The 199066-nt window shown below is 48.2% G+C and carries 177 protein-coding genes, 4 tRNA genes, 3 pseudogenes and 1 riboswitch (1 of these 185 only partly in view); of the genes and pseudogenes, 123 read left to right on the top strand and 61 right to left on the bottom strand.

The window, feature by feature from the left end:
* From LHF31_RS06205 to ppk1, 3 genes and pseudogenes are all read left to right on the top strand, one after another.
* A pseudogene (locus LHF31_RS06205) lies at positions 1-476 on the top strand (hypothetical protein); the annotation flags it as partial.
* A gap of 60 nt (positions 477-536) precedes the next feature.
* Positions 537-1241 carry a sortase gene (locus LHF31_RS06200; protein ID WP_298005139.1) on the top strand — a complete coding sequence of 235 codons (705 nt, stop codon included), beginning with the start codon at positions 537-539 and terminating at the stop codon, positions 1239-1241.
* Between the two features lie 90 nt (positions 1242-1331).
* Positions 1332-3464, top strand: coding sequence for a polyphosphate kinase 1 (ppk1, locus tag LHF31_RS06195; protein ID WP_298005142.1), 2133 nt, complete (start codon positions 1332-1334; stop codon positions 3462-3464).
* Between the two features lie 15 nt (positions 3465-3479).
* Here the strand turns inward: ppk1 and LHF31_RS06190 are convergent, their stop codons facing one another.
* Complete coding sequence (locus LHF31_RS06190) at positions 3480-4361, bottom strand: site-specific DNA-methyltransferase (protein ID WP_298005145.1); 882 nt, start codon at positions 4359-4361, stop codon at positions 3480-3482.
* A gap of 278 nt (positions 4362-4639) precedes the next feature.
* On the opposite strand from LHF31_RS06190, the gene LHF31_RS06185 reads away from it, so the two are divergent.
* The 7 genes from LHF31_RS06185 (at position 4640) to LHF31_RS06155 (ending at position 11660) form a co-directional block, all read left to right on the top strand.
* Positions 4640-5623: a cobalamin-dependent protein gene (locus LHF31_RS06185; protein ID WP_298005148.1), complete on the top strand. Its 984-nt coding sequence runs from the start codon at positions 4640-4642 to the stop codon at positions 5621-5623.
* An 86-nt stretch (positions 5624-5709) separates the two neighbouring features.
* Positions 5710-6699, top strand: a complete 990-nt coding sequence (locus LHF31_RS06180) for a MerR family transcriptional regulator (RefSeq protein ID WP_303773880.1) — start codon at positions 5710-5712, stop codon at positions 6697-6699.
* A 10-nt stretch (positions 6700-6709) separates the two neighbouring features.
* A complete protein-coding gene (locus tag LHF31_RS06175) occupies positions 6710-7939 on the top strand; it encodes an MFS transporter (protein ID WP_298007768.1) in 1230 nt (409 codons plus the stop codon).
* A 165-nt stretch (positions 7940-8104) separates the two neighbouring features.
* Positions 8105-8551: a hypothetical protein gene (locus tag LHF31_RS06170; protein WP_303773878.1), complete on the top strand. Its 447-nt coding sequence runs from the start codon at positions 8105-8107 to the stop codon at positions 8549-8551.
* A gap of 95 nt (positions 8552-8646) precedes the next feature.
* Complete coding sequence (locus LHF31_RS06165) at positions 8647-10128, top strand: phytoene desaturase (protein ID WP_298010085.1); 1482 nt, start codon at positions 8647-8649, stop codon at positions 10126-10128.
* Between the two features lie 15 nt (positions 10129-10143).
* Positions 10144-11052 carry a phytoene/squalene synthase family protein gene (locus tag LHF31_RS06160; protein WP_298010083.1) on the top strand — a complete coding sequence of 303 codons (909 nt, stop codon included), beginning with the start codon at positions 10144-10146 and terminating at the stop codon, positions 11050-11052.
* Positions 11049-11660 (top strand): glycerol-3-phosphate acyltransferase, encoded by a 612-nt coding sequence (locus LHF31_RS06155; RefSeq protein WP_298010080.1) that lies wholly within the window; start codon positions 11049-11051, stop codon positions 11658-11660. Before LHF31_RS06160 ends, LHF31_RS06155 begins: the two co-directional genes overlap by 4 nt.
* A gap of 3 nt (positions 11661-11663) precedes the next feature.
* On the opposite strand, the gene LHF31_RS06150 is transcribed toward LHF31_RS06155, so the two are convergent.
* From LHF31_RS06150 to LHF31_RS06130, 5 genes are all read right to left on the bottom strand, one after another.
* On the bottom strand, positions 11664-12650 hold the full coding sequence (locus tag LHF31_RS06150) for an aromatic ring-hydroxylating dioxygenase subunit alpha (RefSeq protein WP_298010077.1): 987 nt from the start codon (positions 12648-12650) through the stop codon (positions 11664-11666).
* A gap of 83 nt (positions 12651-12733) precedes the next feature.
* Complete coding sequence (locus tag LHF31_RS06145) at positions 12734-14134, bottom strand: deoxyribodipyrimidine photo-lyase (protein ID WP_298010074.1); 1401 nt, start codon at positions 14132-14134, stop codon at positions 12734-12736.
* 352 nt (positions 14135-14486) lie between these two features.
* On the bottom strand, positions 14487-14756 hold the full coding sequence (locus LHF31_RS06140) for a TIGR03905 family TSCPD domain-containing protein (protein ID WP_363324799.1): 270 nt from the start codon (positions 14754-14756) through the stop codon (positions 14487-14489).
* On the bottom strand, positions 14737-16020 hold the full coding sequence (locus LHF31_RS06135; protein WP_303773874.1) for an MFS transporter: 1284 nt from the start codon (positions 16018-16020) through the stop codon (positions 14737-14739). The genes LHF31_RS06140 and LHF31_RS06135 overlap by 20 nt, the downstream gene beginning before the upstream one ends.
* 120 nt (positions 16021-16140) lie before the next feature.
* Positions 16141-16494, bottom strand: coding sequence for a cyclic-di-AMP receptor (locus LHF31_RS06130; protein ID WP_298008310.1), 354 nt, complete (start codon positions 16492-16494; stop codon positions 16141-16143).
* Positions 16495-16611: 117 nt separating this feature from the next.
* Between LHF31_RS06130 and LHF31_RS06125 the strand changes: the two genes are divergently transcribed.
* Positions 16612-17250 (top strand): deoxynucleoside kinase, encoded by a 639-nt coding sequence (locus tag LHF31_RS06125; RefSeq protein WP_298008312.1) that lies wholly within the window; start codon positions 16612-16614, stop codon positions 17248-17250.
* On the opposite strand, the gene LHF31_RS06120 is transcribed toward LHF31_RS06125, so the two are convergent.
* A complete protein-coding gene (locus LHF31_RS06120; protein ID WP_298008314.1) occupies positions 17247-18293 on the bottom strand; it encodes a UDP-glucose--hexose-1-phosphate uridylyltransferase in 1047 nt (348 codons plus the stop codon). The genes LHF31_RS06125 and LHF31_RS06120 overlap by 4 nt on opposite strands.
* A gap of 188 nt (positions 18294-18481) precedes the next feature.
* Here LHF31_RS06120 and LHF31_RS06115 point away from each other — a divergent pair, with 188 nt between their 5' ends.
* Genes LHF31_RS06115 through LHF31_RS06100 form a run of 4 tightly spaced genes read left to right on the top strand, consistent with a single transcriptional unit; the run spans position 18482 to position 24340 of the window.
* Positions 18482-19831 carry an AAA family ATPase gene (locus LHF31_RS06115; protein WP_298008317.1) on the top strand — a complete coding sequence of 450 codons (1350 nt, stop codon included), beginning with the start codon at positions 18482-18484 and terminating at the stop codon, positions 19829-19831.
* Positions 19828-20580, top strand: coding sequence for a glycerophosphodiester phosphodiesterase family protein (locus LHF31_RS06110; protein WP_298008320.1), 753 nt, complete (start codon positions 19828-19830; stop codon positions 20578-20580). Before LHF31_RS06115 ends, LHF31_RS06110 begins: the two co-directional genes overlap by 4 nt.
* Complete coding sequence (locus LHF31_RS06105) at positions 20577-21518, top strand: threonine/serine dehydratase (RefSeq protein WP_298008323.1); 942 nt, start codon at positions 20577-20579, stop codon at positions 21516-21518. Before LHF31_RS06110 ends, LHF31_RS06105 begins: the two co-directional genes overlap by 4 nt.
* Before the next feature lie 14 nt (positions 21519-21532).
* Positions 21533-24340 carry a glycoside hydrolase family 3 N-terminal domain-containing protein gene (locus tag LHF31_RS06100; RefSeq protein WP_303773868.1) on the top strand — a complete coding sequence of 936 codons (2808 nt, stop codon included), beginning with the start codon at positions 21533-21535 and terminating at the stop codon, positions 24338-24340.
* On the opposite strand, the gene LHF31_RS06095 is transcribed toward LHF31_RS06100, so the two are convergent.
* Positions 24332-25324, bottom strand: a complete 993-nt coding sequence (locus LHF31_RS06095; RefSeq protein WP_298008329.1) for a serine/threonine-protein kinase — start codon at positions 25322-25324, stop codon at positions 24332-24334. The genes LHF31_RS06100 and LHF31_RS06095 overlap by 9 nt on opposite strands.
* A 135-nt stretch (positions 25325-25459) precedes the next feature.
* Between LHF31_RS06095 and LHF31_RS06090 the strand changes: the two genes are divergently transcribed.
* On the top strand, positions 25460-26125 hold the full coding sequence (locus LHF31_RS06090) for an FHA domain-containing protein (RefSeq protein WP_303773865.1): 666 nt from the start codon (positions 25460-25462) through the stop codon (positions 26123-26125).
* Positions 26126-26184: 59 nt separating this feature from the next.
* Here LHF31_RS06090 and LHF31_RS06085 read toward each other — a convergent pair whose 3' ends face one another.
* The 4 genes from LHF31_RS06085 to LHF31_RS06070 form a co-directional block, all read right to left on the bottom strand.
* Positions 26185-27534, bottom strand: coding sequence for a CpXC domain-containing protein (locus LHF31_RS06085; RefSeq protein WP_298010093.1), 1350 nt, complete (start codon positions 27532-27534; stop codon positions 26185-26187).
* Positions 27535-27596: 62 nt separating this feature from the next.
* On the bottom strand, positions 27597-29162 hold the full coding sequence (locus LHF31_RS06080) for an ATP-binding protein (protein WP_298010096.1): 1566 nt from the start codon (positions 29160-29162) through the stop codon (positions 27597-27599).
* Positions 29156-30478: an acetyl ornithine aminotransferase family protein gene (locus LHF31_RS06075; protein WP_298010098.1), complete on the bottom strand. Its 1323-nt coding sequence runs from the start codon at positions 30476-30478 to the stop codon at positions 29156-29158. Before LHF31_RS06075 ends, LHF31_RS06080 begins: the two co-directional genes overlap by 7 nt.
* Positions 30479-30633: 155 nt before the next feature.
* A complete protein-coding gene (locus LHF31_RS06070; RefSeq protein WP_303773862.1) occupies positions 30634-31566 on the bottom strand; it encodes an ROK family protein in 933 nt (310 codons plus the stop codon).
* 74 nt (positions 31567-31640) lie between these two features.
* Here LHF31_RS06070 and yvcK point away from each other — a divergent pair, with 74 nt between their 5' ends.
* The 8 genes from yvcK (at position 31641) to nadD (ending at position 41080) form a co-directional block, all read left to right on the top strand.
* Entirely contained in the window at positions 31641-32999 is a 1359-nt protein-coding gene (gene yvcK / locus LHF31_RS06065; RefSeq protein ID WP_298010105.1) for a gluconeogenesis factor YvcK family protein, read from the top strand.
* 115 nt (positions 33000-33114) lie between these two features.
* A complete protein-coding gene (gap, locus tag LHF31_RS06060; protein ID WP_303773860.1) occupies positions 33115-34164 on the top strand; it encodes a type I glyceraldehyde-3-phosphate dehydrogenase in 1050 nt (349 codons plus the stop codon).
* Positions 34165-34237: 73 nt separating this feature from the next.
* The gene (pgk, locus tag LHF31_RS06055; RefSeq protein WP_298004531.1) at positions 34238-35413 is read left to right on the top strand and encodes a phosphoglycerate kinase; all 1176 of its coding nucleotides are present in this window, start codon (positions 34238-34240) and stop codon (positions 35411-35413) included.
* A 136-nt stretch (positions 35414-35549) separates the two neighbouring features.
* A complete protein-coding gene (rpsT, locus tag LHF31_RS06050) occupies positions 35550-35816 on the top strand; it encodes a 30S ribosomal protein S20 (RefSeq protein ID WP_298004528.1) in 267 nt (88 codons plus the stop codon).
* Positions 35817-35957: 141 nt separating this feature from the next.
* Entirely contained in the window at positions 35958-37721 is a 1764-nt protein-coding gene (argS, locus tag LHF31_RS06045; protein WP_303773856.1) for an arginine--tRNA ligase, read from the top strand.
* 82 nt (positions 37722-37803) lie between these two features.
* Entirely contained in the window at positions 37804-39129 is a 1326-nt protein-coding gene (locus LHF31_RS06040; protein ID WP_303773854.1) for a cyclic 2,3-diphosphoglycerate synthase, read from the top strand.
* Positions 39130-39206: 77 nt separating this feature from the next.
* On the top strand, positions 39207-40466 hold the full coding sequence (gene obgE, locus LHF31_RS06035; RefSeq protein WP_303773852.1) for a GTPase ObgE: 1260 nt from the start codon (positions 39207-39209) through the stop codon (positions 40464-40466).
* Positions 40454-41080, top strand: a complete 627-nt coding sequence (nadD, locus tag LHF31_RS06030; RefSeq protein ID WP_303773850.1) for a nicotinate-nucleotide adenylyltransferase — start codon at positions 40454-40456, stop codon at positions 41078-41080. The genes obgE and nadD overlap by 13 nt, the downstream gene beginning before the upstream one ends.
* Here nadD and LHF31_RS06025 read toward each other — a convergent pair.
* The 5 genes from LHF31_RS06025 to LHF31_RS06005 all read right to left on the bottom strand — a co-directional run bounded on the left by LHF31_RS06025 (position 41077) and on the right by LHF31_RS06005 (position 45329).
* Positions 41077-42303 (bottom strand): anion transporter, encoded by a 1227-nt coding sequence (locus LHF31_RS06025; protein ID WP_303773848.1) that lies wholly within the window; start codon positions 42301-42303, stop codon positions 41077-41079. The genes nadD and LHF31_RS06025 overlap by 4 nt on opposite strands.
* 68 nt (positions 42304-42371) lie before the next feature.
* Positions 42372-43223 (bottom strand): toast rack family protein, encoded by an 852-nt coding sequence (locus LHF31_RS06020; protein WP_303773846.1) that lies wholly within the window; start codon positions 43221-43223, stop codon positions 42372-42374.
* 63 nt (positions 43224-43286) lie between these two features.
* On the bottom strand, positions 43287-44225 hold the full coding sequence (locus LHF31_RS06015; protein ID WP_303773844.1) for a polymer-forming cytoskeletal protein: 939 nt from the start codon (positions 44223-44225) through the stop codon (positions 43287-43289).
* Positions 44222-44602 carry a hypothetical protein gene (locus LHF31_RS06010; protein WP_303773842.1) on the bottom strand — a complete coding sequence of 127 codons (381 nt, stop codon included), beginning with the start codon at positions 44600-44602 and terminating at the stop codon, positions 44222-44224. Before LHF31_RS06010 ends, LHF31_RS06015 begins: the two co-directional genes overlap by 4 nt.
* Positions 44603-44735: 133 nt before the next feature.
* Positions 44736-45329, bottom strand: coding sequence for an RNA polymerase sigma factor (locus tag LHF31_RS06005; RefSeq protein WP_303773840.1), 594 nt, complete (start codon positions 45327-45329; stop codon positions 44736-44738).
* 132 nt (positions 45330-45461) lie between these two features.
* Here LHF31_RS06005 and LHF31_RS06000 point away from each other — a divergent pair, with 132 nt between their 5' ends.
* Positions 45462-46145: a glycosyltransferase family 2 protein gene (locus LHF31_RS06000; RefSeq protein ID WP_298003007.1), complete on the top strand. Its 684-nt coding sequence runs from the start codon at positions 45462-45464 to the stop codon at positions 46143-46145.
* An 18-nt stretch (positions 46146-46163) separates the two neighbouring features.
* Here the strand turns inward: LHF31_RS06000 and recJ are convergent, their stop codons facing one another.
* Together recJ and alr are read right to left on the bottom strand one after the other, a co-directional pair.
* Positions 46164-47861: a single-stranded-DNA-specific exonuclease RecJ gene (gene recJ, locus LHF31_RS05995; RefSeq protein WP_303773837.1), complete on the bottom strand. Its 1698-nt coding sequence runs from the start codon at positions 47859-47861 to the stop codon at positions 46164-46166.
* A gap of 6 nt (positions 47862-47867) precedes the next feature.
* A complete protein-coding gene (gene alr, locus LHF31_RS05990; protein WP_303773836.1) occupies positions 47868-48980 on the bottom strand; it encodes an alanine racemase in 1113 nt (370 codons plus the stop codon).
* A gap of 60 nt (positions 48981-49040) precedes the next feature.
* On the opposite strand from alr, the gene tgt reads away from it, so the two are divergent.
* The 4 genes from tgt to LHF31_RS05970 are packed head-to-tail and all read left to right on the top strand — an operon-like array spanning position 49041 to position 51977.
* Positions 49041-50180, top strand: a complete 1140-nt coding sequence (gene tgt / locus LHF31_RS05985) for a tRNA guanosine(34) transglycosylase Tgt (RefSeq protein WP_303773834.1) — start codon at positions 49041-49043, stop codon at positions 50178-50180.
* 2 nt (positions 50181-50182) lie between these two features.
* A complete protein-coding gene (gene uppP / locus LHF31_RS05980; protein ID WP_303773833.1) occupies positions 50183-51001 on the top strand; it encodes an undecaprenyl-diphosphatase UppP in 819 nt (272 codons plus the stop codon).
* Positions 51002-51015: 14 nt separating this feature from the next.
* Positions 51016-51747 (top strand): hypothetical protein, encoded by a 732-nt coding sequence (locus LHF31_RS05975; protein ID WP_303773831.1) that lies wholly within the window; start codon positions 51016-51018, stop codon positions 51745-51747.
* Positions 51744-51977, top strand: a complete 234-nt coding sequence (locus tag LHF31_RS05970) for a MoaD/ThiS family protein (protein ID WP_303773830.1) — start codon at positions 51744-51746, stop codon at positions 51975-51977. The genes LHF31_RS05975 and LHF31_RS05970 overlap by 4 nt, the downstream gene beginning before the upstream one ends.
* Here the strand turns inward: LHF31_RS05970 and LHF31_RS05965 are convergent.
* Entirely contained in the window at positions 51945-55619 is a 3675-nt protein-coding gene (locus LHF31_RS05965) for a hypothetical protein (RefSeq protein WP_303773828.1), read from the bottom strand. The two genes, LHF31_RS05970 and LHF31_RS05965, sit on opposite strands and share 33 nt — an antisense overlap.
* Before the next feature lie 104 nt (positions 55620-55723).
* Here LHF31_RS05965 and glnA point away from each other — a divergent pair, with 104 nt between their 5' ends.
* From glnA to LHF31_RS05935, 6 genes are all read left to right on the top strand, one after another.
* On the top strand, positions 55724-57136 hold the full coding sequence (glnA, locus tag LHF31_RS05960; protein WP_298006747.1) for a type I glutamate--ammonia ligase: 1413 nt from the start codon (positions 55724-55726) through the stop codon (positions 57134-57136).
* A gap of 109 nt (positions 57137-57245) precedes the next feature.
* Positions 57246-57917, top strand: a complete 672-nt coding sequence (gene rsmI, locus LHF31_RS05955; protein ID WP_298006750.1) for a 16S rRNA (cytidine(1402)-2'-O)-methyltransferase — start codon at positions 57246-57248, stop codon at positions 57915-57917.
* 72 nt (positions 57918-57989) lie between these two features.
* Complete coding sequence (locus LHF31_RS05950) at positions 57990-59186, top strand: MFS transporter (RefSeq protein ID WP_298006753.1); 1197 nt, start codon at positions 57990-57992, stop codon at positions 59184-59186.
* A gap of 90 nt (positions 59187-59276) precedes the next feature.
* A complete protein-coding gene (locus tag LHF31_RS05945) occupies positions 59277-60290 on the top strand; it encodes an HAD-IA family hydrolase (protein WP_363324769.1) in 1014 nt (337 codons plus the stop codon).
* A 45-nt stretch (positions 60291-60335) separates the two neighbouring features.
* A complete protein-coding gene (locus LHF31_RS05940; protein ID WP_298006759.1) occupies positions 60336-61823 on the top strand; it encodes a serine hydrolase in 1488 nt (495 codons plus the stop codon).
* Between the two features lie 52 nt (positions 61824-61875).
* A complete protein-coding gene (locus tag LHF31_RS05935) occupies positions 61876-65340 on the top strand; it encodes a glycosyltransferase family 39 protein (RefSeq protein WP_298006761.1) in 3465 nt (1154 codons plus the stop codon).
* A 70-nt stretch (positions 65341-65410) separates the two neighbouring features.
* On the opposite strand, the gene mutL is transcribed toward LHF31_RS05935, so the two are convergent.
* On the bottom strand, positions 65411-67174 hold the full coding sequence (gene mutL / locus LHF31_RS05930; protein WP_298006765.1) for a DNA mismatch repair endonuclease MutL: 1764 nt from the start codon (positions 67172-67174) through the stop codon (positions 65411-65413).
* A gap of 64 nt (positions 67175-67238) precedes the next feature.
* Here mutL and LHF31_RS05925 point away from each other — a divergent pair, with 64 nt between their 5' ends.
* The 12 genes from LHF31_RS05925 (at position 67239) to LHF31_RS05870 (ending at position 78564) form a co-directional block, all read left to right on the top strand.
* Positions 67239-67895, top strand: coding sequence for a pyrimidine 5'-nucleotidase (locus LHF31_RS05925; RefSeq protein WP_298006769.1), 657 nt, complete (start codon positions 67239-67241; stop codon positions 67893-67895).
* On the top strand, positions 67892-68128 hold the full coding sequence (locus tag LHF31_RS05920; protein WP_298006771.1) for a hypothetical protein: 237 nt from the start codon (positions 67892-67894) through the stop codon (positions 68126-68128). The genes LHF31_RS05925 and LHF31_RS05920 overlap by 4 nt, the downstream gene beginning before the upstream one ends.
* Before the next feature lie 91 nt (positions 68129-68219).
* Positions 68220-69470, top strand: a complete 1251-nt coding sequence (locus tag LHF31_RS05915) for a S41 family peptidase (protein WP_298006775.1) — start codon at positions 68220-68222, stop codon at positions 69468-69470.
* Between the two features lie 92 nt (positions 69471-69562).
* Complete coding sequence (locus LHF31_RS05910; protein WP_298006778.1) at positions 69563-70558, top strand: lysylphosphatidylglycerol synthase transmembrane domain-containing protein; 996 nt, start codon at positions 69563-69565, stop codon at positions 70556-70558.
* A gap of 183 nt (positions 70559-70741) precedes the next feature.
* The gene (locus LHF31_RS05905; protein WP_298006781.1) at positions 70742-71887 is read left to right on the top strand and encodes a response regulator; all 1146 of its coding nucleotides are present in this window, start codon (positions 70742-70744) and stop codon (positions 71885-71887) included.
* Complete coding sequence (locus tag LHF31_RS05900; RefSeq protein WP_298006783.1) at positions 71874-72638, top strand: Sir2 family NAD-dependent protein deacetylase; 765 nt, start codon at positions 71874-71876, stop codon at positions 72636-72638. The genes LHF31_RS05905 and LHF31_RS05900 overlap by 14 nt, the downstream gene beginning before the upstream one ends.
* Before the next feature lie 289 nt (positions 72639-72927).
* The gene (locus tag LHF31_RS05895) at positions 72928-74058 is read left to right on the top strand and encodes an ABC transporter substrate-binding protein (protein WP_298006786.1); all 1131 of its coding nucleotides are present in this window, start codon (positions 72928-72930) and stop codon (positions 74056-74058) included.
* A 189-nt stretch (positions 74059-74247) separates the two neighbouring features.
* Positions 74248-75375 carry a branched-chain amino acid ABC transporter permease gene (locus LHF31_RS05890; RefSeq protein WP_298006788.1) on the top strand — a complete coding sequence of 376 codons (1128 nt, stop codon included), beginning with the start codon at positions 74248-74250 and terminating at the stop codon, positions 75373-75375.
* 1 nt (position 75376) lies between these two features.
* Entirely contained in the window at positions 75377-76633 is a 1257-nt protein-coding gene (locus tag LHF31_RS05885; RefSeq protein WP_298006791.1) for a branched-chain amino acid ABC transporter permease, read from the top strand.
* Entirely contained in the window at positions 76630-77481 is an 852-nt protein-coding gene (locus tag LHF31_RS05880; RefSeq protein ID WP_298006794.1) for an ABC transporter ATP-binding protein, read from the top strand. Before LHF31_RS05885 ends, LHF31_RS05880 begins: the two co-directional genes overlap by 4 nt.
* Entirely contained in the window at positions 77481-78191 is a 711-nt protein-coding gene (locus LHF31_RS05875; RefSeq protein WP_333656923.1) for an ABC transporter ATP-binding protein, read from the top strand. The genes LHF31_RS05880 and LHF31_RS05875 overlap by 1 nt, the downstream gene beginning before the upstream one ends.
* A gap of 19 nt (positions 78192-78210) precedes the next feature.
* Positions 78211-78564 (top strand): hypothetical protein, encoded by a 354-nt coding sequence (locus LHF31_RS05870; protein WP_298006799.1) that lies wholly within the window; start codon positions 78211-78213, stop codon positions 78562-78564.
* A gap of 49 nt (positions 78565-78613) precedes the next feature.
* On the opposite strand, the gene LHF31_RS05865 is transcribed toward LHF31_RS05870, so the two are convergent.
* From LHF31_RS05865 to LHF31_RS05855, 3 genes are all read right to left on the bottom strand, one after another.
* Positions 78614-80845, bottom strand: coding sequence for a DNA translocase FtsK (locus LHF31_RS05865; protein WP_303773820.1), 2232 nt, complete (start codon positions 80843-80845; stop codon positions 78614-78616).
* 299 nt (positions 80846-81144) lie between these two features.
* Entirely contained in the window at positions 81145-82071 is a 927-nt protein-coding gene (locus LHF31_RS05860; protein ID WP_298006805.1) for a hypothetical protein, read from the bottom strand.
* Between the two features lie 251 nt (positions 82072-82322).
* Positions 82323-83051, bottom strand: a complete 729-nt coding sequence (locus tag LHF31_RS05855; RefSeq protein WP_298006807.1) for a hypothetical protein — start codon at positions 83049-83051, stop codon at positions 82323-82325.
* A gap of 218 nt (positions 83052-83269) precedes the next feature.
* On the opposite strand from LHF31_RS05855, the gene speD (LHF31_RS05850) reads away from it, so the two are divergent.
* The 4 genes and pseudogenes from speD (LHF31_RS05850) to LHF31_RS05835 all read left to right on the top strand — a co-directional run bounded on the left by speD (LHF31_RS05850) (position 83270) and on the right by LHF31_RS05835 (position 85125).
* Positions 83270-83659 carry an adenosylmethionine decarboxylase gene (speD, locus tag LHF31_RS05850; RefSeq protein WP_298006810.1) on the top strand — a complete coding sequence of 130 codons (390 nt, stop codon included), beginning with the start codon at positions 83270-83272 and terminating at the stop codon, positions 83657-83659.
* A 79-nt stretch (positions 83660-83738) separates the two neighbouring features.
* Positions 83739-84065: pseudogene (speD, locus tag LHF31_RS05845) on the top strand (S-adenosylmethionine decarboxylase); the annotation flags it as partial.
* Positions 84058-84900, top strand: coding sequence for a polyamine aminopropyltransferase (gene speE / locus LHF31_RS05840; RefSeq protein WP_298006816.1), 843 nt, complete (start codon positions 84058-84060; stop codon positions 84898-84900). The pseudogene speD (LHF31_RS05845) and the gene speE, both read left to right, overlap by 8 nt.
* Before the next feature lie 152 nt (positions 84901-85052).
* Positions 85053-85125, top strand: a tRNA-Glu gene (locus tag LHF31_RS05835).
* Positions 85126-85161: 36 nt separating this feature from the next.
* Here LHF31_RS05835 and LHF31_RS05830 read toward each other — a convergent pair.
* Both LHF31_RS05830 and LHF31_RS05825 read right to left on the bottom strand, forming a co-directional pair.
* Positions 85162-86349, bottom strand: a complete 1188-nt coding sequence (locus LHF31_RS05830) for a helix-hairpin-helix domain-containing protein (RefSeq protein ID WP_303773817.1) — start codon at positions 86347-86349, stop codon at positions 85162-85164.
* Positions 86350-86477: 128 nt separating this feature from the next.
* On the bottom strand, positions 86478-87785 hold the full coding sequence (locus LHF31_RS05825; RefSeq protein ID WP_298006823.1) for an MFS transporter: 1308 nt from the start codon (positions 87783-87785) through the stop codon (positions 86478-86480).
* 103 nt (positions 87786-87888) lie between these two features.
* Between LHF31_RS05825 and LHF31_RS05820 the strand changes: the two genes are divergently transcribed.
* A tRNA-Arg gene (locus LHF31_RS05820) sits at positions 87889-87962 on the top strand.
* Positions 87963-88310: 348 nt separating this feature from the next.
* Here LHF31_RS05820 and LHF31_RS05815 read toward each other — a convergent pair.
* The 6 genes from LHF31_RS05815 to LHF31_RS05790 form a co-directional block, all read right to left on the bottom strand.
* Positions 88311-89570, bottom strand: a complete 1260-nt coding sequence (locus LHF31_RS05815) for a cysteine desulfurase-like protein (protein WP_298006826.1) — start codon at positions 89568-89570, stop codon at positions 88311-88313.
* Positions 89571-89578: 8 nt separating this feature from the next.
* Positions 89579-89935 (bottom strand): hypothetical protein, encoded by a 357-nt coding sequence (locus tag LHF31_RS05810; RefSeq protein ID WP_298006829.1) that lies wholly within the window; start codon positions 89933-89935, stop codon positions 89579-89581.
* Positions 89936-90033: 98 nt separating this feature from the next.
* Positions 90034-90744: an energy-coupling factor ABC transporter ATP-binding protein gene (locus LHF31_RS05805; RefSeq protein WP_298006833.1), complete on the bottom strand. Its 711-nt coding sequence runs from the start codon at positions 90742-90744 to the stop codon at positions 90034-90036.
* 3 nt (positions 90745-90747) lie between these two features.
* Positions 90748-91545: a cobalt ECF transporter T component CbiQ gene (gene cbiQ, locus LHF31_RS05800; protein WP_298006836.1), complete on the bottom strand. Its 798-nt coding sequence runs from the start codon at positions 91543-91545 to the stop codon at positions 90748-90750.
* Positions 91546-91583: 38 nt separating this feature from the next.
* Positions 91584-92531 (bottom strand): energy-coupling factor ABC transporter permease, encoded by a 948-nt coding sequence (locus tag LHF31_RS05795; RefSeq protein WP_298006839.1) that lies wholly within the window; start codon positions 92529-92531, stop codon positions 91584-91586.
* A 35-nt stretch (positions 92532-92566) separates the two neighbouring features.
* Complete coding sequence (locus tag LHF31_RS05790) at positions 92567-93049, bottom strand: Fur family transcriptional regulator (RefSeq protein WP_298006842.1); 483 nt, start codon at positions 93047-93049, stop codon at positions 92567-92569.
* 155 nt (positions 93050-93204) lie between these two features.
* On the opposite strand from LHF31_RS05790, the gene LHF31_RS05785 reads away from it, so the two are divergent.
* The 13 genes from LHF31_RS05785 to LHF31_RS05725 all read left to right on the top strand — a co-directional run bounded on the left by LHF31_RS05785 (position 93205) and on the right by LHF31_RS05725 (position 104131).
* A complete protein-coding gene (locus tag LHF31_RS05785; protein ID WP_298006846.1) occupies positions 93205-93612 on the top strand; it encodes a cobalamin B12-binding domain-containing protein in 408 nt (135 codons plus the stop codon).
* On the top strand, positions 93612-94550 hold the full coding sequence (gene meaB / locus LHF31_RS05780; RefSeq protein WP_303773811.1) for a methylmalonyl Co-A mutase-associated GTPase MeaB: 939 nt from the start codon (positions 93612-93614) through the stop codon (positions 94548-94550). The genes LHF31_RS05785 and meaB overlap by 1 nt, the downstream gene beginning before the upstream one ends.
* Positions 94551-94649: 99 nt before the next feature.
* Positions 94650-96431 carry an aspartate--tRNA ligase gene (gene aspS, locus LHF31_RS05775; protein WP_298006851.1) on the top strand — a complete coding sequence of 594 codons (1782 nt, stop codon included), beginning with the start codon at positions 94650-94652 and terminating at the stop codon, positions 96429-96431.
* A gap of 157 nt (positions 96432-96588) precedes the next feature.
* The gene (locus LHF31_RS05770) at positions 96589-97140 is read left to right on the top strand and encodes a GNAT family N-acetyltransferase (RefSeq protein ID WP_298006854.1); all 552 of its coding nucleotides are present in this window, start codon (positions 96589-96591) and stop codon (positions 97138-97140) included.
* A 1-nt stretch (position 97141) separates the two neighbouring features.
* Positions 97142-98125 (top strand): ribose-phosphate pyrophosphokinase, encoded by a 984-nt coding sequence (locus LHF31_RS05765; RefSeq protein ID WP_298006857.1) that lies wholly within the window; start codon positions 97142-97144, stop codon positions 98123-98125.
* Between the two features lie 14 nt (positions 98126-98139).
* Positions 98140-98967: a DNA-formamidopyrimidine glycosylase gene (mutM, locus tag LHF31_RS05760; RefSeq protein WP_298006860.1), complete on the top strand. Its 828-nt coding sequence runs from the start codon at positions 98140-98142 to the stop codon at positions 98965-98967.
* Positions 98968-99120: 153 nt separating this feature from the next.
* Positions 99121-99393: a metal-sensitive transcriptional regulator gene (locus LHF31_RS05755; RefSeq protein WP_298006863.1), complete on the top strand. Its 273-nt coding sequence runs from the start codon at positions 99121-99123 to the stop codon at positions 99391-99393.
* Between the two features lie 23 nt (positions 99394-99416).
* Entirely contained in the window at positions 99417-99623 is a 207-nt protein-coding gene (locus LHF31_RS05750) for a heavy-metal-associated domain-containing protein (RefSeq protein ID WP_298006866.1), read from the top strand.
* A gap of 61 nt (positions 99624-99684) precedes the next feature.
* Positions 99685-102111, top strand: a complete 2427-nt coding sequence (locus LHF31_RS05745; protein ID WP_298006869.1) for a heavy metal translocating P-type ATPase — start codon at positions 99685-99687, stop codon at positions 102109-102111.
* Positions 102112-102119: 8 nt separating this feature from the next.
* Positions 102120-102644, top strand: a complete 525-nt coding sequence (locus LHF31_RS05740; protein ID WP_298006872.1) for a hypothetical protein — start codon at positions 102120-102122, stop codon at positions 102642-102644.
* 101 nt (positions 102645-102745) lie between these two features.
* The gene (locus LHF31_RS05735) at positions 102746-103165 is read left to right on the top strand and encodes a universal stress protein (RefSeq protein WP_298006875.1); all 420 of its coding nucleotides are present in this window, start codon (positions 102746-102748) and stop codon (positions 103163-103165) included.
* Between the two features lie 47 nt (positions 103166-103212).
* Positions 103213-103286 (top strand) — tRNA-Arg (locus LHF31_RS05730).
* Positions 103287-103297: 11 nt separating this feature from the next.
* Entirely contained in the window at positions 103298-104131 is an 834-nt protein-coding gene (locus LHF31_RS05725) for a hypothetical protein (RefSeq protein WP_298006878.1), read from the top strand.
* An 85-nt stretch (positions 104132-104216) separates the two neighbouring features.
* Here LHF31_RS05725 and LHF31_RS05720 read toward each other — a convergent pair whose 3' ends face one another.
* From LHF31_RS05720 to LHF31_RS05675, 10 genes are all read right to left on the bottom strand, one after another.
* Positions 104217-105644, bottom strand: a complete 1428-nt coding sequence (locus LHF31_RS05720) for a Ni/Fe hydrogenase subunit alpha (RefSeq protein WP_298006881.1) — start codon at positions 105642-105644, stop codon at positions 104217-104219.
* Between the two features lie 9 nt (positions 105645-105653).
* Positions 105654-106187 (bottom strand): NADP oxidoreductase, encoded by a 534-nt coding sequence (locus tag LHF31_RS05715; protein ID WP_298006884.1) that lies wholly within the window; start codon positions 106185-106187, stop codon positions 105654-105656.
* Between the two features lie 2 nt (positions 106188-106189).
* Entirely contained in the window at positions 106190-106912 is a 723-nt protein-coding gene (gene hoxU, locus LHF31_RS05710; RefSeq protein ID WP_298006887.1) for a bidirectional hydrogenase complex protein HoxU, read from the bottom strand.
* Positions 106909-108528, bottom strand: a complete 1620-nt coding sequence (gene nuoF, locus LHF31_RS05705; protein WP_298006890.1) for an NADH-quinone oxidoreductase subunit NuoF — start codon at positions 108526-108528, stop codon at positions 106909-106911. Before nuoF ends, hoxU begins: the two co-directional genes overlap by 4 nt.
* Positions 108518-109024, bottom strand: coding sequence for an NAD(P)H-dependent oxidoreductase subunit E (locus tag LHF31_RS05700; RefSeq protein WP_298006893.1), 507 nt, complete (start codon positions 109022-109024; stop codon positions 108518-108520). The genes nuoF and LHF31_RS05700 overlap by 11 nt, the downstream gene beginning before the upstream one ends.
* A 14-nt stretch (positions 109025-109038) precedes the next feature.
* Positions 109039-109866, bottom strand: a complete 828-nt coding sequence (locus LHF31_RS05695) for a CBS domain-containing protein (RefSeq protein WP_298006896.1) — start codon at positions 109864-109866, stop codon at positions 109039-109041.
* 187 nt (positions 109867-110053) lie between these two features.
* Positions 110054-110701, bottom strand: a complete 648-nt coding sequence (locus LHF31_RS05690; protein ID WP_298006899.1) for a response regulator transcription factor — start codon at positions 110699-110701, stop codon at positions 110054-110056.
* Entirely contained in the window at positions 110698-112293 is a 1596-nt protein-coding gene (locus tag LHF31_RS05685; protein WP_303773803.1) for a GAF domain-containing sensor histidine kinase, read from the bottom strand. The genes LHF31_RS05690 and LHF31_RS05685 overlap by 4 nt, the downstream gene beginning before the upstream one ends.
* An 81-nt stretch (positions 112294-112374) precedes the next feature.
* Complete coding sequence (locus LHF31_RS05680) at positions 112375-113634, bottom strand: alpha-L-fucosidase (RefSeq protein WP_298010146.1); 1260 nt, start codon at positions 113632-113634, stop codon at positions 112375-112377.
* Between the two features lie 3 nt (positions 113635-113637).
* Positions 113638-114390: a sugar phosphate isomerase/epimerase gene (locus tag LHF31_RS05675; protein ID WP_298010144.1), complete on the bottom strand. Its 753-nt coding sequence runs from the start codon at positions 114388-114390 to the stop codon at positions 113638-113640.
* 324 nt (positions 114391-114714) lie between these two features.
* Between LHF31_RS05675 and LHF31_RS05670 the strand changes: the two genes are divergently transcribed.
* Genes LHF31_RS05670 through LHF31_RS05635 form a run of 8 tightly spaced genes read left to right on the top strand, consistent with a single transcriptional unit; the run spans position 114715 to position 122720 of the window.
* A complete protein-coding gene (locus LHF31_RS05670) occupies positions 114715-115989 on the top strand; it encodes an argininosuccinate synthase (RefSeq protein ID WP_298006069.1) in 1275 nt (424 codons plus the stop codon).
* A gap of 46 nt (positions 115990-116035) precedes the next feature.
* Positions 116036-117463: an argininosuccinate lyase gene (argH, locus tag LHF31_RS05665; protein ID WP_303773800.1), complete on the top strand. Its 1428-nt coding sequence runs from the start codon at positions 116036-116038 to the stop codon at positions 117461-117463.
* Between the two features lie 43 nt (positions 117464-117506).
* Positions 117507-117674, top strand: a complete 168-nt coding sequence (gene lysW, locus LHF31_RS05660) for a lysine biosynthesis protein LysW (RefSeq protein ID WP_298003222.1) — start codon at positions 117507-117509, stop codon at positions 117672-117674.
* A gap of 32 nt (positions 117675-117706) precedes the next feature.
* Positions 117707-118657 (top strand): lysine biosynthesis protein LysX, encoded by a 951-nt coding sequence (gene lysX / locus LHF31_RS05655; protein WP_298003218.1) that lies wholly within the window; start codon positions 117707-117709, stop codon positions 118655-118657.
* Positions 118654-119694, top strand: coding sequence for an N-acetyl-gamma-glutamyl-phosphate reductase (argC, locus tag LHF31_RS05650; protein WP_298003215.1), 1041 nt, complete (start codon positions 118654-118656; stop codon positions 119692-119694). Before lysX ends, argC begins: the two co-directional genes overlap by 4 nt.
* 20 nt (positions 119695-119714) lie before the next feature.
* Complete coding sequence (locus LHF31_RS05645; protein ID WP_298003212.1) at positions 119715-120518, top strand: [LysW]-aminoadipate kinase; 804 nt, start codon at positions 119715-119717, stop codon at positions 120516-120518.
* Positions 120515-121672, top strand: a complete 1158-nt coding sequence (locus LHF31_RS05640) for an aspartate aminotransferase family protein (RefSeq protein WP_298003209.1) — start codon at positions 120515-120517, stop codon at positions 121670-121672. Before LHF31_RS05645 ends, LHF31_RS05640 begins: the two co-directional genes overlap by 4 nt.
* Before the next feature lies 1 nt (position 121673).
* Positions 121674-122720 (top strand): [LysW]-lysine hydrolase, encoded by a 1047-nt coding sequence (locus tag LHF31_RS05635; protein ID WP_298003206.1) that lies wholly within the window; start codon positions 121674-121676, stop codon positions 122718-122720.
* Here LHF31_RS05635 and LHF31_RS05630 read toward each other — a convergent pair.
* From LHF31_RS05630 to LHF31_RS05615, 4 genes are all read right to left on the bottom strand, one after another.
* On the bottom strand, positions 122705-123010 hold the full coding sequence (locus LHF31_RS05630; RefSeq protein ID WP_298003203.1) for a YciI family protein: 306 nt from the start codon (positions 123008-123010) through the stop codon (positions 122705-122707). The genes LHF31_RS05635 and LHF31_RS05630 overlap by 16 nt on opposite strands.
* An 11-nt stretch (positions 123011-123021) precedes the next feature.
* Positions 123022-123825: a hypothetical protein gene (locus tag LHF31_RS05625; RefSeq protein ID WP_298003200.1), complete on the bottom strand. Its 804-nt coding sequence runs from the start codon at positions 123823-123825 to the stop codon at positions 123022-123024.
* 50 nt (positions 123826-123875) lie between these two features.
* Entirely contained in the window at positions 123876-125381 is a 1506-nt protein-coding gene (locus LHF31_RS05620) for a carboxypeptidase M32 (RefSeq protein WP_298003197.1), read from the bottom strand.
* Between the two features lie 86 nt (positions 125382-125467).
* Positions 125468-128083: an alpha-L-rhamnosidase gene (locus tag LHF31_RS05615; RefSeq protein WP_298003193.1), complete on the bottom strand. Its 2616-nt coding sequence runs from the start codon at positions 128081-128083 to the stop codon at positions 125468-125470.
* Between the two features lie 283 nt (positions 128084-128366).
* Between LHF31_RS05615 and LHF31_RS05610 the strand changes: the two genes are divergently transcribed.
* The 7 genes from LHF31_RS05610 (at position 128367) to lhgO (ending at position 135971) form a co-directional block, all read left to right on the top strand.
* A complete protein-coding gene (locus LHF31_RS05610; RefSeq protein WP_298003190.1) occupies positions 128367-129329 on the top strand; it encodes an SDR family oxidoreductase in 963 nt (320 codons plus the stop codon).
* Entirely contained in the window at positions 129326-129913 is a 588-nt protein-coding gene (locus LHF31_RS05605; protein ID WP_303773794.1) for a TIGR00730 family Rossman fold protein, read from the top strand. The genes LHF31_RS05610 and LHF31_RS05605 overlap by 4 nt, the downstream gene beginning before the upstream one ends.
* Before the next feature lie 45 nt (positions 129914-129958).
* Complete coding sequence (locus LHF31_RS05600) at positions 129959-130567, top strand: TetR/AcrR family transcriptional regulator (RefSeq protein WP_298010153.1); 609 nt, start codon at positions 129959-129961, stop codon at positions 130565-130567.
* Positions 130564-131568: an SDR family oxidoreductase gene (locus LHF31_RS05595; protein ID WP_298010156.1), complete on the top strand. Its 1005-nt coding sequence runs from the start codon at positions 130564-130566 to the stop codon at positions 131566-131568. The genes LHF31_RS05600 and LHF31_RS05595 overlap by 4 nt, the downstream gene beginning before the upstream one ends.
* A gap of 384 nt (positions 131569-131952) precedes the next feature.
* Positions 131953-133203 carry an MFS transporter gene (locus LHF31_RS05590; RefSeq protein ID WP_298010159.1) on the top strand — a complete coding sequence of 417 codons (1251 nt, stop codon included), beginning with the start codon at positions 131953-131955 and terminating at the stop codon, positions 133201-133203.
* 93 nt (positions 133204-133296) lie between these two features.
* The gene (locus LHF31_RS05585; RefSeq protein WP_298010162.1) at positions 133297-134682 is read left to right on the top strand and encodes an iron-containing alcohol dehydrogenase; all 1386 of its coding nucleotides are present in this window, start codon (positions 133297-133299) and stop codon (positions 134680-134682) included.
* A gap of 77 nt (positions 134683-134759) precedes the next feature.
* Complete coding sequence (gene lhgO / locus LHF31_RS05580) at positions 134760-135971, top strand: L-2-hydroxyglutarate oxidase (protein WP_298010165.1); 1212 nt, start codon at positions 134760-134762, stop codon at positions 135969-135971.
* A gap of 266 nt (positions 135972-136237) precedes the next feature.
* Here the strand turns inward: lhgO and LHF31_RS05575 are convergent.
* The 5 genes and pseudogenes from LHF31_RS05575 to LHF31_RS05560 all read right to left on the bottom strand — a co-directional run.
* A pseudogene (locus tag LHF31_RS05575) lies at positions 136238-136483 on the bottom strand (transposase); the annotation flags it as partial.
* A gap of 147 nt (positions 136484-136630) precedes the next feature.
* Entirely contained in the window at positions 136631-136891 is a 261-nt protein-coding gene (locus LHF31_RS14625; RefSeq protein WP_369685046.1) for a DUF5320 domain-containing protein, read from the bottom strand.
* A gap of 255 nt (positions 136892-137146) precedes the next feature.
* Complete coding sequence (locus LHF31_RS05570) at positions 137147-137530, bottom strand: PadR family transcriptional regulator (RefSeq protein ID WP_298010169.1); 384 nt, start codon at positions 137528-137530, stop codon at positions 137147-137149.
* 132 nt (positions 137531-137662) lie between these two features.
* Positions 137663-138568: a sulfite exporter TauE/SafE family protein gene (locus LHF31_RS05565; RefSeq protein ID WP_298010171.1), complete on the bottom strand. Its 906-nt coding sequence runs from the start codon at positions 138566-138568 to the stop codon at positions 137663-137665.
* Between the two features lie 131 nt (positions 138569-138699).
* Entirely contained in the window at positions 138700-139032 is a 333-nt protein-coding gene (locus LHF31_RS05560; protein ID WP_303773789.1) for a helix-turn-helix transcriptional regulator, read from the bottom strand.
* Between the two features lie 194 nt (positions 139033-139226).
* On the opposite strand from LHF31_RS05560, the gene LHF31_RS05555 reads away from it, so the two are divergent.
* From LHF31_RS05555 to glmS, 4 genes are all read left to right on the top strand, one after another.
* Positions 139227-139697: an OsmC family protein gene (locus tag LHF31_RS05555; protein ID WP_298010177.1), complete on the top strand. Its 471-nt coding sequence runs from the start codon at positions 139227-139229 to the stop codon at positions 139695-139697.
* Complete coding sequence (locus LHF31_RS05550) at positions 139672-140721, top strand: cupin domain-containing protein (RefSeq protein ID WP_298010179.1); 1050 nt, start codon at positions 139672-139674, stop codon at positions 140719-140721. The genes LHF31_RS05555 and LHF31_RS05550 overlap by 26 nt, the downstream gene beginning before the upstream one ends.
* Before the next feature lie 266 nt (positions 140722-140987).
* Complete coding sequence (locus LHF31_RS05545; RefSeq protein ID WP_298010182.1) at positions 140988-141728, top strand: DUF364 domain-containing protein; 741 nt, start codon at positions 140988-140990, stop codon at positions 141726-141728.
* Positions 141729-142656: 928 nt separating this feature from the next.
* Positions 142657-144498 carry a glutamine--fructose-6-phosphate transaminase (isomerizing) gene (gene glmS / locus LHF31_RS05540; protein ID WP_298010184.1) on the top strand — a complete coding sequence of 614 codons (1842 nt, stop codon included), beginning with the start codon at positions 142657-142659 and terminating at the stop codon, positions 144496-144498.
* Here glmS and LHF31_RS05535 read toward each other — a convergent pair.
* Complete coding sequence (locus LHF31_RS05535) at positions 144485-145717, bottom strand: L-serine ammonia-lyase (protein ID WP_298010186.1); 1233 nt, start codon at positions 145715-145717, stop codon at positions 144485-144487. The two genes, glmS and LHF31_RS05535, sit on opposite strands and share 14 nt — an antisense overlap.
* A 151-nt stretch (positions 145718-145868) precedes the next feature.
* On the opposite strand from LHF31_RS05535, the gene LHF31_RS05530 reads away from it, so the two are divergent.
* Complete coding sequence (locus LHF31_RS05530; RefSeq protein ID WP_298010189.1) at positions 145869-146579, top strand: histidine phosphatase family protein; 711 nt, start codon at positions 145869-145871, stop codon at positions 146577-146579.
* On the opposite strand, the gene LHF31_RS05525 is transcribed toward LHF31_RS05530, so the two are convergent.
* The 7 genes from LHF31_RS05525 to LHF31_RS05495 form a co-directional block, all read right to left on the bottom strand.
* Entirely contained in the window at positions 146576-147040 is a 465-nt protein-coding gene (locus LHF31_RS05525; protein WP_298010192.1) for an aminoacyl-tRNA deacylase, read from the bottom strand. The genes LHF31_RS05530 and LHF31_RS05525 overlap by 4 nt on opposite strands.
* A 3-nt stretch (positions 147041-147043) precedes the next feature.
* Positions 147044-147481, bottom strand: coding sequence for a hypothetical protein (locus LHF31_RS05520; protein ID WP_298010195.1), 438 nt, complete (start codon positions 147479-147481; stop codon positions 147044-147046).
* Positions 147482-147483: 2 nt separating this feature from the next.
* Positions 147484-149070 (bottom strand): hypothetical protein, encoded by a 1587-nt coding sequence (locus tag LHF31_RS05515; protein WP_298010198.1) that lies wholly within the window; start codon positions 149068-149070, stop codon positions 147484-147486.
* A gap of 45 nt (positions 149071-149115) precedes the next feature.
* Positions 149116-150513 carry a peptidoglycan DD-metalloendopeptidase family protein gene (locus LHF31_RS05510; protein ID WP_298010201.1) on the bottom strand — a complete coding sequence of 466 codons (1398 nt, stop codon included), beginning with the start codon at positions 150511-150513 and terminating at the stop codon, positions 149116-149118.
* On the bottom strand, positions 150510-150875 hold the full coding sequence (locus LHF31_RS05505; RefSeq protein WP_298010203.1) for a DUF192 domain-containing protein: 366 nt from the start codon (positions 150873-150875) through the stop codon (positions 150510-150512). Before LHF31_RS05505 ends, LHF31_RS05510 begins: the two co-directional genes overlap by 4 nt.
* On the bottom strand, positions 150876-151271 hold the full coding sequence (locus tag LHF31_RS05500; protein WP_298010206.1) for a response regulator transcription factor: 396 nt from the start codon (positions 151269-151271) through the stop codon (positions 150876-150878).
* A gap of 118 nt (positions 151272-151389) precedes the next feature.
* Positions 151390-153558 carry an aldehyde ferredoxin oxidoreductase family protein gene (locus LHF31_RS05495; protein ID WP_298010209.1) on the bottom strand — a complete coding sequence of 723 codons (2169 nt, stop codon included), beginning with the start codon at positions 153556-153558 and terminating at the stop codon, positions 151390-151392.
* A gap of 123 nt (positions 153559-153681) precedes the next feature.
* Here LHF31_RS05495 and LHF31_RS05490 point away from each other — a divergent pair, with 123 nt between their 5' ends.
* The 13 genes from LHF31_RS05490 (at position 153682) to LHF31_RS05430 (ending at position 170708) form a co-directional block, all read left to right on the top strand.
* The gene (locus tag LHF31_RS05490; protein ID WP_298010212.1) at positions 153682-155169 is read left to right on the top strand and encodes an AAA family ATPase; all 1488 of its coding nucleotides are present in this window, start codon (positions 153682-153684) and stop codon (positions 155167-155169) included.
* Positions 155170-155184: 15 nt separating this feature from the next.
* Positions 155185-157836 (top strand): hypothetical protein, encoded by a 2652-nt coding sequence (locus LHF31_RS05485; protein WP_298010215.1) that lies wholly within the window; start codon positions 155185-155187, stop codon positions 157834-157836.
* Positions 157820-159445, top strand: a complete 1626-nt coding sequence (locus tag LHF31_RS05480; RefSeq protein ID WP_303773781.1) for an Hsp70 family protein — start codon at positions 157820-157822, stop codon at positions 159443-159445. Before LHF31_RS05485 ends, LHF31_RS05480 begins: the two co-directional genes overlap by 17 nt.
* Positions 159446-159457: 12 nt before the next feature.
* Positions 159458-159838, top strand: a complete 381-nt coding sequence (locus tag LHF31_RS05475) for a DUF1257 domain-containing protein (protein ID WP_298010221.1) — start codon at positions 159458-159460, stop codon at positions 159836-159838.
* Positions 159839-159851: 13 nt separating this feature from the next.
* On the top strand, positions 159852-160061 hold the full coding sequence (locus tag LHF31_RS05470) for a DUF2997 domain-containing protein (protein ID WP_298010224.1): 210 nt from the start codon (positions 159852-159854) through the stop codon (positions 160059-160061).
* The gene (locus LHF31_RS05465; RefSeq protein WP_298010227.1) at positions 160058-160627 is read left to right on the top strand and encodes a 4Fe-4S single cluster domain-containing protein; all 570 of its coding nucleotides are present in this window, start codon (positions 160058-160060) and stop codon (positions 160625-160627) included. The genes LHF31_RS05470 and LHF31_RS05465 overlap by 4 nt, the downstream gene beginning before the upstream one ends.
* Complete coding sequence (locus LHF31_RS05460; RefSeq protein WP_303773778.1) at positions 160624-162864, top strand: WD40 repeat domain-containing protein; 2241 nt, start codon at positions 160624-160626, stop codon at positions 162862-162864. Before LHF31_RS05465 ends, LHF31_RS05460 begins: the two co-directional genes overlap by 4 nt.
* 3 nt (positions 162865-162867) lie before the next feature.
* Positions 162868-164130: an MFS transporter gene (locus LHF31_RS05455; protein ID WP_298010233.1), complete on the top strand. Its 1263-nt coding sequence runs from the start codon at positions 162868-162870 to the stop codon at positions 164128-164130.
* 95 nt (positions 164131-164225) lie between these two features.
* Complete coding sequence (locus tag LHF31_RS05450; protein WP_298010235.1) at positions 164226-164588, top strand: rhodanese-like domain-containing protein; 363 nt, start codon at positions 164226-164228, stop codon at positions 164586-164588.
* A 256-nt stretch (positions 164589-164844) separates the two neighbouring features.
* The gene (locus LHF31_RS05445) at positions 164845-165873 is read left to right on the top strand and encodes an NAD-dependent epimerase/dehydratase family protein (protein WP_298010238.1); all 1029 of its coding nucleotides are present in this window, start codon (positions 164845-164847) and stop codon (positions 165871-165873) included.
* A 10-nt stretch (positions 165874-165883) separates the two neighbouring features.
* Positions 165884-166426 (top strand): hypothetical protein, encoded by a 543-nt coding sequence (locus tag LHF31_RS05440; protein WP_298010241.1) that lies wholly within the window; start codon positions 165884-165886, stop codon positions 166424-166426.
* A 134-nt stretch (positions 166427-166560) separates the two neighbouring features.
* The gene (htpG, locus tag LHF31_RS05435; RefSeq protein WP_298010243.1) at positions 166561-168408 is read left to right on the top strand and encodes a molecular chaperone HtpG; all 1848 of its coding nucleotides are present in this window, start codon (positions 166561-166563) and stop codon (positions 168406-168408) included.
* Between the two features lie 188 nt (positions 168409-168596).
* Complete coding sequence (locus tag LHF31_RS05430; RefSeq protein WP_298010246.1) at positions 168597-170708, top strand: acetate--CoA ligase family protein; 2112 nt, start codon at positions 168597-168599, stop codon at positions 170706-170708.
* 54 nt (positions 170709-170762) lie between these two features.
* Here LHF31_RS05430 and LHF31_RS05425 read toward each other — a convergent pair whose 3' ends face one another.
* The gene (locus LHF31_RS05425; protein WP_298010249.1) at positions 170763-171182 is read right to left on the bottom strand and encodes a hypothetical protein; all 420 of its coding nucleotides are present in this window, start codon (positions 171180-171182) and stop codon (positions 170763-170765) included.
* Positions 171183-171282: 100 nt separating this feature from the next.
* Here LHF31_RS05425 and LHF31_RS05420 point away from each other — a divergent pair.
* The 25 genes from LHF31_RS05420 to LHF31_RS05300 all read left to right on the top strand — a co-directional run bounded on the left by LHF31_RS05420 (position 171283) and on the right by LHF31_RS05300 (position 198166).
* Positions 171283-171364, top strand: a tRNA-Leu gene (locus LHF31_RS05420).
* Positions 171365-171550: 186 nt separating this feature from the next.
* Positions 171551-173014: a trigger factor gene (gene tig / locus LHF31_RS05415; protein ID WP_298010252.1), complete on the top strand. Its 1464-nt coding sequence runs from the start codon at positions 171551-171553 to the stop codon at positions 173012-173014.
* Between the two features lie 27 nt (positions 173015-173041).
* On the top strand, positions 173042-173647 hold the full coding sequence (locus LHF31_RS05410) for an ATP-dependent Clp protease proteolytic subunit (RefSeq protein WP_298010255.1): 606 nt from the start codon (positions 173042-173044) through the stop codon (positions 173645-173647).
* A gap of 81 nt (positions 173648-173728) precedes the next feature.
* On the top strand, positions 173729-174520 hold the full coding sequence (locus LHF31_RS05405) for an HAD-IIA family hydrolase (RefSeq protein ID WP_298010258.1): 792 nt from the start codon (positions 173729-173731) through the stop codon (positions 174518-174520).
* 3 nt (positions 174521-174523) lie between these two features.
* Positions 174524-175579: a 23S rRNA (adenine(2503)-C(2))-methyltransferase RlmN gene (gene rlmN, locus LHF31_RS05400; protein WP_298010261.1), complete on the top strand. Its 1056-nt coding sequence runs from the start codon at positions 174524-174526 to the stop codon at positions 175577-175579.
* A gap of 15 nt (positions 175580-175594) precedes the next feature.
* Entirely contained in the window at positions 175595-176515 is a 921-nt protein-coding gene (ftsY, locus tag LHF31_RS05395; protein WP_298010264.1) for a signal recognition particle-docking protein FtsY, read from the top strand.
* 12 nt (positions 176516-176527) lie between these two features.
* Positions 176528-177629, top strand: a protein-coding gene (prfB, locus tag LHF31_RS05390; RefSeq protein ID WP_298010266.1) for a peptide chain release factor 2 whose coding sequence is annotated in 2 segments (ribosomal slippage) — positions 176528-176593 and positions 176595-177629 — 1101 coding nt in all. Because the reading frame shifts where the segments join, the coding sequence is not laid out codon by codon here.
* Positions 177630-177776: 147 nt separating this feature from the next.
* The gene (locus tag LHF31_RS05385; protein ID WP_298010269.1) at positions 177777-179885 is read left to right on the top strand and encodes an FAD-dependent oxidoreductase; all 2109 of its coding nucleotides are present in this window, start codon (positions 177777-177779) and stop codon (positions 179883-179885) included.
* Positions 179878-181041, top strand: a complete 1164-nt coding sequence (locus tag LHF31_RS05380; protein WP_298010272.1) for an FAD-binding oxidoreductase — start codon at positions 179878-179880, stop codon at positions 181039-181041. Before LHF31_RS05385 ends, LHF31_RS05380 begins: the two co-directional genes overlap by 8 nt.
* Positions 181042-181175: 134 nt before the next feature.
* On the top strand, positions 181176-183377 hold the full coding sequence (locus LHF31_RS05375) for a bifunctional (p)ppGpp synthetase/guanosine-3',5'-bis(diphosphate) 3'-pyrophosphohydrolase (protein WP_298010275.1): 2202 nt from the start codon (positions 181176-181178) through the stop codon (positions 183375-183377).
* 13 nt (positions 183378-183390) lie between these two features.
* Complete coding sequence (gene glp, locus LHF31_RS05370; protein WP_303773771.1) at positions 183391-184626, top strand: gephyrin-like molybdotransferase Glp; 1236 nt, start codon at positions 183391-183393, stop codon at positions 184624-184626.
* A gap of 131 nt (positions 184627-184757) precedes the next feature.
* On the top strand, positions 184758-185000 hold the full coding sequence (locus LHF31_RS05365; RefSeq protein WP_298009146.1) for a DUF1540 domain-containing protein: 243 nt from the start codon (positions 184758-184760) through the stop codon (positions 184998-185000).
* Between the two features lie 100 nt (positions 185001-185100).
* Entirely contained in the window at positions 185101-186333 is a 1233-nt protein-coding gene (locus LHF31_RS05360) for an MFS transporter (protein WP_298009143.1), read from the top strand.
* A complete protein-coding gene (locus LHF31_RS05355) occupies positions 186330-187007 on the top strand; it encodes a class I SAM-dependent methyltransferase (RefSeq protein ID WP_303773768.1) in 678 nt (225 codons plus the stop codon). Before LHF31_RS05360 ends, LHF31_RS05355 begins: the two co-directional genes overlap by 4 nt.
* A 20-nt stretch (positions 187008-187027) precedes the next feature.
* Positions 187028-187750, top strand: coding sequence for a PP2C family protein-serine/threonine phosphatase (locus tag LHF31_RS05350; RefSeq protein ID WP_298009137.1), 723 nt, complete (start codon positions 187028-187030; stop codon positions 187748-187750).
* Positions 187751-188026: 276 nt separating this feature from the next.
* Positions 188027-188803, top strand: coding sequence for a TrkA family potassium uptake protein (locus LHF31_RS05345; protein WP_298009134.1), 777 nt, complete (start codon positions 188027-188029; stop codon positions 188801-188803).
* The gene (locus tag LHF31_RS05340; protein ID WP_298009131.1) at positions 188790-189173 is read left to right on the top strand and encodes a hypothetical protein; all 384 of its coding nucleotides are present in this window, start codon (positions 188790-188792) and stop codon (positions 189171-189173) included. Before LHF31_RS05345 ends, LHF31_RS05340 begins: the two co-directional genes overlap by 14 nt.
* Positions 189174-189232: 59 nt before the next feature.
* Positions 189233-190627, top strand: a complete 1395-nt coding sequence (gene secD, locus LHF31_RS05335; protein WP_298009128.1) for a protein translocase subunit SecD — start codon at positions 189233-189235, stop codon at positions 190625-190627.
* Between the two features lie 10 nt (positions 190628-190637).
* On the top strand, positions 190638-191564 hold the full coding sequence (gene secF / locus LHF31_RS05330) for a protein translocase subunit SecF (RefSeq protein WP_298009125.1): 927 nt from the start codon (positions 190638-190640) through the stop codon (positions 191562-191564).
* Between the two features lie 96 nt (positions 191565-191660).
* A riboswitch (glycine riboswitch) is annotated at positions 191661-191753 on the top strand.
* 141 nt (positions 191754-191894) lie between these two features.
* Positions 191895-192287, top strand: a complete 393-nt coding sequence (gene gcvH / locus LHF31_RS05325; protein WP_298009122.1) for a glycine cleavage system protein GcvH — start codon at positions 191895-191897, stop codon at positions 192285-192287.
* Complete coding sequence (gcvPA, locus tag LHF31_RS05320) at positions 192287-193642, top strand: aminomethyl-transferring glycine dehydrogenase subunit GcvPA (protein WP_298009119.1); 1356 nt, start codon at positions 192287-192289, stop codon at positions 193640-193642. The genes gcvH and gcvPA overlap by 1 nt, the downstream gene beginning before the upstream one ends.
* On the top strand, positions 193635-195101 hold the full coding sequence (gcvPB, locus tag LHF31_RS05315; RefSeq protein ID WP_303773765.1) for an aminomethyl-transferring glycine dehydrogenase subunit GcvPB: 1467 nt from the start codon (positions 193635-193637) through the stop codon (positions 195099-195101). The genes gcvPA and gcvPB overlap by 8 nt, the downstream gene beginning before the upstream one ends.
* Before the next feature lie 188 nt (positions 195102-195289).
* Positions 195290-195436, top strand: coding sequence for a pilus assembly protein (locus LHF31_RS05310; RefSeq protein WP_298009113.1), 147 nt, complete (start codon positions 195290-195292; stop codon positions 195434-195436).
* 118 nt (positions 195437-195554) lie between these two features.
* Complete coding sequence (locus tag LHF31_RS05305; protein WP_298009111.1) at positions 195555-196724, top strand: metallophosphoesterase; 1170 nt, start codon at positions 195555-195557, stop codon at positions 196722-196724.
* On the top strand, positions 196724-198166 hold the full coding sequence (locus LHF31_RS05300; protein WP_298009108.1) for a leucyl aminopeptidase: 1443 nt from the start codon (positions 196724-196726) through the stop codon (positions 198164-198166). The genes LHF31_RS05305 and LHF31_RS05300 overlap by 1 nt, the downstream gene beginning before the upstream one ends.
* A gap of 55 nt (positions 198167-198221) precedes the next feature.
* Here LHF31_RS05300 and alaS read toward each other — a convergent pair whose 3' ends face one another.
* Positions 198222-199066 carry the end of an alanine--tRNA ligase gene (gene alaS / locus LHF31_RS05295; RefSeq protein WP_298009106.1) on the bottom strand. It continues 1891 nt past the right edge of the window, so 845 of the gene's 2736 nt are visible here — the last part of the coding sequence; its start codon lies off the right edge, out of view; the stop codon is at positions 198222-198224.

Below are 199066 nucleotides of genomic sequence, written 5' to 3'. Positions count from 1 at the left end.
ATACCCCCACCTTCACTCCAACCTTCACCGCCACCCCGACGGATACCCCCACCTTCACTCCAACTTTCACGACTACACCAACGGAGACACCTACAGAGACTCCGACATCAACACCTACCCCAACCGAAACCCCCACTGAGACAGCGACATTTACCCCAACACCCAGCACCACAGTTGAAATTACAGCCACTCAGGTCACTTTGACGAATACCCCCACCGCGTCACAAACGGTACCTCCACCGCCCCCTGATGATCCAACCAGAACACCTACCCGCACGCTCCCACCTCCCCCGGACAATCGTCCATCTGTAACCCCCTCGGCAACTGCTGAAGGTGGTGTGATCATACCGGTAACTGGCGCTTCACTCCTGGGACCTCAGGGCACAATCACAGCCCTTCTGATTGGATTGGGATTGCTCTTCCTGCTCCTTGGTTTTTACCTGTCTTCGCCTTCCGGCCGTCGAAACCAGTCTTAATCCCACAGAGGATGAAGGAGGACCTTCGAAAGTCCTCCTTCATCCCATCAAGGCTTTTAGATGAAAAAGGCAATCTTACGCTGGACTTTTTTTGGAGTTGGCACAGTACTTTTGGTATTGGGGACATGGAGTTACTTCCGCCCCGCCCCTGTAAATGCAGCAACAGAAGTACTTCAAGCATTAGGAGAAGGTTATGACCCGTATCTGGTTCAGGTACTTGAGCCTTCATCCTCCACCAACACCATCCTCCCCGATACCTATCAGTACTCCACCGATCTTTATCTGGTTGAAGAATCCCTTGAATCCCCGCTCAATCTTCCCGAATCCATTATCATTCCGGCAATTCAATTAGAAGCCCCGGTTCAGGTCACCCGCAGTCGGAAAATTATTGTTCGCGGGGTGGTCTATGAACAATGGCTTGTTCCAGATACGTTCGCAGTTGGATGGAACCCTTCTGCTTCAACGCCAGGATCCGGGGGAAACATCGTTCTTTACGGACATCACAATGTAAAAGGAGCGGTATTTTCCCGTCTGTATCAGGTGCAACGGGGTGATGAAATTACTCTGGTATCCAGAGGACTGCAATATCACTATTCAGTAACAGATATCCAGAAAGTAAAAGAGAAAGACGTCTCCTTTGCGCAAATGCTGAAAAATGCTGAATTGCTCAAGGACACCCCGGAAGAACAATTAACGCTGGTTACATGCTGGCCACCTTACGATAGCACTCATCGCTTGATTGTGATTGCTAAAACCATTCCCTGAAAATAATTTTCAGCACCAAATTTATCAAAATAATTACCCGGAAGTTGATATAATTTTTTTATCTACACAATATTTCAAGGAGACCGGGTTGTGGATAATCCTGTATTTGACCCCCAAAATCTAGATTCCCCAGATCTGTACCTCAATCGCGAATTAAGCCTTTTAGAGTTTCAATACCGCGTCCTGGATGAAGCACGTGACCCCACCAATCCCTTACTGGAAAGGGTCAAGTTTCTTGCCATTGTGGGTTCCAACCTGGAAGAATTCTTCATGGTACGGGTCGGCGGTTTGAAAATGCAAAAAGAAACGGGGGTATTTGAACTTCCTCCCGATGGACTGACACCATCTCAACAATTAGCAGAGATTCGCAAAGTGGCTCTGAAGTTGATGGAAAAAGCCCAAATTGTCTGGCAGGAAGAATTACTTCCCGCTTTAAGAGAAAACGGAATTTATGTGTTAGATTACCATGAACTCACACCTAAACAACGTGAAAGCGTTAATGCTTATTTTCATGAAATCATCTATCCTGTCTTAACCCCTCTGGCTTATGATCCCGGTCATCCATTTCCTCATATCTCGAATTTAAGCCTTAACCTGGCAGTGATGGTGAGGGGGAAAAATAACATTAAGCGGTTTGCTCGCATTAAAGTCCCTCCTTCCCTGCCACAACTGGTACCGATCAAACGATCTTCAGGTAGCACCCGTAAAGACGGCACCTCTCCCAAGAAACATTATTTTGTCTGGATTGATCAGGTAATTCAAGCCAATTTATCCCATCTGTTCCCGGGCATGGAAGTGATGGAGTCCCACGCCTTTCATGTCACCAGAAATTCGGATATGGAAATCCAGGAACTGGAAGCCCTGGATTTGTTGGATCTGATTGAAGAAAGCGTTAGAAAAAGACGATTCGGTGCGGTAACCCGCTTGATGATTCATCCGGATATGTCACCTGAGGTACGTAAAATTTTAGTGGAGAACCTTAAGGTAGAACCCAATGAGATCTATGAACTGAGTGGTCCTCTCGTTCTGAGCAATTTGTTTGAACTAACCCGCATTGACCGATATGATTTGAAAGATAAACCGTTTTACCCGGCCATTCCGGAAGCCCTTAAAAAGGAGCCTCTGGATGAAGGAAATATTTTCCATGCTATTCGGCAAAAAGACATTTTACTGCATCACCCTTATGACTCTTTCAATCCGGTCATTGATTTCTTAAGAGCAGCCTCACGCGATCCACATGTTCTGGCAATTAAGCAAACTCTGTATCGAGTGGGGAAAGACTCCCCGGTGGTACGGGCACTGCTGGAAGCACAACGAGATTACGGCAAACAGGTTGCTGTTCTGGTGGAATTAAAAGCCCGTTTTGATGAAGAGAGCAATATTGGATGGGCAAAAATCCTCGAACAGGAAGGCGTTCATGTCATCTACGGGCTATTAGGGCTTAAAACCCATTCCAAGGTAGCGCTGGTGGTCCGGAAAGAAGGCAATCACATACGCCGGTATATCCACCTGAGCACTGGAAATTACAACCACATCACGGCAAACATCTATGAAGATATTGGCATGTTTACCTGTGATGAAGAAATTGGCGCAGATGCTTCTGACTTATTTAATTACCTGACGGGATACTCTTCCAGAGATACCTACCGGAAATTACTGGTGGCCCCCATCAACCTGCGCCAGCAATTTGAAGCGTTGATTCGCCAGGAAATTGCTCATCAAAAAGCAGGGAAACAGGGATATCTGCTATTTAAGATGAATGCACTGGTGGACAAGCCCATCATTCGATTGCTATACGAAGCATCACAGGCCGGTGTAAAAATCGACCTGATTGTTCGTGGAATGTGTTGTTTGCGTCCCGGCATTCCGGGTATCAGCGAAAATATTACCGTACGGAGTATCGTTGGGCGATTCCTCGAACACAGCCGAATTTATTATTTTCAGAATGCGGGGGAAGAAATTATCTACATGGGAAGCGCCGATTTAATGCCTCGCAATCTTAATCAACGTGTTGAAGTGTTATTCCCGGTCGAAGACCCTCAAATGATCCGGACTATTCGGGATGAAATTCTGGAAACCTACCTGAAGGACAATGTAAAAGCACGCATCATGCAGCCTGATGGTTCATACAAACGAATCAAACCTCAACCCGGAGAACCCATCATCAATGCACAGGAGACATTCATTGCCCGCCGCCGGGAAGCGCAGGGAGAACATGGATAAATATTTTCGAGGCTCTTAAGAATATTCTTTTCCGTGAAGATCCTTTAGCCCTTTAGAAGCATCAATCCATTCAATGCCTTCCACTCCGGAGAATCGTTTCCGCATGACCTGTATGGCTTCAGGATGGTTATCTACCAGTATGAACTGGCGGTTAAGTTCCAAACAGCATTCCCCAACAGTACCACTTCCGGCGAAGAAATCCATCACCAGATTCCCTGGGTTTGAAGACGCCTTGATAATTCTATTGATCACGCCAACAGGTTTTTGTGTCGGGTATCCCGTCTTTTCTTTGCTGTTTGTTCCTACAATTGTATGCCACCAGACATCCGTTGGGAGTTTACCGCGGGCGGCTTTTTCGGGTCCAACCAGACCCGGTGCCATGTAAGGTTCACGATCTATGGCATCCACATTAAAGGTGTAATGGTCTGGATCCTTGACGTAAAAAAGGATGTTATCGTGTTTGGCAGGCCAGCGGTTTTTAGGTTTGCCTCCGTAATCGTAAGCCCAAATGATTTCGTTAAGGAAACATTCTCGCCCAAAGATACGATCAAGCCAGATTTTACAGTAATGCACTTCACGGTAATCAATGTGGAAGTATAAACTTCCATCTGGCGTCAAAATCCGATAGGCTTCTTCCAGCCGAGGAACCAGAAAGGCTTCATAATCCTCGAAATTATCGGGATATCCTTTTTCATCCACCTGCACACTTTCATAGGTTTTCCCTCCAAAACCGCGCCGGTTTCCCGAATCAGATTGGGACACTTTCAAACGGGTTCGTGATTGTTCTTTCCCTGTATTGAATGGGGGATCAATATAAATTAAATGAACCGATTCTGAAGGGAGCGAACGTAAAACCGCAAGGTTATCCCCAAAATAAATTCTGCGTATCCAGGACATGAAAGGTATTTTAACCGTATTTTCGATACTTCAATACCAAAAAGTGCAAAAAACCTAAGAGCCAAATCATAAAAATAAAATAATTATTCAGTAAATTGCAGAAGGTATATGTTACCAACAAGACAAATCGGATACCATGAAATGTATACAAACATTTTACAAACATGAGAGTTTAATTAGAAACTGGCTTTCCCTATTGTATTTTAAACCTATAAACACTATACTATCTTTATACAATCCGTACCTAAATGATAGGATTTGTCTAACAGGAGCATTCTATGGCTACAATTGCTGACTTACCCGATATTCCCCAGTACACGATAAAGGCGGTTTCCATACAAACGGGCATTCGCCCTGTTACACTGCGAGCATGGGAAAGGCGTCATGAAGTGCTCAATCCACAACGTGCTGACAATCACTACCGCCTCTATTCTGAACGCGATGTAGCCATCCTGCGGTGGCTGAAAAGCCGTGTGGATGCCGGGGTTTCCATCAGCAATGCGGTTTCAGAATTGCGCGCCATGATGAACCAGGGTATTATGCCAGAGGTGACCCCAACCGCCCCACAAAAAGTCACGCGCCAGCCAATCCACCAGAAGGAAGAACTTGTTAAATTCCTCTATCAAGCCTTTCTCGCCCACAATGAGATACGCGCCAGCGAATTGTTTAAACAGGCTGTTGAAGAATACGATCTCATCCCCTTATTTATGGAGATTCTGGTTCCAACGCTTACTCAGATTGGGGAAGATTGGTATCTGGGAAAAATCACCATAGCCACCGAACATTTTGCCAGCAATTTCCTGAAAGGTAAATTGCTCGGTCTTTTCCAGACTTATCCCATTCGAAAAAATTCCTCTTACATTCTTGTTGGATGCGCCCCCTTTGAGCAACACGAACTGGGAGCATTAATGCTTTCGACCCTACTGCGAGCCCAGGGATATCGGGTGGAATATCTGGGCCCCGATGTGCCTATAGAGGACCTGGTTGATTTTGCTTCTTATGAACATCCGGCAATGATTATTTTGTCCGCCTCTTCCAGTTCGTCAGCTATGGAATTAAAAAATGCTCAACAAAGGCTGGCAATGTTGCGCCGTCCTCCCCTGTTTTGTTATGGAGGGAGAGGTTTTGACAACCACCCTGAGATTCGACAAAAAGTTGCGGGTATTTACCTTGGCAATACTCTGGAGAAAGGGTTGGAAAAGATTAACGAATTGCTTGCAGATTCTGCAGGGAAACCCAATCATCGCAACAGAATCCAGTAGGTACAAACATTATACAAAAAGTTTTTCCCTTACCCTAAACACAGGGTATGATGAGGGTATTATGGGATTAAGGACCACAAATGGCAATGAGCAGTGAAAAAAATCACTCTAACAGTAAAAACGATATACCGGTATATAACATTAAAGCCATCTCTCAACTGGTAGGGTTGCTTCCCGTTACGATTCGAGCATGGGAGAGACGTTACGGATTACCTTCTCCCCGAAGAGGGCATCAGGGATATCGTTTGTATTCGGAATATGATTTACGCACGCTTCGATGGCTCAAAGCACAAATTGATTCCGGCATGCACATCAGCAGAGCCGTAGAATACTTGAATGAACTTCGTAAAAACGGGCAAGATCCGGCTATTACGCCATCAGTTCCACCATTTACCACGCCGCTCAACACCTCTCCGACAGAATTAACTCATCTTTGCAAGGAGTTTCTCGAAAAGATTCTCTCATTTGATGAAATCCAAGCCACAGAAGTGCTGAGAAGGTCTTTTTCTCTGTATTCTGTTGATCAGGTCCTTACAGAAATCATCACTCCTGCACTGGTAGAAATTGGAGAACGCTGGCATCGTGGAGAATTAAGCATCGCAGTGGAACACTTTGCCACTCAGTTTGTCATGCAACACTTGATGAGCATGATGACAGCAACAAGCCAACCTATACGTTCCACAAAAATTTTTGCCGCCTGTGCTCCGGGAGAAATGCATCAAATTGGAATCTTAATGCTGGTTGTGATGCTTCGCTGGAGAGGCTGGGATGTCATTTACTTTGGGCCAGACCTGAAACTGGACCGACTTGAAGAAACTCTTAATGCTCTGCGACCTGAACTGGTCATGTTCACGGCTAATAATTTCCACAATGCTTTACACCTGACAGAACTTCCTCGCATTCTTGAGAAAATCAAAGGGAAAAAGCCTCTGATTGTTTTAGGCGGACAAGCCTTTCATGCCAACCGCTTACCGGACAGCGTGTCTGCCATATATCTTACAGGGATGCGTCCCTCAGAAATTGTCTCCCGGATCGAATCGCTCTTAACATCTACACAAGGAAATTCAGCCTCTTAAAGGTGTAACCATGTTCAAAAACAAAGCATTGTCATCCATTTTTCTCATCGTTTTCATTGACCTGTTAGGGTTCAGTTTAATTCTTCCACTTCTGCCGTATCTGGCAAAGAGTTTTTCAGCCAGCGAGTTCCAGATTGGTTTGCTGGTAGCCTCCTATGCACTGGCGCAGTTCATTGGCGCGCCTTTTTTAGGCAGGCTGTCTGATCGTTATGGAAGGCGCCCCATCCTGCTGATTTCGATTGTGGGTAACGCCCTTGGATTTCTCCTCCTGGGAATTGCCCAAAATCTGACCATGCTCTTTATCTCTCGAATTCTGGCAGGGTTTACCGCAGCCAACATCAGCGTGGCCCAGGCGTATATCAGCGATGTTACCGACAATCAAAGCCGCGCACGCGGATTGGGATTGATTGGGGCCGCTTTTGGCCTGGGCTTTATTCTTGGTCCAGCCATTGGAGGAGCACTCAGCCAGTTTGGCTACGAGTACCCGGCATTCTCGGCAACCGGTCTTTCCATCATCAATTTTCTGCTGGTATTTCTGTGGTTAAAAGAATCGCTGACACCGGAACGCCGTCAAAGCATCAGCCTACAGCAGCGCCCTCCTCTTACTCTCAAAGCCATGCTGGATACTTTACGCCGTCCATACGTTGGACCGCTTCTGCATACCCGATTTTTCTTTGGGTTGGCTTTCTCTCTCTTTCAAACCATCTTTGCAATCTATGCATTGGAACGATTCAACCTCCAGGCCCGTGACACCGGATATATCCTGGCGTATGTCGGGTTGATTTCGGTACTGACGCAGGGCGTTTTTATCGGAAAAATTACTAAACGGTTCAGTGAAATCAATTTGATGTTCGCGGCAATTCTCACCATGGCAGTATCTCTGATGGTATGGGCTCTGGCACCATCAATTCCTGTTCTTCTGATTGCTCTCCTTCCGATTGCTGTATCTGGAGGTATTCTCAATACAGTCATCAACAGTGCACTCTCAAAGTCCGTTGCCTCTGTCGAAACCGGAGGCATTTTAGGCCTGGCGGCTTCACTTGAATCCCTGACCCGTGTGCTTGCTCCTTCCCTGGGATCACTCCTTCTTCAAATCGCCTCTAAAACTTATGGGAATTTCATTGGAACCGCCGTACCAGGATTTTTAGCGTCAATTCTCCTGTTGTGGCTGGGGTCTTATTTCTGGCGCATGGTTTTCCATATGCGGCCACTGGTGCAAAGTTCCAGCAGTATGGACTAGAAAGAAATTTACGATGAAAAAGAAAAACACTTCCAAATCCCCTTTTCAGGGCTTGATTGATCGAGTCGAAAACTGGCTCAAAGAAATCCCGCCTCTTTTTGAAAAGCCTCCTGTTCCACAGCCGATACCTGTTGGCAGTCCTGTCATGAGTAGACGAAAAAAACGATGAAAGAACTGATTGACACCTACACCGTCCGGGCTCCTGCTGAAAAAATAGCCCAAATTCACTTTTCACCCAATGCCTTGAAACAATTAACCCCACCCGGTATTCGGATTGAAATCCTTTCTCAAGATCCGATTAGCGAAAATTCAGTGACTCATTTCAAGTTATGGTTTGGACCTTTGCCTATTGAATGGGAAGCCCAACATCAGCAGGTATCATTCCAAGAGGGATTTCTGGATATTCAACGAAAAGGTCCCTTCCGGCACTGGAAACACTATCACCAGTGGAAATCTCTTTCAGTTAATGAAACGCAAATGACTGAGCGCATTGAATTTGAGCACACCAACAATCTCCAGGGGCTTTTTACCCGTTTATTATTTAATCCTATTGCCATGAAATTCTTTTTCTGGTACCGCAGGAAGAAAATCACTCGCCTTGCTTTGTCTTAAAAATTCCAGACAACTTTATACAAACCCCATACCAAAAGATACAGTTGTCTTTTATTTTATATAATGATTCTAAGTTTCTGAAATGGAGGGAAGAAATGAAAGTCATCATCATTGGCAGTGGATTCGGGGGTTTAGGCGCCGCAGCCCGCCTTGCGGCTCGGGGGGTTGAAGTTGAAATTTTTGAAAAACGCGATAAACCGGGGGGCAGAGCATATGTCTATGAAATCAACGGGTTTAAGTTTGATGGGGGTCCCACAGTTATCACCGCTCCCTGGATGTTCGATGAGATCTTTGCTCTGGCAGGTCGAAACCGGGAAGATTATGTGAAATTTGTGCCGGTGGATCCGTTTTACCGGATTTTCGATCACCAGGGTAACCAGTTTGATTACAACGGCGATCCACAGTTCATCCTAAAAGAGATTGAGAAGTGGAACCCTGAAGACAAATCTGGATATGAACGTTTCATTCAAACCACAAAGCCCATCTTTCAAAAAGGGTTTGTGGAATTAGCCTCTGAGCCTTTCCTGCATATTCAAGATATGTTGCGAATTGCGCCCGACCTAGTAAAACTTCAATCTTATAAAAGTGTTTATCAATATGTCTCACAGTTCGTTAAACATCCATTCCTGCGCATGGTCTTTTCTTTTCATCCCTTGCTGGTAGGCGGAAACCCGTTTGAAGTGACCAGCATTTATACCATGATCCATTATCTGGAGCGGGAATGGGGCGTCTGGTATGCCATGGGAGGAACCGGAGCCATTGTGGATGCCATGACACGTCTGATTGAAGAATTGGGTGGAAAAATCCACCTGAACGCGGAAGTGGAAGAAATTCTGGTTTCCGGGGATCGTCGGGTCAGTGGAATCCGGTTGAGGGATGGTTCTGTTCACAACGCCGATGCTGTTATCAGCAACGCAGACGTAGCCTGGACATATCGCAATCTCATCCCGGCAAGATATCGAAAGGTGAACACGAACACCCGCTATGAACGAATGCGCTACAGCATGTCTCTGTTTGTCATCTACTTTGGGACAAAGAGACGATACCTGGAAAGCCGGTTAGCCCATCATAATATCATCCTCAGCAGTCGGTATAAAGGCTTGCTGGATGATATTTTCCGCCGCAAAGTACTTGCAGATGATTTTTCGCTTTACCTGCATATGCCCACCATTACCGACCCATCTATGGCACCAGAAGGATGTGAATCCTTTTATGTTCTTTCGCCTGTTCCCCATCTGAAAGGCGATATTGACTGGGAAACCATGGCACCCATTTACAAGGACCGCATTCTAAAGTTCCTGGAAGAAAATTACTTACCTGACCTGCGCGCAAACATTGTCGCAGAGCACTATATTGATCCTCTCCACTTTGAAAATACACTGAACAGTTTCCGGGGGGCGGCTTTCTCAGTGGAACCCATTTTGACTCAATCTGCATGGTTCCGGCCCCATAACCAATCTGAAGATTTCGAGAACTTGTATTTTGTCGGCGCCGGAACTCATCCTGGAGCAGGATTACCAGGAGTGCTCTCCTCTTCAATTATTGCGGAGAAGTTAATCCTCGGGAGATCTTCCTGAGAACTGGAGGTAGAAATGTCTGTAACCATCCTTGCCCAACAGGATGCCACCGCTACCATGCTTTTAGAGCAAATCATTCGGGAGCATTCCAAGACTTTTTACTTTGCAACGGCTCTGCTCCCTCCCACAAAGCGGTATGCCATCCGGGCCCTCTATGCATTTTGTCGGGCAAGTGATGATCTCGTTGATCGAGAGCAAACTACTCTGAATGATCTGAATGCATGGAGAGCATCTGTCGGTCTATCCTCAGATGAACAAACCAATCCGGTACTGAAAGCCTGGGCACAGGTCCGGGAAGCATATCCCATTAATCGTGAGTACGAAAAAGAACTGCTGGATGGGATTGAAATGGACCTGAATTTTCAGTTCTACCCAACCTTTGAAGCACTCCAGACATATTGCTACCGGGTTGCTTCAACCGTAGGGCTTCTGGCACTTCCCATTATTGGACTGGCAAAGGGGGCAAGTTTCCAGCAGGCTGCCCCCTATGCCATTCAATTGGGAATTGCTCTCCAAATGACCAATATTTTGAGGGATATCGGAGAAGATGCCCAGCGAAATCGCGTATATCTTCCTGTAGAAGACCTTAAAAGGTTTAGCCTGACCCCTCAAGAGATCCTCGAGCGTGTTTATGATGAGCGTTTTATTGAACTCATGAAATTTGAAATTTCCAGAACCCGGGCTCTTTATCTGCAAGCGCTTCCTGGAATCGCATATCTGAGCGAAACAGCCCGTCCAGCAGTTGGTGCAGCCGCACTTCTCTACCGCGCCATTCTTGACGAAATTGAAAAAAACGAGTACCGTGTATACTCGATCCGGGCTCATACCAGTGGATGGAAAAAAATTGCGCTGCTGCCGGGAATTTTATGGAAGGTAAAACAACTTTCAAATTCTAAAAAAATTCTTCAAACACAAGAAAAATGAGTTCTCATCTTCAATATTTCATCTGGGGGTGCATCGGATTTCTCTCCGGAAGTATCCCCTATTCATATTTGCTGGGTAAGTGGCTGTTTCATTCGGACATACGGCAGGTTGGGGATGGAAACCCAGGCGCTACGAACCTGTTTCGGGCGGGGGGAAAATGGAGTGGTGCCCTGGCACTGGTGTTGGATGTTTTTAAAGCCGCAATTCCTGTTGGATGGGTTCATTTCTTTGTTCACCCCCCTTTTGTATGGATGCTCCTGATTTCACTTTCTCCCGTTCTTGGACACATGTTTTCGCCTCTTCTCAAAGGGAGAGGGGGAAAAGCCATTGCATCCACGTTTGGCATGTGGATTGGGCTGACCCTGGGAGAAATTCCAATTATCCTTGGGCTGTTCATGGCAGTGGGAATCTACTTTCTCCAGCCTCATGCGTGGGTGGTTTTGTTTAGCCAGCTGGGTGTTTTCACCTACCTGGTTTTATACCATCCCAATCCACTTCTTCTGAGTGTTTGGGCTCTCAACACTCTGTTTCTCATCGGTAAACACGCCAGCGAATTGAAAACGGCTCCACAAATTCGAACCGTTTTCAAGAAAAGAAAAAATGGATAAGTCCTATGCTTGATTTTCGGGATTTCTGGCTTTTTCAATCAACTCCTCGCGAACCCTTCGATAGGTTAATACCGCATTATCGCACTGAATAGGCTTATCTTCTCCCCGTAAAGAGGACTTTTTAGGTAACTGGGTATTCACTACCCTGCGATCTTGCTCAGCGATATGATGACTTGCCAGAACCCCAAACCAGTTCACAATCTCTCGAAGCACCGGCACACGGACAAATCGCTGGTACTGTCTTAAGTAAAACATTCCATGCTCTTCATCCACCGGAACAAATGCCACTACAATCCGGAAATCCGGACTGATTCGATTTTGCCAGAGGTTAGGGAAGATAAATTCCAGGAAGGGTGGACGATCAGGCATCACCAGGTCGTCCGCTCGGCGCGGTGGATTTCCATCATCTTTTCGATTGAAAACCCACACCTTTAACACACCATCCTCTACTTTTACGAGAGGTCCATCTACCACCACGCGCTTTCCTCTGCCTATGGTATCTGTGTGTACGTGTGGCAGATGCATCACATCCAACTGGTTTTCCACCATTCTGGAATAATGCACATTCCACATCTGCCTGTAACCTGCATAAGAAAAGGTTTCATCAATGTCAAAGAATTTGGGAGGTGTTAGTGAGCCTTGAGGTTCTCCCCAGTAAATCCAAATGAATCCGTGCGCCTCATAAGTGGGATAAGATTTTACCCGCATGGCTTTTGGAGGAACACCGTTTCTTCCAAGGGCGGGGATGTATCTGCATGCGCCGGTAGAATCAAATTCAAACGCATGGAACGGACAAGCCAGATGGTCATCCGCCACTTTTCCACCAGATAAACTTGCTCCAAGATGGGGACAACGATCGGACATGCACACCACTTTACCATCTTTGCGACGCCAGAACACCATTTTCTCCCCCATTCGAATGACACCAACCGGTTGTCCCTTTCGAACTTCTCTGGATTCCAAAACGACATACCACTGATTTGGAATCATATCAGTTCCTCCCATAAAAGAATCTCCTGTGATTATGACATGACTTCAGGAATCAAAGGCAATCAAAAAAGCCAGTAATTTTTTCAGGAAGTATATGTTTTCTGAGACTTACGGTAAGCCTCCAACACCCGAGTCCTGGTCTCATGGTGCATTACAATTGGAACAGGATAATCTTTGCCAATGTGGATACCCAATGAGGATTGGAGAGAAACAGGCATCGTCCAGGGGGAGTGGATGTATTGCTCAGGAACGTTGCGCAACTCCGGCACCCATTTTCTGATATAGAGGCCATGAGGGTCGAACCGGGCACTTTGCAGGACCGGATTAAAAATTCGAAAGTACGGAGCTGCATCGGTGCCTACCCCGGCTGTCCACTGCCATCCTCCGTTATTTGAGGCGGGGTCGCCATCTATCAGCCATTGCATGAACCAGTGTTCCCCTTCCTGCCAATTGATCAGCAAATCCTTGCTCAGGAAAGAAGCAACGATCATCCGCGCTCGATTATGCATCCACCCTGTTGCTCTCAACTGACGCATGGCCGCATCCACAACCGGGTAACCCGTCATCCCTGCTTTCCATGCCTCCAGTTCGTTGGAAGCATTCCTCCATTCAATGGCTCGGAGTGCAGGGTTGAAAGCCATTTTGAGTACATGGGGAAAATGATACAAAATAGATATATAAAATTCGCGCCAGATAAGTTCATTCAACCAGGTTTCGCACCCTTTCTTCTCTTCGGGCAGAAGCGGTTCCTGCAATAGTTTCCAGACTCGAGAGACCGCCATTCGGGGAGAAAGCATGCCAAAACGAAAATAGGGTGAGAGCATGGAGGTGCCTTCCTGGTCTAAGCGATTGCGGGATTCGGCATATTGACCAACCGTTCCTGCGAGAAATCTCTCCATGCGATTTATGGCTTCCGTTTCACCGGGAAGGAATCCTTCTGGTGAGGATGCCTCAGGAAAAGGAAAAGACAAAATCTCGTCAGGGATGGAAGGAAAACGTTCGGGAAGTGATAAACCGGACGGTGAAACGAAAGGAAGCGCTTTCCAAGCCTTGCTGAATGGGGTGAAAACGGTGTAGGGGGTTCCATCTGATTTCACCACCATGTATGGGGGAAAGACCGTCTCTCCAGCAAAAAGGCGTAAGGGGAGAGATTTTGCAATACGTTCATCTCTGATGCGGGCATAAGGGGAATAATCCTCCAGAGCAACAATTTCATCTGCTGAGGTTTCCTGAACTAACCGGTACAGTTCAACCAGAGGCTCTCCCCTGCGAAGGACGAGTTTGCTTCCTTTTTTTCGCAATTCTGCATCTAAATCTCTTAACCCGGAAAAGAGAAAGTTTTTTCGGTAAGGGGCATCGTTCTTTAGCAATGCTTCATCCAGAATAAACACAGGAATTACCCTGCCTCGCTGTAAAGCATAATCAAGGGCTGGATGATCATGAAGGCGTAAATCGCGGCGAATCCACCACAGAATCGTTGGCATGTTGATCAAAAGGCGGATACTCGAGGGTACCTGTAAAATTTGATCGAATATCCGCCCCTTTCGGATTAATAATACCTCACGGGAGGCTTTACCGCTTAATGGTTGTAAAAGGTTTAAACGAAGAAGCCGCCTTCTTCAGACGGCTCCTTCTTTGGGTGGCTGCGGCACACTGGTTAATGAGAAACCAGGAGGGGTGCCGCAGCCGTTTGTTGCTTACTATGATCCATTTTCGACACCACCTCCTTTTCTCTAAAGATAGCACTGGAATAAAAAACAACCTTCAGGGTTGATGAAGTTAGTATGACATATCGAAGTACAAAAGTCAAGACAATTGCCCAACGTTAATCAATTCCTAATCTTTTTCATATTTCCTGACGGCAATTTCCAGAGCCTGCGCTAACTGATCCGGGCAGGAAGTCTCTTTTCGTCCACAATTCAACCCTTTCAATCGTCGAATAACTTCTACCGCCTCCATACCCCGTACCAACTGGCAAATTCCCTGGAGATTTCCATCACATCCCCCCAGAAATTCTACCTCCTTAATCTGTCCATTCTCCAATTCCAGATAAATTTTTCGAGAACAAACGCCCTGAGGTTCAAACTCAAATGTCTTCATGCCCATTCTGGTACGTTTCAGCCTCCTTCACCGAAGTTGTTATTTCCGGTTGATCCAATACAGGTAAAGCGGCATCGGGAGATTCCTGGGCTGATTTTACAAAACGCCAGACAAGAAACACACTCAAAAATCGCCCAATACCCGAACTGATAAAAATTGCCGGATACCCAACGTGTTGAACCAGAAAACCTCCAAAAGCCGACCCAGCCGCCAGGGAAAGCGTCACAGCAATCTGGTACAATGCGGAATATCTGGCACGCGTTTCCTGGGTACTGATAGAAAGTAAAAAATTAAAAGACGCCAGACTATATCCTGCCCACATAAAGCCAGCCCAAATGTTAATGGGGGTGGGATGCCAGGGGGAGCGAACCAGCAGCCAGACAAACGGCATAAAGGGAATTAAGAAACCTGTTAGCAAGAGGACCTTGCGAGGACCCCAACGGTCGTTCAATGTGCCAAAAAGGCGCTGGGCAGGTAAACCTGATACACTGGCTATGATCGACTGAATACCAATAATAGCAGGGGTAGAGTTCAGCACCTCAACCTGATACACGCTAAAAAAAGGACCTGCAATATTGACAGAAAAATTCCAGACCATTTGAGAAATACAAAATGCTACAAAATTAGGATCTCGCTTTAGTCCCTGAAGGAGCACTCTGGGTTTATATACCTCTAAGCCCTTTTGAGAAGCGACATGACTGGATTGCGTCTCTCGAATGCTGGCAAAAAAGACCGTTGAAGAAATGCCCAACACCAGGGCTAACAGATAGACTTTCTGATACCCTTCCAGCGGTGTAGCAGCATGGACAATCATCTGCCCGGCGATAAAAGTCACCAGCATATTGGCAATCCCCATAAACATATTGCGAGTGCCAAAATAGCGTCCACGCCATGCCAGAGGCACAATATCAGCCGTGAGTGAAGTCCAGGCGGGCATGGACAGGTTGGAGAAAGCATCCATGATTACCTTCATGGCTATAGCCGCCATTACTGCCGATTCTCCGGACAGGAAGAAGGGCAGCACTGCAAAACCGAGAAGCATCAGGCGGCTAATTCCCCCTCCCGAAAGCACTACGAGCCATTTTCGACTGGGTGATTTTTCTGCCAGAATTGCTCCAGGGAGTAACAGGAGCATGGCTCCCAGACTACCCAGAGCACTCATGAGACCAATTTGAGCCTTTGTCGCTCCTAATGCCAGGACGTACAAGGTGAGATAAGTCACATGAATAGCGTCTTGACTGGCGGCAAAGATGCCATCAAAAAAGAACATCCTTAGATTGTGTTGTACCTGATGTGGAAACTGAGTTACCCAGGTTCCTCCAGACGTGATCGATTGGAGGCTGTTTCGGATTTTCTTCCACGAAATCTGCGATGAGTGACTTGCCATAATTTAGAACTGTTCGAAATGCTCTACTTCGATACTGAAAATATACGCACTCCCTACTTCGGCTTCGATCATCATGGGAGGAAGTCCTTCAGGTAGAACCATATGCCCCTGTGCTGGAACAAACCGTCGGCGCGTTCCACAAATTTTCTGGACAATTTGCACAAGTTCATCCCCTCTTTGAGAATGGATTCCCATCAACAGACAAGTGGATCCAAAACCCAAAAAACCCTCACGTGGACTGATGACTGTTAAGGCAAACCCAGCCTTAAGCAGTGCCGAGGTCAATTGACCGCTTTGTTCAGCGGCAACAACAATCAGTATCATACGATCCACTCTGGTTTGTGGCTGGTCAGCCATCCTTAAAAACTCCCAGAAAGAGAGAAATTCACGGGGTATTATACTCCCGTCCTCTTTAAGAAGTGGGATAGAATTACCAAAAGGACACCAAAACCATTCCTCATGGAGAAAATTGCTATGCCTAAACGATTGGTGCTTGTAGCGGGAAACATCGGCTCTGGAAAGACTTCACTGACTGAGAGAATCGGCGAGCGTCTGGGATGGATCACTGCTTATGAATCAGTGGCTGACAATCCCTTCCTGGCCGATTTTTATGCAGATATGAAGAAATGGTCCTTTCACCTGCAAATTTACTTTTTAGGACACCGTGCTCAGCAACATCTCGACATGTGGAATGACCCGCGCTCTGCAATTATTGACCGCAGTATTTACGAGGATGCGTACATCTTCGCACGCGCGCTCCACCATTTAGGGAACATGACGGAAGCGGAGTATCTGTCCTACCGTAAAGTGTTCGATCTGGTGGTGGCGCATCTCCCAGCGCCTAGCCTGCTGATCTACCTCAAAGCACCCGTCCCCGTCTTGATGAATCGAATCCGCAAGCGGGCAAGGAATATTGAAACAGGTATCACCGAAGAATACCTTGCCCTGCTTGATACTTTCTATGAAGACTGGCTCCGATCCTTTGACCTGTGCCCGGTGCTGACCATCCGCTCGGACGATCTGGATTTTGTCCATCGTCCACAGCACCTCGATCTGGTCGTCCAGCGGATTCAGGAAAAACTGGCAGGCAAAGAAGAAATGATACTGGATTAGTCAGGCTCCCTGTTCTTGTAATGAATTGCAGGTAAATCCCGAAGACGCTGTGCAGCGGTTTCGGGGGTTAAATCACGTTGCGGCATTCCCAGCATCTCAAAGCCCACCATAAATTTCCGAACGGTAGCGGACCGCAACAGAGGCGGATAATAGTGTGCATGAAAATGATGGAAAGGGTAGGATTTTCCATCGGAAGGAGTCTGGTGAAATCCCATCGAATAGGGGAAAGAAATTCCAAATAAGTTATCGTAACGAATCGTGATTTGCCGGAGGATATCTGCCAGCCCCTGGCGTTGTTCCAGATTCAAGTCCGGCATTGAACCGACATGATCATGGGAAATGAGCAGAATTTCAAAGGGCCAGACAGCCCAAAACGGTACTAATGCCGTAAAGAATTCATTGCTACAGACAATCCGTTCTCCGGATGATTGTTCTGCCTTCAGATAATCGCACAGCAGACAGGAGTGGTGCTTTTGAGCATATGCTTCCTGCTGACGTAATTCCACAGCAGGCTGGTTGGGAATATGACTGGTCGCCCACACCTGGCTATGGGGGTGGGGATTGGATGCTCCCATCATCGCCCCCTTGTTCTCAAATATTTGAACATACTGAATAAATGGCTTCCCACCCAAATCCAGGGTTTGCTCAATCCATATATCAATGACGGCTTCTACCTCCCCCTGACTCATCTCCGGGATGGTCAAATCATGCCGGGGCGAAAAACAAATCACCCGACAAATGCCATTCTCTTCCTCAGCGATAAATAGATCGCTTTCTGTGTGGCTCCCGGGGCGGTCTTCTGGAAGCAGTAAAGCAGCAAAATCATTGTCAAAAACAAACGTCCCTGTGTAGGGGGGATTTTGAACACCAACCGAACGCTTATTTCCCGGACAAAGGTAACATTCCGGGTCATATTGAGGTAATCGCTCCGGGGGCACTTTTTCTACCTGTCCCAGCCATGGGCGTCTGGCTCGGTGAGGAGAAACCAGAACCCATTCTCCGGTGAGTAAATTTAAACGACGATGAGGACGATCAAAATTCATGGTGGCAGGCTCCTCGCGTTACGCAATTTTGGAGAATCGAATTTATTATATCCATTTCAGGGAACTGAAAGGTATTCGTAAAGAGGGAAAATCCCTTTGTGTGAGGGCATCCCGTTTACAGCATGCTATAATCAAAAGAAACTATTCGCTGTTCTACCCAAATTTGGCTTGTTTCAGGGAGGTCATCTATGACAAATGCACCCATGAAATCGGGAGCAAAACCTGCAACACCTACAGGGCCCTCTGCCCCACCCTTTACCCCACCTCCCATTGTCAATCTGGAAGATACTGGTCTTTCCCCTTTATGGCTTCAGGATTTAGTTCTCAAGGTGATGTATTTCCAGGGATACCTGACCGGGTACAAAATTGCTGAGGAAATCGCCCTGCCCTTTTCGGGTGTTGTTGACCAGATCGTGGAAACCCTTAAGCGTGAGAAACTCATTGAGGTGAGATCCTCTCAAATGGGACTTGGGGAGGGTGCCTATCTCTACGCCATCACCGGTGCAGGAATTGCTCGCGCTCGAGAAGCCCTGGAACGCAGTCAATATGCGGGACCTGCTCCTGTTCCTTTAGGGGTATACGTGGAGTCGGTATTACGGCAGGCGCGTTCGCGCGTTCAGGTTACCAGCCGGGTGATGAGGCAGGTCCTTTCGGGACTGGTGCTTAACGAAAATACCTTTCAGGCACTGGGCCCGGCAGTAAACTCCGGAACGTCAATATTCCTGTATGGTCCTCCGGGTAACGGCAAGACCAGCATTGCCCGCGCCATTGGCAACATGCTCCAGGCTCAAAGCATTTACATTCCTTATGCCATCTATGTAGACGGGCAGGTTATCAAGTTATATGATTCCGTCAATCACAAACTGGTGCAAGAGGAAGACACCACCTATCAGGGAACGGGCACGCTGAAAGCCGGTTCTCGCCGCGACCCCCGTTGGGTACGTATCCATCGGCCTTTTATTGTCACAGGTGGTGAATTGACCCTTGCCGGGCTGGATCTGGTCTTTGACGATACGCTAAAGTATTACGAAGCCCCCTTCCAGGTTAAAGCCAATGGCGGCATCTTGTTGATTGATGACTTTGGACGTCAAATGGTGCGCCCACGAGATTTGCTCAACCGCTGGATTGTACCTCTGGAAAACCGCATTGATTATCTAACCCTGCATACCGGTCGGAAGATCGAGATTCCATTCGATGTGCTGGTAGTGTTCTCCACCAACCTGCCACCCAAAGAACTGGTCGATGAGGCCTTCCTACGCAGATTGCGCCATAAAATTGAAATTCAGGATCCTTCCTACGAGGAATACCGGGAAATTTTCCGTCGGGTTGCTGCCGCCAAGGGGGTTACCTATTCCGATCAGGGGTTAGCCTACCTGCTTCAGGAATGGTATGTAAAGCGTAACCGAAAACTGCGCGCCAATCATCCTCGTGATTTATGCGATCAGATCCTGGATATTGCCGGATACCTGAACGTTGAACCGGAAATGAGTCGGGAACTGATCGATCGAGCCGCTAAATCTTACTTTGTAGAACTATGAACGAATTTCGCCTTCGACACGATCCCCTTATCATTGCTCATCGGGGAGCCTGTGCCTATGCTCCCGAAAACACCCTTGCCGCCTTTCGCCTTGCCATTGAGCAGGGTTCAGATGCCGTTGAACTGGATGCCAAACTCAGCGCAGATGGTCATGTGGTGGTGATTCACGACCCCACAGTGGACAGAACAACCAATGGAAAGGGATGGGTTCATCGGTTGACTCTGGCTGAATTGAAACAACTAGACGCCGGCAGGTTCTTCTCTCCAAAATTTAGCAATGAACCTATTCCCACACTGGAAGAGGTTTTCGTTGAAATTGCCCCATCTCTGCTGATAAACGTGGAATTAACGAATTACACCACGCCTACAGATGCACTGGTAGAAAAAGTCTGTCATCTGGTGAAGAAACATCATCTGGAAGAGCGGGTATTATTTTCCTCTTTTCATCCGTTAAATCTCATGCGCGCGCGTCAAATTCTTCCCGAAGTCCCGGTAGCCCTTCTCGCACTGGAAGGTCGAAGCGGATGGTGGGCAAGGTCTTTTATAATGCGTGGTCTTTCACCTGAATTTATCCATCCTTATTATACGGATGCCACACCAGTGTTCATTCAAAAGCAACATCAGAAAGGACGGAGAATCAACGTGTGGACGGTGAACCAGTTCAACGCCATGCAAGAACTGGTTCAACATGGGGTGGACGGACTGATCACCGATGATCCGCTTCTCGCCCGTGAGGTTTTAGGACGATGATGTTTCCGAAGGAGTGGATTGAACAGGCTTATCTACGCTTAAAAAATGAGGTGATTCAAACGCCATTAACATGGGATGAACAAACCGCTCTTTCCTTCAAATGGGAGAATCACCAGATTACGGGTTCCTTCAAAGTAAGAGGAGCGCTGAACAGAGCCTTTTCTCTGGAAGAATGGGAATTAGAAAGAGGATTGGTCTGTGCCAGCGCTGGCAACCACGGGCAGGGTGTGGCTTATGCTGCCAAAAGACTGGGAACTTCTTGCATTGTTTTCACATATGAGAATGCTTCTGCTCTCAAGGTGGAACAGATGCGGGCATGGGGTGCCGACGTGCGGTTCGTCTCCGGGAATTATGCCGACGCTGAACAAGCCGCAATAGAATACGCCCAACGTCATAAGATGACATGGATTTCTCCCTATAATGACCCGCAGGTAATTGCCGGACAGGCTACGATTGGAGTAGAACTGATTGAGCAATGGGCAGAAAATATCCCTGAAAGTGTGGTAGTGCCGGTTGGTGGCGGTGGATTAGCCGCAGGAATTGCTCTGGCGATACAGCATTTACCCAATCCCCCCAAGGTGATTGGTATTCAGTCAGAAGCCTCGCCTTATTTTCACGCACTTTTTCACCAGGGAAACAAAGAGAAAGTGGTAGAATGGAAAAGTCTCGCAGATGGTCTGGCTGGCGATTTAGAAGAGAGCTCTATCACCATTCCCCTGGTGAAATCACATCTTTTTGATATCCGACTGGTATCGGAAATCGAAATTGCTCAAGCCATCCGTTATGCATGGGAAAATTTTCAGGAACGTATCGAAGGCTCTGCAGCGGTAACCCTGGCTGCCGTGATGAGCGGAAAAGTACAAGAATTCCCTGCCACCTTAATTATCAGTGGAGGAAATATCGATTCGAGTCTTTTTGAAAAAATTATCCATTCATAAAACAGATATGCTTTATGAAGAGAAGTCATAACCCTATTTTGATCCTTCTTCTTGTGGCTGTACTTTTAACAGCCATCTTTCCTCTTGCCTCAGCCAATTCACTTCCTCAAGCCGATAACCCAAGGCAAAAAGCACGCAATCTGCTTGAAAAACTTACCCCTGAAGAACGGATTGGTCAACTATTCCTGGTTTCTTTCCAAGGAACAAATATAACACCTGAATCTCCAATTTATACCCTGATCACCCGCTATCACATCGGAGGAGTCGTTTTACTGCGAAAGAATAACAACTTTAACGATCAGGAAAGTTTACTGCTGAGCACTTTCAATCTAATCCGAACGCTACAGGAAATTGAGTGGAATCAATCTCAAAGTGAAGGGCAAACCATTCCACAATATATCCCCCTTTTTATAGGGATTTCCCAAGAAGGCGACCTTGCTCCCCATGACCAGATCCTTTCCAGTCTGACCCCTCTACCCAATCTAATGGCAATTGGAGCGACCTGGGATACCAGCATCGCTCAACAGGTAGGGGCAGTGCTTGGCAGTGAACTCAGCGCTCTGGGATTCAATCTGATTTTTGGACCTTCATTGGATGTACTGGATGTTCCCTATGCGATAGGGAAAGAAGACCTCGGTTCGCGTACATTTGGCGGGGACCCCTACTGGGTCAGCGAAATGGGAAAAGCCTACATTGCCGGCATTCATCAAGGGAGCGGGGAGAAAATGGCAGTCATCGCCAAACATTTCCCGGGCCGGGGAAGTTCAGATCGGCAGCCGGAAGAAGAAATAGCCACCGTTCGGAAAACCTTTGAGCAGTTAAAACAAGTTGAACTGGCACCGTTCATCGCAGTGACCAGTGAACCAATCCCATCAGCCTCTACAACTGACGGCTTGTTGCTTTCTCACATTCGATATCAAGGATTTCAGAAAAATATCCGCGCGACCACAAACCCATTGAGTTTTGATCGCACGGCTTTGAATGAAATTTTGAGTCTGCCTGAATTTGCGCAGTGGCGGGGAAACGGTGGTGTAATCGTCAGCGATAATTTAGGCAGTCCAGCCATTCAGCGTTTTTTTGATCCCAGTGGAACAAACTTCGATGCCCGCCAGATTGCTCGAAATGCTTTTCTTGCGGGTAATGACATTCTTTACATTGACTCGCTGGTTTCCAGTGGAGACCCCGATTCATACACCACCCTGACACGCATTTTAGAATCGTTCATTCAGAAATACAATGAAGATCCCACATTTGCACAGAGGGTAGATGAATCCGTAGAACGGATCCTGACCTTGAAGTTCCGCTTATATCCCGGTTTTGATTTTGAACAAATTGTTCCATCCGAATCCAACCTTGGTGCCATTGGTAAATCCCAAAAAATCACCTTTGATGTAGCCGCCCGTGCAGCAACATTGATCAGTCCAGATTTTAACGAACTCATCAATGTTTTGCCTTCCCCACCCCAGCCAAGAGAGCGCCTGGTCTTCTTTACAGACACGATTCTTGCTCGACAATGCAACACCTGTGCGGAAAAACCCAGCCCTGCCATTAATGCTTTGCAGAACGCAGTTTTGCAACTATATGGGCCTCAAGCCGGAGCGCAAGTTTCTTCTAACCGGGTGAGTTCTTACTCCTTTTTAGAGCTCTGGCAAGCCCTCCGCAACCAGGAGGGAACAGAAACACTGGTACGCGATGTGCAACTGGCAGACTGGTTGATTTTCTCCACCCTGAACGAATCTTCCAGCCGGCCAGAATCAGGCGCATTACGGCAATTGTTATCAGAAAAGCCTGACTGGATTCGGAATAAAAAAATCATTGTGTTTGCCTTCAACGCACCCTACTACCTGGATGCTACCGACATCAGTAAACTCAACGCTTACTATGCCCTATATGGGAAAACCTCACCCTTCATCGAAATTGCCGCCCGTCTGCTTTTCCAGGAGATGATCCCTTCAGGAGCCTCACCGGTCTCCATTCCAGGGATTGGTTATGATCTCATAGAAGCAACTACTCCTGACCCCAATCAGATTATCAGTTTACAACTGGATATACCAGAAGGTATGGTGAAGCCAGGCGGAAATTCCGAAGCAACGCCTGTTCCCACCTTCAAGGTAGGAGATATCATTCCGTTGAAAACAGGGGTTATTTTGGATCACAACCGCCATCCCGTTCCAGACGGTACTCCTGTTCGATTCCATTTCTCTTCGGGAGGGGAAACAGGGATAGCCCAATTGATAGAAACGGTAACTCAAGGCGGAATCGCTCGCGCGTCTTATCGAATTGAACGAGCAGGCTTGCTGGAAATCCGCGTAACCAGTGAACCTGCCATGAATTCCAATATTCTTCGACTGGATGTAAGTAATACCGAAGGGGCTGTGGTTACAGCCATTTTACCTACCCCTGTCCCTACAGAAACCCCCACCCCCACTCTCACTTTGACGCCAGAAATCACCCCAACATCCACTCCTGAGCCACCGAAATCTCAAGGCACCCCAACGATCGGATTGTGGCTACTCTCCACCCTTTTGACCATTGGAGGGGCACTTACTGGTGGTTGGGCTTCTCTGCAATTGATTCATTCTTCACGCTGGGCGGTCAGAATTGGGTTAATGATCCTTCTAGGAGGTACATTTTCGTACCTTTACCTTGCGCTGGGCTTCCCGGGTAGCCATGAAGTACTTGCCCAATCCTGGAAAGGAATTGTTGGGGTAACTGGCATCGGGATATTCGTCGGTATACTGGTTGGCTCAGGATGGTATGGAATCAGCCGTCAATATGTTCGATCAGGAGAATCACCCAGGACTCCCCAAAATTTACCGTAACAGGGTAATCAGCAAACCCAGTGCCATCAGCATTAAAGAGGTTCCCAGCAAAGTTCTCTCCAGGGGAAACCGTAGGAACCCCCAAACAGAACGTTGCGTGGATACCCGGGGAAGAGGGCGCGAAACGGGAGCATAATCCCCCAATAAGGCTGAACGGAACTGGGTCACCGATTCAGGACGTTCATCAGGATGTAAAGACATTGCCCATAAAATTGCTCGCTCGGTTCTCTGAGAGACAGCAGGATTCAGTTGCCTTGGAGGAATGAGTTTTTCAGGGTTCAGAAAACGCTCTCTGGCATCTGCCGGGGGATGATTGGTGAGTAAATGATATAGAGTAGCCCCAAAGGCGTAGATATCAGAACGCACATCAGTATGCCCACTATCACCACCATATTGTTCCAGAGGGGTGTAAAGGGCAGTGCCCTGTCCTTGAAGAATGGTAATAGTCACTTCACCCGGCGCAGCCAGTTTCACCAGACCAAAATCTACCAGTTTTAACAATCCACTGGGGGTTAATTTCAAGTTGCTGGGCTTGATATCGCGATGAAGGATGGGAGGGTTTTGACCATGCAGATATTCAAGCGCATCACACAGTTGACTTGCCCACGCCAGCACATCTTCTTCGGCTAAAAATGTTCCCGCCTGACGAGCCTCTACCATTAAGGTGCGTAAATCTTTTCCAGGGACATAATCCATGACCAGATAGTCACGGTTCCCCACAGAGAAAAAATCGGAAACCTTGGGCAGGTTGGGATGATCCAGACGCGCCAGGATGGTGGCTTCACGTAAAAACTGCTCCCGCGCCTCCCGAAGTAAATCGGGGGGCAGAGAACGATCATGTTCCACTTCCTTCAATGCACAGGTGCGACCTTCCAGGCGTAAATCATCCGCCAGGTAAATACAACCCACTCCCCCCTGACCAATCACCCGGCGAATCTTATAACGCCCTCGCAGCACCTCTCCCGGCTTAATCGGAACTGGCATCTCCTCCTACCTGTTGAACACAGACCTCAGACAATTTTAATTCGGCGTAATTGTCTGGGTTTTATTCGGACGACCCGCTGCAGGGTTATCAAAAGTATGATTCTTTGATATATTATACCGTATCGGAGGGATTACATGACACAGAGCGGCACAGAGGCGCCTTTGCTTGTGGCTTCCACAGGTCCCCTGAATGGACAACGATGGACAATGAAAAAATCCCTGCTTATCGGTCGGGATCCTTCCTGTGACATCGTTATTCCTGACCGCCAGATTTCCCGTTATCACGCACGGGTATCTCCCCTCCCCAATGGAGCCATGCTGGAGGATTTAGGAAGTAAAAACGGCACCTATTACCTGGGTAAGCGCGTTGAAGATCCTGTGTCTCTCCAAGATGGAGATGTGTTTCAGGTTGCCCTGGTGCAGCATTTCACTTTTCTTGTTTCGGATGCTACCCTGCCTTTAGGCAATGCCTTTATCCCTCCACATACGAGAGGATATCGTCTGAGACTGGATGAACGATCTCGTCGTCTCTGGCTTAACGGGAAGGAAGTTCTGCCACCGTTATCTGCACAGCAATTTCGACTGTTACAAACCCTGGAAAAACAGCAGGGAGAAGTGGTTTCTCGCGAAGAATTGATTCAAGCCGTTTGGGGAGAAGAAGCCTTTGGAGTCACCGAACAAGCCTTTGATGCACTGGTAAGAAGGTTACGGGAACGGCTTGCAGAAATTGATCCACACCATCACTATATCCTGACTGTGCGAGGTCATGGATTGCGTCTGGATAACCCGCCTGCTGAATGAATAAAACAGGGGCTGTCTTCAAAGACAGCCCCATAAAACAAGAGGAAGATATTTAGGGGTTACCCCTTTTTCATATTCATTTCCATACTGAAGCGCAAGGCTTGCCGGTAAACACCTTCCAGTTGATGAGCCAGTTCTTCCTGTCCCTGTTCCTGCATCTGAGAAACGAGTCCAGACAGGATCTGAAGAAATTCAGGCGAAATATTTTCTTCGTTCTTTTCGAGCAATTCGCGACGGGCTACATCATCCCGAGCGCTGAGCAAGTCTTCAATCAGTTCGTACTCAGCAGGCGGTTTCGCGGCTTCCTGCAGTATGTTTACGATTTTCTGAATCCTGGCACTGCGCTCAAGGTCGCCATCCTGACGAGCCTTATCCAGCGCCTCGCGCAAGGCTTCGGCGAAAAACTCATCCAGCGAGCCAAGATTTTCTTCCAGAGCCGCTTCCAGATTGGGCGCATTAAGGAGATTTTCGACCAGTTTTCGAGCAGACTGCATCTGCTCCTGAATTTGCCGGTTGACTTCCTGGGTCATTGCCAATAACTTGTCCCGAAGTTCCTGTAAGCGTTTTTTCTCATCATCGGGAGCATTTTCCATACGGCTGCTGAGGATGTTGAAAAATTCATAATCCAGACCAGAAACAGTAACACGCGCCAGTGCTTCAACCGCGGCAGGGCTTGTCTGTTTCAGCATTAATTCCAGCAAGCCTTCCCGGGTAAGACCGCGTTTGCCCGCTTCCTGGAGTTCTTGCAAGGCTGTTTGAATAGCCGCAGAATCAGATAAGATTTGTTGTCCCAGAGCAGTCAATGGAAGAATTTCCTTCTGCAAATTCACCAAAGCCTGAGCGGTAGCCCGATCTCCTCCCGCCAGTGATGCTTCGATAAATTGTCCAATCATCTGGAAAAATTCCTGATCCATAGTTTCTTCTTCCTGCCGGACAATTTCCGGGCGAGAAGCAGGCGTGGCATTCAGTAAACGTTGAATCAGGTTAAGACGTTTCTGAGATTTCTCAATCATTTCCCTGGTAATGCCATCCGCTTCCAGTACCCGATCAATCATGGTTTGCATGGTGAACATGGACTGCGGGCGGAAAAGGTAGGCTTTGCGTTCTTCTGGCTTGAGGCGTTCGGTAACCTGTTTAATATAAGGGCCTAAAATCCGTTCCTGTTCCTTCAAAGGAAGTCCCAGTTCGGGAGGGAAATAGGTTAATAACAACTCTTTTTCAGGATCGTGATAGACCAGAGGCATGGGAATGGGCCCATCATATCCACAGTTCTGGCACACCGCACGGTTGTAAGTACCCGAAAGAAGGCGCTGTTTGGCTTTTGGATCAACATTCATATCCAGCAACTGCTCTACTTCAGCAAGAACAGGCTGGCGGCATCGTGGGCAAGAAGTTTGAATTTTTGCCATAGGGAATCCTTAAATAGAAAGATGATGGGATTATACCACTCTGCGAAGTGCGAAACAGGCGATTAATCTCTGGGCAATGTAAAACAAATACGAGCCCCCTTTTGACCGGGATGACTATCCACCCAGATTCTTCCTCCGTGGGCTTCGATGATGGCACGGGAGAGGTACAAACCTAACCCTGCCCCCTTCGTTACTTTTGCGGCTTCAGGGTTACGATAAAAACGATCAAATACATGAGGGACATCTTCCGGGTTAATACCGGGACCTTCATCGCTGACGCAAACAATGACCTGATTGCCGCGCACCTCTCCATGAATACGCACCTCACCGCCTGGAGCATATTTGATGGAGTTTCCAATCAAGTTCGTGAGCACCTGTTGAATCCTGCCTTCATCAGCAAGTACAATGGGAAAATCATCGGGAAAATCTACCACAATGCGATGAGAAGATGTTTGCGTTTGCATTCTTTGAGCCACCCTCTGAGCCAGGTCTGGGAGAGACAAATCGCTTCTTTTTAACGTAAGGCCCCCAGCCTGTAAGCGGGAAGCATCCAGCAAGTTTTCAATCATCACTGCCAACCGGTCGGCTTCTTCTTCAATTACCTTCAGGCTATCCTGGATAATTTCCGGATCCCAGGAAGCATCCTCTCGTCTCAGAGTGCTTACATACCCCTTGATTAATGCCACCGGCGTTTTGAGTTCGTGACTGACAATGGAGATGAAAGTAGATTTGAGCTCCTCTGCCTGCCGAAAGCGGGTGATATCTCTCACCGTCGCGATGATATTGACCAGACGGTTTTCAGAGGAAATCAGAGGAACATAAGTAATTCCTACCGGTAAAGGGGCTAATCCTGGACGGGCAAGATCACCTTCCACATAGAGGTACGCATGCGGAGTCAGGGGCCAGCCATCCGATTCAGCCTGTTCAAGTGTAATGCCCTGAGGTGGCTTGCTCCAGCGGATTATTTCTTCATGGCGTTTTCCGCGAATTTTTTCCAGCGGCATATTAAGCATCCGAGAAATTGCCGGGTTACATCGCTCGATGCGATTATCCGGGTGGAGAATCAAAATCCCATCGGCAAGAGAATCTAACAATGCATTAAGGCGCTCTTTTTCCAGTGTAGTTTGGGTGTATAACTGGGCATTTTGTACTGCGATTGCCGCCTGATCGGCAAAACTACTTAATAAGGCTATATCATTTGCCGTAAAACTGCCGGCATAAGAACGAAAGATAACAATCAGCCCGACCACACGCTGGAGCGTAACCAAAGGCAAGACAATCCCGTGGAGTAACCCCATGCTGGCGGCCTGTGCCAGTTCGTTTACCTGGCGATTGATTTCAGGTAGTTCATACTGTTCAGGGTCTTCATCAGCGGGAACATTAGCCAGTACATTTTCAATGGCACGCAAGAAAGGCATAGGAATGCCCTGAGTCACCACCACCCGCCAGCCGCCTTCTTCTTCGCGTAAGGCAATCAACCCTGCCTGCCCTGCCAGCATCTCAATGGCTATGCGAAGTATTCGCCCGAGTAATTTTTTTAAATCCAGTTCCTGCGTTAACGCTCGAGCAATTTCCAGCAAGTAATCACGCTGTCGGACGCGAAAATCAGGCAATAGCGGTTCTAACATGCTTCCTCTGCCAGTTGAATAGCCCTTTCGATGATCCCTAATCCTTCATCGATTTCCTGACGGGTAATACAAAGCGGCGGAGAAATGCGAATCACACTCTTTCCACAACCCAGTAAGAGCAATCCATGCTCAAAAGCCAGATCCACTACCCGGTCTCTAAACTGTTCATCAGGCTTTCGGGTTTCCCGATCCTTAACAAATTCTATCCCGATCATTAAACCGATCCCCCGTACATCCCCGATTACTGGATGACGAAGTGCCATTTCCCGCAATTTTTCCAGAGTATATGCGCCTACTTCAGCAGCATTTTGCATGTATTCATTCCCAATTAATTCAATCGTTGCCAATGCCGCCGCACATGAGAGTGGATTTCCCCCAAAGGTATTACCGTGCGCGCCTTTTTGCCACTTCATCAAGCGCTTCCGGGCAATCATGGCGCCCAGCGGCAAGCCAGAGGCAATCCCTTTTGCCGCACAGACAATATCAGGTTCCACCCCAAAATGCTCAATTGCCCACCACTTTCCCGTACGTCCCATGCCAGACTGTACTTCATCAACGATCAGAAGAATTCCATATCGATCGCATAATTGGCGCAAAGCCGGGAAGAAACCATCTGCCGGGACAATATAACCACCCTCTCCCTGAATCGGTTCAACGAGGATAGCCGCAACATCCTCAGGGGGTATCACTTTTGCCAGTACCTGTTCTTCGATATAACGGACAACAGTTTCTCCATACCTTTCCCCCGGAAGGCTTTGTAACACCGGGTGGTATGGATCAGGATATGGCACATGGGTAACCCCATTCATCAACGGGAAAAAGCCCCGATGATAATGATTCTTGCTGGCAGTGAACGTTACGGCTCCCATAGTACGTCCATGAAAACCTCCCAGAAAACCGATAAATTGCGTCCTTCCTGTGACATATCGTGCCAGTTTGATGGCTGCTTCCACGCTTTCTGTGCCTGAATTGGTCATAAAGGAAACCGCAGGTTCATTGAATGGAGCAATCTCATTTAACGCCTCACCCAGCCTGATCCAGTTCTCATGATAGAAATCGGATGAGATGTGTAAAAACTTTTCGGCTTGTTCTTGAATCGCTTTCACTACCCTGGGATGGCTGTGTCCGGTTGAATTTACCGCAATCCCCGCTGCAAAATCCAGAAAACGATTTCCGTCTACATCCCATACCTCACAACCTTTTCCATGGTCCATCACAAAAGGATATCCTCGAGGATATGAAGGGGAAATGACACGATGATCGCGTTCTATCATGGATCGAGCCACCACACCGGGAAGTTTAAGCCTTGTCACCATACCAGATTGCCTCCTGAACGTTTCTGAGATGAATTGGGATTTCCTCCACTAGTGTAGCAAATCCACCCAAATTTTGCCAATGAACAAGGGGCTCGGGTAGTTAATAAAATAATAAAAACGGAGGGCGGGATCCCTCCGTTTCCTTCGTTCTTATCTTATTCTACAGTTTGAGCAAGTGCCAGAGCACCTAAAAGCCCTGCATCATCTCCAAGAGAAGCGGTCGTGACCACCAGGCCATGGAGATACTCTGGCGAAATGACGTAGGCGGCAATAGCCTCCCTCAGAGGGTCGAGCAGGTACTTACCACTCCGTGAAACTCCTCCACCGATAATTACAATCTGTGGATTGAATAAGTGCAAGAAATCCGCAATTGCCCGCCCAAGATATCCTCCTGCCCGGGCAAGGGCTTCACGAGCCAGTGGATCACCCTGTTCTGCTGCCAGACTGACATCCCGCGCAGATACAGTGGACAATTCCGCCATAGAAGAAGGCACCCCACGAGCCAGTTGTTCAGTAACATAACGGGCAATTGCTGTCCCGGATGCCAGCGCCTCCAGATGCCCCCGTTGTCCACAACCGCACAGGGGCCCACTGGGATCTACAGTGATATGCCCAATTTCTGCGGCCAGTCCTTTATATCCCAGCAACAGTTTTCCGTCCTCGATCACTCCGCCACCAATTCCTGTACTGACCGTCATATACAGCAAATGCTGGTATCCACGACCTGCGCCAAACTTCCATTCTCCCATGGCTGCAAGGTTAGCATCGTTTCCCAACAATGTTGGAATCTTGAAGCGATCCTGAACAATCTGCGCCAATGGAAGATTGACCCATCCGGGAATATTTGGAGCGGCGTATAAAATACCTGTTTTAGGGTTGAGGGGACCCGGTGCCGCCATACCAATCGCTTTGACTTTCCCATGTGCAGGTAGAACGGTCTTGATAAGTTCCAGAAGACGATCAACCGCAGATTGATCTCTGGCTTGTGTGGGGATGCGCTTCTGAGAAACGGCTTTTTGCTCTCCTTCGGGATACAACGCAGCCCGCAACTGGGTTCCCCCAATATCTACCGCGATGTAATAGTCCATAATGATTATCCTGCCTCATCCTTCAGGTTCACATTGTTGACTCAAACTCAAATCACTGCTATATTCTACCGCGTATGCCAAACTCGCGCAAATCTTTCTATCGAACTGTTCTTAAAACGGTTCAACGGGAACTCCGCTGGCTTTCCCCCGGCGTAGGGCTGAAACGCTGGCTTTTGTTGATCATGTTAGGCAACACCTTCATTGGTGTGGGGATTGCCATGCTTTTACTCGATTTCTACCGCAACGCCCCTGACACCTGGTGGCTACCGGCTGTGTCTTTTCTGGCGCTTCGATTCCTGACCCGTCCGCTTCGCGTGCTTATCTTCGGGGGTATTGGACTGGGATTGTTGCTTTTCGGATTGTGGGGATTCAACAAAACCCTGCTTTCCCCTTTCTTACAACCGGGAAAACGGGTACTGGATTCCCTCTCTGAATTCCGCAAACGAGAGCGCGGTCCCCGAATTGTTGCCATTGGCGGTGGAACTGGCCTGTACAGCCTGTTAAGAGGCATTAAAACGTTCACCCACAACATCACCGCCATTGTGACCGTTGCCGATGATGGGGGATCGTCCGGAGAGTTAAGACGCACTCTGGGAGTACTTCCTCCGGGGGATATTCGCAACTGTCTGGCGGCACTGGCAAACGACGAAACCCTGATGACGCATTTGTTTCAGTACCGATTCTCTGGAAGCAACGGGCTTACCGGGCATTCCATGGGGAATCTGTTCATCACCGCGATGACGGAAATCACCGGAAGTTTTGAACAAGCCATAGCCGAATCAGGAAAAGTCCTGGCAGTCCGTGGCAGGGTTTATCCTTCAACCCTGCATGACGTCCGTCTGGCTGCGGATATTCAACTTCCGGACCGCGGCAGAGAAGTTCACATTCTGGGAGAAAGTCGGATTCCAGAGGTCAATGGCAAAATCCGGCGGGTATGGCTTGAACCTGATAATCCGAAAGCCTATCCCCCTGCCATTCAAGCCATTCTCAATGCCGACCTGATTCTGATTGGTCCCGGGAGTTTGTTTACCAGCATCCTTCCCAATTTGCTGGTATCTGATATTGCTGAAGCCATCCGTGTCAGTCGTGGGCTGAAATTTTTCATCTGCAACGTGGCTACCCAGCGCGGTGAAACCGATTCCTTTACCTGCGAAGATCATGTAAAAACTATTGAACAATACATTGGCGAGGGAATTTTTGATGTCATTCTTTGCAACCATAACACCAGGCAAGTTCTTCCCGATGGTGTTCAATGGGTACTGGCAGGGGATGAATTCAGGCAAATCTATCCCGTGTACTGTGCTGATCTGGTGGATGCACAAAATCCAACTCGACACGATCCTCACAAACTTGCCATGACGATTATGGAAATCTTTGAAGAACGAACAGGTCCCTTAAATATTCGTGAAAACTTGAACAATGTCGAATCTTGAAAATCGTATATAATTAGAGGGGTTTGTCTGGACATAAGGGGATTGATCATTCAGATAAAAAACCGGAAAACACATGCCTGTGCATGTCAATATTAGACTTCAAAAGGAGGTTTTCATGACTGTCAAAGTTGGTATTAACGGGTTTGGACGTATCGGTCGCCAGGTATTAAAAGCCATCATGGAACGATACCCCAACGAACTGGAAGTGGTTGCCGTCAATGATCTGTTCGACGCCAAAACCAACGCTCATCTGTTCAAGTATGACTCTAACTACGGCATTTTTAACGGAACTGTGGAAGTTTCCGGGACGGATCTGGTCATCAACGGTAAGACGGTCAAAGTGTTAGCCGAGAAAGACCCCGCCAAACTTCCCTGGAAGGATCTGGGTGTTGATATCGTCATTGAATCCACCGGCGTGTTCACCGACGCCCTGGGTGATCCCGCAAAGGGCAAGGCGGGTGCAAATGCACACCTGCAGGCAGGTGCCAAGAAGGTTATCATTTCCGCACCGGCAAAAAATGAAGATATCACCATTGTGATGGGCGTAAACGATGACAAATACGATCCCGCCAAACATCACATTGTCTCGAATGCTTCCTGCACCACTAACTGTCTGGCTCCCGCTGCTAAAGTTGTGCATGAAAAGTTCCACATCCTGAACGCCGTGATGGTAACCATCCACTCCTACACCAACGACCAGGTGATTCTGGATCAGGGGCATAAGAAAGAAATGCGCCGCTCCCGCGCCGCCGGACTGAACATTATCCCCACCACTACTGGCGCGGCCAAAGCCGTGGCACTGGTTATCCCTGACCTGAAGGGTAAATTCGACGGTTATGCTCTGCGTGTTCCCACTCCAACGGTTTCGATTGTTGACTTCACCGCAACGGTTGAAAAGGCAACTTCCAAGGAAGAATTGAATGCTGCTTTCGTGGAAGCCGCCAATGGCGCCCTGAAAGGAATTTTAGGCGTAACCACCGGTGAATACATGGATCCGCTGGTGTCCATGGACTTCAAGGGCGATCCGCGCTCCTCGATTGTGGACCTGCCCTCCAACATGGTCATGGGTGGAAATCTGATCAAAGTCGTCACCTGGTACGACAATGAATGGGGTTATTCCTGCCGCACTGCTGACCTGGCAGCCATGATGGCGAAGAAACTGTAATTTTTACCCAAAACTTGTCCGCCCTCTATTTCAAGAGGGCGGACAATTCCTGTATTGACCAGTGAGGTTGAATATGTTCAACAAAAAATCTGTTCGGGATATTGATGTCAAAGGAAAGAAAGTCCTGGTTCGGGTAGATTTCAATGTACCTATCAAGGACGGCGTGGTTCAGGATGATACCCGTATCCGCGCGGCATTACCCACCATCGAATATCTGCTGGAACAAGGCGCCGCTGTAATTCTCTTCTCGCATCTTGGTAGGCCCAAAGGCGGACCAGACCCCAAGTATTCAATGCAACCGGTTGCTGAATACCTGTCTAAATTAATGGGCAAACCGGTTGCTTTTGCTGAAGATTGCGTAGGAGAGCCTGCCGAAAAAGCCGCCGCCACTCTTAAACCCGGTGACGTGTTGGTGCTGGAAAACACCCGCTTCCATCCAGAAGAAGAGAAGAATGACCTTGAACTGGCGAAGAAAATGGCTGCCCTTGCGGATATATACGTCAATGATGCATTTGGGAGTGCTCACCGCGCCCATTCTTCCACTGAGGGTGTGGCACGCTTCCTGCCTGCAGTGGCAGGTTTCCTGATGGAAAAGGAAATCCAATACCTCTCCCAGGCTATTGAAAATCCCAAGCGTCCATTTGTTGCCATTTTAGGCGGCGCCAAAGTGAGCGATAAAATCGGTGTGATTAAGAACCTGCTCACCAAAGCCGATACCATCCTGATTGGCGGCGGTATGGCAAATACATTCTTTAAAGCCCAGGGATACCCACTGGGTAAATCGCTGGTTGAGGATGAAGTACTTGATCTGGCACGTGAATTAATTGCCCAGGGTGGTACAAAACTTCGCCTGCCGGTTGATGTGGTCATTGCTCAATCCATGGAAGAAGGCGCAGAGACCAAAGTTGTGCCGGTTGGGCCTATCCCCGATGACTGGATGATTCTGGACATCGGACCGGAAACGGTCGAATCCTATGGAAAGGTCATTGCAAATGCCGCTACAGTGGTATGGAATGGTCCTATGGGCGTCTTTGAAGTCTCCACATTTGCCAAGGGGACTTTCGGAATCGCCGAAGCGCTGGCAAAAAGCAATGCCATTTCCATTGTGGGCGGCGGGGATTCTGCTTCCGCTGTTCAGAAATCCGGCCTGGCAGACAAAATTACCCACATTTCAACGGGTGGCGGTGCCTCTCTGGAAATGCTTGAAGGGCTGGTCTTACCTGGCGTAGCAGCCTTACTGGATAAGTAACCCCTTTGTCAGGAAAAGTCAACTGCGGGGGCGTTAAATTCCCCCGCAGTTTTTTCAAATTTTCTCTGGACAAAAGGCAAGGTCTGGATTAAAATCCATCGTCGCGATTGTGGAAATTATCTGGAGGATTGGAAAGTTGGCGAACATTAAGTCTCAAATCAAGCGCAATAAACAAAACGAGAAACGACGCATTCGCAACCGCATCGTTCGTGGAAAGGCGCGCACGGCCATTGCGAAAGCCCGGGAAGCCATTGCCACCCAGTCGGTGGAAGAAGCCAAACAGGCTGTATTACTGGCGATTTCATCGCTTGACCGTGCAGCCTCAAAGGGTGTCATCCATAAGAATAATGCCGCCCGCCGCAAGAGCCGCCTGATGAAGCGTCTTGCAGCACTGGCAAAGTAACCCTTGTTCGATCCCCGGTTTCCACCGGGTGAGCTTTGTCATACATCACAGCGCCCTCATCAGAGAGGTCGGCAGCGGGAGATGATCCTCCCGCTTTTTCTTCTTATGGGTGTTTACACCATCACGCGGAAAGAATTCATCATGTTTGAAGCAGAAAAGCAACAAGTAGAAGAGAAAATTCTTCAAATCCTGAGGGATAAAGGTATTCAGGATGTAAAACTGACCTGGGGATGGATTCCCTTCAATGGCGCCTGGGGAATTGCAGCGCCTTTTTTCCCCGTAGCCGCACAAGAAGCCCGTCAGGGGAAAAACGTGCAGGTTCCCATTCGGGCGCAAGAACTGGCTGAAGAAGTAGCCCGAACGTTGGGCACACCGGCAGGGTTTGAACGGGTGGAAGCCATTAAGGGGTATCTAAACCTTTACTTCTCATCCAGGGAATATGCTCAACGGGTGATTGACCAGGTCCTCAAAGAAGGCTCAGCGTTTGGAAAAGGAACCCGCCTGAATCAACAGGTGATGGTGGAATTTTCCCAGCCCAATACGCATAAAGCGTTTCATGTTGGACATTTGAGAAGCGCCATCCTTGGAGATTCCATCAGTCGCATTCTGGAATTTGCCGGTTACGATGTCATCCGCGCCAATTATCCAGGTGATATTGGGCTCCATGTGATTAAGTGGCTGTGGAATTACATGAAATTCCATGCTGGAGAAAAACCACCTGCTGATGCAACCACGCGCTGGATGGGGGATCTGTACGCAGAAGCCAACCGACGGCTGGAAGAAAACCCTGAACTGGAAAGCGAAGTCCGTGCACTGTATGCCCGCTGGGATAAACGCGATCCGGAGATTGTGCAATTATGGGAAGAAACCCGGGAATGGTCTCTGCAGGGTTTTCGGGAAATGTACAAAATCCTCGATATCCATTTTGATATTTACTACTTCAACAGCATGGTGGAACACCCCGGTAAGGAAGTTGTTGAAGAACTCATCCAGAAAGGCATTGCCAGAGACGAGAGACCTGAAGGACCGGTTATTGTCAAACTGGATGAACTGCTGGGACTGAACGAAGAAAAGTACCGCGTGCTGGTCATCCTGCGCTCGGATAATACTGCGCTTTACGCCACCGAAGATCTGGCGCTTGCCAAGCGCAAGTTTTCCGATTATCCAAACCTGCACCGCTCTTATTATGTGGTGGACGTCCGTCAATCTCTCCATTTCCAGCAGGTTTTCAAGACCCTGGAACTGGCAGGATATGAATGGGCTACTCGTTGCCAGCATATTCCTTACGAACTGGTCAATTTACCCGGTAATGTGGTGATGGCATCCCGTGAAGGAACTGTCGTTTTACTGGAAGACCTCATCCGTGAAGCCACTTCTCGAGCCTTGCAGGTGGTAGAAGAAAAGAATCCAGAACTTACCCCGGAACAAAAACAACAGGTTGCCCAGGCTGTCGGTATCGGGGCAATTAAGTACCCCATGCTGGCAAGAGAAAACACAAAAATCGTTACCTTTGATTGGCAAACAGCCCTGGACTTCAACGGACAGGCGGCGCCTTACATTCAATATGCCCACGTACGGGCCTCCAGTATTTTGCGCAAAGGCGGCGGCATCCCAACCGAAGCAGCAATCAACTACGCCATGATGCCTTCCGAACTGCAATTAATTGATTTGATTTCTCGCTTCCCGAAAGAAGTCCAGCGAGCCGCGAGTGAATTAAAGCCGTTACATATTGCCAATGCGGCATATGAACTGGCAAAAACCTTTAGCGATTTTTACAACGAATGTCCAGTTTTGACTGCCGAGGAACCCATCCGTAATGGACGGCTCCGACTGGTAGCCGCAACCCGGCAGGCCATTGCGAATGCTTTAGGGCTTTTGGGAATCCATGCCCCAGAGGTCATGTAGGAAATCACAAGCGTTTGTAGTTCTCCAATACAAACGCTTGTTTTTTCGAAATATCACCTGATAAGGAGAGAAAGGTCACACTATGGCACCAATTCGAACCATCATCATGGGCGCTGCAGGAAGAGACTTTCATAATTTCAATGTCTTCTTCCGCGGGAATCCGGAATATGAAGTGGTTGCTTTCACAGCAACCCAAATTCCCAACATTGAAGGCAGAGTTTATCCTGCCGAACTGGCTGGTCCACAATACCCCAAAGGCATTCCAATTTATCCTGAAAGCGATCTTGTTCGGCTGATCAAAGAATTGAAAGTGGATCAGGTGGTTTTCGCTTACAGCGATGTGCCGCACGAGTACGTCATGCACAAAGCCTCCACCGTGCTTGCCGCAGGGGCTGATTTCCGCCTGATGGGTACAAAAGCCACCATGTTGAAATCTTCCAAACCTGTTGTGGCTGTTTGCGCTGTACGCACTGGCTCTGGTAAAAGCCAGACTACACGCCGCGTCTCCCTGATTCTGCGTGAACTGGGCTACAAGGTTGCCGCCATTCGCCACCCCATGCCTTATGGTGACCTGGTGAAGCAAGCCGTCCAGCGTTTTGAAACCTATGCGGATCTGGATAAGCATGAATGCACCATTGAAGAACGCGAGGAGTACGAACCCCACCTTGACAATGGTGTGATTGTTTATGCGGGTGTGGACTATGAGAAAATTCTCCGCCAGGCAGAGCAGGAAGTGGATATCATCCTGTGGGACGGCGGGAATAACGACTTCCCCTTCTACGTGCCGGATTTATACATTGTGGTTGCTGACCCCCATCGTCCGGGTCATGAATTAGCCTATCACCCGGGCGAAACCAATGTCCGAGCTGCCGATGTGTTCGTCCTGAACAAGGTGGACACCGCCCGCCCTGAAGATGTCATTAAAGTCCGCGAAAGTTTGTATGCGGTCAATCCCAACGCAATCTTCATTGAAGCGGCCTCTCCATTATTCGTTGAAAATGCGAACGCCATCCGCGGAAAGCGAGTTTTGGTAGTTGAGGACGGTCCCACGCTGACCCATGGTGAAATGGCTTATGGCGCCGGCTGGGTGGCGGCTCGCCGCTTTGGTGCTGCAGAAATTGTTGACCCGCGCCCCTTTGCAGTTCGCAGTATTCTGGAAACCTACCATAAGTATCCCACCACTGGACCAATTCTGCCGGCCATGGGGTACGGGGAAGCCCAGATGAAAGATTTGGAAGAAACCATCAACCGCTCTGATGTCGATCTGGTAATCAGTGCAACCCCGATTGATCTGACCCGTGTGATCAAAGTGCAAAAACCCATTCAGCGGGTACGCTATGAATTGCAGGAAATCGGCAAACCCGATTTGATGGACATCCTCTCCGAAAAGTTTGGCAGAAAGAAATAACTCTTTTCAGCATAGAATCGAACCGTGTGTGAGGATTGCCCCTCGCACACGGTTCGATTTGCGGTTAAAATTGGGATATGTTCGTTGATGAAGCAATCATTAAGGTGAAAGGTGGTCGCGGTGGAGATGGGATGGTACACTTCCACCGCGAAAAATACGTACCGCATGGCGGACCCGACGGGGGAGATGGCGGGAAAGGCGGAAACGTAGTTCTGGAGGTCAAGCCAACCCTGAATACCCTTGTGGCGTTCCGTTACAAAGACCGCTATCAGGCACAGGATGGATCCCGCGGAGGTCCAAACAATATGAGCGGGAAATCTGCCCCTGACCTGGTTATTCCCGTTCCCCCGGGCACGGTAGTCACAGATGCTGAAACGGGCGAACTGCTTGGGGATCTGACGCAACCCGGACAGCGGTTAATTGTTGCTCGCGGGGGAAGAGGCGGACGGGGTAATCAGCACTTTGCCACCCCATCCAACCAGGTGCCGAAAATGGCAGAAAAAGGAGAACCTGGCGAAGAACGGGTGTTACGACTGGAATTGAAACTGATTGCCGATGTCGGAATCGTTGGGGTACCAAACGCGGGGAAATCCAGCCTGCTGGCGGCAGTCACGAACGCCAGACCCAAAATTGCCGATTACCCTTTTACCACGCTGGAGCCCAATCTGGGCGTTGCCGAACTGGACATCAACACTACCCTCGTCCTTGCTGATATTCCCGGATTGATTGAAGGCGCTCATCAGGGAGTTGGATTGGGGGATGCTTTCCTGCGCCATATTCAAAGAACACGCGTCTTGATTCATCTGCTGGATGGCCTATCGGAAGACCCACTGGCAGATTACTCACAAATTAATACAGAACTGGCTCTGTTTGATGAAAAACTGGCAGAGAAGCCTCTAATTGTAGCATTAAATAAAATTGACCTACCCGAGGTTCAAGAACGCTGGCCTCACATCCAGGAACAACTGCGCAAACACGGGGTTGAACCTTACGCCATCTCAGCGCTGGCTCGCACTGGCGTACGGGAACTGTTGTGGAAAGCCGCAGAAATGCTCCAGAAAGCACCCAAAACGGAAGAGATTCCAGTGCTTCCGGTTTACCGCCCGGGAGAAGATCCCCGCGCGTTTACCATTGAGAGAGTACCCGGTGGATGGCGAGTTCATTCCAGGGCGCTGGAGCGCGCTGCTTCCATGACGTATTGGGAATACGAAGCACCTGTTCGCCGATTCCAGAAACTCATTGAAACGCTCGGCGTGGAGGAGGCTTTGCGAAAGGCTGGCATTCAAGAAGGCGATTCGGTATTCATTGGCGACTACGAACTGGAATGGCAGGACTGACCCCTTCCCGGATTGGATTGCTTGGAGGCACCTTTGACCCTCCTCACATTGCCCATTTAGCACTGGCGGAAGAAGCCCAAACGCAGTTGCATCTGGACAGGGTATTATGGTTAATCACCCCGGATCCACCGCATAAACGTGGGATGCCCATTACCCCCTTTCCCATCCGCATGGAAATGTTGCAGGAAGCCCTGAGAGGATACCAGCAATTTGAGATCAGCACACTTGAGGCAGAATTACCTGCTCCCCAGTACACCGTTGAAACTGTGCGCCTGTTGAAAGAAAAGTTCCCCGGAGTGGATTTTTATTATCTGATGGGGGAAGATTCCCTTCGGGACTTAGCTTTATGGCATCAACCGGCAAAACTGATTGCGCTGCTTGCGGGAGTAGGTGTGCTGAAACGCCCGGAAGTCACCGTAGATTGGAAAACACTGGAATCATCCATTCCAGGGATCCGGGAAAAAGTGTTCTTTTTCGAAGCCCCGCTCCTGCAGATCGCCTCGCATGATATCCGGCAACGGGTACGCGCTGGACGCCCCTACCGTTACATGGTTTCTGATGGTGTGGCTCAGGTGATCGAACGTTATCACCTGTATGCCCCCTCTCAACCTTAACGCCAAACCATCCACTGAAGCCACACTACACTGATCACCAGAGTAATGATGGTGATCACCAAGCCGCTTCGGGTATATTCTCCAAAGGTCAAATTCACCTGTCTGCGGCTGGCTATTTCTGCCACGATTAAATTCGCTACCGAACCCAGCAAAGTTAAGTTACCCGCCAGCGTTGATGAAGCAGCGAGCGTCAACCACCCAGCCACCGGATGGGCTGAGCCAGCCACAACCGGGCGTAAAAGCATCACAGCGGGTACATTCGAGACCAGGTTACTCAAGATCACCGAAACAGAAGTGAGCCCCAGAACGCTTAAATTACCCTGAAAGTTCAGCAATTCAAACAAACGGTGGGTAATACCATTGGCTTCCAGAGCGCCGGTCAGAATGAATAAAGCCGCAAAGAAAACCAGTAAACTCCAGTCAACCTCTGCTAAAACCTTATCCGGGTCTACCCGGCGGGTAAAAAAGAGTGCGCACGCCGCTAAAAAAGCCGCCAGAGCCACCGGTATCCCTGCCAGAAAACCCACCAACATCGCGGTAATGACCAGCAAGGTCTTTGTCAATTGCGGTCTCATTACATTCAACTGTGAGGGTGGCATTTCTGGAAAGCGTTTTTCTCGAAATTCCTGAGGGTAAAAAAGAACCAAAACCACCCAAACCACACCCAACCCCAACAGTGCTATGGGAGTGAGTGCTCCGGCAAATTGAGCGTAAGGAATACCTGAAGAAACACCAATGATCATGTTCTGCGGGTTGCCCGTTAATGTGGCTGTAGAGCCTATATTTGCCGCAGTTGCCAGAGCAATCAGGTAAGGAATGGGATTGCGTTCCAGGCTTAACAACAGGCTCAAAACCAGAGGGGTGAGCATCAGACAAATGGTATCATTAAGGAAAAGCGCACTGAGTACACCCGCCAGAAGAATTTCCACAGCAAGAAAGACCCTCGGTCCTCGAGTCAGGCGAAACAATAGATGAGCAGCAACCCGGAAAAATCCAGAAAGTTGCAGGTGGGCGTTTACCACCATCATACTGAAGAGCAAGATTAAGGTGTCTACATCCAGATAATCGCGGATATTCTCGAAGGCAATCTGCCTGAAAGCCAGGAGCATTCCAACCCCAATGACTGTAAGTGTCGTACGGTTGACCGATAACTTGGGCCATTTTCCCAGCGCAATGCCGACATATGTTATTAAAACAATAGCAAGTGTTATCCAGAAATTCATAAACACCGATTATAACGAAAACAGCGCAGAATAACCTGCGCCGTTTGTCATTTTTTATACCGATTGATTTATTCGCTAATCAGTTTTAAATTTCCCACGCCCACATTAACCTCGATACGAAGTTGTGGTCCATCTCCCATGGTGCGGTATTCCTGTCCCTGAATACTCCAGGAGCCTTCGGTGGAGACATTGGTCAAACCACCGGAAAGAATAATCCGACAGTTGGACTCCTCCGGTAAAATAATGGTCATATTCCCCAAACCACCATCAATCCAGACTCTGGCATCACGTTGCAGTTTTCCACTGAAGTCCAGAGTGAAATTCCCTGCTCCGCCTTTAAAGGTCATTTCCTCAAAGTTGGCATTCGCGAGTTTTTTCAGGGTTACATTGGAAGCCCCGGTCTCATAAGTGAAAACGCGCATCACCTGCGGATTGGGAAGGTTGAACACAACCCGAACCTTGCTGGCGCCATCGGTAATTTTCAAGCGAGTCAGCGGAACATCAGAGAAATCCAAATCTCCTTCATAAGCCCCCGCCTCAACGGTCAGATCTATTGGACGATTTCCCAGTTCCAGATCCCAGCGATTAATCAGATTCTGAACACCGCGGCTAAAATTGGCACTCTTCACACCCTGTTCAATGCGCACTTCACGCCCCTCTCGTCGAATCTTAGGCTCCCAACCCTCTACGTTGTATTCCACCTCACCTTCCACGAGATTTTTCGCGCCTCCGCTCAGGGATAACTCCCCTGCCCCCATACGAATGATTAATTCGGCAGGTTCCTGTTCTGGATATGGTTCCTTAATCAGGTAGGTTTGCGGTTCAATCAATTTCACCTCGGGTAAAGGCAAATTGATGGTACAGGCAAGCGCAAGAAAAAACAGCAACCCCAACCACAAAAACAAAGCGATTTTTTTCATCCTTTCCTCCTCCCCTCTTCCAGGTGCAAAATTCATTCCACTCTCTTAGATCTGATAATCCTTTCAAGAGATTACCCCTGGGTATCTCTGAGTTCCGAACCGGGAAAGAATCACCGCGCCTAATCCGATCATAGTCACGACAAAAGGAATAACCCAACCCACACAGGGAATGGCGCCTAAAAGATTCGCGATCAGGGTAAGAACAAGCGTACCAATACCTGCGCTGATTGGACCGCTCCACGAGGTATGGAAAAGTTCAGCAAGTTTTTCTCCTGTTAATAAGCCTGCAGCAAGCCAGCCATAAATCCACGCCAGACCCAAAGCAACCGCGCCCAGAAAACTTAACGGCAGGAACAAAATGGTAATTGCCATCACCAGCAAAACTCCCAGTCCCACCATAAATGTGAGAAAGCCAATCACCCCTGCCTGAACGGGTGCAAATTGCATGGTTGTGCCAACACGCTCCAACGGTTGAAGCATGAACAGAGCCACCAGGACCGCCAGCGCTCCCAGTGCAAATGCCTGGAAGATTTTCCAGAACACATTCATGACGGTCTCAAAAATTCCAACTTGCGGAGTCGGACTCTGTGCAGGAATGGAAAAATCAGGAATACGGTTTTGGAAATTTCCCTTGACCACACTGCCAGATTCCCGGGTTAAGTTTGCCCCTAAGGTGATGATATCGCCCTCAATGACAGCGTGACTTCCCAGGGAAATCACTCCCCCCATTGCGCTGATGTCCCCTTTCACCGTTCCCTCTACCATCAAAGTACCGCCAATCAAAGCAACATCCCCATCTACAATCGAACCTTTTTCCAGAACAGCCGAACCACCGATAATAGACAGATCATCTTCCCAGGTTTCACCTTCTTTAAGGATGAAACTTTGTCCAATCACCGCTCCATCCGTCGAGAACACAGAGGTAGATGTCATGCACCCCGGAAGGATGAGGAGAGAACCAATCAACAACGCAAGCGTAAACCATTTATGGCGAGTATTCATGCGCGTTCCTTCCCCTCTTGAAATGTACGAGATAAGGCAAAGAGCCAGAGAGCAATTAACCCTAACAGGGATAAGAGAAACAGTAAAACCATAAAGAGCGTAAGCGGAAATGGATACAGGCGAGTCCAGGCAGAGAGCACCCCACCGATAGAAGAAGTTACCCCTAAAACTTGATGGATCATCTCCACACTTAACTCCAGCCACCCGGCTAGAGAAATCTGGGTGAGGAAATATGTAAATACTCCTGCCATCACTCCTGATGCCACACCGGAGAAAATCCAGAATACCCTCCAGGCTTGTTTTTTCTGCTCCCGCTGTTTCCGCACTACCAGGCTGGTTTTCCAGCGCTGGGTAAAACCTGCTCGAGGAACAGCCATGGCCCTTTCCTGCAACTCTGTTTGAGTTCCAAGCCATTTTTCGCGAAGGCTTCGGCATGCTTCGCACTGACTCAGATGCTCCGTGAGCCTCTGTTGCTCTTCCTGCGAGAGGTCTTCTTCAAAAATCCATGCTTCATATGGTTGATGGGGTTTCATTTGCTCTCCTTCCCACAAGAGGCTTTTCAACTTCAATCTGGTACTTTTCTGCCAGTTCGCGCCTTGCTCGAAAAAGACGGCTTTTTACGGCGCTGACCGTTAGCGAAAGCGTTCGGGCAATATCCTCTTCAGAGAAGTCGTACCAGTAACGCAGAATAATTGCAGCACGATCCAGTGGGGACAATTTTTTCAGTAACTGGTGGATCTGCCCCTGACTATCTCTTTCGGATACCACTCGAGCAGGGTCAGGTGCAGCATCTGGAATATCTTCTTCAGGCAATAAGTCAAGATCCAGCAGAGGAACCCGGCGTTTTCGTTGCTGGTCGATGCAATAATGCGCAGCGATGGATAAAAGCCATGTTACAAAGGGACGCTGAGGATCGTAACGCCGCAAAGCCTGGTAAGCCCGCCAGAAAGTTTCCTGGGCGGCATCTTCCGCTTCCTGAGCATTTCCTAACATGCGATAACACAGGTTATACACTGGACGTTGATACAATTCCACCAGGCAGGCAAACGAATCGTCATTGCCTTGAATGGCTTCTTGTATCCATTCTGCTTCCAGGGTACTCACCGTTTGGCTCCTGTCATTTTTCTACTACCTTATACGCACATGGTGATTAAAAGTTGCATACGCTTTGCAATAGCCTTTCATTCACCCGTAAAATCTTGCTCAACTTTTTCTATCCCCATTATAATCAGCCCCATGAATCTAACTGTCTTAATCCCTGTTTACAACGAAATTCAGACGATTGCGGAGATCATCCGCCGGGTGAAGGCTGTACAACTGGCTTCGGAAATTCTCATTGTGGATGACGGCTCCACCGACGGCACCAGGGACTACCTGATGACCATAAAAGATGATCCGATTGTAAGGGTTGTTTTCCATGAGAAAAATCAGGGTAAAGGTGCCGCTGTACGAACGGGAATTCAGCAAGCCAAAGGGGACTGGATCATCATTCAGGACGCAGACCTGGAATACGATCCCCGTGATTATCCCTCCCTGATTCAACCTGTGGAAGAGGGTATCGCAGAAGTAGTTTACGGCTCGCGATTTCTCGGCGGGGCAAGACGTCCCATCCTGTTCTGGAACATGGTTGCCAACAAAATCCTCACCTTCATAACCAACATTCTGTACAACAACATTCTGACGGATATGGAAACAGGGTATAAACTGTTTCGGCGGGATATTGCTCTGCAAATCCCCTTACACGCCAGAGGATTTGAGTTTGAACCTGAATTTACCGCCAAACTGCTCAAGCGCAAAGTAAGGATTTATGAAGTGCCGATCCGATTTAACCCACGGGAATATTCCGAAGGAAAAAAGATCAAGATGAAAGACGCTTTCATTGCCGTGTGGACATTACTGAAATACCGTTTTGTTGACTGATCCATAAAACCCGCTCTATCACTGAGCGGGTTTTATATCTCTTACTCTGAGTTGCAGGGTGGTATTTCCATTGTAAGTATTTTGTTCCAGAGCATACAGAACATCCACAAAACGAGGCAAATCCTGTATTCGATGCCCCTGACGGAAAGCAATCGCATCCCATATGATTCTGCGATCTTCTAAAGTAAGTTTCAGATGTTCGCCATGACTACCTACACACCGGGCATCTTTCACCTGAACCCCGCGTGAAACAAAAAAGGCCTCCGGGTTCCCTTCTCCGGTAGGCTGCAGGCGTTGGAGTTCTCCTAAAAAATCTGGCTGAATTGCAGACAAAGGAAGTTCCATATCAGCATGAATAGAGGGAATCAAATCCAGATTACTGAGTCCTTCTTCTGCAATCGAAATGAGCCGCTCCTGAAGAAGAGGAAGATTCTCATTTTTGACAGTAAATCCAGCCGCGGCTTGATGTCCACCATGCCGTTCCAGCAATTCAGCACATTGATCCAGTGCTTGAGTGATATGAAATTCAGGAATGCTCCGACAGGATGCCCGGGTTTGTCCCGCTTCCTCTTCTCTTTGTCCAACAATAGCGGGACGATAGAAAAGTTCTACCAGTCTGGATGCCGCCAAACCAACAACCCCGGGGTTAAATTCAGGATCGAACGCCATGATCAGGTAATTACTTTTGCCGGTGCTGGCAATTTGAATGGCTTTCTCCTGCACTTCCTGAGTAAGGCGCTGGCGTTCTCGATTCTGTGTATCCAATTGCTGAGCCAGAATGCCAGCCTGAAAGAGGTCTTTTGCCAGCAATAACTCTACCGCTGCTTTTGCTGACTCCACCCTACCTGCAGCATTTAAGCGGGGACCCAGAATGAAACCAATATGGGATGACTCGATAGAAGGGAGCTTCAGCCCTGCAACCCGTGCCAGAGCCAAAACCCCCTCTCGCTGGGATTGTTTAAGAATTTCCAGTCCTTTTCTCACCAGTGAACGGTTTTCACCTGTAAGAGGAACCACATCTGCAACGGTCCCAAGTGCCACCAGATCCAGCCACTGGTACACCGAAACCCCAGCCAGAGGACGGCGCATCGTCAGAGCCTCGGCAATCTTAAAGGCTAAGCCAACCCCCGAAAGATGCTCATAGGGGTACGCATTTCCTGCCTGTTTCGGGCAAATCACCCCCACTGCCTCTGGAATCTCCGTTCCCGGGTGATGATGATCACTAATGATCAAATCCATGCCCAGTTGTGCGGCAAGACGGGCTTCTCCAGGGGAGCGAATGCCACAATCCACGGTAAGTAAGACATCTACCCCTCTTTCATGGAGTTCCCGAACTGCGTCAGGGTTCAAGCCATAGCCTTCATCAAAGCGATTAGGAATGTACCATTCCACATCCGCGCCATATGCTTCCAGTACTTCCACCATCAGAGTCGTGGCTGTTACCCCATCCACATCATAATCACCATAGATGGCAATTTTTTCATGGTGATCCACTGCATACAACAATCGGTCTACCACCTCCATCATTCCCATTATCAGGAAAGGAGAATAGCCGGGAAGATCTGCTTGAAGGTAAGTCTCAGCGGCGGTCCTGGTAGTAACCCCACGGTTGTACAGCAACTGACGTACTACCGGAGAGTAATTTTTCAATTCTTCAGTAATCTGAGGAGGTACGGGGGGAGCAATTTTCCAGCGTTTTTCTTGAACAGGTTCCATGATGCCTCAATCAATGTAAATCCGTGGCAGGCGGTTTGCCAATCCGCAAACGACTTCATAACTGATGGTTTCCCACTCACGGGCGCGTTCCTCGGCAGTGATTTCGTTTTCACCTTGCTGTCCAATCAGCACAACTTCATCGCCCATTTCGGCTTCGGGAATCTCATCCAGATTAACCATACACTGATCCATGCAAACGCTTCCGACTACCGGCACTTTTTTTCCTCTTATCAGCACCACGTTTCCCAGACGTCTGCGGAAACCGTCTGCATAGCCAACTGCGCAAACTCCTATCCTTTCTTCGGACCTTGTGTAATAACGATAGTTGTAACTGATACCGTGATTTGGTGGGAAAATCTTGACAGAGGTGAGTCTCGTTTTCCAGGTCAGCGCCGGGCGAAAACCCTCAGGCAAGGGAGCCCTGTTAGAGGGATTGAGCCCATAAACGGCTATTCCTGTGCGGACAAGGTTATATCGGGCGCGGGGAAAATACAATGCCCCTGCCGAATTTGCCGCATGTACCCATTTGGGTCGCAATCCAACTGACTCCAACCCCGAAAGCAAGGCATCAAATCGATTCAACTGCCAGTCTGTGGTTGTTTTTTGGGGATCATCGGCTTCTGCAAGGTGAGTAAACACCCCTTCAACCTGTAAACCGTCAAGGGTCTTCAACCAGCGCATCCATTCCACTCCTCCCTCTGGAGAAGCCCCTAACCTGCCCATGCCGGTATCAAATTTGGCATGCACGTACAATGGTTTCCCCACCGCTCTGGCTTGATCCGCATAGGCTTGCGCCACATGAGAATCGTAAACCGCAAGGCGAATGCCCGCCTGTGCTGCATCTCCAGCCCGCTCGGGAGGAGTGTACCCCAATACAATGGAATGGGCTTGAATCCCCGCCCGGTGGAGTTCCAGAGCCTCATCGATCCGGGCAACCCCAAGCCACTGGACACCTGCCTGAACTGCTGCTTTACTGGTCTCGATCAGACCGTGTCCGTAGGCATTGGCTTTCACCACAGCCATAATGGGAACACCGACTATTTGTTGCAACAAATGGATATTTTTCCGAATAACGTTGAGATCGATTTCAAGCCATGTGGTATGGTCTGTATGATCCATGCGCTGAAGTATACCAGAATTTGTCTGTCATCTACTGAGTTACGGTATAATTGACGCGCTATGGAATCCTTCGATTACGAATTAATGGCTACAGATGGAAATGCCCGTGCAGGGGTCTTTCATACCCCCCATGGCGACTTGCTCACGCCCATATTTGCTCCAGTCGGTACACAGGCTACGGTTAAAGCCGTTACCCCGGCACAACTGGAAGAACTGGATGCCTCGCTCGTCCTCGCCAATACCTATCATCTCTATCTGCGCCCCGGTGCTGATCTGGTGGCAGAGATGGGCGGACTACATGCCTTCATGCAATGGCATCGCCCCATGCTCACCGACTCAGGAGGTTTTCAGGTCTTTTCTCTTGCGGCTATGCGAAAAATTGATGAAGACGGGGTAACCTTCAAGAGTCACATCGACGGTTCGCTCCATCGCTTCACCCCTGAAAAATCCATCCAGATTCAGGAACTGTTGGGCGCAGATATCATTATGGCATTCGACGAATGCGCCCCACCCTATGATCGGGCTTACAACGAGCGGGCTCTTGAACGCACCCATGCCTGGGCAGAACGATGCCTGAAAGCCAAAACCCGTGCCGATCAAGCCCTGTTCGGTATCGTACAGGGCGGCGTTTTCCCGGATTTACGGGAACGCTCCGCCCAATTTATTGCCTCTCTAAACTTTCCCGGGCATGCCATTGGAGGACTTTCGGTTGGAGAAACAAAGGCCGAAATGCATGCCATGCTGGAAATTGTCAACGGCATTCTCCCAACGAATAAACCGCGCTATCTGATGGGAGTTGGGTCTCCAGAAGACTTGGTTGAAGGCATTGCCCGCGGCGTGGATATCTTCGACTGCGTTCTGCCCACGCGGCTGGCGCGCCATTCGGCAGCGATGACCTTTACCGGACGATTGAATCTGATGAACGCTGTCTTTGCACGGGATCCACGCCCCATCGATGAAACCTGCACCTGTTATACCTGCCGTACCTTCAGTCGGGCTTATCTCAGACATCTCATCGTTGCGAAAGAAATGCTGGCATCTACGCTGATTTCCATTCACAACATCCATACATTACTCACACTGGTACGGCGCGCAAGACAGGCCATTCTGGAAAAACGCTTCAACGATTTTCGCGAGGAGTTTCTTTCCAACTATCATCCTTGCGGGAAACACACCCGGAACCCAGAAGAAAGAGGATAATAATGAGCCTCTTTGAAGCCGTCATTCTTGGAATTGTTCAGGGACTGACCGAATTTCTTCCCATCTCGAGTTCAGCACACCTGGTCATTGTACCTGCATTATTCGGTTGGACTTTTGATCCCCAGGTGGTCTTTCCTTTTGATGTGATTGTTCAGGTTGGTACACTCGTAGCCGTTATTATATACTTTTGGAAAGATCTCAGGAAAATCCTCTTTGCCTGGTTTCGGGCTATTCAGCATCGTAACCTGTTTGAAACTCAGGATGCCCGACTGGGATGGTTTATTCTCCTGGCCACTCTGCCAGCCGGCATTGCAGGTGTGGCGATTAAGTCTCTGGTGGAATCGGCATTTCACAGCGTCAGCGCTACGGCTTTCTTTTTACTGGGAACTGCGGCACTGCTTTTTCTTGGGGAAGGACTGGGAAAGCACACCCGATCCCTCGCTCAGATGAGTGCCAGGGATGCAATCATCATGGGACTTTTTCAAGCCTTAGCCCTGTTCCCGGGTATTTCCCGATCGGGCGCGACCATCACTGGAGGATTATTACGCGGTCTGGATCGCTCTTCAGCGGCTCGATTTTCATTCCTCATGTCCATTCCTATTATGCTGGCGGCGGGCGGACTGGAAGGTCTTCACCTTTTGGGACAACCCGATCTATGGGCTTATACCCTACAACTTTTAACCGGATTCCTCACAGCGGTTGGAGTGGGATATGCTTCCATTCACTGGTTGTTGGGACACTTACAACGGCATAGTTTGAAAGGTTTTGCGTTGTATTGTTTCATCCTTGGTATGGGAGTTCTCCTCTGGCAGGTTTTTTAATCCTATTTTCAACCATGAACTACACAAAAGTGGTCTCAAAATTTTTAGCCATTCTGATTTTGGGATTCTTTACAGGATGCACTCCCGCCCCTCTTTCAAGAACCGCACCAGGTCCGGAATGGCTGTATATTCAAATTCCCGATTCTTTGCTTTCGCTTTCTAATGAATATAAATCCTGCACACCCTCAGGGACAGGGTTAGCCATTCTTTCTCCCTTCGATGCCGGCGAACCGCAAATCATTCTGCGTTGGGGAGATACCCAGACGGAAAATTACCATGCATACCAGATTGGGGAAGAGCAACTGGTACTGATTGTTAACCCGAATAATCCCATCGCCCATGTTCGTTATGAGGATATTCAAAAGGTGTATTTTGGAAAGATGCCTTCTCTTAATTGGGAGAGTCTTGGCGGCAGCAATCTTACCCTGACACTTGCCGGGTATCCGGTTGAAAGCGATATTACCCGCCGGTTCCTTCAAATGATTGATCAACAAAACCCAACCTTCTCACTAGAAATGGTAATCATCCCCTCCCCTCAGGAAATGCGAACTTTTATTGCAAATACCCCCGGCGGATTGGGAATGCTCCCGAAGCGGTGGGTTGATGATTCAATTCGCCCGTTATCGGTTGAGGGGCAAATCGGGACTGATAAATACCCCATCCTCGCTTTGACCCCGGCTGAGCCACAGGGCAAAACGCTGGAGTGGTTGCTTTGTATACAGGAACGACTGGCTGAAGTCCCATGAACTCAAACGAAAAACCTACCGTAATAATACGAATTCGCGGACAGGAACAAATAGTTCGGGGTGTTACAACAGTTGGAGAGGCTTTAGAAGCCCTTCAAATCCCCCCAGAATTATTTCTGGTGCTCAGAGAGGGAATCCTTCTGGATTTAAATACGCCACTCAATGATGGGGATGTGCTTCAGTTAATCGGTGTGATTTCAGGGGGTACCACCGAGCAGGCGATGGTTTAACTCTCGCACATCTTCGCTATATCGCTGAACTTCTTTGCGAAGTTTTTGAGGATCCTCTCCATACCGCATGCGCTGTGCCAAAAACTCGTATTCCTCGGTACCATCCAGAGGAAGGGTGACATCCCGGGCATTTCCTCGAACCATCCTCAGCGAATCAATGCACCAGCGCAGAAAAGTATGGGCTTTTCTTAGACGGGTATATTCTTCCTCAGACAAGACTCCAAATTTCCGCAATGCGGCCATTGCCTCTCGGGTATTGGTCTGACGAACTTCAGGATATTGTGCGCCATAGCGCATCTGCAATCCTTGCACCAGATATTCAATATCCACCAGTCCACCCTGACTGTATTTCAAATTAAAAGTGCCTCCCTTGACCAGATGACGAATCTGACGCTCACGCATAGCGCGCATGGCGGTCACATCAAAGCCTTCTCCATGATAAACGAACTCATCCCGCATCTGGCACACCACATTGCCTAACCGCTCATCTCCAGCCACGTGGCGCATTTTAACCAAAGCCTGGCGTTCATATGCCCATGCCGGTCCTGAGGGAGAAAAGTACCGTCGAAACGCATCCAGCGAAACCGCCAGGTTTCCCGCCTTGCCATAGGGACGCAGCCGTAAATCCACTTCAAATATGCCCTCTCTACGACTGCGCATGGCTTTGACAAAGTATTCAACCAGTTTTTCGTAAAATTCGGCGGATGAAATAACTTTTGGTCCAGTAGTCTGTCCGTTTCCTTCATAAACAAACATTAATTCAATGTCTGAAGCAAAACCCAGTTCTTTTCCGCCAAATTTTCCCAAGCCCAAAACTGTCATCTGGCAGATTCTGCCATCATCCAGCAATGGAGTGCCATAAACACTGCGCAAATCCTCATGGCAAAGGTGAAATGTCACATTGGTGACCACTTCTGCAAGATCCGTCAATTCAGCGGCAAAATCCCAAAACTCGCGGGTGTGTCCAAGGATATGTCGCATGTCAATTCGGAACATCTCGCGATCCCGCCAGGCATTCAAAGCCTCGATCCAGGGGGCATTTTCATTGGGCTCTTGTGCACCATGATGCAAAGTATCCAGAATGGCGCCAATTTCCTTCTGCAGCATCTCGCGGGATTTTGCTGAACTGAGCGCCTGGACATCCGTTACAACCGGGAAGAGGTTGGCATATTGAATACGCAGGAAATCATCCCACAGAAAATCACTCACCCCCAACACATGAGCCAGCGCTTGAAGGACTTCAGGACGCTCCACAGAGGCAATTTCATCCATCCAGTTGGGACGACGAAGCAGTTGATCCATAAAATCACGGAAGTGGATGAGCGCATTTTCAGGATTGGGGGAAAATGGGAGTAAATGGGTAAAATGCTTGATGAGTACTGTCGCTGCGCGTAATTCACGCAACTTTTCAGCATCCGTGATCTTATTGCCATTCATATCCGTAACGTAGAGAACGTCTCGCACCCGATTCTGGACGGTTTCAATTTGTACCCGGTCAATATATACGCCGGTAATTGCCAGTGCATTGGTCAATTCATAGAGAAATCCTACGGTATCCTGAGATTGAATGTGCAAAACCGTTAAGTGATCACTGGATTCATTATCCACAGCAATTTCCAACGGGTAGAGTGGTGGCGCCTGAACTAGCGTTTCAGGTTTCCGCACCCGGTTTGCCACCCTTCGTGTTAACTCCCCCATCACTTCGCGCCGCTCTCCAGAGCGCATTTTTATCAAATACGTGGTTAATTCAGCAGAAAACAGATCCCAGGCAGAAGGATTTACTCTGATTTCTTCCACTGGCTGAACGGTAAAGACGTCCACAATTTTTCGTCTCAGGTCATGTGTACCCGGCGATATGCTCGAATTTTTCAAGGCTTCATAGGTAAAGGCATCACCACTGAGAATGTTCCAGCCATGGACAAATAACAATCCTGTGATCACCGAGAACAATCCAGGAGCGTCGAGCGCTACGATGGTGACCTGCCATAAATCCCCCTCGATTGGATGGGCTTCCACCCGACAGGGAATCTTCTCACTTAACAAGCGTGCCAGACGAGCATGCCGGGTAATCTCAGCCTCTGTGTAGGTTTCCCGGTATGAAATCGTCATCCGGTTCAGATGTTGAGAGAGTTCCCCCTTCTCTCCGTTATTATCACCCTGAACAGGGCTGGTGGTTAAGTTTGTGCTCATATGTCCATTCCCCACATATTTCAAAAACACAGATCGAATGGCTTTACGATGCTGCTCATACCGCTCCAGAAAGACCTGTTCTGGTTGTTGTCCATCGTATCCCAGGCGTCTTGCCAGTTTTCGCAAAGCCTCAGGATGATTGGGCAGGCTGTGCGTCTGGCGGTAGTGCATCATTTGCAGATAGTGTTCGACAGTGCGCAGGAAAATGTAGCCTTCGGTGAGGATACGATATTCGTCCGAATCAATCAATCCAGACGCTCCCAGACGCACCAATCCTTCAAGCGTGTTACCGGTTAAGATTTCTGGCAAGGTGTTGCCGTATGCTAACTGGAGGAACTGTAAGGTAAACTCAACATCTCGAACTGAACCTTCCCCCAGTTTAACCTCTCCCCATAACTGATCTTTTTGTTTTAACTCTGCTTCAGTGCGCTGTTTCATTGAGAAAACACTTGCACGCACTTCCTCAATCCCGTTAGAGAAAATGGTTTGATAGACCCCTTCAGTAAATTTTTTCCTGATCTCAGCGTTACCGGAAATCACCCGGGCTTTCAAAAGGGCTTGCTTTTCCCAGGGACGGGCATGTTTTTTTAAGTAGGACAGATATCCCTCCGTAGTGGAAATCAATGGACCTACCCGTCCCCATGGACGCAAACGCATATCCACCCGATAAAGGAATCCCTCTTCTGTCACCCGTGAGAGAGCATCAATAAGACGCTCCCCTAAACGCTGAAGCCTTTCCAGATCTTCTGAATCGGTAAGAAAGAGCAAATCAATGTCTGAAGAATAATTGAGTTCTCCCCCGCCTAATTTTCCCAAAGCAACAATGGCAAGCCGGTCCGAAGGAACGTCAAACTCCTGAGTTATCAGGTGCAAGGATACCCGTATCAGGGCTTCAGCCAGTGTACTCAACTGACGGGTCACTGCAGGAAGGTCGTAGAGATCCAGTAAATCGCACAGTCCAATGCGCAACAACTCTGCGGACTGGTAACGGCGTAACCCATTCATCCACAGGAAAGAATCTTGCTGATCGTTTTTTATCCATGTAAGGGCTTCTGTGTAAAACTGTTCCACTGATTTCGGGCGCGCCATCCGCCGGTAAGAAGGCATGTGGAAAATCAATTCAGGATTACGTAGCAAAATTTCGGATAAAAATTGACTCCGCGAAAAGAGGATAACCAGAATCTCAATGATGCGAGGATTTCTGGAAAGATAGGGCCACACCTTTTCTGGGTATCGTTCATTGACCAGACGTTCGAAATATGCCAGAACGCGCTCTGAATCTTCCTGTTCTCCCAACGCTCTTAGCAAATATGGAAGGATACTCTCATCTACCGTAAATCGCTTGAGGGACTCGGCAATCCGAAAAAAAGAGGATTGAGCCGTTGAGGAAAGCCCATATTCCTCCAACAGGTAAGAAAGGGGAAAAGCATTTTCCAGCATTGGCTGTATCATAATCCTCATTATACTTGAGACAAAATTACCCCTTCGGGTAGTCTTTTCTTTCTCCGGGATGAATACAATCAAACCAATCTCGTTTGCATTTGATGGAGGTTTTCATGACTACAGTCACTGACGTAATGAAGATGAAAGAAAAAGTACAGATGGTGGACTTGCGGTTCACCGATATGCCCGGCACCTGGCAACATTTCTCCATTCCAGCCACACAACTGGAAGAATCGCTTTTTGAAGATGGAATTGGTTTTGACGGTTCATCCATTCGCGGATTCAAAGAAATTCATGAATCCGACATGCTGTTGATTCCCGATCCAACTACTGCCTTTATTGACCCTGTACTGGAAGTGCCCACACTGGTGATTATCTGCGATGTTTACGACCCAATCACCCGCCAGCCTTACTCGAGAGATCCACGCCACATCGCTAAAAAGGCAGAAGCCTTTCTCAAACAGACAGGAATTGCCACCACCAGTTACTGGGGACCTGAACCCGAATTTTTCCTGTTCAACGATGTCCGCTATGGCAGTAACACCAACTCTTCGTTTTACTATATCGATTCCGTGGAAGGCTGGTGGAAGTCAGGAGAGGATTTAAAACCCAATCTGGGCGCGCAAATTCCGCCCAAACGTGGGTACTTCCCTGTTCCACCCGCAGATACTCAACAGGACGTACGTTCCAAAATTGTCCTGGCGTTAATGTCAGCAGGCATCACCGTGGAAGTTCATCACCACGAAGTAGCCACTGCCGGGCAGGCAGAAATCGATATGCGCTTCGATACCCTCTTGCGCATGGCTGATAATGTGATGGTGTTCAAGTACATCGTCAAGAACGTTGCCCGCCAGAATGGTTTAACGGCAACTTTTATGCCTAAACCGCTCTTTGGGGATAACGGATCCGGCATGCACGTTCATCAATCCTTATGGAACGGCTCGGCAAATATTTTCTACGATCCATCCGGGTATGCCTCCCTTTCTGATGTCGCAAAATTCTATATTGGTGGCTTACTCAAACACGCCCCGGCTTTGTTAGCCATTGTTGCGCCAACTACCAACTCGTACCGCCGGCTTGTGCCAGGATACGAAGCACCGGTCAATCTGGCATACTCTCAGCGCAATCGCTCGGCTATCTGTCGCATTCCGGTATATAGCAAGAGCCCCAAAGCCAAGCGAATCGAGTTCCGCGCGCCTGATCCTGCCGCAAACCCGTACCTCACCTTTGCAGCCTTGCTGATGGCAGGACTGGACGGCATTCAGAACCGCATCGACCCGGGCGAACCTGCCGACAAAGATCTGTACGAACTGCCCCCAGAGGAAGCCAAACTCATCAAACAGGTTCCTGGCTCACTGGATGCAGTGTTGAAAGCCCTTGAAGAAGATCATGAATTCCTTCTGCGTGGCGACGTGTTCACCACCGATTTCCTCGAGGCATATATTGCCTACAAATATGAAAACGAAGTGGACCCCGTACGCATGAGACCGCATCCATATGAATTTACTCTGTACTACGATGCGTAAGTCCCCTGCATAAGGCGACCTTTTGAAGGGCTGTCCGATCTGCGGGCAGCCCTTTTGCATGAGTAGGATAATCTCTAATATGATCAATCTTTGATGTTATGATTAAGGTATGACAGCGAAAAAAGGACATCTCTATGTGGTTGCCACCCCCATTGGTAATCCAAAAGATATCACTTTACGGGCAGTAGAAGTCTTACATAACGTCCATGCGATCATTTGTGAAGAGCACCGCATTGGTAGTACCCTTCTCAAGAAATTAGGCATTCAAAAAGAAATCATCGTTCTGAATGAGCACAATGAAGCCGAAAAAGCCCCTGATGTTGCCCAGCGTATCTTAATGGGTGAATCCATGGCGTTAATCTCTGATTGTGGAACGCCTGTATTTGCTGACCCGGGTGCTCATTTAATTGCTCTTTTGAGTGAATGGGAAGTACCCGTTTCCCCCATTCCAGGACCATCTTCCCTGATGGCGGCTCTCTCCATCCTTGACTTTCGTCTGGAACGCTTTTATTTTGCGGGGTTCCTCCCCCGAGAAAAAACAGAAAGACGCAATGTCTTGCGTGGTTTGCGCAACTTGAGAGTGCCTGTCGTAATCATGGATACCCCATACCGCTTGATGCAGGTACTGGATGATGTGGCTTCGGTCTTTGGAGGGAACTGTCGTATCACCTTATGTTTGGATTTAACCCTGCCGGGAGAAACCATCCTGAGGGGAAAGATAGACGAGGTACGTCATAAAATTAAAGAGAAAAAAAGCGAATTTATCCTGATCATCCACTGATTCAAATGCTTTCATCTGAAAATTTTCTATATACCTGACAAAGCCTATCCAACATCTTAACGAGGTACCCAGATGAAATCTTCTCGCTCTTTTCGTTTTGCCTTGTTTGCGCTGATCTACTTCGCTGAGGGTGCCATCTTAAGTTACTTCACCGCACTCAATGGTATCTACCTGCTTTCCTTTGATGTGAGTATGACACAGGTAGGACTGATTGGTCTCATTGCCCTCATTCCCTTTGTTCTGAAAATCTTTCTGGGCTTAATCAGCGATCGGTTCAATCTGTTTCATCTGGGGCACCGAAAACCGTATATCCTGATCGGGCTGTTGACACAGTTTCTTTGTCTTCTTTTGGTGCCATACATTCATCCCGGCAGGCAATTTGCCCTTTTTGCCTTTCTGGCATTTCTGTTGATGGCCGGTCAAGCCCTGTACGATACCAGCACAGATGGTTTAGCCCTGGATACCACCTCACCAGAAGAGGAAGGTACGGTTCAGGGAATCATGGTAGGAGGGCGAGCGCTGGGCGTGGTGTTGATTTCGAGCGTCATCGGGTGGGTTGCCCAGCATGCCTCATGGACATGGATGTTCTATCTTCTCGCGCTCCTCACGTTAATTCCCCTGCCTCTGGTGCTTTTGCTCCATGAGAGCGAGCGCACAGCTCAACAACGATTTACGTGGAAGGGCTTTTCTGCCTTCAAATCCAGCGAGGTGATAGCACTGGGGATACTGGGGGCACTCTATTCAATGATCATCAATGCTGCCAATCAAATCGTAAATCCTTTCTTACAGCAGACTTTTCAAATCAGCGTCAGTTTTGCTGGATTTACCACCACCATCTGGGGAATCGGTGTCATCCTGGGAGGGGTATTGGGAGGTATCTTTACTGACCGGTTAGGTCAATCTCGCTCAGTGGTAATTGCCATTCTACTCTCGCTGGTGAGTATTTTGGGGTTAAGCCTGACCCCTGATGCCATGCTTGCCCTTGTACTGGTCTTGGTGTTTGGCTTCGCTTTCGGATTCTACGAAACCGTTTATTTTGCCACCTCCATGCGAGTAACCGATTTGCGAATTGCAGCAACGATGTTTGCTATCCTGATGGGCATCGCCAATCTTGGCACAGGCATTGGACTCGCATTGTCTGGATCTATGGTAGATTGGATCGGGTTCCGATATACCTTCGCTTTCTTTGCATTGCTAAATTTGCTGGCTTTTCCACTGTTATCTTTAGTCTTTCCAAATCGTGCACTGGAGAAAGCAGAAACTCATTAACCTCACCCCTATATTTTTTAATAAGAGAGAGGCTACGACTTGAATCCAAACGGCATCACTACTCTGGTTTTTGACTGGGGAAATACCTTAATGAAAGTTGACCCTCGCTTTTCCGGTCCAATGATGTTTTGGGACGAAGTCCGGGCAATGCCCGGCGCAGCAGAGACGCTTTTCTCCTTACAGGCTGATTTTAAACTGGTGGTTGGCACCAATGCAGCAGATTCCAACGCCTTTCAGGTAGGAAAAGCCCTTGAAAGGGTCAATCTCAAAAAACCTTTTCAAGCCATTTTTACTGCACGGGAATTAGGGGCACGAAAACCAGACCTGGAATTTTTCCGACAGGTGGAAAGCGTACTGGGAGTCCACCCTGACCAGATTGTTATGGTGGGTGACAGATTTTCCGAAGACGTACTAGGAGCAAAACGAGCAGGGTGGAAAGCCATCTGGTTCAACCCTGAAGGTGAACCAGCACCCGGCTTGCTTCCCTTACAGGATGGAGAAATTCAACATTTCTCGAGGTTGTCTCATACACTTTCTTCGCTGTGCCTTCCAGATATCTCCATGTGTCAATCCTGGATGGCGGAATTTGGGTTGCCAATCGCCCTGCAAATTCACATGCAAATGGTAGCAACAATAGCCTATGTCATAGCAGTCTGGCTCCGCAATGCAGGTGAAACCATTGATCCAATTCTCGTTCATCGCAGTGGTTTGCTCCATGATCTGGCTAAAATGAAAACGTTAGGGAATGAACCCTCCTCGTCCTTGGGACATGCCGAGTTAGGAGCACGCATACTGGAAGACCGTGGATATCCCCGCATCGGTCAAGTGATTCGGACCCATGCGCTCCACTGTTTGAGTGATCTGGAAACATGGGAACAAAAACTGGTTTTTTATGCCGACAAACTGGTCGAGGGGAATCGAGTGGTCCCTCTTAAGGAACGCATTAAAGCCCTCCAACAACGCTATCCCGGTGAAGCGGAACGAATCGGCTCGTTGAAATCAGGATTGTATGAACTTCAAGACGATCTATTGAAACGGGTTGGCATGGAAGAAGAGCACTTCCTTACCAGAATCAAAACCTCCCTGTCTTCCAACCCCGTATAACATCAATTCATTTCGCTCTTATATTTCTCTGGTAAAATCCGCAGTATGCGTAACCGCAACTCGTTTCTTCTTATTCGCTGGATCTCGATTGCGCTCATCTTCCTTTCTGTGATTCTTACTGTGACGCAACTGGTTCGGTACAGTCGAATCCGTGCTACCTTTTTACCGGGACAAATCATCGCCGGGGTTCCTGTGGGTGGACTTACTCCACAGCAGGCAGCAGAGCGCCTATTAACGGTATATACAGCCACTCCGGTTGAGGTTCGTTACCGCGACGCCGTATTTCAAATCAAACCTTCTACGGTTGATTTTCGCTTGAACCTGGAAGCCATGATGACTGCTGCTGACCTGGAACGGCTCCAACAACCGTTCTGGCCCGGTTTCTGGGAGTTTCTCTGGAATCGATTACCCTCTCCTAAACCAGTTCCTCTGATTGCCACGCTTTCCGAAGAACGTTTGAGAACATTTCTTCAGGAAGAAATTGTAGCACGTTACGATGAACCTCCCCAACCCGCTATGCCCATGCCAGGGTCGGTAACCTTTCAGGCAGGGCAGGCAGGAACTGCTCTGGATGTAGACCGGGCAGTTGTGTTGCTCAGCGATGCCTTTCGTTCTCCAACTTCTCGACAGGTCAACCTGACCTTCAATCGAGTCAGTGCTCCACGCCCTTCGGTTGAGAACTTGAAAATTTTGCTTCAACAGATTGTGGAACTTTCCGGATTTAAGGGCACTCTCGAAATGTATGTGAATGACCTTCAAACTGGCGAGGAGATTCATTTCGCCTACAGTGAGGGAAAACTGGTACAACCCAATATTGCTTTCTCGGCTGCCAGCACCATAAAAATTCCCATTATGGTCTCAGCCATGATGCGTTCGCCAGAACCGGTTCCGGAAGACATTGCGGAGCAAATTTCGCTGATGATCGAATACTCTGAAAATGGTCCAGCGGACCGGCTCATGGAAATGCTTCTGGATCGCAATACCGGTCCTCTGATGGTAACCGCCGATATGCAAACCCTGGGTTTAGAAAACACTTTCCTCGCAGGATATTTCTACCCGGGCGCTCCTCTCCTGCAACGTTTCACAACCCCAGCTAACCAGCGCACAGATGTAACCACCGATCCAGACCTGTACAACCAGACTACCGCATCGGATATTGGCTCACTTCTGGAAGACATTTATATGTGTGCTGAGAAAAACGGTGGGACCTTTGCGGCACTGTTCCCGAACCAGTTGACTCAGACGAAATGCAAACAAATGGTCGCTTACCTGCTGAAAAACCGTAATGGAGTGCTTTTAGAAGCCGGTATCCCTGAAGGTACACAAATTGCTCATAAGCATGGCTGGACAATTGAAACAGATAATCTGATGCACTCGGTGTCCGATGCCGGCATTGTCTATACACCCGGCGGTAATTTTGTGATTGCTTTATACATGTACGATCCCGTGCAATTGCTCTGGGAACCTGCCAACCGGGTAGTTGCAGACCTTGCCAGAGCCATATACAATTACTTCAATCTGCCAACTTCATAAAAAACACGGAGAAATTCCGCATTCAATTCTGAATCGCAGAATGGAATCGCCCATGAATCAAACAAATTCCTCTCAACACTGGCTGGATCGCCCTCTTTTTTCCCCGTCCAACCCCATCCGGGTAGAAACCATTTTCATCACGCTAATCCTTCTCCTGACCATTCTCAGCCGATTTGTAATGCTAGGCGAGCGGGTCATGAGTCATGATGAAGTGAATCATGTCTGGCCCTCCCATGATCTGTTTATGGGTCGCGGCTATGCGCATAACCCGGTTACTCATGGACCTTTCCAGTTTCACATCGTGGCATTCACCTATTTTTTGTTTGGTGATAACGACTTTACCTCCCGTGTACCCGCAGCGTTGTTCAGCACGGCTGCGGTAGCGTTTGTCCTATTTGGATTCCGCCGCTATCTGGGCAGGACTGGCGCATTAATTGCCGGGTTGTTGTTCCTGATTTCTCCATACATGATGTATTACGGTCGCTATACCCGTAATGAAGGCTTTATTGAACTGTACGGCGTGGTCATGCTGTACGCCGTGCTTCGTCACATGGATAAAGGAGATAAACTCTCCCTCTACCTGCTGACAGCCAGTATTGTGATGCACTTTGTTACAAAGGAAACGGCCTACATTTACGTTGCCCAGTTGCTGGTGTTTTTACTTTTGCTCTTCCTGGCTGAAATTTTCCGCGCCGAGGGCGAACATCTCCGCCGTTCCACCACCATTCTGGCTTTATTTGGAGTTGCCTTATTCCTCATTTTCCTGGCTATCGGGTATGGTGTATTGACAGCTAAACCAGCCACCGCCAGCAGTGCAGGACCCACACCAGCCAGCACGAAGGTCGCCGTTGAACTGGCGCTGGTACTGGGCGCCTTGATCAGCGGTGGAGCCGGTCTGGCATTTCTGATCCAGGACCTTGGCTGGAATCAATTGAAACAATTGCGTTCTTTCAATCTGCTTCTGCTCACTGGCACTTTGATACTCCCCCAATTGACCGCTTTTCCAGTCAAAATGCTGGGCGGTGATCCACTGGACTACACATCGGCAAGTGGCAGGCTCATGACAGGTGGATTCCTGATCTTCCTGTTTCTTCTCTCCGCAGGATTGGGTATTCTCTGGAATTGGAAACTCTGGCTGAAGAACGCCTTTTTGTTTTACGCTGTGTACATCTTCTTCTATACTACCATGTTCACCTATACCAACGGGTTCTTCAGCGGTATTGTAGGTAGTTTAGGATACTGGCTTAGCCAACAGGGAGAAAATCGTGGAACCCAGCCAATCTATTATTTTGCTCTGGTGCAATTGCCAGTTTACGAGTATCTGGGAATCCTTGGAACGATTTTAGCGGTTTACTTTGCGGCTAAGTATAAAAAATTTGCCCACAGACCTGGCATAAGCCCGGCAGAAGAACCTGCTGACAGCCTGATTTCCCGAAAAGAAGAGGAAATTGCCAGCCAGGCATCCAATGATAAGGAAATTTCCAGGTTGGTAGAACAAGAGACCACACCTGAAATCCCCAGCCCATTCAGTCTGACTACATTTTACGAAAAGGCTCAACCTCTGCCGGTGCTGTTGTTCCTTGTGTATTGGGGAATTACCAGTCTGATTGCTTTCAGCATTGCCGGCGAAAAAATGCCATGGCTCACCGTGCATATCACGCTGGGCTTTTTACTTGCCGGAGGCTGGGGGATCGGGTACCTGATTGATACCACCAGATGGAAAGATGTCCTTCGCCCGGAGGGCTGGATTGGACTTGCAATCCTGCCAGTGTTTCTGACCAGCACTTCTATGGCATTGGGGAGTGTTCTGGGAAGCAATCCGCCCTTTGCAGGAAATTCCCTGACGCAGTTGCAGGCTACCGGTCAATTCCTGCTCTCCACCATTACGGCACTGGCTACACTGGCAGGTATTATCTATGTATTTCGCAACTGGGAAACCCGCCAGGTACTTCGACTGGGTACCCTGACCGTTTTTGCCATCCTTACCATCCTCACCGCCCGCGCCGCTTACCGGGCCTCTTTTATCAATTACGATTACCCCACCGAATATCTGGTTTACGCCCACGCCGCACCGGGTCCCAAACAGGTGTTGAAACAGGTTGAAGAAATTTCTCAGCGCCTGACCAAGGGACGCAACCTGGTAGTGGCTTATTCAGGAGATGCCAATTATCCCTTCATCTGGTACCTGCGTTACTATCCCAATGCCCGCGCTTTTGGCTCTCAACCGACACGCGACTTGCGGGAAGCCGCTGTAATCATCGCTGGAGAAGACGTTTTCAATAAGATTGATCCGGTTGTTGGGGATAACTATATTCAATTTGAATATATGCGGTTGTGGTGGCCCATGGAAGACTATAAAAATCTGACCTGGGAGAGAATTCGCAACGCCATCACCTCTGCGGATTATCGGGCAGCGCTATGGGATATCTGGTTGAATCGGGATTATCGAAAGTATGCCCAGTTGACCAACCGAACAGATTTAACCCTCGAAAACTGGTCACCTGCGGCAAGAATGCGCCTGTACATCCGCAAGGATGTAATTGGAAAGATGTGGGAGTATGGAATTCCCCCTCAAGCCATTGAAGAAACCACGCCAGAAGACCCCTATCAGGCAGGGATGATCAATCTCACCCCTGATCGTGTGATCGGCGCCAGTGGGACAAACCCCGGCGAATTCCAGGCTCCGCGAGGAATGGCAATCGCACCTGACGGCACATTGTATGTGGCTGACTCGCGCAATCACCGCATTCAGCACTTCTCTGCAGACGGAACCCTGCTGCATCAGTGGGGCACCTTTGCAGACCAGTCTCAGGGTGATGCCCCTGGAGGAACCTTCAATGAACCGTGGGATGTGGCCGTAGGGCTGGATGGGACTGTGTTCGTAACCGACACCTGGAATCACCGCATTCAAGCCTTTACTCCGGATGGTACATTCCTGCGCATGTGGGGATATTTCGGACAGGCAGAGACCCCCGATGCATTCTGGGGACCACGTGGCTTAGCCATTGATCAGCGGGGACGGGTGTATGTCACAGATACCGGAAACAAACGTGTAGCCATATTCGAACCGAATGGGACTTTTGTGGCTCAATTTGGCACTGCCGGATTGGATATCGGACAATTTGACGAACCTGTTGGAATTGCCATTGACAGGGACGGACTGGTGTACATTGCAGATACGTGGAATCAAAGGGTGCAGGTGTTTGTCCCAGATGCTTCAGGAACCGTTTTTACCCCCATTCGGCAGTGGGAAATCGTCGGATGGTATGGGCAATCTTTAGAGAATAAACCTTTCCTGAAGGTTTCTCCGGTGAACGGTCATGTCTTTGTAACTGACCCAGAGGGATATCGAGTGCTGGAATTCAATTCCGATGGTCGTTTTGTGCGCGGCTGGGGATATTACAGCACCAATTACGATGGGTTTGGCCTGGCGTCAGGCATAGCCATCGATGCCGAGGGAAAAGTCTGGGTCAGTGATGGAGCAAATAACCGTCTTTTACGCTTCACCCTGCCCTGACAAAAAAGCCTGAACACCAAACATGCGGAGGCTTCAGATACCCTCCGCATGTTTGGTTAAGGCACCCAACCTATCGAGAGCCCTTGCGACCAAATTGACGTTCTAACAAATCAGCCGAGAGATGAATCATCGTAGGACGTCCATGCGGACAGGTACGCGGAGATTGACAGGCTTCCAAATCATGGAGCAGGGCACGCTGTTCTTCTGGAGATAACACCTGTCCGGCTTTAACCGCAGTACGTTTGCAAATTCGAGCAATCAGTCGGGCTTCCACTTCCGATTGAAGGGGTGTTTCGTCTTCCTCAAAGTCTTCCACCACAGCACGAACAGCCGACACTGGATCGGCTCCGGCAAGGATCACAGGAATCGCAGTCACCCGGAAGGTAGCAGGTCCAAATGGCTCAATCTGGAAACCAATGCGGTTCAGAGTTTCCAACTCGTTTTCCAACAGCCTCGCCTGAGCAGGAGAAAGATGAACCAGTACTGGCTCTAACAAAGTCTGTGCCGGAATGCCATCTGGTTTTCTCTGGAGAAATCGCTCAAACAGAACACGCTCATGAGCCGCATGCTGATCAATAAGATACAAACCATCTGGACCTTCTGCAACCAGGTATGCCATAGCCACCTGTCCAACCAGACGCAACAATGGCAACATCCCAGATGGAAGGGGTGACTGGACGTGATGCGATGGGTTTTCCAGGACAGAAGACTCCGGTTCTTCAGCCGTTGTCTCAGAAGAAAACCACGTGCCCTGTGCCTGACGAGACATTTCCCAGGCAGGATCAATTGTGGATTGTCCAGTCACTGGTCGTTGCCAGACTGAAGGTGGAACAACCGACGGTACAGGATTGGCAGTCAACAATGCTCTCCGAACAGCACGAGAGACGGCACTGAACACTCGATCGGGATTTCGAAAACGGACTTCGGCTTTGGTCGGATGAACGTTGACATCCACCTCTTCAGGATGAAGGGAAACGAAGAGGATTGCCATCGGATATCGCCCAACCATGAGCATGGTGTGATAGGCTTGAAGCAGAGCAGTATTGAGGGCTGTATCCTGCACCCAGCGTCCGTTAACAAAAAAAGTGATCTCTTTCCGATTGGAACGAGTTAATCCCACCGGGCTGGTAAAGCCGGATACTGATACCATATCGTCCTCGTATTCAACCTCCAGCATCTGGCGGGAAATATCTATGTCATACATCTGCGCCAGCACTTCCCTGCGGTGTCCGTTGCCCGCCGTTTGGAAAACGGGGGTTCCATCATGGAATAATTGAAAACGAACATGAGGATAAGCCAGAGCATACCGCGTAACCAGCGCATCAATTTGTTGTCGTTCTGTCTGATCACGCTTCAAGAACTTCAAACGGGCGGGCACGTTAAAAAACAGGTCCTCTACGCGCACCAGAGTGCCCACAGGGGCTCCCACCATTTCCACAGCACCCACTTTCCCGCCATCTACTCGAATCCGGGCGGCTGTAGTTTGTTGCGGCGGTCGGGAAACCAGCGAAAAGTGCGAAACGGACGCAATCGAAGCCAAGGCTTCCCCGCGAAACCCCAGTGTGGCAATTTGGAATAAATCTTCAGCAGTTTGGAGTTTACTGGTGGCATGACGCATCACCGCCAGCGCCAGTTCCTCTTGAGGAATGCCGTTGCCGTCATCTGACACTTCAATCAACCGACGTCCTGCACTTTCCACCCGAACAACGATCTGATGAGCCTGAGCATCCAGAGCATTCTCAATCAATTCTTTGACTACAGAGGCAGGACGTTCTACCACCTCGCCGGCAGCGATCTGGGACGCTACTTCTTCTGGTAAGATATGGATGGGCATGCTGTGGATTATACATTAATCTAACTCTCTCATCCCATACAATGAGTTACGGTATACTTTGCCTATGACATTTACCACGCTGTTCATTGATTTAGATGACACACTATATCCCCCTGAAAAAGGGGTCTGGGACGCCATCGGGGAAAAAATCAACGAGTACATGGAAACCCGTGTAGGTATTGCGGCGGAAGATGTTTCCACTTTACGAGAAAGCCTGTACCGAACATATGGGACCACTCTGAGAGGACTGATGATTACCAGAGGGATTGACCCTGTTGATTACCTGAAATTTGTTCATGATATTCCTCTCAAAAAATTTCTGCACCCTGCACCCGAAATCCGCCAGATTTTATTGAAGTACCCTTTGCGGAAAATTATTCTGACCAATGCAGACCGCAATCACGCCCTCAGGGTTTTGAAAGTGCTGGAACTTGATGGGGTTTTTGAACAAATTATTGACATCATGGATATGCTTCCCTATTGCAAACCTTTACCTGAAGCCTTTAAAAAGGCACTGGAAAAAGCAGGGTCCCCACAGGCAACAGAATGTATTTATCTGGATGATAATGTTTCAAACCTAAGCGCTGCAAAAGCACTGGGCTTTTATACGATCCATGTTCATCCTGCGATAATCTGCACAGAATGTCACAACCATATTCCCTACCTGCAACATCTTCCCCAGGTACTTGATCCATTATTATCGGAGGATCACCGCTCATGAAAGAGATTGGAATTCTTGGATGGTGTGCCATTGGGTTCCTGGTTATTTTCATTATCGGGTTCAATTTATGGTTATACGAATTTTTTAAGAACAAAGGGGAAATCCCTGAAATCCAGGTCATTCGTCGTTCTTTTCAGACACTTCAAAATCCTTTTGGCAAAGAGCAGGAACAAATTTCAGAATTAGCAAAACGAGTTCGGGAAATATCTCCTCCATCTGCAAAGAAAGAATAAAAAGGAAACACGGTTTGTTGTATAATGCCCCAAATGAGGTTTTCATCCAATCTTAAGCCTGCCATGATACCCTCATGGCAAGGAGTAATTTATGAATAAGTCCATTCGTTACTTCGTCTTTGGTTTTTTCGCGCTGATTCTGTTAGCAGGTGCCTTCTCTGGCGGGATTGTTGTGGGCTGGTTACTTCCCGAAAGAAGTGTATCTGCTTCACCTTCAGGTCCTTTCCCTTCCTCTTCAAGCACCACAGGAGGAACTCCAAAGGATCTGGAACAGTTATTTAAACCCTTCTGGGAAGCGTGGAATATCGTTAATGATCAATATGTAGAGCAACCAGTAGATCAGGAAAAACTGATGCGCGGTGCCATCAGCGGGATGTTGCAATCGCTGGGAGACCCGCATACTTCATATATGGATCCTGATCAATTCCGGCAAGCCAATATGCCCATGAGTGGCGAATATGAAGGCATTGGCGCCTGGGTGGATATTACCGGCGCATATGTGAAAATCATCAGTCCAATGCCAAACTCACCAGCAGAGAAGGCGGGTTTAAAAGCCGGAGACATTATTCTGAAAGTGGATGGCGAAGATATGACCGGAATTGATGGCAACCTGGTCTTGAGACGCATCCTTGGACCAGCAGGAACTAAAGTGACTCTCACGGTTCAGCGGGAAGGAGAAAGCGAACCGCTGGAATTTACCATCACCCGCGCCAAAATTACCATTCCGAGCGTGGAAAGTAAAATGCTCGATGACGAAATTGGCTACATTCGACTGTTCACTTTTGGTGAAAAAACCACCGATGAACTGAAAAACGCCCTGAAAGATCTTCTCAAGCAAAATCCGAAAGGACTGGTCCTGGATTTGAGGAACAACGGCGGCGGTTACTTAACTACTGCCATTGAGGTGGTTTCTCAGTTTATTGATAAAGGTGTCATCATGTACGAGGAATATGGGGATGGTCGGGAAAAATCCTTCAATGCCATTCCCGGTGGACTGGCAACCAAGATTCCTCTGGTTGTGCTTATCAACGAAGGAACTGCCTCTGCCTCTGAAATTACCGCCGGGGCTATTCAGGATTATCAGCGTGGAATTCTGGTAGGGACAACATCATTTGGAAAAGGTTCGGTGCAGAATTGGGTGGCGCTGGAAAATGATCAGGGTGCCATCCGTGTCACCGTGGCTCGCTGGCTTACACCCAATAAGCGCCAGATCAATGGTTCCGGGCTGACACCTGACGTGGTAGTTCCGCTGACCGAAGAAGACATCAAAGCCGAAAGAGATCCCCAGTTGGACAAAGCCGTTGAACTGTTAAGAAGCGGAAGCGCGAACGTGACTCCATAGACGGAGAATCCAAAAATAAACAGGTTGGAGTGTGAAATTTCCAACCTGTTTATTTTTTAAGCAAATAGGCAAACGCCATTATAATCGGTGATGTGAAAAAGTTTCTCATCGCTCTTGTCCTCCTGCTTGGCGTCCTTTTCATCATCGGGCGAGCCGCAGAAATGCAGGATATTGGAAAAGTTCTCCAACGGGGAGAGTTCGGTTGGATTTTTCTGGCATTTGTGCTCTTATTGGGGTGGTTTTTAAATTTAGGACTCACTTACCAATCCATCTATAACATTCTGGACATGCCTGTCTCTGCGTTCTACATGACGCGATTAGCAACTGCGGTAAACTTTCTGAACATCGTTGCGCCCAGCGCAGGGCTAGGCAGTGTAGCCGTTTTCATGTCTGATGCAGTTTCCAACAATCGCTCAACGGGAAAAACTGCCATTGCCGCTGTCATATTTGTATTACTGGAATATGTTGCCGTCCTTACTGTTTTAATTTTCGGGCTTGCTGAACTTGCCTATCGGAATAACTTACACTGGGCAGAAATTCTAGCCTCGTTGATATTGCTCATTGGTGCGCTTGGACTGGGTGTTTTGCTTTACATTGGCATGCAGTCGGCTTCTCTCTTGGCAAAGGTGCTTCAATGGGGAGCGCACACTGTTAATCGCCTGCTTAAGCCTTTTATTCACAGAGAGTACCTTTCAGAAGAACGAGCCCACGAATTTGCTTATGAAGCCGCTGAAGGCATTGCTATCATTCGAAATCATCCGAAGAAAATTATCCGCCCCATTTTGTTTGCACTGTTGAATAAAGCCCTTCTCATTGGAATACTCACCTTAACTTTTTTAGCCTTTCACGTCCCCTTTACTCCCGGCGTTGTGATTGCTGGATTCAGCCTTGCCTCTCTATTTCTGATTGTATCCCCCACGCCGGCAGGGATTGGAATTGTCGAGGGAGTCCTTACCGTGGCTTTGCGCTCCCTGCAGATTCCCATTGAAGATGCGGCAGTCATTACGATGGCATACCGGGGTATTACTTTCTGGGTACCTTTACTTGTGGGTATGGTCACTTTTAGAACACTCCCACATCATCACTAATTCATGATAAAAATTCTTCGTTATATAATTGTGAAAAAGAAGTGGATCAGGTTTACCTGACCTTAACGGATCTTCAACTCAAAAAATGTTATATTTATTAGTGAAAATAAACTTGTCTGGTGAATTATTTTATGCTAGACTGAATTCAAAGGGCAACTTGCCCGAAAGAGAGGGGAAGCGCAAATGGCAGAGAAAATCCTGATTGTGGATGACGACGTACAAACCCTCCGTCTTGTAGGGTTAATGCTGGAACGCCAGGGGTACAAAATTCTTGCCGCCAGTAACGGTACCCAAGCCATCTCCATGGCACGAACGGAGCGACCGGATTTAATTTTGCTGGATGTCATGATGCCCGATGTGGATGGGTTTTCGGTTGCCCGAACATTACGAAAAGAGCCTGAAACTGCCGATATTCCCATCCTGATGTTCACTGCCAAAGCCCAGGTGGAAGATAAAATTGCCGGATATGAAGCAGGCGCTGATGATTACCTCACCAAGCCCATTCATCCAGCCGAATTAACTGCCCATATGCGCGCCATTCTCTCACGCAACAAAGGGCGGATGGGCGTTCCTGTCGAAAGAGGCTATACAATTGGGGTGATTGGTGCAAAAGGTGGACTGGGGGTTTCATCCCTCACGCTGAACGTAGCCATTAATTATTTCCAAAACACCAAACAGGAAGTCATCGCCGCAGAATTGCGCCCCGGACAGGGTTCCTGGAGCACAGAGTTGGGAATTCAATCCTGTGAGGGGTTAAACAACCTCCTCCGCTTGAGCCCCTCGGACATCAACGTGGCTACCGTCGAGAACGAATTGATACGCGTTCCCTATGGGATTCGCCTTTTGCTGGCTTCACCATACGCTAAAGACGTTCCTTTGATGAAAAATACCGCCAGCATGGAAGCCGTTGTTGACCAGCTTTCGCTGATTGGTCGAGTGACTTTCCTTGACATTGGCACAAATGCCCATCTGGCATTGGATGAAATTCTGAATCTGACTAAAGAAATCATTGTTGTCACAGAACCCTTCCCAGCGGCAATTGCCCGAACCCGCATCCTCATCGAAGATCTCAAGCAAAGGGGCTTTGGAAAAGGAAAACTGCTTTCCCTGGTTGTTGTAAACCGCATCCGCGCTGACGTGCAGCTTTCGGTAACTCAGATCCAGGAGATGCTGGGGTACAGCGTTTCGCAGGTCATCCCGCCTGCACCTGAAGTCTCATTCCAGGCGGCAACCAGAAATCTACCCTTGATTCAGGTGCAGATTGGCGGAATGCTGAGCCTCCAGTACAGCCGCTTAGCTGAAGCCATTGCCGAACGTGTCAACGTCTGAAGACTCCTTGCTGGATGAAAGAATTACCCTTGCCCGGAAAATCCTCCGGGAGAGTCGATATGTAGTCGCATTTACCGGGGCGGGTATTTCTACCCCTTCCGGGGTACCTGATTTTCGTTCCGCAGGAAGCGGTTTATGGGAACGGTTTAACCCCTTGGAAGTTGCCTCGTTGAGCGTATTTCTTGCCAATCCGAAAAAATTTTGGGATTGGAAACGCCCACTTTTGAGACAAATGTGGACAGCACAACCCAATGATGCGCATTGGGCTCTGGCAGAAATGGAACGGTTGGGCATCCTCCGGGCTGTGATTACCCAGAATATTGATGGACTTCATCAACGCGCGGGTAGTCAAATTGTTTTAGAACTCCATGGCTCCATTGATCACCTGGAGTGTCTGGAATGCCATGCTACTTTTCCAATGGAAAACTTTCGTGAACTTCTGGAAACCAGTGAGAGTATGCCTCGATGCCCGAAAGATTCTTCCGTATTGAAACCGACCATTGTGCTGTACGAAGAGATGCTTCCTGATGATGTCTGGATGGAAGCCAGGGAGCATACCCGGAAAGCAGATTGCATGCTGGTAATTGGTTCCTCTTTAGAAGTGTTTCCCGCCAGCGAATTGCCACTGCAGGCCGTTTCTCAGGGGGCACACTTAATCATTAACAATTTTTCGCCAACCCGTCTCGATCATCTGGCTACTGTACTGCTTCCCTGGGACGTCTGTAAAGTCCTCCCCTTACTGGTATCCTGAAATAATCATTCATAATTTTTGGAGGCGCATCGGCTATTGACATATCTCAATTCTCTGGTATATTCAAACATTATTTAGCAAGCCCCCCTTATCCTTTACCAACACAGCAAACATCGGAAAATTTCTTTTGAGAGGTGATGAACCCTTCTCATAAATTTATTCATTGAAAGGAGGTGAGCGCCCGATCAGAGCAATAAAAAAAGAAGACCTCTGATCACCTCAAAAGGTCTTATCATACCTGTAAACATTTCCCTGAAAAAAGAAAAATCCAAAGGAGGAATAGAATTTTATGAAGACCCGTATTGCTGTATTTGTATTGCTGATTGTCGCCCTGATGGTGACAGCCTGTCAGGCAGGTGGTGGGGGTACCATCAAAGTGGCTGTTCTGGCTCCCATGAGCGGACAGGTTTCCACGTTTGGTATTTCAACCAATAACGGCGTCCAGCTGGCAGTTGAGGAATGGAATGCCAAAGGCGGAATCAACGGAAAGAAAATTGAAACAGTGGTCGCCGACAGCCAGTGTTCTGCTGACCCTGCCGTGAATGCCGCGAACAAAGTCATCCAGGAAGATAAAGTCAAGTTCATCATTGGTGAGGTTTGCTCCAGCGCCTCCATCCCTGTATCGGAAATTGCTGAAGCCAATCAGGTGGTTCAAATCAGCCCCACCTCGACAAACCCCCAGGTAACTTTGAACAAAGATGGCTCCACCAAGAAGTATGTCTTCCGCGCCTGCTTCATTGACCCCTTCCAGGGAACGGTGATGGCAAAGTACGCGCTCGATAAGGGATACAAAACTGCCTTTATCATGTTCGATCAGGGCAATGACTATGTGCGCGGACTGGCTGAATACTTCGAAAAAGCCTTCACTGAAGCCGGTGGCAAGGTTGTGGGCAAAGAATCCTATACCAAGACCGACACCGACTTCTCTGCCATCCTGACCAAAGTGGCTGAATCCAAAGCCGAAGTGCTCTTCCTGCCCGATTACTACCCGATTGTGAACCTGGTAGGTGCGCAAGCCAAAGAAAAAGGCGTAACCGCTGTGATGATGGGTGGCGACGGTTGGGATTCTGCCGATCTTGACCTCAAAGCCGCGGATGGTGGATTCTTCTCCAATCACTACTCCCCTGAAGATCCTCGTCCAATTGTGCAGTCCTGGGTAGCCAACTACCAGAAGAAATACAACGCCGTCCCCGATGCGCTGGCAACTCTGGGCTATGACGCGGCAAACCTGCTCTTTGCGGCAATCCAGAAAGCCGGAACCGATGACCCCACCAAGGTTGCCGAAGCGCTGGCTTCTCTGGAATACGAAGCAGTTTCAGGCAAGATCACCTTCGATGCTCAACACAACCCGGTAAAGAACGCCGTTGTGCTCTCCGTAAAGGATGGAAAGGTTTCCTTCTCCGCCTCGGTGGCACCATAAACTGAAACTGGAACAAAGAGGGGCGGATAGCGCTCCGCCCCTCTTTCTCACAGGTCAATGTCTCGTCCGGGAGCATTTTCCACCAGCATTTACCCTTTCAGGGGAATTTTGATTTGTTCTCCTCTGGTTTTTTCGGTGCGCAAGCAACGAGGAAAACCAATTTAAATTTGATCCGTCGGGGTAACTCATATGAATCGTTCTGAACCGATAAGGAAAGCCCCTTCTTTTTTAGAATCTCTGGTCCAACGGCGAACACTGGGATATTTGCTATTAGGGCTGGTCCTGCTGGTAGCCATCTGGCGCCTGGGGAATGCACTGCTTGAGAATCCATCTCTATTCCTTCAGCAAGTGACCAATGGTTTGCAGATTGGATTTGTTTATGCCCTGATTGCGCTCGGGTACACCATGGTGTATGGCATTGTGCGGTTAATTAACTTTGCCCACGGTGACGTGTTTATGGTGGGGGCATTCACCAGTTTTTACGCCATTTCTCGCATTCAATTACACCTCTGGACCCGGGCTCTTTTCCCTGACCTGAACCCCTTCATTGCCGATGTCATTGGCACAATTTCTGTTGTGCTTCTCTCCATGGCTGTATGTGCCCTTCTTGCCGTCACCATTGAACGGGTGGCATACAAACCCCTGCGCAATGCACCCAGAATCTCCGCTTTGATTACCGCCATTGGGGTATCTTTCTTTCTGGAGTATTTTGGCGCTCTGAATTTCGTTTATACCGCAAACTACATCACCTACCGGCGCCCATTCGATGTAATTACCTGGGTGATTGGGGATCAGGGCGTGCAAGTTCTCCAAAAAGGGCAGGAAGTGCCTGCAGGAGCGATTATTTTCTCCAACATTTCTTTCATCATCATCGTTGTTTCCATTATCCTTCTGGTTTTACTCCAGTACTTCGTCAAGAATACCCGCACCGGAAAAGCCATGCGAGCCACTGCATATGACCGCCAAACGGCTCGCCTGATGGGTGTGGATGTGGACGCCACCATTTCAACCACTTTTGCCATAGGCGCAGCACTGGCTGGGGCGGCAGGGGTATTGTATGCCATCGCTTACCCGCAAGTAGTCTTCTGGATGGGGATTATTCCAGGGTTGAAAGCGTTCGTTGCGGCTGTGCTGGGAGGAATCGGGAGTATTCCCGGCGCAGTTGTGGGCGCTTTAATTCTTGGACAGGCAGAGACGCTCAGCGCTGCGTATATCTCCACCCCCATGCGCGACGCCATTGCCTTTTCCATTTTGATCATCGTTTTACTGGTCCGCCCCACCGGTATCTTTGGAGAAGCCCAACGGGAGAAGGCATAGTATGAAACACATCAGTCGAACTACCCTGATCTTCCTTGGAAGTATTGTGACTTTCACCCTCGTGGTGCAGGTCCTTATCTCGCTGGGTGTGCTTAGCCCGTTCTGGAACACCATTCTCCGGCAAGGGGCTGTCATGGCAATTGTTGGGCTTGGGCTCAACCTGATCTACGGATTCAATGGACAGTTTTCCCTGGGGCAATGGGGATTCTATGCAATTGGTGCCTATTCTGCCGCAGATATCACCTATCGTTGGACAAACGACGCCAATTCCAACGGGTTGACAGTTCTGTTCTTTACCATTTTGCTGGTTGGCGCCTCTATATTGATTCTTTATCGCGTGTTTGGCAAAATTCGTGGTGTAGATCCGCTTTCGGCATTTGCCATTTATCTCATTGCCGCAGTGGGTTTGACTGCCCTCGCTGTTTCAATTGGTAACCTGACTGCGCCGGCAGTAAATGCCATACTCAAAGCCTTACCAACCAATATTGCCAATACGCTGGTCTATCTGCTGGCAGTTATCATAGGCGGCATCCTTGCGGCAGAGGTAAGTTTTCTGTTTGGCTTACCCGTGCTTACCCTCGGGTCAGATTATTTTGGCATTGCCACACTGGGTTTCACCATCATCGTTAAAGTCCTGTTAGACAATTCTGACGTCATGTTCGGTTTCGTGGAGATGAAAGGGGCGCGCGGGATGATTGGTATTCCCAAACTCACCTCATGGATCTGGGTTATGCTGTTCTTGATCCTGGTAATCGTCATCACCCGCAACCTGTTACATTCCAGTTACGGACGCGCCATCATCTCCGTTCGAGAGGATGAAATTGCCGCTAAAGCAATGGGAATTGACATTGGACATTACAAGACCCTTACCTTTGTGCTGGGTTGTCTGTTTGCCGGTCTGGCAGGCGGGCTGTACGCACACATCAACGGATTTCTGCATCCCGACTCCTTTAACTTTATCAAATCCTTTGACCCCATGATCATCGTCGTCTTTGGAGGGTTGGGCAGTGTGACCGGGACAGTATTTGCCGCCTTTGCCTGGCAATTGGTGCTGGAAGGCATTCTGCGTAGTATTCTGCCGCCCGGGTTCGAAACCTGGCGGTATGTGGTTTATCCCCTGCTACTGCTGGTAATGATGTTGCTGAAGCCCAACGGGTTGTTTGGAAATTATGAAATCCCATACCTGAGGCAAGTTCTTCCACCCCTGAAGAAACCGGCAACCGAAACCCAAACTCCAGCGGCTAAGGAGAGCCTATGAGTGAACAAACTTCCACGCAAACGCGCCAATCCCGATCCAACGGACAGGAAATCCTTCGCATTGAAGGGTTGACCAAATTGTTTGGCGGTTTGAAAGCCGTGAATAACTTCAGCCTTTCGCTCAATAAAGGCGATTTGAACGGTCTGATTGGACCCAACGGCGCAGGGAAAACCACCGTTTTCAATATGATCACAGGGGTATACGTTCCCACCTCCGGGTCAATCCGATTCAACGGACAGGAAATAGCCGGACTGGAGCCACATAAAATTAATCAGATGGGCATCGCACGCACTTTTCAAAACATTCGTCTTTTCTCCAATCTAACCGTGCTGGACAACGTGCGAATTGCTTATCACCCTCATGCAGGCTATAGCCTTACGGACGCAATTTTCCACAATAGCAGGTACAAGGAAAACGAACGCATTCTCACCGAAAGAGCACAAGAGTTTTTAGCCGTTTTCAACCTGCAGGACCGGCAACATGAGATTGCGAAAAACCTCCCATATGGGGAGCAACGCCGACTGGAAATCGCACGAGCCCTTGCTGCAGAACCCAAATTGTTGCTTCTCGATGAACCTGCAGCCGGAATGAACCCGGCTGAATCTGTTGCGTTGATGGACTTGATCCATTTTATTCGAGAACGCTTTGATTTGACCATTCTGCTCATTGAACATCAAATGCGGGTGGTGATGGGAATTTGTGAATACATCACGGTTATGGATTTCGGTGAGGTCATCGCTCGAGGAACACCTGCTGAAATTCAGGCAAACCCGCGCGTTGTTGAAGCATATCTCGGACCTGGTTCTGCCGCATTATCCGAAAAATTTAGACGGAAGAGAACGCTATGATGCTCGAAGTAAAAGACCTCAACGTGTACTATGGCGCAATTCACGCCCTCAAAGGGGTAACCTTCCATGTGGATAAAGGCGAAATCGTCACCCTGATCGGTGCAAATGGCGCTGGGAAGTCCACCACCTTAAACACCATTTCAGGGCTATTGAGAGCCCGTCAGGGAAGTATTTTGTTCCAGGGAGAAGATATTACCCGCACCATGCCTCAGGACATTGTCCGTAAAGGCATCGTTCAGGTTCCCGAAGGGCGTAAAATTTTCGCCACCCTCTCCGTTTTGGAAAATCTGGAAATGGGCGCCTATCTTAACAAAGATAAAGCCCAAATTCAACGAGATTTAGAGATGGTGCTGGATCGATTCCCTCGATTGCGGGAACGACGCAACCAGTACGGGGGCACGCTCTCCGGTGGAGAACAGCAAATGCTCGCTATCGCTCGGGCTTTGATGTCACGTCCCACCCTGCTTTTGCTGGATGAACCATCTATGGGGCTCTCTCCTATTCTGGTTGAGCAGATTTTTGAAATCATCCAGGATATCAACCAGCAGGGTACAAGTATTCTCCTGGTTGAGCAGAATGCTCAAATGGCGCTTTCCATCGCTGATCGCGGGTACGTACTGGAAACAGGACGTGTTGTGCTGGAAGGTCCGGCGCAAGAACTTCTCCATAACCCCATGGTGATTGAAGCCTACCTTGGAGGGCATGGATAGACCAACAGGCAGGTGATCTATGAAAACTTATGAAAAAATCCTCTACTTTTTTCTTCTCCCCATCCTTGCAGTGTTGTTATATCCCCCTCAATCGCTTCTCAAGGGCGTCGGGGTCGTTATGGCGGCTGTGCTTTTGTTTGTCCTGATCGGATACTTCCTCTTAAAGGGAAAAGAACTGGCTTTAACCTTCATGATTTTCATGCAGGGAATGAACGTCATCGTCCGATTGATGATGTTCTTTAGTACCGGCTTCACCAATCAAGGACAACCTAATGTGCCTTTTCTAATTACCTGCTTTTTGGGCTTGGCACTTTCCTTCTGGTTACTCGTCCGCCTCGATCAGCAAGATATTCGCCTTAGCATGATCGGTTAAATTTTCTTCAGCAATAGAAAAAGGCATCCAGTTTTATGGATGCCTTTTTCTATTCCGATTCCGCATCATCTTCCCAATCCAGCACTTCCCTAACCTGAGAGGTGGGAGAGGCAGGACCAATCACACCGGCATCCTCAAGTGCATCAATCAGTCGTGCAGCCCGCGTGTAACCAATGCGGAGTTTTCGCTGTAACATAGAAATAGAGGCTTTACCTTCCTGGCGAACAATGCGTTTGGCATCTTCCAGCAATGGATCACCTTCCCGACTTCCCAGTTCAGAGTCAAACAGAGGAACCTGCGTCAAGGGCACGCTGGGAGGCAAATCCATATTGACCGGTTCGATTATGTTATTCGATTCCCCAGACGTTTGGCGAGTGGAACGCATGTTCATATCCTGAAGACGCCAAAAATCCACCAAACGCTGGATTTCCAGATCTGAGACAAAAACGCCTTGAATACGAACCGGCGCTGAGGCATCAGGGGCTTGAAAGAGCATATCACCCCTCCCCAGCAAACGTTCCGCGCCAGGCTGGTCTAAAATGACCCGGCTGTCCACCCCCGAGGCAACTGCAAAAGCAATTCTGGCGGGAAAATTCGCCTTAATTAAACCCGTAATCACATCCACAGAGGGACGCTGGGTGGCTAACACCAGATGAATCCCGGTTGCACGGGCTAACTGCGCCAGCCGTGTCAAACTGCGTTCGGTTTCCTCTGGCGCCATCATCATCAGGTCTGCCAATTCATCTACCAGCACTACCAGATAGGGAAGCGGTGGGGAGAATTTCCGATTATACTCGGCAATATTACGGACACCGGATTGTGAAAAGCGATGATAGCGCGCATCCATTTCGCGCTGTACCCATTGCAGAGCCCCAACAACCTTTTCTGCTTCCGTCACTACGGGCGCAAGAAGATGGGGGATGCCATTGTAACCGGTTAATTCCACGCGTTTGGGGTCTACCAGGATCAAACGCAAATCTACCGGCGTATTATGTAAAAGCAAACAGGTCAGAATGGAATTGACACACACCGATTTTCCTGAACCTGTTGTCCCTGCAATCAACAAATGAGGCATTGTTGCCAGATCATACGCCACAGAATGCCCTGCAACATCCTTTCCCAGCGCAAAACGCAGCGGTGACCGGATTTTGCGAAAAGATTCGCTTTCGATAACCTCTTTTAACATCACCCGGCTGATCTGAATATTTGGGACTTCAATCCCCACATAGTGGCGTCCAGGAACTGGTGCCTGAATACGAATGCGCGGCGCTGCTAACGCCAGAGCAAGATCATCAGCAAGGGCGGCGATTTTGCCTACACGCACCCGCATACGTCCACTGCGGGTCTCAATAAAATCTGGCTCTACCCCAAATTGAGTCACTGTTGGACCACGGCTGATTTCAACAACATGCACGGGGGCGCCAAAGGATGCCAGCGTTTCCTCAATCAGGCGTGCCCGCTCGGCATCCACGTTTGTTTGGATGGTCTCTTCGATGGGCGGATCAAGAATTTCATCCACAGAGGGCAATTGCCACAGTTGTTGAGAGGGAGACGGCAATTGCTCTCCTTCTGTTCGATGAACCAATGAGGTCGGTACACGATCAGAACGGTTTCTCTCCCCCACCTTTCTCGGAGAAGGTTTTTGCTCAACAGATGGAGTAAAAGAAGAAGGTTCGGTATGGTGAACGGGTAAGGGTTTAAAGTCCTCGGGCAATTCCTCCCGCTCCAGAGGGGCAGGTGAGGGAGAAAATGCAGATGTACGCCCACGCAAGTGATGTTCAGAAGTTGTCTTTAAGTTTTGCGATTGCCGGGCAAGACGGTGTATTTGATTCCGGATCCATGTTATCAAATCAACCACGGCAATATCAGCGGTCATGACAATACCCAGGACTAATCCCGCCAGAAGTAATACCCATGCCCCTGCCTGCCCGATCGCTGAAACCAGTGCCCTCTCCAACACAGCACCGATATACCCCCCACCTTTACCAGCACCAGCAAGGTCCCACCCTCCCCCACTGGAAAGGTGTAACATTGCCAGTATCACCCCGTAGAGCAGGGCAATACCCGCTGCTCGTTCTAACGAAGGGGACGGGAAACGATCGACATTGCGTAAAACCAACCAGAAACCCAGTGCCAGGAATAACAAGGGTAGGATGAAAGCCCCGTTCCCTCCCAGCAGTTGCATGGCTGTTACCCACCAGCGTGTCAAGATTCCATGTTGAGAAGAAAACAAACTCAGCAGAGATAGAAGCCCAATCAAAGCCAGTAAGGCTCCCAACAAATCCATTTTCCGTTCGGGAGTAAGGCTATCCCACCAGCTAATGCCGGGTTTTTGAGGAGTGAGAACCTTTTTGCCTGACCTGGTTTTGGAAGGCGCAAGGGCAGGTTGCCTTCCAGCAGGTTTGCTTCCTTTAGCAGAAGGCTTATTCCCTCTGGAGGATGAGACCTCTTTACTCTTTTTCGGCTTCGGCTTGTTCACTGGAAATCCCTATCCTAAGGTTTAAAGCAGGCACATTATAGCACATGCTTTCTACCTGAAGAAAAACATGTATACCAGATCAGGGAGAACTTTGGAATAAATTACCACCAGATCCGAAACGAAGCGCGTGTTGTGGTCGTCTTTTCCTGGACCACTACCGTGACAACTACTTCTACTTTTGTTCCTGGTTTGTAACTACCTAAAGGAATTGCGCCCTGGGTTAATCCTGATGAATCTGTTTCTTTCAATCGCATCGGGTCGGTAGATTTGCCATCAACGACAACCTGAAGGGAAACAGGGACATTCTCCAGAGGATTGCGATACTGGTCCCGCACGATGATGTAAATAGTCTGGATCTCGCTGGACTTAATGGCAATTTTGGCGGGGAATACCATCACCCGGGGTTTAATGGGTGCTTCTATGATATTTCCAGGTACGTGACAATCCTGCAGTGTTCGAGGGAATTTGTTGCGATCGAAATCAACTCTGCCCAGTTCTGTCAGGCTAACCCTCAGCCCTTCTGGTCGTTCAGGCCACCATTCAAAACGTGCATTTTCAAAATACTGAACCAGACGATTATTGGGTAGTTTTAATAAATTGGAAATGGGAAGCCCAAAGACTTTCTGCCCGCCATAGCGATCATAAAATTTTAGAAAGTCAAAACAAACGCTTTTATCATTTGGGAACGTCCGACAAGCCCCTGGAGAAAGCGGGAGTTCTGCCGGCGGAAGATTTTCAAAATTCAAACTTCCAAGTGGGGACAAACGGACACGTTGTCCAGCGGGTAAATCGGGAGAAAATTCGATACGAGCGCGCGTAAAATACTGGATCTTTTCACTGGGTTTCAATGGGTTATCAAATAAATTCGTAATCGGTTCTCCCAGGATAAACGAGGCATCCGGGATACTATTATAAAATTCCCGAATTTCGCCTTCCAGAATATAACAGGAATCCCCCTGAGGGACCGTAACGGCAAGTCCTGGGTGGGTGGATTGCAACACAGCAATGATCACCCCCAGAACGATCAACCCTAAACCCCATTTCTCCCAGAATATTTTCATACTCAAATTATGTCATATTTTTCAAATACGCGCAAATGAATAGGTTGATACAATTCCCTCACATCCAAGGCTAAAACAACCAGGTTTTTACATAGAATTCGCCACAACCAGACTGTTCAACTTTTCTTTGAAAAAGCACTTGTAAAATGAACATTTATTTGCTATAGTAGTATTAACTCATCTGCCGGTAGCCCCCCTCTACTGGCAGATGAGTCGTTTTATCCTTTTTTCTTAATTTGAAGTTCTTGCGACCTTTCCCACTCACTCACAGCAGTACGCAATAATTCCTTTACCTCTCCCTCTGGTACACTGTCAATTCCTTCGTACACCTGTCCTTCAATGCGTACCAGAACACCTCTTCGCGGATCCTCAGCCAGAAAAATGTTTTTTCCTTCGTAAGGAGTGCCTTCCAATTTCTTCTGGAAAATTTCATCAATCTGTTGCACAATGCTCTTGGGTGGTTCTTTCCTGGGAGGTTGCATTGCATCTGCAAATGCAGTGGTAACTCCAGTAATTATATTGGGCGAACGAACGGGTTCCACAGATAAAGAAACGGAAGGCGGTTCAGGCAACCTGACGGAGACATTCTCTGTTGGAGCCGATGCTGGCGTTTCACCAATACCCAGCCAATCTCTCACATCACTAAGGATGGCTAATAATTTACCTCGATTCTCAGCCGAAAGTTCAGAGGGCTTTTCAATGAGTTCCCCTTTCCACTCCAACCTGATTCGCTTGTTCAAGGGATCCTGAAAAACGCCCAACAGTAAAGGGACAGACCTTTCCGGAACAGAAGAAACAGCTTTGGAAAGCAACTCTTCGGTTTCGTCTTTCTCTTTACCAGCCCGCCAGGTAGCAACAAGCCATCCAAAAACATAGCCAATGGTGATGCATAGAAAGGCAATCACCAGAACCATTGTTACGGGAGAAGATGTGGAACCCGTTTCCATTCTAAACCTCTCATCATTACTACTTATAAAGATTATAGCATGGATAAAATTGTGATTGGGTTGCTATGTTCCTCCTTTTCTGGCAGAGAGATAAACAGTGAATCAACAAAAAATTCCAAACAACTTCTTAGAAAAGGATTGACATTCTGGGGTTTTTGATTGAAAATTCGTCCCTTGAAAACAATAATTATATTTCTTTTTGGGAGGGTTATGTTCAGGTGAACGCGCAACTCAAACTTGGGGAACACTACATTTGCGATCTCTCGGATTGCAATCGAGAATTACTTTATGATAGCGATCGTGCCGGCCAGTTATTCTCGAAAGCGGTCCGAGAGAGCGGTTTAACTGTGGTCGATGAGGGCTTTTTCCCGTTCAGTCCTCATGGATTCACGTGTTTCCTTTTGCTGGCTGAGTCTCATGCCAGTTTGCACGCATGGCCCGAATACGGCTATTGTGCAGTCGATCTGTTTACCTGCGATTTGGATCTGGACCTCACGCCGCTCATCAACCAGATCAAAGATATCTTTGGCGCATCCCAGTGCTCCATTCGCAAGGTCGCAAGAGTAGCAGAACTTGTAGGAGAACCAGAACATGTCAACTGCTGTTAACACTTTCCAACTTGATACATTTGAAATGCTCATGCCGGGGAGCGAAGGCACAGACCAACCCTGGGGTTGGCATCTGGTTTTGAATCTCTACGATTGCGACCCGGAGCGCATCCGTTCCGCAGAGGTAATCAGGCGTTACGTCATTGAGTTGTGCGACCTGATTGAAATGAAACGGTTTGGCGAGCCCATTATCGTGGATTTCGGAGAAGACCCACGCGTAAGCGGTTATTCGCTCGTTCAACTGATTGAAACCAGCAACATCACTGGACACTTTGCAAACCAGTCAAACGCGGCTTACATTGATATTTTTTCCTGCAAGAAATTCGATCCCGAAAAGGCTGCGGCTTTCACTATAGAAACTTTCCGTGCGGGAAGAGCAAAGGGGACATTTTTCAACCGTGAATGAGATCTGGTTTACCGAACAACTTCATCCGTATTACCGGAAATCCCTGCGGGTCAAGCAAGTGCTGGTAGATGAACAAACCCCCTTCCAGCACTTGCTCCTGCTGGATACGGAATTCTTTGGAAAAACACTGGTCCTGGATGGCATTATTCAGTTAACCGAACGGGATAATGCCGGGTACCATGAGATGATCACCCACGTTCCTATGCTTGCCCATGGTGCCCCGCGACGGGTACTCATTGTCGGCGGCGGAGACGGCGGAAGCCTTCAGCAAGTCCTGAAACATCCTTCTGTGGAAGAAGCCGTCGTTTGTGAACTGGATCGCCGGGTTGTGGAAGTCTCCAGAGAAGCCTTCAGCGCTTTTGGCGATCCCTGGGCAGATCCACGGGCGCGCCTGGTTGTTCAGGATGCCTTTGCATTCCTGGAATCGGGAACAGAGAAATTTGACGTGATCATCTCAGACACTACCGATCCCATTGGTATGGCTGAGCGCCTGTTCAGTGAAGAGTTTTACCGCCTCATGTTGCAAGCCCTAAATCCCGGAGGTGCTATCGCCACCCAATGCGAGCAAATGTTCTTTGACGCTTCGCTCATTCGGGAAATTTTCACTTTTGTGAAGGGATTGGTGGATCACCCTGCTTATTACCATGCCCTCATTCCCACCTACCCGGGAGGCGGCATTGGGTTCATGTATGTTTCCAATACGCCATGGACCGCAGGTCTCTCCCGTCCATTCCCGGAAGGGTTAAATTACCTGAACCCGGCGGTACACAGGGCAGCCTTTGCCCTTCCGGAATTTTTCCGAAAGCAACTGGAAGATTTGCTGGTAGATCAGTAACACCTACAGCAAACCCTCCCACTGAAGTTTCAGCGGGAGGGTTTTTATGCCAGAAGAAACCCCCATGCCATTAGAGAATATAACCTCAAAAGGGCACTGATTTTGTTGACATCAAAAAAAGGCTGTGTTAAAATCCAACCGCTTTCTGGAATGCCCCCATCGTCTAGCGGCCCAGGACGTGGCCCTCTCAAGGCCAAAACGAGGATTCGAATTCCTCTGGGGGCACTTTACTTTTTTAATGGCTTTTAGTTCTCCACGGATTCACCACAATCGAAGTTGATGCTGCAGAAGGCGCCCATTGACCAGTAAGAACGGAGCAGCGCGGTTGATGGGAACACCCAGGCGTTTCAGGTCATCTTCACTTTTTATTCGCTGGTTCCGCCGAGCCGATAAAATGGCTTGCGCAGTTTTTGGGCCAATTCCTGGTACACGCAACAGTTCCTTTGCTTCCGCCCGGTTTATTTCTACCGGCTTATGGATGAGATGAGTTTGCGCCCATGCCAGTTTCGGATCGGTCTCTAATGGCAGGTAACCTTCCCGGGTAAAAGGCAAATCCTCCACATCAAAACCATAATCGCGTAACAAAAAAGAAGCCTGATATAGGCGGTGCTCTCTCCATGGAGAACAGGCCGGGCGATCTTCAAAAGGAGTATCAGAGGTGGGTGAAAATCCGGAGAAATAGGCTCTTCCCAACCGGACCTTTTGATAAAGCCATGCAGTGACAGATAGCAACTCCAAATCACTCTCGCCTACGGCGCCGACAACAAATTGCGTTGTGCTGGAGGGCCAGCGAGATTTCCAGCCCTGCCAGGGTGGAAGAGTTTGCCGAATCTTCTCAATCCAGCGCAAAGGTTCTAACAATTCATCGAAAAAAATCTTCTGGGGAGCCAGTGCCTGTAAGCGCTGTGTATTTGGGCCTTCCAGATTGATCGAAACCCGATCAGCCAGTTGCATGGCGGCAACAACCTGATCATATTCCGCTCCAGGCATGATTTTCAGGTGAAGGTAACCCTGATACTGATACTTTTTTCGTAAAATCTCTGCGGTTGCCAACAGACGATCCTGAGTCCGTAAACCACCTCCAGCAATTCCACTGGACAGAAATGCTCCTTGAATTACCCCTCTGGTGGTTAAATCCACAACGGCTTTTGCCAGTTCCTCCGGTTTGAAAGTAATTCTACGAAAATCTCTCCCCATTCGAAACGGGCAGTAATGACAGTTCCGCTCACATGCCGAAGTAAGTAAAGATTTCAACAAGGGAATTTTCTTGCCATTGGGAAGCGTTGCAGTGGAAATTGGAAAATCCGCAGGACAAAAAGAAGGCACATCAGGAAGTGAATTGGTAAGTGGAGATCCCGGTAAAGAGACATCCTCTGCCACTTCCAAACGCATCTCGGATTGTAAAAGACGCATCTTTTCAAACGTATCCACGTTTTCATTATAGAACATTTGTTTCCATAATACAAGATTTTTATGAGTAAACTGGTTGAAAGGAACAGAAACCCTGATTTTCTGAAAACAAAAAGGCTCTGCATGAAAAAAATCAAGCAGAGCCAGAATATACCCTTTGTTAATTATCAGGAGGCAGAAACCGCTGCTTCAATTAACTCTTGTTCTTCTTTTTCGGCAACACTGATACCCTCTTTTTCATTTACGAAAGTTAGCAGGATTGCACCGATTATAAAGAAGAGAATCAGAGAGATAATTCCCAACCGGCTGTTCCCCATAAACTGGCTGACCAGCCCAAAAATTAACGGTCCAGCAATTCCAGCAAATTTTTCCGAGACGCTGAAAAAGCCAAAGAACTCTGCCGATTTGCTCTTCGGCACCATCCGACCAAACAGGGAACGGCTGAGCGCCTGGCTCCCCCCCTGAACAGTGGCAACCGCAAACCCCAATGCCCAGAAATGCCATTCTTTTTGCATGAAATACCCGGCAATGGCAATTCCTGTATAAACCAGCAGGCTCAAATAAATGCTCTGTTTCGTGCCAATCCGTTTGGCAAGCCATCCAAACAGGAAAGCAAACGGAATTCCAACAAACTGCACCATTAAGAGAGTGCCTATCAGCGTGGTTTGTCCAATCCCAATTTCCGCACCGTAAATGGTTGCCATTTTGATGATGGTACCAATGCCATCGTTATAAAACCAAAACGCCACCAGAAAGATAAACAAATCCCGGTAACGGGTAATTTCTCGAAAGGTGTGTCCAAGGCGATGAAAAGAAACCGCAACAGGATTTTTCCCACTCTCACCCGGCATGATTCTTCGAGGAGGTTCAGATACCCACTTCAACAACGGAATGCTGAAAACAAACCACCAAAGGGCAACACTGACAAAAGAAAGACGTGTCATTAATCCTGTCAGTTCCTGAGGCGCCAGCATAATCATTGCCAGATTAATTGCCAGCAATATACCACCACCCAGGTACCCGATGGCATATCCACGCGAAGAAACCTGATCAATTTCATCTGGCCCTGCCACATGAGGAAGCAGGGAATCGTAAAATACCAGCGAGCCGGCAAAACCAAGATCGCCAAGGATAAAGAAGATTGACGCCATCAGCCAGTCGCCCGTTCTGACAAAGTACAGCAGAGCCGTCGCAGTCACCCCTAAAAGCATGAAAATCGTGAGAAAACGTTTCTTTGCTCCACTGAAATCAGCAATTGCTCCAAGGATCGGGCTGAGAATTGCCGCAATGAGAAGTGAAATTGATGTGGTATAAGCCCAGTAAACCGTTGCAAGATTTCCTGGCAAATTAGCGGCAGCGACCGAGGCATAATACACCGGAAGGACTGCCGCCATAATGGTTGTGGCAAAAGCGGAATTTGCCCAATCATACATCGTCCATGCCCAGATAGCACGTTTATGTTGTTTCTCTTCCATACTTGTGCTCCTCTTTACAGATAAAATGATTATAGTATCAAACCCCAAAGCGAACTTCTGGTTTTCTTGAAAGGCGGAACGGTTCCGGATATAATTTGGATGCGCCCCAGTAGCTCAAAAGGATAGAGCAAGGCACTCCTAACGCCTTGGTTGGGGGTTCGAGTCCCTCCTGGGGCACTCATTTTTAAAAAACTCTTAGGAATTTTTAAGGTTATTCGTAAGGTTAAGGTAAGTTTTAACCCTTGATTTTTTGGAAGAAGTGAGTAAAATATTCCATAGATAAACGTCAGGGTGCCCCCCTCACTCTGGCGTTTATCCTTATTTAGGGCTTTCAACAAAATAAAACCATAAAAAAAGGGGCTATCCAAAAAGACTTGTTTTCTCTTTTTAGACAGATCTCAGTGGGAAAACTTAGTCGGAAAAAAACATCTGGTGGGGCTAAAATAGGCATTTACCTATGGACCCAGGGGTCAAGTGAGAAAAATGTAAAGAGGCTGTCTTTTTTCCAGACAGCCCCAGTCAAAATTATACCTTTTTAGCCATTTCCCAGAGGGCGCTCCCCAAACGTTCCAGTTCTTCAAGGGTGTTGTAATGCACCGGTCCAACCCTGACCAGCCCTCCGGAATCTTCCAACCCTAAACGTTGGGTAACCGCTAAGGCATAGAAATTCCCGTTCCAAACCTGAATATGTTGCCTGTCCAACCAGCGGGCTATTTCTTGAGGATGTTTGCCTTTCAAAGTAAATGAGACAGTGGGGACTCTTTGCTCCAATTGACGCCGATTGGTGATCCCATAAATAGTTATTCCGGGAATTTCTTCAAGAATGTCCAGCAGAGCCCGGCTGAGTGTATACTCATACGACCGGATGGCAGTCATGGCTTTTTTGAAAGAGCGCCTGCGTCCAGATAAATGGGAGGGAATACTTTCATCCACTTCACTTCCGAAAGTTTTCCCGACCCATTCCAGATATTCCAATGCCCCTGCAACACCAGCAATTCCCTCAAAATTCCCGGTACCTGTTTCAAATTTTCCCGGGGGATTTTCCGAGGCTGGACGAACTTTATAGGCAGGTAAGGACTCCAGCAACGCCATCTTCCCATAAAGAACCCCTACATGGGGGCCAAAGAATTTATACGCTGAACAGACCAGAAAATCCACGTCCAGCGATTGAACATCAATCGGACCATGTGGAGCATACTGTACGGCATCAATATACGTGAGCGCACCTGCCTGATGAGCTTTTTCAACCATCTCGGCTACGGGATTAACTGTACCGAGAGCGTTGGAAGCATAACCAAAGGCAACCAGACGGGGATGTTCGCTCAGAGCTTGTTCAAAATCCTCAAGATTTAAAGTGCCATCTTCAGGATGAAAATCTACCCATCGTATGGTTAAGCCTCGATCTTCTGCCAGTTGCACCCAGGGGGAAATATTGGCATCGTGATCTAATCGGGTCACAACCAGCGTATCCCCGGGAGAGAATATTTTTCCCAGAGACCGGCTGATTTGAAAGGTCAGAGAGGTCATATTTGCACCAAAAATGATTTCCTCTACCCGATGGGCGTTCAGGAATTCTGCCATACTCTGGCGAGCCTGATCAATGACGGCATCTGACCTTCGGCTGGTTTCAAATTCGCCACCATGGTTGGCATTGAATTCGACCAGGTACTGAGCTATACGATCGACGGTCGAACGTGCAACCTGCGTCCCACCGGGATTATCCAGAAAGATCACTTCCCTTTCTAACGCCGGAAATTGCCCCCGAATAGCAGTCAGATCGAGCATATGACAATTTAATCCTTATCTTCGTCGTCTGGCAAGTCAAAATCGGGTTCTTCTTCCAGATCCTCAGGCTTCAACCGACACCACAGCAAGAGGACATCTCCTTCAGGAGTAGTTACATTACGCGCGGCAAAAATAGGGGCACGCTCTTCCAATCCCAGACGATTCCGAAAATGCAGGTAAATGTGTTCCTGGCGGCTCCAGGCTTTATGACACCGTTCTACAAGTGCGTTTCCATTGAATGTACGCACCCGCGTCAACGCTGTTGCGTACATGCCTGCGCTTTCATGTAATCCTAAAGCCCAACCATCATCAATGGTTTCAAATACGGGCGTTGGTCCCTCAATGATAGTGATTTTCTCGTCCATAAACAACTCCAATGCCCGCTATCATACCACAAAACCAGACTTGCTTCCTCTCATTCATTTGAGAAAAATGGGATGAGGTTTCCAGGACAGGATCGCTTCTACGATACCAGCCCATGTTCAATCAGAAACTTTTGATCACTGAGAAGGGCTTCGGTTGCACCATCTGCCACAACCTGGCCCTGATCCATGACAATCGTGCGGGGGAATAATTCTCGCACCATCGGCAAATCATGGGTTGCAACCAGCATACTTTGGGGCAACTGGCGAAGCAATTCAATGAGAGATCTTCGAGCACGGGGGTCCAGACCCGCGGTAGGTTCATCCAGCACCAAAGCAATAGGGTTCATGGAAAGGACTGTGGCTATGGCAATGCGCTTTTTCTCCCCCACACTCAAATGGTGAGATACTCGTGGAGCATACTCTGTCATTTGCACCATCGAAAGGGCTTCATGGACACGTTCTTTCACCTCTTGAGGAGGCAATCCCTGATAAATGGGACCGAAAGCCACATCATCGAACACCGTCGGAGAAAATAACTGATCATCGGGTGTCTGAAAGACAAGCCCCACCATAGCCCTTACACGTCCCAGGTTTTTGGGTATCACTGGCAAATCCCCAATAAAAACCTCTCCCTGTTGAACAGGTAGTATGCCATTCAAATGAAGAATCAGAGTGGATTTTCCAGCACCATTGGGACCAATCAGGGCAACTTTTTCGCCATGGCTGATATGGAAAGAAACCTCTCGAAGTGCCTGATGTCCATCAGGATACGAATAAGACAAACGTTTGACTTCAATGACACAACTCATCACTTACCCCCACAAAACTCTGGCTAAAACTACGATAAGGAAAAAACTCACAAATACCACCACAGAAATCCAGCGCTGAATCTCCGGAATAGAGGGGAGCGGTAAATGCCGAATTTCACCATCATATCCCCTGGAAAGCATGGCATGGTAAATACGATCCGAACGCTCAATGGAGCGAATAAAAAGGTTCCCTGCCATACCACCGGTAACCTTTGCCCTCCAAAAGACACTGCCCCCATGTTTATAAGAAGGATTCGGGCTTTCTCCGCTTCGAGCATTACGGGCATTCATCATTCGGATGGTTTCATCTACAATCACAAACAAATAGCGCCACATCAACCCAATGATGGACACCAGAACTTTTGGGAGACGCAATGCTCGCAAAGCCAGCAATATTTCAGGAAATGGTGTCGTTGATGCCATCAAAATGGCGGCTTGAACAGAAATCCAGGCCTTCAGCGCAACGCTGATAAATCGCTCCACTCCCGGGGCAGTGATGGTAAGCCCAAACGGCAAAGTCACCCAAACATTACCTGTTTGAGTGAAAAGAACCGGCAGCGCTGCCAGAACAAAAGGTAGTGCAAGTGCTGCTCTCTTAAAGAAAAACGGAATTCCCAAATCACTGAGGATTTCAGCCGAGAGGAGTACCGCAGTCAAGAAAATGTAAAAGGGCCATCCCCCAATAGGGATCAGGGAAGTGGTAAGAATGAAAGCAATGACTAACGGAACTTTTAGCCGGGCATCCAGTTGATGGATGGGGCTGGAACGAGGCTTGTACGGGTCAAGGAAATGTGCGTGCATGGTTTACTGGATACCCGGCTACAGGTTGATCTCTGTTTTCAGGCAGTCTTTTGGCGGCGCAGATAGGCAATCCCGAGGGTTACACCTAAAACCAAGAGAGTTCCCAAAATTCCCGCAATGATTGTAGCAAGAGTTTCATTGGGAATACCCGGGAAGATGTAATCAGGAATAATGGTAAAAGATGGTTCACTGGCTCTCTCCAGGAACCCGGCCTGTTCCGCTACCCATTCCAACCCATCCGGATTGCTGGAGGCTAAGGGGGAAAGTACCGCCAGGAGAATTGCCAGAAGGGTTCCACCAATCCAGATCAGCGTACTGCCTTTTGGTTGAGGTTCACCCAGTTTCAACAAATCGCGCCGCGAAGCGTAAATCAGGCTGACTGCACCCAGAGTGATTAAGCCTTCCCCAATGCCAATGAGAGCATGGATACCCCCCATTGCCGGAAATGCGATATTTGCTGGTGAAGTGCCCGACAAAGCCAGTTGCAAGGCTACTGCAAGAGAAGCAATGAAAATTGAAGTCCAGGCAGCAATGAAGGAGCCTACAAATACTCCCCACTTTTGTCCTGTAGACATCCGTTGAAAAAAGCGGTAGATGGGATAAGAAACAAAAGGACCCACAACTGCCATATTGAACAAATTGGCTCCAAGAGCGAGCAGTCCGCCATCCTGGAAGATCAGGGCTTGAACACCAACTACGCAGGTCATGATGAGAACAGCCGCCCAGGGACCTAACAGTATCGTAGCAAGGGCTGCCCCCATCAGATGCCCCGATGTTCCACCAGTGACGGTGAAATTCAGCATTTGCCCGGCAAAAATAGCCGCAGCCAGCACCCCCATCACCGGAACCTCACGTTCGCCAAGGTCCTGACTTACCCGTCTTGTTGACAGAGCAATGACAACAATCGAAATGATCCAAAGCGCAATGGATAGAGGGACGGAAAGAAATCCGTCTGGAATGTGCATTGGAGCAGGAGAATAAAGCATACTGACCTCCTCAAAAAGGAATGAAATATAACCTCTTATTCAGATTGACAATTTGAACAAATTCCAAAAAACGTTACATGAAATGTATCCACCTGATACCCACTCACTCGGGATAATTCCTCAAAGAGATTGGTGAGGAGGGTATGGGGAATTTCTTGAGAAGCACCACACTTTCTGCAAATCAGATGATGATGCAAACGACGGGTGGACTCATAAACAACCTTCCCACTTCCAACGTGCGCCATCAAAATCAAGCCCTGATCGACTAAAAAATCAAGGTTACGATAAATAGTGGCTTCGGTCACCCCCGGGAGGATTTTCCGCGTTCTTTCGTACACCTCCATAGCAGAGAGATGACCATCACTCTCTTCTATAACGTTCAAAATAGCCAGCCGTTGAGGAGTGACACGGTAGCCCTGCTGGTGTAGTGTTTGAGCAGGTTCCTTTTCTGACATAGTGAGAAATTTCTTTATTGCAATTTCTTTCAATAAATATACCATAAAAAATTTTTCAATCACATCATACTGCAAGGATCCAAAAGAGAAGGAAGATTGTCTAACCTTTTAGAGAAAGGAATTAAGGATGTTCAAAATATGAGTAATGTCCGGAGAAAAAGAGAGCCTTTCCGTTTATAATCCAGGATGAACTGATTGAATAAATGAGGAGTAAAGCAATGAACGATCGAAAGATTCGGGTTCTCATTGCAAAACCGGGGTTGGATGGTCACGACCGTGGAGCAAAAATTATTGCCCAGGCTCTGCGTGATGCAGGGATGGAAGTCATTTATACCGGTTTGCGTCAAACCCCTGAAATGATTGCAGAAGCCGCCCTTCAGGAAGATGTGGACGTGGTTGGACTATCCATTCTCTCAGGGGCACATATGGCACTGGTTCCTCGAATCATTGAACTGATTCGAAAAAACGGGCAGGAAGAGGTTAAGGTGTTTGTGGGCGGTATTATTCCAGAGGAGGACATCCCTCCCCTCAAAGAAGCCGGAGTTTATGCAGTCTATGGTCCCGGCACCAGCACAGAAGTGGTTGTGCGAGACATTCAAGAAGCCGTACTGGGTGAAAAAGTCTGATGGACCTGGTGGAACGCGCCCTGGCAGGAGAACGGCTTGCCATTGCCCGTCTGCTGACACAGGTAGAAAACAACACTTCTTTTGGGCAAGAGGCACTGCAACGTCTTTACCCGCGAACGGGTAATGCCCACATTGTCGGATTGACAGGAGCACCAGGAACGGGCAAATCCTCTCTGGCAAACCAGTTAGCAAAGGCTATTCGTTCACGCCAGGACGCTCCTAAAGTCGCAATTGTGGCAGTGGATCCATCCAGCCCATTTACAGGCGGCGCTTTACTGGGAGACCGGGTGCGTATGCGGGATTTAGCAGGCGATTCCGGGGTGTTTGTCCGCTCTATGGCTTCCCGCGGTGCACTGGGAGGGGTGGCAAGGGCAACATCTGCTATCGTTCAGGTACTGGACGCTCTCGGTTTCGGCATGATCCTGGTGGAGACGGTAGGCACTGGACAATCAGAAGTCGAAGTTGCCCGTCTTGCCCACACAGTCATTGTGGTGGATGCACCGGGTCTGGGAGATGACGTTCAGGCAATCAAGGCGGGGATTCTGGAAATCGCCGATATTCTGGTGGTGAACAAGGCGGATCTACCCGGAGTAGAAAATACCCTTCGTGCACTCAATTTAATGCTGGAAATGTTCCCCCAAACCAGGGAACAGAATGGCTGGAAACCTCCTCTATTGCGCGCCAGCGCTGTTAACGGAGAAGGAATTGTAGAAATTATCGATGCCATCTTCCGCCATGGAGAATATCTGAAAACACATTCTCTCTGGACAACGCGTGAAAGAAGCAGGGTGCTCACCGAAATTCTGGAACGCGTCCAGGAGATTTTGCTGGAACATTGGAAGCACCAGGTTGGAGAAACCCGTCTTAATCAGGTAGTGGAACGTGTGCTTCAACGGGAACTTTCCCCAGCCGAAGCTGTGAAATACCTTCTGGACTAACGACAACCAACTTTTCTACCAGCAAATTCGGTTTGGTGGAAACCATCGGCTGTGTTAAAATTGCCGTCTAAGAATATTTTGTGAATGAGGAAGTGCTAAATGTACCGGACACATACTTGTGGCGAACTACGCCCCACTCATGTTGGACAAACGGTTATCCTGTCTGGCTGGGTGCACCGGCAGCGAGATCATGGCGGTATTACTTTTATTGATTTACGCGATCGATACGGTATTGTTCAAATTGTTGCCAATCCTTCCAACCCAAAGGTGGCGGTGATCCAGAGTGCTCGCGCAGAATGGGTCCTCCAGGTCAAAGGGGTTGTTCGACGACGCCCGGAAGGAGCAGAAAATCCTCACCTGCCTACCGGAGAAATTGAAGTTGATGTACTGGAATGCGAAGTCTTAAACCCTGCGAAACCATTGCCTTTCCTGGTCAATAAAGAGGAAGAGGTAGAGGAAAGCCTGCGTTTAAAATACCGGTATCTTGACCTGCGCCGGGAACGTATGCAGCGCAATCTCATCCTTCGTCACAAAGTGGTCAAGTTCATCCGGGACTATCTGGATCAGCAGGGGTTTATTGAGGTAGAAACGCCCATTTTATTCAAGACCACGCCGGAAGGCGCCCGTGACTATCTGGTGCCCAGCCGGGTTCATCCGGGGATGTTCTATGCGCTTCCTCAATCCCCACAACAATTAAAACAATTACTGATGGTCTCTGGTGTGGATCGTTATTTCCAGATTGCGCGGTGCTTCCGCGATGAAGACTTGCGCGGTGACCGTCAGCCCGAATTCACCCAGCTGGACCTGGAAATGTCTTTTGTCCAGCGGGATGATGTGCTGAACATGGTGGAAGGTTTGTTTACCGCAATGATTCCTGCCGTCGCTCCCCACAAACGTTTGCTGGCTTCCCCCTGGCCCAAACTTACCTATCGTGAGGCAGTAGAGCGTTACGGCACCGATAAGCCAGATCTTCGCTTTGGTTTGGAACTACACGACTGCAGTACCATCTTTGCAAACAGTTCCTTCATGGTGTTCCAGAACACGTTAAAAAGCGGGGGGGTGGTCAAATGCATTGTAGCCCCAGGATGCGCCGAGTACACCCGTAAAGAGGTGGATGACCTGACAACCTTTGCAAAAGAACAAGGCGCAAAAGGGCTGGCAACGCTGGCATTGACTGCTGAAGGGATCAAAGGCACAGCGCAGAAATTCATAACCCCCGCAGAGGTCGAAGCCCTGCAGGCATTGACCGGTGCCAGGACAGGAGACCTGGTATTGTTTGTTGCCGATACCCGAGAGGTTGCCAATAAGACACTGGGGGCACTGCGATTGTATTTCCGAGACCGACTTAAATTAGCCGACAGGGACGTGCTGGCATTTGCCTGGGTGGTGGATTTCCCGATGTTTGAGTGGAATGAAGAAGAGAAAAAATGGGACGCTGCACACCATCCCTTCACGATGCCCAAGATGGAAGACCTGGATAAATTTGACACCGATCCAGCCAGCATTCTTTCGGATGCTTATGATATGGTGTGTAACGGCTACGAAATGGCTTCCGGTTCCATCCGGATTCACCGGCGGGATATCCAATTTAAGATTTTCCAACTGCTGGGTTTGAAGGATGAAGATATCCAGCGCAAATTCGGGCATATGCTGGAAGCCTTTGAGTACGGCGCACCACCCCATGGTGGTATGGCACCGGGAATTGACCGTCTGGTGATGCTTCTGGCAGATGAGCCCAATATCCGGGAGGTCATCGCTTTCCCCAAGAACCAGGCCGCTCGCGATCTGATGGCGGATGCTCCCTCTCCTGCTACCGAAAAGCAGTTGCAGGAACTGCATATCCGCGTGGAATTGCCAGAAGAGAAAAAAACCGAACCATAACCCGGTTTAGTCTTGTCCTCTTGTCCCCGCACCCTAAAGGTGTGGGGACTTTTATTGCAAATGTTGGTTCTAAAAAACTACTGGATTTTAAGAAAAGCCATAAAACAATTCAGGTAACCTCGCTTATAATTGAAGGTTGTAAAATCAGGAGAAAAAAATGATTTCTTCTCAACGGATAAGACTTCGACCGATTCAGCGAAGTGATTTGCCTTTCTTTGTCGAGTGGCTTGGCGATCCAGAGGTACGGCAATTTATCACAGTGAACATCCCCCTCTCTTTGGAAGAAGAAGAGATGTGGTACGAACAGGTTTTGAAGCATCCAAAACCAGAACGTCCCCTTGCCATTGAGGCAAAAGAAGGGGATGACTGGCGTCTGATCGGTAACATTTCCCTGTTTGATTTAAATTGGGTGCATCGCAGTGCAGAAGTTGGCATTCTGATAGGAGACAAACGGTTCTGGAACCAGGGATTTGGAAGAGAAGCCATGCAACTAATGGTAAAACACGCCTTTGAAACCTTGAACTTAAATCGCGTGTACCTGCGCGTTGACGTTGAAAATGTGAGAGGTATTCGAGCCTATGAACGGGCTGGCTTTGTGAGAGAGGGAGTCTTACGACAAGCCGTTTATCGAAATGGATACTATTCAGATATGGTGGTAATGTCTGTGCTTCGTTCGGAGTGGCAGGCAACCACACGGGAGGAAGCGTAATATGCACCACGGGCGACATGAAAGGATGTATGGAGATATTAAACTGTATGCAGGCTCCGCATCCACCGAACTTACCAATAAAGTTGCTGAGTATCTGGGGGTTCCTGTTAATGGACGGGATGTGGTCGTTTTTCCTAACGAAAACCTCTTTGTAAAACTGCACAGCAGTGTTCGCGGACAGGACTGTTACGTCATCCAGACAACTTCCGCTCCGGTACACCGCAACCTGATGGAATTGCTCATTATGATTCAAACCCTGCGGCTAGACTCGGCAGCAAGAATCACTGCGGTGATACCATACCTGTGTTATGCTCGCTCAGACAAGAAGGATCAGCCTCGCGTTCCCATTACAGCGCGATTGGTTGCAGATATGATTGAGGTGGCTGGCGCAGACCGCTATATCACCTTAGATCTTCACGCCGGGCAAATTCAGGGATTCTTCACCATTCCAGGCGATGTGCTGACAGCATTTCACATTCTGGTAGATTACCTTCACTCCATCAAACCCAAAATGCATTCCCCTGTTCTGGTCACTGCTGACCTTGGGTTTGCGAAGAAGGGTAGAAACTTTGCCGCAGCGATTGATGCCCCCATGGCATTTATCGAAAAACGTCGTGTGGCTAACGATGCAAAAGCGCGCGCATTGACGATCATTGGTGAAGTCAGTGGACGGGATTGCGTTCTGGTAGATGATGAGATTGACACTGGCGGAACCATGGTTGAAGCGGTGAATATTCTCAAAGAAAATGGGGCACGGAATGTGTACATGGTATTTGTACACCCGGTCTTTTCTGCCAATGCTGCACAACGGTTAGCCAGTTTGCCCGTTACAGAATTTATCACCACGGATAGCATCCCCATCCCGGATGAAAAGAAGGCACTGTTTGGTGACCGGTTAAAAATCTTATCGGTAGCCCCCTTACTGGGTGAAGTGATCCTCCGCGCCAATCAGGGACGCAGTGTCGGCGAGATGTTTAACGAGTAATCCATTTTGACCACATGCCTGAATTACCTGAAGTTCAGACGATTGTTTCAGCATTACGGGATGGAGGCAGGGGGGCTCCATCCATCTCAGGGAAGCAAATTGTATCTACAAAGATTGCCTGGCAAAAAACGGTTGCCCATCCAGACCTGATAACATTTCAGGAAAAAATTACAGGGGAAGAAATTCGAGAAATCCATCGGCGGGGAAAGTTCATCTGGATCAAGTTGCGTTCGGCACATCTGTTTATTCACCTGCGCATGAGCGGCGACTTAAGAGTTGAACCGTCAACCTCTCCCCTGCAATCTCACGATCGCATGTGGTTTGAATTCTCTGATGGGCTTCGACTGGTTTTCAATGACGCCAGGAAATTTGGGCGAGTCTGGCTGGTTGATGATCCCAATCAAATCATTGGAAATCTGGGACCCGAACCTCTGGATGAAACCCTGTCTCCAGAGCAGTTTCATGAGCGGTTGCTAACATATCGACGCCAGATCAAACCCCTTTTGCTGGATCAGAGATTTCTGGCAGGTGTGGGCAACATTTACTCCGATGAGGCATTGTTCCTGGCACAAATACACCCCAGGCGTCTCTCTCACACTTTAAATCAGGAAGAAAGCACACGCCTCCTCAGTGCTATTCGACAGGTTTTGGAGGAAGGCATTCAAAAAAACGGCGCCAGCATTGATTGGGTGTATCGCGGGGGTGAGTTTCAAAATTCTTTCCGGGTGTATCAACGCACAGGCGAGCCATGTTTGAACTGCGGAGCCCCTATTGAGCGCATAACTGTAGGGCAAAGAGGCACCCACTTCTGTCCAAAATGCCAGATTTTCGATTGCGATTAACGAGATAATCTATCTTCTCAGAAAAATCCTTTCTTTTTCTCTCTTTATCTCTGACAATGTAAAGTGGATTTAATTCCTCTTGATTTTCTGCATTTTCATGATATACTATTTTTACCCCCCCCCAGGGGGGTGGGGCAACCAGGAGGATTTTGTATGCATGATCGAAGCGAAGCCATTCATCGACTGAAGATTGCCGAAGGGCATTTAAGGGGTATTCAGAAAATGCTTGAGGAAGATGCATATTGTATTGACGTCATCCGTCAGATACAGGCTGTGCAATCTTCGCTCAATAAGGTCAGCACGCTCCTTCTCGAACAGCACCTGAACTCCTGTGTCATTACCGCCGTTCAAGGTGAGGACCCCAAAGAACGAGAACGCGTCTTGAAAGAAATCAGCGATGTCTTTGAAGCCGCAACTCGTGTATAAAACACAACATACTGGAGGTATCCATGCAAACTGTCACTTACAAGATTCCCAACATTTCCTGCAACCACTGTGTTCATACCATTACTTCTGAACTGAGCGAACTCCCGGGCATCAAAGAGGTAAAGGCGGATAAAGACACCAAAATTGCTGTGATTACCTTTGATGCCCCGGCTACAGAAGAGCAGATTGTTGCGACACTTCGGGAAATCAATTACCCACCTGAAAGTTAATTCCAGGCTTGCCAACCCCATTTGAGAATCCCTCTTTTATTTGAAGAAGGGAAGGTTAAGTATGCCTCAAACCAAACAAATTACCTTGCCGGTTACCGGAATGACCTGCGCCAATTGTGTTGCAACCGTTGAGCGCAATTTGAAAAAGGTCAAGGGGGTGCAAACTGCCATTGTAAACCTCTCATCCGAGCGCGCCAGCGTGGAATTTGACCCCTCACTGGCAGGATTAACGGATCTGATTGAACGGATTGAACGGGCCGGATATGGCGTAGCCACAGGCGAAGCAGATTTTCTCTTAAAACGCATGAGCGATGATAACGACGCGCGCAGACTGGAAAAAAGCCTTGCCAGCCTTGAGGGTGTGTTATCCGTCCAGGTTTCAGTAGTCAGCGAGCGGGTACGCATTCGCTACATTCCGACTGTAATCACCTATACAGAACTGCGTCGCGCCATTCATGCTCTGGGATTTGAAACGGCTGAAGAAGGCGTAGAGACAGAAGATGCCGAAAGTATTGCCCGTCAAAAAGAGATTGAACAGCAAAAGCGGCATCTGATTATTGGTTTAATCTTCGCCATACCATTGTTCGTCCTTTCTATGGCGGGGGATCTGGGCTTTTTACCCATGTCCGTTTCCCATTCTTCTTGGATTAAGTGGGTAATGCTGGTACTGGCGTTACCCGTGCAATTCTACGTTGGACGACAATATTACATCGGTGCGTATAAATCCCTGCGCAACGGGTCCGCTAATATGGATGTGCTGGTTGCGCTGGGGACATCGGCGGCATTTCTCTACTCCATCCCTGTCACCCTGGGATGGATTTCCGGTCATGTTTATTTTGAAACCGCCGCGGTGATTATTGTGCTGATCAAACTGGGAAAACTGCTTGAAGCCCGTGCCAAGGGTAGAACCAGCGAAGCCATTAAGAAACTCATGGGATTGCGTCCAAAAAACGCCCGCATCATCCGTGACGGGCAAGAAATGGAAATCCCTGTGGATGAAGTTCAGATTGGCGACATTGTGATGGTTCGTCCGGGTGAAAAAATCCCAGTAGATGGCATTGTGATTGAAGGACGTTCATCAGTGGATGAATCCATGCTCACGGGAGAATCGCTGCCGGTAGAAAAAGGTCCCGGGGCAATGGTCATCGGCGGTACGCTGAATAAACTTGGGCTGATTAAATTTGAAGCCACTCGCATCGGAAAAGATACGGCTCTTGCTCAAATCATTCGACTGGTCGAAGAAGCCCAAGCCTCCAAAGCCCCCATACAAAAACTGGTTGATCGCATCTCGGCTGTATTTGTGCCGGCAGTGATTGTAATTGCAGTATTCACTTTTCTGGGTTGGTTGTTCTTTGGACCTCCCCTGCCTGTAAATTCCGACATAACTCCATTCACCCGGGCATTGATTACCATGGTGGCTGTGCTGGTGATTGCCTGTCCCTGCGCAATGGGTTTAGCCACCCCAACAGCGGTTATGGTAGGAACTGGAAAAGGCGCAGAACTGGGCATCCTTTTTAAAAATTCCGAAGCCCTTGAACGCGCTGGAACAGTGAAAATAGTTGTGCTGGATAAAACCGGCACCATCACTCGCGGACAACCCGCCGTAACAGACATTCTTCCTCTCACATCAGACTTTAACCAGAATGACATTCTCAGGCTGGCTGCATCGGTGGAAAAAGGCTCTGAACACCCACTGGGAGAAGCCATTGTTGCCGAATCCGGAAACCGGGATTTGAAGTTAAGCGAACCGCAAGGATTTCTTGCAACTGCAGGAAATGGTGTAGAAGCCGAAGTTGATGGATTAAAAGTGGTGGTGGGAAGTCCTCGCATGATGATTCAGCGAGGATATGCGCTAACCAGTGTAGAGCCATCCATTGAGAGATTGCAACAGGAAGGAAAAACCACTGTCCTTGTGGTGGTAAACGATCAGCCTGTGGGAGTGATTGGAATTGCCGATACCATTAAGTCCGGTTCCCGCGAAGCCGTCGAAGAACTTCATCAGATGGGGATTAAAGTAGCCATGCTGACTGGAGATAATCGTCCGACAGCCCTTGCCATAGCCCGAGAGGCTGGAATTGATGAGGTGCTGGCAGAGGTTTTACCCGGCGAAAAAGCAGCCGAAATTAAGAAATTGCAGGAACAGGGCAATGCCGTGGCTATGGTGGGCGACGGCGTCAATGATGCGCCGGCGCTTGCTCAGGCGGACATTGGCATTGCTATCGGCACCGGGACGGATGTGGCAATGGCATCTGCTCCCGTTGTCCTCATCAGTGGCGATTTAAGAGGGGTACCTCGAGCCATTCGACTCTCTCGGGCAACCCTGCGAACGATTAAGCAAAACCTGTTCTGGGCTTTCTTCTACAACACTATCCTCATCCCTGCTGCAGCGCTGGGGTATCTCGTTCCTATGCTTGCGGCACTGGCAATGGCGTTCAGCAGTGTCTTTGTCGTAACCAACAGCCTAAGATTAAGAAACAAAAAAATTTAGGAGATAACATGATGACAAAACGTATTTTGATCCCACTTACTCTTCTTTTCTTGTTAAGCGTGCTTTTCTCAGCCTGTAATACACAACCTACCGCCAGCGGCAATTATGCCCAAAATCCTGCAGGTAAAGCCTATGCAGAGGGAAAAGAGATTTACTTTGTTCATACCGAAGCCTCTGATCCACAAATTGCCGAGAAACTGACGAATATGATGAAATCTCCGGTACTTACCGTACCCTCACTGGCAAATGTACCATCTGAATCGTTGGCTCAGGTTTACGTGTTCGAGAATGGTGTTAAGGGAGATGGACCTCTCGGATACCAACCAGATGTCTTTAACCATCCGCCATCCAGCCAGGGCTACACACCATTACGGGAAATTATCCTGGTAAAGTGGGTACAGGACGCAAAGGCTCGTGAACTGAAATCTGAGACAGAAATCAAACAGGCAGAAGCCAATGGAGAACTGGTTTTAACTCCCACCAACGTCGTTGTGAACATGCCCTTTGTGGTTTGGGATGGAGGTAAACGTTAAGAAGTTTTTACGGGATCGTTTTTAAGGCTGGTCGAGTTTTTTCTCGCCAGCCTGTTTATTTTCTCCTCTTGATGGTTATAATGAAAAATGGAGGAGGAAATATGTTCAAACAAATTCTCCTTGCTTACGATGGTTCTGAACACTCTCGCCGTGCCGCTGAATTAACCGGAAATCTGGCGCGTGAGCAGAAAGATTGTGTGGTGCGAATTGTCTGCGCTGTAGGAGCGGTACCCTGGGTGTCCAGCGACCCAATGGCAGAGCGGTGGATTGCCGAACAAACGCTGGAAGGCAACCGATTGATTGATGAAGCCAGTGCCCTGGTCGGAGAAGGAGTGGAGATTCGTCGCGAACTGGTATTTCAATCTCCTGCTGAGGGGATCATGAATGTTGCAGAAGCACACCAGTGCGATTTAATCGTCATTGGTAGCAAAGGAAGAGGGGGGATCACAGGTTTACTTATGGGAAGCCAGACCCAAAAGGTAATCAGTATGGCAACCTGCCCGGTGCTGGTGGTAAAGTAAAAACTGATGCACGCAGAGAGCCTGTTTTCGGGTATAATACAGGCAACGCTCCCGTAGCTCAAGTGGACAGAGCGCCTGACTTCGAATCAGTAGGTTGTGGGTTCGAGTCCCGCCGGGAGCGCCTTTCTTTTTATGAAACCTTCCTTGTTGTTAATGTTTTTCTGGATTTCATTGCTGTTGCTGATTGGGACGGGATGCAGCACTGTGTTCCCACAATCGTTACCGCCTGCCATAACCCAAGAAAATCCCACCGGAACTTCTTTACCCACTTCCTCCTCCACTCCTGTGCCGCCTACTATTACTTCTACCCCAACCCCAAATCCTTCTCCAACCCGGACAAAAACCGTTACCCCATCTCCAACCGAAACCATAACCCCAACCGTCACTCCCAGCCCGGCACCCACCTATACCAAACTGCGTGCAAAAGTGATTATCGAACAGGCGGTTTGCCACTACGGTCCAGGCGCGCCATATTTGTACAAATATGGTGTGTACAAGGGAAGCAATATTGAGGTTTTACGGCGGGTGATTGGGAGCAATTATGTTGAGATTCAAGCGATCGGCGGAAGTAATCGCTGTTGGGTACGGGCAGATTACCTTGAATTTAAGGGAGACTGGCAAACCCTCGAGCCGGTCAGCGCCTGGGAGGTCAAACTGCCCATTTCTCCCTATTACCCCTCTCCAGGCGGAATAACAGCCAGACGAGAAGGGAATGAAATCATTGTTTCATGGAATCCTTTACTCCTGCGAGCCGGGGATGATTCGGAACAAACCCCTTATATTGTGGAAGCATGGGTTTGTATCAAGGGGCAAATGGTGTTCAAACCAGTTGGCACATATCAGACATCGGTGCGAATTCCCGATGAGCCAGGTTGCAGTGAACCCTCATACGCCACTTTTATCGCCGCCGAGAAGCATGGATACACTCCGCGTGTAGAAATCCCTATTCCACCTCAATCTCCCTGAACCATTCACAGATAATTGAAAAGAGCGAAACCTGTGCAAAGATTCCGCTCTTTTCTAAAGCCTTGAGGAGGACTGCTATCGAGGTTTATTCTCCACGCACCAGGGTATCCACCACTCTACCGTCTGGAGCAATCAGTTCAATTGCCAGTGGCATTTGTCCAACGGCGTGAGTGGAGCAAGCCAGGCAGGGATCAAAGGCGCGAATCACTGCTTCCACACGATTGAGCATCCCTTCGGTCAGTTGCGCCGATTTTACATAGTATCTTGCCGCCTGTAATACCCCACGATTCATCGCCAGGTTATTATGACCAGACGCTATAATCAGGTTTGCCCATTGAATCAAGCCATACTCATCAACTTTGTAATGATGGATCAAGGTACCCCGTGGCGCCTCGCTGACTCCAATTCCCTCGAGGTTGTTAACCTCGGCGTGCGCCCGCACACTGGTCGAGAGAATATCAGGATCATCCAGCAGCTGCTCAATGCGTTCAATGGCGTACAGAATTTCAATGAGGCGGGCATAGTGGTAATGGAAAGAACTCAAAACAGCGCCTTTATCCAGACAATGAAACTCTGCCAGTTCCTGGTCTGCCAGCGGTGTGCCACACTCATTCGCGATGTTCAACCGCGCCAACGGACCCACCCGATACATTCCCCCGGGATATCCCAGAGGCTTGTAATACGGTGACTTCAAGTAACTCCATGGCTCGACCGCTTCCCCAATGTAATCCGCATAATCTTCTACCGATAATTGATCGGCAAGAATACTGCCCCTCGCAGTGACTACACGCAAATAACCGTGATAATGTTCCAGCCGTCCCTCTTTGTTGACCAACCCAAGGAATAAACTGGGGAAGTTCGCAAATGTCCGGATGTATTCCTGGTAAGCATTCAGGTTCTTCTTATACCAGTCCAGCGTGCGCTGAATGATATTCTTCACCTCGGGAATCTCCCGGAGGATTTGTTCTCTTGCCGAGGGATCCAGTGGGGATGCCACTCCTCCTGGAATCACCCAGGCAGGATGGATGCGCTTCCCAGCCAGGCGTTCGATAACCTGCTGTCCAAACTGGCGCAAACGGATACCATCACGGGCAAATTGCGGATGCTCCTGCGCTACACCCAGAATATTCCGTCTTGCCGGATCTGAATCCATGCCCAGCAAAAGATCTGGCGAAGAAAGGTAAAAGAAATTCAGGGCATGAGACTGAATAATTTGTCCAAGATTGAGGATACGTCTCAGGCTGATTGCTGTCGGGGGAATCCGGACAGAGAGAATTTGATCACAGGCTTTTGCCGAGGCAATCAAATGGCTCACGGGACAGATACCGCAGGTTCGAGCAGTTAGAGAAGGCATCTCGTAGAAGGGACGTCCCTGGACAAATTTTTCAAACCCTCGAACCTGGGTGACGTGCACCTGAGCATCCTTCACTGAACCATCATCATTGAGAAAGATTGAAACCCGGGCATGTCCCTCTATACGGGTAACCTGTTCGATTACAATACGATCGCTCATAGGCGCCTCCTATGCTCCAAAGCGAGTCAAGGTATTAACATCCGGAATACGTCCTTCAATCAACTCCGTTAGCACCTGATAAATAGTGTTTGCTGAAGGGGGACATCCGGGCAAAAAGACATCCACGTGGACGTAGTGGTGAAGCGGTAATGCACGCGGGAGAAGTTCCGGTAAGGATTGCGCCGGCACCTGCGGATTCAACGCATCAGTCTCCACATACAGGGATTTCAGCATTTCATCCCGGCCGAAAGGATTACGCATGGACGGAATGTTCGCTGTAACAGCGCAATCACCAAAAGCGACCAGCAGTTTCGTTCGCTCCCGAATCTTGCGAATCTTGTGTAAATCCTCCTCAGTGCCCAAAGCGCCTTCCACAAGGGTAATATCTACATCTTCAGGAAATTCTTTGGCATCCACCAGAGGACTGAATACCAGTTCCACGCGGTCGCTCAACTCAATCAGTCGCTCGTCGATATCCAGAAAAGACATGTGACATCCGGAGCATCCATCCAACCAGATGGTTGCCAGTCTGATTTTCTTCATGTTTATTTACCTCCACGACGTCTCAATGCCAGATACGGCAGGAAATGCCGGCGCTTTGCCATTTCAGCCACAGATTTACCCTTTTCCGCCAGTGCACCAGTCGGGCATACATGTACACATTTTCCACATCCGGTACAGGTTGGTGATTCACCCCAAGGAGTATCAAAATCCGTAATTACCATGGTGCGGATGCCGCGATTGCGTAAGTCGCGGGTGTGAGCCCCTTCGATTTCTTCGCATACACGTACACAGCGCCCACACAGGATACAACGGTTGTGATCCACCTCATATTTGGGATGAGATCCATCCAGCATGAAGCGGGGATGCAGATAGGCAAAGCGAACATGATTGACACCCAGTTTTTGGGCTACGCTTTGAAGTTCACAATGTCCATTGGAAACACACACCGCGCAGATATGATTGCGTTCGGAGAACAGCAATTCAACAATCATCTTGCGGTAGTTGCGCAGACGCGGGTTATCCGTGACGATTTCCATACCTTCTTCAGGCTTGGTGGCACAGGCAGGGACCAGACGTCCGCTTCCTTGAATCTCCACCATACACAACCGACACTGCCCGGTTGGAAGAATCCCTTCCAGATGGCATAATGTGGGAATATCTATGCCATTTTCGCGAGCCACATCCAGAATAGTTTCATCTTCCGTGGCGCTGTAAGGCTTTCCATCAATCGTAAATGTTTTCACCGTAGCCGTAGGGGTCATCATGCCTCCTCCTCAACGGGGGATGGTTTTCGAATTTTCGCCAGGTATTCCTCACGGAAATACTTGAGTGTACTGAGAATGGGATTGGGAGCTGCCTGTCCTAAACCACACAGGCTGGCATTTCGTACCAGATCGCAAAGTTCTTCAAGCGTTTGCAAATCTTCTTCTGTGGCTTCTTTACGCTGGAATTTTCCCAGCAGGTTGTATAACTGCACCGTGCCAACCCGGCAGGGGACACATTTTCCGCACGACTCTTCCATGCTGAATTCCATAAAGTATCGGGCAACATCTATCATGTCTGAACGGTCATCAATGACGATCATGCCACCAGACCCCATCATGGAACCCAGCGCCTTAAGGGATTCATAATCCACCGGGGTATCCAGTAAATTTTCGGGAATACATCCGCCCGAAGGACCGCCGGTCTGTACGGCTTTGAATTTCCGCCCATCCGGAACACCTCCGCCAATCTCATAGACGATTTCCCGAAGGGTAATCCCCATTGGCACTTCAATTAACCCGGTGTTCTTAACCTTACCGGTCAACGCAAATACTTTGGTGCCCTTGCTTTTCTCCGTACCGGTTTGAGCAAACCACTCTCCACCATTTCGCAGAATGGCGGGGATGTTCGCGTAAGTTTCCACGTTGTTAACCAGCGTAGGTTTCCCAAACAACCCCGATTGCGCTGGGTAAGGGGGACGTAGCCGCGGCATACCCCGATTACCTTCAACCGACTGAAGAAGCGCGGTTTCCTCGCCACAGACAAAGGCGCCTGCCCCTAAACGAACGTCTACTTTGAACGAGAAGGGCGTGCCACAAATGTTCTGTCCAAGGAAGCCCATCTTTTCTGCCTGACGAATGGCTATCCGGAAGCGCTTAACCGCCAGAGGATACTCGGCACGCACATACACATAGCCCTGACTGGCTCCAACCGCATACGCTGCAACGATCATCCCTTCCAGCACCCGGTGAGGATCGCTTTCAAGAATGGAGCGATCCATAAACGCGCCGGGATCACCTTCGTCCGCATTACAAACCACGAATTTCTGATCCCCTTCAGCTTTTGCTACCGTGCTCCACTTCAAACCGGTCGGGTAGCCTGCCCCACCGCGCCCACGCAAGCCGCTTTTCTGTACTTCTTGAATGACTTCCGCTGGGTTTAACTCGGTGAGCACTTTAATCAATGCCGAATATCCGCCTGAGGCGATGTAATCTTCAATGCGTTCCGGATCCACAACACCCGCATTTTCAAGGGCATTTTTCTTTTGCCGGGTGAAGAAGGGTTCACTGGTATCGATGAGTTTTTCTTCCAGAGGTTCACCACCTAAACGGTCCAGGATTGCCGGTACATCCTCCGGGGTCATTTCCCGGTACAGAATTCCATCTGGCTGGATCGAAACAATTGGTCCAGCAGCGCATAATCCCAGGCACCCTACCTTCTTGACGAACACTTCATTTTCCAGGCCGCGTTGCTTTACCTCAGACTCTAACGCCGCCAGAATTTCATCGCTCCGAGATGATAAACACCCTGTGCTGGAACAGACCATAATGCGGTAACGATACTGCTTTTGCTGTTCCTGTTCTTTTTCAGCAATGGTAACAAGTTCCTCATTTGTCATGGTTCACCCACTCCCGTATTTTGGCTTTCATCTCTTCGACGCTCAATTTCCCCACCACTTCTCCATCCAGAATCATGACGGGAGCCAGACCACAGGCGCCTACACAACGCGCCACCATGAAGGTCAACTTCCCATCAGGGGTGGTTTGTCCGGGTTCCAAACCAAACTCTTCTTTCATGAAGTCCACAATCTCTCCAGCACCTTTTACGTAACAGGCAGTTCCGGTGCAAAGAGAAAAGACATGCTCTCCAACCGGGTTAAGATTGAACAGATTGTAAAAAGTGGCTACCCCAAACACCTTGGCGGGAGGGATATTTAAGGACTCTGCCACATAGTTCAACGCATCACGACTCACAAACCCAAAAGTTTCCTGAATGGAATGCAGGGTTTCAATGAGAGCCGTGGATGCGTACCCATGCCGCCGCATGGTGGCTTCGACAATTTTCCAACGCCGATCTCCATCTGGTGGATTTACTTTTCGAGTCGTCGCAACCATAGGGTCCCTTTCAATTAGAAGAATTTTTGGACAACCATTCGGAAGAGATCACTCTCCGTAAGAATCCCAACTAACTTTCCCTTTTCAACAACGGGCAAACAATGAATCTTCTTTTGCAGCAACAATCCAGCCGCCTCTTTTAATAAGGTCTGCGGGGTTACCGTCACAAGAGTTCGCGTCATGATGGCTTCTACCGGTTGGGTCAGGATTTTCAAAGAAAGTTCCTGTTGTTTCCGGGAAACAAAACGGGAGGGATCACTGCTGACCAGATCAGTGCGGGTCACCAGGCCTACCAGGCGCTCATCTTCTAAAACGGGCAACGCGCGAATGCGTTTTGTACCCATCAAGCGGTGGGCTTCAAGCAGGCTGGTATCTGGATCCACAACAACCACCTCATCGCTCATATACTCAGCAACCTGAAGCGGCTCTTCCAACTCTTCCAGAATGAAACGGAAAATATCCGAAGAGGTTAGAATTCCCACCAGTTCGCGCTGTTCATTCAATACAGGCAAGCCGGTGATCTTGTTTTCCAGCATCACACGAGCGGCTTTTGGAATGGGTGTATTGGGAAAAACCGTAATTGGATTAACGGTCATGATGTCTTGAATCGTCTGTTGATTCAAATCATAGGAAATTTCCCAGGTTTCATCCACAACAGCCGGCAAGTCCGCGCGGAGAAGACCGCGCCGGGTAACAATGCCTACCAGTTTTCCCGCAGATACCACAGGCAAATGCCGGATTTTACGAACATCCAGCAAACGCCGGGCATCTACAATAAACGTTTCCGGCGTAACCGTGTACACCGGGGAACTCATCCAGTTTTTTACAATTCCTTTTTTCATTCTGACCTCCCGTGCCATTTTTCAAAAGGCAACCAATTGATCCAACCAGAAGTATAGGAACTGAAGAGACGAGAGTCATCCCGAAAAATATGGAAATCCTGTCCATAAAAAGGTTGATTCTTAAGCAAAAACATCGGGATTGTTCCCGATGCATTGCTGACCGAACCTGTATTGGGAAATCTTCCAGTCAATCTAGAGAGACTATTCCTCGCTTGAGCGCGTAGAGAACGGCTTGAGTTCGGCTGGACACATTCAACTTGGAAAGAATCCGACTGACATGGGTATGTACAGTGGCATTACTGACCACCAGAAGACGGGCAATTTCAGCATTGCTGTAACCCTGTGCCATATACTGAAGCACTTCCTTCTCTCGCTCAGTCAGTTCTTCCTCTACCGTGGTTTCTTCAGGCATATTTTTAATCTGCCCAAGTACGTAACGGGTCACCGCGGGGTGAAGAGCCCCCTCGCCTTGCGCTACCTGCTCAATGGCCTTCACCAGATCCACAGGAGTAGCATCTTTGAGGAGATAGCCTGTTGCCCCTGCACTCAATGAGGGAATCACCTTGTCATTTGTGCTGAAACTGGTCAGTACAAGAACCTGAACCTGAGGAACACGTTGCTTGATTTGTCGAGTGGCTTCAATACCATCCATTCCCGGCATAACCAGATCCATTAAGACAACATCAGGCAGGAGTGAGCAAGCCTTTTCAACCGCTTCCTTGCCATCGCCAGCCTCTCCCACCACTTCAATGCCTGGTTCGGTTTCCAAAATCGCCATCAGTCCTTTCCGAACCACGATATGATCATCCACAACCAGAATACGAATTTTACTCATAGACTGACCTCAAAGGTAACTACAGTGCCCTGCCCTAATGCGCTCTGAAGGCTGAGTTTTCCCCCAATGGCTTCCGCGCGTTCCCGCATGGTTTTCAGGCCTAATCCCGCAACGGGAAGATTTTCTACATCCATGCCGACGCCATCATCCTCAATTCTCAAAATCAATGATTGCCCGCTCTGAACCACATGGACAAACAAATTTCTGGCACGAGCATGTTTGACAATGTTATTTAATGCTTCCTGCGCAATTCCATACAGCGTTTCTTCCAGGTGTTTGTCCAGTGGGGAATTCACCCGCCATTTCAACGCTGCAGTCAATCCCACCTGCTCTTCCACCAAACGCAAACGCTGTTCCAGCGCGGCTCTCAACCCTAATTGCCCTAAAATGGAGGGACGCAATTCAAAGATCAGCATACGCATTTCTTTGAGAGCCTCCTGAGCGGATTCCCGCAGACGTTCCAGATGCTGGCGAGCACGTTCCCAATCCGATTGTTCCGCCTGGCGTATAGCGGCTTCCGAATACAGCATGATACTGTAAAGCAATTGATTAACCGAATCATGTAACTCTCTGGAAAGACGATGACGTTCTTCGATTACTGCCATTTCCTGTACCTGCCGGCTCAACCGCGCATGTTCAATTGCAATAGCCGCCTGATCGGCAAAGACTTGAATCAGCCGCACATCATCTGGCGTGAAGGACTGGCCCTGATGGGTTAACTGCAATACCCCTACGATTTTATTTTGTGAACGGAGCGGTACAGCCAGAATCGACATAGGTAAACCGCTGATACTTTCCTCAGATGGATGGTTTACCAACACCGCCTCTCCCCTGCGGATTGCCATGCCAATTACCGACTTTTCCACTGTGACCCTGCCCTGCACTTCAGGTACTTTTCCGGTAGTGTAGGGAATACGCAACCAGCCTTCTTCTTCCAGCAACGCGACGGCGCTTCCAGAAGCACGGGTTAAGGACAAGGCTTCATCACAAATAATCTGGAGCACTTCCTCTAAATCCAGTTTGTGCAACAGCGCCAGAGTGACCTGATGAAGCGCCTGGCTTTCTGCCAGTCGGGATTGTGTTTCGTGGTATAACCGGGCATTTTCCAGCGCTAAGGCAATGGCAGTGGCAAACCACTCCACCATGCGCACTTCGGTATGGGTGAAAGGATCATTTTGCCCACGCCGAACTACCAGAACCATCCCTGCCAGACGACCTTCGCGCATCACCGGCACAGATACTACTGCACTCATCCCCAGTTGAGTGACAATTGAGGGTGAAACACGGGGATCGGTTTCGACCATATTGGAAATCAGTGTGACGGGTCTTGCCAGCATACGGTAAATCAGCACATCCGTTTCGGGATCGAGCATAGCCGTCATAAAGATGGCACGTTCGTTTTCCGTAACCCGCCCACCTGCCAGTAAAGGAGAGAAACGCTGATCTTCTTCCAGGATTATTATAAATGCCCCATCCGCTTCTGCCGCCAGAGCCAGATCATCTGCGACCTTTTGAAGTGCGCCACGAAGATTCTCATAGTACTGACGGTCTAACATCGCCAGAGATCTTCCTGTAGGGTTCAAATTCAGCATTCCTCTCTTTCCAGAAAGGAATTATACCAGCCCAGACTGATCCACTTCCTGAGAATTTTCCCGGTTAAGAATCACCAAAAATCACTTCAACACCAGATCAATCACCGTGTCCCACTCATCCGGACATTCAGATTGCGAGAAGGTTATAAAAGAATCATCCGGATATTCCAGCGCATTCCAGGGACGCTCTAATTTCACCTCTGAGCCATCCGCCAGTAGACGTGCACAGGCAATCTTTCCCTCCAAACCCCTCAGGCAGATTGGCCCAATGCCTCGTTCAAAAATATGAGCAAACAAATGCCCGTCTCTGGTTGTCCATCGCCCCCATTCAGGTTTGGGGAGCATAGATCGTCCACACCCGTAAATGCTCTCCCCGTTGCCCCGCATCCACTGCCCTACCCGGGACAGGATCTGCACACTGGCTTCAGGAATCTCCCCTTTTGCCGTTGGTCCCACATTCAGCAAGAGATTTCCTCCCTTGGAAACACACTCTACCAGAGCACGAACCACGGTGCGGGGGGATTTCCAGTTCTGGTCCTGGGCATGATACCCCCAATGGTCATTCAAAGTAATACAGGCTTCCCATGGGATCGGCTCTCCGGCTTCATTTACCACACCTTCCGGGGGAATAATTTGTTCGGGAGAGGCAAAATCGCCTGCATAAAATTCGGGTTGGAGCGCACGAATATTGCCCCCCAGACGGTTATTGATCAAAATTTCGGGCTGGAGAGAGCGCACCATTTTCACCAGTTCAGATGCCTGCCAGGTTTCCCCACACATGTCATCGTAAGAAAAGTCAAACCAGATGATGTCAACCTTTCCATACGAGGTCAGCAACTCTTCCACCTGATTATGTACATACCGGACATAGCGATCGAGATTACCCTTGCGTCCAGAAAACTCCGGCAGATTGCGGTAAGGATGAAAGCGGTCTCCAGCAACGGGATAGTCCGGATGATGCCAGTCCAGAAGGGAGTAATAGAATCCAACCCTGAGCCCTTCCGCACGGAAGGCTTCCACATATTCTTTGATCAGATCCCGCTCTGCTGGCGTGTTCGTGGCTTTGTAATCGGTAAACTGGCTATCAAACAGGCAAAAGCCATCATGATGTTTGGTAGTCATGACAGCGTATTTCATCCCTGTCTGTCTGGCTATTCGTGCCCATTCCTGTGGGGGATAATGGATCGGATTGAAGGTGTCAAAATACTGCTGGTACTGTTCTTCTGGAATGCACTCAAAATGTTTGACCCACTCCCCGCGAGCAGGAATGGCGTAAATACCCCAATGGATGAACATCCCAAAGCGGGCATCCACAAACCAGCGAACTCGATCTCTATCCATTTTTTACCGCCCCATTTTCCTTAAAATTTCCCGACAACGGGCTATGGTTTCCAGTGGAGGCATGGAGTATTGCTCCTGCTCAACTATGTACCATTCGGTGACCTCACAGCATTCACACAAGGCGAAAACATCCTGCCATGGTACTTCTCCTTCCCCCGGTAAAGCGGATGGATTTTTAGAAGAGTATTCCTTGAGGTGAATGGTCACCGCCTTATCGCTATACCGCTGGAGGTACTCCAGAGGATCGGCGCTGCCGTGCATGGCATTTCCTGTATCTAACTGCATGAACACTTTGGGACTTACCGCGCTGAAGAAAATATCAAATTGCACTTCGCCATCCATCCAGTCAAATTCAAAGTCATGATTGTGGTATCCCAGGCGAAGCCCATAGGGCTCCAACCGTTCTGCCAGGTGGGAAAACCACTCGGCTGTTTTTATCCACGCTGTTCGGCTGGCACGGAATTCTTCCGAAATCCAGGGGATTACCAGATAGGGATTTCCCAACTCCAGATGAAATTCGACCGTTTGATGGAATGTTTCATCGGATAAGTCACTCAATGGAATGTGCGCCCCACAGCACTTCAAGCCATTCTCATCCAGCCACTGACGGAGTTCTCTGGCAGAATGTCCATAGAAGCCAGCAAATTCCACTCCATCGTACCCCATTTGAGCAATGGCTTTCAAGGTGCCCGGTAAATCCCGCGCACAATCCTCCCGCACAGAATACAATTGAACACCCACAGGAATTGGGGACATGATACCCTCCCGAAAAAGATTGAAGTCCTTTTGATTGTATATCCAAATACCCCTAAATTTTTCAAAAAATGCCCCCACTTTCTATTGACAATCCGAGTCATCGTGCTATAATCAGCCAAACTTCAGGAGAAAAATGGCATTCCTTTTTGAACTCAAGGCTCGACGAAAGATCTTCCTTCCCCGGAATTTCCAGGGAAGGTCGGCTGGTCGCACCTGTTGAGTGGATTGCCTGACTTCTAACCTATAAAGAATCCCTAACAGTCGTAACCACGCCCTCCAGTACCTGGAGGGCTTTTTGATTTTGAGAAACTAAAGGAGTGAGATATGCCCAAGCAAACCCATTCTACGCCTATCAAGAAAGTTGTTCTTGCCTATTCTGGCGGGCTGGACACCTCCATCATCGTGCCATGGCTCAAAGAGAACTATGGCTGTGAGGTAATTTGTTTTACCGCAGATATTGGACAGGGGGAAGAACTGTCTGGCTTGCCGGAAAAAGCCAAAGCCACAGGAGCAACCAAAATTTACATTGAAGACCTGACGGAGGAATTTGCCAGTCAGTACCTCTTCAGACTGCTCAAATCCGGAGCAATCTATGAACGTCATTACCTGCTGGGGACTTCGATTGCCCGCCCACTCATCGCCAAACACATGGTGGAAATTGCTCACCTCGAAAACGCAGATGCAGTGGCACATGGTTGTACCGGCAAAGGGAACGATCAGGTTCGTTTTGAACTGACTGTAATGGCTCTTGATCCCCGGCTCAAAGTGATTGCCCCGTGGCGGGAATGGAACATCCGCTCGCGGGAAGATGCTCTGGAATACGCCGCCGCCCATCAGGTACCGGTAAGTTCTACCCTGAAATCCATTTACAGCCGCGACCGTAACCTCTGGCATCTTTCACACGAAGGTGGTTTACTGGAAGATCCATGGGCAGAGCCAGAAGAAAGTATGTATCAAATGACCGTCTCCCCCGAAGATGCTCCAGATACACCCGAATACATAGAAATTACTTTTGAAGAAGGCACACCCGTTAAACTAAACGGCAAAGCCTTATCCCCTGCCACGCTCATCAAGTCCCTCAATGAAATCGGCGGTAAACACGGCATTGGACGGGTAGACATGGTGGAAAACCGCCTTGTGGGAATGAAATCTCGTGGAGTATATGAAACTCCCGGCGGTACCATTCTCATGCGCGCTCACAAGGAACTGGAACAAATCACTCTTGATCGGGATACGCTTCATTATAAAGATGTGCTTGCTCAACGCTATGCCGAACTGGTGTATTTCGGGCAGTGGTTCACACCACTTCGTGAGGCGCTGGATGCCTTTTTTGAAGTCACCCAGAAGCATGTCACCGGTACAGTACGGCTCAAACTTTACAAAGGGAACATCATCACCGCAGGGAAAAAATCGGTTTACAGCCTCTACCGCGAAGACTTTGCTACCTTCGGGAAAGACAATGTCTACGACCAGAGCGATGCGGAAGGATTCATCACGCTGTTTGGATTACCGCTCAAGGTTGCTGCCATGCGGGATATTGCCGCCGCTGTGCAAATTGCCTCAGAGGCTCCGGATTATTCCTCATTCAAGCGGGATTAAGTGTACAATTCGGACATCAAATCCCTGAATGCAAGGAGAAGAGAATATGAGTAAACTTTGGGGCGGACGGTTTTCCAGCGGGTTAGATCCTATTGCATGGGAATACAATGCATCCATTTCCTTTGACTGGCGTTTAGCCGAGGTGGACATTCGCGGTTCAATTGCCTGGGCAAAAGCCCTGATGAAAGCCGGAGTGATCAATCTGGATGAACAACAACAAATCGTCAAAGGATTGACCGATATCCTGGCAGAAGTACGGAGCGGCAGGTTTAAACACGAACCTACTGATGAAGACGTACATACGGCAATTGAACGTCGTTTGATCGAACTCACCGGTCCAGTGGGAGGAAAACTGCACACCGGGCGCAGTCGTAATGATCAGATTGCTACGGATTTCACCCTCTGGCTGGTGGATGCCATTGACCGTATCGACGCTTTTGTCAAACTGGTGCAAAGCGCCCTGGTGGACCGCGCTGAGATCGATTTCGGAATTCTTCTACCGGGATACACCCATTTTCAACAATCTCAACCCATTTTACTCAGCCACTGGTGGCTGTCCCATTTCTGGCCTCTTGCCAGAGACCGCCAACGGCTGGGACAACTGCGTGAACGCGCGGCAGTGCTTCCCCTGGGTTCTGGCGCTCTAGCCGGCACTCCTTACCCGATTGACCGCAAGTTCCTTGCCAATCAACTGGGTTTAAAAGCCATCACCCCTAACAGCATTGATGCTGTATCCAATCGAGATTCAGCGGCGGAGTTTCTCTTTGTATCCACAATGATAGCCCTGCATCTTTCCCGCCTTGCAGAGATGCTGATTCTCTACACTTCGGCAGAGTTTGACTTCATTGAACTTTCCGACGCCTACTCCACCGGCTCCAGCCTGATGCCGCAAAAGAAAAACCCCGATACGCTGGAACTCACCCGGGGGAAAGCCGGAACAATGATTGGGAGATTGACCGGATTGTTGTCTGTGTTGAAAGGGTTACCCTCTGCTTACGACAAAGACTTGCAGGAAGATAAAATCCCTGTCTTCGAAACCAGCGATACATTGTGCTTAATGCTACCTGTTGTTGCCGGTGTTCTTCGCACACTGGAAATCCATCCGGAAAAAATGCGCACCGCTTTAGATCCTGCCATTCTGGCAACCGACCTGGCGGATTATCTGGTTCGGAAAGGGGTACCCTTCCGGCAGGCTCACGCCATGGTTGGGCAAATCGTTCGGCGGGCTCATGAACTGAATCTGCCACTGAATGAACTCCCTCTTAAGGAATTCCAAAAAGTCAGCCCGCTCTTTGAAAAAGATGTTCAAGGGGTGTTTGATTTTGAAGCGTCCATAGCCCACCGGAATGTTCCTGGAGGAACCAGTCCGGCAGCGGTGAAAATTCAATTACAACAAGCCCGCCAGTTTCTGGAACAACACCGGATTCGCAGTGCAGTTCCACCTGAGACCCCTCGTGGTGGAGATGGTTCGTAACCATTCTGATAACCATTTTTGAAAACCAAAAAAGGAGGTAACGATGACTACTGCTTATTGCCCTGAATGTGATGCCCCCATCAGCCTGGAAGATGTCATGATCGGCGAAATTCTTGTGTGTCCGGATTGCGGGGTGGATCTTGAAGTTTTAAGCATCGATCCCCCACAGGTAGAACTTGCCCCCATGGAAGAAGAAGACTGGGGTGAATAACGATATTGTGTATTTGCATTGGAGGTGTGCGAATGAAGATTGGGATCATTCTTTCCCGGGTACGGGTGGAAGAAAAGTGGCTTCTGGAAGCCTTTGAAAAGCGGGGGGTTGCCTATGAGCGCATTGACGACCGCGAATCGGTGTTTGACATTAGCCACCCCGATGCGTGGGTTTCCTTTGATGTGATTCTGGAACGCAGTATTTCGTTCGCCCGTGGATTATATGCCACCCAAATCCTTAATTCATGGGGAATACCCACAGTAAACATGGCACATGTCGCCGCTACGTGTGGGGATAAACTCGCCACCTCTTCTGCTCTTGCACGAGCCGGTGTACCACAACCACGCATCAAGGTGGCTTTTACACCTGAAGCGGCTTTGCAAGCCATTGAAGAACTGGGGTATCCCGTCGTATTAAAGCCTGTGGTTGGGTCATGGGGACGCCTGCTGGCAAAGATTAACGATCGTGACGCAGCAGAAGCCATTTTGGAACACAAGGAGACGCTGGGCTCTTATCAGCACTCCATTTATTACATTCAGGAATACATCCAAAAACCCGGACGGGATATACGCGCCTTTGTGGTGGGAGATCAAACCATCTGCGCGATTTACCGCAATTCCTCTCACTGGATTACCAACACTGCCCGCAACGGACAGGGAGAAAATTGTCCCGTCACCCCTGAATTGAACGACCTGTGTGTAAAAGCGGCGCACGCTGTGGGTGGTGGCGTCCTGGCTGTGGATGTGCTGGAAGACCCACAGCGGGGTTACCTGGTGAATGAGATCAATCACACCATGGAATTTCACACTCTCGCCCCAACCACTGGCGTAGATATTGCCGGCATTATCGCCGATTACACCCTGGCGGTTGCCCGGAAGGAAATCCGCCTGCCAGTTCCTTTTATCCAGCCCCCTCAAAATTTATCCACAATCTGGAACCCGTTATCTCACTCTCTCGCAGAATGGAGCCATTTGACACCATGAGTCCTTTGACCGTCTCCATCGTTGGCGCCTCCGGCTACGTGGGAGGCGAACTTTTAAGGCTTTTACTCGACCACCCTGAAGTAAAAGTACAGCAGGTGACTTCCAGCAGTCATCTGGGAGAATATGTGTACCAACAACATCCCAACCTGCGGAAGCGCACCACGTTGAAATTTTCCGATCCCAATCAGGTTTCACCATGCGATGTGCTCTTTCTGGCTATGCCGCACGGTGAGAGCCAGAAAAAAATCAATCAATACGCGCAAATTGCGCCCAAGATCATTGATCTCTCGGCAGATTTCCGTCTGCGGGATGATCAGTTGTACGCCCAATATTACGACGAACCTCATCAAGCCCCGGAATGGCTGGGGCGTTTTGTCTATGGGCTTCCTGAATTGCACCGGCAAGAGATGAGCCGGGCTTCATACATCAGCGGAGTTGGATGTAATGCAACAGCCGCTAACCTGGCTCTTTATCCGCTGGTGAAAGCCGGGGTATTGGACTTAAGTCTGCCTGTCATTGTAGATATCAAAGTAGGTTCGTCGGAAGGTGGAGCCACCCCAAACGCGGGATCGCATCACCCGGAACGCAGCGGCGTGGTACGCACGTTTTCTGCCTATGGACATCGCCATACGGCTGAAGTCATGCAGGAACTGGGATTGACATCCGTGCACTTAACCATGACATCTGTGGATCTGGTACGGGGAGCGCTGGCGGCGGCACATGCCTTTGCACTACCCGAAATCACGGAAAAAGATTTGTGGAAAATCTACCGTCAGTGGAGCGAGAACGAACCTTTTGTGAGACTGGTCAAAGATCGCCGGGGGGTCTATCGCGTTCCAGATCCAAAAATCCTGGCAGGTTCAAATTACGTGGATGTAGGCTTCGACTTCGACCCAAAAAGCCGTCGGGTAATTGCACTTGCCGCCATTGACAACCTGATGAAAGGCGCTGCAGGGTCAGCCGTTCAGGCAATGAATATTATGTGCGGTTTTGAGGAAACCACTGGTCTGGAATTTCCCGGGTTACACCCCATTTAGAATCACATTGAGGTGCGAAGATGATTGTAGTCAAAATTGGCGGTTCTCAAGGTGTGAATCTGGATACCATCTGTGCGGATGCTGTTACGCTCATTCAACAGGGGATACAGTTAATCTTAGTTCACGGTGGATCCACCGAGGTGAACGAAATTTCAACCCAACTTGGCCACCCTCCCCGTTTTGTAACCAGCGAAAACGGCTTTACCAGTCGCTACACCAACCGCGCCACACTGGAAATCTTTGCCATGGTTACTGCGGGAAAAATCAACACCCTTATTGTTGAACGGATGCAAAAGCGGGGTATTAACGCCTTTGGACTTTCAGGGATTGATGGACGCCTGATGCTGGCGCATCGAAAAGAAGCCATCCGCATTGTGGAGAACGGGCACAAAATGATTCTGCGAGATGACTACACAGGAAAAATCGAGGCAGTGAACGCAGACCTGCTGCGTGTTTTGCTCGAAAACGGTCTCACCCCCGTAATTGCTCCACTGGCGCTTTCTCAGCAAGGCGAAGCAGTTAATGTAGATGCTGACCGTGCTGCGGCAATGGTAGCAGGTGCAATGCATGCCGAACAACTCATCATCCTGACAAACGTACCGGGATTGATGAGACACTTTCCGGACGAAAGCACTGTCATTCCAAGGCTTCATTACACAGAACTGGAACAAGCCCTGTCATTTGCCGAGGGCAGAATGAAGAAAAAAGTTCTGGGCGCCAGTGAGGCAATCCAACTGGGGGTACCTCAAGTCATCTTCGCTGATGGGCGCACGGAGCACCCTTTACTGGATGCGCTTGCTGGAAAGGGAACGGTCATCCTATGATGAATATCATTGATCTGGAAAACCAGCATACATCTGGCTTGTACACCAAGCGTCCTGTCGCCATTGTGCGCGGAAAAGGCGCTCACCTCTGGGATGCCAATGGCAAAGAATACATTGACTGTGTTGGTGGACAGGGCGCAGCCAACATCGGACACGCCAATCCTGCCGTTGCGGCGGCAATCGCCGCGCAAGCCCAAACCCTGATTTCCTGCCCAGAAATGTTTTATAACGACCGACGGGCTTTGCTGGAACAACGTCTATGCGAAATATCTGGTTTTCCGCGGGTGTTTCTCTGCAATTCAGGGACAGAATCCGTTGAAGCGGCTCTGAAATTTGCCCGCATTACCACGGGAAGATCTCAAGTTGTTGCCTGTATGCGGGGATTTCACGGACGGACTATGGGAGCGCTTTCGGCAACATGGGAGAAGAAATATCGCGAACCCTTTGAACCACTGGTGCCAGGATTTCGGCACATCCCATTTAACCGTCCCGAGGCACTGGATGATGCTATTCATGAGGAAACAGCCGCTTTTATTGTCGAAATTGTGCAGGGCGAGGGCGGGGTCATCCCCGCCAGCGCGGAATTTTTGATGAAAGCAGAACAGCTTTGCCGGGAACACGGCGCTTTATTCATCGTAGATGAAGTGCAAACGGGCTTTGGAAGAACCGGAAAAATGTTTGCTTTTCAACATCATCCCATCCACCCGGATCTGGTCTGCCTTGCCAAGTCAATTGCTGGAGGTATTCCCATGGGAGCCGTTTTAATCGGAGATGCGATACAGGAACTTCCTCCACAGGTGCACGGCTCAACCTTTGGAGGAAATCCACTTGCCTGTGCTGCCGCGTTTGCTTCCATAGATTACCTGCTGGCAAACCATCTGCCGCAAAAAGCACAGGAACTTGGAGATAAATTTCTCCACGCCTTACAGCAGATTGAATCGCCCCTCATTCGGGAAGTAAGAGGACTGGGGTTAATGGTGGGAATCGAACTCAAACAAAAAGTGACGCCCTACCTGCAAGCGCTTCTGGAAGAAGGCGTGCTGGCTTTACCTGCTGGGCTCACCGTAATGCGCTTTCTCCCGCCCCTTGTGATTGACCAGCATGACCTCGAAATCGTGGTCGAAAAGGTTAAACACGTGCTTCAAAAGGATTAACATGGACGAAACGGATTTACTGGTAGGATTACTGAGACATTACAGCCCCACCGGGCAGGAAAACCAGGCAGTGACATACCTTGTTCAGAAAATGGATGAGGCCGGTTTTCAATCGTTTGTGGACGCAACCGGTAATGCTGTCGGCATTCTTGGTGATGGCCCAAACGAAATTGTACTCTTAGGTCATATTGACACTGTTCCTGGAGAAATTCCGGTTCATATTGAAGGGGATTTACTTTACGGAAGAGGAGCAGTTGATGCGAAAGGTCCTCTGGCGTGTTTCACCACAGCCGCCTCTCGAGTCGGGGCGCGCCCGGGATGGAGAATCATCGTCGTGGGAGCACTGGCAGAAGAAAGCGACTCTCGCGGTGCCAAAGGGGTATTGAATGAGTATCATCCCCGTTTTGCCATCATTGGTGAGCCCAGCGGGTGGGATCATATTACGCTGGGTTATAAAGGGAGCGCGTGGATTCGGTACCGCATTGAAAAACCCATGTACCACACGGCTTCCGGGAAGCAAACAGCCTGTGAATCTGCCGTACAGTTCTGGAATTCTCTTGTAAGAAAAACAAATGAATGGAATGAATCCGCTTCACGAGTGTTTGATCAGGTGACGCCCAGTCTTCAAGCCATGCATTCAACCCGGGACGGATTTGCTGAGACAGCCGAACTGGAAATAAACGTACGTCTTCCCCCCGCCATTTCCCCCGAAAACCTGAAACAGGAAATTGAATGGCTCAGAGGGGAGGGAACGATTGACTTTTCAGACAGCATACCTGCCTACCGGGGAGAGAAAAACTCTGCTCTGGTGCGAGCCTTTTTACAGGCTATTCGCGCAGAGGAAGGTACTCCCGCCTTTTCATTGAAAACCGGAACGGCAGACCTCAATCTGGTGGCACCGGTCTGGAGATGTCCATGTGTAGCATACGGACCCGGCGACTCCAGTCTGGATCATACACCTGGCGAACATATTTCTCTGACGGAGTACCGCCAAAGTATCCAAGTGTTAACCAAGGTACTCGATATTCTGACTCAAATATCCCCGTGAATCCAGTCCGCCAGAAACGGCTGATACTTAACCGGGTCGAACTCTACAAAGCGATATTCGGCGTAACCACGCAGCGCATAAGGATCTCCGGCAAAAAAGCCCTGAAGATCTTCCTTCGAGGGAGCGCGCGCTACCACCAGCCCCCCTGTTTTGGGATTCATTGGGCCAGAGAGCAACAACCAGCCCTTATCGTATCCGGTTTGCAGAAAAGCGCGATGCTCTGAAACAACCGGTTGGAGGGTTTCAAACGGTACAGTATACGTAATTTCAACCAGAAAATGTTTCATCATCAAAAATCCTTTTAAGGCGCAGGAATCCATGGAATTTTTGTCGGCACGGAATATCCGTGTTTTTCCACAGTGTAAAGCACCCCTCCGGAAGGGGTTGAACAACCGGGTTCGTCTATGAAGGTTGCACGGGTCTCATACTGGTTGGGAAGTGAAACCGGATACCAGATTAGCCTCTGATTCTGGCAAACAAACACATCCAGCATATAACCGCGATCATCGTCTTCCGTCATGGATACACGATCCCAGGTCACCACCACGCGATCGCCCTCACGCTGAACGCGCACGTTTTCGGGAGCGCCATACAACACGCTTGGACCTGGCAATTTGGGTTCAGTCAAATACACTTTGTTAATATCCCCTTCCACATCCACAACAGAAGGAGCAACCCAGCAGAAATATTTCAATTTGTCAAATTTCACATACAACCAGGCACTGTAAGCATAACGCCCGCGCACCGTGCCGTGATCACCGGGATAGAGGTCAGCGGCATGCAGAAAGGCTTTAGCAGGTCCATAACGGCAATGGGCTTGCATTTTCACTGTGACATCCGGGAAATCGAACGTTGGTGTTGGGGTGATTGTAGGAGTATCTGTGATGGTTGCTGTGAATGAAGGCGAAGGAGTAAAGGTAACGGTAGAGGTGGATGAAGGCGAGGGAGATAGTGTCTGAGAAGGGGGCAGGGTAAACGTGTGGGTTGGCGTCTTCGAGGATTGAACGGTAGGCGTGCCGGTTGGGCTAAGCGTTTCCGGCACGCCACACCCTGATAGAGCAATCGCAAAGACGATCACCAGTACCAGCAAATGAACTCTTGCCACAACCCTGTAAACCATTAACTGTTTCACTTTCGATCTGTTCCGGGTAATCCCTACAGAGAATACAATTCGCTATATTTCCCTTTAAGGTAAGCAAGATAGGGCTGAATTTCCAGGTCCTGCCCGGTGACCCGTCGAATCAACTCCGGAGCCGTGTACTTTCTACCGTACTGATAAATCCGATCTTTCATCCACGCATGCAAATCGGAAAATCTTCCCTGGCGAATATCTTCCGGGATAGAAGGAACTTCCTGAACTGCCTTGTGATAAAACAGTGCGCTGAGGATATTCCCTAAAGTATATCCCTGGAATTGTCCCCCGATGAACCCGCCGTACCAGTGTACATCCTGAAGACAGCCATCCCGATCATCTGGCGGTACCACACCCAGATCCGAGCGATATCGCTCATTCCAGGCTTCAGGTAAATGTTTGACCTCCAGCGAACCTTCCAGCATCTGCAACTCAAGATCAAAACGAATCATCACATGGAGATTGTAGGTAACCTCATCTGCATCTGTGCGAATCAATGAAGGCTGGACTTTATTGATCGCACGGTAGAAGGTATCCAGAGAGACATTGCCAAACTGGCTCGGGAACACTTGCTGGAGTTGCGGATAGTAATATTCCCAGAACTCCCTGCTCCTGGCAACAATGTTTTCCCAGAGACGGGATTGGCTTTCATGAACCCCGGCAGAGGTTCCCCCAAAGAGCGGCGTTCCCTCATAAGCAGGATTGCATCCCTGTTCATACATGGCATGTCCGGCTTCATGAACCGTGCTGAAAAAGGCATCTCCAAAATCATTCTCTTTGACCCGCGTGGTAATGCGAACATCGCCATATCCAAAACGGGTGGTAAAGGGATGCGGGCTTTTATCCTGCCTGCCCCGGTGAAAGTCATATCCCAGAGCCCGAATCACTTGCTCTCCAAAAGCAATTTGATCTTTTTCCGGGAAAAATTGATGCAGACAGGAATCATCCGCAGGTGGATATGAGGTTATTGCCTGCACCAGAGGCACCAGTTCGTGTCGAAGTTGTTGAAAAAGCACCTGCAGGGTTTTGGCTTTCATGCCATAATCTGCCCAGTCAATCAACGGATCCGCAATATGCTCATATCCAGGAAAACAGTTCGCCACTTCGCGGCTGTATTCCAGAGTCTGTTCCAGAAGGGGGCGCACTTTTTCAAAATTATTGGTGGGACGGGCTTCCGTCCAAGCCATGTAGCAACGGGATTGATGTTCATAGACTCTGGCAATCAATTCTGGAGGAATTTTCGTCAACCGGTCAAAATCTCTTTTGGCCACACGGATAAGAGCAGCATCGTCATCATCCTGTGGGAGCGAATCAGCATAAGGCAATAAATCTTCAAGCAATCTTCCCAAACCTGGATCGGTCATTTTCTCCTGCGCCAGACGGGCAAGGGTTGCCATTTGCCGACCGCGAGCCTCAGATCCTCCGGGAGGCATGTAGGTCAATTGATCCCACCCCAGTACAGCATTTGCCATTTCCAGGTCATGAATTTCAGACAGCCGCCGTTTCAGTTCTTGCAGTTTTTCTTCCATTTCTTATTGCTCCTTGTTGAATAAATCTAACATGACGTGAAAAGGAAACAAATTCATCTCTTATCCTGTCGAGTACCCCTATTATCTTACCAGCAAAATTCATAATTCCCCGCTGGGATCCTGATTTTGACCGCATCTCCTTCCTCACCCAGCCACTCAATCATCTCCACAGCCGGCAAAGGCACTCCCGATTCAAGCACTTCTTTACCCACAGCCTCGGGAAGCCAGGCCGTTGCACATGTACTGGGGGGAATGGTTACCTGCCATTTCCAGCAGTGTCGGTCATCTTTTTGCCACCGGGAGACGACTTTCCCGTAAGGAGTCTGATAATCCACAGAAGCGAAGTCCAGTTCTATGTCTGGTAGTGGCTTCATTAGAATGTGTCGGTAACCCGGATATTCAGGGTCGAAATCCAGCCCACCAATCATCGAAACCATCCATGCTCCCACGGATCCGTAAGCGTAATGGTTGAAGGAATTCATTTCAGGGTCCTGAAAACCTTTTTCTTCAGTCCAACCATCCCAACGCTCCCAAATGGTCGTTGCGCCGTGCAGGACGGGGTACAGCCAGGATGGCATGGTTCTCTGCGTTAAGAGTTTCCAGGCTTCTTTTGCTTTCCCAAATTTTGTAAGTGTCCAGAGAAGATATGGAGTTCCCACAAACCCTGTGGAAAGATGCCAGTCGCGTTGACGGATATCGCGAAGGAGTTCTTCCAGAGCCTTTTCTTGAAGTGTTTCAGAGAGCAAATCAAAGGATAAGGCAAGAACGTATGCCGTTTGTGTTCTTCCAACTATCAAACCATCTTCCGTAACAAATCTACGGTTGAAAGCCTCACGGATTTTTTCAAACATAGTGTGGTAAACCTGTTCATCCTTTGATTTACCCAAACAACGGGCAATCTTTGCCATCAACCGGGCGGAGTGCGCAAAAAAAGCCGTGGCAATCAAATCTTTTGGCGTACCCCCATCCACTTTACCCGAACCATCTTGCGCCAGCCAGTCTCCAAAACCGGGGAAATTCCCCTGATCTACCCAGTCAGGATGGGAGCGAATCCATCCAACACTGGTGTTCTTCAAATATTCAATAAATTTTTGAAAAACAGGATAATACCTTTCCAGAATTCTCCTGTTGCCATACACCTGATAAATGGTCCAGGGACAAATCAATACGGCATCTGCCCATGCAGGACCGCCATCTTCCAGTTGTCCAAAGGCAAACACTTTAGGAACCACGGGAGGAATGGCACCACTGGAAGACTGGGCATCAGCAAAATCCTGCATCCATTTTTCAAAGAAACGAGATACATTGCGATTAAACGTTGCCGTGCGAATAAATACCTGAGCATCCCCTGTCCACCCCAGACGTTCGTCTCTTTGAGGACAGTCTGTTGGGACTTCAATGAAATTTCCTTTCTGACTCCACTCAATATTGTGTTGTAATTGATTCAGAAATGGATCAGAACAGATGAACGTACCACTGATGGGGGTATCTGAATGCAAAACAACCCCCTCAATATTTTCCCGAGTGGGAACACCAGGAAAACCTGTCAGTTCTACATAACGAAAACCATGAAAGGTAAAGTGGGGTTCAAAAATTTCTTCCTCTCCTCCCTTTAAAGTATAATAATCGGTGGCACGCGCTGACCGCAGAGACTGTGTGTACAGACTTCCATCTGGATTCAACACCTCGCTATATCGAATACGGATGGTCCGTCCCCGTTCTCCTTTTACTCTCAACCGGATAACCCCCACCATATTCTGCCCCAGGTCAAAAATCCACCGGGACCGGTTCCATTCGCGTAATTCTACAGGTTCCTGAACGGGGCGAAGCACTTCCTGCCTTCTCACCGGGGGATTTTTCCGGGCAACCAGATTCAGAGAAGACAACTGTACTGTATGCACAGGAAACCAACCGGTATCGTTCCACCCCGGCGTATCCCATCCCGACATTTCAAGGCGAGCATCGTAACTCTCTCCCATGATTAAATCACTTTCTAAAATGGGACCCGAAGTGTATCTCCAGGTCTCATCCGTCGGGACGATCTCGAAAGAGCCATCCATGTACTGGATCATCAACTGTGCTAACAGGCGTGGACGGTCTCCATACTGCTGTCGGTCCATATTGGCAATATGCCCGCAATACCAGCCATCCCCCAAAACTACGCCCAGAACATTTTCTCCAAACTGAAGATGGGATGTTACATCATAAACCTGATACTGAACTCGACAATGGTAGTCAGTCCATCCAGGCGCAAATACTTCGTCGCCAATCGAACGACCATTTATCGAGGCAAGATATAAACCCAGTGCGGTGATATACAGTTCAGCAGAGGCAACCGGCTTTTTCACTTGAAAGGGTTTGCGAAGGTAAGGTGCCGGTGCTGTCACCCTGGCGCCGCCGATAATTCCGGTTTCAATCCATTTGCCCCGCCAATCTGAAGGATTCAGCAAGCCCATTTGAAACCAGGCTGTCTCGGAGTAATCACTCACTTTCCCAGATTCGTCCCAGAATCGTACCCGCCAGTAAACTTTCTGGCGAGTTTTCAGAGGTAAACCACAATACTCCACTTCAATCGACTGGGGAGAGTCCACTTTACCGCTATCCCATAAAATTTTTCCTTCTGATTCCGCCACAATCTGGTACGCCGTCTGTCGAATCCCCCGCCTGAGCAAAGGAATTTTCCAGGCGAACCGGGGTGACAATTCATCTATCCCTAAAGGATTTACCTGGCCTTCACAAGTCAATTCATAAGGGCGCATGATCAGCCTCTTAACATAGAGCATCGGGAATTTGATTTTTCGAATTAAGCATAGTATAGGATAAAAAAGGACTGACGAATGTTAAGGCACCTGTTTTTTTCAGTGACTTTTAAGGTCTGGATTGCCAGATAACGATACTTCTGGCTGATAATTTTCCGTATGATTTAATGACACTGCAATTTGACTATCCTCTTTCCTCTCGCTTATCCTGTGATAATATCGGGGCATGATGACTGAACCTATCGTTTTCATCACAGGTGTATCCTCCGGAATTGGTTTAGAAACCGCGCTGTTATTTAAGAAAAAAGGATTCCAGATCATTGGTTCCAGCCGTACACCAGAGAAATATCAACATCTCCCTTTTCCTGTTGTGCCTCTGGACATCACTTCCCAGGAATCCATTGATGCCTGCGTTCGTTATCTGAAAAGAGACATTGGCAGGGTAGATGTTCTGGTATGCAACGCAGGAACCATGGGACCTGTAGCGGCTGGAGAAGAATTAACCTCCGAAGCCCTCTGGCAGGTGTTCCAAACCAATTTTTTCGGTACAGTCCATCTGATTCGCGCCGTGCTTCCTCTCATGCGACAACAAGATAAGGGAAAAATTATTGTTCTTTCTTCTATTGCTGGAAAAGTGGGCGCACCGCCCTTCTTTTCGGCTTACACATCCAGCAAGCATGCACTGGAAGGATATATTGAAACGCTTGCTAAAGAATTGGCTCCTTTCCATATTTCTGTAACCTTAATTGAGCCAGGGTATTGTAAGACTGCATTAAGTCAATCTATCCAGAGCCCACCTCATCCTCTGCCCGAGTATGAGCCAAGGCGAACATTCACCCATACGCTTCAAACCTATGCCATCGACCATGGCAGGGATCCTCGCCAGGTGGCTCTGGCAATCCTCAAAACTGTTCAGCATCCAAATCCACCATTGCGTGTACTGGTTGGGTTGGATGCGAAGTTTCTGGATGCAGGAAGAAAGTACCTTCCAGAAAAAATCTTTCAGTTTTTGTTGAACAAAATGTTCAGTTGGAGAAAAGCCCCCCCAACCCCGGTAACTCCTGTTCGGAGGTTCCTCCTCAACAGTAAAAAAGCAGACCGTGCCTGGAGAATCGTATCTACGGGCATGGTGGTTCTGGCTCTTTTCCAGTTGGCAAGTTTCATCTTCAAAAGGAAACCTGACTCATGAAAAATTCGATTCAAACCATCTGTGTTTATAGCGGATCGGCTGATCATATTCCCCCAAAGTATATTGAAGCCGCTTATCAAACCGGGCAAGTCATTGCCCAGAACGGAATGACCCTGGTCTACGGAGGAGGCAAAACCGGCGTGATGGGGGCAGTGGCAAATGGTGCTTTAAGTGCCGGGGGTAAAGTGATTGGCGTGGTACCCCATCATTTGAACAAACCCCAGTTGATTCACGACGGCTTGTCTCAACTCATCGTCACAGAAGACATGCACACCCGCAAAGCCCAAATGAGCCGGCTTGCAGATGCATTCATCAGTCTGCCCGGAGGGTATGGAACAATGGAGGAATTTTTTGAAACATTGACGTGGGCACAAATCGGGTTACACCAGAAACCTATTGGTTTGTTAAATACCGGTGGATATTATATTCCCCTTCTCCAGTGGATCTCTCATGCGTTACAGGAAGGTTTTATTTATCCCGAGCATGTGCAATTATTTGTCGAGGATGAAAATCCTGAACAACTGATGAAAAAACTGACCCGGTTCAAAATTCCCGAGAATTTGAATCGATGGGTTGAACGTTAATATGATATAATAAAATAAACAAACCGGTCGGTATCTTTTTAATCTATGCAACAGAGAAGTGAAGAAACTCGTCAAAAAATTCTGCAAGCGGCTGAAGTCTTATTTGCTCAGAAAGGGTACGATGCTACCGGGGTTGCAGACCTTTGTGCAGCCTCAGGAGTGAGCAAAGGGGCTTTTTACCATCATTTTCCCTCCAAACAATCGGTTTTTCTTGCTCTCCTGGAGGAATGGCTAAAACAACTGGATGAACAATTACAACAGACCCTCAGTAGTCATACAAACATTCCAGAGGGGCTGATTGTACTCGCCAGATCCACCGAAGCCATATTTGAAGGATCAAATACCCGTGCACGAATTTTCCTGGAATTCTGGATACAAGCCACCCGGCAGCCTGAAATCTGGCAAGCCGCCGTTGCGCCGTATTATCGTTACTTAGAACGATTCACGCAACTCATTCAGGACAGCGAGTCGCAAGGCTCACTGTCACTCAAAGAAGGTGTCGATCCCCGTACAATTGCGCGAACAATCCTTGCTCTGGCACTCGGAATGCTCTTACAAGCCTTTTTTGACCCTCAAGGCGAAGACTGGAGCAAAGTAACCGGCAAAAGCATTGAATGGCTTTTCGATGCCCTTCAAAAAGGAGGTGGACAATGAATCTCGTCACAGGCGCAACCGGACATTTAGGTAATGTTCTGGTCAGAGAACTGGTTGCGAGAGGCGAACCCGTAAGAGCCCTGGTATTACCCGGAGAGGATTTACGTTCACTGGAAGGTTTGCCCGTAGAAATAGTAAAAGGGAATATCCTGGATCTTCCCTCTTTGATTGACGCCTGCCAGGGGGTGGATACCGTCTTTCACCTTGCGGCGCTGGTATCTTTACTGGAGGAACATGAGCCCATTCTCCGCAAGGTCAACGTAGAAGGCACAAGGAATGTGATTCAAGCCGTTTTACAGGCGGGGGTAAGGCGACTTATATATACCAGTTCTATTCATGCGCTTACCCGTCCACCCCATGGAGTGATGATTCAGGAAGATTTACCCTTTGATCCACAGAACCCCGCTGGAGCCTACGATCGTACCAAAGCAGAGGCTTCAATTCTGGTACTGGAAGCCGTACAAAAAGAAGGGTTGGACGCAGTCATTGTCTGTCCAACGGGCGTGATTGGGCCTTATGATTACCGACGCTCCGAATTAGGAGAAATGATTCTCAACTGGATGTCATCCAGACTGGACTGGATCGTGAACGGGGGTTTCGATTTTGTGGATGTTCGGGACGTTGCAAAAGGTCATATTCTGGCAAGAGACCTGGGTGTTAAAGGACATACATATATCCTTGGCGGAGAACAGATTTCCGTTGCTCAACTCCGTGAACTTGTAAAAGAAATTCGCGGACTATTTTCGCCAGTGGTTGAATTTCCGGGAACACTTGCTGTCTGGTTTGCCTCTCTGGCAGAGGTTTACTATAAGTTGACGCACACCCGCCCCAAATTTACCCGTTACTCTATCGAAACCCTTTGGAGCAACTCGCAAATCAGCATTCAGCGAGCCAGGCAGGAATTAGGATATGCACCACGAAAATTATCGGAGACCCTGCGAGACACCATCGCGTGGTGGCTGGAGCAATTCCGAAAGACGCAAAAATCCGTTCGTATTTAACTTTTTTACAGGGGCTATTTGTCTTTCATCAAGGAGTTCTTCGGAATTCCTTGACTTTTTAATATGTAGCACTTATCATGCCGTTCACATTAAATTCTTTGAGGTGCGCCATGACAACTTCTTTCTCTTCTACCCATTTATTTAATCCCTGCCCTGGAAGAAGCGCTGGCGCCCAAGACTGATCAAGCATTTCCCCGCTGAAACAAATTGAATAACCTTGCCTCCGCTTTTTCGGGCTGGATCATTTGCTCTCCCGGAATCCCTCTGGGGATGTTTTTGTTCTGAAGTGGAGTGTTTTATGTTTGTTGATTTGAAAAACGGATGGTCCATCCTTACTCAGCACATTTATCCGGAACGGCTCTGGGTTCTGAGCGGAGGTATTTCATGAGGAAAAAATTCTCAACCAACCTTGTCTATCTGATTTTGAGTGGTGGGAACACGCTGGCTGACACCATCATGTTCACAGTCAATATGGTCTACTTTGTTCAGACAATTGGATTAAATCCTTTGCAACTGGTACTCGTTGGGACAGTGCTGGAAGGCTCAATTTTACTGTTTGAAATTCCAACCGGCGTCATTGCTGATACTTTCAGCCGGAAGATATCCATCGTAACTGGCTGGTTCATCATGGCAGGCGGATTTCTACTGGTGGGATTCATTCCTAAAATTTGGGCTGTATTCATAGGGCAAGTCCTTTGGGGACTTGGATACACGTTCACCAGCGGCGCTACAGAAGCATGGCTCGCTGACGAAATTGGTGAAGAAAATGTGGGAAGGATAAACATCGAAAGCGGTCAAATCAACCGTATTCTTGGAATCGCTGGCTCTGGAATCAGTGTAGCCATTGCCAGTGTGGCATTGAATCTTCCCATTCTGGTCGGCGGCGCAATTTACCTGCTGATGGCTATATTTCTCCTTTTCGCCATGCCCGAAACTCGCTTTGTGGCGCATCGAGAATCCCATCATGCATATACTCCATTCCATGCTTTGTTCCAGACCTTTCAAGAAGGCGCACATGTGGTTCGAAGATCTCCACTCCTTCTATCTCTCCTGCTGGTTGAATTTTTCATTGGAGCCGCCAGCGAAGGGTATGACCGACTTTCCAGTGCACACCTGCTGAAAAATTTTCGGTTTCCTTCGTTAGGGGCATTACAGCCAGTGGTATGGTTTGGCATCTTGAATATCATGGGATCTATCGCCTCCTTCACCGTAACGGGATTGTTTAAGGAGAAATTAGCCAACATATCCCAATCCTCACGGCAATCGGCTCGATACCTGGTTTTCTTTCATGGAATTTCCATTGCCATGGTTATCGTTTTTGCACTCACGGGGCATTTCTACCTGGCAATTCTGGCAATTCTTACCCGGGGAGTCATGGGAGCATTGAGCGGTCCCCTGTACAACGCCTGGCTTGTCCAAAACATTCCTTCACAGACTCGAGCAACCGTGGTCTCAATGGTGGGGCAAGCCAATGCCATCGGGCAGGTAGCAGGTGGGCCCGGCATTGGCGCAATCGGTAACCAGTCCTTAAGGTTTGCCATTTTATTGACTGGGTTGTTAAACATTCCGGTTTTACCATTGTATCAAGCCGCTGAGAAACAAGGAATCAGTTTGACTTCGGAGAAAAGCCCCTGAGTTACCTTCCCCTCATCCCCTCGCTTGATTTGGGGATGAGGGGAATTCTGGCTTTATAATCAGAATATGTCCACCAAAATCTATACAGATCCAATGATATACAAAAACCTCACCCCTTCCGAACTCTCCAATTCTGCTTTGCAGTGCCCGTATTGCGGTAAGGTTCACAGCATTCCTTTTGAATTTGTGAATGCCTCTCCAGATGTGATTCACAAGAGCGCTCCAGAGGTATTGCCAAAGATTGTCGGTTCCGATTCTCCAGTTCCTTTGCTTTATGATCGTGCCATTGAACCACTCATTTTTGAGAAAGTGATCGCCCCATTACAGGATATCGGGTTATCCATAAAACCAATTGGCATTGGAGCGCCGGGAATCCTTCTGGATACAAGTCTTCAACTGGCTCAGGAGGTTTTGAAGCAACTCCCCATTTCTGCTTCTTTTCTGATTGGGGCGGGTTCTGGAGTCATCTGCGATCTTACAAAATGGATTGCCACCCAAAGACAAATTGATTTTGCTCTCACTGGCACTGCCCCCTCGATGAACGCTTATACGTCAATCACAGCCACCATCACCGAAGGCGAGGTGAAAATCAGCCACCTGCTGAAACCTGCCAAAGCCGTCTTTCTGGATGTAGATGTGCAACGAGACGCACCTCTGGAGATGATTTGGGCTGGATGGGGTGATTTATCTGCCCGGGCAGTCTGTAATGCCGATTGGCGGCTGGCAAATTTTTTCCTGGGGACATATTTTTGTCCACTCCCTTATGATCTCACCGCGAAACACCAGGAAAATCTCTTTGCTGTGGCACCAGGAATTGCCCAACGGGAAGCGTCAGCGTTCCAGATTTTCTCAGATGCAATTCTCGTCTCCGGCTACTCAATGACTGTTTTGAACGGGGAGACTTCACCTTCTTCAGGCGCAGAACATGTTCTTTCGCACTTTTGGGATTTCCTCACCCACCATCGGGGGCTTCCCAAAAATTTGCACGGCATCCAGGTTGGAATTGGAACACTCATCATGCTTGCTTTCTATGAAGCCTTCAAGCAAATCAATCCAAACTCGCTTAATCCTGAACGCATTCTCAAACAACGGAAAAGCCTTGGTCAACTCGTTGAAGAAAACCAGCGTCTTTACGGAGATGCCGCCGAACGGTTTAACCAGATTCTAGAGAAAAAATATCGAAGCGATGAGGAGATTGTCCAACGGGTACAACGAGTAAAAATGCAGTGGCAATTCCTGTGGGAAATTCTCGACCCTTATTTGACACCTTTTGAGCAAGTCAAACAAACCTTTGTTGATGTAGGATTTCCCATTTCTCTGGATGCAGTTCAACGTACCAGAGAAGAAATCGTTGAAGCCATGACAAAAGGTCTTTTTTATCGCCCGCGATATACCCTTCTGGATCTGGCATGGGAACTGGGAGTACTGGAAGATCTTGTTGAAGAAACACTGGATCGAGTCTTTTCCCAAACCCGATAATAAAGAGTAAAAATATCGCTCTCGTTTTCATTCGTGAGTATAATTCATTAAAAGTCTTTTCCACAGGAGATGCTCTCATGTCCAAATCTTTTGATATTGCCATCATCGGGGGAGGAATTGTTGGATTAGCCACGGCTATGGCATTAACTCAAAAGTACCCAAGCCATTCCATCATCGTTCTGGAAGCAGAGAATCGGCTGGCGGCGCACCAGACGGGTAATAACAGCGGGGTTATCCACTCCGGGATTTACTATAAACCAGGCTCGTTAAAAGCCAAAAACTGTGTGGAAGGGCGCATTGCCATGTATGAGTTTTGCGCCCAACATCAGATAGCCCATGAAAACTGTGGAAAATTGATTGTGGCAACCGAACCGGAAGAACTGCCCCGTCTGGATAGTCTGTTTGAAAGGGGAATTGCCAACGGACTGAGCGGCTTGAAAAAACTGCGCGCAGAGGAAATCAAAGAATACGAACCACACGCCACAGGAATTGCCGCGATTTTTGTCCCTCAAACCGGTATTGTGGACTACGTCGGGGTCACTAATGCCTATGCGAAAATTGTAAAGGAAAATGGAGGGGAAATCTGGACAGGCGCCCGGGTGACGGCTTTCCAAAACCGCGGAAATGCGTTTGTTCTCTCTACCAGCAAAGGAGAGGTGGTATGCAAAAATCTCATCAACTGTGCAGGCCTGTATTCTGATCGTGTGGCAAGAATGTGCGGTGTCAATCCAGGAGTCCGCATTATTCCCTTCCGGGGAGAATATTACGAACTGGTTCCAGAGAAACACCACCTTGTTAAGAATCTCATCTATCCCGTCCCGGATCCCCGTTTTCCATTCCTTGGCGTTCACTTCACCCGCATGGTCAAAGGAGGTGTGGAAGCCGGGCCCAACGCCGTTCTTGCCTTCAAGCGGGAAGGCTATAAAATGACTGACATCTCATTGAGAGATCTAACTGAGTTTTTCACCTATCGGGGTTTTTGGATTATGGGATTCAAATACTGGCAAACGGCTGTGGGGGAATTTTATCGTTCGTTCAGTAAAAAGGCTTTTGTCAAAGCCCTGCAACGATTAATGCCTGAATTACAGGAACAGGATGTCCAGCGTTCTGGAGCAGGTGTGCGTGCTCAGGCGTTAGATTCCGCTGGCAGGTTGCTGGATGATTTCAGCATTGCAGAGGCTCCTCGAATGATTCACGTACTCAACGCTCCTTCGCCAGCCGCCACTGCTTCCATCAGCATTGGAAAAAGCATCGCAGAAATGGCATCAAAGAATTTTTCCCTCGGTTAACCTATCTTCAAATTTCTTCATGGGGGCTGTCTGGAAGAACGCTCAGGCAGCCCCTTTGGCATGGAAAAAGAGGTCAAAAAGGTCCGTTTTGAGCAGCGGAAAAAAGGGGCTGTCCAAAAAGGCTTGTTTTCTCTTTTAGACAGCTCTCCGTGGGAAAACTGAGACGGGAAAAAACATCTGGTGGGGCTAAAATAGGCATTTACCTATGAAACCAGGTATCAAGTGGGAAAATGTTAAGAGGCTGTCTTCTTTCCAGAAAGCCCCTACATGTAGTGGATGTTCTCCCGCAGCGCTTTGGCGATCTTGCGCGACGAGTAGATCTTCTGGGTATAGGCATACACCAGCACCTTCAGCAGCATCTTCGGATGGTAACTCGAGGCGCCTCCCCCTTTGTACTGCCCCAGCAGGGGGCTCAAGTCCAGCCTGTCTATCACCTCGCTCACCACCCGCACCAGGTGTCCTGGCTCAATGAGATGATCGTAACTGGGTGGCAGCAGATAGGGTTGGCCCATCACGTATGGTTTGAACACTGGAGCGGCAGGTTTCCTTTTCATTCCCCCATTGAATCACCTTTTCCTCAAAAAAGAAACGGGCTGTCCCCTACTTTTTGGACAGCCCCAGAATGATGAAGTGATTTACCACTATTTTTAAAAACCAGATTAGTTCTCAGACTTATTGATGGTTTCCAGCAGTTTCTCCACTGCCTCTAACTGAGACTTCAACCAGTTTTTACGTTTTTCGAGGAAATCTTTCTCTCCTTCTTTCGAAACGATGGGGGGTAGAAATCTGCCAAAACCCCCTCCCCGTCGAAACCCCCTCCCCATTCCTCTACCCTTGCCTTGTTGGAAGGATACGCCGCCGCTACATGGTCCCATTTCTCTTCCCACTGGTCCAGTCCCAAACGGTCCAGTTTTATCCATTCCAGGCATATTGAACCTCCTTTCATAGTCAGGTTTATTTTTTTTCGATTCCCACGATTAAGCATTTGTGTCTAAACAGGCGAGCAACTGTGGCATTCCATACTCGCCCATCCCAACCAAACGGGTGGTTATTTTCAGAAACCGGGGATGGGTTAGCATTACCCCCGATGGAATTACAATTCCCTATTCCTCGACCACCAGGGGATCCCATGTCCGAAGGGACAGTTCCATCCCTTACACAGGCATGAATGTCTCCTACCCATTTATTCTTTTCAGCAAATCGGAAATCATCTTTTGGTTTTTTTCCAGTTCACACCTCCAGATTTGTAAGACTTCTTCTCCTTGCCCAGTTAAACGATAGATCCTTCTAGGAGGACCCTGAGTCTGATCAATGTCCCAATCGGACTGGACCCATCCCAGCCTTTCCATCTCGCGCAAAGTCCGATAAACGACGCTTGGATGGATTGTGGACATCCCCAGGGTTTCTATCTCACCAAGCAGGGTGTAGCCATGCCGTGGCTGCTCTTTCAGCAGGATAAGCAATGCCGGTTCGAGGATTGAAATTGTGAGTGGAGAATGATGTCCTCCATAATTGGAGCCCTCTCCCATTAACCAACCTCTTCCATGTCTTGGCATCATTCCTTCTCCTCCAATCTTGTTCTATCATCCAGATATAATGATAGCATACTATTCTATTTGTGTCAATAGATTTTAAGAGAATATTCTATAAACAAATTTCCCCTTGATCAGAAAAGATCAAGGGGAAATTCTTTACCAGACTTTAACACCAAAGAATGCAGTGATAAATTTCACCGAAACGTAGAGGAAGTAAACGCCAAAGATTAACTTGAGCGTGTTTGGTTTGAAGCGTTTGATCACGGCTGCGCCCACCTGTGCGCCAATAACCGTGCCAGCCGCCAACAGCAGTCCGACTGCCAGGTCCACAAAACCGCCTGCCAGTTTTAGTCCGCCACCAATCACAGCAAGGGGAATCATAGTTGCCAGGGAAGTTCCCATGGTGATATAAACCGGCGCACCAAACAGATAAATTAACCCTGGAACAAGAGCATAACCGCCTCCTAATCCCGCAACGCCGGTTGCCAATCCCACTACCAGACCAAACACTCCCAGTCCGGTAGCAGAGGCATTGATTTTATTGCCTTCTTTTTGAGGAAGTCCGGAGTGGCGAATACCTTCCCAGATCATGCGCAGAGCAGGCCAGAGGAAAAGGATTCCCAGGATCAATCCAAGTAAGGCAGATTGACTGGAGAGAAAAGTAAACAACCATGAGCCTATTACAACCCCAATGATCCCGGCTCCACCCAGCCAAGCAACAGCCCGCTTGTCCAGGTTTCCTCGCACCAGATGCCCGTATCCTCCGGAAATCGCAGTAAAAATAACCGCAAACAGGGTAGTACCCACAGCAATTGGAGCAGGATATCCCATCCAGAAGTGCAGTACCGGTAACATCACGCTGCAACCGCCAGTACCAATAATTCCACCTAAAACCCCAGCAAGAAAGCCCACTATGATCAAAATGATCATACGGAACGGAGTCAATTCAGGTACTCCCACGGGAGCCGCATATTGTCCCAGACCAAAATATATCGCGGCAACCAGCGCAATCACAAGCAAAATCACCGCCGTTGGAATCTGTGTTTTTAACCAGTCTTTCATCTTAACCTCCTTCGTGATTGTAAATTGATCTGTATGAAAACTTCGTCGAGAATCAAAAAGCCGGGGGAGATAAATCCACGCAAGGGAGCATCTTGCATTTAATCAGGCACGTACAGGGTCTTTTTAAACTTCTATGCATTTTTTTCGTGCTCCAGAAAATTGAATAACCCACCCTGCCAGTTTTCTTGTAAACAAAGCAGATATTTTTTGACACCAGGGGAAGGGATGAAATAATATTTTTTCCAGCCTTCGCGCTTTGCATTCACCAGTCCGGCCTGGCGTAAGCGCATCAGGTGTTGTGAAATGCAAGGCTGTCGGTGGTTTAATTTGCTCGAAAGTTCGCAAACACAGCAAGGCTGTTCAAGCAAACAAAACAGAATTTCCAGACGCAGTGGATTGCCAATCATCTGTAAAAATCTCGCAAGGTCAGCTATGTCGCGGGTGGAGGACAAATTTAGTTCCATAGGTTCCGTGGAATAACCAGAGCCAAAAACATTCAATGCTTTGCATGTATTTAATAATACATCAGTGTAAGGTTCTACAAAGTGAGTAACGACATGCTCAACAAGTGATTTATATAATTATTTTATGCGTTTTTCTGCATTTTTGCATTACTTTGTACTATAATTTTGGTAAATCTTTTACAAGGAGCAGTTTTATGGCGATCAAAACCGTAAGCGTTGATGCGGTTCAAATCTCGGGGTTCAAAATCGAAACAAGGTCAAGGCAACATGTTGCCATTGTTGATCAGCCGGTTACAGGTGGTGGGACGGATGCAGGTCCTACTCCTCTGGAATACTTATTTGTATCCCTGGCTGGTTGCATTATCACCATCGGACATATTATCGCCAAACAACGCCGGCTACCTGTGCGCAAAATCGAAGTTCATGTAGAAGGAGAACTGGATACAGATGTCTTGATGGGCAAAAACGTCGAAGCACGGGCGGGGTTCTCCGGTATCCGTGTTCACGTGAATTTTGATGCCGACATGACCCAGGAGGAGAAAGAGCAATTATTGCGCGAAATTGATGCTCGATGTCCAATTTCAGATAATATCCACAATTTAACCCCCATCGAATTGATTGTAGAGCGAAGACCTGTAAATGAATCTGTTGGATTCAGCAATTGACAACAAAAACACTCGTGCCGAAGTGCTGGTAGCCCGGAAACTGCGCGAATTGCGCACTCGCAAAGGCCTATCATTGCGCGCGCTGGCGGATCGGAGCGGGCTGAATGTCAATACCCTCAGCCTGATAGAGAATGGTAAATCGTCCCCTTCGGTCAGCACGCTTCAGCAGTTAGCCCTGGCACTGGAAGTGCCCATTGTCACTTTCTTTGAATCAGAGCCGGTAGAAAAGCGAGTTGTTTTCACACCCGCAGATCAACGTCCTCTGGCTGCCTTTGGAAGAACGCAGATGGAAAACCTGGGCAAAGACCTGGCGGGTAACGTTGTTCAACCTTTTGTGGTGACTTTGAAACCGGGCACAGGTAGTGGAGACCGGATGATCGTCCACACCGGACATGAATTTGTCTATTGCCTTAGCGGGACCATTCGGTACCAGATTGAGCAAGAGGAATACACATTAAAACCCGGCGACAGCCTGGTTTTTGAAGCGCACCTGCCACACTGTTGGGAAAATAGCAGCGAAGACACTGCTCAAATCTTACTCATCTTTTACCCATCAGATGTTCGTGAAGAGCCAGGTGGGCGGCACTTCTCACTTGAGTCAATGAACAAGGAGTCGACCATGAAAATTGCAGTGATTACCGATGACGGCAAGACCATCAGCAAGCACTTTGGCCGCGCTCAGTACTATCTGGTACTGACCATTGAGGAAGGGAAAATTGTGAACCGCGAAATGCGGGAAAAATTAGGACACCGGCAATTCAGCGCAGAGCACCAGAATCAAGAAGAACAACCTTCTAATGCAGGTCATGGAACAGATTCCAATTCTCATCTCAAGCATATTAGCATGGCAGAAGCCATTTCAGATTGCCAGGTGTTAATTTGCGGCGGTATGGGAATGGGGGCATTCAACAGCATACGCCAGCTCAATATCCAACCTTTTATAACCGATCTGCGAGAAGTAGATGAAGCCGTACAGGCTTATCTGGATGGTACGCTTGCCAACCACCTGGAGATGCTCCACTGAACCAATTTCAGGCTTCTCATCGGGCAAGGACAACCTGCCCGATTTTTTTGTCGATGACTGATCGGTGAGGAATATAGAGTATGTAAAAATTCTCCGAGAAAATTAATAAAGATATAATGACAGTCAACATGCATTTTCTGCTCATAGGAGATGAAGAAATTTCCCATTCCTCATTGTCCTGGAGGACCCGTTAAGACAGAATACTTTTTTCAAAACGGCTATCCAGAGAACTTTTTGCTTTTTAACACAGAAAAGGTGGTGTTTCGATGGAAATTTTTGATCGACTCATTGAGACAGTATCAGATGCCCGGGTCATCGGTGTAGAAGTCGGGCTTTTCTGGACGATGGTGATGATAGAACAGGAAGGGAAGGTCAAAAGCGGGCTTGCCGCCACACTTACAAACCCGGAGTGGGAGCATGCTCGTTATCCTGCTGTAGAGGAGGCCGGGCGGTTAGAGAATCGTTCTGCACTTGAACTGGCACATCTGGTTTATTCACAGAGCTACACTGAGACGGGAATCGGTCTGGCTACCATTAACGCCTTACTTCCACCAGTACATCATTTTGTAGATTTACCCGCTGAGGAGTATATTATCAGACACGGCAAAGATAAAAAAGTTGCCTTAATTGGACATTTTCCTTTTGTGTCTCAACTTAAAAATCAGGTAAAAGAATTATGGGTGCTGGAACTTCATCCACAGGGAGAGGACTTGCCCGCTTCCATGGCACCGGAAATTATCCCTCAGGCAGATATTCTGGCAATTACCGCCACCACGCTGATCAACCACACCTTTGAAAGTGTGTTCAACCTCCGCAAACAGGGGGCAAAGGTTCTTCTCCTGGGACCAAGCACCCCCCTTTCACCGCTCCTCTTTGATTTCGGCATTGACGTACTTTCAGGCAGCCTTGTGGAAAATTCGGAACGTATTCTGCCTCTGATTCGCCAGGGGGCAACGTTTCGGCAGATTCGTCCAAATGGGGTTCGGTTGGTCACAATCGAATCCTGAAGGTCGCACATGAACCCGGGCATGGAATGAACAGGAACATCACAACCGGGGAAATGATCTGGTAACAAAACAACTGAGTGGGGACTATCGAAAAAACATTAAGGTGGGTTGTTCCCCTTCAACGGAATAGGTGTCCGTTTTGCCCTGGGAGACTTCATAGATGCCCCCGTGATACCACAGACGCTCATAGGCATTAAAAGCATCGCGGTAGCAGCGCCTAGCTTTGGACGCTTCATCTACCATCTCCTGAGCAGCGTGTTGCGTTCTTCCCCAGACCACTTTGAAACCCAGATAGCAACGGGTGGCCCGATCTACAATGGTGAAGATGTAGATTGTTTTTTCTCCCCGATGAAAATGAATAGTTCATCCCATCCACATACATCTGAATGGCTCTCTGCCGCATCTCTTCCGGGTAAGCCCGTGACTTCGGTTCCGGTGTATATCGAATCTGGCAAAACATGCAGCGATAGCGTTGACTTTCGCTCTCTGTTTTCCCAGCCCGATTTTGTCGTTCTGTTCGATAGCATTTTGGGCACTCGATCATTCCTCTATCTTAACCCAGTTTTGATCCACTCCCCGTAAAAGCCCTTAAATCCTGACTCGCCGATTTTGCATTATAATCAGGCAAATTCTGGCAAATGGAGGTGCCCCTTATCGAAACATAATAAGATATTTATTTGTCGAAGATGGGATGTTTAAGCGCATGGATCTATCCGCAGGGGGTTGAGGATAGATTGACGAGGAAGAAGGTTCTCCATCGCAAGATGGAGCTAACCGGCAGAACAGCCGGGAAAATCGAGAGATCAGCGGAAGCCTTCCAGGAGGAATCCTGACATCCCCCCAATTAATCGTCTAATTTCTACGGCTTTCGGGTTTTCCTTGAAAGTAGGTCAATATTTTGATAGATCGAGACATTCAGGAGGTTCTCATGTGTGGAATCGTAGGGTACATCGGTGAGCAAAACGCCACACCGATCATCCTCAACGGACTGAAAAGACTGGAATACCGCGGATATGATTCCGCCGGATTAGCGGTAATGCAAAACGGAAAAATTGAGATTCGCCGAGAAGCAGGCAAACTCTCCAAACTGGCCGCTCTGCTTGAGAGTCAACCTGTATTTGGAAAGATGGGTATTGGACATACGCGCTGGGCAACTCACGGAGAGCCTTCCGCACGAAACGCTCATCCTCATCTGAGTTCAAATGGCGATTTTGTTGTGGTACATAACGGAATTGTGGAAAACTTTCTGGAACTTAAAGAAGAACTGTCTTCAGAAGGCGTTCAATTCCGGTCAGATACCGATACAGAAACCATTGTTCATCTTGTAGAACGATACTATTCCAATTCCTCCGGACTGGTAGAAGCCTCCAGGCAAGCCCTAAAGCAACTTAAAGGGGCACATGGCATTGTCATTATGTCATCCCGAGAGCCCGATAAAATCATTGCTGCCAGAATAGGGAATGCTGGCGGCGTGGTCATAGGGTTTGGCGAGGGTGAGATGTTCATTGCTTCAGACATCCCCGCCATTTTAGAACACACCCGACGGGTTATATTCCTTGAATCCGGGCAGATGGCCATTGTTACTCAGCATGATGTCAAGGTAGAGACCTTAAATGGGGAACGGGTAACCCCTCAGATTCATAATATTTCATGGGATCCTGTAGCAGCGGAGAAAGGCGAATACCGTCACTTCATGCAAAAGGAAATTCATGAACAAGTTCGTTCTCTCACAGATACCCTTGCAGGTAGAGTTGATTTCGATGAAGGACGCATTCATCTGGACACTCTCAACATAACCGCTGAAAAAGCCAGAAAGATTCAAAAAATAATCATCACTGCTTGCGGCACTGCGGCACATGCGGGAATGGTTGGAAAAGTCATGATTGAACGGATTGCTAAAATTCCTGTAGAAGTAGATATTGCTTCAGAATTTCGCTACCGTGATCCATTGGTAGACTCCAATACTGTTGTTTTAGCCATCAGTCAATCCGGCGAAACTGCCGACACCCTGGCGGCAATGGAAGAAGCCCGCAAAAAAGGCGCTATGCTCTGGTCCATCGTCAATGCAATTGGATCTCAAGCCATGCGTCTGGCAGATGGGTGTATCTCCATGCAGGTGGGTCCGGAAATTGGAGTTGCTTCAACCAAAGCATTCACTGCTCCTCTGGTTGATCTCTATATGCTGGCAGTTTTACTGGGCGACCTTCGTGGGGAATTGACTTCCAGAGAGAGAAAACGTCTGGTCACAGATTTATCTCTGATTCCCGACCTGGCAGGTAAATGTCTGGATCGAGAAGAAGAGATAAAGAAAGTTGCTTATGCCCTGAAGGACACCCATAATGCTCTCTATCTGGGCAGGGGCATTAACATGCCCATCGCCTATGAAGGCGCCCTCAAGTTAAAAGAAATTTCCTACATCCACGCTGAAGCGTATCCTGCAGGTGAAATGAAGCATGGGCCAATTGCCCTGGTGGACAAAAACATGCCTGTCATTGCCATTGCCCCGAGAGACCCCTGGTATGATAAAATGATCAGTCAGGTTGAACAGGTTAAAGCACGCGGGGGAATCGTTGTAGTCGTGGCAACAGACGGGGATGAGAAAGCGAGAGAACTGGCAGATTATGTTCTGTGGATCCCTGAAACCCCCTGGCTGCTCAGCCCTGTCATCACGGTGATTCCATTACAAATTCTTGCATATCATATTGCCACCTTGCGCGGTCTGGACGTCGATCAGCCGCGTAATCTGGCAAAATCGGTTACAGTGGAGTAGGATTTTCTGGCTTTTGCGGAGGAAGCCGGTAGGCGGTAGCCAGTCCGCCTACCGCTGTTTCTCTATACAAAGAAGGTAGATCATGACCGGTCTGCTTCATCACGCGTACGACCTCATCAAAAGATACGCGATGATTGCCATCGGAGTAACAAGCAAACGTGGCGCAATCTAGTGCCCGGGTTGCCGCAAAGACATTTCGTTCAATACAGGGTATTTGAACCAATCCATTCACCGGGTCACAGGTTAAACCCAGGTGATGTTCCAATCCCATTTCAGCGGCGTATTCGATCTGGCGAACTGAGCCACCCATCAATTGAGCCGCAGCAGCGGCTGCCATGGCACAGGCTGTCCCAATTTCCCCCTGACATCCTACTTCTGCCCCAGAAATGGAAGCGTTTTCTTTGACCAGATTACCGATTAAACCCGCAGTTGCCAGCGCCCTCAAGACCTGAGACTCCGTCGTAGGGATAGTATCTTCAATGTGTCTGATGACCGCAGGCAGGACCCCACTGGAACCGCATGTGGGCGCAGTAACGACCAGACCGCCTGCAGCGTTTTCCTCAGCAACTGCCAAAGCATATGCCGGGATGTAGCCTTCTTTGACCAGGTAACCGCCGCTTAAGGAAATTTTCCGATAAAAGGTCCACGCCCTGCGAGGAAGCCCCAATCCGCCAGGCAAAACGCCTTCTGTTTCAATGCCCCTCTGTATAGCCTGATGCATCACCTGATTCACTTCTCGAAGATAATCCCATATTCCCTCCCCCTCAACCTCTATAACATACTCCCAGAATGTCTTGCCATAACGAATGCACTCTTTCATTATCTCCTGGAGGGTAGTAAGAGGATAGATATCAGGGAAATCTTCTTCAGGTTCCCCTTCCACGCGCAAGGCACCCCCACCAATGCTGTAAACCACCCATCTGGACAGAATCGCATCGTCATCCCCTATGGCAAACCATTCCATCCCATTAGGATGTAGGGGAAGTTGTCGATCTGGAAACCATAAAATTTCCACAGGGAGAGGAGATAAAGCCTCCTGAATAGCAACATCTGTTAAGTGTCCCTTTCCTGTAGCAGCAAGGCTGGAATAAAGGACCACGCGAAATTTTCTGGCTTCAGGATTTCGTTGTTTAAAAATTTCCGCCGCCCGGCGAGGACCCATGGTATGACTGCTGGAGGGTCCGTGTCCAATACGATAGAGTTCCCGGATAGATTTCACAGTTTGCCTTCCTGAAAAAAGCAGTTCCTTGTCCAGAATCCTTTTAGAAAGACAACGTCAAATCAATAACATGGAGGTAAGGACCACCATGATTGACTCAAATGAGAATGGTAAAATTGTACTCCGAAACTCCAAGGAAAGGTCAGGGTAAATGAAATTATATTTCATCCGTCATGCTCAATCTGAAAACAATGCTCTCTATGAAAGAACAGGTTCAGAAAATGGACGTTCTGATGACCCTCGTTTAAGCGATTTAGGAAAGATACAAGCCCAACGGCTTGCCGAATTTTTGTATAGAGGCAGTGATCCTACTGAAAAAAACAATCAGGGCGGATTTCCCATCACACATCTTTACTGCAGTCCCATGTATAGAGCCATTGCTACAGGCACACAAATTTCTCAAGCCATTGGAAAGCCTCTAAGGGTGTGGAAAGACTGGCATGAATGCGGTGGAATGTATCTGACAAACCCGATTACCGGAGAAAAAGACCCTCGCCCGGGAATAAACCTTGCGCAGGTGCAGGAATGGTTCCCTGACCTGCTCACAGAAAATTATATTCATGAAAATGGCTGGTGGAATCGTGCTTTTGAGGAAGAAGGGGAAAGAGATGTGCGAGCACGAAGAGTGCTTAAAGAACTTCTGGAAAGACATGGAGGATCGGATGATTGCGTGGCTGTTGTCAGCCATGCCGGTTTTTATGTGCACTTCCTTGTTGCAGTGATGGGGCTGGAAGGACTTCGTCCCTTATGGTTTCGCCTGAATAATGCAGGCATCAGTCGCCTTGACTTTGAAGGCGATGAACCTGTTTTGGTGTTTCACAATTTTGTTTCTTATCTTCCCCCACACCTGCGTTCGGTTTAGAAATCCGCCAGTTGGTAATCTTCCAATGCCTGAAAGAAATGTTTCACCAGAAGGACCAAAGCAACTTGAGGGATTCCCGAACCTGTTGACACAATTTCTTCTTGAAGGATTTTGCGGCTTACAAACACCGGTATTTTCTGTAACAGTCCAAAGGGGGAAACTGAGCCAGTTATGTAGCCGGTAATTCTGAACACCTCATCCGGTGTCGCCGTAGTGATTCTTCTCACCCCTAATGTATCTCTCAAAGTCTTCCAATCCACATTATTTCCGGCCTGGGCAAGCACAAGAACGTAGTCTTTATCAGAGTACCGAAATACAAGGGAACGAATTATTTGAGAAATCGTTTGCCCACGAAAACGGGCTATCTCGTCCAGTGTTGTCAGATTCGTTGGATGAATAATGGTGGAAAATGGAATATTTTTTTGTCTCAGGTATTCAATCGCCGCAGAAGTTAATTGCATTGTCTACTTTTGAACAAATTTAGGGCGAATTCCCATAAAAATTCGGCCGCTGGATAGTGTCCGTAAAATCAGATCAGCGGGTTTACCAATCTCTTTGCTTAACTGAACAGGTGTCATAGGAGTATTTCCGCTGGCTAATAAGATTCGAAATACTGCGTCAACCAGAGAGGTGTGCTTATTAATAAAATCGGGTTGTCTGGCGCAATGCTGGATTAAGACATGTTGCAAACCATCCACAGAAAGGACTTCCCCAGTTTGTGGGTCAACCCAATCAATTTTTACGCTCTGATTTTGTTCAAACGCCGCCTGATGTTCCGGGCAAAGATATTCCTGCAGGAATACATTCGGATCCTGTCCCTGTTCACTCCACCAGTTGAAGTCAATGTAGAAAGGAGTATCCATTGTAGGTTTCATCAAGGTAAAGCGTTTGATTTCGGGCATGATTATTCCTCACTTTCTGAAATTTCAGCAAAGCGGAAATACAGATCTCCCAAATGGGTTGCCCAGGGACTTTCCAGCAAAATGCTCAAAATCAGTCCGGGGGGAACACGCTTGACCACATTGACCGCAGCGTACAGTTCCTGAGCGTGGACATGTCCTTGTGGGCTAAGTTTCGCCAATTCCCTCATCATGGCACGGGTAACATTTTTTAATGAACTTCGGTGTTTTGAACTTTGCCAAACCTGATCCAAAGCATTCTGATCGCTGATCACCAGTCCCATGCGTTCATCTACCAGCGTGCTGATATTGTGTTTCAGCATGGTGAAGACAATTCCCCCATCAGAACCAATCACAACAGTCCTCATCCACTCACGGGTCGGTCTCTTTCGATTGGCTCGGATAATCACCTCTCCGGCTTCTGCACCTCTGCGGATGGTAATTAAAGAGCCCGGAATACACTCATTTTTTAAGAACCAATCCCTCAAGCCGTACACATAGCGAAATGGACGTACCACCCATCCAGAGAATTTTTCTCCTCGTTGTTCGTCTACAAACGTAAACTGTACACGGGGGGACTCATAGGCAGTAGGGAAGAATCGATAAAATGCGTCACACAAAGGCAAAGTCCCGGAACGGAAGTGAGGATATAAGAGGGCAAGTGTTGCTTCTTCTTCTCCCACCTTAGGGCAGATTTGGGTGTCAAGTTCATCTACAACTGAACCCTCAAACTGCTCTAAAAGAGGAAGCACTTGCTGTTGATCATAAGGTTGTGGAGTATATTGAAGGTAGACCGGGGGAGTTTGAACGTCCTGCGGCTCCATACGCTTCAGGAACCAGAGAATTTTTCCCGCAGGACCAACTTCATCAAAGCGTTCATCTTCCTGCAATGCAAGGTTGAGCGAGAACTCGATCAGTTTCGGATTTACATCTTTGGGTAAATCCAATTGTTCCATAAGAACCCGAGTAGGAAGTGGGCCGCCCCCTTCCATTTCCAAAATGGCTTCAGCAAGATTCAAATGTCCTACATGAATATCTACCAGCAACGCCCGAGGGAACCATCTTCCTGCAATTCGGACCAGATCAGGATTAGAAGATAACTGTTCTTCAATCCGGCGCTGTAAAATTACCCCAAACTGACTGAAAACCGTTTTTTCGTCAAAGAGTGTGTCCTCATCTATCTGTACAGGAAGGTCATTCAAAGCATGGGCGTCCAATCCCATGGCAAAGGATTTCATTTCCCCGCTCTCCAGTTGCACTTCCATAACCTGAAATGGGGGTAATTCAGGGTTATACCCCGGGCGAATCTGGAGAACTTTTCCTTTTTCCCAATTCAATACCGGGAATTGTATAACCTGCCCTATAGAATAAACCTCTCTGGGGTAATAGATGGCACCTGCACTCTCTTGTTTTTTCCTGAGGGTTTCTTTCTCTCGACGAATGCGTTCTTTTACCAGAAGAGATACCAGTTCTTCCGTTGTCAAAGGAATTTCGGTTTCCAAAAGATAGTTATAAATAAATTCAAGGTCCTCTTCTTGAATTTTAAAGTCCTGCCAGTATCGTTCGATCAAACCTGTGGTATTTCCTTTCATGTTTCACCCGCATTCTTCGGAGTCGTTCCAATTATACTTTACATTTCAGGGAAAACTTTGTTCTAACCATTGTTGAGGGTTGACCTGAACCCCATTTGCCCATACTTCCCAATGGAGATGCGGTCCCGTAACCCTCCCCGTGCCTCCTATCAGCCCAATCAACTGTCCAGGCTCAACTTTGTCTCCTACCTTAACCAGAATTTCCTGCTGATGCCATATACCACTGAAAATTCCCCAGCCATGATCAATGATGGTAGATTTTCCTCTTACAGTTAAGTCTCCTGTATAAACAACCACACCAGCGGCTGGTGCACGAATATTTAAATTCGCGCAAACCCCGTAATCCAATCCTGTATGGAAATAGGTGTAAGGGCTACCATTATATGAACGACGATTACCATATCCGGAGCGGATGCAAACCGGCTCATCCACAGGTAAGGTAAACATACCTTGCCATAATTTTTGAGGTGTGACTTTTGAGACAATTTCCCGTATCAAGTCGTCTTCCGGTTTAGTGTTTTCGGGTGCTATCGTAGCCGGATCGACAGAGAGGGGTGGATCTTGAGGATAATACCCCGACATGAGAAGAATATCCTGTTGAAAACGAAGAACATTCCCATCTGAAGTTTGCACCTGGATACCAAAGGGAATCAATCCAGGTTCTGTCATGGCATGGATGCCCTGTATGGCAACCACCTCATTTTCCCCATTTGGGAAAAACTGAAGCGATCTGCCATTTAATGCACCCGAAATTTCCACCGGTTGAGATGTAGAAACGGTAACCACCACCGTACGTCCCTGAACAAGAGGTAACGGAGACAACACAACCGACTGCACAACAGGCATTAATGGATTAGGAGGCGGCACTTCTTCTTTCGAGGGTGAGTAGAGCATCTCCCCTGAAAGAATGATCTGTGGATTGTTTTGCTGATGCGCCAGAGCAATTGTCCAGGGATTCAAACTCTTTTCTGCTGCTACCTGAAGGAGACTGTGTTGAGGGGATAATTTTCCCAAACCCGCCATGTAAGAAGGCTGTTCTTCTTGAGGGATGATCAGGTTTGAACCCGCATATACTTCCGCCGGGCTGGTTATCTTGTTGAGTTTAATCAGTAAGTCTTTGGGGACATTTCGGAAACGCGCAAGATCATCCAACCCCAGACCTAAAGGGATGGATTCGGTGTTCAATATACCACTAACACCATTCAAACCTGGAATGACTATCTCCATACCTGCCTGTAGGACATCAGGATTGATTGAAGGATTCGCCGTAATCAGGTCATTCAATGAAATATTAAATCGAAGCGCAATGGTGTACATCGTATCGCCGGATTGAACAATATACACCGGTGCAGATGGAGTCTGGTCTTGCGCACTGACAGTAGAGACACTGAAAAGCAAGAGCAGGCTAATCAGAAAGAAGAGAGACAGTTTTTTAATGATCATACCGCTTCAAAAGAAATTTCATCACCGATATGAAAATGATTCAATTGAGAAGGGTGTATTTCAAGGATAAATCTGGCAGGGGCACAAGGTGTTAAATTGGACTGCCAGCGGTAAGCCATTTTTCGATCCACTACTTTCATGGCTGAATTAATCCAAACTGCGCCAATATCAAAGCGCATGAAAAACATATGAATTGAGGAACCAATGCGAGAATCTCTGGGTTCTACCAGAAGGAGACCTTCTGTATCCGTTAAGAAAGGCGAAAACATCAACCCTCTTAAACGACAAAAAAAGCGATCACAATACTTCGCTGTAATTTCCGGGGTGTATGGATGAGTATGATTAACAATTCGAACGTGCAACTAGGCTTTCACCTCTCGAAGAACTCGGTCTACGCTATCCAGTAACTCTTGAGGTCGGAAAGGTTTGCAAATGTAATCCTGTACTTTAGCAATGTGCAAACCAAGAACACGATCAATGTCCTGTGCCTTGGCTGTAATGACAATTACCGGTATGTTTTTCGTGGCAGGGTTGGCTTTCAACTGCTGGTACACTTCCCAGCCATCCATACCGGGCATCATCAAATCCAATAAAACCAGATCAGGAGGGGATTGGAAAATCAGGTCTAACCCCTTTTGTCCTCCATGCGCCCCCTTCACTTCAAAACCTCGCGGGGTTAAAATGCGTGTAACGAGGTCGATCAAATCCAGATCATCCTCTATGTACACCACCACAGTTTTCTTATTCTCTTCTTCCATAATACCCTCTTGACAATTAGTTTACCATAATGTTTGCGAGAACATACTATAAAATTTTATGTAATTTATAAAGAGAGAGCGGGCATGGTGCCCGCTCCTGTGTTTTCTAACAAACTAATTACTGAACCTGAGAAGCTTTTTGAATCAGTTCCACTACTTCAGGGAAATCAATTCCGAGGCGCCGAACCGTTTCTAAGGTTGGAACACCGTTAGAATTCCAACCACGACGTTTATACACGGCATCCAATAACTGTTCGTATCGTTCTTCGCGCTGTTTCCTCAACGCCTTGATTTTCTCTTCGATTGTCATTCCATCCGGATCTAATCCCAACTCGCGAAGTTGAGTATCGTATCGTTCCTGGCGCGAGGTATATTCTTTTTCTGTAACCGGTCCCATTGCCCGGTATGGAGGGCGATCCCATTGACGTGTTCCAAATCCCAAACGCAAGTTGAACAGACGCTGGAAGTTATAGACCTTCTCGGACTGGAGAATGATACCATCAATGTCAATGGGTTCCCCAGTTACCCCTTCATACAGCCAGGTGTAGTTCTCCACATGTTCAGGCACCTTTTGTGGTTCTTTTGCTGTCTTGTTACTCTCAGGAATGATATCGTTCCAGGGAAGTTTGCATAATCCATGAATGCTGAACCACGTGCGCCACATTGGGAAATAGTGAAGGGCTTCTGCTTTTGCCTCAAAAGTGGGTAACTGCTTATGAACCATTTCCATAAAAATGAGCCAGGCTTCATCATGTTGGGCGCCTTTGTTTGCCATGGCATAGCCACCCTGCTGGGCAAGAGATTCTTTTGACATGTATTCTGAAATCTCTAACCCCTTAACCTCCATGCCAATATCCTGCATGAGTTGGGGATCGGCGCCATAATTTTCAACAAAGTATTTCTTCATAAAGCGAACACCATGCCCTACAATGACACCAAACCCTTCCCCGCGCGCCATCTGGTGAATCAATTCCAGGGCTACGTCCGCATTACCCCATACCAGTTCCAAGCCCCCCGTAATGTCCTTGTTGAGAACGCCGTATTCATAACACTCAAACGCAAATGCAAGAGAATTTCCTAATGAAATAACATCAATCCCGTATGTATCTGCGTAGAAACTGATTTCGAGGACATCTTCAGGATTGAAAATTTTTAAATTCGACCCAATCGCTCCCAGGGTTTCATATTCAGGTCCATCCACCCGTACGGGTTCCCCTTTGTAGGGCCCTGTGCGTAAGTGGAAATGCGGTACACTGTGGGCACACGACATGGTACAGCCGTACCAGCATCCATCCGGGTACTTGGTATCAAAACGAGCCTTCCACACTTCTCCATTAATGCGGCTGGCTTCTGGATGAGAACCATAGCGGAAATTCTCTATGGGAAGTAAATCAAAGCGATTCATGATCTCAACCAGATAGGGAGTACCTGTATGCCGCATGTCATTTTGAGAGGCATCAAACAGGGCTATTTCACGGTTAATTCTTTGTCCGGCTTTTCTCAATAATTCCGGTTTCGCAGGCCCATTGCTCAAAGGTCCCATCTGGCTGTAGCGAACCACAATCGCCTTGATGTGTTTATCCCGCATAACCCGTCCCATTCCGCCGCGGGCAGCCTGTTTGATGCGAATGTCCTTCCGCTTGGGGTCGTAATAACTGATATTCAAACCACACATTGGTATATGGTCTGCCGCCTGACCGGACGAGATCACCGAAATGGAACGCCAATCTTCTTCATCTTTTGCATACATCTCGGTTAACTGACGGTTCAAAATGTGGGTGTCCAGAACCTCAAGGGGAGCCTCTTCCACTCGAACCATTCCCTCATCCCCATCAATGAAGATAATGACATCTCTTTCGGCTTTACCCTGAATTTCCAACGCGTCCCATCCAGAAAATTTCAGGTATGGTCCGAAATAGCCACCACCATTGCTGTCGCAAACAGTATGAGTAAGAGGAGAAATTGCAAGTACGGTACATTTTCCTGTACCCGGATATTGCGTAATTCCTCCAATGGGACCTCCTGTAATAATCAGTTCATTTTCAGGACTGTCCCATCGTGTCTGTGGAGTGGTGGCATTCCAGAGCAACCATAAGCCAAACCCTCTGCCGCCAGTGAAGGTTTTCTTCATTTCCTCGGTCACTGGTTTACTCAGAATCCGCATATCGTTGAGATTGATGTAGAGGGTGCGATTGGCGTAACCACGTACTACAGGCAGAATCTCATAGCGATATTCTGCCAACAGCCGATGAGATTGGCGCAGAGCATCCACACTTGGAAGAGCCATATGTTCTCCTTAAATCCAATGGGGTAAAAACAACCTCTAAGTTCAATTATAATAAATCCAAAGTTTGTTCCCCTTTTGCTTTTGTCACTGGCTTTCCCGATTAAAGTAACCTTTCGGAGTTGTATGAACTTTGCCCAGCAATTAGATGTTTACTTTCGAGCACGCTTTACTCTGATTGTCGTTCAATCCAACGAAGAAGAAAGAGTATTGCAATCTATTCGGAACGCCTGTGAAAAAAGTCAGAGAACGTGTCTGACATGGGATGTAGCAGACTTTTTTCAATGGCTCACCCCATCCAATCAACCTGTACCTACTGCCCGAGATGCCCTGACAGCCCTAGAACAGATTGATAAAGCCGACCCCCAGAATCAAACAGTTTTTGTCCTGAAAGATTTCCATGAAGTATGGAATAACCCCCAAATCAAAAGAAAACTTAAAAACCTGGCGCAACGGTTGAAGTTCACCCGAAAGACGATCCTGATTACCACCCATGTCTCTAAAGTACCCGAAGAAATCAGAGACGAAATCGTTATCTTAGAGTTTCCCCTTCCTAAAGCAGAAGAACTTCAGGAAGTATTGATTTCATTAACCTCAAATTCAGGCGTGCGAACGAATCTAACGCCTTTGGGCAAAGAGAAATTAATCCAAGCCGCCCTTGGATTGACTGCTTCTCAGGCACAACGTGTATTTGCCCGAGCCATTGTGACAGATGGGGTGCTGGATGATAGAGATATTGATCTGGTTACAGAAGAAAAACGCCAGATCATCCGTGAAAGCGAAGCACTGGAATTTTACCCGGTCACACAAACCGTAAATGATATTGGTGGCTTAAAGGCGTTAAAAGAATGGTTACGTATGCGGGAACTGGCTTTCTCCCAACGCGCCAGACAATACGGCTTACCGGTCCCCAAAGGGATTGCATTAATTGGTATCCCTGGAACAGGGAAAAGCCTGACAGCAAAAACCATTGGTGGGCTCTGGCATTTGCCTTTACTGAGACTTGATGTGGGAGCATTATTTGGCAGCCTCGTTGGAGAATCGGAAGAACGAACCCGGCGAGCGCTTCATCTCGCGGAAACCATTGCTCCATGCATTTTATGGATTGATGAAATGGAAAAAGCGCTGGCACATGGCGGGCTTGATGCCGGAACAAGTACGCGGGTATTCGGAAATATTCTTACATGGATGCAGGAAAAAAGCGCACCGGTATTTGTGGTGGCTACAGCCAATGATATTTCCAGCCTTCCTCCTGAATTACTACGTCGAGGACGATTCGACGAGATTTTCTTCCTGGATCTTCCCGATTTTGAAGAACGAATTGAGATTTTTGCCGTTCATCTACAGAAGCGGAATCGTTTACCTGAAGACTATGATCTGGAATTACTTGCAAGTCAATCGGAAGGGTATGTCGGGGCAGAAATTGAACAAGCCGTGATTGATGCCATGTATCTCGGTTTCAATGATGGAGAACGGGAATTTACCACTGAGGATATTCTTCATGCCTTGAAACGGCAGGTGCCCTTATCCGTTTCACAACGCGAAATTATTGAGGCTCTGAGGGGGTGGCTCCGTGAAGGGAGAGCCCAATCTGCATCTGGATCACTACAGTAACACATAACTGCAAAAATGGGCTCTTTTATTAACTCGGTATCGTCTCTATTTCTTTCTGGAATTGAGGCTCTTGGTCTTCGTTTTCCATTTCTTTCCCCCTTTCTGATCTGGATACTGGTTCCCTTTATCAATCAAGGAAATGATCAAGCCGTATTGGCTTTTTGTAAAGTTCTTGCCTGCAAACCTTCCACTCTTTTATTAAAAAACCTCTCTCGAGCAGTCAAACGAATTCACCATAAGCAAGGAATCCAGGCTCTGTGGAAGCAATGGTATGGATCGCGAGATCTGCTTTTGATTCAACTTCTTCTTACCAATCAGGTATTTCCCGAACCATCTTCTCCCTGGATTGTTTATACCTGGATATTGAAAGGTGATTTCAAACGAATCACCCAGATCCAGCCTCATTTGTTAGACACTTTAATTCGTGCATGTGAAGATGGAGATCCTCACATAGCGGAGGTTGCACGCAGAGGACTGGCTAAATTACGGTCACAAGCCACGATCAATGCACTTTGCGCCTACTGGGCAGAAAGCCGCACTCCTCTCGTTGAAGAAATCTTGTGCGCTTCACGCTATGTTCCGGAACCTTTACAAAAAGGCTATATACTCACCTGCCTGAAGACAAACCGGCTGACAGAAGTCATGGATTGCTCTCCAGCACAGCTGGATGAATTACTCCATGCCTGCACGGATCAAGACTCGGAGATTCGTGAGCGTGCGTTATCCGTTCTTCCTTTCCTGCGAAATCAGGAAACCATCAACTCCCTTTTTAATGCATGGGTAAAGAAACGACCGGTTTTCTTAGAAGAATGGATTAAACGCGGGGTATTTCTTCCCGAGCCTGGCACCTTTGTCTGGCTGACAGTAGCCCTGAAACGGGGAAATGAAATTCAGACTGATGACTTTCCATTTCATCTCGTGAAAGCGTTAGTGGCCCTTTGTTTTGACCAAGATCATGAAATCCAGACCCAAGCACGCCGCCTCCTACAGAAACTACCTCAACAGCATCTTGATCATTTAGGATCTTTAGCCCTTGAGGGGAATCAGCAAGCGTTAGAACTCTGGAAAGATTTTGGCTTTGTAAGTTCAAAACCGGAACTTCAAGCCTGCCTGCTTTTATTTACGGATCAACTGGAAGAATATTTGCAGTTTGACTACGAGCAGCGGTTAATGCAATTCTTCTATCAAACCTCCTCACCAGATATGCGCTCGCGCATTCATCGCCAGATTCAGAGGCTTGCTCATCCCTCACTGGTGAAAATCCTGGCAATCCACGAAATTCAGAGAGAATTTTCTTCTCTCCAACCCGAAGTCATAGAAACAGCCATCCGTATTTATTCGGAACACCAACAGTGGAATGAGTTATGGCATCTCGTGCCTCAGGTCCCCCCCACGTATGGAATGTTCATTCTGTCCCTGCTTTTTAAACAGCAAGAATGGAAACCCGACACCCAGGATTCATTGTTCCAGAAGTTAACCCATGAATTAAGAGAACTGCCTGAACCCGAATTCTCCAGAATCCATGAAGAATTTCCCCCGCTTCTCCACCAGGCAACAGTTCACGTTGGTGGAAGAGTAAATGATTTTGCAACCATCCCCAATACCCATCTGATAGCCATAGCCACTTCAAACCGGCAAATCCTTTTGTGGGATTTTCAACAGGCGCAGATTAAAGAACGGATTCGAGGTTTTGAGCATTCACTTGCAAGAGTGGTACCACTCTCTCAAGATGCTCTGGTGGCTGTAGAACGAAGCACAGGTAACACGCCCTGTGGAATATATTCCATTATTCAGAATCAGGTTAAAAAAATTGGAGAACATCCCAATGCTGCGGTTGGGATTTTTCCGCTTGATCCAGGAAGTTTCTTACTCGTTTACAAAAATAGTGACCTCTATTTGGGAAACATTCATTATTACCCTTCACAACCATTTTTCCGGTTTCCCATTGCATTCTCTCCCAGAGCCGCCGCAATCAATACTGATCATTCAATCGTAGCATTGATTAACAACCGATATCCTTTTTGCGTGAATCTTCAATCCCAAGAGATCCTCTCTGGAGTCTATAACCAGATCAGATTACTTAAACAAGCAAACGGCGTGGCAAATGTTTTAACCTTTTCCCCTTCTGAAGATGCCTTACTGGTAGGCAGAAGAAACGGCGCCATTCAACTGTACCCCAAATTTTCCATTAGCCGTTACATAGGGAGTTTGAATGCGCCTATTCAATTTTGCGAATATCTAACGGAACAGGGAAAATTTCTTACAATTGCCAAAGACGGCTCTCTTCTGTGGTTTGACGACAATTATCAAGTGCTCAAAACAAATATGGAAAAACTGCCATATGGCGAAGTCACAACTGCAGAAGTTTTTAACAAAGGGGAATTTCTGGTTATTGGTCACGAACATCGTCTGATTACTTTTTGGGATTTACGTAGCCCTCTCTTATGGAAATGGCTAAACCACCCCCTTTCCACCTTAACTGTCGAAGACTTAACAGTCATTCGTGCTTTCCGGAAAAGCCCTCACCTTTCCCCCAACCTCAAATGGATGCTCACCTTTTTAGATCTGGTTTTAACATATCGTACCCAATACGATATCTATGTTGCAGAGCCCGTTTCCATCCAACCGGGAGAATTTGATATCTTACTAGATGAAGATATCGGTTAAAATTTCACCGGGTACAGGTATGAGTGGTAGATTAGGAATTGATTTTGGCACTTCCAATACTGTGCTGGCACTCTGGGATGAAGCCACCCAACAGGGGATTCCTCTCCATATTCCAGAATATGGATTCTCTCAGGTGCAAAATGAAGAAGTCATCTCTGTGATTCCCTCCCTGATTCATTACACAGAAGACTCTCGTGTTTGGATTGGACAACAGGTTATCGAGCGCTCCTTACAGGACTCCCCACAAACATTGCGATGGATGAAAAAATATATCAGCAACCGAAGTCCTATTCGGTTTAAGATAGGGGATCGAGAGATTACCCCTCAAGACGCCGGAAAAGATTTCCTGGGTACCATTCTCCTCTTTGCAAACCAACAAATTGACTTCAAGGAAGAAGAAGTTGGCTTAAGCGTTCCGGTAGAAGCCTTTGAGCATTATGAAAACTGGCTGGTTTCAGTGGCTGAACAGGCGGGCATGCCTCGATTCCGTCTTATTGACGAGCCTTCTGCCGCAGCGCTTGGCTACGGCGCCAACATTCAACCTGGAAATGTATATTTGATCTTCGATTTTGGCGGCGGCACCATGCACGCCTCGGTTATCCTGATTGAAAGTGAAGATCAGGCACAAACCGGGAGAAGATGCCGTGTGCTTGGCAAGTCGGGGAAGAACATTGGCGGCACCACAATTGATCAATGGCTTTTCCAGGATGTTCTCCAGAAAAATCAGCTCACCGATGGAGATCCTCGTATACGTCCATGGAGCACAGCCCTACTTGTTGAATGCCAGCGACTTAAAGAAAATCTTTCTTCTAACCAAACCACTTCTCTGGAATTCTCTCCACCAGGATCGGATTTGCAGATTTGCGCCTCGTACACTCGCGAGCAATTTGAAAGTCTGCTGGATGAGCATGACTTTTTTGTTCAATTGAATCACCTCATCCGATCTGCCATCCAGTCTGCGGCAGAAAGAGGTTACCGTGAAGAAGAAATTCAAGCCGTCCTGATGGTTGGAGGAAGCAGTCAGATACCCAGCGTGCAGCGGCTACTTCGTCAATCTTTCGGGAAAGAACGAGTGTTTTTCAATCGACCACTGGATGCGGTTGCGCGTGGTGCCGCCGCATTCGTTGCCGGGGTGGATTTTTATGATTACATCCAGCACGATTATGCCATTCGATACATCAACCCTCAAAAGCAAACTTATGACTATTATCCCATCGTCAAAAAAGGTACGCCTTATCCAACACGTGAACCTGTTTCTCGCATCTCTGTGAAAGCCTCGTATAATGGACAAACGCGTCTGGGTGTTGCAATTTTTGAGGTGGGGGAAAAGCGTCCACAAAACTCAACCTCCTACGAACTCATCTTTGACACTCACGGAGGAGCACGCCTGACACCTTTAACATCTCAGGAAATCGAAGAACGTACTTTGTTCTGGATGAATGAGCATTCTCCGACTTTTTTAGATGCCGATCCACCTGGCGTGCAAGGGGAACCGCGTTTTGATGTGGAGTTCACTATTGATGCCAACAAGCGGCTTCTCATTACTGCTCGTGATTTGAAGACAGGAAGCCTTGTCCTTAAGGAATTCCCTGTTGTACGATTAACCTGAAAGGATGTGACCATGTCTCACTTTTCCCGTATTCAAACCGCTTTGATGGAGAAAGAATACCTGCTCATGGCACTGAAAGACCTGGGAATGGAGTACCAGGAAGGAGATCTATCCATCAAAGGGTTTGCTGGCAAAATGAAAGTAGATATTCGCGTCTCTTTGCCCTTAAGTTACGACATTGGTTTTCGGAAAGGCGCAAACGGATACGAACTGGTGGCCGACTGGTTTGGAGTCCGTGGTATCCAGCGCGACCAGTTTCTAACGCAATTGAAACAACGATACGCATATCACGTGACCCGCTCCAAACTGGAAAAGCAAGGGTTTACCCTGGTAGAAGAAGAAGTAAAAGAAACTGGACAAATTCGTCTTTTACTCCGACGAATGCAGTCCTGAAAAGAGGAATACCATGGAAATTCAAGAGATTGAAGTCCAGATTCTCCCTGACGGGAAAGTGGAAGTGAGAGTTCATGGGGTTAAAGGGCAAGCCTGCCTGGACCTTACGGCTGAGATGGAAAAAGCCCTGGGGGGGACAATTCTACTTCGCGAAATGACGGCAGAATTTCAAGAACCGCCCACCGCAATTGATCAGTCCGACACCCTTTCTCTCTCCCAATGATCACTCCCGACCTTCCAGGGTTAAATATTCACTCCATTGTCAGAGAAAGCCTTGCAAATGGACCGGGGAATCGCACAGTCATCTGGGTTCAGGGGTGCTCTCTGGGATGCGAAGGTTGTTTTAATCCACAAACACATCCCTTTCACCAGGGAACCTGGATAAATCCACTCGAACTGGCAAAACAAATTTGCTCACGGGAGAATCTAATTGAAGGAATCACCATTACCGGAGGAGAACCCCTGTTTCAAGTAGAGGCACTGGAATATTTGCTTGTTTCGATCCGAAATCAAAGTACGCTTTCAGTGATTATGTTGACAGGATTTGAATGGGAGGAAATCATCCGTTCAAAAGGAGCCAGATTGCTCCCGTATATTGATGTGTTGATTTCTGGAAGATACAAGAAAGACAAAAGAGTAGCCCACAGTTTCACTGGCTCAGCAAACAAACAATTCCATTTTCTGACCGGAAGGTATTCTTTTAAGGATTTTGAAGATATTCCTGTCTGCGAAGTCACCATTGATTCAGATGGAAACACTTTCATTACCGGGATTGATCCTTTGCTATGATAACCTCTAGTGAATTCTCGGAATCTGAGTTAATCACTTTACTGGAAGGCAAAAACCACAATTTTTCATCCAAGCAACTTGATGCCTTAACGAAAATCGGCGCCATCCTGTTGTTGGAGGAAAAAGCAACCGGGGAAGCAATTTTCGGTTTGTATCAAATTGCAGACAATTTCTCCTTAGAAATTTCCCGTTTTGCCAGAGAGGCATTGATGCGCCTGGCAAGCAAAGAAAACCAGCCGGCAATTGATGCTCTGTATCAACTTGCGCTCAGAGAGAACCAGCAAGGATTAAGACAATGGCTCTTAACCAGGCCCTACCTTCCACAAGATCATTCTTTGAAATTGCTCCTGGAATGGATGGTAGAAGCATCTCCAGAAAATCTCGAACACCTTCCTGAACTTACCCGGGCTTTTTTCCAGTATTACTCTCCGGAACTCCAAAACACCCTGCTCAACCATGCCCGAAATACTCCTTTTAAACGTTGGGCACATCTCATCACTACCATTTTCAACTTCAATGAAAGCCACATTCCTGATCTGATTCACGAGTTCAATACCCTATCAGAAAAAGAAAGAAAGGTTGCCATTGTTGCCCTGATCATGAAAGCCCGGGAAGGAAATCCATCAGCCTTTGATGCGCTTGCACACCTCCACATCCACTACGATCTATCTGCGGTGGTAGAGTTTCTCGAAAATGAACATTACACTCCTCAAGACCCTCAGATCCGGGCTTTATACTTGTTTTTTACCTCCAGAATGGAAGAGTACCAGCAAGCGGATTATCAAAACGCTTTCCTGCTGGATGCTTATCAAAGAGCGGACAAAAGTTTAAGATACCGTATCCTGCAACAGGCGCGTCGAACCGGACAAATTGCATGGTTACAACGGTTGGGGGCTGAGAGAGGGGAGGTTCGTTTCTTAGCCGATTTGAGCGATGCGGAATGGGAAACAACCTTGAAAAGCCTTGTACAGACAGATCGATATGAAGACCTCTGGAAATTGGCACAGCACGCTTCTCCTTATTGGAGCACAGTCATCCTTACCCTTTTAATGAATAAGAACTGGCATCCCTCACATGCTGGAGAGAAGGAAGAATTTACAGAATTATGTGAACTGGCTCAAGCGTGTGCCGGGACTTTACCCAAACCTTCCTTACTTAAAAAATTCGTTGCCATAGAACGCCAGGTTTCATCTCTGGCAATTCACCCTCAAGAAAAATTCCTTGCGGCAGGAAGTTCGGGACAATCCATTTTTGTCTGGGAACTTCCAGAGGGAAAACCCGTTATGCCCGCCCCCGCTTCACCGTACCCTAATCACCGTGTCCTGCTTTTCAGCGAAAATGGAGAATATCTCGTTTCAGCAGGCGGAGATCATCGGTTACGGGTCTTCCGGATGTCGAATCAGAGTGTCATCAAAACCTTTGATGGACACCGTGGGCAAGTGAAAAGCATGCACTTTTCGCTGGACGGGAAATTGCTTTACAGCGCTGGATTTGATGGAACAGTACGGGTTTGGCGCTTTCCTATGGGTAAAGAACTCTATCAGACCAGTTTCGAGGATAAAGAGATTTTTTCTATCCTTCCTTTCTCAAATGGGAAATTGCTGGCTGTGGCTGGATATTTTGCAGAAATAAAAATCCTGAATCTGCCAGACTTGAGACTTGTCCATACCATACCTGCATGTCCTGAAGGGAATTTCTTACTGGCAGGAAGTTCTTCTTCAGACATATTAATCGCCTCTGGTAAGGACCGCATCTTGCGGGCATGGAATGGAAGGACAGGACATTTCCTCTGGCAATCTGGACCTCTTTCATCGCCGCCTGTTGGTATGTTTTTACATCCAGATGGCGAACATCTTATGTTTGGAACGGCATCAGGAACTTTGGGATTTCTCCGCGTGTCCAATCCTTCAGCGGCTTCCCAGATGATCGTTCAAGACTCTCCCTTTACGGCTTTAACTTTATCAACAAGCGGAAATATGATTGCTGGCGCAAACGATGCAGGGATTATTCATTTGTGGGATAATACCTTATATCTATGGACGCGGTTCATCCGCATTCCAGGTTCTCCATTGCCAATCCCCAACCTGGAAGAACAAATAGAAAAAGGGAAGGTACATCCAAACGACTTACCGTGGGCAAAGTTCATTCTGGCTTTCTGGAAGTGGATTTCCAGGTATGACATAGAAGTAGGTGAACCAGCATTGATCTCTGTGGGAGAATTTGACATCGAGATCTAGTCCATGACCATACAATTCTGGCAGAAGAAAATTCACAAATGGTTTACCACCCCTGAAATTTCTTCAGAGATTCAACGGCGAAATTTCATAAATGTTCAGGTGGATGCAATTGGAGTCGGGATTGCCAGCGCTGCTGCACCGTTTCTTCCCGTATTTTTAACGCGCCTGCACGCTTCTTCTTTTGAAGTTGGATTGCTGACTTCTATGCCAGCCGTGACTGGCTTGCTTCTTTCTATTCCTCTGGGGCAATTCCTTCAACGTCAAAGAAACATTGTGCCGTGGTTTAGCCTTGCCCGATTGCTGGTAATTGCCTGTTATGCCCTAACCGGTTTAATCACTTTTGTAGTAAAGGATCACGCTGCAGTTATTGGGATTCTAGCCATCTGGGCTTTTGCCACCTTTCCTCAAACACTGCTTTCAATTTCTTTCAATGTGGTGATGAATTCCGTTGCAGGGCCCGTGGGACGTTATGAGTTGATGACACGAAGATGGTCCATCCTGGGATTAACCACTACACTCACTGTCATTCTGGTTGGACAAGCGCTGGATCGCATACCCTCTTTCCCATTAAACTATCAAATTGTCTTTCTGGCTTTATCTGCTGGAGGGCTGATCAGTTATTACTTTTCAAGCCATTTAAATATCCCCCCTCAAGAGGTATCCACAGAACGTCCTTCTTCCTTCAGAGAAGGTCTTCGTGAATTTTTGCATCTTATTCTTGAAGAAAAGTCGTTTGTTTCTTTCAATCTAAAACGGTTTGTCTTCTCCATTGGCACCACCATGGCAGCGCCCTTGTTTCCGCTTTACTTTGTGCGTCAATTGCATGCACCCGATAGCTGGATTGCGACAATTAACACCGCACAAACGGCCATTCTCATTCTGGGTTATTTCCTGTGGACCAGACAGTCGCGTCGGTACGGTTCCAGGCGGGTTTTACTTGCCACCACTTTTGGGGTATCTCTCTATCCGATTCTCACTGGGATCACTCACACGGTATGGCCCATTCCGTTTTATGCAGGGCTGGCGGGTATCTTTCAAGCGGGGTTGAATCTGGTGTTCTTCGATGAATTAATGCGCACAGTTCCTGAAAAATACAGTGCCATATTTGTCTCCACTGCGCAAAGTATTCAGTATGTCTCTTCTATCATTGCACCCTTCATTGGAACCACTCTCGCAGGCATACTGGGATTCAATGCAGCATTGATCATCAGCGGCTCCGTCAGCATATTGGGCTTTCTTCTTTTCCTCATCGATAAAAATCATTAAGTATTTTCTTACAACCTCCCTTTTGGAAAATATATTTCTTTAATCCCGGTGTATAATTCGATAAAAATAGTCGTGTTACAAAAGAAAAGGTCCTTATGAAATCGTCTCAACCAAAGAAAAGAAAACCATCGCATCTTTCACCCATGGTGTTATTATTGGGTGGCACAGGGTTAATTCTGATAGGATTGCTTATGTGGCTGGTGTTCAATCCCCCCAGCAACCCCACGATCACTGCAACTCCAGATCTGGGAATTCCCTTTGCGAATATTCCACGGATTTCTCTTGAAGACGCCAAAAAAGCCTTCGACACTCAAAGTGCCATTTTTGTTGATGTTCGGGACTCAAACTCGTATGCTCAACAGCACATTAAAGGGGCTATTAATATCCCCCTTGGGGTTCTGGAATCCAGGCTGAATGAACTACCCAAAGATCAATGGATCATTTTATATTGCACCTGACCAGCCGAAAACAGTTCAGCCCGTGCGGCTGACATTCTTCTCAGCAAAGGATATGAAAAAGTGAAGCCTTTATCAGGCGGTTTAAAAGCCTGGGTAGATGCGAAATACCCAATCGAGCCTTGAGGTTGTAAGGTTGTACCCTCCGATAAAAAAATTCGGAGGTTTTTTTTCTTTAAGGGTGATATTTGACCAGTTCAATTCTCTATCCAATCCATTACAATAAAAACATCCATTCTGTTTCTCGCCTGGGAGGGGTATGCGAAAAGAAGTTGTATTAATAACCGGAGCCAACGGTGAAATTGGACACGGGTTAATTACCCATTTGGGACAGCAAGGAAACGTAAATATCATTGCCCTTGATGTCCAGCCGCTCGATGAAGAACTAAAGCCCTATTGTATGCGGACCATTCAGGGAGACATTTTGGATCAAATGCTCCTTGGGAGGATGGTCGTCGAGTTCGAAATTCGCAGTATTTTCCATTTAGCCTCCATTCTTTCTACCAAAGCGGAATATAACCCCGAAACAGCCCACCGAATCAATGTCGAAGGAACGCTGAATCTTTTGCGTCTGGCAGTAGAACAATCCCAATGGCAGGGACAACCTGTCAAGTTCATCTATCCCAGTTCGATTGCAGCCTATGGTATTCCCTCGCTGGAGGTAAAAAACTCTCTAGGTAAGGTCAAAGAAAACGAATGGGGAAATCCCATCACCATGTATGGATGCAACAAATTGTATTGCGAGCATCTGGGTAGATACTACGCCTATCATTACCGGCAACTGGCTGCCGAACCTGAGAAAAGCAGTATAGACTTCCGCTGCCTGCGTTTCCCCGGCTTGATCAGTGCGATGACCATTCCCACGGGTGGAACAAGCGATTATGGTCCCGAGATGCTTCACCATGCCGCTCAAAACCTCCCCTATCGGTGCTTTGTCCGCCCGGATACCAGACTGCCCTTCATGGCAATGCCTGATGCAGTTAAAGCCTTATTAATGCTCCATGAAGCCCCTCGAGAAAAACTCAGGCAAACGGTATATAATGTAACCAGTTTCAGCCCTTCTGCTGAAGAAATTTACCAAGCCGTGAGGAAATATTTTCCTCATGCGCAGGTGGAGTTTTCCCCCCACTTAAGTCGCCAGAAAATTGTGGATTCCTGGCCAGCCGATATTGATGACAGTACTGCGCGACAAGACTGGGGATGGCAACCCGACTATGATTTCAATCGGGCTTTTGAAGAATACCTGATCCCGGCAATTCGACAACGATATGCGAATCAATCCTCATGAGGAGTGTGCTATGAGTGAACAACCTGCCGGAACATCCCCCCGCCCAGACACCGACGAGAAAATCTCTCATGTCATGGCATATACGCTTTCAGGCATTTACTGGGGAGAATTAATCACCAAGACAATCATTCGGGTCAGCACCTGGTTGAGAACCAACGCTGTTCCAGATCGGATCACCCTTTATAACGCTAAAGGAATGATTACAACGGGGGGCCAGGTCAGCCCTACTTCGTACGCAGAGCTCCATATTCCCCTATCCCAAATACAAGCCTTTCATCTGATTCCACCTGAACAAGATCCCATCGATTACGATCCAACCGAACCCAACCGAAAAATGGAGCCCGTGCTTGTTTTGCTTGGCTCGTTTCAATTCAAAGGATTCCTGCGCTTATCCACAACCTCCAATGTGAAAAAATTTTTAGAGGTAACCCACGAACTGTACACCCCTGTCTACGACGCTGAAATCACCAACCTTTTACTGCCGAATCTGGGAAATATTCGAGTACCCTATGTTCTTGTCCGGCAGGAAACCGCCATTTTTGCCAGACGATAAAGATTCAACTTATCTCACACTAAACTCCGCAAGGTATTCTCATCCTGGCGGAGTTTTCATTTCCGTGTTTATAAAATTTTTATGTTCCATTTGTAAGATAAAAACATAATGACCTCGCAGGGAGGACGATGAATATGTCTCAAGAAACTGTCAATCCCGCAATTCCTTTCCGTGCAGAGACCCGGCAGTTATTGAACATCCTCATTCATTCTCTTTATTCCGAACGCGAAGTATTCCTCAGAGAATTAATCTCCAATGCCAGTGATGCTTTGAGCCGGTTACAATTTGAAATGCTCACCAATCGCAACGTATTGGATCCAGATGCAGAACTGGCAATTCGAATCGAGACAGAGCCTGAGAACCGTGTTTTGAAGATTAGCGACACTGGAATCGGAATGACTGCTGAGGAAATGGTTGAAAATCTTGGAACCATTGCTCATTCCGGTGCAAAAGCCTTTCTTGAAGCCGCACAGACTTCTCAGCAGAAAATGACCGATATTATTGGACAATTTGGGGTTGGATTCTACTCTGCTTTTATGGTCGCAGAATGGATTCGAGTGATCTCAAGAACTTTTCGACCTGAAGGGCAAGGTGCAGTCTGGTTCTCTCGCGGGGAAGATTCTTTTACTGTTGAACCAGCCGAGAGAGCAAACCGTGGAACTACAGTGGAAATAAAGCTGAGAGAAGACGCTCAGGAATTTACCCGCATTGAGCGTTTACGGGAAATTATCAAAAAACATTCCGACTACATTCCATTTCCCATCTACCTTGGTTCCGAAAAAGAACCTGTGAACCAACGAATGGCTATCTGGCGCAAAGCCAGTAAAGAAATTACTCAAGAAGAGGCTTACGATTTTTATCGGCAGTTCACGTTAGAAGTGAATCCACCGCTTGCCTATACCCACCTCAATGTTGACGCACCCGTTCAGTTGTATGCACTGCTATTTATTCCTCCATCCCCAGAACGTGGAATCTTCTCTCTGAGAAAAGAGGATGGTTTAAAGTTATTCGCGCGAAAGGTGCTGATCCAGGAATATTGCCGAGATCTTTTGCCTGATTTCTTACGGTTCATCCAGGGTGTAGTAGATTCGGAAGATTTACCCCTCAATGTTTCCCGTGAGACCCTGCAAGCCAGCCCGCTTCTTCCTCATCTCCGTCGCCTGATCACTCATCGCGTACTGGACATGATCAGGGATTTGTCGACCCGCTCTGATGACTATGCGAAGTTCTGGAACGAGTTCCGACATTACATCAAAGAAGGAATCATTTCAAACCAGGAATTTGTTCCTTCACTGACTCCGCTTCTGCGTTTTCCAACCCTCTTCCACCCAAATCAACTGGTATCACTGGACGAATACTTACAAAATAAACCTGCCTCGCAGGACAAAATTTACTATATCCTTGGCGATCATCCTCTCACAGTTCAACACAGCCCTCACCTGGATATCTTCAGACACCAGGGTATTGATGTGCTTCTCATGACCGATCCTCTAGATGGTTTGATGATGTTATCCATGCTGGAATATCAAAATGTGCGATTCGCTAACGCCAGCAAGGAAACACCTTTTATCCCTCCCACTACAGATGGAAAGGCTGCAGAAAGTCTGGGAGCAGAGAATGTCGATCGGCTATTGAAATTCATGAAGCAGGTGCTGGCTGATAAAGTTGAAGAAGTGCGAGTCACTAACCGTTTAGTAGACTCACCCGCACGGTTGGTCAGCATACAACCAGACGAAGATCCAACCTTGCAACACGTTTACCGCGTATTGCAAAAAGAAGTTCAGGACTTTAAAAAGGCGCTAGAGATTAATCCAAGCCACCCCATTATCAAAAAACTGGCTGAATTGCCTGAAAACGATCCGCGTCTTCCACCGCTTATTGAGCAAATTTACGAAAATATCTTACTGGCAGAGGGGATCCACCCCAACCCTCCCGGCATGATTAAGAGAATTGAGCAAATTATGCTGAGCAGTCTGGAATAAACTGGTCAATTCAACCCGATCTCCCCTGTCTCACCCGTTAAAAACAGAGGCAGGGGATTATTTCTGTTATGATAAATGTCGAACAAACTCGTTACTTTAGTAAAGGAAAAAATGCTTAAAATAAGGTTGTTTGTGGCGTCTTTTGTGATAGAAAAAGATATAAAAAGACCTGAAAATTGGAGGAAAACGTGAAGCACGAAGCATTAAATGGGATCATGACACCGCGTTCCATTGCTGTGATCGGCGCATCCAGCACCCCCGGGAAAATTGGTTACACAGTACTCTCAAACTTAATTAACCAGGGATACAAAGGCAAAATTTTCCCAATCAATCCGGGTGCTGAAGAAATTCTGGGTCTGAAAGCCTACCCGTCTGTTCTTGATGTACCAGAAGATATTGATGCGGCAGTAATGACCATCCCGGCAAAATTTGTTATTCCTGCTGTTGAAGAATGCGGAAAAAAGGGAGTGAAAGGGTTAGTCATCATCACCTCGGGTTTCAGCGAGGTCGGTAAGCGTGAACTGGAAGAGGAACTGGTCCAGAAGGCTCATCAGTACAATATGCGCATCCTGGGCCCCAATATTGTGGGTGTACTGGCTAACTCCTCTGGAATGAATGCCTCTTTTGCACCTTACCTTCCTCTTCCTGGAAAGGCATCCCTGGTTTCTCAATCGGGTGCTCTCCTGATTGCCATCGACGCAGCCACTTATGTACGCGGGGTTGGTTTCGACAAACTCATTTCCATTGGCAACATGTCTGATCTCGACTTTGCAGACATCATTGAATGGTTGAATGAAGACCCCAACACGACGGCGATCACCCTTTATATTGAAGGTTTCAAAAATGGGCGTCGTTTCATGGACGTTTGCCGTCGCACCAATAAACCTATTATTGCCTTAAAAGCCGGGGTATCCTCCCATGGAGCCGCTGCAGCCGCCTCCCATACCGGTTCGCTGGCAGGTGCGGCAAAAGTTTATGGCGCGGCGTTCCAGCAAGCCGGCGTGGTCCAAGCCAGCGACCTGGATAATCTCTTCGACCGCACCCTGGCTTTATCTCTGCAGCCCCCCATGAAAGGCGACAATCTTCTGATCATCACCAATGGCGGTGGCGTGGGCGTGCTGGCAACCGATGCAGCCGAGAAATATGGGGTACCGTTGAAATTTGCGCCTGCGGAAGTTCAGGAAGAACTGAAAAAACACATGCCCGAATTTGGCTCTGCCAAGAATCCGGTGGACCTGACCGGCATGGCAGGCACTGAATGGTATCACAATGCAATCAAGTTCGCCTACGCTCACCCGTGGGTGGATGGTCTGGTGGTATTGTACTGTGAAACCGCGGTAACCGACCCGATGGAAATTGCTCAGGGCATCAAAAGCGCCATTGACAACTCAGGAGCCAACGGGAAACCTGTAACAGTTTCCTTTGTGGGTGGCGAGCGCTCCGACAAAGCCATGCGCTGGCTGGTAGATAACGGCATTCCTGCTTACGGCGCTCCCGATCGTGCTGTGAATGCCATTGCTGCTTTGAATGAATATGCCCGCAACAAGACCTTACTCGCTGAACCCATCACTCTGTGTGGTGGAGAAAATCGCAATGAAGCCCTTCAAATCATTGAACGTGCGCGCGCAGAAGGGCGGGATTCGCTCACTGAGATCGAAGCCAAACAGGTCTTTGCTTTGTATGGCTTGCCTGTCACCAGGACCTCACTGGCAAAAACGGAAGACGAAGCCGTCCGCCTTGCTCAGGAAATTGGCTATCCGGTTGTGATGAAAATTGTCTCCCCTGACATTCTGCATAAATCTGACGCCGGTGGCGTAAAGGTCAACCTGAAAGACGAAAATGCTGTTCGCGAAGCATTCCGAACGATCATGGCAAATGCAAAAGCCTACAAAGCCGATGCGCGCATTCATGGTATTGCCATTCAGGAAATGGCGCCGTGGGGCACCGAAGTTATCCTCGGTTCTGTCAATGACGCCACCTTTGGCCCTACCATGATGTTCGGTCTGGGTGGTATCTTTGTTGAGGTTCTGAAAGATGTTACCTTCCGCGTTGCACCGGTATCCACCTCGCAAGCCCTGCGCATGCTGGGAGAAATTCGCGGCGCACCTATTCTGGCTGGTGTCCGTGGTGAAGAACCTCGCGATAAGCAAGCCCTGGCTGAAACGATTTGCTCTTACTCCACAATGATTCTGGACCTCGCGGATGAAATCAGCGAATCGGATGCCAACCCGGTGCTGGTTTACGCCGAAGGCAAAGGGGTGAAAGTCGTAGACGCACGCATCATTTTGAGGAAGAAGTAAACTCATTCATTAAATAAAAACACAAGGCTGGTTTTTTCCAGCCTTGTGTTTTTTTTACTGGCTTGATTTGCGCAATAACTGATATGCGCCAACCCACGGCGTGCCCAAACGATGCTTATCCGAAACGACTACTTTCATCAACTTTCCACCAACAAACGCAGAAATTCTGGCTATCTCTGCCCAGTTCTCCTGCAGAACGGCATCTTGCATCTGCTTACCAGCCTGTTTTGCCCATTCCCACTCCCGGCGAAAACGATCGGCTTTCAACCAATACCCACGCTTTTCCCAGGCTTCAACTGAAACATCAATGGTTTCTGAAATTTGAATTAAAGCAATTGAGATAAAAGAAGCCAGGTCTCGGGATGTATCATCGGGTTGGGTTTGCCGCATTAATGCCCGCAAAGCCAGAACTGTGGCTTTGGTCAATCGTGTCCTTTCTTTGCCTGCGCTATCGGGATTTATTACCCGTCCCATTGTCTCCTCCATGGTGAAAATTCTGGGGGATTATACCGTATTTCCTGATCCCCAAGGCAAAATTCAGTCACACCGGTTGTGGTATAATTTTTCCGCCAAAGGGGAAGTGCTGGAACTGGCAGACAGGCATGACTTAGGATCATGTGCCGCAAGGCGTACGGGTTCAAGTCCCGTCTTCCCCATTTCTACAATCCCGTCAACAATGTGTGCGGGATTTTTTGATGCCTAGTAAGGAAAGCGTTGCATCCCATGACACTATCCTTGCCAACCTGACACATTCGGCTATAATTGCCTCTGCACTGCATAGAAAAGTTTCTCCTGATGTTCAGGAGCAGCATTGAAAATTTCACATAACAGGAAGGTAAGCCTTGAAACTCGAAATTCTCGATCGTGATGATCACCAGAAGCAAATCATTGCAGAATTTGACTCAGAAACGCTGGAAAAATTCAAGCGTAAAGCGGCACGGAAAATTTCCGAACGCACCAAAATCCCTGGCTTTCGCCCCGGCAAGGCGCCTTATGAAATGGTTCGCCGGATTATCGGGGATGCGGCTATCCTCGAGGAGGCTATCGAGCTTCTTATCGATGAAACCTATCCCAAGATTATCGAGGAAGCCAAGGTTGAACCTTATGGTCCTGGAAAACTTGATGAAATCATCAGCATGGATCCACCCAAGTTTTCTTTCCTGATTCCGCTGCAACCTGAAGTTGACTTGGGGAATTATCGCGAGTTACGAGAAGAATATGCTCCTCCCGAAGTATCAGAGGAAGATGTAGAGAAGATCCTGAATCGACTACGCCGCCGTGCGGGAACGGCTGTTCCGGTAGAGCGTCCTGCCCAACAGGGTGATCTGGTCGCTATCAAAATGTCGGCTCACCTGGTCAGCCCTGAAGAAGGGCAGGAGAAAGTTCTGATTGAAGAGAACCATTTTGAAATGGTCGCTGGCGTTTCCGAAGAGCACACGGATGAAGATGGCTACGAGTGGCCCTTCCCCGGTTTTGTTCAGGAACTCATCGGCGTTTCTGCCGGGGAGAAGAAGGTAATTAAACACACCTTCAGCGCCAGTGACTTTTCTGATGACCTTGCAGGCAAAGAAGCAGAGTTCATCATCGAAGTCGAGAGTGTCAAAGAAATTGTTTTGCCCGAACTGGACGACTCGTTCGCCCATCTGATGGGTCCATATGAAACTCTTGAAGCCCTGAAGAACGACATCCGCCAGCAACTCCTTAGCGGAAAGATGGAAGAATATCAACGAAATTACATTGACAAGGTGGTGGACCGGTTAGTGGACGGGGCTTCGGTGAAATACCCTCCCGTTATGGTTGAAGATGAGGTAGAGCATTTGCTGAGCCATTTCCGGGAAGACCTTGCCAAACAGCAAATGGATCTGGAGGCTTATCTTAAAGCACGCCAGATTACCCGCGAACAGTTAATCGATCAGGAAATTCGCCCAGCCGCAGAAGCAAATGTCAAACGCAATCTTGTCTTGGAAGAGTTCGCGCGGCAAGAGCAGATTCAAATCAAAGCTTCTGAAATTCAAACCATTTACGATATTGCTTTGAATCAGGCTCGAAATGACAAAGAATTGCGGCAGTTGGCGGGAAAGCGAATGAATACCAAGCAACTTGCCGATACTATGGCTCGCATGAGCATTAACGAAATTTTCAATCAAAGATTAATTAACCGTTTGCACGCCATCGCTACCGGAAAAGCCAACGAGCAACCACAACCTGAGGAACCCCCTCAATCGGAGGAAACCAGCCCGGAAGCCATCGAAGCCTCACAATCTTCTGATGAGGTTTCAGCCGGGGCGACGGAACCGCAAGCGTGACCTGTTGGGTAAGTTTTAGGAGGTTGTATGTCCATTCCTGATTTTCGCTCGGTCATCCCTATGGTGATTGAGTCCTCAGCACGTGGAGAACGTGCATATGATATCTACTCTCTTCTGTTGAAAGAGCGTATTGTCTTTGTTGGCACCCCCATTGATGATCAAATTGCCAATTTAATCGTGGCGCAATTGCTCTTTCTCAGCCGGGAAGATCCTGAAAAGGATATCCAGATGTACATTAACTGTCCGGGCGGACTGATTTATGCAGGAATGGCGATTTACGACACCATGCAAATGATTCCCAACCGAATCAGCACGGTTGCCGTAGGTGTCACAGCCTCTTTTGGGACGGTGCTTCTGGCCGCTGGCTCGAAAGGACAACGATATGCATTGCCACACGCAACCATTCACATGCATCAACCACTGGGCGGAGCACAGGGTCAGGCATCGGATATCGAAATTCAAGCCCGCGAAATTCTGCGCCTGAAATCTCAGTTGAATCAAATTTTATCTCAATGCACCGGACAGCCACTGGAGGTCATTGAACACGATACAGAGCGAGATTTCTACCTTGACTCTTACCAGGCAGTGGAGTACGGGCTGGTAGATAAAGTTCTTGAACCCCCTGCAAAATAAAGCATTGTGGGGTATCTTTATCACCAAGCCGGATTGGATTAAAATCCGGCTTGGTGTTTAATTTATTATAGAGGTCAAGGAATGCAAGAGATTCGTGGATTGATTCTGGACATGGATGGTGTCCTCTGGCGGGGCAAAGAGCCTTTGCTGAATTTGCAAGAGTTTTTCAGTCAGATGGAAATGCTCGGAATTCAAGTCGTATTGGCGACAAACAATGCTACCAAGAGCGTTTCCCAATACCTTGAGAAACTCTCAAGGTACGGCGTTACCCTTCACCCGGAACAGATTGTCAATTCTGCCATGTCGGCAGCATATTACTTGAAAAAGCAATTCCCCGATGGGGGACCCGTTTTTGTCGTTGGCGAGCAGGGACTGATTGACACGCTTCAAGAAGCCGGGTTTTATCCGGCAGAGGAAAATGTGCTTGCAGTGGTTGCTGGTTTGGATCGAACCCTGACATACCCCAAACTTTCCCGCGCATGCCAGTTAATTCGTGACGGAGCGTTGTTTATCGGTACCAATCCAGACAAGAGTTTTCCATCTCCTCAGGGGCTAACTCCTGGCGCAGGGGCAGTCCTGGCATTTCTTGAAACCGGTAGCGATGTAAAACCGATCATCACCGGGAAACCCCAACCGTTTTTATTTGAACTTGCCTTACGAAGAATGGGGTTGGAACCCTCCGTTGTGCTGACGGTTGGCGACCGACTGGACACCGATATCCTTGGTGCTCAAAACGCCGGGTGTGCAACGGCGGCTGTGCTTACAGGAGTATCAACTTTAGAGGAAATCCAGCAATGGACACCACCGGTAGACTTAATTCTTGAAAATTTATCAGACTTAATCCCTTTATTGAAAGAGGGCTTTGAGAAGTGAAAAATGACTGAGCACCCTCTCATTTACGATCTTGATTTTGAGACCCTGCAGAATACCCTGATAGAATGGGGAGAACCTGCTTTTAGAGCCAGACAAATCTGGGAAGGGTTATATCATTCTCTCTGGAATCAACCGGAAGAATTCACCAATTTGCCCAAATCCCTTCGCAATCGTCTGGCTGAAACCTTTTCCTTTTCTCACCTTACTCCTGTTCAAACGCTTGAATCGGGAGACGGAGAAACTTCCAAGACTCTCTTTCAGTTACCCGACTCTCGTTCTATTGAAACGGTATTGATGCGATATAAAGAAAGGCGTACGTTGTGTATTTCCACCCAGTCAGGGTGTGCAATGGGGTGTGTCTTTTGCGCTACAGGACAAATGGGGTTCGGGAGACATCTCTCCAGCGGAGAGATTGTTGAACAGGTGGTGTATTTTGCCCGCCAGTTGAAAAAAATAGATGAAGTTGTCACTAATGTGGTTGTGATGGGAATGGGGGAACCTTTTCACAATTACGATAATACCCTCAAAGCCATTGCCTGCCTTAATCATTCGGAGGGGTTCAACCTGGGTGCGCGCCGTTTTACCATCTCTACTGTTGGACTTGTACCCATGATTGAGCGGTTTGCTCAAGAAAATCATCAGATCAACCTGGCAATCAGTTTACATGCGGCAAATGATGAACTGCGTTCCAGTTTGCTTCCTATTAACAAAAAATATCCCATTTCCGTGTTGATGAACGCTGTACGCCGTTATGTCGCCCAAACTGGAAGGAGGGTTACCTTCGAGTGGGCTTTAATTCGGGATATTAACGACACACCAGAGCATGCACGTGAACTGGCTCAGTTATTGAAAGGTTTACTTTGTCACGTAAATGTGATTCCTTTAAATCCGACCCAAAAATATCATGGCGAAGCCACCACACGAGAAAGAGCGGAAATTTTCTGTGAGATCCTGCAAAAAGCAGGTATTCCCGCTACCATTCGTCTTCGCCGTGGTATTGATATCCAGGCTGGATGTGGTCAATTAGCCACCCAACACGCTCAAACTTCTGAAGGATGATATAATCTTGCACCTATGGCAGACCTGTTTTCAAAATGGAAAGAAGGATTAGAAAAAACGCGTAAAGCCACCTTTGGGCGGATTGCGACTCTGTTTGGAGCGACGCAAATCAATTCAGATACCTGGGATGAACTGGAAGCCATTCTGGTTCAAGCCGATCTGGGAATAGAAACCACAGAAGAAATTATTCAAGCACTCAAGCAAAGGGTTGTTCAAGAGGGGCTTACCCGGACAGAAGAACTCCAAAACGCTCTCCGCGAGGTTCTCATCAGCCGTCTGGATCCCACCCCTACCATTGATTTCTCATCCCACAAACCGATGGTCATCCTTCTGGTTGGGGTAAACGGCTCTGGTAAAACCACCACCGCTGCAAAATTGGGGTGGCAGTTTTCCCGGACCGGGAAAACTGTGTTGCTTGCCGCCGCTGACACATTTCGCGCTGCGGCAGTGGATCAACTTCAGGTATGGGGAGACCGATTAGGATTACCGGTAATCGCCGGACAGCCTAACGCTGATCCTGCCGCTGTGGCATTCGATGCAATCCAATCCGCAATTTCCAGGAAAATAGATATCGTCCTGGTAGATACTGCAGGACGCTTGCATACCCGTTACAATTTAATGGAAGAGTTGAAGAAAATCCATCGTGTAGTGGGAAAAGCATTGCCGGGCGCACCTCACGCCGTCTGGCTGGTACTGGATGCAACCACAGGACAAAACGCTCTTCAGCAGGCAAAGGCATTCAAAGAAGCCGTTCACGTAACGGGCATTATCTTGAGCAAACTGGATTCCTCTGCTCGAGGGGGAATGGCATTCGCCATCCAGCAAAGTCTTGGTTTGCCAATCCTGTACGCAGGTTTAGGGGAAAAACCCGAAGATTTGCAAGTCTTTAACCGTGAAGCATTTGTCAATGGTATTTTAGAGAAAAATGGGCAGTAAGGAGGCTTTTCCATGCAGGACTTAATCAGCCGTTACCAGCAATGTCTTAATCGCACCCTTGAACTAAAGGAGCATCTTTGACTTACCCAACCGCGAAGCCTTGCTGGAACAATTGCAAAAAGAAGCAGAAAACCCCGACATTTGGGAAGACCCATCCAGTGCACAACGGTTGATGAAACGGATCGCTGAATTAAGAGAGGAAATTGAAGGATGGAAACAATTCACCAAGCGTTGTCAGGATGGTTTGGAACTTGCCCAAAGCGAGGATGAAAGTTTACGGGAAGACCTGGAAGCAGAAATCTTAACCCTGGAGAAAGAATTAGAGAAAAGGGAATTAACCACTCTCTTAAGCGGTCCTTATGATCATGAAAATGCCCTGCTCACAATTAACGCAGGTGCAGGCGGAACGGATTCGCAGGACTGGGCATCCATGCTCATGCGAATGTATCTGCGATGGTGTGAACGCCGTGGGTATGAATCTGAAATTTTAGATTTCTCCGAAGGGGAAGAAGCCGGAATTAAGTCGGTCACAATTGCGGTGACAGGACCGTATGCATACGGGTACTTAAGAGGAGAAAAAGGTGTCCACCGTCTGGTGCGCCTTTCCCCCTTTGATGCCGCTCACCGCCGGCACACCTCATTTGCACAAGTCGAAGTCCTGCCTGATATTTCAAATGGCGACAGCGATATTCAGATTAACCCAGACGATCTGAGAATTGACATCTATCGTTCCTCGAGTGCCGGTGGTCAAAATGTTCAAAAGAATGCAACAGCGGTGCGAATCACCCATATTCCAACCGGTATTGTAGTATCCTGCCAGAACGAGCGTTCGCAAATGCAAAACCGCGAAAATGCCATGCGGGTGTTAAGAGCTCGGTTAGCCGAATTAAAGCGGCAAGAACAGGAACGTCAATTAGCAGAACTGCGCGGAGAATACATAAAAGCCGAATGGGGTAGCCAGATCCGTTCCTACGTCTTACATCCTTACCAGTTGGTCAAAGATCATCGAACCGAATACGAAACCGGGAATACCCAGGCGGTTCTGGACGGAGAGCTGGATGGATTCATTGAAGCCTATCTACGCAGTCAGAAAGCCAAACCGGATAATTCGTAACTCTTCTGAAAACACCGCGATAACGCGGTGTTTTTTTTATGACAGTCAATCCTGTAAGTCCGGTCAATCTTCAGTACCGACTCTCCGAAGGGATTGTTACAATTCAATTGTGCCTAATCCAATCCCAATTAAGCTCCCTGAACAAACATGATGAATTCCCATCGCATCGAAAAACACCCTATTCTCTCTATACCGGAAAGAAAACCGATTTCTATTTTTTGGGAAGGAAAGCCCCTATCCGCATTTGAAGGGGAGACCATCTCCGCCGCATTGATTGCAAACGGCATCCATGTTTTTGGTTACCATCCCCGCGATCACTCTCCGCAGGGGATTTTTTGTGCAAATGGGCAATGTTCCCAATGCATGGTCCTGGCAGATGAACGTCCTGTTAAAGCCTGCATGACTCTGGTAAAACCCAACATGCAGATAACCCCCTTGGATGGGCTGCCTTCCCTTCCCGTAGAAACCCATCCACCCGAGGTAAAAGATATTCCTCAACTGCAGGTACCCGTCTTAATCATTGGCGGTGGGCCTGCCGGGCTTTCTGCGGCTATTGAACTGGGCAAACACGGGATTGAAACTCTGCTCATTGACGATAAACACCGTCTGGGTGGAAAACTGGTCCTCCAGACCCATCGATTCTTTGGATCTACTCAGGCAGTATATGCAGGAACTCGAGGAATTGATATTGCCTCAAGGCTTGAAAAGGAACTTTCCCAATTCCGTAATGTCACCGTCTGGCTGGAAAGCACGGCTTTAGCCGTATTCAGCGACCGCAATGTGGGCATCTGGAAAAAAGGCACGGAATACGTGCTGGTACGACCTGATGTATTGCTGGTGGCTACCGGAGCACGGGAGAAATTCCTGGCATTTCCTGGAAATACCCTGCCCGGAGTTTATGGAGCCGGGGCATTCCAAACCCTGGTCAATCGGGATTTGGTCCGACCTGCCGAAAGGCTGTTTATTGTAGGAGGAGGCAATGTCGGATTAATTGCGGGGTATCATGCCCTGCAGGCAGGTATTGCAGTTGTAGGACTTGCTGAAGCCATGCCTGAAGTAGGTGGATACAAAGTCCATCGGGACAAGTTAGTGCGAATGGGTGTGCCGATATACACTTCGCACACCATTTTGAGCGCCAATGGAGATCAAAAAGTTGAATCGGTAACCATTGCACAAATCAATGAGAAGTTCCAACCCATTCCAGGAACTGAGAAAACTTTCTCATGCGATAGCGTCTTGATTGCCGTAGGACTGGACCCAGTCAATGAGTTCTATGTCAAAGCCAGGGAATTTGGGATGAAAGCCTTTGTTGCCGGAGACGCAGAGGAAATTGCAGAAGCCTCTGCGGCGATATATTCAGGAAAAATTGCCGGATTGACCATTTTGAACGAAATTAATCCATCCAGCGAACCCATTCCGCAGACATGGTTCCAAGCCGCTGAAATTTTGAAGTCTCGTCCTGGGAAAAATTACCCTGAGACAGTGCCTGATATATCCGAAGGCGTCATACCCATAATCCATTGCACGCAGGAAATCCCCTGTAATCCCTGCTCTACTCTTTGCAGTAAAGGGTTGATTTTTATCCCTCAAGAAGATATTCGCAATATTCCTGTATTCATGGGGGATTCACACAGTTGTGCTTTCTGTCTGCGGTGTGTAGCCGGTTGTCCAGGTCTGGCAATTACACTGGTAGACTACCGTGCCGATCCGGAAAACCCGAGAGTTGCCATCCCTTACGAGTTTCATCGAGAAACCCTCCATAAAGGGGATACTGTGATCCTGATGAGTACAGAAGGTGAAGAACTGGGAACTTCAGTGGTACAAAATATCGTTGGTATTAAGGATAACGATCGCACGCTGGTCGTTCTTGTACAGGCACCCAGAGAAATTGCGCCGGAGGTCGCAGGTATCCGCATTCAACCTGAAGAAGTTTCCAGGGCTGAAACCCAATACACCCCCACGGTGCAGGATAAAACCATTGTATGTCGGTGTGAAAGGGTCAGCGCTGGAGAAATCCGCGCCCTCATTCGAGAGGGATATCGAGATCTCAATGAAATAAAAGCCATAACTCGGGCGGGTATGGGAGCCTGTGGATCCAAGACATGCTCTTCTCTTATTTTGCGCATTTTCCGGGAAGAAGGCATTCCACTGAACGAGGTTACTCCCTCCTCAAAGCGTCCATTATTCGTCGAAACACCTTTAGGAATTTTTGCGGGAATCCATGTGGACGAAAAACAGGAGGAGAAGCATGAGTGATTATCCTCAGAGTTATGATGTGATTGTTATCGGAGCAGGTTCTGTAGGAACCCCCGCGGCACTATCGCTGGCTCAAGCCGGGCTAAAGGTATTGGTTCTGGATGCTATGCCTTCCGCAGGACAAGGCTCCAACAAGCATGCCATTGGAGGAATTCGAGCAACCCACTCTGATCCCGCCAAAATTCGGCTTTGCCTGCGCAGTATAGAAATCTTCTCTACTTGGAAAGAAGTTTACGGAGATGATATTGAATGGTACAAAGGGGGATATGTGTTTGTGGCTTACCGCGAGCAAGAAGAGCAAACCCTCAAGACCCTTCTCCAAAAACAACAAGCCTACGGGTTGAATATCTCCTGGCTCGATTCCGGCGATTTGCGCAAACTCATTCCCCATTTGAACCCGGAAGGGTTGATTGGAGGCACTTACTCCCCCAACGATGGTAGCGCTTCCCCTCTGCTCTCTATCCATGCCTTTTATAAACAGGCTCGCAACTACGGTGCTGAGTTTCATTTCAACGAACCGGTAACAGAAATTATTGTGCGTTCAGGAAAAATTCAGGGGGTAAAGACCAGCAAGGGCATGTACTCAACCCCTGTGGTGATCCATGCTTCCGGTGCCTGGGCGAAGTCCCTTATGAACCCGATAGGTATTGAAATCCCTGTTCAACCCGACTCGCACGAAGCCGCAATTACTGAGCCGGTGCAACGAATGTTCGACCCCATGATTGTAGATATCCGCCCGGCTCAAGGATCAGCGAATTTCTATTTTTATCAACATAAAACCGGGCAAATTCTTTTTTGTATTACTCCCAGTCCAAACATCTGGGGATTTGATATTCGGGAAACCAGCGCCTTCCTGCCAATGGTATCCAAACGTATGGTGGAGGTCATGCCCAGCCTGCGTCACATCCGCATTCGACGGACATGGCGCGGTTTATACCCAATGACTCCCGATGGATTCCCCATTGTGGGATGGTCAAGAGAAGCGGAAGGTCTTTTACTTGCTGTTGGAATGTGTGGTCAGGGCTACATGCTTGGTCCCGGGCTGGGTGAACTTTTAACCCGAATGGTTACAAATACCCTCTCTCCTGGGGATGAGGAGATATTATCTATTCTCTCTCCCTATCGTGAATTTGTCGGGCAGGAAAAACTCAAATAGAACACAACAGGCAGAAATTTGCCGGGCATAGCCCCGGCTTTTTTTAAGTCATCTATGTATTTCCCTTGTCATGCAACCGGTAGAGAGAGTATGATATTGAACAACTGCAGTGAATGTAATGAGGCACATTTGTTATGACGCTTGAATCTCTTTTAAGTCAATTGCCAGAAAATTATACCGCCGCTGATCGGGAAATGATCTCACGGGCTTATCAGTTAGCCGAACAGGCACATCAGGGGCAAAAGCGGCTTTCTGGCGAGCCGTACATCACGCATTGCGAAGCCGTGGCGGCAATTCTGGCTGATATCCGTGTGCCTCCAGCCCTGATCGTTGCCGGACTTTTACATGACACCGTCGAGGATACCCCCGTTACCCTGGAGGATATTCGAAGAGAATTTGGCGATGAAATCGCCAAACTCGTCGATGGCGTCACCAAACTGACCCATCTGCCGCGGGTATCGAAGGAAGATCAATCCCCTCTGGATATTGAAGAATTTGGGCTGGCCATCGAGTCATCGGAAGACACCCGCAGGAAACAACTTGCCCAGGAAACCTTGCGTAAAACTTTTCTCGCCATGGGCGAAGATATCCGGGTAGTACTGATTAAACTGGCTGACCGCCTGCATAACATGCGTACCCTTGGATACCTGCCAGAAAATCGGCGGCGGCGCATTGCTCAGGAAACGCTGGATATCTTTGCACCTCTTGCAAACCGTCTGGGGATATGGCAAATCAAATGGGAATTGGAAGATCTTGCTTTTCGGTACGTCAATCCTGAAAAGTACAAGGAAATTGCAGAACTGCTGGCACAGAAACGTACCGACCGTGAAAAGCAAATTCAAGAAATAATTTCCCGTTTGAAAGTTGTTTTAGATCAGGCAGGAATTAAGGCAGAAATTACGGGACGCCCCAAACACATTTATTCTATTTACAAGAAAATGGTGGAAAAATCACGTTCTTTCGACTCGCTGATGGATCTGAGAGGCGTGAGGTTGATCGTCCCGACTACCCAGGATTGTTATGCCGCATTGGGAATCATCCATACACACTGGCGTCCTATCCCTCAGGAATTTGATGACTATATCGCTGCTCCTAAAGACAACAACTATCAATCCCTCCACACTGCGGTCATCTACGATGATGGGAAACCACTGGAAGTCCAGATTCGCACACCTGAGATGGATCAAAACGCCGAGTATGGAATTGCGGCTCACTGGCGGTATAAAGAAAAGCACGGAAAAATTGAAGAGGATTATGAACAACGGGTGAACTTGCTGCGGCGTTTGATGGACTGGCGACAGGAGGTGACTGACGCCGCAGAGTTTATGGAGGGAGTTCGCACCGATGTATTCAATGATCGTGTGTACGTCTTTACACCCAAGGGGGATATTATTGATCTGCCACAAGGATCTACCCCGATTGATTTTGCCTATCATGTCCATACCGAAATTGGTCACCGCTGTCGGGGAGCAAAGGTTAACGGGAAACTGGTCACACTGGATTATGAATTAAAAACAGGTGATCAGGTCGAGATTCTTACTGCAAAACATGGTGGTCCAAGCCGCGACTGGTTGAATCCCAATCTTGGATTAACCAAAACCCAGCGCGCCAGAGCCAAAATCCGGGCATGGTTCAAGTGGCAAGACCGGGAACAAAATCTCAATCATGGTAAAAGCATTCTGGAGCGGGAATTACGCCGGCTTGGGCTGGAAATTGACCCGCAAAAATTAGCCGAAGCCTTCAACCTGAAAACACCAGAAGACTTATATGTAGCGATTGGATGCGGGGATATCTCACTGGGAAAAATTGTCAATAAACTGGTTGACTTTGGAAAAGAAAAAATCACCGACCCTCTGCTCGCTCCCACCACCTCGCCGGAGACCAAAACCACCTCCACGGCAACCGTGACCGTTCTGGGATTGAAAGGCATACTGACTTCCTTTGCAAGATGCTGTAAACCAATCCCCGGGGATGATATCATCGGTTACATCACCCGAGGTCGAGGAGTAACCATCCATCGAAAAGATTGCCCAAATGTTTTACGACTTGAAGAGCGTGAAAGGCTGATTAAAGTATCATGGGGAAGCGCTCCAAAAACCTACCCCATTCCTGTTGAAGTGAAAGCCTATGACCGACAGGGATTGATGGGAGATATTTCCCAGATCCTGGCAGAAGAAAACATCAATATTCTCGATGTTAACTTAAAGGTAAGTCACCACATTGCTACCATACATCTCACCCTGGAAATTGGCGATATTGCTCAATTAAGCCGGGTACTTACCCGAATTGAAAATTTACCGAATGTGACCGAGGCACACCGCGTCAAGCCCGGATAAATAGAGGTTGAAGATGGATTCACTCATTTCGGTCAAAGAAGCCCAGGAACGTATCCTGCAATATTTTCAAGTACCTCCCGCAGAAACCGTTCCCCTTGAACACTCGCTTGCACTGGTTCTGGCAGAAGACATTACAGCCCCTTTTGATCTGCCTTCTTTCAACAATTCCAGCATGGATGGATTTGCGCTCCATTCTGAAGATGTACAGTCTGCTTCTCCAGAGCAACCAGTTATTCTAAAGATCGTGCAAGATATCCCTGCGGGGACCTTCCCCGTTACCCCAATTCACAGAGGAGAAGCCGCACGCATTATGACTGGAGCGCCGGTACCACCCGGTGCAGATTGTGTAGTGCCTGTGGAACACACAGATGCCTATCCTTTCAGCCAGACTGCCCTGCCTGGAGAAGTGCGCATTTTTGCTCCAGCGCACCCCGGACAATATGTCCGAAGGAAAGGACAGGATCTTCAAGCGGGAGAGCCAATTATTCGCTCTGGAACGCAAATCACCCCACAGGATATTGGTCTTCTGGCATCGGTAGGAAAAACAGAGGTACGGGTGTTCCCGCGACCTCGCGTTGTGCTGTTTTCGTCGGGGAATGAAATTGTTCCACCGGGACAGCCTTTAGAGCCGGGCAAAATTTACGACTCCAATCTTCCAATGCTTACCGCCCTGTTGAAGGCTCATGGTGCGCTTGCCATTCCTCTTGGGGTATTGAGAGATGATCCTGAAGAAATTCTCCAATCCCTGGAACAGGGTATAGAGCACCATCCTGCTTTTATCCTAACTTCAGCGGGGGTTTCAGTGGGTACTTATGATTTTGTTCGACGCGTTGTTGAAGAAAATGGCACACTAAATTTCTGGCGGGTAAACATGCGTCCAGGAAAACCGCTTGCTTTTGGACTTTTCAAGAATATCCCATTTATCGGTTTACCGGGTAACCCTGTATCTTCCTTTGTAGGGTTTACTGTTTTTGTCGTTCCCATTCTCAAAAAATTATCAGGTTTACCTCCCACACCACCTCCGCCTCAAACAGCCATTCTAGAGGAAGCCATTGAATCCGATGGCAGAGAAAGTTATTTGCGCGGGAATGTCACACTTACCCCAACAGGATATCGGGCAAAACTGGAAGGACACCAGGGTTCCGGTAATTTAACCTCTTTGTCTAAAGCAAATGCTTTACTGATTCTGCCCTCTGGGGTAAAATCTCTCCCCGCTGGAACAGAGGTAAATTTTTGGTTCATTCGTTAAAATTTCATGTAGAATTAGCCGAGATTGGGTAAACCGAATGAACCGTTGCCAGGTTTATGTTTCATCCCCAAGGCTCAGTGGGGAGAAAAGTCTGAAGAAAAATTTTAATACCTTGGAGGGATAAAAATCTCATGCCGCGAATTCGATGCCATTACCTTGACTGTGTGTTCTGGGACGAAGGTTATTGCAGCGCTGCTCAAGTAGAGATCGATCCTGATAAAGGCTGTCTCACTTACAGTCCTAACCCCGAATCCTCTTCTGAAGACGTATGGGACGAAACCGAAGAAGAATTGGAAGAGTGGGATGAACTCGAACTCGAAGAGGGAGAAGAAGACGAAGACCTCTGGGTAGACGAAGACGAAGAAGAATATTAAACCCCTTCAGAGAGCCTCTTCTTTCAAAGAACTCCCATCGACTTTCGGGTAAAGGACTGCTTGAACCCGAGAGTCGTTTTCTTTTCTTAACGAGGGTCCGATGCAATCTCAAAAAGTACAACAACACCGCTTCAACTTCACTGTAAATATTCTGGACGGCGCTATGTTTGGAATGGCATTGGGGTTTGCGTCCTTCTCCACTGTCATTCCCTTGTTCATCTCTTCCCTTTCCGATTCAGCGATACTTATCGGAATGGTTTCTGCAGTGCATGTGCTTGGCTGGCAATTGCCGCAATTATTCATTGCGCCATGGCTGGCAAGGAAAACATACTTCAAACCCCTGGTTATGGTTTTTACTCTCCAGGAGCGGTTACCTTTTTTAGGACTTGCGGTTGTGGCGTTTCTGATCCCAACCATCGGGAATACCTGGGGAATTGTTCTGGCATTTCTGATGTTAACCTGGCAAGCCATTGGTGGCGGCTTTACAGCAAATCCCTGGCAATTGATGATTCATAAGATTATCTTCCCTGAGGTACTCACGACCTTTTTTGGCATGCAAGCCGCGGCAATGAACTTACTCGCCGCAGCAGGCGCGGTCATTTCAGGGTTACTTCTGGATCGTATTCCTTATCCTCATAATTACGCTCTTACGTTTCTGATTGCCAGTTTTTGGCTTGCCATTTCTTATGCTTTCTTAAATGCCACCAGAGAACCTGAAGGAGAACATCCCTTCTCAGAACAAAATTCGCCTTCTTTGTGGAAATCTATGATCACAATTTTTCAAACCGACCCCAACTTTATTGCTGTACTTGGGGTACGAATTTTAGGTACATTTGGGATGATGGCTTCTTCTTTCTATAGCGTATATGCTGTAAATCAACTGGGAGCCTCCAAAACGGAAGCCGGCATTTTAACCAGCGTGCTGATGATCTCCTCCGTGGTTATGAATTTGTTCCTGGGATGGCTGGCAGATCACTGGTCACACAGGAAAGTGCTTGAGATTGGGGTAATGGCAATGTTTCTGAGCGCAATTCTCGCTGCGCTCGCTCCGTCCTTTACATGGTTTTATCCCGTGATGTTCTTTACAGGAATCTCAAATACTGCCATGTGGACGATCATGATGGCTTATGTGCTAACGTTTGGGGAGGAACGACAAAAACCTCTGTATGTGGGGATGGCAAATACCCTGATCACTCCATTTACTTTTACTGCACCCATTCTGGGAGGGTGGCTGGCAAACTCCTTTGGCTATCCGGCGACGTTCTGGGCTTCTTCAGCCGCCGCAATCTTCTGTCTGATCATTCTTCACTTTTTTGTCCGCGAACACAAGTGACGAACACAAGTGATATGAATTGGAGAAGACGCCTTCTTTTCTTTCTTTTTGACCTTCTTTACCACTCATTTGCCTGGGCATATGATTTCGTTGCTGCGGTTGTGTCATTTAATTTATGGAAAAAGTGGGTGAAGGAAGTAATCCCGTATTTGCAGGGAGATACCATTCTGGAATTGGGATTCGGTACCGGGCACCTCCTGCACGCTTTGAGCCATCCCGGTAAGAAAATTATTGGAGTAGATCTTTCCCATCAGATGATTCGACTCACTCAAGAACGAATCAACACATCCAATCACACATCCCCATTTCTGGTAAGAGCAGATGGACGCGCCATGCCTTTTAAAGAAAGTACTTTTGACCATATCGTCGCCACCTTCCCTGCCCCATATATTTTCGAGGAAACGACATTAAAAGGTGCCTTTTTTGCCCTGAAGGAAAATGGAAGCATCATCTTTCTCCTTTCAGCCATCCCTGCACTCCCTGAGGTTTTAGAACGTATTCATATATGGTTGACGCAAGGGCTTAAGATCTTTGTAACACCAACTGATTTTCTGGAAATCGTGCAGCAGAGAGTCGAAGGATGCGGTTTTCAGCAGGTAAATACAGAGTGGAAGCCCTGTTCTTCCGGAAAGATTCTGGTATTGGTTGCGGTAAAATCTGTTCAAACTCGTTAAGATTGTTGTAAAATCAAAACATGGAAATTCAAATTGCGGTTGCCAAGACCAATAAATACGCAGTTAGCGAAAGCGGTGACACACTGGAAGTTATTGAGCGCCCGAACGGTGGCGTTTCGGTTGTGCTGGCAGATGGGCAAACCTCAGGAAAAGCAGCCAAAGCCATATCCTCCATGGTGGTTCGAAAAGTCATCACGCTCCTTGCTGAAGGTGTACGGGATGGTGCCGCCGCTCGTGCTGCTTCGGATTACCTTTACACAGAAAAAAGCGGAAAAGTCTCCGCAACGTTAAACATTCTTTCCGCAGACCTGCAAACGAACACCATTGTCATTGCACGAAACAATCACTGCCCCATTTACGTTGCACGTGGAGATACGATTGAAACCCTGGTATCCCAAGCACCTGCCATTGGTACATCTCGCAATATCCGCCCTGATATATCTGAAATTCCTCTGGAGGGTGGAACTACCATCGTGATGTTTACGGATGGACTTCTCCATGCAGGCGAACGGTATGGAGAACAGCTGGATATTCCCACAATTTTAGGTTCTTTCCTGGAAGACCAGGACCCACCCGCCCAGATTATCGCCGACTCCATCCTTGCCCAAGCCATTCAACTGGATCAAAACCGTCCCAATGACGACATGAGCATTGTGGTTTTACGGGTTTCCCATCATAAACATGACCTGATTCGGCGCATGATTGTCCGTTTACCCGTAGGACCAGACGAGAACGAATTCTAAAAAACCATGCGAGGGAATAAAAGACCCTCTTTTCTCCGTTCTATCCGTGCCTCATGGCGGGATACTTTACTCCTGTTCCGGGAGTTTCGATTCCCTGTTTTTGTTTTCTCAGTGATTCTTTTCGTGGGAGGGTTATGTTATCATATCCTCTCCCAAACCACCGAGACACCTACGCATAGTTTCTCTGAAGCGTTGTACACCGTCTTAACGCTGATTTTTCTTCAGCCTATTCAACCTTACCCTCAATCATGGTACCTGCAGATTTTTTATTTTCTCATGCCTTTACTGGGACTCAGCGTACTGGCACAGGGGTTAACCGAATTCGGAATTTTATTTTTCAATCGCCGCGCAAGAAACAAGGAATGGCAAATGGCTGTTGCTTCTACGTATAACAAACATATTATTCTCGTGGGACTGGGACACCTTGGAATACGAGTCGTCACCCTGTTAAAGGATCTGGAAGAAGATGCCGTGGTTATTGAAATTGCACCTCGAAACGACTTAAAAAGTCTGCTCCATCGTCTGGATATCCCCCTAATCGAGGATGATGCCACTCGGGAAGAAGTTCTCCTGGCGGCTGGTGTTTCCAGAGCAAAAGCCATTATGCTCCTTACCCAAAATGATAGCCTGAATCTGGAGATGGCTTTGAAAGCCAGAAAAATTAACCCGGCCATTCAGGTGATCGTGCGTATTTTTGATGATGAGTTTGCCGATTCGCTTCAGAAACAGTTCGGTTTCCAAGCCTTTAGCGCTACTGGTCTTGCAGCCCCCATATTTGCGGCTACAGCCGCCGGGATTGATATGACTCCTCCTATCTCTATCGAGGGAAAACCGCATACCCTGGCAAAGATTCTGGTCACCCCTTCTTCCAGTCTTATTGGAAGAAGTATCAATGAGGTAGAAGAACAATTTCGCGTCAGTGTGGTATTTTTACAACAAAACGGGCAGATAGCCTTTCACCCCGAAGGGCATCTCAAAATCGCTCAGGGTGCTTCGCTGGCAATATTTGGTCCTCCAGGACAAATCCATTTGATTGTCAATGAAAACCATTAAGTCCTTTCCTGTTATTGGAGTTGTCGGTCCCTGTACTGCTGGAAAGTCCACTCTGATTCGCAATCTGGCAAGCCACAATATACCAGCACGGCATATTGCCCAGGAACATTCCTACGTGCAGGATATGTGGCAACGACTGACCAATCCAGATGTATTGATTTTTCTGGATGTGAGTTATCCGGTCAGCCTCAAACGGCGCACTTTTAACTGGACGGAAGGGGAATACCTGGAACAGCAAAGACGTTTACGCCATGCACGCGCACACTGTCACTTTTATCTTCTGACCGACCCTTACACAGAGGAAGAGGTTTTTCAACAAGTTTACGAATTTCTTCAAAAACATTTTCCCCTACTCATCCCCCCTCAATAAGGGTATAATCGCTCCAGCGCCAGCCGCAGGCTGGCATTTGTATGCATCGGAGGAAAGGAATGAGGCGTTACTATTTCACTCTGGCTCTAATTGTCCTCCTGCTTGGACTGACCATCTGGTTCAATGTCCCGGGACACCCACAAATCAAAATTGGTAATTTTGAACGCAGTATGGACCTGGTTCTAGGTCTCGACCTGCAGGGCGGCGTTCAGGTCTTACTGGAAGCCGATTTACCTGCCAACACCCCCATTGACCCCCAAGCCCTTGAAGATGCTCGCACCATTCTCGAAAATCGCACCAATGCATTGGGCGTCAGTGAAAACCTCTTTCAGGTTGCTGGAGAACGCCGGATTGTGGCAGAATTCCCTGGCTTAAGTGACCCTGAAAAAGTTTTAGCAGTCATCAAAGAAACTGGCTTGCTGGAATTTGTGGATTTGCAAGACAATCCAGAAAACCTCAAGGAAGGGGATGTCATTTTGACCGATTTCGGGCAAACCAGCGCTTCCAGCCAGCCTGCAGATACCACCACCGCCCCAGGCACAGAAGCAGAGGCACAACCTGCTTCCACTACGGTGTATCACACCATCATGACGGGGAAAGATCTTAAGAGCGTGGTGGTTTCGCGTAACCCCACAACCGGTGAAGTCGTGATTGATTTCACCTTGTCGGATGAAGGGGCAAAGATTTTTGATGAATACACCAGCAATAACATTGGAAAGATTCTGGCAATCGTATTAGACAAGAAAATTATCTCTGCTCCCCGCGTACAGGGACGTATTCCCAGTGGGCAGGGACAAATCACTGGCAATTTCACCATCGAAACTGCCAACAACCTTGCCATTCAAATGCGCTATGGCGCCTTACCAATTCCCTTCAAGGTGGTAGAAAGTCGGGTTATTGGCCCAACACTGGGGCGCGACTCTTTGCAGAAGAGTCTTCTGGCTGGGTTTGTCGGCTTTACCATTGTGATTCTGTTCATGGGAATTTACTACCGATTACCCGGTACAATGGCGGATCTGTCTCTGCTTGTTTATGCACTCATCACGCTTACCCTGTTCCGCTTCATCCCCGTCACTCTGACCCTGCCCGGCATTGCCGGTTTCTTACTCAGTACAGGGAGCGCTCTGGACGCGAACATTCTGATTTTTGAGCGCTTGAAGGAAGAATTGCGCGCTGGTCGGACCTTCACACAGGCACTGGATCTGGCATGGAAACGGGCTTTGCCCTCTATCCGCGACTCGAACATTGCCACTCTCATCACTGTGGTTATTCTCTTCATTTTTGGCTCTCAGTTTGGAGCAACGATTGTGAAAGGATTTGCCTTTACCCTGGGAGTAGGTATCTTTGTCTCTCTCTTCTGCGCATTGGTGGTCACCCGCACCTTTATGTACATTCTGGTTGATCGCCTCAAACCTCAAGCCAAACATCTGAAATGGTTTGGCATTCTAGACTGAGGAGCGAACTATGCTGAATATTCTTGGAAAACGCTACCTGTTCTTTGCCATCTCCCTGGTTCTCATCCTCCCAGGGCTGATTGTGATGGCCATTTTTGGTTTGCCCCTTTCGATTGATTTCAAAGGTGGTTCACTTCTCGAAGTAGAATTTGCTTCAAACACACTTCCAGCCCCAGCAGAAGTGGTTGCGCTCTACAATGATTTGGGAATTACAGATGCCCAGGTGACCACGACTGGAAATAACACGCTCCTGATTCGCTCTTCCTTTATAGATGAAGAAACACGTGCCAGTGTCCTTCAGACAATGAATTCCCGGTTCAACGATAAAGTTACCATTCGTCGTTTTGAAAGTGTAGGTCCCACCATTGGGAAAGAAGTTGCCGGTCGAGCCACACTGGCTGTTTCTATTGCGGCGCTGGCAGTGATTCTGTACATCACCTGGGCATTTCGTGGCGTTCATAACGCTTTTCGATATGGTGTGTGTGCCATTATTGCCATGATCCATGACGTGCTGGTGGTGATCAGCCTGGTATCTATTGGTGGGCTCCTTTTTGGATGGCAGGTTGATGCCCTCTTCCTTACCGCGCTGCTGTCCGTGATCGGCTTCTCGGTGCAGGACAAGGTAGTCGTCTTCGACCGCATCCGGGAAAATTCTCAAATTTACCGCAAACTGGACTTTGAAAAATTAGCCAACCACTCCATCGTGCAAACCCTCCAGAGATCCATCAATACCCAGTTGATGACCGTGGAGTACATGCTGTTAGCCATGGCTCTGTTCGGTGGAATCACCCTGCGTGAGTTCTCCATCATCCTCCTGGTAGGGTTGTTCATGGGAACTTACTCCTCCATTTTCATCGCCGCACCAACGCTGGTTATCTGGGAATCTGGCGAATGGAGAAACTGGTTCAAACGGGGACCAAAACCCGCATCAGCATAAACCTTAGAACATCAGGCGAGAGAAATTCTCGCCTGATGTTTTCCCAGGAAAAGTCTTGACTTTTCTACTTCACTCCCGTAGAATGATAAGAGCCGGCAGGGATTCCGGGAAGAGACCCTGATCAGGGGCACCGAAGGGGCAAGCCATATGCAGGCGAATCTCTCAGGTAAAAAGGACCCGGTTTCCGTCCCACTCTGGAGAGTCTGTAAAGACACCGAAGGGGCAAACCCGCTTTGGGTGAATCTCTCAGGTTAGAAACAGAGGCGCGGTTGAGAAATCAGCCGTGCCTTTATCATTTTCCATTTCATAATTTCACATAGGAGGTATCTCATGAACATCCCTGCTGAATTGAAGTATGCTACAACGGATGAGTGGGTCAAAGTGGAGGGAGATGTTGCCACAATTGGCATCACGGACTATGCACAGGATTCCCTTTCAGATGTAGTTTTTTTTGAAGCGATTGTCTCCGTTGGAGATACTATCAAATCCAAACAACAAATTGCCACCGTTGAATCCGTAAAAGCCGCCGCCGATATCAACAGTCCTGTATCCGGTGAAGTCATTGCCATCAACGAAGCCCTGGCAGATTCCCCTGAACTGGTCAATAAAGACCCGTACGGCGCCGCCTGGATGATCAAGGTAAAAATGAGCAATCCGTCCGAACTGGACAATTTGATGGACGCTGCAGGATATGAATCCTATTGTTCAGGAAGGGAGCACTAATGTTCGTCCCCAATGCGGATCCCGATCGTGACATCATGCTCAAAAAGATTGGGGTGGAACGGATCGAAGACCTGTTCACAGATGTTCCAGAAGGATATCGATTTCCAAAATTGAATCTTCCAGCGGCCTTGTCCGAGATGGAAGTTTTTTCCCACCTTTCCGAACTGGCACAGGCAAATTCCTCTGTGCGAGACTTAACCTGCTTCCTCGGCGCAGGTGCCTACCATCATTACATCCCGGCAGTTGTTGATGCCATTATTCAACGCGGGGAATTTCTCACTGCCTATACCCCCTATCAACCTGAGGTGTCCCAGGGAACTTTACAGGCAATTTTTGAGTACCAGAGCCTGATGGCATTACTGACGGGAATGGAGGTTTGCAATGCCTCTCATTATGATGGCGCAACCGCTGCTGCGGAAGCCGTCATCATGGCGTTCCACCACTTCAGAGGAAAGCGCACAAAAGTTCTGGTCTCTCATGCCCTGCACCCCCAATATCGAGCAACGATTCGTACTTATATGCAAGGATACACGCAATTGACGATCACCGGTGATGAGTGCGTTGATTGCGATCCCCTTGCCGGTCCTGAAGGTCTACTTCCCCTTGTTGACGACAACACGGCACTGGTCATAGTTCAATACCCGGATTTTCTGGGTAGAATTTATGATTACACCCAGTTGGCAAATGCCGCACATCAGGCAGGAGCATTGTTTGCTGTTGCCGTCAATCCATTAGCCTTAGGGTTACTGAAACCTCCAGGGGAGTTCGGTGCGGATATTGTCATCGGAGAGGGACAGCCTTTAGGTATTCCTTTGTCCTTTGGCGGGCCGTACCTGGGCATTTTTGCCACCCGAAAAGAGTTTGTGAGAAAGATTGCAGGAAGACTGGTAGGCGAAACGGTAGACCAGGAAGGAAAGCGTGCCTACGTACTCACACTTACCGCACGCGAGCAACACATCCGCCGCGAAAAAGCCACCTCCAATATCTGCTCTAACCAGGGACTGATGGCTTTAGCCTCCACGGTTTACCTCAGCCTCCTGGGGAAACAAGGACTTCGACAGGTTGCAGAACTCTGCTATCAGAAAGCCCATTACGCCGCTGACTTAATTGCCCAAATTCCTGGTTTCAAAGTATGCTCAAACGCCCCCTTCTTCCATGAGTTTGTGGTTTGCTGTCCCAAACCGGTTAGCGAGATCAATCAGGCATTGTTAGAATATGGCATTCTGGGCGGGTACGATCTTTCGAAAGAATACCCGGGGCTGGAAAACGCCATGTTGATCGCAGTAACCGAGATGATTTCTCGCGAAGAAATAGAAACCTTGCGGGATGTTATGGAGGATTTCAGTCATGAGTGAGCCTACAATCTTCGAACTATCCAGCCCAGGCAGAACCGGAGTAACCTTCCCGCAAGCGGATGTGCCATTAACTCCCCTTCCGGTAGAACTTCTCAGGGACAATCTTCCTCTGCCTGAGTTGTCCGAGGTGGATGTTGTACGCCACTTCACCCGTCTGTCGCGTTTGAACTATTGTATTGATTACGGGCTCTATCCGTTGGGTTCGTGCACCATGAAATACAATCCCAAAATCAACGAAGCCACAGCGCGCTTTCCGGGGTTTGCCTATGTCCATCCTTTGCAACCTGAAGAAACCGTGCAGGGAAGTTTATATCTGATGTATCATCTTCAGGAATGGCTGAAGGAAATTGCCGGTTTCAGCGCAGTCAGTCTGCAACCCGCTGCGGGAGCCCATGGGGAATTGACGGGGGTTTTGATGATTCGGGCTTACCATCAACATCGTGGAGACACCAAACGCACCCGAATCCTTATTCCAGATAGCGCCCACGGCACCAATCCGGCAACTTCTGCAATGAGCGGATTTGAGGTCGTACCTGTACCAACGGACAAACAGGGGAATGTGGATCTTGGGGTGCTGCGAACACTGCTGGACGACACTATCGCCGGGATCATGATCACCAATCCAAACACCCTGGGGTTGTTCGACCAGAACATTCTCGAGGTTACCCGTCTGGTTCATGAAGCCGGAGGGCTGGTATACGGGGATGGTGCCAACCTCAATGCCCTTTTAGGAATTACCCGACCGGGCGACCTGGGGATTGATGTCCTGCACTTCAACCTGCATAAAACCTTCTCTACCCCGCATGGTGGTGGAGGACCGGGATCAGGGCCGGTTGGAGCCTCTGATCGTTTGAAAGACTTCCTGCCCGGTCCTGTTGTAGAAGTTCTGGAAGAAGGGGATGAAGATTACCCTCCGTTATACGGATTTGTAGAACCCAAACACTCCATTGGCAGGGTGAAGTCTTTTTACGGGCACTTTGGCATCATGGTTCGAGCATATACCTATATTGCCATGCACGGGCCAGAGGGCCTTCGCAAAATTGCAGAAAATGCCGTTCTGAATGCCAACTACCTCCAGGCCCGCCTTCGTGGGACTTACAAGATCCCCTATGACCGTATTTGCATGCATGAGTTTGTCGTCGAAGGGAAATGGGAGGATGCTCCAGAAGTCATTGCACTGGACATCAGCAAACGCTTGATGGACTATGATTTCCATCCGCCCACCAATTATTTCCCGCTCATCGTCCACGATGCCTTGATGATTGAGCCAACCGAAACGGAGAGCCGCCAGACCCTTGACGCTTTTGCCGACGTAATGATCAAAATTGCTGAGGAAGCGCACACACAGCCCGAACTTCTGAAATCTGCCCCCCATCATACACCTGTACGTCGGGTGGACGAAGTAAAAGCAGCAAAAGACCTTGTGCTTTGTTGCTGGATTCCCGAAGAACAAAAGTAATGCGATTTCTCGTTGCAAAAGGCTGTCTGGTCTTTCTGGATCAGACAGCCTTTTGCATTTCACGGATCTTCAGTCCTCTGATAAGAACCATTTGTTGATAAATCATTACAAATTTGTAAACTGCTTTATAACCTCTGGCAAATTATGTATGATTACTGTAACAAGGAAGAGAAAGGAGGTGGTCAAATATGCTTGTCGCCCAAAGAGAACGGGGGCAGGGACTTTTAGAGTATGCCTTAATTATCATTCTGGTTGCAGTCATTGTTTTGGTTGTTCTTGCACTCTTAGGTCCTGCCGTCGGGCAAATGTTCAGCAACGTCGTCCAGAAGATTTAGAGACACAGCCCCCCGTTTCCGCGGGGGGTTGTTGCGAGACTTTTCCAGCCATTTGACGAATTGCCGTCTTTCGGTTATATATCCCTGTAATGGTTTCCCTTTAGAAAGGCATCTTCACTTGGACGAAATTCGAGATTTCTCTCAACGAAAACACTTCCCGGGAACACTCAATAATGAGTTCGATCGCATCCTTCGAAAATTTGATGAAATCGAAAAAATCCCGGCTTCTCTTTTCAGCATTATCCTTTTCCTGCTGGCTACCTCAGTCACGTATCCAAATTATGGACAGACTTTAATCCTCTTTGCTTTTTTTGTTGGAGATTGGCTTCTCCTCTATTTTCTTCCCAAAAAGAAAATTTCTTTCGGACCATCAAAACCCCCCACCCTGATTCTGGCTCTACTCCGATTGCCTTTCGTATTATTTCCTTTTCCCATCTGGGTTCTTTTTGAACTGATTGGGACAATTCTGGTCATCTACGGGTTCTGGATTGAACCCCAAAAATTGACTGTAACCTACCAGACGCTGGAGACAGATAAATGTCCTGAAGGATTCTCCCTGCGTGTTTTGCATTTAGGCGATCTTCATCTGGAAAGAATTACTCAAAGGGAGAAGCAGTTAAACACATATATTCAACAACTAAAACCTGATCTCATCCTTTTTTCAGGAGATTTTCTGAATCTATCCTATAATGAGGATCCTGTTGCCGTACAACAGGTAAGGGAAATTCTTAAGGAGTGGAATGCGCCACTGGGTGTTTTTGCTGTAACCGGCTCTGAAGCGGTTGACCTTGAGCACATTGTCCCAGATCTTCTGGCAGGATTATCCGTTTACTGGCTTAAAAACGAAACCGTGATTGTCGAAAAAGACTCCGTGCCGATTGCAATCACCGGACTTCCATGCAGTCATCGCCCATTTCTTGATGAACCAGTGTTGCAGACCCTCGCTCAAAACATTCCAAATGCCTTCTCTATCCTTTTGTATCACTCACCGGATTTAGCTCCCAATGCCGCTAGATATCCTTTTGACCTGATGTTATCAGGACACACCCATGGCGGACAGGTTTGCCTTCCGATCATTGGTCCGGTATTCACCGCTTCTTTGTATGGCAGGCAATTTCAATCCGGGAGGTACCAGATTCGCGATCTGGTTCTTTATATAACCCGCGGGATTGGATTGGAAGGAAAAGCAGCACCGCGGGTGCGATTTCTCTGTCCACCAGAAATCATTCTATGGGAAATTCGAGGAAAATCTCCCCGTTCATTGACATCATCTAAGGAGGAAAATTGATGATATCAACACCTTCCCGCCCTGCTCTGCCAGTTCAAATCAAGCTCGCCGTTGATGAACGTCCCGCTGAACTGGAAGTCACACTGGTAATTCCTTCTGACCCGCCTAAACTGGAGGAACCAACTTCTACTGGAGAATATCTGCTATCCAGGAAAGAAGGAAGAAATTGCCTGAGCGTCTCCTTAGGAAAACCGGACAAAATCAATCTGGAGACCTACCGCAAAGCAGGCGGTTCGATTGGAAAATGGCTGGTCAATCACCCGGTAAAAACAGTGGATTTAACCACTCAATGGCTATACGAAAAAGAAAAATTTGACGCACTGAACGCCCTCCTGGAAGGGATTCTTCTGGGAGCATATCAGTTCCACCGTTACAAACAGGATCATTCAACCCAGTCCCCCATTACCCTTTTCCTTCGTCCTAAAGAATTGTCTGAAGGTTTGGAAAAAGTGATAGAACGCCTGATCATCATGGCTCAGTCCGTTTATCTTGCCAGAGACTGGGCTCACGAGCCTGCAAATGTGATCAACCCGATATCTCTGGCTGAATGGACACAAACCCTTGCTGTGGATAACGGATTAAAATGTACCATTCTCGATGAAACAGCCCTGGCTGAAATAGGCGCAGGCGGAATTTTAGCCGTTGGAAAAGGCAGTCAGACTCCCTCCCGGATGATCATCCTGGAATATCAGGGAGACCATTCTGGTTCATCCCCCATTGTTCTGGCTGGAAAAGCCATTACCTTTGACACCGGCGGTTATTCTCTGAAAGACACCACCAACATTCAGGGGATGAAATATGATAAATGCGGCGGTATCGCAGTGATTGCCACTCTGCAGGCAATATCTCAGTTGAAACTTCCTGTGAATGTTGTGGGTATCATTGGTGCAGCAGAAAATATGATCTCTTCTACAGCCTATCGCCCGGATGACATCCTGACGACCTTATCGGGGAAAACCGTTGAGGTCATCAGTACAGACGCTGAAGGCAGGCTCGTCCTGGCTGATGTCCTCACATATGCCCAAAAGCACTATAACCCCAGCGCTATTGTAGATCTTGCCACCTTGACGGGAGGAGTCATTGTTGCATTAGGACGGGTATTTGGTGGCATCATGGGGAATTCCAGAGAACTTATTCAAAACCTCATTCAATCTGGAGAGACAACCGGAGAACGCCTGTGGCAATTACCTCTGGATGAAGAGTATTTGCAAGCCTTGAAAGGCGATGACGCCGATTTGAAAAATTCAGGAGGTCGAGAAGGCCACGCCATATTGGGAGGAATATTCCTTCAGCAATTTGTAGAGAATGATATTCCATGGGCACACATTGACATTGCTGGTGTAGCCAGCACGCCAAAGGATTTGCCGTATATCCCCAAAGGACCCAGTGGTTTTGGCGTTCGGTTATTGCTCGAATTTCTCGAAAAGAGCAAACCTGTTTAGGTAAAGAAAAGCGCTGGGCAAAATCCAGCGCTTTTCTATTTCAGCAAAATGTCCATTACTTCTTTAGTTTTTCCTTGACATAAACAATTGCCTGGTCAAGGGCCTCCGACAAGCGGGTGACATCTCGTCCCCCTGCCTGGGCAAGCGTAGGACGTCCTCCTCCGCCACCTCCCACAACTGCTGCAACGCGTTTCACCAGATCGCCTGCATGGAAATTACGTTTAACCAGATCATCTGAAAGGGCTCCAATGATCACAGGTTTGCCCTCCACCACGCTCGCCAGGACAACCACGCCAGTAGCATATCGCTGGCGGAAGCGATCCGTAAGTGACCGCAAGGTATCGGCATCCACTCCCTGGATGAAACTGGTCAGAACAGCCACATCCTCAATGAAGTTGACTTTTTCCAGATCCTGTTCAAATGCAAGAGAAGCCATCTGCTGGCGTAAAGAAGTCAGCGTCTTGCGTAATCCAGACATCTCCTCCATGAGGCTTTCCACACGTTCTGAAACTTCATCCATCGAAGAGGAGAGCACCTCAGCGGCTTTGCGCAATTGACGGAAGCGCTTTTGTACCAGTTCATAAGCCCCACGACCCGTCACAGCCTCAATACGACGGACACCTGCAGCGGCACTTCCTTCGCTGACAATCAGGAAGATTCCAATATCGCCCGTCTCATGGACATGTGTACCTCCGCATAATTCGTAAGAAAGCGGATCGGTCTCACCAATTAACACCGTGCGAACCACTTCACCATATTTTTCACCAAACAACGCCATTGCGCCTTCAGCGATCGCCTCTTGAAGGGGTTTCACCCGAGTCTGCAGAGGAATATTTTCCAAAATTGCGCGGTTAACGCCGGCTTCAATACGCTCGATCTGCTCAGGAGTTAACGCCTCTG

It is taken from the genome of Anaerolinea thermophila (assembly GCF_020723905.1).
GTDB classification, from domain to species: Bacteria; Chloroflexota; Anaerolineae; order Anaerolineales; family Anaerolineaceae; genus Anaerolinea; species Anaerolinea thermophila_A.
This window is presented reverse-complemented; position numbering and strand designations above follow the sequence as displayed.

What these genes read in the sequence shown, in the direction of transcription:
- LHF31_RS06200 (WP_298005139.1), top strand. Translation starts at nt 537, where the DNA reads ATGAAAAAGGCAATCTTACGCTGGACTTTTTTTGGAGTTGGCACAGTA.
- LHF31_RS06190 (WP_298005145.1), bottom strand. Translation starts at nt 4,361, where the DNA reads ATGTCCTGGATACGCAGAATTTATTTTGGGGATAACCTTGCGGTTTTA.
- LHF31_RS06185 (WP_298005148.1), top strand. Translation starts at nt 4,640, where the DNA reads ATGGCTACAATTGCTGACTTACCCGATATTCCCCAGTACACGATAAAG.
- LHF31_RS06180 (WP_303773880.1), top strand. Translation starts at nt 5,710, where the DNA reads ATGAGCAGTGAAAAAAATCACTCTAACAGTAAAAACGATATACCGGTA.
- LHF31_RS06175 (WP_298007768.1), top strand. Translation starts at nt 6,710, where the DNA reads ATGTTCAAAAACAAAGCATTGTCATCCATTTTTCTCATCGTTTTCATT.
- LHF31_RS06170 (WP_303773878.1), top strand. Translation starts at nt 8,105, where the DNA reads ATGAAAGAACTGATTGACACCTACACCGTCCGGGCTCCTGCTGAAAAA.
- LHF31_RS06165 (WP_298010085.1), top strand. Translation starts at nt 8,647, where the DNA reads ATGAAAGTCATCATCATTGGCAGTGGATTCGGGGGTTTAGGCGCCGCA.
- LHF31_RS06160 (WP_298010083.1), top strand. Translation starts at nt 10,144, where the DNA reads ATGTCTGTAACCATCCTTGCCCAACAGGATGCCACCGCTACCATGCTT.
- LHF31_RS06155 (WP_298010080.1), top strand. Translation starts at nt 11,049, where the DNA reads ATGAGTTCTCATCTTCAATATTTCATCTGGGGGTGCATCGGATTTCTC.
- LHF31_RS06150 (WP_298010077.1), bottom strand. Translation starts at nt 12,650, where the DNA reads ATGATTCCAAATCAGTGGTATGTCGTTTTGGAATCCAGAGAAGTTCGA.
- LHF31_RS06145 (WP_298010074.1), bottom strand. Translation starts at nt 14,134, where the DNA reads ATGCCAACGATTCTGTGGTGGATTCGCCGCGATTTACGCCTTCATGAT.
- LHF31_RS06140 (WP_363324799.1), bottom strand. Translation starts at nt 14,756, where the DNA reads ATGGGCATGAAGACATTTGAGTTTGAACCTCAGGGCGTTTGTTCTCGA.
- LHF31_RS06135 (WP_303773874.1), bottom strand. Translation starts at nt 16,020, where the DNA reads ATGTTCTTTTTTGATGGCATCTTTGCCGCCAGTCAAGACGCTATTCAT.
- LHF31_RS06130 (WP_298008310.1), bottom strand. Translation starts at nt 16,494, where the DNA reads ATGGCTGACCAGCCACAAACCAGAGTGGATCGTATGATACTGATTGTT.
- LHF31_RS06125 (WP_298008312.1), top strand. Translation starts at nt 16,612, where the DNA reads ATGCCTAAACGATTGGTGCTTGTAGCGGGAAACATCGGCTCTGGAAAG.
- LHF31_RS06120 (WP_298008314.1), bottom strand. Translation starts at nt 18,293, where the DNA reads ATGAATTTTGATCGTCCTCATCGTCGTTTAAATTTACTCACCGGAGAA.
- LHF31_RS06115 (WP_298008317.1), top strand. Translation starts at nt 18,482, where the DNA reads ATGACAAATGCACCCATGAAATCGGGAGCAAAACCTGCAACACCTACA.
- LHF31_RS06110 (WP_298008320.1), top strand. Translation starts at nt 19,828, where the DNA reads ATGAACGAATTTCGCCTTCGACACGATCCCCTTATCATTGCTCATCGG.
- LHF31_RS06105 (WP_298008323.1), top strand. Translation starts at nt 20,577, where the DNA reads ATGATGTTTCCGAAGGAGTGGATTGAACAGGCTTATCTACGCTTAAAA.
- LHF31_RS06100 (WP_303773868.1), top strand. Translation starts at nt 21,533, where the DNA reads ATGAAGAGAAGTCATAACCCTATTTTGATCCTTCTTCTTGTGGCTGTA.
- LHF31_RS06095 (WP_298008329.1), bottom strand. Translation starts at nt 25,324, where the DNA reads ATGCCAGTTCCGATTAAGCCGGGAGAGGTGCTGCGAGGGCGTTATAAG.
- LHF31_RS06090 (WP_303773865.1), top strand. Translation starts at nt 25,460, where the DNA reads ATGACACAGAGCGGCACAGAGGCGCCTTTGCTTGTGGCTTCCACAGGT.
- LHF31_RS06085 (WP_298010093.1), bottom strand. Translation starts at nt 27,534, where the DNA reads ATGGCAAAAATTCAAACTTCTTGCCCACGATGCCGCCAGCCTGTTCTT.
- LHF31_RS06080 (WP_298010096.1), bottom strand. Translation starts at nt 29,162, where the DNA reads ATGTTAGAACCGCTATTGCCTGATTTTCGCGTCCGACAGCGTGATTAC.
- LHF31_RS06075 (WP_298010098.1), bottom strand. Translation starts at nt 30,478, where the DNA reads ATGGTGACAAGGCTTAAACTTCCCGGTGTGGTGGCTCGATCCATGATA.
- LHF31_RS06070 (WP_303773862.1), bottom strand. Translation starts at nt 31,566, where the DNA reads ATGGACTATTACATCGCGGTAGATATTGGGGGAACCCAGTTGCGGGCT.
- yvcK (WP_298010105.1), top strand. Translation starts at nt 31,641, where the DNA reads ATGCCAAACTCGCGCAAATCTTTCTATCGAACTGTTCTTAAAACGGTT.
- gap (WP_303773860.1), top strand. Translation starts at nt 33,115, where the DNA reads ATGACTGTCAAAGTTGGTATTAACGGGTTTGGACGTATCGGTCGCCAG.
- pgk (WP_298004531.1), top strand. Translation starts at nt 34,238, where the DNA reads ATGTTCAACAAAAAATCTGTTCGGGATATTGATGTCAAAGGAAAGAAA.
- argS (WP_303773856.1), top strand. Translation starts at nt 35,958, where the DNA reads ATGTTTGAAGCAGAAAAGCAACAAGTAGAAGAGAAAATTCTTCAAATC.
- LHF31_RS06040 (WP_303773854.1), top strand. Translation starts at nt 37,804, where the DNA reads ATGGCACCAATTCGAACCATCATCATGGGCGCTGCAGGAAGAGACTTT.
- obgE (WP_303773852.1), top strand. Translation starts at nt 39,207, where the DNA reads ATGTTCGTTGATGAAGCAATCATTAAGGTGAAAGGTGGTCGCGGTGGA.
- nadD (WP_303773850.1), top strand. Translation starts at nt 40,454, where the DNA reads ATGGCAGGACTGACCCCTTCCCGGATTGGATTGCTTGGAGGCACCTTT.
- LHF31_RS06025 (WP_303773848.1), bottom strand. Translation starts at nt 42,303, where the DNA reads ATGAATTTCTGGATAACACTTGCTATTGTTTTAATAACATATGTCGGC.
- LHF31_RS06020 (WP_303773846.1), bottom strand. Translation starts at nt 43,223, where the DNA reads ATGAAAAAAATCGCTTTGTTTTTGTGGTTGGGGTTGCTGTTTTTTCTT.
- LHF31_RS06015 (WP_303773844.1), bottom strand. Translation starts at nt 44,225, where the DNA reads ATGAATACTCGCCATAAATGGTTTACGCTTGCGTTGTTGATTGGTTCT.
- LHF31_RS06010 (WP_303773842.1), bottom strand. Translation starts at nt 44,602, where the DNA reads ATGGCTGTTCCTCGAGCAGGTTTTACCCAGCGCTGGAAAACCAGCCTG.
- LHF31_RS06000 (WP_298003007.1), top strand. Translation starts at nt 45,462, where the DNA reads ATGAATCTAACTGTCTTAATCCCTGTTTACAACGAAATTCAGACGATT.
- recJ (WP_303773837.1), bottom strand. Translation starts at nt 47,861, where the DNA reads ATGGAACCTGTTCAAGAAAAACGCTGGAAAATTGCTCCCCCCGTACCT.
- alr (WP_303773836.1), bottom strand. Translation starts at nt 48,980, where the DNA reads ATGGATCATACAGACCATACCACATGGCTTGAAATCGATCTCAACGTT.
- tgt (WP_303773834.1), top strand. Translation starts at nt 49,041, where the DNA reads ATGGAATCCTTCGATTACGAATTAATGGCTACAGATGGAAATGCCCGT.
- uppP (WP_303773833.1), top strand. Translation starts at nt 50,183, where the DNA reads ATGAGCCTCTTTGAAGCCGTCATTCTTGGAATTGTTCAGGGACTGACC.
- LHF31_RS05975 (WP_303773831.1), top strand. Translation starts at nt 51,016, where the DNA reads ATGAACTACACAAAAGTGGTCTCAAAATTTTTAGCCATTCTGATTTTG.
- LHF31_RS05970 (WP_303773830.1), top strand. Translation starts at nt 51,744, where the DNA reads ATGAACTCAAACGAAAAACCTACCGTAATAATACGAATTCGCGGACAG.
- LHF31_RS05965 (WP_303773828.1), bottom strand. Translation starts at nt 55,619, where the DNA reads ATGATACAGCCAATGCTGGAAAATGCTTTTCCCCTTTCTTACCTGTTG.
- glnA (WP_298006747.1), top strand. Translation starts at nt 55,724, where the DNA reads ATGACTACAGTCACTGACGTAATGAAGATGAAAGAAAAAGTACAGATG.
- rsmI (WP_298006750.1), top strand. Translation starts at nt 57,246, where the DNA reads ATGACAGCGAAAAAAGGACATCTCTATGTGGTTGCCACCCCCATTGGT.
- LHF31_RS05950 (WP_298006753.1), top strand. Translation starts at nt 57,990, where the DNA reads ATGAAATCTTCTCGCTCTTTTCGTTTTGCCTTGTTTGCGCTGATCTAC.
- LHF31_RS05945 (WP_363324769.1), top strand. Translation starts at nt 59,277, where the DNA reads ATGAAAGTTGACCCTCGCTTTTCCGGTCCAATGATGTTTTGGGACGAA.
- LHF31_RS05940 (WP_298006759.1), top strand. Translation starts at nt 60,336, where the DNA reads ATGCGTAACCGCAACTCGTTTCTTCTTATTCGCTGGATCTCGATTGCG.
- LHF31_RS05935 (WP_298006761.1), top strand. Translation starts at nt 61,876, where the DNA reads ATGAATCAAACAAATTCCTCTCAACACTGGCTGGATCGCCCTCTTTTT.
- mutL (WP_298006765.1), bottom strand. Translation starts at nt 67,174, where the DNA reads ATGCCCATCCATATCTTACCAGAAGAAGTAGCGTCCCAGATCGCTGCC.
- LHF31_RS05925 (WP_298006769.1), top strand. Translation starts at nt 67,239, where the DNA reads ATGACATTTACCACGCTGTTCATTGATTTAGATGACACACTATATCCC.
- LHF31_RS05920 (WP_298006771.1), top strand. Translation starts at nt 67,892, where the DNA reads ATGAAAGAGATTGGAATTCTTGGATGGTGTGCCATTGGGTTCCTGGTT.
- LHF31_RS05915 (WP_298006775.1), top strand. Translation starts at nt 68,220, where the DNA reads ATGAATAAGTCCATTCGTTACTTCGTCTTTGGTTTTTTCGCGCTGATT.
- LHF31_RS05905 (WP_298006781.1), top strand. Translation starts at nt 70,742, where the DNA reads ATGGCAGAGAAAATCCTGATTGTGGATGACGACGTACAAACCCTCCGT.
- LHF31_RS05895 (WP_298006786.1), top strand. Translation starts at nt 72,928, where the DNA reads ATGAAGACCCGTATTGCTGTATTTGTATTGCTGATTGTCGCCCTGATG.
- LHF31_RS05890 (WP_298006788.1), top strand. Translation starts at nt 74,248, where the DNA reads ATGAATCGTTCTGAACCGATAAGGAAAGCCCCTTCTTTTTTAGAATCT.
- LHF31_RS05885 (WP_298006791.1), top strand. Translation starts at nt 75,377, where the DNA reads ATGAAACACATCAGTCGAACTACCCTGATCTTCCTTGGAAGTATTGTG.
- LHF31_RS05880 (WP_298006794.1), top strand. Translation starts at nt 76,630, where the DNA reads ATGAGTGAACAAACTTCCACGCAAACGCGCCAATCCCGATCCAACGGA.
- LHF31_RS05875 (WP_333656923.1), top strand. Translation starts at nt 77,481, where the DNA reads ATGCTCGAAGTAAAAGACCTCAACGTGTACTATGGCGCAATTCACGCC.
- LHF31_RS05870 (WP_298006799.1), top strand. Translation starts at nt 78,211, where the DNA reads ATGAAAACTTATGAAAAAATCCTCTACTTTTTTCTTCTCCCCATCCTT.
- LHF31_RS05855 (WP_298006807.1), bottom strand. Translation starts at nt 83,051, where the DNA reads ATGGAAACGGGTTCCACATCTTCTCCCGTAACAATGGTTCTGGTGATT.
- LHF31_RS05830 (WP_303773817.1), bottom strand. Translation starts at nt 86,349, where the DNA reads ATGTTCTATAATGAAAACGTGGATACGTTTGAAAAGATGCGTCTTTTA.
- LHF31_RS05825 (WP_298006823.1), bottom strand. Translation starts at nt 87,785, where the DNA reads ATGGAAGAGAAACAACATAAACGTGCTATCTGGGCATGGACGATGTAT.
- LHF31_RS05815 (WP_298006826.1), bottom strand. Translation starts at nt 89,570, where the DNA reads ATGCTCGATCTGACTGCTATTCGGGGGCAATTTCCGGCGTTAGAAAGG.
- LHF31_RS05810 (WP_298006829.1), bottom strand. Translation starts at nt 89,935, where the DNA reads ATGGACGAGAAAATCACTATCATTGAGGGACCAACGCCCGTATTTGAA.
- LHF31_RS05805 (WP_298006833.1), bottom strand. Translation starts at nt 90,744, where the DNA reads ATGAGTTGTGTCATTGAAGTCAAACGTTTGTCTTATTCGTATCCTGAT.
- cbiQ (WP_298006836.1), bottom strand. Translation starts at nt 91,545, where the DNA reads ATGCACGCACATTTCCTTGACCCGTACAAGCCTCGTTCCAGCCCCATC.
- LHF31_RS05795 (WP_298006839.1), bottom strand. Translation starts at nt 92,531, where the DNA reads ATGCTTTATTCTCCTGCTCCAATGCACATTCCAGACGGATTTCTTTCC.
- LHF31_RS05785 (WP_298006846.1), top strand. Translation starts at nt 93,205, where the DNA reads ATGAACGATCGAAAGATTCGGGTTCTCATTGCAAAACCGGGGTTGGAT.
- meaB (WP_303773811.1), top strand. Translation starts at nt 93,612, where the DNA reads ATGGACCTGGTGGAACGCGCCCTGGCAGGAGAACGGCTTGCCATTGCC.
- aspS (WP_298006851.1), top strand. Translation starts at nt 94,650, where the DNA reads ATGTACCGGACACATACTTGTGGCGAACTACGCCCCACTCATGTTGGA.
- LHF31_RS05770 (WP_298006854.1), top strand. Translation starts at nt 96,589, where the DNA reads ATGATTTCTTCTCAACGGATAAGACTTCGACCGATTCAGCGAAGTGAT.
- LHF31_RS05765 (WP_298006857.1), top strand. Translation starts at nt 97,142, where the DNA reads ATGCACCACGGGCGACATGAAAGGATGTATGGAGATATTAAACTGTAT.
- mutM (WP_298006860.1), top strand. Translation starts at nt 98,140, where the DNA reads ATGCCTGAATTACCTGAAGTTCAGACGATTGTTTCAGCATTACGGGAT.
- LHF31_RS05755 (WP_298006863.1), top strand. Translation starts at nt 99,121, where the DNA reads ATGCATGATCGAAGCGAAGCCATTCATCGACTGAAGATTGCCGAAGGG.
- LHF31_RS05750 (WP_298006866.1), top strand. Translation starts at nt 99,417, where the DNA reads ATGCAAACTGTCACTTACAAGATTCCCAACATTTCCTGCAACCACTGT.
- LHF31_RS05745 (WP_298006869.1), top strand. Translation starts at nt 99,685, where the DNA reads ATGCCTCAAACCAAACAAATTACCTTGCCGGTTACCGGAATGACCTGC.
- LHF31_RS05740 (WP_298006872.1), top strand. Translation starts at nt 102,120, where the DNA reads ATGATGACAAAACGTATTTTGATCCCACTTACTCTTCTTTTCTTGTTA.
- LHF31_RS05735 (WP_298006875.1), top strand. Translation starts at nt 102,746, where the DNA reads ATGTTCAAACAAATTCTCCTTGCTTACGATGGTTCTGAACACTCTCGC.
- LHF31_RS05725 (WP_298006878.1), top strand. Translation starts at nt 103,298, where the DNA reads ATGAAACCTTCCTTGTTGTTAATGTTTTTCTGGATTTCATTGCTGTTG.
- LHF31_RS05720 (WP_298006881.1), bottom strand. Translation starts at nt 105,644, where the DNA reads ATGAGCGATCGTATTGTAATCGAACAGGTTACCCGTATAGAGGGACAT.
- LHF31_RS05715 (WP_298006884.1), bottom strand. Translation starts at nt 106,187, where the DNA reads ATGAAGAAAATCAGACTGGCAACCATCTGGTTGGATGGATGCTCCGGA.
- hoxU (WP_298006887.1), bottom strand. Translation starts at nt 106,912, where the DNA reads ATGATGACCCCTACGGCTACGGTGAAAACATTTACGATTGATGGAAAG.
- nuoF (WP_298006890.1), bottom strand. Translation starts at nt 108,528, where the DNA reads ATGACAAATGAGGAACTTGTTACCATTGCTGAAAAAGAACAGGAACAG.
- LHF31_RS05700 (WP_298006893.1), bottom strand. Translation starts at nt 109,024, where the DNA reads ATGGTTGCGACGACTCGAAAAGTAAATCCACCAGATGGAGATCGGCGT.
- LHF31_RS05695 (WP_298006896.1), bottom strand. Translation starts at nt 109,866, where the DNA reads ATGAAAAAAGGAATTGTAAAAAACTGGATGAGTTCCCCGGTGTACACG.
- LHF31_RS05690 (WP_298006899.1), bottom strand. Translation starts at nt 110,701, where the DNA reads ATGAGTAAAATTCGTATTCTGGTTGTGGATGATCATATCGTGGTTCGG.
- LHF31_RS05685 (WP_303773803.1), bottom strand. Translation starts at nt 112,293, where the DNA reads ATGCTGAATTTGAACCCTACAGGAAGATCTCTGGCGATGTTAGACCGT.
- LHF31_RS05680 (WP_298010146.1), bottom strand. Translation starts at nt 113,634, where the DNA reads ATGGATAGAGATCGAGTTCGCTGGTTTGTGGATGCCCGCTTTGGGATG.
- LHF31_RS05675 (WP_298010144.1), bottom strand. Translation starts at nt 114,390, where the DNA reads ATGTCCCCAATTCCTGTGGGTGTTCAATTGTATTCTGTGCGGGAGGAT.
- LHF31_RS05670 (WP_298006069.1), top strand. Translation starts at nt 114,715, where the DNA reads ATGCCCAAGCAAACCCATTCTACGCCTATCAAGAAAGTTGTTCTTGCC.
- argH (WP_303773800.1), top strand. Translation starts at nt 116,036, where the DNA reads ATGAGTAAACTTTGGGGCGGACGGTTTTCCAGCGGGTTAGATCCTATT.
- lysW (WP_298003222.1), top strand. Translation starts at nt 117,507, where the DNA reads ATGACTACTGCTTATTGCCCTGAATGTGATGCCCCCATCAGCCTGGAA.
- lysX (WP_298003218.1), top strand. Translation starts at nt 117,707, where the DNA reads ATGAAGATTGGGATCATTCTTTCCCGGGTACGGGTGGAAGAAAAGTGG.
- argC (WP_298003215.1), top strand. Translation starts at nt 118,654, where the DNA reads ATGAGTCCTTTGACCGTCTCCATCGTTGGCGCCTCCGGCTACGTGGGA.
- LHF31_RS05645 (WP_298003212.1), top strand. Translation starts at nt 119,715, where the DNA reads ATGATTGTAGTCAAAATTGGCGGTTCTCAAGGTGTGAATCTGGATACC.
- LHF31_RS05640 (WP_298003209.1), top strand. Translation starts at nt 120,515, where the DNA reads ATGATGAATATCATTGATCTGGAAAACCAGCATACATCTGGCTTGTAC.
- LHF31_RS05635 (WP_298003206.1), top strand. Translation starts at nt 121,674, where the DNA reads ATGGACGAAACGGATTTACTGGTAGGATTACTGAGACATTACAGCCCC.
- LHF31_RS05630 (WP_298003203.1), bottom strand. Translation starts at nt 123,010, where the DNA reads ATGATGAAACATTTTCTGGTTGAAATTACGTATACTGTACCGTTTGAA.
- LHF31_RS05620 (WP_298003197.1), bottom strand. Translation starts at nt 125,381, where the DNA reads ATGGAAGAAAAACTGCAAGAACTGAAACGGCGGCTGTCTGAAATTCAT.
- LHF31_RS05610 (WP_298003190.1), top strand. Translation starts at nt 128,367, where the DNA reads ATGATGACTGAACCTATCGTTTTCATCACAGGTGTATCCTCCGGAATT.
- LHF31_RS05605 (WP_303773794.1), top strand. Translation starts at nt 129,326, where the DNA reads ATGAAAAATTCGATTCAAACCATCTGTGTTTATAGCGGATCGGCTGAT.
- LHF31_RS05600 (WP_298010153.1), top strand. Translation starts at nt 129,959, where the DNA reads ATGCAACAGAGAAGTGAAGAAACTCGTCAAAAAATTCTGCAAGCGGCT.
- LHF31_RS05595 (WP_298010156.1), top strand. Translation starts at nt 130,564, where the DNA reads ATGAATCTCGTCACAGGCGCAACCGGACATTTAGGTAATGTTCTGGTC.
- LHF31_RS05590 (WP_298010159.1), top strand. Translation starts at nt 131,953, where the DNA reads ATGAGGAAAAAATTCTCAACCAACCTTGTCTATCTGATTTTGAGTGGT.
- LHF31_RS05585 (WP_298010162.1), top strand. Translation starts at nt 133,297, where the DNA reads ATGATATACAAAAACCTCACCCCTTCCGAACTCTCCAATTCTGCTTTG.
- lhgO (WP_298010165.1), top strand. Translation starts at nt 134,760, where the DNA reads ATGTCCAAATCTTTTGATATTGCCATCATCGGGGGAGGAATTGTTGGA.
- LHF31_RS14625 (WP_369685046.1), bottom strand. Translation starts at nt 136,891, where the DNA reads ATGGATAAAACTGGACCGTTTGGGACTGGACCAGTGGGAAGAGAAATG.
- LHF31_RS05570 (WP_298010169.1), bottom strand. Translation starts at nt 137,530, where the DNA reads ATGATGCCAAGACATGGAAGAGGTTGGTTAATGGGAGAGGGCTCCAAT.
- LHF31_RS05565 (WP_298010171.1), bottom strand. Translation starts at nt 138,568, where the DNA reads ATGAAAGACTGGTTAAAAACACAGATTCCAACGGCGGTGATTTTGCTT.
- LHF31_RS05560 (WP_303773789.1), bottom strand. Translation starts at nt 139,032, where the DNA reads ATGGAACTAAATTTGTCCTCCACCCGCGACATAGCTGACCTTGCGAGA.
- LHF31_RS05555 (WP_298010177.1), top strand. Translation starts at nt 139,227, where the DNA reads ATGGCGATCAAAACCGTAAGCGTTGATGCGGTTCAAATCTCGGGGTTC.
- LHF31_RS05550 (WP_298010179.1), top strand. Translation starts at nt 139,672, where the DNA reads ATGAATCTGTTGGATTCAGCAATTGACAACAAAAACACTCGTGCCGAA.
- LHF31_RS05545 (WP_298010182.1), top strand. Translation starts at nt 140,988, where the DNA reads ATGGAAATTTTTGATCGACTCATTGAGACAGTATCAGATGCCCGGGTC.
- glmS (WP_298010184.1), top strand. Translation starts at nt 142,657, where the DNA reads ATGTGTGGAATCGTAGGGTACATCGGTGAGCAAAACGCCACACCGATC.
- LHF31_RS05530 (WP_298010189.1), top strand. Translation starts at nt 145,869, where the DNA reads ATGAAATTATATTTCATCCGTCATGCTCAATCTGAAAACAATGCTCTC.
- LHF31_RS05525 (WP_298010192.1), bottom strand. Translation starts at nt 147,040, where the DNA reads ATGCAATTAACTTCTGCGGCGATTGAATACCTGAGACAAAAAAATATT.
- LHF31_RS05520 (WP_298010195.1), bottom strand. Translation starts at nt 147,481, where the DNA reads ATGCCCGAAATCAAACGCTTTACCTTGATGAAACCTACAATGGATACT.
- LHF31_RS05515 (WP_298010198.1), bottom strand. Translation starts at nt 149,070, where the DNA reads ATGAAAGGAAATACCACAGGTTTGATCGAACGATACTGGCAGGACTTT.
- LHF31_RS05510 (WP_298010201.1), bottom strand. Translation starts at nt 150,513, where the DNA reads ATGATCATTAAAAAACTGTCTCTCTTCTTTCTGATTAGCCTGCTCTTG.
- LHF31_RS05500 (WP_298010206.1), bottom strand. Translation starts at nt 151,271, where the DNA reads ATGGAAGAAGAGAATAAGAAAACTGTGGTGGTGTACATAGAGGATGAT.
- LHF31_RS05495 (WP_298010209.1), bottom strand. Translation starts at nt 153,558, where the DNA reads ATGGCTCTTCCAAGTGTGGATGCTCTGCGCCAATCTCATCGGCTGTTG.
- LHF31_RS05490 (WP_298010212.1), top strand. Translation starts at nt 153,682, where the DNA reads ATGAACTTTGCCCAGCAATTAGATGTTTACTTTCGAGCACGCTTTACT.
- LHF31_RS05485 (WP_298010215.1), top strand. Translation starts at nt 155,185, where the DNA reads ATGGGCTCTTTTATTAACTCGGTATCGTCTCTATTTCTTTCTGGAATT.
- LHF31_RS05480 (WP_303773781.1), top strand. Translation starts at nt 157,820, where the DNA reads ATGAAGATATCGGTTAAAATTTCACCGGGTACAGGTATGAGTGGTAGA.
- LHF31_RS05475 (WP_298010221.1), top strand. Translation starts at nt 159,458, where the DNA reads ATGTCTCACTTTTCCCGTATTCAAACCGCTTTGATGGAGAAAGAATAC.
- LHF31_RS05470 (WP_298010224.1), top strand. Translation starts at nt 159,852, where the DNA reads ATGGAAATTCAAGAGATTGAAGTCCAGATTCTCCCTGACGGGAAAGTG.
- LHF31_RS05465 (WP_298010227.1), top strand. Translation starts at nt 160,058, where the DNA reads ATGATCACTCCCGACCTTCCAGGGTTAAATATTCACTCCATTGTCAGA.
- LHF31_RS05460 (WP_303773778.1), top strand. Translation starts at nt 160,624, where the DNA reads ATGATAACCTCTAGTGAATTCTCGGAATCTGAGTTAATCACTTTACTG.
- LHF31_RS05455 (WP_298010233.1), top strand. Translation starts at nt 162,868, where the DNA reads ATGACCATACAATTCTGGCAGAAGAAAATTCACAAATGGTTTACCACC.
- LHF31_RS05450 (WP_298010235.1), top strand. Translation starts at nt 164,226, where the DNA reads ATGAAATCGTCTCAACCAAAGAAAAGAAAACCATCGCATCTTTCACCC.
- LHF31_RS05445 (WP_298010238.1), top strand. Translation starts at nt 164,845, where the DNA reads ATGCGAAAAGAAGTTGTATTAATAACCGGAGCCAACGGTGAAATTGGA.
- LHF31_RS05440 (WP_298010241.1), top strand. Translation starts at nt 165,884, where the DNA reads ATGAGTGAACAACCTGCCGGAACATCCCCCCGCCCAGACACCGACGAG.
- htpG (WP_298010243.1), top strand. Translation starts at nt 166,561, where the DNA reads ATGTCTCAAGAAACTGTCAATCCCGCAATTCCTTTCCGTGCAGAGACC.
- LHF31_RS05425 (WP_298010249.1), bottom strand. Translation starts at nt 171,182, where the DNA reads ATGGGACGGGTAATAAATCCCGATAGCGCAGGCAAAGAAAGGACACGA.
- LHF31_RS05410 (WP_298010255.1), top strand. Translation starts at nt 173,042, where the DNA reads ATGTCCATTCCTGATTTTCGCTCGGTCATCCCTATGGTGATTGAGTCC.
- LHF31_RS05405 (WP_298010258.1), top strand. Translation starts at nt 173,729, where the DNA reads ATGCAAGAGATTCGTGGATTGATTCTGGACATGGATGGTGTCCTCTGG.
- rlmN (WP_298010261.1), top strand. Translation starts at nt 174,524, where the DNA reads ATGACTGAGCACCCTCTCATTTACGATCTTGATTTTGAGACCCTGCAG.
- ftsY (WP_298010264.1), top strand. Translation starts at nt 175,595, where the DNA reads ATGGCAGACCTGTTTTCAAAATGGAAAGAAGGATTAGAAAAAACGCGT.
- LHF31_RS05385 (WP_298010269.1), top strand. Translation starts at nt 177,777, where the DNA reads ATGATGAATTCCCATCGCATCGAAAAACACCCTATTCTCTCTATACCG.
- LHF31_RS05380 (WP_298010272.1), top strand. Translation starts at nt 179,878, where the DNA reads ATGAGTGATTATCCTCAGAGTTATGATGTGATTGTTATCGGAGCAGGT.
- LHF31_RS05375 (WP_298010275.1), top strand. Translation starts at nt 181,176, where the DNA reads ATGACGCTTGAATCTCTTTTAAGTCAATTGCCAGAAAATTATACCGCC.
- glp (WP_303773771.1), top strand. Translation starts at nt 183,391, where the DNA reads ATGGATTCACTCATTTCGGTCAAAGAAGCCCAGGAACGTATCCTGCAA.
- LHF31_RS05365 (WP_298009146.1), top strand. Translation starts at nt 184,758, where the DNA reads ATGCCGCGAATTCGATGCCATTACCTTGACTGTGTGTTCTGGGACGAA.
- LHF31_RS05360 (WP_298009143.1), top strand. Translation starts at nt 185,101, where the DNA reads ATGCAATCTCAAAAAGTACAACAACACCGCTTCAACTTCACTGTAAAT.
- LHF31_RS05350 (WP_298009137.1), top strand. Translation starts at nt 187,028, where the DNA reads ATGGAAATTCAAATTGCGGTTGCCAAGACCAATAAATACGCAGTTAGC.
- LHF31_RS05345 (WP_298009134.1), top strand. Translation starts at nt 188,027, where the DNA reads ATGCCTTTACTGGGACTCAGCGTACTGGCACAGGGGTTAACCGAATTC.
- LHF31_RS05340 (WP_298009131.1), top strand. Translation starts at nt 188,790, where the DNA reads ATGAAAACCATTAAGTCCTTTCCTGTTATTGGAGTTGTCGGTCCCTGT.
- secD (WP_298009128.1), top strand. Translation starts at nt 189,233, where the DNA reads ATGAGGCGTTACTATTTCACTCTGGCTCTAATTGTCCTCCTGCTTGGA.
- secF (WP_298009125.1), top strand. Translation starts at nt 190,638, where the DNA reads ATGCTGAATATTCTTGGAAAACGCTACCTGTTCTTTGCCATCTCCCTG.
- gcvH (WP_298009122.1), top strand. Translation starts at nt 191,895, where the DNA reads ATGAACATCCCTGCTGAATTGAAGTATGCTACAACGGATGAGTGGGTC.
- gcvPA (WP_298009119.1), top strand. Translation starts at nt 192,287, where the DNA reads ATGTTCGTCCCCAATGCGGATCCCGATCGTGACATCATGCTCAAAAAG.
- gcvPB (WP_303773765.1), top strand. Translation starts at nt 193,635, where the DNA reads ATGAGTGAGCCTACAATCTTCGAACTATCCAGCCCAGGCAGAACCGGA.
- LHF31_RS05310 (WP_298009113.1), top strand. Translation starts at nt 195,290, where the DNA reads ATGCTTGTCGCCCAAAGAGAACGGGGGCAGGGACTTTTAGAGTATGCC.
- LHF31_RS05300 (WP_298009108.1), top strand. Translation starts at nt 196,724, where the DNA reads ATGATATCAACACCTTCCCGCCCTGCTCTGCCAGTTCAAATCAAGCTC.